The organism is Streptomyces sp. NPDC051563, assembly GCF_044454225.1.
GTDB lineage: Bacteria > Actinomycetota > Actinomycetes > Streptomycetales > Streptomycetaceae > Streptomyces.
Genome location: NZ_JBITDL010000013.1, coordinates 57,672 through 230,153 on the forward strand (window position 1 = coordinate 57,672; position 172,482 = coordinate 230,153).

The 172,482-nt window shown below is 73.1% G+C and carries 143 protein-coding genes, 3 tRNA genes and 1 pseudogene (1 of these 147 cut by a window edge); 75 read left to right on the forward strand and 72 right to left on the reverse strand.

Annotation, left to right across the window (positions count from 1 at the left end):
* Positions 1 to 38, reverse strand: partial view of an IclR family transcriptional regulator gene (locus ACIA8F_RS17180; protein WP_399379574.1) — the 5' end (the start) only. 721 nt of this gene lie to the left of the window's left edge; only the first 38 of its 759 coding nucleotides appear in the window; the start codon lies at positions 36 to 38; its stop codon lies beyond the left edge, outside the window.
* 239 nt (positions 39 to 277) lie between these two features.
* On the opposite strand from ACIA8F_RS17180, the gene ACIA8F_RS17185 reads away from it, so the two are divergent.
* Both ACIA8F_RS17185 and ACIA8F_RS17190 read left to right on the forward strand, forming a co-directional pair.
* The gene (locus tag ACIA8F_RS17185; protein WP_399379575.1) at positions 278 to 1,534 is read left to right on the forward strand and encodes an LLM class flavin-dependent oxidoreductase; all 1,257 of its coding nucleotides are present in this window, start codon (positions 278 to 280) and stop codon (positions 1,532 to 1,534) included.
* 821 nt (positions 1,535 to 2,355) lie between these two features.
* Complete coding sequence (locus ACIA8F_RS17190; RefSeq protein ID WP_399379577.1) at positions 2,356 to 4,059, forward strand: glycosyl hydrolase family 18 protein; 1,704 nt, start codon at positions 2,356 to 2,358, stop codon at positions 4,057 to 4,059.
* 72 nt (positions 4,060 to 4,131) lie between these two features.
* On the opposite strand, the gene ACIA8F_RS17195 is transcribed toward ACIA8F_RS17190, so the two are convergent.
* Positions 4,132 to 5,307, reverse strand: a complete 1,176-nt coding sequence (locus tag ACIA8F_RS17195; RefSeq protein WP_399379579.1) for a serine hydrolase domain-containing protein — start codon at positions 5,305 to 5,307, stop codon at positions 4,132 to 4,134.
* Positions 5,308 to 5,484: 177 nt separating this feature from the next.
* Here ACIA8F_RS17195 and ACIA8F_RS17200 point away from each other — a divergent pair, with 177 nt between their 5' ends.
* Both ACIA8F_RS17200 and ACIA8F_RS17205 read left to right on the forward strand, forming a co-directional pair.
* Positions 5,485 to 6,333, forward strand: a complete 849-nt coding sequence (locus tag ACIA8F_RS17200; protein ID WP_399379581.1) for a Scr1 family TA system antitoxin-like transcriptional regulator — start codon at positions 5,485 to 5,487, stop codon at positions 6,331 to 6,333.
* A complete protein-coding gene (locus ACIA8F_RS17205; RefSeq protein ID WP_399379582.1) occupies positions 6,293 to 6,553 on the forward strand; it encodes a DUF397 domain-containing protein in 261 nt (86 codons plus the stop codon). Before ACIA8F_RS17200 ends, ACIA8F_RS17205 begins: the two co-directional genes overlap by 41 nt.
* A 4-nt stretch (positions 6,554 to 6,557) precedes the next feature.
* Here the strand turns inward: ACIA8F_RS17205 and ACIA8F_RS17210 are convergent, their stop codons facing one another.
* Positions 6,558 to 8,372 carry a putative bifunctional diguanylate cyclase/phosphodiesterase gene (locus ACIA8F_RS17210; RefSeq protein ID WP_399379583.1) on the reverse strand — a complete coding sequence of 605 codons (1,815 nt, stop codon included), beginning with the start codon at positions 8,370 to 8,372 and terminating at the stop codon, positions 6,558 to 6,560.
* Between the two features lie 399 nt (positions 8,373 to 8,771).
* Here ACIA8F_RS17210 and ACIA8F_RS17215 point away from each other — a divergent pair, with 399 nt between their 5' ends.
* A complete protein-coding gene (locus ACIA8F_RS17215) occupies positions 8,772 to 10,007 on the forward strand; it encodes a M6 family metalloprotease domain-containing protein (RefSeq protein WP_399379585.1) in 1,236 nt (411 codons plus the stop codon).
* Positions 10,008 to 10,086: 79 nt separating this feature from the next.
* Here the strand turns inward: ACIA8F_RS17215 and ACIA8F_RS17220 are convergent.
* The 3 genes and pseudogenes from ACIA8F_RS17220 to ACIA8F_RS17230 form a co-directional block, all read right to left on the reverse strand.
* Positions 10,087 to 10,160 (reverse strand) — tRNA-Lys (locus ACIA8F_RS17220).
* Positions 10,151 to 10,736 (reverse strand): annotated as a pseudogene (locus ACIA8F_RS17225) (bifunctional DNA primase/polymerase). Before ACIA8F_RS17225 ends, ACIA8F_RS17220 begins: the two are co-directional and overlap by 10 nt.
* A 181-nt stretch (positions 10,737 to 10,917) precedes the next feature.
* Entirely contained in the window at positions 10,918 to 11,265 is a 348-nt protein-coding gene (locus ACIA8F_RS17230) for a hypothetical protein (protein ID WP_399379587.1), read from the reverse strand.
* A 147-nt stretch (positions 11,266 to 11,412) separates the two neighbouring features.
* Here ACIA8F_RS17230 and ACIA8F_RS17235 point away from each other — a divergent pair, with 147 nt between their 5' ends.
* Positions 11,413 to 12,675, forward strand: coding sequence for a M20 family metallopeptidase (locus ACIA8F_RS17235; protein ID WP_399379588.1), 1,263 nt, complete (start codon positions 11,413 to 11,415; stop codon positions 12,673 to 12,675).
* Here the strand turns inward: ACIA8F_RS17235 and ACIA8F_RS17240 are convergent.
* On the reverse strand, positions 12,665 to 13,234 hold the full coding sequence (locus tag ACIA8F_RS17240; protein WP_399379590.1) for an NADPH-dependent FMN reductase: 570 nt from the start codon (positions 13,232 to 13,234) through the stop codon (positions 12,665 to 12,667). The genes ACIA8F_RS17235 and ACIA8F_RS17240 overlap by 11 nt on opposite strands.
* A gap of 107 nt (positions 13,235 to 13,341) precedes the next feature.
* On the opposite strand from ACIA8F_RS17240, the gene ACIA8F_RS17245 reads away from it, so the two are divergent.
* A complete protein-coding gene (locus tag ACIA8F_RS17245; protein ID WP_399379591.1) occupies positions 13,342 to 13,842 on the forward strand; it encodes a MarR family winged helix-turn-helix transcriptional regulator in 501 nt (166 codons plus the stop codon).
* A 96-nt stretch (positions 13,843 to 13,938) separates the two neighbouring features.
* Here the strand turns inward: ACIA8F_RS17245 and ACIA8F_RS17250 are convergent, their stop codons facing one another.
* From ACIA8F_RS17250 to ACIA8F_RS17265, 4 genes are all read right to left on the reverse strand, one after another.
* A complete protein-coding gene (locus ACIA8F_RS17250; RefSeq protein WP_399379592.1) occupies positions 13,939 to 15,348 on the reverse strand; it encodes a signaling protein in 1,410 nt (469 codons plus the stop codon).
* 90 nt (positions 15,349 to 15,438) lie between these two features.
* Complete coding sequence (locus ACIA8F_RS17255; RefSeq protein ID WP_399379594.1) at positions 15,439 to 16,782, reverse strand: AAA domain-containing protein; 1,344 nt, start codon at positions 16,780 to 16,782, stop codon at positions 15,439 to 15,441.
* Positions 16,779 to 18,392 (reverse strand): hypothetical protein, encoded by a 1,614-nt coding sequence (locus ACIA8F_RS17260; protein WP_399379596.1) that lies wholly within the window; start codon positions 18,390 to 18,392, stop codon positions 16,779 to 16,781. Before ACIA8F_RS17260 ends, ACIA8F_RS17255 begins: the two co-directional genes overlap by 4 nt.
* Positions 18,393 to 19,550: 1,158 nt before the next feature.
* Complete coding sequence (locus ACIA8F_RS17265) at positions 19,551 to 20,516, reverse strand: phosphatase PAP2 family protein (RefSeq protein ID WP_399379598.1); 966 nt, start codon at positions 20,514 to 20,516, stop codon at positions 19,551 to 19,553.
* Between the two features lie 164 nt (positions 20,517 to 20,680).
* Here ACIA8F_RS17265 and ACIA8F_RS17270 point away from each other — a divergent pair, with 164 nt between their 5' ends.
* Positions 20,681 to 21,277 carry a histidine phosphatase family protein gene (locus tag ACIA8F_RS17270; RefSeq protein WP_399379599.1) on the forward strand — a complete coding sequence of 199 codons (597 nt, stop codon included), beginning with the start codon at positions 20,681 to 20,683 and terminating at the stop codon, positions 21,275 to 21,277.
* Between the two features lie 153 nt (positions 21,278 to 21,430).
* Here the strand turns inward: ACIA8F_RS17270 and ACIA8F_RS17275 are convergent, their stop codons facing one another.
* Positions 21,431 to 22,783, reverse strand: coding sequence for a tetratricopeptide repeat protein (locus ACIA8F_RS17275; protein WP_399379601.1), 1,353 nt, complete (start codon positions 22,781 to 22,783; stop codon positions 21,431 to 21,433).
* A 318-nt stretch (positions 22,784 to 23,101) separates the two neighbouring features.
* On the opposite strand from ACIA8F_RS17275, the gene ACIA8F_RS17280 reads away from it, so the two are divergent.
* Positions 23,102 to 23,518 carry a hypothetical protein gene (locus ACIA8F_RS17280; RefSeq protein WP_399379603.1) on the forward strand — a complete coding sequence of 139 codons (417 nt, stop codon included), beginning with the start codon at positions 23,102 to 23,104 and terminating at the stop codon, positions 23,516 to 23,518.
* A 34-nt stretch (positions 23,519 to 23,552) separates the two neighbouring features.
* Positions 23,553 to 24,461, forward strand: coding sequence for a spermidine synthase (locus ACIA8F_RS17285; RefSeq protein ID WP_399379605.1), 909 nt, complete (start codon positions 23,553 to 23,555; stop codon positions 24,459 to 24,461).
* A gap of 12 nt (positions 24,462 to 24,473) precedes the next feature.
* Here the strand turns inward: ACIA8F_RS17285 and ACIA8F_RS17290 are convergent, their stop codons facing one another.
* A complete protein-coding gene (locus ACIA8F_RS17290) occupies positions 24,474 to 25,967 on the reverse strand; it encodes a class I adenylate-forming enzyme family protein (RefSeq protein WP_399379607.1) in 1,494 nt (497 codons plus the stop codon).
* A 70-nt stretch (positions 25,968 to 26,037) separates the two neighbouring features.
* Positions 26,038 to 26,580 (reverse strand): hypothetical protein, encoded by a 543-nt coding sequence (locus ACIA8F_RS17295; RefSeq protein ID WP_399379609.1) that lies wholly within the window; start codon positions 26,578 to 26,580, stop codon positions 26,038 to 26,040.
* A 79-nt stretch (positions 26,581 to 26,659) separates the two neighbouring features.
* Here ACIA8F_RS17295 and ACIA8F_RS17300 point away from each other — a divergent pair, with 79 nt between their 5' ends.
* The 5 genes from ACIA8F_RS17300 to ACIA8F_RS17320 all read left to right on the forward strand — a co-directional run bounded on the left by ACIA8F_RS17300 (position 26,660) and on the right by ACIA8F_RS17320 (position 30,433).
* The gene (locus ACIA8F_RS17300) at positions 26,660 to 27,349 is read left to right on the forward strand and encodes a response regulator transcription factor (protein WP_385372578.1); all 690 of its coding nucleotides are present in this window, start codon (positions 26,660 to 26,662) and stop codon (positions 27,347 to 27,349) included.
* A gap of 10 nt (positions 27,350 to 27,359) precedes the next feature.
* The gene (locus ACIA8F_RS17305) at positions 27,360 to 28,751 is read left to right on the forward strand and encodes a sensor histidine kinase (protein ID WP_399379610.1); all 1,392 of its coding nucleotides are present in this window, start codon (positions 27,360 to 27,362) and stop codon (positions 28,749 to 28,751) included.
* A 68-nt stretch (positions 28,752 to 28,819) separates the two neighbouring features.
* The gene (locus ACIA8F_RS17310; protein WP_266877792.1) at positions 28,820 to 28,984 is read left to right on the forward strand and encodes a DUF5993 family protein; all 165 of its coding nucleotides are present in this window, start codon (positions 28,820 to 28,822) and stop codon (positions 28,982 to 28,984) included.
* Positions 28,985 to 28,995: 11 nt separating this feature from the next.
* Positions 28,996 to 29,637 carry a disulfide bond formation protein B gene (locus ACIA8F_RS17315; RefSeq protein WP_399379612.1) on the forward strand — a complete coding sequence of 214 codons (642 nt, stop codon included), beginning with the start codon at positions 28,996 to 28,998 and terminating at the stop codon, positions 29,635 to 29,637.
* A 115-nt stretch (positions 29,638 to 29,752) separates the two neighbouring features.
* Complete coding sequence (locus ACIA8F_RS17320) at positions 29,753 to 30,433, forward strand: NADPH-dependent F420 reductase (protein ID WP_399379613.1); 681 nt, start codon at positions 29,753 to 29,755, stop codon at positions 30,431 to 30,433.
* Here ACIA8F_RS17320 and ACIA8F_RS17325 read toward each other — a convergent pair.
* Both ACIA8F_RS17325 and ACIA8F_RS17330 read right to left on the reverse strand, forming a co-directional pair.
* A complete protein-coding gene (locus tag ACIA8F_RS17325; RefSeq protein WP_399379614.1) occupies positions 30,390 to 31,691 on the reverse strand; it encodes an MFS transporter in 1,302 nt (433 codons plus the stop codon). The genes ACIA8F_RS17320 and ACIA8F_RS17325 overlap by 44 nt on opposite strands.
* Positions 31,692 to 31,818: 127 nt before the next feature.
* Positions 31,819 to 32,319 (reverse strand): MarR family winged helix-turn-helix transcriptional regulator, encoded by a 501-nt coding sequence (locus tag ACIA8F_RS17330; protein ID WP_399379615.1) that lies wholly within the window; start codon positions 32,317 to 32,319, stop codon positions 31,819 to 31,821.
* A gap of 102 nt (positions 32,320 to 32,421) precedes the next feature.
* Here ACIA8F_RS17330 and ACIA8F_RS17335 point away from each other — a divergent pair, with 102 nt between their 5' ends.
* Entirely contained in the window at positions 32,422 to 33,309 is an 888-nt protein-coding gene (locus ACIA8F_RS17335) for an NAD(P)H-binding protein (protein WP_399379617.1), read from the forward strand.
* Between the two features lie 64 nt (positions 33,310 to 33,373).
* Here the strand turns inward: ACIA8F_RS17335 and ACIA8F_RS17340 are convergent.
* The 4 genes from ACIA8F_RS17340 to ACIA8F_RS17355 all read right to left on the reverse strand — a co-directional run bounded on the left by ACIA8F_RS17340 (position 33,374) and on the right by ACIA8F_RS17355 (position 36,178).
* Positions 33,374 to 33,446, reverse strand: a tRNA-His gene (locus ACIA8F_RS17340).
* A gap of 96 nt (positions 33,447 to 33,542) precedes the next feature.
* On the reverse strand, positions 33,543 to 34,145 hold the full coding sequence (orn, locus tag ACIA8F_RS17345) for an oligoribonuclease (protein ID WP_266877785.1): 603 nt from the start codon (positions 34,143 to 34,145) through the stop codon (positions 33,543 to 33,545).
* Between the two features lie 70 nt (positions 34,146 to 34,215).
* Entirely contained in the window at positions 34,216 to 35,385 is a 1,170-nt protein-coding gene (locus ACIA8F_RS17350) for a helix-turn-helix domain-containing protein (protein ID WP_399379618.1), read from the reverse strand.
* Between the two features lie 376 nt (positions 35,386 to 35,761).
* On the reverse strand, positions 35,762 to 36,178 hold the full coding sequence (locus ACIA8F_RS17355) for a hypothetical protein (RefSeq protein ID WP_399379619.1): 417 nt from the start codon (positions 36,176 to 36,178) through the stop codon (positions 35,762 to 35,764).
* A gap of 379 nt (positions 36,179 to 36,557) precedes the next feature.
* Here ACIA8F_RS17355 and ACIA8F_RS17360 point away from each other — a divergent pair, with 379 nt between their 5' ends.
* Together ACIA8F_RS17360 and ACIA8F_RS17365 are read left to right on the forward strand one after the other, a co-directional pair.
* Entirely contained in the window at positions 36,558 to 37,088 is a 531-nt protein-coding gene (locus ACIA8F_RS17360; protein ID WP_214951587.1) for a universal stress protein, read from the forward strand.
* A gap of 99 nt (positions 37,089 to 37,187) precedes the next feature.
* Positions 37,188 to 37,754 (forward strand): acetate uptake transporter, encoded by a 567-nt coding sequence (locus tag ACIA8F_RS17365; RefSeq protein ID WP_399379621.1) that lies wholly within the window; start codon positions 37,188 to 37,190, stop codon positions 37,752 to 37,754.
* 90 nt (positions 37,755 to 37,844) lie between these two features.
* Here ACIA8F_RS17365 and glmS read toward each other — a convergent pair whose 3' ends face one another.
* From glmS to ACIA8F_RS17380, 3 genes are all read right to left on the reverse strand, one after another.
* Positions 37,845 to 39,662 carry a glutamine--fructose-6-phosphate transaminase (isomerizing) gene (glmS, locus tag ACIA8F_RS17370; protein WP_399379623.1) on the reverse strand — a complete coding sequence of 606 codons (1,818 nt, stop codon included), beginning with the start codon at positions 39,660 to 39,662 and terminating at the stop codon, positions 37,845 to 37,847.
* An 89-nt stretch (positions 39,663 to 39,751) separates the two neighbouring features.
* A complete protein-coding gene (locus ACIA8F_RS17375; protein ID WP_274553198.1) occupies positions 39,752 to 40,027 on the reverse strand; it encodes a hypothetical protein in 276 nt (91 codons plus the stop codon).
* A gap of 107 nt (positions 40,028 to 40,134) precedes the next feature.
* Positions 40,135 to 41,049, reverse strand: a complete 915-nt coding sequence (locus tag ACIA8F_RS17380) for a DUF4429 domain-containing protein (protein WP_399379625.1) — start codon at positions 41,047 to 41,049, stop codon at positions 40,135 to 40,137.
* Between the two features lie 52 nt (positions 41,050 to 41,101).
* Here ACIA8F_RS17380 and ACIA8F_RS17385 point away from each other — a divergent pair, with 52 nt between their 5' ends.
* Complete coding sequence (locus ACIA8F_RS17385; protein ID WP_399379626.1) at positions 41,102 to 42,703, forward strand: beta-N-acetylhexosaminidase; 1,602 nt, start codon at positions 41,102 to 41,104, stop codon at positions 42,701 to 42,703.
* A 29-nt stretch (positions 42,704 to 42,732) separates the two neighbouring features.
* Here ACIA8F_RS17385 and ACIA8F_RS17390 read toward each other — a convergent pair whose 3' ends face one another.
* The 6 genes from ACIA8F_RS17390 to ACIA8F_RS17415 all read right to left on the reverse strand — a co-directional run bounded on the left by ACIA8F_RS17390 (position 42,733) and on the right by ACIA8F_RS17415 (position 50,841).
* Positions 42,733 to 43,662, reverse strand: a complete 930-nt coding sequence (locus tag ACIA8F_RS17390) for a siderophore-interacting protein (protein WP_399379627.1) — start codon at positions 43,660 to 43,662, stop codon at positions 42,733 to 42,735.
* A gap of 94 nt (positions 43,663 to 43,756) precedes the next feature.
* On the reverse strand, positions 43,757 to 44,797 hold the full coding sequence (locus ACIA8F_RS17395) for an ABC transporter substrate-binding protein (protein WP_399379628.1): 1,041 nt from the start codon (positions 44,795 to 44,797) through the stop codon (positions 43,757 to 43,759).
* Between the two features lie 123 nt (positions 44,798 to 44,920).
* Positions 44,921 to 46,081, reverse strand: coding sequence for an acyl-CoA dehydrogenase family protein (locus ACIA8F_RS17400; RefSeq protein WP_399379630.1), 1,161 nt, complete (start codon positions 46,079 to 46,081; stop codon positions 44,921 to 44,923).
* 8 nt (positions 46,082 to 46,089) lie between these two features.
* Entirely contained in the window at positions 46,090 to 47,022 is a 933-nt protein-coding gene (locus ACIA8F_RS17405; protein WP_399379632.1) for a hydroxymethylglutaryl-CoA lyase, read from the reverse strand.
* A complete protein-coding gene (locus tag ACIA8F_RS17410) occupies positions 47,019 to 49,208 on the reverse strand; it encodes a biotin carboxylase N-terminal domain-containing protein (RefSeq protein WP_399379634.1) in 2,190 nt (729 codons plus the stop codon). The genes ACIA8F_RS17405 and ACIA8F_RS17410 overlap by 4 nt, the downstream gene beginning before the upstream one ends.
* A 16-nt stretch (positions 49,209 to 49,224) precedes the next feature.
* Positions 49,225 to 50,841, reverse strand: coding sequence for a carboxyl transferase domain-containing protein (locus tag ACIA8F_RS17415; protein WP_399379636.1), 1,617 nt, complete (start codon positions 50,839 to 50,841; stop codon positions 49,225 to 49,227).
* Between the two features lie 100 nt (positions 50,842 to 50,941).
* Here ACIA8F_RS17415 and ACIA8F_RS17420 point away from each other — a divergent pair, with 100 nt between their 5' ends.
* Positions 50,942 to 51,520, forward strand: a complete 579-nt coding sequence (locus ACIA8F_RS17420; RefSeq protein ID WP_399379638.1) for a TetR/AcrR family transcriptional regulator — start codon at positions 50,942 to 50,944, stop codon at positions 51,518 to 51,520.
* 65 nt (positions 51,521 to 51,585) lie between these two features.
* On the forward strand, positions 51,586 to 52,383 hold the full coding sequence (locus ACIA8F_RS17425) for a phosphatase (RefSeq protein WP_399379639.1): 798 nt from the start codon (positions 51,586 to 51,588) through the stop codon (positions 52,381 to 52,383).
* Positions 52,384 to 52,432: 49 nt separating this feature from the next.
* Here the strand turns inward: ACIA8F_RS17425 and ACIA8F_RS17430 are convergent, their stop codons facing one another.
* From ACIA8F_RS17430 to ACIA8F_RS17455, 6 genes are all read right to left on the reverse strand, one after another.
* Positions 52,433 to 53,341, reverse strand: a complete 909-nt coding sequence (locus ACIA8F_RS17430; RefSeq protein WP_399379641.1) for an SDR family NAD(P)-dependent oxidoreductase — start codon at positions 53,339 to 53,341, stop codon at positions 52,433 to 52,435.
* A 66-nt stretch (positions 53,342 to 53,407) separates the two neighbouring features.
* Complete coding sequence (locus ACIA8F_RS17435; protein ID WP_399379779.1) at positions 53,408 to 54,376, reverse strand: cation diffusion facilitator family transporter; 969 nt, start codon at positions 54,374 to 54,376, stop codon at positions 53,408 to 53,410.
* Positions 54,377 to 54,421: 45 nt separating this feature from the next.
* On the reverse strand, positions 54,422 to 55,300 hold the full coding sequence (tesB, locus tag ACIA8F_RS17440) for an acyl-CoA thioesterase II (protein ID WP_399379643.1): 879 nt from the start codon (positions 55,298 to 55,300) through the stop codon (positions 54,422 to 54,424).
* A gap of 18 nt (positions 55,301 to 55,318) precedes the next feature.
* The gene (locus tag ACIA8F_RS17445; protein WP_399379645.1) at positions 55,319 to 56,476 is read right to left on the reverse strand and encodes an acyl-CoA dehydrogenase family protein; all 1,158 of its coding nucleotides are present in this window, start codon (positions 56,474 to 56,476) and stop codon (positions 55,319 to 55,321) included.
* Between the two features lie 166 nt (positions 56,477 to 56,642).
* On the reverse strand, positions 56,643 to 57,809 hold the full coding sequence (locus ACIA8F_RS17450; RefSeq protein WP_399379647.1) for a hypothetical protein: 1,167 nt from the start codon (positions 57,807 to 57,809) through the stop codon (positions 56,643 to 56,645).
* A 122-nt stretch (positions 57,810 to 57,931) separates the two neighbouring features.
* Positions 57,932 to 59,518: a helix-turn-helix domain-containing protein gene (locus ACIA8F_RS17455; RefSeq protein ID WP_399379649.1), complete on the reverse strand. Its 1,587-nt coding sequence runs from the start codon at positions 59,516 to 59,518 to the stop codon at positions 57,932 to 57,934.
* Positions 59,519 to 59,635: 117 nt separating this feature from the next.
* Between ACIA8F_RS17455 and speB the strand changes: the two genes are divergently transcribed.
* From speB to ACIA8F_RS17475, 4 genes are all read left to right on the forward strand, one after another.
* Complete coding sequence (gene speB / locus ACIA8F_RS17460) at positions 59,636 to 60,604, forward strand: agmatinase (protein ID WP_399379650.1); 969 nt, start codon at positions 59,636 to 59,638, stop codon at positions 60,602 to 60,604.
* Positions 60,605 to 60,653: 49 nt separating this feature from the next.
* Entirely contained in the window at positions 60,654 to 62,321 is a 1,668-nt protein-coding gene (locus tag ACIA8F_RS17465) for a thiamine pyrophosphate-binding protein (RefSeq protein WP_399379651.1), read from the forward strand.
* Between the two features lie 163 nt (positions 62,322 to 62,484).
* On the forward strand, positions 62,485 to 63,174 hold the full coding sequence (locus ACIA8F_RS17470; RefSeq protein ID WP_399379652.1) for a hypothetical protein: 690 nt from the start codon (positions 62,485 to 62,487) through the stop codon (positions 63,172 to 63,174).
* A gap of 139 nt (positions 63,175 to 63,313) precedes the next feature.
* Positions 63,314 to 67,168: an ABC transporter ATP-binding protein gene (locus ACIA8F_RS17475; RefSeq protein WP_399379653.1), complete on the forward strand. Its 3,855-nt coding sequence runs from the start codon at positions 63,314 to 63,316 to the stop codon at positions 67,166 to 67,168.
* A gap of 18 nt (positions 67,169 to 67,186) precedes the next feature.
* On the opposite strand, the gene ACIA8F_RS17480 is transcribed toward ACIA8F_RS17475, so the two are convergent.
* Entirely contained in the window at positions 67,187 to 67,741 is a 555-nt protein-coding gene (locus ACIA8F_RS17480; protein ID WP_399379654.1) for an EF-hand domain-containing protein, read from the reverse strand.
* Positions 67,742 to 67,840: 99 nt separating this feature from the next.
* Here ACIA8F_RS17480 and ACIA8F_RS17485 point away from each other — a divergent pair, with 99 nt between their 5' ends.
* The 3 genes from ACIA8F_RS17485 (at position 67,841) to ACIA8F_RS17495 (ending at position 71,552) form a co-directional block, all read left to right on the forward strand.
* Positions 67,841 to 69,490 carry an aldehyde dehydrogenase family protein gene (locus tag ACIA8F_RS17485; protein ID WP_399379656.1) on the forward strand — a complete coding sequence of 550 codons (1,650 nt, stop codon included), beginning with the start codon at positions 67,841 to 67,843 and terminating at the stop codon, positions 69,488 to 69,490.
* Between the two features lie 166 nt (positions 69,491 to 69,656).
* Positions 69,657 to 70,001 carry a hypothetical protein gene (locus ACIA8F_RS17490; protein ID WP_399379658.1) on the forward strand — a complete coding sequence of 115 codons (345 nt, stop codon included), beginning with the start codon at positions 69,657 to 69,659 and terminating at the stop codon, positions 69,999 to 70,001.
* Between the two features lie 84 nt (positions 70,002 to 70,085).
* Positions 70,086 to 71,552, forward strand: a complete 1,467-nt coding sequence (locus ACIA8F_RS17495; RefSeq protein ID WP_399379660.1) for a S28 family serine protease — start codon at positions 70,086 to 70,088, stop codon at positions 71,550 to 71,552.
* A 45-nt stretch (positions 71,553 to 71,597) separates the two neighbouring features.
* On the opposite strand, the gene ACIA8F_RS17500 is transcribed toward ACIA8F_RS17495, so the two are convergent.
* Complete coding sequence (locus ACIA8F_RS17500; protein ID WP_399379661.1) at positions 71,598 to 73,484, reverse strand: glycoside hydrolase family 3 protein; 1,887 nt, start codon at positions 73,482 to 73,484, stop codon at positions 71,598 to 71,600.
* Positions 73,485 to 73,494: 10 nt separating this feature from the next.
* Complete coding sequence (locus tag ACIA8F_RS17505; protein WP_399379663.1) at positions 73,495 to 74,451, reverse strand: LysR family transcriptional regulator; 957 nt, start codon at positions 74,449 to 74,451, stop codon at positions 73,495 to 73,497.
* Positions 74,452 to 74,558: 107 nt separating this feature from the next.
* Between ACIA8F_RS17505 and ACIA8F_RS17510 the strand changes: the two genes are divergently transcribed.
* A complete protein-coding gene (locus ACIA8F_RS17510) occupies positions 74,559 to 75,614 on the forward strand; it encodes an EamA family transporter (protein WP_399379665.1) in 1,056 nt (351 codons plus the stop codon).
* 192 nt (positions 75,615 to 75,806) lie between these two features.
* Here the strand turns inward: ACIA8F_RS17510 and ACIA8F_RS17515 are convergent, their stop codons facing one another.
* Positions 75,807 to 76,775, reverse strand: a complete 969-nt coding sequence (locus ACIA8F_RS17515; RefSeq protein WP_399379667.1) for a LuxR C-terminal-related transcriptional regulator — start codon at positions 76,773 to 76,775, stop codon at positions 75,807 to 75,809.
* A 308-nt stretch (positions 76,776 to 77,083) separates the two neighbouring features.
* Between ACIA8F_RS17515 and ACIA8F_RS17520 the strand changes: the two genes are divergently transcribed.
* The 14 genes from ACIA8F_RS17520 (at position 77,084) to ACIA8F_RS17585 (ending at position 95,048) form a co-directional block, all read left to right on the forward strand.
* On the forward strand, positions 77,084 to 77,887 hold the full coding sequence (locus ACIA8F_RS17520; protein WP_383940410.1) for a hypothetical protein: 804 nt from the start codon (positions 77,084 to 77,086) through the stop codon (positions 77,885 to 77,887).
* A 224-nt stretch (positions 77,888 to 78,111) separates the two neighbouring features.
* Entirely contained in the window at positions 78,112 to 78,654 is a 543-nt protein-coding gene (locus ACIA8F_RS17525) for a GNAT family N-acetyltransferase (protein ID WP_399379668.1), read from the forward strand.
* Positions 78,655 to 78,985: 331 nt separating this feature from the next.
* The gene (locus ACIA8F_RS17530; protein WP_327306640.1) at positions 78,986 to 79,570 is read left to right on the forward strand and encodes an isochorismatase family cysteine hydrolase; all 585 of its coding nucleotides are present in this window, start codon (positions 78,986 to 78,988) and stop codon (positions 79,568 to 79,570) included.
* Between the two features lie 43 nt (positions 79,571 to 79,613).
* Complete coding sequence (hypE, locus tag ACIA8F_RS17535) at positions 79,614 to 80,639, forward strand: hydrogenase expression/formation protein HypE (protein WP_399379670.1); 1,026 nt, start codon at positions 79,614 to 79,616, stop codon at positions 80,637 to 80,639.
* 22 nt (positions 80,640 to 80,661) lie between these two features.
* Positions 80,662 to 83,079: a carbamoyltransferase HypF gene (gene hypF, locus ACIA8F_RS17540; protein ID WP_399379672.1), complete on the forward strand. Its 2,418-nt coding sequence runs from the start codon at positions 80,662 to 80,664 to the stop codon at positions 83,077 to 83,079.
* Positions 83,076 to 84,410 carry a diaminobutyrate--2-oxoglutarate transaminase family protein gene (locus ACIA8F_RS17545; protein WP_399379674.1) on the forward strand — a complete coding sequence of 445 codons (1,335 nt, stop codon included), beginning with the start codon at positions 83,076 to 83,078 and terminating at the stop codon, positions 84,408 to 84,410. Before hypF ends, ACIA8F_RS17545 begins: the two co-directional genes overlap by 4 nt.
* A 60-nt stretch (positions 84,411 to 84,470) precedes the next feature.
* On the forward strand, positions 84,471 to 85,193 hold the full coding sequence (locus ACIA8F_RS17550; RefSeq protein WP_399379676.1) for a hypothetical protein: 723 nt from the start codon (positions 84,471 to 84,473) through the stop codon (positions 85,191 to 85,193).
* On the forward strand, positions 85,180 to 86,727 hold the full coding sequence (locus ACIA8F_RS17555) for an MFS transporter (RefSeq protein ID WP_399379678.1): 1,548 nt from the start codon (positions 85,180 to 85,182) through the stop codon (positions 86,725 to 86,727). Before ACIA8F_RS17550 ends, ACIA8F_RS17555 begins: the two co-directional genes overlap by 14 nt.
* A 9-nt stretch (positions 86,728 to 86,736) precedes the next feature.
* Positions 86,737 to 88,101, forward strand: coding sequence for an amidohydrolase (locus ACIA8F_RS17560; protein ID WP_399379679.1), 1,365 nt, complete (start codon positions 86,737 to 86,739; stop codon positions 88,099 to 88,101).
* Positions 88,098 to 89,372, forward strand: coding sequence for an acetyl-CoA carboxylase biotin carboxylase subunit family protein (locus ACIA8F_RS17565; protein WP_399379680.1), 1,275 nt, complete (start codon positions 88,098 to 88,100; stop codon positions 89,370 to 89,372). Before ACIA8F_RS17560 ends, ACIA8F_RS17565 begins: the two co-directional genes overlap by 4 nt.
* A gap of 85 nt (positions 89,373 to 89,457) precedes the next feature.
* Positions 89,458 to 92,070 (forward strand): acetyl-CoA carboxylase biotin carboxylase subunit family protein, encoded by a 2,613-nt coding sequence (locus ACIA8F_RS17570; RefSeq protein ID WP_399379682.1) that lies wholly within the window; start codon positions 89,458 to 89,460, stop codon positions 92,068 to 92,070.
* Entirely contained in the window at positions 92,067 to 93,407 is a 1,341-nt protein-coding gene (locus ACIA8F_RS17575) for an MFS transporter (RefSeq protein WP_399379684.1), read from the forward strand. The genes ACIA8F_RS17570 and ACIA8F_RS17575 overlap by 4 nt, the downstream gene beginning before the upstream one ends.
* Positions 93,404 to 94,621 (forward strand): PLP-dependent aminotransferase family protein, encoded by a 1,218-nt coding sequence (locus ACIA8F_RS17580; RefSeq protein ID WP_399379686.1) that lies wholly within the window; start codon positions 93,404 to 93,406, stop codon positions 94,619 to 94,621. The genes ACIA8F_RS17575 and ACIA8F_RS17580 overlap by 4 nt, the downstream gene beginning before the upstream one ends.
* A 52-nt stretch (positions 94,622 to 94,673) precedes the next feature.
* Positions 94,674 to 95,048, forward strand: coding sequence for a nuclear transport factor 2 family protein (locus ACIA8F_RS17585; protein ID WP_399379687.1), 375 nt, complete (start codon positions 94,674 to 94,676; stop codon positions 95,046 to 95,048).
* Between the two features lie 138 nt (positions 95,049 to 95,186).
* Here the strand turns inward: ACIA8F_RS17585 and ACIA8F_RS17590 are convergent, their stop codons facing one another.
* Entirely contained in the window at positions 95,187 to 95,789 is a 603-nt protein-coding gene (locus ACIA8F_RS17590; RefSeq protein WP_399379688.1) for a DUF937 domain-containing protein, read from the reverse strand.
* Positions 95,790 to 96,101: 312 nt separating this feature from the next.
* Between ACIA8F_RS17590 and ACIA8F_RS17595 the strand changes: the two genes are divergently transcribed.
* A complete protein-coding gene (locus tag ACIA8F_RS17595; protein WP_399379690.1) occupies positions 96,102 to 98,348 on the forward strand; it encodes an ATP-dependent RecD-like DNA helicase in 2,247 nt (748 codons plus the stop codon).
* A 183-nt stretch (positions 98,349 to 98,531) separates the two neighbouring features.
* The gene (locus ACIA8F_RS17600; protein WP_243335006.1) at positions 98,532 to 99,821 is read left to right on the forward strand and encodes a citrate synthase; all 1,290 of its coding nucleotides are present in this window, start codon (positions 98,532 to 98,534) and stop codon (positions 99,819 to 99,821) included.
* Positions 99,822 to 100,154: 333 nt separating this feature from the next.
* Here the strand turns inward: ACIA8F_RS17600 and ACIA8F_RS17605 are convergent, their stop codons facing one another.
* Both ACIA8F_RS17605 and ACIA8F_RS17610 read right to left on the reverse strand, forming a co-directional pair.
* On the reverse strand, positions 100,155 to 102,458 hold the full coding sequence (locus ACIA8F_RS17605) for a heavy metal translocating P-type ATPase (RefSeq protein WP_399379691.1): 2,304 nt from the start codon (positions 102,456 to 102,458) through the stop codon (positions 100,155 to 100,157).
* Positions 102,459 to 102,557: 99 nt separating this feature from the next.
* Positions 102,558 to 102,791 (reverse strand): heavy-metal-associated domain-containing protein, encoded by a 234-nt coding sequence (locus ACIA8F_RS17610; RefSeq protein ID WP_399379693.1) that lies wholly within the window; start codon positions 102,789 to 102,791, stop codon positions 102,558 to 102,560.
* A gap of 185 nt (positions 102,792 to 102,976) precedes the next feature.
* Here ACIA8F_RS17610 and ACIA8F_RS17615 point away from each other — a divergent pair, with 185 nt between their 5' ends.
* Positions 102,977 to 104,236 (forward strand): cation:proton antiporter, encoded by a 1,260-nt coding sequence (locus ACIA8F_RS17615; RefSeq protein ID WP_399379780.1) that lies wholly within the window; start codon positions 102,977 to 102,979, stop codon positions 104,234 to 104,236.
* Here the strand turns inward: ACIA8F_RS17615 and ACIA8F_RS17620 are convergent.
* Complete coding sequence (locus ACIA8F_RS17620) at positions 104,214 to 104,930, reverse strand: TetR/AcrR family transcriptional regulator (RefSeq protein ID WP_399379695.1); 717 nt, start codon at positions 104,928 to 104,930, stop codon at positions 104,214 to 104,216. The two genes, ACIA8F_RS17615 and ACIA8F_RS17620, sit on opposite strands and share 23 nt — an antisense overlap.
* 141 nt (positions 104,931 to 105,071) lie before the next feature.
* On the opposite strand from ACIA8F_RS17620, the gene ACIA8F_RS17625 reads away from it, so the two are divergent.
* Positions 105,072 to 107,330 (forward strand): MMPL family transporter, encoded by a 2,259-nt coding sequence (locus ACIA8F_RS17625; protein ID WP_399379696.1) that lies wholly within the window; start codon positions 105,072 to 105,074, stop codon positions 107,328 to 107,330.
* A gap of 43 nt (positions 107,331 to 107,373) precedes the next feature.
* On the opposite strand, the gene ACIA8F_RS17630 is transcribed toward ACIA8F_RS17625, so the two are convergent.
* From ACIA8F_RS17630 to ACIA8F_RS17645, 4 genes are all read right to left on the reverse strand, one after another.
* A complete protein-coding gene (locus ACIA8F_RS17630) occupies positions 107,374 to 107,574 on the reverse strand; it encodes an AlpA family transcriptional regulator (RefSeq protein ID WP_112447104.1) in 201 nt (66 codons plus the stop codon).
* Positions 107,575 to 107,813: 239 nt separating this feature from the next.
* Positions 107,814 to 108,350: a GNAT family N-acetyltransferase gene (locus ACIA8F_RS17635; RefSeq protein WP_399379697.1), complete on the reverse strand. Its 537-nt coding sequence runs from the start codon at positions 108,348 to 108,350 to the stop codon at positions 107,814 to 107,816.
* 67 nt (positions 108,351 to 108,417) lie between these two features.
* On the reverse strand, positions 108,418 to 109,431 hold the full coding sequence (locus tag ACIA8F_RS17640) for a Gfo/Idh/MocA family protein (RefSeq protein WP_399379699.1): 1,014 nt from the start codon (positions 109,429 to 109,431) through the stop codon (positions 108,418 to 108,420).
* Positions 109,432 to 109,474: 43 nt separating this feature from the next.
* Complete coding sequence (locus tag ACIA8F_RS17645) at positions 109,475 to 110,389, reverse strand: sugar phosphate isomerase/epimerase family protein (protein WP_399379701.1); 915 nt, start codon at positions 110,387 to 110,389, stop codon at positions 109,475 to 109,477.
* A gap of 66 nt (positions 110,390 to 110,455) precedes the next feature.
* On the opposite strand from ACIA8F_RS17645, the gene iolC reads away from it, so the two are divergent.
* From iolC to ACIA8F_RS17685, 8 genes are all read left to right on the forward strand, one after another.
* On the forward strand, positions 110,456 to 111,466 hold the full coding sequence (gene iolC, locus ACIA8F_RS17650; protein WP_399379702.1) for a 5-dehydro-2-deoxygluconokinase: 1,011 nt from the start codon (positions 110,456 to 110,458) through the stop codon (positions 111,464 to 111,466).
* Positions 111,450 to 112,355, forward strand: coding sequence for a 5-deoxy-glucuronate isomerase (iolB, locus tag ACIA8F_RS17655; protein WP_399379703.1), 906 nt, complete (start codon positions 111,450 to 111,452; stop codon positions 112,353 to 112,355). Before iolC ends, iolB begins: the two co-directional genes overlap by 17 nt.
* On the forward strand, positions 112,352 to 114,232 hold the full coding sequence (iolD, locus tag ACIA8F_RS17660; protein WP_399379704.1) for a 3D-(3,5/4)-trihydroxycyclohexane-1,2-dione acylhydrolase (decyclizing): 1,881 nt from the start codon (positions 112,352 to 112,354) through the stop codon (positions 114,230 to 114,232). Before iolB ends, iolD begins: the two co-directional genes overlap by 4 nt.
* Before the next feature lie 11 nt (positions 114,233 to 114,243).
* Positions 114,244 to 115,743 (forward strand): CoA-acylating methylmalonate-semialdehyde dehydrogenase, encoded by a 1,500-nt coding sequence (locus ACIA8F_RS17665; protein ID WP_399379706.1) that lies wholly within the window; start codon positions 114,244 to 114,246, stop codon positions 115,741 to 115,743.
* Positions 115,744 to 115,924: 181 nt separating this feature from the next.
* Positions 115,925 to 116,116 (forward strand): hypothetical protein, encoded by a 192-nt coding sequence (locus ACIA8F_RS17670; RefSeq protein WP_033222303.1) that lies wholly within the window; start codon positions 115,925 to 115,927, stop codon positions 116,114 to 116,116.
* Positions 116,103 to 116,624 carry a DUF6879 family protein gene (locus tag ACIA8F_RS17675; protein WP_399379707.1) on the forward strand — a complete coding sequence of 174 codons (522 nt, stop codon included), beginning with the start codon at positions 116,103 to 116,105 and terminating at the stop codon, positions 116,622 to 116,624. The genes ACIA8F_RS17670 and ACIA8F_RS17675 overlap by 14 nt, the downstream gene beginning before the upstream one ends.
* Positions 116,621 to 117,451 carry a helix-turn-helix domain-containing protein gene (locus ACIA8F_RS17680; RefSeq protein WP_399379709.1) on the forward strand — a complete coding sequence of 277 codons (831 nt, stop codon included), beginning with the start codon at positions 116,621 to 116,623 and terminating at the stop codon, positions 117,449 to 117,451. The genes ACIA8F_RS17675 and ACIA8F_RS17680 overlap by 4 nt, the downstream gene beginning before the upstream one ends.
* A 277-nt stretch (positions 117,452 to 117,728) precedes the next feature.
* Positions 117,729 to 117,929, forward strand: coding sequence for a hypothetical protein (locus tag ACIA8F_RS17685; protein WP_399379710.1), 201 nt, complete (start codon positions 117,729 to 117,731; stop codon positions 117,927 to 117,929).
* A gap of 173 nt (positions 117,930 to 118,102) precedes the next feature.
* Here ACIA8F_RS17685 and ACIA8F_RS17690 read toward each other — a convergent pair whose 3' ends face one another.
* The 5 genes from ACIA8F_RS17690 to ACIA8F_RS17710 all read right to left on the reverse strand — a co-directional run bounded on the left by ACIA8F_RS17690 (position 118,103) and on the right by ACIA8F_RS17710 (position 125,573).
* Positions 118,103 to 119,317 (reverse strand): hypothetical protein, encoded by a 1,215-nt coding sequence (locus tag ACIA8F_RS17690; RefSeq protein WP_399379711.1) that lies wholly within the window; start codon positions 119,315 to 119,317, stop codon positions 118,103 to 118,105.
* A gap of 72 nt (positions 119,318 to 119,389) precedes the next feature.
* A complete protein-coding gene (locus ACIA8F_RS17695) occupies positions 119,390 to 120,412 on the reverse strand; it encodes a WxL protein peptidoglycan domain-containing protein (protein WP_399379713.1) in 1,023 nt (340 codons plus the stop codon).
* Positions 120,413 to 120,626: 214 nt separating this feature from the next.
* Positions 120,627 to 121,919: a hypothetical protein gene (locus ACIA8F_RS17700; RefSeq protein WP_399379715.1), complete on the reverse strand. Its 1,293-nt coding sequence runs from the start codon at positions 121,917 to 121,919 to the stop codon at positions 120,627 to 120,629.
* Positions 121,920 to 122,243: 324 nt separating this feature from the next.
* Complete coding sequence (locus ACIA8F_RS17705) at positions 122,244 to 124,100, reverse strand: S8 family serine peptidase (RefSeq protein ID WP_399379717.1); 1,857 nt, start codon at positions 124,098 to 124,100, stop codon at positions 122,244 to 122,246.
* A gap of 1,059 nt (positions 124,101 to 125,159) precedes the next feature.
* Positions 125,160 to 125,573 (reverse strand): GNAT family N-acetyltransferase, encoded by a 414-nt coding sequence (locus ACIA8F_RS17710; protein WP_399379719.1) that lies wholly within the window; start codon positions 125,571 to 125,573, stop codon positions 125,160 to 125,162.
* 21 nt (positions 125,574 to 125,594) lie between these two features.
* Here ACIA8F_RS17710 and ACIA8F_RS17715 point away from each other — a divergent pair, with 21 nt between their 5' ends.
* Positions 125,595 to 126,251 carry a nucleoside deaminase gene (locus ACIA8F_RS17715; protein ID WP_399379720.1) on the forward strand — a complete coding sequence of 219 codons (657 nt, stop codon included), beginning with the start codon at positions 125,595 to 125,597 and terminating at the stop codon, positions 126,249 to 126,251.
* 44 nt (positions 126,252 to 126,295) lie between these two features.
* Here ACIA8F_RS17715 and ACIA8F_RS17720 read toward each other — a convergent pair whose 3' ends face one another.
* Entirely contained in the window at positions 126,296 to 126,835 is a 540-nt protein-coding gene (locus ACIA8F_RS17720) for a hypothetical protein (RefSeq protein WP_399379722.1), read from the reverse strand.
* Between the two features lie 288 nt (positions 126,836 to 127,123).
* Between ACIA8F_RS17720 and ACIA8F_RS17725 the strand changes: the two genes are divergently transcribed.
* Complete coding sequence (locus ACIA8F_RS17725) at positions 127,124 to 127,567, forward strand: phospholipase (RefSeq protein ID WP_399379782.1); 444 nt, start codon at positions 127,124 to 127,126, stop codon at positions 127,565 to 127,567.
* A gap of 128 nt (positions 127,568 to 127,695) precedes the next feature.
* On the opposite strand, the gene ACIA8F_RS17730 is transcribed toward ACIA8F_RS17725, so the two are convergent.
* Positions 127,696 to 127,768, reverse strand: a tRNA-Arg gene (locus ACIA8F_RS17730).
* Between the two features lie 332 nt (positions 127,769 to 128,100).
* Here ACIA8F_RS17730 and ACIA8F_RS17735 point away from each other — a divergent pair.
* The 5 genes from ACIA8F_RS17735 to ACIA8F_RS17755 all read left to right on the forward strand — a co-directional run bounded on the left by ACIA8F_RS17735 (position 128,101) and on the right by ACIA8F_RS17755 (position 135,098).
* The gene (locus ACIA8F_RS17735) at positions 128,101 to 129,729 is read left to right on the forward strand and encodes a dynamin family protein (RefSeq protein ID WP_399379724.1); all 1,629 of its coding nucleotides are present in this window, start codon (positions 128,101 to 128,103) and stop codon (positions 129,727 to 129,729) included.
* Positions 129,730 to 129,733: 4 nt separating this feature from the next.
* Complete coding sequence (locus ACIA8F_RS17740; RefSeq protein ID WP_399379725.1) at positions 129,734 to 131,560, forward strand: GTPase; 1,827 nt, start codon at positions 129,734 to 129,736, stop codon at positions 131,558 to 131,560.
* Positions 131,561 to 131,696: 136 nt separating this feature from the next.
* A complete protein-coding gene (locus tag ACIA8F_RS17745; RefSeq protein ID WP_399379726.1) occupies positions 131,697 to 132,104 on the forward strand; it encodes a single-stranded DNA-binding protein in 408 nt (135 codons plus the stop codon).
* Positions 132,105 to 132,343: 239 nt separating this feature from the next.
* Positions 132,344 to 133,564, forward strand: coding sequence for a thioester domain-containing protein (locus ACIA8F_RS17750; RefSeq protein WP_399379727.1), 1,221 nt, complete (start codon positions 132,344 to 132,346; stop codon positions 133,562 to 133,564).
* A gap of 40 nt (positions 133,565 to 133,604) precedes the next feature.
* Positions 133,605 to 135,098, forward strand: a complete 1,494-nt coding sequence (locus ACIA8F_RS17755; protein ID WP_399379728.1) for a bifunctional phosphatase PAP2/diacylglycerol kinase family protein — start codon at positions 133,605 to 133,607, stop codon at positions 135,096 to 135,098.
* A 45-nt stretch (positions 135,099 to 135,143) separates the two neighbouring features.
* Here ACIA8F_RS17755 and ACIA8F_RS17760 read toward each other — a convergent pair whose 3' ends face one another.
* Positions 135,144 to 135,701 carry a hypothetical protein gene (locus tag ACIA8F_RS17760; RefSeq protein WP_399379730.1) on the reverse strand — a complete coding sequence of 186 codons (558 nt, stop codon included), beginning with the start codon at positions 135,699 to 135,701 and terminating at the stop codon, positions 135,144 to 135,146.
* Positions 135,702 to 135,896: 195 nt separating this feature from the next.
* On the opposite strand from ACIA8F_RS17760, the gene ettA reads away from it, so the two are divergent.
* The 3 genes from ettA to ACIA8F_RS17775 are packed head-to-tail and all read left to right on the forward strand — an operon-like array spanning position 135,897 to position 138,763.
* Positions 135,897 to 137,561 carry an energy-dependent translational throttle protein EttA gene (ettA, locus tag ACIA8F_RS17765; protein ID WP_351591681.1) on the forward strand — a complete coding sequence of 555 codons (1,665 nt, stop codon included), beginning with the start codon at positions 135,897 to 135,899 and terminating at the stop codon, positions 137,559 to 137,561.
* An 18-nt stretch (positions 137,562 to 137,579) separates the two neighbouring features.
* Positions 137,580 to 138,053 carry an acyl-CoA thioesterase gene (locus ACIA8F_RS17770; protein ID WP_399379731.1) on the forward strand — a complete coding sequence of 158 codons (474 nt, stop codon included), beginning with the start codon at positions 137,580 to 137,582 and terminating at the stop codon, positions 138,051 to 138,053.
* Positions 138,050 to 138,763: a hypothetical protein gene (locus ACIA8F_RS17775; protein WP_399379732.1), complete on the forward strand. Its 714-nt coding sequence runs from the start codon at positions 138,050 to 138,052 to the stop codon at positions 138,761 to 138,763. The genes ACIA8F_RS17770 and ACIA8F_RS17775 overlap by 4 nt, the downstream gene beginning before the upstream one ends.
* Positions 138,764 to 138,818: 55 nt before the next feature.
* On the opposite strand, the gene ACIA8F_RS17780 is transcribed toward ACIA8F_RS17775, so the two are convergent.
* Entirely contained in the window at positions 138,819 to 139,223 is a 405-nt protein-coding gene (locus ACIA8F_RS17780; RefSeq protein ID WP_399379734.1) for a globin, read from the reverse strand.
* Between the two features lie 125 nt (positions 139,224 to 139,348).
* On the opposite strand from ACIA8F_RS17780, the gene ACIA8F_RS17785 reads away from it, so the two are divergent.
* Genes ACIA8F_RS17785 through ACIA8F_RS17795 form a run of 3 tightly spaced genes read left to right on the forward strand, consistent with a single transcriptional unit; the run spans position 139,349 to position 141,631 of the window.
* Positions 139,349 to 140,335 carry a methyltransferase domain-containing protein gene (locus tag ACIA8F_RS17785; RefSeq protein ID WP_399379736.1) on the forward strand — a complete coding sequence of 329 codons (987 nt, stop codon included), beginning with the start codon at positions 139,349 to 139,351 and terminating at the stop codon, positions 140,333 to 140,335.
* Positions 140,336 to 140,378: 43 nt separating this feature from the next.
* Positions 140,379 to 140,756, forward strand: coding sequence for a PadR family transcriptional regulator (locus ACIA8F_RS17790; protein ID WP_399379738.1), 378 nt, complete (start codon positions 140,379 to 140,381; stop codon positions 140,754 to 140,756).
* Positions 140,753 to 141,631, forward strand: a complete 879-nt coding sequence (locus tag ACIA8F_RS17795) for a hypothetical protein (RefSeq protein ID WP_399379739.1) — start codon at positions 140,753 to 140,755, stop codon at positions 141,629 to 141,631. Before ACIA8F_RS17790 ends, ACIA8F_RS17795 begins: the two co-directional genes overlap by 4 nt.
* A gap of 75 nt (positions 141,632 to 141,706) precedes the next feature.
* On the opposite strand, the gene ACIA8F_RS17800 is transcribed toward ACIA8F_RS17795, so the two are convergent.
* The 14 genes from ACIA8F_RS17800 to ACIA8F_RS17865 all read right to left on the reverse strand — a co-directional run bounded on the left by ACIA8F_RS17800 (position 141,707) and on the right by ACIA8F_RS17865 (position 161,354).
* Positions 141,707 to 142,819: an FHA domain-containing protein gene (locus tag ACIA8F_RS17800; protein ID WP_399379741.1), complete on the reverse strand. Its 1,113-nt coding sequence runs from the start codon at positions 142,817 to 142,819 to the stop codon at positions 141,707 to 141,709.
* Between the two features lie 126 nt (positions 142,820 to 142,945).
* Entirely contained in the window at positions 142,946 to 144,271 is a 1,326-nt protein-coding gene (locus ACIA8F_RS17805) for a VWA domain-containing protein (RefSeq protein WP_399379743.1), read from the reverse strand.
* 26 nt (positions 144,272 to 144,297) lie between these two features.
* Entirely contained in the window at positions 144,298 to 146,187 is a 1,890-nt protein-coding gene (locus ACIA8F_RS17810) for a protein phosphatase 2C domain-containing protein (RefSeq protein WP_399379744.1), read from the reverse strand.
* 3 nt (positions 146,188 to 146,190) lie between these two features.
* A complete protein-coding gene (locus ACIA8F_RS17815) occupies positions 146,191 to 148,917 on the reverse strand; it encodes a tetratricopeptide repeat protein (RefSeq protein WP_399379783.1) in 2,727 nt (908 codons plus the stop codon).
* A 5-nt stretch (positions 148,918 to 148,922) separates the two neighbouring features.
* Positions 148,923 to 150,248, reverse strand: coding sequence for a hypothetical protein (locus ACIA8F_RS17820; RefSeq protein WP_399379746.1), 1,326 nt, complete (start codon positions 150,246 to 150,248; stop codon positions 148,923 to 148,925).
* Positions 150,249 to 150,349: 101 nt separating this feature from the next.
* A complete protein-coding gene (locus tag ACIA8F_RS17825) occupies positions 150,350 to 151,285 on the reverse strand; it encodes a glutamate ABC transporter substrate-binding protein (RefSeq protein ID WP_399379784.1) in 936 nt (311 codons plus the stop codon).
* Positions 151,286 to 151,509: 224 nt separating this feature from the next.
* A complete protein-coding gene (locus ACIA8F_RS17830) occupies positions 151,510 to 152,913 on the reverse strand; it encodes a hypothetical protein (RefSeq protein WP_399379747.1) in 1,404 nt (467 codons plus the stop codon).
* A gap of 196 nt (positions 152,914 to 153,109) precedes the next feature.
* Positions 153,110 to 154,135: an N-acetylglucosamine kinase gene (locus tag ACIA8F_RS17835; protein WP_399379749.1), complete on the reverse strand. Its 1,026-nt coding sequence runs from the start codon at positions 154,133 to 154,135 to the stop codon at positions 153,110 to 153,112.
* On the reverse strand, positions 154,126 to 155,391 hold the full coding sequence (locus ACIA8F_RS17840) for a 6-phospho-beta-glucosidase (protein ID WP_399379751.1): 1,266 nt from the start codon (positions 155,389 to 155,391) through the stop codon (positions 154,126 to 154,128). The genes ACIA8F_RS17835 and ACIA8F_RS17840 overlap by 10 nt, the downstream gene beginning before the upstream one ends.
* Positions 155,392 to 155,396: 5 nt before the next feature.
* Positions 155,397 to 156,314, reverse strand: coding sequence for a carbohydrate ABC transporter permease (locus ACIA8F_RS17845; protein WP_399379753.1), 918 nt, complete (start codon positions 156,312 to 156,314; stop codon positions 155,397 to 155,399).
* 3 nt (positions 156,315 to 156,317) lie between these two features.
* Positions 156,318 to 157,268 carry a carbohydrate ABC transporter permease gene (locus tag ACIA8F_RS17850; RefSeq protein WP_399379755.1) on the reverse strand — a complete coding sequence of 317 codons (951 nt, stop codon included), beginning with the start codon at positions 157,266 to 157,268 and terminating at the stop codon, positions 156,318 to 156,320.
* Between the two features lie 4 nt (positions 157,269 to 157,272).
* On the reverse strand, positions 157,273 to 158,607 hold the full coding sequence (locus ACIA8F_RS17855) for an ABC transporter substrate-binding protein (RefSeq protein WP_399379757.1): 1,335 nt from the start codon (positions 158,605 to 158,607) through the stop codon (positions 157,273 to 157,275).
* Positions 158,608 to 158,848: 241 nt separating this feature from the next.
* Positions 158,849 to 160,096 carry an ROK family transcriptional regulator gene (locus ACIA8F_RS17860; RefSeq protein WP_399379759.1) on the reverse strand — a complete coding sequence of 416 codons (1,248 nt, stop codon included), beginning with the start codon at positions 160,094 to 160,096 and terminating at the stop codon, positions 158,849 to 158,851.
* Between the two features lie 160 nt (positions 160,097 to 160,256).
* A complete protein-coding gene (locus ACIA8F_RS17865) occupies positions 160,257 to 161,354 on the reverse strand; it encodes a mechanosensitive ion channel family protein (protein ID WP_399379760.1) in 1,098 nt (365 codons plus the stop codon).
* A gap of 261 nt (positions 161,355 to 161,615) precedes the next feature.
* Here ACIA8F_RS17865 and ACIA8F_RS17870 point away from each other — a divergent pair, with 261 nt between their 5' ends.
* Positions 161,616 to 162,170 carry an HNH endonuclease gene (locus ACIA8F_RS17870; protein ID WP_399379762.1) on the forward strand — a complete coding sequence of 185 codons (555 nt, stop codon included), beginning with the start codon at positions 161,616 to 161,618 and terminating at the stop codon, positions 162,168 to 162,170.
* Between the two features lie 293 nt (positions 162,171 to 162,463).
* Here ACIA8F_RS17870 and ACIA8F_RS17875 read toward each other — a convergent pair whose 3' ends face one another.
* Positions 162,464 to 165,526, reverse strand: coding sequence for a beta-N-acetylglucosaminidase domain-containing protein (locus ACIA8F_RS17875; RefSeq protein ID WP_399379764.1), 3,063 nt, complete (start codon positions 165,524 to 165,526; stop codon positions 162,464 to 162,466).
* Between the two features lie 440 nt (positions 165,527 to 165,966).
* Between ACIA8F_RS17875 and ACIA8F_RS17880 the strand changes: the two genes are divergently transcribed.
* Genes ACIA8F_RS17880 through ACIA8F_RS17890 form a run of 3 tightly spaced genes read left to right on the forward strand, consistent with a single transcriptional unit; the run spans position 165,967 to position 168,470 of the window.
* A complete protein-coding gene (locus ACIA8F_RS17880; RefSeq protein WP_399379786.1) occupies positions 165,967 to 166,173 on the forward strand; it encodes a hypothetical protein in 207 nt (68 codons plus the stop codon).
* A gap of 15 nt (positions 166,174 to 166,188) precedes the next feature.
* Positions 166,189 to 168,216, forward strand: coding sequence for a 4-alpha-glucanotransferase (locus ACIA8F_RS17885; RefSeq protein ID WP_399379766.1), 2,028 nt, complete (start codon positions 166,189 to 166,191; stop codon positions 168,214 to 168,216).
* Positions 168,217 to 168,236: 20 nt separating this feature from the next.
* On the forward strand, positions 168,237 to 168,470 hold the full coding sequence (locus ACIA8F_RS17890; RefSeq protein WP_399379767.1) for a hypothetical protein: 234 nt from the start codon (positions 168,237 to 168,239) through the stop codon (positions 168,468 to 168,470).
* 114 nt (positions 168,471 to 168,584) lie between these two features.
* Here the strand turns inward: ACIA8F_RS17890 and ACIA8F_RS17895 are convergent, their stop codons facing one another.
* Positions 168,585 to 169,076, reverse strand: a complete 492-nt coding sequence (locus ACIA8F_RS17895) for a MarR family winged helix-turn-helix transcriptional regulator (protein WP_399379769.1) — start codon at positions 169,074 to 169,076, stop codon at positions 168,585 to 168,587.
* A 138-nt stretch (positions 169,077 to 169,214) separates the two neighbouring features.
* On the opposite strand from ACIA8F_RS17895, the gene ACIA8F_RS17900 reads away from it, so the two are divergent.
* The 3 genes from ACIA8F_RS17900 to ACIA8F_RS17910 are packed head-to-tail and all read left to right on the forward strand — an operon-like array spanning position 169,215 to position 172,038.
* A complete protein-coding gene (locus tag ACIA8F_RS17900; RefSeq protein WP_399379771.1) occupies positions 169,215 to 170,156 on the forward strand; it encodes an EamA family transporter in 942 nt (313 codons plus the stop codon).
* A gap of 51 nt (positions 170,157 to 170,207) precedes the next feature.
* Entirely contained in the window at positions 170,208 to 171,125 is a 918-nt protein-coding gene (locus ACIA8F_RS17905) for a DMT family transporter (RefSeq protein ID WP_399379787.1), read from the forward strand.
* Between the two features lie 10 nt (positions 171,126 to 171,135).
* On the forward strand, positions 171,136 to 172,038 hold the full coding sequence (locus tag ACIA8F_RS17910) for a LysR family transcriptional regulator (protein ID WP_399379773.1): 903 nt from the start codon (positions 171,136 to 171,138) through the stop codon (positions 172,036 to 172,038).
* Positions 172,039 to 172,482: the final 444 nt, after the last annotated feature.

Here is a 172,482-nt window from a genome sequence, read left to right on the forward strand (position 1 = left end):
GAGTGGAACGGCGCGGTCGGCTCGGGCTTCAGCGCCACGGTTTCCCCCTAGCAGGTTGTTACCGCTTGCTCTCACACGATAGCCATCAAGAGGCCCGTGTGGAGCGCCTGTTGATGAGATTGATGGCTCAATCACATCGGTCTGCCTGGATCTACTCCTCTGGCATATGCCAAGGTCATGCCTGGTGTCCGAGAGTGCCGGGAATGCCCGGACCGGCCGCGCGGTTCGGGTTCTTCGTACGGACGAGGACGGACGGGCGAGCGGAGCGGGAGAGACGATGAGTGACATCGGAGACGCGGGGGACACCGGACGGCGGGAAGCCGACCGTGCGGGCACGGATTCGGGCACGGTTTCAGGCGTGGGTCCGGGCGTGGGTCAGGGCACGGTTTCCGGCGCCGGACCGGGCGCGGGTTCGAGCGCGGGTTCGAGCGCCGGACCGGGTGAGGGACCGGGCGAGGTATCCGGCGAAGGGGAGATCCGCGGGACCGCCCTCGGCCGGGCGCCGGTGCCGCTCTCGGTGCTCGACCTCGTCACCGTCGGCGCGGGCAGCACCGCCGGCGCCTCCCTGCGCACCAGCGTCGACATCGCCCGCCTCGCCGAGTCCCGCGGCTACCACCGCCACTGGGTCGCCGAACACCACTCCATGCCCGGGGTCGCCAGCTCCTCCCCGGCCGTGATCCTGGCCCACCTGGCCGCCCACACCTCCCGGATCCGGCTCGGATCCGGCGGGGTCATGCTGCCCAACCACGCCCCGCTCGCCATCGCCGAGCAGTTCGGCACCCTGGAGGCCCTGGCCCCTGGCCGGATCGACCTCGGCCTCGGCCGCGCACCCGGCACCGACGGGCAGACGGCCGCCGCGCTGCGCGGGCCCGGGCGCCGGGACGAGGCCGTGGACGAGTTCCCCCGGCAGCTCGCGGAGCTGATCCGCTTCCTCGACGACGACTTCCCCGACGGCCACCCGTACGCCCGCGTGCACGCCGTCCCGGGCCCCGTGCAGGGCCCCGCCGGAAGGCCGCCCATCTGGCTGCTCGGCTCCTCCGGCTTCAGCGCCCGCCTCGCCGGCGGACTCGGGCTGCCCTTCGCCTACGCACACCACTTCTCCCCGGCCGGAACCCTGCCCGCCCTCGACCTCTACCGGCAGTCCTTCCGGCCCTCGGCCGTCCTGGGCGCCCCGTACGCCGTCATCGGGGTCGCGGCCCTCGCCGCCGACACCGCCGCGGAGGCCCGCGCGCAGGTCCTGACCGGCGCACTGTCGATGCTCCGGCTGCGCAGCGGGCGCCCCGGGCTCGTCCCGACGCCGGAGGAGGCGGCCGCGTACCCGTACACGCCGCTGGAGCGGGAGTTCGTGGACGACCGGCTCGCGAGCGTGGTCCACGGCACCCCTGACGAGGTCACCGCGGGCCTGGACGCCCTGGCGAAGCTCACGGGCGCGGACGAGCTCATGCTCACCGCCAACGCCCACGCCGGCGAGGCCCGCCTGCGCTCGTACGCCCTCGTCGCGGACGCGTACGGCATGCCGCTCCTCGACGCCTGACCCGCCGCCCGCCCGGGATCCCCGCTCACAACCCGGGGATCCCGGCCCGCCGCAGGTGCAGTTCGGACCGCACCAGTTCGAGGAGCCGCCCGGTCCAGTTGCGGTCCCGGCCGGAGTCGTCGCCCCAGAAGGGACCCGAGCCCCCTGCTGCGCCTTCCAGCGGGCCCGCTCTTCGAAGTACGCGACGGCCCGGTCGTACGTCTCCTGCGTGACCGGCGGGTCCGTCGGCAGGTAGGTCCGCCCGCCGGGCCCCGCCACGAGGATCCGCAGCGGCGCGTCCTTGTTGTCCATGTCGCCCAGCAGGCCGCGGCGTTCCGGGAGCGGGACGGCCAGGAACGCGGCCCGGGCCGCTGCCCGGTTCTCCTCGGTCCGGTCGGCGAGGAAGACCTCGACGGCGGCCATGCAGCGGTCGGCGGAGCCGGGCCGCTGGTTCAGCCGGTCGATGGTGTCGCGGACCTCGGTGATCGGCGATGGGTTGTTCGCCTGCCGGTCATCCCGTGATTCTGCCGCCGTCGGGCGCTCGCCCGGAAGGGTTTACGGATGTACAGCGCCCCGGAGAGGACCGCAGACGCCGGCATCCGGAGTTTGGCTGGTTTGTTGCCGAAACCTTGCCAAGGGATGAATGAAGCCAGCCTTAAGCCGCTCGTCACGATGGGTGGCGCGGGTTTTCTGGTGTGGTCCCACGTCGCTGACGTGGGCTTCTGGGTGGTGAGTGGTCTAGTCCTTCTTTGGTCCAAACCATTGACTCGGGGCCGGAGTGATCGCTATCACTATCCCCACCTGAAGTCTTGCCTTCCCCTCCCACTCCCCGGAGGCAGTTCATGCACATCCGTAAATCCCTCATCGCGGCCGCCGCCACGGCCGCGCTGGCCGGCGGCACGCTGGCCGCCTTCGCGGGACTCACCACCGCCTCGGCCGCCGAGGCCGGGATCACCGCGACGGCCGGCAACGTCAAGATCGCCTACTACGACCAGTGGTCGGTGTACGGGAACGCCTTCTATCCCAAGCACCTCGACACCCGTGGCATAGCGAGCAAGCTGGACGTCATCAACTACTCGTTCGGCAACATCCACCCCACCAACCTCACCTGTTTCGAGGCGAACAAGGCGGCGGGTGACGACAACAACCCCAACGCCGGTGACGGTGCGGGCGACTCGTACGCCGACTACCAGAAGTCCTTCAGCGCGGCCGACAGCGTCAGCGGCGTCGCGGACAAGTGGGACCAGCCGATCGTCGGTGTGTTCAACCAGTTCAAGCAGCTCAAGGCCAAGTACCCGAACCTGAAGATCAACATCTCGATCGGCGGCTGGAGCTACTCGAAGTACTTCAGCGACGCGGCCAAGACCGACGCTTCCCGCAAGAAGCTCGTCTCGTCCTGCATCGACCAGTACATCAAGGGCAACCTGCCCGTCGAGGGCGGCTACGGCGGCGCGGGCAGCGCGGCCGGCATCTTCGACGGCATCGACATCGACTGGGAGTACCCGGGCTCGTCCGGCGGCCACCTCGGCAACCACTACGCCCCCGAGGACAAGCAGAACTTCACGCTCCTGCTCAAGGAGTTCCGCGAGCAGCTCGACGCCTACGGCACGGCCAACGGCGGCAAGAAGTACCTGCTGACCTCGGCCCTCCCGGCCGGCCAGGACAAGATCAAGTACATCGAGACGGACAAGATCGGCGCGTACCTCGACTACGCGAACATCATGACGTACGACATGCACGGCGCCTGGGACGCGGACGGTCCGACGTACCACCAGTCCCCGCTGCTGAACTCGGCGTCCGACCCGACCGACGCGATCGCCCCGGGCACCCAGAAGTACAGCATCAAGAACGCCATCGACTCCTGGATCGACGGCAACGCCGCCTACGGCATCACCGGCGGCTTCCCCGCCAACAAGCTGACCCTGGGCTACGAGTTCTACTACCGCGGCTGGAAGGGCGTGCAGCCCGGCACCACCAACGGTCTCGCCCAGCCCGCCACCCTGGCCTCCACGGCGCGTCCGACCAGCCAGCAGGCCGGCATCGCGCTCTACAAGGAGCTCGGCGGCATCGTCGACAACCCGGCGACCACCTTCTGGGACGACCAGGCCAAGGCCTCGTACTTCTTCAAGGACGGCGAGTTCTTCACCGGCCTCAACCAGAAGTCCATCCAGGCCCGGGTCGACTACGGCAAGCAGCGCGGCCTGGCCGGCGCGATGATGTACTCCCTGCTCGGCCTGGACGCCAACGCGACCCTGCTGAACCAGATCTCGGACTCCCTCGGCGGAACCACCCAGCCGCCGACCACCCCGCCGACCACGCCTCCGACCACCCCGCCCACGACGCCTCCGACCACGCCGCCGACCACGCCTCCGACGACGCCGCCCGCGGGCTGCACCGCTCCGGCCTACGTCGCGGGCACCGTCTACAACGGTGGCAACGAGGTCTCGTACAACGGCCGCAAGTACAAGGCCAAGTGGTGGACGCAGAACGAGGTGCCCGGCACCACGGGTGAATGGGGTGTCTGGCAGGACCTCGGCGCCTGCTGATTCCCCCCACCCCGCGCCGAGCGGCCGGCAGCCCCCGCACTCCCCTCCCAGGGTGCGGGGGCTGCCGTGTCGTCAGCCCCGTCCGCAGAGGGCGCGGTCGATGAGGCCGCGCACCGCGTCTTCCTGGCGGGCCGCGACCCCCGGGTCCGCGGAGCGGCTGTGCGCGGAGACGGTCACGGTGCGCCGCCCGTCCGTGGTCGTCGCCGCCTGGAGTTCGTACCCGAAGCCGTTTCCGCCGTGCCCGAGGTAGCCGCCGCCGCAGGACAGGGGCGTGAAGAACAGGCCCAGGCCGTCCCGGGCGCCCTCCGGGTGACCGCTGTCCGGCGGCATCGGCACGGTCTCGCGCATGGCGGCCAGTTCGGCGGGCTCCAGGAGCTGCCCACCGGCCAGCGCGGAGAAGAAGCGGTTGAGGTCGCGGGCCGTACCGGTCATCGAGCCGTCGGCCCCGCTGTCGAAGGGACGGTAGGGGATCGTCGTGTCGACCAGCGGGCCGTCCGGGGCGAACTGCTGGTAGTTGGTGGCGTGCGGACCCGGGAGGAAGGGCGACGTGCCGGGGGTCGCGGTGTGCCGGAGGCCGAGCGGGCGCAGGATGCGGTCGTGGACCTCCTGCTCCCAGGTACGGCCCGTGACCTTCTTGATGATCATCCCGGCGAGGACGTAGTTCGTGTTGGAGTACTCCCAGCGGGTGCCGGCCGGGAAGACCGGCTCGTGGCGCAGGGCCAGGGCCACCAGCTCCTCGGGCCGGTAGGCGCGCCACCGGTTGGCCAGGTAGGTCTGCGCGTCGGTCTTGGGGAAGACGTCGGAGATGTACTCGGGCAGGCCGCTGGTGTGCCGCAGCAGATCGCGCAGGGTGATGGTCCGGCCGTCGTTTCCGGCGCCGGACACGACCCCGGGCAGCAGTTCCTCCACCGTCCGGTCGAGGGAGAGCCGCTTCTCGCCCACCAGTTGCAGCACGACGGTGGCGACGAACGTCTTGGTGGTACTGCCCAGCCGCAGGTACCCGTCCTGCGGAACGGGGCGCCGCGTGTCCAGGTCCGCCACCCCGGAGCGCGCGGTGACCGTCCCGCGCGGAGTGTCCAGCCGGACCGCGACCCCGGTGACCCCGGCGTCCCGCAGCGCATCGGCGTCACGCTGCAGGGAACGGGCCGCATCGGAGGGACGTGGCGCGGCCGAGGCCGCGACGGGGGAGAGGGAGGAGACGGTCAGGGCCAGCACGGCAGTGGAGAGCCAGAAACGACGAGAGATCATGAACCGAGGCTAGGAACGGCCGAGGGCCGCCGGCCATCCTGCACGCGCCCCGCGCGAAGGGGTGCCAGCCGGATGGACATCGCACCGTTTGCCGGATTCCCCGTACCCGTGCGTGCTGAAATCACTACGCTCGGCGATGAGTTGGATCCGCACGCGTCCTCATGGGGGTGACCGCCCATGGTCAACATCCGCGCTCTCGATCCCAGCGCCTCACCGCTGGACTACTACGGCAACGAACTCCGCCGCCTACGGGAGGCCGCCGGCCTGAAGCAGCAGCAGCTGGGCGACATCATCTTCTGCGCCGCCTCCCTGATCGGGCAGGTGGAGACCGCGAGGAAGGTCCCGACCCGCGACTTCTCGGAACGGCTCGATGCGGCGCTGGGCACGGACGGGCACTTCTCCCGGCTGGTGGGGCTGGTCCTACGGAGTGTGCTGCCGACGTGGTTTCAGCCCTTCGCGGAGATGGAGGCTCAGTCCACCTACGTCTCTACGTTCCAGGCTCAAGTGGTCTACGGCCTCCTCCAGACCGAGGCCTACGCGAAGGCCTTGCTGAGGGTGGAGTACTCGGACAGCGTCGATGAAGTCGTGGCGGCCCGCATGGACCGTCAGCGCATACTGGCTAGGGAGACGCCGCCGCTGCTGTTGGTGGTGCTTGATGAGGCGCTGCTGCATCGCAAGGTTGGTGGGCGTGAGGTGATGCGGAACCAGCTGGCCCACCTGCTGACCTTCGTGGACCGGCCCTGGATTCAGATCCAGGTGCTGCCCCTCTCGACTGGTGAACACGCAGGCATGACGGGTTCGTTTACTCTTCTCCGCTTCGACGACGACCCTGACCTCTTCTACACCGAGAGCTACGACTCGGGTCGTATGACCCCCAATCCGCAAGTGATCAGGGAGCGTTCCCTCGGATACGCTCGGCTGCAAGCCGAAGCCCTGTCGCAGGAGGAGTCGGCCCTTCTGATCGCACGCGTAATGGAGGAACGCTATGGGGACCAATGTGGACCTGATGGGCGTGCAGTGGCGTAAGTCGTCCTACAGCAGTACGAACGGCGGCGAGTGCGTCGAGTGTGCCCCCCTCGGCGCGGCGGTCTGGCGCAAGGCTTCGTACAGCGGAACCACCGGCGGCGACTGCATCGAGATCGCCGCCCAGCCCTGCCGCGTAGCCGTCCGGGACTCCAAGCGCCCCGACGGCCCCGCCTTCACCGTTGCCCCCGAAGCCTTCGGAGCCTTCGTCCGGAGTCTCTGACGCGTCAGACCTCCGGGTGCGGCGCGGGTCCCTCCGGCTGGGCGGGGCCCGCGGCCGCCTGGCGGCTGATGATGGCGGCGATCGCCTCCGGGGCCACCGCCCGGGAGTACAGCCAGCCCTGGCCGGTGTCGCAGCCGACGCGGCGCAGGCGGGCCGCCTGGCCGGCGGTTTCCACGCATTCGGCGGTCACCGTCAGGCCCAGCCGGTGGGCGAGCTGGACCAGGGCTTCGACGATGGTTTCGTCGGCCGGGTTCGGGTGGGAGCCCTCCTCGTAGCGGAAGCCGCGGACGAAGGAGCCGTCCAGTTTGAGGACGGAGACGGGCAGGCGGCTGAGGTAGGCCAGGTTCGAGTAGCCGGTGCCGAAATCGTCGATGGCGATCCGCACCCCCATGTCGCTCAGCGCCTGGAGGGCCTGGAGCGGCCGGCCCGCGGAGCCCATGACGGCGGACTCCGTCAGTTCGAGCTGGAGGAGCTGGGGGGCCAGGCCGGTCTCCGCGAGGATCTCGGCGACGTCGCCGACGAGGTCGGAGTCCCAGACCTGGCGGACGGCCACGTTGACGGAGACGAAGACGGGGGAGTCGCTGGGCTGCTCGATCTGCCAGCGCCGGGCCTGGCGGCAGGCGGTCCGGAGCACCCAGCGGCCCAACTGGACGATGGAGCCGTCCTCTTCGGCAATTCCGATGAACCGATTCGGCGTCAGCAGGCCGAACTGCGGGTGGTTCCAGCGCACCAGGGCCTCCACCCCGCGCACCGCCCCGCTCTCCAGGTCCACCAGCGGCTGGTACTCCACGATGAACTCGCCGCGTTCCACGGCCGGCCGCAGGGTCGAGGACAGGGCCTGGCGGGTCATGCGGTGCGCGTTGCGTTCGGGGTCGAAGAGGGTCCAGCGGGCCTTGCCGTCGGCCTTGGCCCAGTAGAGGGTCGTGTCCGCGGCCTGCATCAGGCCGGTCGCCGAGGTTCCGGCGGCCGCCCGCTCGACCACGCCGATGGACGCGGAGACCGACAGCCGCTGCCCGGCCAGGTCGAAGGGCTCCTGGACGGCGGCCAGGACGCTGCGCGCCAGGTCCGCGAGCTGCTCGGTGCCGGTGGACTCCTCGACCAGCAGGGCGAACTCGTCGCCGCCGAGCCGGGCCACCAGATGGCCGCCGGTGCGCCCGTAGCCGGACTGGTCGGCGCACTGGGTGAGCCGCTGGGCGACGGCGGTCAGCAGCCGGTCGCCGACCCGGTGGCCGAGGGTGTCGTTGACGGCCTTGAACCCGTCGAGGTCCAGGTAGCACAGCCCGATCCGGCCCGTGCCGCCCTGCCCGTACGAGGAGGCCTCCAGGGCGGCGGAGAGCCGCTCGAAGAACAGCGCCCGGTTGGCGAGCCGGGTCACCGGATCGTGCATCTGGAGGTGGCGCAGCCGGGCCTGGAGGTCGCGCCGGTCGCTGATGTCGGCGACGGAGAGCAGCACGTCGCCGGTGCCGGGTACGGGGCCGAGGGTGATCTCGGTCCACAGGGAGTGCCCGTCGGGGTGCTTGAGTCGGCGGGTGCAGCGGAGCCGGGCCTGCCGGCCGCGCAGCACCTCCTTGTAGGCCTGCCAGGTCCGGGCCTCGGAGGCCAGGTCGACCAGCTCGGCGGCGGACTGCCCGGCGAGGAGCTGCGGCTCGGAGCCGAGGAGCGCGGCGAGGGCCTGGTTGGCTCCGGCGATGTGGCCGGTGCGGTCGACGACGGCCATGGGGAGGTGGGCCGCGTGGAAGGCGGCCCGGAAGTCGGCCCGGTGCTCGGCGCGGTCCGGGGTTGCCGTCGCCGCCGGTACGGCCGGGTGACGCTGCGTCATGGCCGGTCGGATGCTGTCGGCCGCCGAACCGGTTCCGTCTGGGGTTCCGCTCACCGTTGGCTCCCGCAGTGCGTGTGAGTGTCCGTGCAGGAAAGTGTGCCGATCATAGAGGTTCCCGTACGGCCCTATCCAGCGGCGACGCCGTGCGGGGCGCGGGAGTTCGGCGTGATGACGGTTCGTCGGCCTGACGGCGAATGATCGTTTCCGTGCGGCTGTGAGCATCCGGCGCCCACCGCTGATCCGACCTGATCGATCGTGACTTTCCGTAGGCGCATGTGCGAAACCCGGCGTCACCGGCTTGCCCTAGTGCTCACTCGTGTGGGGCAGCGGAACAGGGCATTAGTAAGACAATCGCCCCAAGGTGGATGAAGAGGTATCAATCCACCACCGGAGGTCGATGTGCCGCGACAGCAGACACCCGGGGGAGTGGACCGCTCCCGCATGCGAACCACGGCGGCGGCGCTCACTTCCCTGACGGCGCTCGCCGCCATGTCGCTCGTCGCGGGACCCGCGGTCGCCGCTCCCGGAGCCGGACCCTGCGCGCTGACCCGTACCGCGGCCCACCACTCCCTGGGCCTGGACAGCTGGAACGGCGCCTACCCCAAGCCCGAGCGCACCCTCAACGCGGTCATGGTCTTCCTCTCCTTCCCCGACCACCGCACCACGCTGACCACCGAGGAACTCACCGCCGACTACTTCCCCGCGACCAGCGAGTTCTTCGAGCGGGCCTCCTACGGCCGCTTCCGCCTGGTCCCGCACCCGCAGAAGCAGTGGATCCAGATGCCGAAGCCGTCCGCCGCCTACGGGATACAGCGCGACTGGGCCCCGGCGGACCGGGCCGCCTACCTGCGCGACGCCGTGGCCGGAGCGGACCCGTCGGTGGACTTCAGCCAGTACGACGTCGTCTACTTCGTCGCGGACCCGGATGCGCCCGGGGTGGACTCCGACGCCACCAAGGTCGTCAACTTCGAGCAGCCGATCCGGGCGGACGGCGCCGACCTGCGCCGCATCGTCACGGTCTTCGAGAAGCACCCGCCGGACCGCAACGTACTGGCCCACGAGACCGGGCACGTCTTCGACCTGCCGGACCTCTACCACCGCCCCTCGGACGGCAAGGGCGACTGGGACACCTATGTCGGGGACTGGGACGTCATGGGCAGCCAGTTCGGCATGGCCCCGGACCTCTTCGGCTGGCAGAAGTGGAAGCTCGGCTGGCTGGACGCCTCCCAGGTGGACTGCGTGGTGTCCGGCTCCACCCTGCACACCCTCCAGCCCCTGTCCGAGGCCCCGCGCCCGGGCGGCACGGGCGGCACCCGCCTCGCGGTGATCCGTACGGGCCCCGGCAGCGCCATCGCCGTCGAGGCGCGGGGCTCCGCCGGCAACGACGGGGACACCTGTACCGAAGGGGTCCTCATCTACCGGGTCCGCAACGAGGCGGCCTCGGGCGGCGGGCCGATCGAGGTCGTGGACGCGCACCCGAACACCGAGGCCTGCTGGGACCGGTCGGTGTACCCGCCGCTGGCGGACGCCCCGCTGGAGGTGGGGGAGACCTTCACCATCCCGGAGGAGCGGATCACCGTGGAGGTGGCGGACCGCACGCAGTCGGGCGCGTACACGGTGAAGATCACGCGGTAGCGGGCAGCGGGCAGCGGCCGGGCCCGCGTGGAGGGATACGAAAAGGACCCCCACCTGAGTGGGGGTCCTTCTCCGTCTGTGCGCCGCCAGGGACTCGAACCCCGGACCCGCTGATTAAGAGTCAGCTGCTCTAACCAACTGAGCTAGCGGCGCTTGGTGACGAGAGAGACATTAGCACCCCGGGCGGCGATCGGAAAAATCGATATCCGCAGCTCGGGTGGCACGGACGAAGGCCCACAGCAGCGCCTCGGGCCCGGGCAGCCACGGAAGCCGCGTATCGGGCGCCACGAGCCAGCGCGAGGGCCCCCCGTCGGCGGCCAGCGGGGGCACCGTGACGGCGTCCCCGGGGCCGTGGCAGAGCGGGGCGGGCACGGGGGTGCTCCACTCCTCCCAGGCCAGCAGGGCCGGAAGGCGGTGGGCGGTGCCGGGCGCGGCGAAGAGCAGGGTGCGCCCGCGGTGCACGGCGGCCGGTCCGGAGCCGGGGCCCTCGGCCCAGAGCAGGTCGAGCATCCGGCGGCCGAGGACGAGGGGGACGTTGACGACGTCGAAGGCGGTCCCGCAGGGCAGCACGGCCGGCGCGGTGGGCCGGGCCTGCCAGGCGGCCAGCGTGCCTCCGGGCTGGGCGGAGGCCGAGGCCAGCCAGGCGGCCCCGGCCGGGGTGACGTGGGTCGCGGAGGCGGTCGTCGTCGTCCGCAGGTCGAGCGCGTGGCAGCCGGTCAGGGTCGTCATGCGTCCAGGTCTACCCGCGGTAGCGAACCGATCTCCGGGAGTTACGGGAAACCGGGACAGGCCGGGTGGGACTGGGGTATGTTGCGCCCCGCATATGCCAGGGGGCGCGGCCGGGCCACGGGTCCGGTCGCGAGTGGTGTGCACGTCCGGGTCGGAGCCGCAGTCACGGCCGGCCCCGCCCTCAGGGGCCCTCGGGGGCGGTGCCGCGCAGCAGGGACTCGCCGAACTCGATCATCTTGCGGGCGTAGTCCTCGGTCCACTCCGCCTGCTCCGCGATCGCCGAGGCCGGCAGCCGGTCGAACCGCCGCGGGTCCGCGAGCTGCGCCGCGGCCACCGCCTGGAACTCCACCGCCCGCTCCTGGGCGGCGCGGAAGGCGAGGGTCAGCTCGGTCGCCCGGGTCAGCAGTTCCCGCGGGTCGTCGATCGATTCGAGGTCGAAGAAGTGCTCCGGGTCCGTGACGGTCTCCGACGGCTCGAAGAGCAACTGCGCGGGCCGCAGCCTCCGCTCGGTCCGCTCGGGCTCTGCCATGCGTGTCCTCCTGCTGGACGTGGAAAAGGCTTCCGGGCCGAAGGGGGCTCCGGGGCTCCGGGGCCCGAAAGGCTTCCGGGCCACCGTCCATTGTCCAGCTTCGCGCAAGGGCGCCCGAGGTCCCGGCGCATGGGCTAGAACGTACGTATGGCCGATGGTGTGCACGAGGAGCTGGACGAGCTCTGTGACGAGGGCATCGAGCAGGTGATCGGCTGGCGCCGTCATCTGCACCGCAATCCGGAGCTGCCGAACCGGGAGGCCGCCACCGCGCGGCTCGTGGCGCGGGAGCTCGCCGGCTTCGGGCTGGACGAGGTGCGGACCGGCATCGCCGGGCATGGGGTGGTCGGGGTGCTGCGCGGCGGCCGGCCCGGCGACCGGGTGGCGGCGCTGCGGGCCGACATGGACGCCCTGCCCGTCCCCGACCGCTGCGGCGCGGACTTCGCCGCCACCGGCGGGGCCTCGCACGCCTGCGGCCACGACTGCCACACCGCGATGCTCCTCGGAGCCGCGCGCGCACTGGCCGACGTACGGGTGCGGGAGCGGCTGCCCGGAACGGTGCTGTTCGTGTTCCAGCCCGCCGAGGAGGGCCCGCCCGTCGACGAGGAGGGCGGGGCGCGCCTGATGGTGGCCGAGGGGGCCTTCGCCGATCCGGTCCCCACGATGGCCTTCGGCATGCACGTCACCCCGCACCCCAAGGGCTGGGTGGGCTACAAGTCCGGCCCGATGTACGGGGCCTCCTGCCTGGTCCGCATCACCGTCGCGGGTCGGCAGTCCCACGCCTCCTCGCCCTGGCACGGCATCGACCCGATGCCCGCCGTCGGGGCGCTGCTGACCGGGATCGGCCAGCTCTACCGGCAGGTGTCGGCGTTCTCCCCGGTCACGGTCTCCATCGGCCACATCGAGGACGTCGGCCGGTTCAACGTCATCGGGGAGACGGTCACCCTGTGGGGCACGATCCGCTGCGCCGAGGAGCGGGACATGCCCGAGGTCAAACGCCGGCTGACCGTGCTGGCCGAGCACACGGCCGAGGCCTACGGGGCCTCCGCGGCCGTGGAGCTGCTCCAGGACGTACCCGCCGTGTGCAACGACGCGGCCTGGGTCGAGGCCGCGCTGCCCACGATGCGCCGGGTCGCGGGCGCGGACCGGGTGGTGGAGGTCGGCGGCACGCTCGGCTACGACGACGTCTCCGAGTTCATCACCCGCTTCGGCGGGCTCTACGTGATGCTCGGGGTCCAGGACACCGCCCTGGATCCGGCGAGCGGCGAACCGGTGGCCGTCCCCGGCGGCCGGGGCCTGGTGGGCAACCACCACCCCGGTTTCTACGCCGACGACGACACCCTGCTCACGGGCGTACGGCTGCACGCGCACGTCGCGTACGACCACCTGGCCGGGACGCTCGTCAGGCGCTGACCGGCCTCCTTGCCAGGGTGGTGACCTCCTCCAGTACGGCCGCCAGCCGGTCCGCGAGGCCCTCCGGGGCCCGGAACCCGTCTGCCGTGACCAGCTCCGTGATGCCCGGAACGGCCGCGGAGGCCTCGGCCGGGACCATGCCGACGGCCTCCAGCACCGGCCGCAGCATCAGGGCCGCGGGGGCGCCGCCGGAGCCGCCCGCGCTGTAGGAGAGCAGTCCGGCCGGCTTGCCCTGCCACTCGCGGTGGAGGAAGTCGATGGCGTTCTTGAAGGGGGCGGTGAAGCCGCCGTTGTACATCGGCAGGACGAAGAGGAAGGCGTCGGCGGAGTCGGCCAGGGCGCTCCACGCGCGGGTGTGGGGATGGGTGTAGACGCCGGTGGAGGCGTATGCGGGCTCGTCGAGGAAGGGCAGGGCGATCTCGGCGAGGTCGACGGGGGTGACCTCGAAGCGTCCCCCTTCCCGCGCCCGGTCGGCGGCCCACCGGGCCAGCGGGCGGGCGGCGGAGGTGGGGCGGACGGAGGCGGAGATGACGTGCAGGCGGATCGGGTGCGGGTTCACGGATGCTCCCCTGAGAGTTTTGTTGACGTGTCACCTATGGAAGCGCGAGAGTGGGTGACATGTCAACCAGATAGGTGACGTGTCACGTATCGGTCTAGACTCCGACCATGAGCGAGAAAGAGAGCGGCCACGGGACCGAGAGCGCACCGCGCTGGCTCAGCGAGCCCGAACAGCAGGCCTGGTACGCCTGGCGGCGAATGTTTCCGCTGGTCAACGCCAATATCGCGCGCGATCTGACCCAGGACAGCGGCCTCTCCGAAGCCGACTACGACGTCCTGTCGGTCCTCGGCTCCACCGACGGCCACCGCATGCGCATCAGCGCCCTCGCCGTCCTCATGCAGTGGTCCCGCAGCCGGCTCTCCCACCAGCTCACCCGGATGGAGCAGCGGGGCATCGTCCGCCGCGAAGAGGTCGCCGACGACGGGCGCGGCGCCGAAGTGGTGCTCACCGAGCAGGGCGTCACCACGATCACGACGGCCGCCCCGCTCCACGTGGAATCGGTGCGCCGCCACCTGATCGACATCCTGACCCCGGAGCAGCTGCGCACCTTCGCCGAGGTGGGCGAACTGCTCCGCACACGCCTCGGCGTCGAACGCAAGACCCGCTGATCGCAGGCCGGGCCCGTGCGGCCCGGCCTGCGATCAGCCGGTTCAGCCGGTTCAGCCGGTTCAGCCGGCTCGGCCGGTTCGGCCGGTTCAGCTGGTTCAGCTCGTGAAGAAGCCGGCGTCGAGCCCGATCCAGCCGGTGATCCTGCGCTGGTCGAAGACGACGAGCGAGCCGTCGGTGAGGACCTCCCACCGGATGGTGAGGGAGTCCGTGACGCCGGAGCCGGTGGTGACGCCGATCAGGCCCTGGGTGCGGTTGGGGCGGATATGCGGCGGGAGGGTGAGGACCTTCTCGCCGTTGGTCCACGGGGCACCGTCGGCGCGGGCCAGCCGCAGGTGGAGGTCGACGCGGTTGCCCAGCTGTCGGTACTGGGGAACGTAGTTGCCGGAGTTGGGCGCGTAGACGGCGGTGTCGTAGTCCAGGTTGGTCCACGGGACGTGCTCGCCCGTGCCGTCGGTGGTGCTGGTGATGCCATAGAGGGCCATGCGGCGCGGTCCTGGTTCTTGGGTGGCGAAGCCGAATACGAGCTGGGGCCCGTCGGGCGTCGGACGGACGGTGATGGATTCGGTCTCGCGGTGGGAGAGACCGAGGGCGGTGGCGTTGAACCGCCGCTCGATCATCTGCCCGGTGGTGACGTCGTAGACGTTCCACCAGGAGTTGCCCGGGGCCGGGTTGGCCGGACCGTAGGCGCTGCCCTCGTTCTGGTAGACGAGGTCCCCGGCCAGGCACCAGGCCTGGGTGCGGTAGCGCGCGGGGAACGCGTGCAGCGGGGTGAAGGCCCGGCGCTTGAAGGCGTCGAGCTCGTAGACGCGGTACTCCTCGGCGCCGTGCGCCCCGTGGCGTACCGCGATGCGGCCGCGCCCGGCATCCAGGGACGGGGTGATGCCGGAGGTCCCCGGGACGGGGTCGAACACCTCGATGCCGGCGCTCCCCGCATCGACGACGGCATCGGGAGCGAACGCGACGCGGCCGATGCGGGTGCCGTAGGCGAAGCCGTCGGAGACGGGGTTGGCGTCGGTCTCCAGCCAGAGCCAGACGCGGCCGTCGGCGTGCTCGACGCCCAGCCCGCCGCCGTGGCCGACGCCCCTCAGGTACATGACGGCACGGACGGCGCCGTCGGGGCCGACCTCGTTGATGCACAGGTCGCCCCGGCGTTCACGCTCGATGCCGGGCACGGGGGCGGACTCGTCGGCGAGTTGGCGGCCGTCGCTGATGAGCTGCGTCGCGTAGGCGAGGCCGGTCACCTGGTCGAAGGCGACCTGCTGGTGCACCTTGCCCTGGGTGAGCCGGATCTCCTTGCCGAACAGGTCGGCCGGCGCGGCCCGCAGGTCGAACCTGTTCCCCGCGTGCAGGCCCGGACCGGCCGGGCTCCCGGCAAGGGGGCCGGCCGCGAGGGGACCGGCCGTGAGGGCGGCCGGACGGCCGGCTGCCCGGGCGGCCGCGGCGGGGGCGATGACCGGGACGGCGGCGGCCACGGTGGTCAGGACGGTACGGCGGGTCAACGGCATGACGGGAGGACAAGCCCCCTTCTGGAACGATCACTTGTACGATGCCGTGATTTTCACATACCGAAGCGGGGGCCCGGATCCGCCTTTGCGCTACGGCCGCCAGAGCACCCGGTGCTCGGCCAGGTGAGCCAGGACCGAGTGGTTGGCCTCCCAGCCGTCCGGGAACTTCATCGTCACGCCCAACTGCACTGGCTCCGAGGACGGGTGGGCGTCCAGGAGCTCCGCTATCCCCGCCCTGGCCACGACCACGCAGGCGTGCCGGTGCCGGGAGGCCAGGACGCACAGCCGGCCCGTCTCCAGGTGGAAGGCCGTCGCGTCGGGGCGGCCCGACAGCGGGTGCAGCACCACCGTGAGGTCGTACTCGCGGCCCTGGAGCCGGTTGGCCGTGTCCACGGTGACGCCGGTGACCCCGAGCGCGCACAGCGCCGCCCTGACCGCCGCCGCCTGGTCCCGGTGCGCGGTGCCCACCGCGATCCGGTCCGCCGTCAGCGGGGACGGGCCGCCCGGGTGCTCGTCCACCGTCACCGCGCCCCGGTCCAGCGCCCGGCGCACCACCAGGGCCACCGCCCGGACCGCCTCCGGGTCGGTGCGCGGGGTGTGCCGGGCCGGCAGCTCCAGCAGCCCCCACCCCGACTCGGCGGCCTCGTCCAGCACCCGGTCGGGGCCCGAGCCGTCGCCCGCGACCCCGTAGGACAGCCGCCGGTCGCCGTGGCCCGTGCCGCTGCGGAACTGCGTGTACGGGTAGAAGGCGCGGGAGACCAGGGGCGCGGCCGAAGCCGGCAGCCGCCAGGACACCGGCAGCCGGTGCTGCGGCAGATCCGGGTTGTGGGCGAGGAGGGTGGACACCGCCGAGGCCGAGGGATCGTAGGACAGGCCCGCCCACTGCTCGGCGCCGACCACGCTGAAGGGATCGAGCTGCCCCGGGTCGCCCACGAACAGCGCCCGGTCGAACAGCCCGGCCACGGCCAGCAGCGCGTCCGAGCGCATCTGGTACGCCTCGTCCACGATGGCGTGCTCCCAGGGCTCCACGTCCTTGACCCACGCCCACTTGGCCGCCGTCGAGATGGTGACCGGCAGCCCCGCGAGGTCCCCCGGCTTCGCCGAGAGGACCACCGAATCCAGGTCGCGCAGCGCAGGATCGTAGGCATCGCCCTCGCTGCTGTGCAGCCGGCCCACCTTCAGCCCCGGATCCTTCGCGTGCAGCCGCAGCACCAGGTCATCGACCTGTGCGTTGGTCTGCGCGACCACCATCAGCCGACGCCCCGCCGCCGCCAGGTCCCGGGCCGCACGCACCACCAGGGTGGACTTCCCGGCCCCGGGCGGGGAGTCGACCACCACGCCCCGGGCGGCGCCGTGCAGGGTGTCGCGCAGGATGGCGTCGGTGGCCCGGCCGGCGGCCGCGCCCGGATCGAATGCGGTGCTCGCGGTGCTCACAGGAGGTCCTCGGCGGTCACGGGGTCGGGGAGCGGCAGCACGGGGGTGCCGCCGGTCAGGTGCGCGGGCGGCCCGCCGTGGGTCCACGGGGTCCGCTCGGGGTCCGGCAGCTTCGGGCCGCCGCGCGCATCGTGCTCGAACAGCGTCCAGCAGACCCGGTCGCCCTTCTCCGGCACCGAACCCGGCTCCGGATCCTTGCCGCGGCCCATCTTGTCGAGCAGGCGCAGCACGAGCCGGCCGTCCTCCTCGCGGCGCACGAACTGCGCGCTCTGCGGGCGCCCGTCCAGCGAGCGGTACACCTTCGGACCGCCGGTACCGGCGCTGCCGCCGCCGTCCTCGGGGAGCTGCGGCCGGTCCTCCGTGGCCACCCACACCAGGGGGCGCGGGCTCGGCCGCTTCGACTCGGTCCACTCCATGACCACTTCGGTGACCTCGCCCGCGAAGGCCTCGCCCGAGAGCCGCCGGCCCGCCATCACCAGCAGGTCGTCCAGCGCCTCCTGGGCGTCGAGCCGCACCTGCTCGGTCTCCCGCGCCGCGAGCTTGCGCGCCGCCGTCACCGCGTCGTCGCGGCGCGGCTGCGGGCCCTCGCCCGCCCGGACCCGGTCCCGGTGGCCGGTGTACGACCAGCGGTCACCGGTCCAGCGGTCCTCGGCCCGCTCGCCCGCGGGCAGTTCGCGCAGCAGGGCCACCGACTCCCAGACCGCCCGCCAGGTGCCCTCCATCTGCTCCACGACCAGCCGCCGGACCGCCTGCTCGGCGGCGGCGCGCCGTCCGTCGCCGTTCCCGCCGGCGGCCTCCGCCGCCCGTGCCGCGTCGAACTTCGCGATCGCCGGGGCCAGCAGCTTGTTGTCGAAGGCCGGATCGGTGGCCGGACCCGCCGGCGGGACCAGCAGCAGGCCCCGCGGGTCCCGGCCGAGCTCCGCGCGCAGCGCCCGCTCGGCACCGGATTCGCCCGCGGGCGGGTCGATCCACGCCAGCAGGGCCGCCAGGTGCTGGTCCTCCAGATTGCTCTGCCCGGTCGCCCAGTGCCGCGACAGCAGGTCCGTGGCCGACAGCAGCAGGGAGGAGCCGGGCACCCGGGAGCGCTCGGCGAAGTGCGTGAACCAGCGGCCCAGCAGCGGCACCTGCGCGGGCGCCGGATACGGGTGCTCGGGATCCTCCTCGGCGGTGCGCCGGAACCGCATGGACCGCCCCAGCAGCCGTACGTACTCGATGCCCGCGCGGCTCGGCACGATCAGCTGCGGCGCGTCCAGGCAGAGCTCGGCCTCCACCTTGACCCGCTTGCCCGTCTCCGGGTCGGTCTCGGTGCGCTCCACCGGCTCGACGGCGTCCGCGTAGCCCTCGATGTACGGGACCACGTGCCCGGCCAGCTCCGCCAGGAACGCCCACCGCATGTCCCGGTCGCGCGGCTGCGGTATGGCCAGGACGTGCGGCCGGTCCGGATCGGTGCCGACCATCGCGCCCAGCGGAGCCCCGGCCTCGCCCGCCGTGGTCAGCGGTACGAAGACCAGCGGGCGCTCGCTCAGATGCCGGTGCCGTACGGTCGCCAGCGGCTGGGCCCGCCCGGCGCGGACGGCCTCCAGCCGGGCCAGGGTGTTCAGCAGGGACATGCGGCGGCCTCCGTGCGGACGCGGGCGGGGGCCTGCTCCAGCGCCTCGGCGCGCAGCCGGGCGGCCTGCCGCAGGGCGGCGGCCGTGGGGTCCTCGGTGCCGGTGCCGTCGGGAGCCGCCCCGTCGGGGACGCCGCACCCCGAGGCCGCCGCGAGGGCCGCCTCGATGGTGGTCAGCCCGCCCAGCTCGCCCCGTACGGAGCGGCCGAGCGCGGTCACCTCGCCGGCCGTGCGGGCCCGGTCCCGGCAGTGGAAGGCCAGCTCGCAGGCGGCCAGGCACTCGGGGGCGTAGGAGGCGGACACGGCCGACACGGCCTCGGTCAGCTCCTCGGCGGAGCACGCCGGGTCGAAGGTGAGGCCCGCGGGCAGGGCCCCGGCCAGTTCCTCGACCCGGGTGAGCCGCTCCAGCTGGCGCCGGGTGACCGAGCGCTCGCGGCGGACGTCGACGGGGGCGGCGGTGGGCAGGTTGGAGAAGTCCTTGGGGCAGACGAGCAGCACGGTGTGCCCGACCTCGGCCCCGGCCACCTTGGCGGCGGTGGTCTCCAGGGCCAGGACGTAGACGGCGGCCTGGCGGGCGGCGGCGCCCACCTTCGCGGCGTCGGCCGCCCCGTCGATCATCGGGAAGGACTTGATCTCCACCACGGTCCAGCGCCCGTCGGGGTGCACGACGACCGCGTCCGGCTCCAGGTAGGCGGGGGAGCCGGCCACCTCCAGCGCGAGCATGGGGTGGTCGAGCAGGGTCCAGGCCCCGGCGGTGGTCGCCTCGCGCAGCGCGAGCGCGGTGCGGGCGGCGCGGCCCTGGGGGCCGGCGGCCGTGAGGTCGGGGGTGAGGGCGTCCGGTCCGGGCGGATCCACCGCACCGCCCGATCCCGCGGTGCCCGATCCCGCACCGCCTGATCCCGCGCCGAGGTGCTCGTACACCAGCCGCAGGAGCTCGGCCCCGCCGTCGCCCTTGACCTTGGCCTCGAAGGAGTTGCCGCGCACGATGGCGAACTGCGACTGCCCGAAGGCCGCGGGGGAGCCGAGCGCCGCCGCGAGGACGGTCTTGTCCACGCCGGCCCCGTCGAGCAGGGCGCGTCTGCCGCAGCCGGGGTTGGCGGCGAGGGCCGCCAGCGCGCGGGCGTCCAGCGGGCGCGGCGCGACATCGGGGCCGCGCAGGTCAGCGAGCCGCTGCCGGAGCGTCTTCGGGGGACTCGGGGGATTCGTCGGCTGCGCGGCCTGGGTGGCCTGCCATGCCGCCGGCTGCGCCGTCGGTCCGGGGGACCGCGGCGGGGTCTGCGACGGCTGACCGCTGGACGGGTAGGAGCTCACCCGCGGAAGTCTCCCATCCGCCACTGACAATCGTGGACTTACCGCGGAAACCGGCTGTTCGGGTGGTGTGCGGGGCGGAGGCGGCGACCCCGGTGATCCCTGCGGGCAGGGCGCGGGCGGCGAGGCAGCCCGCCCCCATCACGGCGGCCCCGGCGACGGCGTCGAGGAAGTAGTGGTTGGCGGTGCCCATGACCACGAGGGTGGTGACCGCGGGGTACGCGGCCCCGAGCGCCCGCACCAGCGGCCGGCGCCCACAGCTCCACAGCATGATCCCGCACCACAGCGCCCAGCCCACGTGCAGGCTGGGCATGGCCGCGAACTGGTTGGTGAAGGAGCCGAGCCCGCGCGGGGCGCTGGCCTCCCCGCCCCACCAGCCGTAGGAGCTGTAGCGGGCCATCGTGTCGGTGAACCCGTACGAGGCGTCGAGCAGCCGTGGCGGGCAGGTGGGCAGCAGGGCGAAGCCGACGAGGCCGAGGAGGGTGGAGAGCATGAGCCAGGTGCGGGCGAAACGATACTGCTGGGGGCGGCGCCGATAGAGCCAGACCAGCACCGCGGGGGTCACGAGATAGTGCAGGGAGGCGTAGACGAAGTCGGCGGGTACGCCGAGGACCGGCTGCGCGGTGAAGAGCCGGTTGAGCGGCCGCTCCAGGTCGATGGCCAGGAGCTCCTCCAGACGCAGGATCGCGAGCCCGTGGTCCACCGCCATCCCGACGTCGCCCCGGGCGAGGAGTCTGCCACCCGAGTACGCCGCGTAGACGAGCCCGAGGAGCAGCAGTTCGGCCCACCAGCGCGGAGGCTGCCGCCTATTAGTCATACGGCGTATGACGTGTGTGAAGAGGCAAGGGTTGCGTGCCGTTCATCTGATGGATGATGGAACGGCGACGGAACCACCGCAAAGCAGTGCGAATGGTCGGACCGTCGGTGCTCCACCCGTCCCGCCCGTCCCACCCATCCCACCCCTCGACCGGGAGAACTCATATGGCCCCCCGCATCCTCTTGGCCCGTCACGGCCAGACGGCGTGGTCCCAGCTCGGCAAGCACACCGGACGCACGGACGTGCCCCTGCTGGAGGAGGGGAAGCACGGCGCCAAACTGCTCGGCGAGCGCCTCGCCCGCGACCCGTGGGCGAGCCTGCGCGGCCTGGAGGTGCGCACCAGCCCCCTGGTGCGCGCCAGCGAGAGCTGCGAGCTGGCCGGCTTCGGGATCCAGGCGGAGCCGTGGGACGCGCTGATGGAGTGGGACTACGGCGACTACGAGGGCATGACCCCGGCCGAGATCCAGGCGATCCGGCCCGGCTGGCTGATCTGGCGCGACGGGGTCCCGGGCGGCGAGTCCGTCGCGGACGTCTCGGCCCGCGCCGACGAGGTCGTCACCTGGGCCCGCTCGGCCGAGCGCGACGTCCTCGTCTTCGCGCACGGCCACATCCTGCGCACCCTGGCCGCACGCTGGCTCGGCTTCGACGCCTCCTTCGGCGCCCGCATCCGGCTGGAGCCGACCTCCCTGTCGGTCCTCGGCTGGGCGTACGGGGCCCCCGCGCTGGAACGCTGGAACGACACGGGCCACCTGGACGCGTAGCGGCGGCGTGCCGGAGCCCGCTGCCCGGATCCGGGCAGCGGGCTCCCCGCCCCAGATCCCCTGGACGAGCACGCGGTCCCCGCGGGGCGGCCTCATGTCCTGCGCGTCGGACGCTGCCGGTCACGGTGTACCTGTTCGTGGCCGTACCCGTCATCACACCGTCGAGGCGTGCCGCCCGAGGAAGGCGCCGACGCGCGGGGAGCGCTGGTGCGGGACCAGGGTGCGGGCCGTCGCCGCCAGCATCGACCGGATCCGGGTCGACTGGACCTGGTCCAGCAGCTCCAGCACCCGGCCGCCCGCCCAGGCGGCCTCGTCGGGGGCGCCCGCGTGGGCCAGGTCGTCGGCCAGCTCCGCGGTGTAGAGGGCGACGTTCCGGGCGAAGTGCGGGTCCTGGAGGTCCGCCGCCCGGCGGGCGTGCCGGGCGGCCCGGGCGTGCTCACCGAGCGCGGCCCAGCAGCGGGACTCCAGGGACTCCAGCTCGGCCTCGCCGAAGAAGGACATCCACTCGGGGTCCGCCCCGGCCTCGCCGCGGGAGAACTCCGTGTGCGCCCGGGTCAGCGCCTCCTCGCAGGCCTTGCGGTCGGACAGTCCCGCCCAGCCGCCGGCCTCCCGCAGGGCGAGCAGCGACAGCAGCCGCGGGGAACCGAGCGAACGGGCGGCGCGGCGGCCCGCCTGGGCCGCCCGGACCGATTCGCGGGGGCGCCCGCAGTCCCGGGCCAGGAAGGCCATGTTGCTGAAGGCGTGCGCCTCCAGTCCGGAGTCCCCGGAGACCCGGGCCGTGGCCAGCGCCTCCGCGTAGTGCGAGCGGGCGTCGTCGAACCGGCCCGAGTCGTGCGCGAGCCAGCCCACCGAGATGGCCAGCTCGCCCGCGCCCGCGTGCAGCCGGTCCTCCGTGGACTGCCGGGTCGCCCCCGCATCGAGCAATGCGTAGGCGGTGCGCAGGGGTTCGGCGGCCCGCCGGTACAGGGCGTCGGCGCCGTGCCGGTCGTCCAGCAGCCGGATCTGGCGTACGGCGTCCTCGACGGCCGCCGCCTCGGCCTCGCCGGCGCGGGAGGGCATCCGGCGGGTGTCGCCGAGCAGGGTGAGGCTGAGGGTCGCGGCCGCCACGGTCGCGGAGCCCCCCGCCATGAACGCGCGACGCAGCACGTCGCTCTCCTTGGAACGCGAAGGGGCAGGGAAGCCGGTGGGGTGCGGGCGTTTGGCGAAGGCGGCGAAGGGCGCGGCCTGTTCGCGCTGCGCCAGCCGGCCCCGTACCGTCTCGCGCGGGGAGAACCCCAGGTCGGCCAGGGTGCGGCCGGGGAACATGTGGAGGAAGACCCGCTCGTAGGCGTAGTTGGGGCAGCGGATCTCGCCGGATTCGACCCGGCCGATGTAACGGGCGTCGCAGGAAACCGTTTCTCCGATTTCCTTCGCCGCCCTGCGCACCAACGCGGCGAATTCGGCCGGGGAGTGCTGACCGCGCAGTCGCCGGAAGGGGATGTTCGGTGAGTGGGGGGACGCCGCCATGGACGTGGCCTCTCTGGGCAAGTGATCGCGCTGCCGGTGCCTGTGCGGTGAAGCGGTGGTGCCTGTGTGACGCGCTGCCCGGCGGGCACGAACGTACCGCCAGGGAGGGAGGGTTGACTCGGTGTTTGGCTACAAAACGGATATCTCACCCGCGATCCGCCATGAACTGCCATCCTTTGCAGCGTCTTGCCGCCGCACCTGTTGACGTTCCCGTGCGTTGAACTCATGCGGAGTGGGAGGAAGCCCGCCGGCTTCCGGGACCGCTCGCGCGATGCTCGTACGCGGATCTGAGGAGGGGTTCCCTTGGTGGAGGGCGGCATGGAGAGTACGGACGTGAACACCGCGACCGAACCCGGAGCGGCCCTCCTCGCGGGCGCCCCGGACCTGGTGACCGTGCCCACCCGGCAGGGGCTGGAGGCCGTCGACATCATCCAGCGGGCCGCCGGCCAGGCCAGCCGCGCGGGCGGCGTCGGCCCGGTCCTGCACGACGGCTCCGGCAGCACCCTCGGCTTCCTCGTCCCGCCCGGCACCGCCGACGCCTGGGACCTTCCGGGCAGTGCCTGTACGCACACCAACGGGCGCGGCATGCGCTTCGGCGACACCTCGCCCACCGCGGGCGACACCGGCTGGCTGCTGCCGCCGGATGCCGTCGGGCCGGTCACCGACCCCGAGGTGCTGCGGGCGGCGCTCGGCGAGGCGGCCCGGCTGATCGAGGCCGCCGACAACTGCCGCTGACCCCGGTCGGGCCCTGACCAGCCATAATGAGGATGTGGCAGGCAAGGGCAATCGCAGTGACAAGGGCAGCGACAAGGGCAGTGGCAGCGACAGGCGGCGCGGGCGCGAGACCGCCGGGGCGCCGGCCGGGCCGGTGGACGGCGGTCACGCCGCGCTGGAGCCCGACCGGGAGCGGTCGCGCGCCTGGACCCTGCTGATCGACGGGGCCCCGCAGTCCCACGTGGACCTGGACGACCCCGGCCACCTGGACTTCTCCTACCAGCGCCGGATCGGTCACCTGATCGACCTCTTCGCACCCGCCCGCCAGCCCCTGAACGTGCTCCACCTCGGCGGCGGCGCCTTCACCCTCGCCCGCTACACGGCCGCCTCCCGGCCCCGCTCGACGCAGCAGATCGTCGAGATCGACGCCGGGCTGGTGGCCTTCGTACGGGAACACCTGCCGCTGGACCCGCAGGCCCGGGTCCGGGTCCGCGCGGTCGACGCCCGGGCCGGGCTGGCGAAGATCCCGGACGGCTGGGCCGACCTGGTGATCGCCGACGTGTTCAGCGGGGCCCGCACCCCGGCGCACCTGACGAGCACCGAGTTCCTGGACGACGTACGCCGGGCCCTGGCGCCGGGCGGCTGGTACGTGGCGAACCTCGCGGACGGTCCGCCGCTCTCCCATCTGCGGGGCCAGATCGCCACGGCCGCGTCCCGGTTCGCGGAACTGGCGATGGCCGCCGACCCCGTGGTGTGGCGGGGGAAACGCTTCGGCAACGGCGTGCTGGTGGCCGCCGACCGGGAGCTCCCGGTCGCCGAGTTCACCCGCCGGGTGGCGAGCGACCCGCACCCCGGCCGGGTCGAACACGGCCGCGCCCTCATCGACTTCGCGGGCGGCGCCGCCCCGGTCTCGGACGCCTCGGCGGTGGCCTCGCCGGAGCCTCCGCCGTCGGTCTTCCGCTGAGCCGATCCGCGGCTACCCCTGCGCGGCCGCGGCCATCTCCCGCAGGCGCCGCTTGTCCGGCTTGCCGCGGTCCGTCAGCGGGAGCGCGGGCAGCCAGAACACCGCCGCCGGCCGCTGCCCCGGCGCCAGCTCCGCCGCGACGCGTGCGCACGCCTCGTCCGCCACCTCGTCCGTCGGGGTGTGGCCGGGGGCCGCGACGAGGAAGGCGCAGACCGCCTCCCCGGTGAGCGGGTCCGTCCGCCCCACGACGGCCGCCCGGGCCACGGCGGGGTGCCGGGTCAGGGCCGTCTCGATCGGGCCGCAGTAGATGTTCGCCCCGTGCACCATCACCACGTCCTTGACCCGGTCGTCGAGGTACAGGTACCCGTCGGCGTCGAAGTGCCCGACGTCCCCCGTGCGCAGCCAGCCGTCGTGCAGCACCTCGGCGGTCAGGGCGGGCTGGTTGCGGTAGCCGGCCATCACCATGGGGGAGCGCACCCAGACCTCCCCGGTGGCCCCCGGTGCGGCGCCCCGCACCTCGACCTCCACCCCGGGAGCCGGCCGGCCCACGGAGCCGAGCAGGTGGGGGCGGTCGGCGGCCGCCGCGTCGTGGTCGGCCGGGGAGAGCCGGCTCAGCACCCCGGCCTCGTTCATCCCGTAGCCCTGGGTCCAGCGCACCCCCGGACCCCACCGGGTCACCGCCCGGCGCAGCCGCTCCGGGTGGACGGGGGAGTCGCCGTAGGAGACCCGTACCAGGCCGGGCACGCCGTCCGCGGTCTCCGGGTCGTCGAGCAGCCGGTACAGCATCGACGGCGTCAGGTAGGTGGCCGCGGGCCCGAGCCGGCGGCAGGCCTCGGCGAACTCCCGGGTGCCGAGCGGGTGCACGACCTCCGAGCGGCCGCCGATCCGCAGCTGCTCCAGGCACCGGCCGCCGGAGCGCTGGGAGAGCGAGTCGGTCGACACGAAGGTGAGCCGCGCGGCGTCGGGGGAGTCGGTGCGGGTGGCCGTACGGGCCGCCATCGCGGCGAAGGTGGAGGCCACCCCCTTCGGCCGGCCCGTGGTACCGCCCGTGTACGTCACCCGGGCCACGTCCTCGCCGCGCGCCGCCACCGCCACGGGCAGGGCCTCCCGGACGGAGGCCAGCTCCAGCAGCACGGCCAGGCCGATGCGGGCCCCGGGGCCCGGCGGCACCGGGGTGTCGTGGACCACCAGGTCGGGCGCGCAGTCCCGTAGCAGGTGGTCGAGTCCGTGGGTGGTGGGGCCGACGCACACGTGGGTCAGCCGGGCCCCGAGCACGTGCGCGGCCAGCCGTACGAGCAGGGTCCGGGGCGGGTTGCCCGCCGAGACGCAGGCCAGTGCGGAGCCCCGCCCGATCCCCAGCTCGGCCAGCGCGCCCGCCAGCCGGTACGTCCAGGCCAGCACCTCGGAGTAGGTCAGGACCCAGGGACCCGACCCGAGGGCGGGCCGGTCGGCGTACCGCTCGCAGGCCTCGATCAGGTCGGTGACGTACCGCGCGCGGGTGCTCATGGCGCCACGGTATCCGGCGGTCCCGGCCGGGAGGACGGGCCCTGTGGACAGCCGTCCCCGGGCCGGCCCGCTACGGGTCGACGATCTCCACCAGCGGCGGGTGGTCGTGCCAGGTGCAGAACACCGACACCTCGCGGCCGTCACGGGTGAAGGTGACGCGGATCCAGGACGGCTGCTTCCAGACCTGCATCCGCCAGCCGGCCAGCGGGGTCGCCGACACCAGCTCGCCGGAGGCGCCGCCGAGATCGAAGACGACCCGGCCGCCCGAGACGCTGTACGCCTTCACGTTCCCGCCCGCAGGCGCCTGGCGCCGCGGCTGCGGGGTGGGCGGCGCAGGGGACTTGGCGGAGGGAGAAGGGGAGGCCGGCGCGGTGGACGCGGACGGCGGGGGCGACGGCGACGGCGTGGCGGAAGGCGTCGGATCCGGCGGCAGGGCCTGGTGGGTGGAGGAGGAGAGGGGCTGCGCGGCCAGCGGCACCGCGAGCGGCGGATCGTAGGCGGTACCGGACATGACCGAGTGCACGCCCCACCACGACAGCGTCACCGCCGCCCCGGTCGCCAGGGTCCACGCCCCCGCGTGGCCGACCGCTCTGCCCACACGTCCTCGTCCCATCGGGGGACATACTGCACCACCAGCCCCAGACCCGGCCCGCCACCCCGCGGCATCCCCCGAATGGGCTACGGTGCGGGCCATGGCTAGTGTGCTCGTGGTCGAGGACGACCAGTTCGTACGTTCCGCCCTCATCCGGCACCTGACCGAGGCCTCGCACACCGTGCGCAGCGTCGGCACCGCCCTGGAGGCGCTGCGCGAGGTCGCCCACAACCGCTTCGACGTGGTCATCCTCGACCTCGGACTGCCCGACCTGGACGGGGCCGAGGCGCTCAAGATGCTGCGCGGGATCACCGACGTGCCCGTCATCATCGCGACCGCCCGCGACGACGAGGCGGAGATCGTCCGGCTCCTCAACGACGGCGCCGACGACTACCTGACCAAACCCTTCTCCGTGGAACACCTCTCCGCCCGGATGGCCGCCGTGCTGCGCCGCGCCCGCTCCGCCGCCGGAGCCGAACCGCCCTCCCGGGTGCTGCGCGTCGGCGGCCTCGCGATCGACCCGCTGCGCCGGCAGGCCGAGCTGGACGGGGCCGTACTGGACCTCACCCGCCGGGAGTTCGACCTGCTGGCCTTCCTGGCCGGGCGGCCGGGCGTGGTCGTGGCCCGCCGGGAGCTGCTCGCCGAGGTCTGGCAGCAGTCCTACGGCGACGACCAGACCATCGACGTCCACCTGTCGTGGCTGCGCCGCAAGCTCGGCGAAACCGCCGCCAGCCCGCGCTACCTGCACACCTTGAGGGGCGTCGGGGTGAAGCTGGAGCCGCCGGCGTGAGGGGCTCTCCGTGAGGTGGGCCCTCGTCAAGGTGTGCCTCGCGGTCACCGTGATGGTGGTCGTCGCCTTCGCCGTACCGCTCGGGCTGGTCGTCCAGGAGATGGCCAGCGACCGGGCGTTCTCCAACGCCGAGCGGCAGGCCGCCACCATCGGGCCGACGCTGTCCATCACCACCGACCCGGTGCAGTTGCGCAAGGCCGTGGAGTCCACGCAGATGGGCGCCGACCGGCGGATGGCCGTGCACGTCCCGGCCGTCGGGGACGACCCGCGCGTGGACATCGGCGACGGCTGGGCCGGCGAGCGCGCCGTCCTGGAGACCCGGCGGATCGGCCGGGCCGCGACGGCCCCGGTGGCGGGCGGCGGCTTCGCCCTGCTCCAGCCCGTGGCGCTCGGCTCCGGGGACATCGCCGTGGTGGAGATCCTGGTGCCGGAGCGCGAGGTCAGCAACGGCGTCGCCACCGCCTGGCTGGTCCTCGCCGGGGTCGGCCTCGCCCTGATCGTGGGCTCGGTGGCGGTCGCGGACCGGCTCGGAGCCCGGCTGGTGCGGCCGGCCGAACGGCTCGCGGACGCCGCGCACCGGCTCGGCGAGGGGCGTTTGGGGGCCCGGGTCCCGGAGGACGGGCCGAAGGAACTCCGCTCGGCGGCCGTCGCGTTCAACTCGATGGCGGACCAGGTCGTGGAACTCCTGGCCAACGAGCGGGAGCTGGCCGCCGACCTCTCGCACCGGCTGCGCACCCCGCTGACGGTGCTGCGGCTCAACGCGGCCTCCCTCGGCGACGGTCCGGCCGCGGAGCAGACCCGGGCGGCCGTGGAACAGCTGGAGCGGGAGGTCGACACGATCATCCGTACCGCCCGCGAGCAGCGCCCGGCCGCGGCGCAGGGGCCCGGCGGGGTGCAGGGGCCGGGCGCCGGCTGCGACGCCTCCGAGGTGATCCGCGACCGGATGGGGTTCTGGTCGGCGCTGGCGGAGGACGAGGGCCGCGAGGTGCGGCTCGCGGGGGTCGACCGTACGGTACGGATCCCCGTGGCCCGGCCGGAGCTGGCGGCGGCGCTGGACGCCATGCTGGGCAACGTGTTCCGGCACACCCCGGAGGGCACCCCCTTCGCGGTGGACGTCCACGACGCGGGGGACGCGGTCATCGTGCTCGTCTCGGACGCGGGGGGCGGCATCGCCGATCCGGACGCGGCCCTGCGGCGCGGCAACGACGGCGGCCGCGACGGGTCCACGGGCCTGGGGCTGGACATCGTGCGGCGGGTCGCGGAGTCGACGGGCGGGGACGTGCGGCTGGGGCGTTCGGTGCTCGGCGGCACCGAGGTGCGGGTGTGGATCGCGCTGGACGGGCGGGCCCGGGGCGAGTCGGCCCGCACCGGACGCAGCCGGCGCAGGCGGCGGCGCAACTGACGTAACCCTGTGCCGGGAGGGGGCGCGCCGCACGTCCGCCGTGTCCCCCGGTCGGTACGGTCCGCGCCATGGACACCCTCGTCTTCGGCGGCCTCCTCGCCACCTCGATCGCGATGTACCGGGACTCCCCGCGGTTCGTCGTGCTCGGCGCCTGGTGGCTCGTGCTCCTCGCCGTGATCCTGCTGATGGCGCACCACATCACCAGCGGCCTCGCCCTCACCTTGAGCTACTGACCGTGGCAGCGATGTCCAGCCTCGTCCCGGAGGCGCCGCTGCAGGGCGGCCTGCTGGGCCGGGTCCAGTTCTGGTGCGCGTGCGCCTTCGCCCTCGGCTGGACGGGGGTGGCGTGCGGCGGGCTCTTCTACCAGTTCGGGAGGGGGGAGTACCCCTGCCCGCTCTGCCTCGTGCAGCGGATGTTCATGCTGCTGGCGGCCGTGGGGGCGGCCCACATCGTGCGGACCGCGCTCTCGCGCGGGGCGGTCACCGGCCGCGACTACATGATGGGCTGGGGCCTGTCCCTGGTCGCCGTGACCGCCGGCTCCTTCGCCTCGTGGCGCCAGACGATGCTGCACGTGCTGCCGGGTGACAAGGGGTACGGGAGCGAGGTGTTCGGGCTGCACCTCTACGTCTGGGCGTGGATCCTCTTCCAGGCCTCGGTCGTCGCCGTGGGCATCGTGCTGGCCTTCGCCCACGCCACCGCGGACCGGATCGTCCCCGCCGAGGACCCGGGACCGTACCGCACGGTGGGGATGGCCGCGCTGTGGTTCCTGGGGCTGGTGATCGCCGTGAACCTCGTGGCCGTCTTCCTGGAGGAGGGCTTCCACTGGTTCCTGCCGGACACCCCGACGCGCTACCAGTTCTTCTACGACGTGGGGATCCTGGACTAGCTGAGGTTGGCGCGGAGTTGACGCCTTGCGCGCGGGAATCCGTACGACCTGCTTGAGTGGGTCCGCCCTTCTCCCCGTTCCTCCGTGTTCCTTCCGTATGCGATGGGAAGCCGTCATGCGCTACGCAGTCCTCGGCACCGGGATCGTCGGCCGTACCGTGGCCGCCCGGTTGCTCTCCCTCGGCCACGAGGTCGTCATCGGCACCCGGGACCCCGCGGCCACCCTGGACCGCACCGAGTACGCCGCCTGGCAGCAGGCCCACCCGGCGGCCGCCCTGGCCCCCTTCGCGGAGGCGGCGCGGCTCGGCGAGGTGCTCGTCAACGCCACGGGCGGCCAGGTCAGCGTGGCGGCCCTGACGGAGGCCGACGCCGCGCACCTCGACGGCAAGATCCTGATCGACATCGCGAACCCGCTGGACTTCTCGCGCGGATTCCCGCCCGGGCTCGACCCGGTGGACAGCGACAGCCTGGGCGAGCTGATCCAGCGGACGTTCCCGGGGCTGCGCGTGGTCAAGACGCTGAACACGATGAACTGCCAGGTCATGGTCGACCCGGCCCGGGTCCCCGGCGAGCACACCGTCTTCCTCTCGGGTGAGGACGCCGAGGCCAAGAAGGCCGTACGGGAACTCCTGTACTCCTTCGACTGGCGCGAGCACAGCGTCATCGACCTGGGCGGCATCGACACCGCGCGCGGCACGGAGATGCTCCTGCCGGTCTGGCTCCGGCTGATGGGGACCCTCGGCCACACGGACTTCAACTTCCACATCCAGGGCGCGAACCGGCCGCAGTCGGGCTGAGCCCGGGCCCGAGCACCCGGTCGGCGGCCGCCCACGCCAGGACCGCGGAGGCGGCCGCGGCCGTGCAGGAGACGGCGAAGGCCGCCCGGTACCCGTGGGCCGCGGCGAGCGGGCCGGAGACCGCGGCGGCCAGCGCCTGGCCGATGATCAGGCCGCTGCCGGCCAGGGTCATGGCCTCGCCCATCCGCTGGGCGGGGCCGGCCCGTTCCACGAGGCCGAACAGCGCGATCAGGTGCGGGGCGACGGCCAGCCCGATCCCGGCGACGGCGAAGGCCGCGCCCCACAGGCCGGAGACGGCGAGCAGCGGAAGCGTCAGCAGTGCCTGGGCGGCGATGGTCCTGCGCAGCCGCACGGCCGGGCCGGCCGTACCCGGCCGGGCCACGGTCACGAAGCCGGCCACCGAGCTGGTCACTGCCATGGCGGCCCACACGAGCCCGGCGGCCCCGGGGGAGCCGACCGCCACGGCGAGCGCGTTGACCCCGGTGCTGGCCCCGCTCCAGGCGGCGCCCTGCAGGACGGCCACGGCGAACAGCAGCGCCAGCCCCGGAGACCACAGCCGTACGTCGCCCCGCGCCCCGGTGCCCGGCCCCGTCGGCCCGGGCGCCGTGGGATGCACGGCGAAGAGCGTGCCGAACACCAGGCCCAGGGCGGCCGCGAGGAGCAGCGCCGACGCGGGGTGGACGGTCACCGCGAGGATGCCGGCCAGCGCGGGCCCCACCATGAAGCCGACCTCGTCGAGGGTGGTGTCGAAGGAGAGCGCGGCCCCGACCAGGGCCTCGTCCTCCCCGGCCAGCCGCGCCCACCGGGCCCGGGCCAGCGGCCCGACCTGCGCCGCCGTGAGGCCGGCGGCGACGGCGAGCGCGATGCGCGCGGCGAGCGGCAGCCCGCCGAGCACGGCCGCGACGAGGGCGAGGAGCACGGCGGCGTTGGCGGCGCAGGCGACCAGCAGGACGGGCCGGTGGCCGCGCCGGTCGGCGAGCCGGCCGATGACCGGACCACCGAGGGCCTGCCCGAGCCACAGGGCGGCGGCGATGGTCCCGGCGTCGCCGATGCCGTCGCGTTCGTTGATGAGCAGCAGCGTCCCGATGGGGCACAGCGCGGCGGGGAGCCGGGCGAGGAACCCGTGGACGGGGAGGGCGAGGCCGCCGAGGGCGAACACCCCGCGGAAGCCTGCGGGGGCGGGGGCGGGGGCGGGTGCGTCCGCAGGGGCGGGCAGGGGTGCGGGCACGTTTGTGGACTTGGGGGACGGCGTGGGCATGGACAACCTCCAGCCGCACGCCGACCCTCCCGTTTCTCCGGCGCGCGCCGTTGCCCGTTGAGCGGGAGGCTAGCGCCGGAGCGGCCGCTTCGGTAGGGCCTGTCCCGAGTCGGCCGTGTCGGCGGGGTCAGGCACCGTCCGCCGAGTTCAGCCGCTTGGCCTGGGCGCGGCCGACTTCGGCGGCGCGGTGCAGGTAGTCGGCGATGACGGCGAGCTCGGTGTCGGAGTAGCTCGCCAGGACGGCGCCGAAGGCGCGGCCCGGGGTCTCCCACGCGGCGCCGATCCGGTCGCGGGCGGCGGGGGAGAGGGCGACGAGGGAGCGGCGGCGGTCGTTCGGGTCGGCGTGCCGCTCGACGATGCCGGCCTTGACCATGCGATCCACCAGGCGGGTGGCGGAACCGGAGGTCAGGCCGGTGAGACGGGCGATGTCACCGGTGCTGACGGGCGCGGGCTCCATGTCGAGGAGGGCGACGCACTGCATGTCGGTGGGGTGCAGGCCGACGTGGTCGGCCATGGCCTGGTTGAAGAGCGAGTAGTCGGCGTAGTGCCGCTGGCTCTCGGTGACGATGCGCGCGAGCAGCTCGGCGCGGGTCCACTCATCACTCGAACGAGCGTAATCCGTTGACATCGGCTTCTCCGTGGTCCAAATTTATCTGTGTGACGCAGAGATTGCGTCACACAGAATCTGCGTCACGATCTCAGTCTAGAGCAGGAAGAACAGGAATCCGCCATGTCGAACGCTTCCAAGGTCCCGCAGGTCCCGCAGGTCCCGCGCGCCCCGCAGGCCCCGCACGCCCCGCAGGTCCTCGTCACCGGTGGCCGCGGCTCCGTCGCCCGGGGGCTCGTGTCCCTCCTCGCCGCCCACGGAGTCCCGTACCGCCTCGCATCCCGCGAGCCGGACACGCCCGGCACCGTCCACTGCGACCTCTCCGATCCCGCGACCTTCCCCGAGGCCCTCGCCGGCGTCCGCGCCGTCTTCCTCTATGCGGAGGCCGCCGCCATCGACGCCTTCGTGAAGGAGGCCGTCGGCGCCGGCGTCGAACACGTCGTCCTGCTGTCCTCCTCCTCGGTCCTCGCCCCCGGCGCCGCCGACAGCCCCCTCGCCGCCTCCCATCTCGCGGTGGAGCAGGCCCTCCTCGCCTCCCCGCTGCGCACGACCCTGCTGCGCCCCGGATCCTTCGCGAGCAATGCCCTCGGCTGGGCCTGGGCGACGAAATCGGGTCGCCCGGTCCGGCTGCCGTACCCGGGTGCGTACAGCGACCCGGTCCACGAGAGCGATCTCGCCGAAGCCGCCTGCGCGGTGCTCACCGACCCCTCGCTCGGGGGCCGCGCGTACACCCTGACCGGGCCGCGGACGCTGACCTTCGCGGCGCAGCTGGCGATACTGGGCGAGGCCGTGGGCCGCCCCATACCCTTCGAGGCCGTCTCGCGGGAGCAGTGGAAGGCCGAGGTCGACGGCTCCATACCGGGCCCGTACGCGGAGGCCCTGCTCGACTACTGGTCCGCCTCGGACGGCCTCCCGGTCGCCCTCACCGACGACCTGCAGCGCCTCACCGGCCGCCCTCCGCGCACCTTCGACACCTGGTCCACGGAGCACGCGGACGCCTTCCGCTCCTAGGACCCCGGTCCGGGGAAACGCAGAAGGCCCCGGTCCGCTTTCACGGAACGAGGCCTTCTTGCAGGGTGAGTGACGGGACTTGAACCCGCGGCCACCTGGACCACAACCAGGTGCTCTACCAACTGAGCTACACCCACCATGTCCGGTCGGAAAACCGACCGGCCGAAGAAAAGGGTACAGGGTCCGGGAGGGTGCTCGCTCCCTCCTTTCCCCGCGCCCTTCTCCGGTGGGGGCTAGGCGCCGGGGACGACGTGCTTGGCGGCGATGGTGCGCGCCGTGTCCGAGTCCGGACCGGGCTGCGGTACGAAGACGGCTTCCCGGTAGTAGCGCAGCTCGGCGATGGACTCCTTGATGTCCGCGAGCGCCCGGTGGTTGCCGTTCTTCGGGGGGCTGTTGAAGTAGGCGCGCGGGTACCAGCGGCGGGCCAGCTCCTTGATCGAGGACACGTCCACGATCCGGTAGTGCAGGTAGCCCTCCAGTGCGGCCATGTCGCGCAGCAGGAAGCCGCGGTCGGTGCCGACCGTGTTTCCGCAGAGCGGGGCCTTGCGGGGTTCCTTCACGTGCTCCCGTACGTAGGCCAGGACCTGTGCCTCCGCGTCCGCGAGGGTGGTCCCGCCGGCCAGCTCGTCGAGCAGGCCGGACGACGTGTGCATCTCGCGCACCACGTCGGGCATGGTTTCCAGGGCCGCGTCCGGCGGGCGGATCACAATGTCCACGCCTTCGCCGAGCACGTTGAGCTCCGAGTCGGTGACCAGTGCGGCCACCTCGATAAGTGCGTCGTCCGTCAACGAGAGCCCGGTCATCTCGCAGTCGATCCACACCATGCGATCGTTCATGCGCCCCACCTTATGCGGAAGGTCCCCCGCATCGGTTACCGCCGATGCGGGGGACCTTCCGGGGACCTCGTTACGCGTGCTCGCGCAGCACCCGGCCCGGGGCGTACAGCTCCGTCACCGTGGGACCGGCCGCGGCCAGGGCCGCGGCCGCCCGCTGCGGCTGCGGAGTGCGCTGGTGCGGAACCGGCGACTCCGACAGCTGGGCCACCTGGGCCACGTCCGCCTGCGGGCGGCGGGCCCGGTAGGCGGAGCGGTAGGCGGCCGGGGAGGACCCCAGCTGGCGGCGGAAGTGACCGCGCAGGGCGACCGGCGAGCGGAACCCGCAGCGTCCGGCGACCTCGTCGACCGAGTAGTCGGAGGTCTCCAGCAGCCGCTGCGCCTGGAGCACCCGCTGGGTGATCAGCCACTGCAGCGGAGCACTGCCGGTGAGCGAGCGGAACCGCCGGTCGAAGGTGCGCCTGCTCATGTAGGCGCGCGCCGCCAGCGTCTCCACGTCGAACTGCTCGTGGAGGTGTTCCAGCGCCCAGGCGACGACCTCGGCCAGCGGGTCGGCGCCGATCTCCTCCGGCAGCGACCGGTCGAGGTAGCGCTCCTGGCCGCCCGTACGGCGCGGCGGGACGACGAGCCTGCGGGCCAGTGCCCCGGCCGCCTCGCTGCCGTGGTCCGTGCGCACGATGTGCAGGCACAGGTCGATTCCGGCCGCGGTGCCCGCGGACGTCAGCACGTCGCCGTCGTCGACGAACAGCTCGCGCGGATCGACGTGGACGGACGGGTAGCGCTTGGCCAGCGTCGGCGCGTACATCCAGTGCGTCGTCGCGGGCCGGCCGTCCAGCAGACCGGCGGCGGCGAGCACGAATGCCCCCGTGCACAGTCCGACGATCCGGGCCCCCTCCTCGTGCGCCAGACGCAGCGCGTCGAGCGCCTCCGGCGGCGGCGGTGAGGTGATGGAACGCCACGCGGGAACGACGACCGTGCCTGCCCGGGCGATCGCCTCCAACCCGTATGGCGCGGTCAGCTCGAGTCCGCCGGTGGTCCGCAGCGGACCGTCCTCACCGGCGCACACGAGCAGTCGGTAGCGTGGAACTCCCGCGTCCTGCCGGTCAATGCCGAACACGGAAAGTGGAATGGAGCTCTCGAAGATCGGTCCGCCGCTGAAGAGCAGCACCGCGACGATCTCCCTGCGGCGACGCCCCGCGAGCTTCCTGCCGTCAACGACGACGGCGGTGGAATCCTGGCTCATGGCGCTAAGCCCCCCTTGGGTGTCGCGACTCCTTGGTCTGGTCGCACCTGCACGTATCCCCTCGGCCTTGCACGTGGCTCCCCCGCCGTAAATACATGATCGAATCTACTGCGTCCCGTGGTGTCGGCGTGACAAGTTCAGCACGCAGCGCTATGTCGACTTGGCAACTTGGCGAAAAGCATTCGATCAGGAAGCGTTCCACTCCGCTACCCGGGTGGAAAGCGCACTGTCCGGCCATGGCCAGTACTCGTAGGGTCAACGTGGCCTTGTGACGCCGTAGTCGCTGATGGTGAGGGGGGTGGGGGGACATTCCGGCAAGGGGGGTGACCTGCCGGGAAGTTGGCTGAAAACATGCGGGTGTGGATGTGCGAATCGGTCAGTCGTGAGAGGACATCCCGCCGGAAACCTGACATCCGCGCTGGCTTCCGGCCCCGGCGCGCGAGTGCCGGCCCCGCTGCGCGGGCGTCAATCGGTCCTCCACGAGGACCCGCGCGGCATTCCGCTCCGTCTGCTCGGAGTGGCGCAGCAGCACCCGGCAGGCCGCCGTGACGGCCGCCAGGCCGAGGGTGGCGACGGCGGCCCCGCCGAAGGAGGTTCCGTAGACGACGAGGACCACGGGGACGAGCAGGCAGCTGAAGGCGGCCCAGCGCACCACGTCACCCGCGGGGTCCTCGTGGGGCCGCCGGGCGGCCTGCACGGACGGGTGAAGAGGAGGGGGCGGCATGTGGACGGACTGCGTCGGCTGAGCGGGCGACTGAGCGGGCTGGACGGGGTGAACCGGACGACCGGGCACGGCGTGCTCCCTGCGGGCTCTTCCTGGACGGTCGGACTCGTGTCCAACGGCGTCCGGCGCGGCTCGGTCACTGCGCGCACGGGTGGCACCCACCCGATGGGGTGCATCTCGTTACTGGCTGTAGGGGGCAGCGGACATTGCCAAGGAGGCGTGGCTGCGGCATGCTCCCTGGGACGCTCTCCAAGGGCGGCATGACCTGTGCAGCACGGGAGTGTCGCCGTACCCTGGTGGGTATGGGCTTGGGAAGATGCTTCCCGGACAGAGCTCGGTCACACTGAGTTGTCGTTTTCTGGAATCGTCCCGATTGAATCGTCGCTTCCGCCTACTGGCGCCCCGTCCGCTTGTCCCTTCCCCTGAGGACCTCTTCGCCGAGACACCCATGGCCGGTCACGAATTCTCCGAACCCGCGGACCGCAAGCGCAAACGCCTCGCCGATCCAGAATCGGCCGACCTGCGCGCGGTGGAACAACCACGTCATCCCTGCGACCCGGCCTTCCGGCACGGGGTCGTGGTGGGCTTCGACGGATCCACGTCCAGCGAGCGCGCCCTCGCGTACGCGATCGGCATGGCCCGTCGCTCAGGCTCCGGTCTGATCATCGTCCACGTCGCCAACCGGCTGCCCACCACCGTGTGGGCCGGCTGCGAGCCGCCGGTCTTCGTGGACGTGCCGGACCATCGCACCGAGGTGCTGGGGCTGGAGCTGGCCTGCGCGGACTACCTGTCCGAGGTTCCGTGGATCCTTGTCGAGCGGGGCGGGGACATCTGCCACGAGCTGGAGGAGGTCGGCCGGGAGTACTCGGCGGACGCCATCGTGGTCGGCTCCACGCACGGGATCGTCGGCCGGATCTTCGGATCGGTGGCGGGCCGGCTGGCGAAGCGGGCGCAGCGACCGGTCGTTGTCATCCCGTAACCGACCGTATGTCGATTGTGCGGTTGTGCACCCCCATGTAAGGGGTAGATAAAGGCTGCTGGGACGCAGCAAACAACTGCAGATCGAAGGGAGCCCGCCGTGGACAATGGTGTCTCTGCGGGAAGCACGGCCTCGACTTCGACCCTCGGGCACATCGCCCTGGGTCTCACCCTTCTCGCGTTCGGTATCGGCACCACCGGCATCATCGACGGTGTGACCGTGGCCAACTCCGTGTCGCTCGCGACGTTCCTCGGCGGACTCGCCCTGTTCGTCCTCGGAATCCTCGAATACCGCGGCGGCAACGGCTTCAACGGCACGGCGTTCGCCGGCATCGGAGCCTTCTGGTTCACCTGGGCCAACGGAGCCGACGGAAAGGTTTCGGCACACGCGGCCGGACTGTTCCTCGTCCTGTTCGCCATGCTGGCGCTGACCCTGACCGTCTCGGCCGCGCGCGGGCTGTTCGGCCAGGGCGTGTACGGCCTGTTCACCCTCGCCCTGCTGCTCCTGGCGATAGGCAGCTTCGCCGGGAACGACGGGCTGGGCAAGGCGGCCGGCTGGGTGGCGGCGCTCGCCGGACTGCTCGCCTGGTACGGAGCCACGGCGGCGCTGGCGAGCTGGCCGATGGCGTACGACAAGCGTTCTCGCGGCGCGGTCGCCGCGAGCTGACGCACGCACCACGCTCCACACGAAAAGGCCCCCGGCGGATCCCCGGGGGCCTTCCTCGTGCGCGCCGTCTGCGCCCGGTGCCGGTGCGGCCTACTCGACGGTGACGGACTTCGCCAGGTTGCGCGGCTTGTCGATGTCCCGGCCCATGGCCAGGGCGGTGTGGTACGCCAGCAGCTGCAGCGGGATGCCCATCAGGATCGGGTCCAGCTCGTCCTCGTTCTTGGGCACGAGGATCGTGTGGTCGGCCTTCTCCTGCTTGGTGTGGGCGACCGCCAGGATCCGGCCGCTGCGGGCCTTGATCTCCTCCAGCGCCGCGCGGTTCTTCTCCAGCAGGTCGTCGTCCGGGACGATCGCGACCGTCGGCAGGGACGGCTCGATGAGGGCGAGCGGGCCGTGCTTGAGCTCGGAGGCCGGGTAGGCCTCGGCGTGGATGTAGGAGATCTCCTTGAGCTTCAGGGAGGCCTCCAGGGCCACCGGGTAGCCCCGGACGCGGCCGATGAACATCATCGACTTGGCCTCGGCGTACTCGGCGGCCAGCTTCTTGATGTCTTCCTCGCCGTCCAGGATCTCCTGGATCTGCGCGGGCAGCTTGCGCAGGCCGTCGATGATCCGCTTGCCGTCGGTGACGGACAGGTCGCGGATGCGGCCCAGGTGCACGGCGAGCAGCGCGAAGGCCACGACCGTGTTGGTGAAGCACTTGGTGGAGACGACGCAGACCTCGGGGCCGGCGTGCACGTACACGCCGCCGTCGGCGGCGCGGGCGATCGCGGAGCCGACCACGTTGACCACGCCGAGGACGCGGGCGCCCTTGCGCTTGAGCTCCTGCACGGCCGCGAGCACGTCGTACGTCTCACCGGACTGGGAGACCGCGATGTAGAGGGTGTCGGGGTCCACGACCGGGTTGCGGTAGCGGAACTCCGAGGCGGGCTCGGCGTCCGCGGGGATGCGGGCCAGGCTCTCGATGAGGCCCGCACCGATCATGCCGGCGTGGTACGAGGTGCCGCAGCCCAGGATCTTGACGCGGCGGATGCCGCGCGCCTCGCGCGGGTCCAGGTTCAGACCGCCCAGGTGGACGGTGCTGAAGCGGTCGTCGATCCGGCCGCGCAGGACGCGGTCGACCGCGTCGGCCTGCTCGGAGATCTCCTTGTGCATGTACGTGTCGTGGCCGCCCATGTCGTAGGAGGCGGCCTCCCACTCCACGGTCTCGGGCGTGGCGGTGGTCGTCGTACCGGAGGTGGTGTAGGTCCGGAAGTCGTCGGCCTTCAGGGTCGCCATCTCGCCGTCGTCGAGGGTGACGATCTGGCGGGTGTGGGCGACGAGCGCGGCGATGTCCGAGGCGACGAACATCTCCTTCTCGCCGATGCCGAGGACGACCGGGGAGCCGTTGCGGGCGACGACGATGCGGTCGGGGAAGTCGGCGTGCATGACGGCGATGCCGTACGTGCCCTCGACGACCTTGAGCGCCTCGCGGACCTTCTCCTCCAGGGTGTCGGCCTGGGCGCGGGCGATGAGGTGCACGAGCACCTCGGTGTCGGTCTCCGAGAGGAAGACGACCCCGTCGGCCTCCAGCTTCGAGCGCAGCTCGGAGGCGTTGTCGACGATGCCGTTGTGGACGACGGCGACCTTGTTGTCGGCGTCCAGGTGCGGGTGGGAGTTGAGGTCGCTCGGGGCGCCGTGGGTGGCCCAGCGGGTGTGGGCGATGCCGGTGGTGCCGGCGAAGCGCTTGGGTACCCGGGACTCCAGCTCGCGCACGCGGCCCTTGGCCTTGACGACCTTCAGGGCGGCGGCCTTCGGGCTGTTGACGACGATGCCCGCGGAGTCGTATCCGCGGTACTCCAGTCGCTGCAGCCCCTCCAGCAGCAGCGGTGCCACGTCACGCTTGCCGATGTAACCCACGATTCCGCACATAAGGTCTTTCCCCTCCTGAAGTTCGGTTGTTCCTGCCGCTGCCCCTGCAGCGTCCCGGCGCGCGGCCGGGGGTGGTGCTCGGCCGTTGCTCAGCCGTAGACGATGCGGCGCAGTTGCCGGAGCGAGAGCTCCGGCGGCGCCACGGCGCGGTGCGGCAGTTCGCCCGCGATCCGCTCGAAGATGTCCGCGTTGACCGCGCCCCCGGACTGGAGCTCACGGTGGCGCCTGCGGACGAACTCCTCGGTGCTCTCGTCGAAGTACGCGAGGACGTCGAGCACCACTCGGGCGGCTTCGCCCCGCTGGAGCGAGGTGCTGCGCACCAAGTGGTCGACGAGGTCCTCGTGCGACGGGCGGCGGTCGGGCATTCGTCGATATTGGCGGCATGGACCGGAGAACGCAAAAATCCTGCCCGGAATCGGGCAGGATCGCGCTGGTCTGGACCAGGAGAAGGGTGAATTCTGGTCCTCGATGCTCAGAAACGACCCAAAATCGCCGCTTTCGCCGTCGTGAACTCCTCGGCCGTGAGGATCCCAGCCTGATGCAGCTCTCCCAGCTCGCGCAGCCGGCGCAGCAGGGCGTCGTGGTCCTCCGCCGGGGCGAGGACCGGGGCGGCGGCCGGGGCGGCCTCCGGCTCGGCCCGCGGCCGGGCGGCGGCCCCGGACGGGAGCTCCGGGGAGGCCGCGGGAGCCGCCGGGTGCGGCATGCGCACCGCGACCGCCGCCGCGACCAGTGCCATCAGGGGGTCCTTCTTGAAGCCGAACAGCTCCACCGTGTACGGGTCGTACTTCGGCGCCGCGCTCTGGCCGGCGCCGGCCAGGGCGAAGCGGATCCACCCGTTGTCCAGCCCCCGCGACGGGGCCCACTCCACCGACCGCAGGTCCGCGACCCTGAACTCCCGCGCCCCGCCGGAGCGCTTGGCCTCCTCCGTCGTCCAGTTCCACTCCAGGGACACCCGGTCCCCGTCGAAGGCCACCGTCCCGTCGCCCGCACCGACCGTGATCGGCACCGCGGGACCCGGCAGGAGGTAGGAGCCGACGGGCCCGGCGTCCACCTGGTCCAGCAGCAGGGCGTTGCGCACCTCGTCCACGAAGTACTCCGCCACCCCGCCGCGGTCCGGCTCCACGGTCAGCCGGTACGGATCCGAGGCCTCCGGCAGCCGGCCGCCCGTCACCTGGAGCAGCGGGTCGGCGCCGTCACGCAGCCGCAGGCGCAGCCGGCCCGCCTTGCGCCCCGGTTCGTAGGAGATCCCGGCCAGCGCGCGCAGCGGGACGAGCACCTCGCCCAGCGTCTGGCGCAGCAGGCCCACCCCCTTGTCGCGGCCCGGCACGATGCGCACCGCGTCCCCGTCGAAGGTCCATGTGCCGTCCTTCTGGATGATTTCCGCCATCCCCGGATTCTTGCATCGGCCCCGGAGGCCCCGTTGGCCTATACCTATGCGCATGAGAGTCCCGCGACGCATGCTCGCCGCCCTCCTGGTCCTCGCCGCCGTCCCCGCGGCCGCCTCCTGCAGCAGCGCCGCGAGGGGGGACGACGCCCGGCCCGGCGACGAGCCGCCCGTCGCGCTCGCGCCCTACCAGCGGCTCCTGCCCGCACCCGTCTCCGCCCGGGCCGGGGGCCCGGGGTACGCCTTCGGCCCGGGCACGGTCATCCGTACCGGCCCGACCGGCGACGAGGAGGTCCGCAAGGTCGGCGAACTCCTCGCCGAGCAGCTGCGCGGCCCCAGCGGGCTGCCGCTGCCGGTGGTCGACGGAGCGGACGGCGACGGGATCCGGCTGCGGATCGACGGGTCCGCCAAGGACGCGGCGGGGGCGGGGGAGGAGGGTTACCGGCTGGAGTCGGGGCCCGGCGGGGTCACCCTCACCGCCCGTACGCCCGCGGGTCTCTTCCACGCCGGCCAGACGCTGCGCCAGCTCCTGCCGGTGTCCGGCCCGGGGACGGTGCCGGGCGGCACGGTCACCGACGCGCCCCGCTTCGCGTACCGCGGGGCGATGGTGGACGTGGCCCGCCACTTCTTCCCGGTCGAGCAGGTCAAGCGGTACGTCGATCAGCTCGCGCAGTACAAGGTCAACACCCTGCACGTGCACCTGACCGACGACCAGGGCTGGCGGATCGCGATCGACTCCTGGCCCCGGCTGGCGGAGCACGGGGGCGCGAGCGAGGTCGGCGGCGGCCCCGGCGGGCACTGGACGAAGGAGGAGTACCGGGACCTGGTGGCGTACGCCGCGGAGCGGTACGTGGACGTGGTCCCGGAGATCGACATGCCCGGCCACGTGAACGCCGCGCAGGCCGCCTACGCGGAGCTGAACTGCGACGGCAAGGCGCGCGAGCACTACACCGGGGTCAAGGTCGGCTTCAGCTCGCTGTGCGTGGCGAAGGAGCGGACCTACGAGTTCATCGACCAGGTGCTGGGGGAGATCGCGGAGCTGACCCCCGGCGAGTACCTGCACATCGGCGGCGACGAGGCGCACTCCACGCCCGCGGCGGACTACGCGGCCTTCATGGAGCGGGCGCAGGCGGTCGTGGCGAAGCACGGCAAGACGGTGGTGGCCTGGCACCAGCTCGCGACGGCCCGTCCGGCCCCGGGCGCGGTGCTCCAGTACTGGGGCCACGACCGTACGGCGGCGGCCGAGAAGGCCGCGGTGAGCGCGGCGGCCAAGGCGGGCAGCCCGGTGATCCTGTCCCCGGCGGACCGGCTCTACCTGGACATGAAGTACGACAAGGAGACGAAGCCGGGCCTGGCCTGGGCCGGGTACGTACCGGTGCGCCGCGCCTACGACTGGGACCCCGGGTCCTACCTGACGGGACTCCCCGAGTCCGCGGTCCTCGGTGTGGAGGCCCCGCTGTGGACGGAGAACGTCGCGAGCCGGGGCGACTGGGAGCTGATGGCCTTCCCCCGCGTCCTGGGCCTCGCGGAACTGGGCTGGTCCCCCGCGGCCACCCACGACTGGACCGCGTACCGGCTGCGGCTGGCCGCCCAGGCCCCGCGCCTGGACGCCCAGGACATCACCTACTTCCGTGCCCCGGACGTGCCGTGGCAGTAGGTCCGGGGACGGGGCGCCCGGCCACAGCACTAGAGGGCCGCCGTCGGGGTTTCGTCCGGGGCCCGGCCCGCGTAGGCCTCGGCGAGGAGGTCTTCCTCCGTGGCGCCGAGGCGCCAGTAGCCGGTGAAGCGGACGGCGCGGCGGTCCAGGGCGCAGTCCTGGACGAAGTGTCTGCGGACCGCCCGGATCGTCGCGGACTCGCCCGCGATCCAGGCGTACGGGGCTTCGCTCGCGGGCCGTTCGGCCGTGCGCAGGGCGTCCAGGACGCGGTCGGTGCGCTCGTGGCCGGTGCCGGGGTCCCGGACGATCCAGGTGATGTCCGCGCCGGCGGGCGTCGGGAGGTACAGGCGGTCCTCCTCGTGCGGGACCTCGAACCAGGCCCTGACCGGGGTGCCCGGGGGGAGCCGGTCCAGGATGGCGGCGGCCGCGGGCAGGGCGGTCTCGTCGGCGTAGAGGAGGACCGCGTCGGTGGCGGCGGGGGGCTGGAAGCGTACGGACTTGTTCTCCGCGACGGCCGGGCCGATGGCCATGATCCGGCGGCCGGTGACCGCGCGGCCCGCCCAGGAGGAGGCGGGGGAGGAGCTGCCGTGCAGGACGAAGTCGATGTCCACCTCGTCCACGCCCGCGGGGGTCCGGCGCTGTTCGCGGACCGTGTACGAGCGCATCACCGGACGCTCCTCGCCCGGCATCCCGCGCCAGTCCGCGAACCAGGTGTCCTCGTCCGTGGAGGGCAGCACCGTGTGCTCCCGGCCGGCGGGCGGCAGGAAGAGGGACAGGCTCTGGTCGTAGCCGCCCGAGCGGAACTCCGCCAGGGACGCGCCGCCGAAGGTGATCCGGAGGAAGGAGCGGCCGAGGCGGCGCGTGCGGAGCACTTCGAGGGAGAAGAAGCGGAAGTGAGGAATCGATTCCGCGGGTGCGGGTGCGGGTGCCGGTGCGGAGGCGTCGGGTGCGGCGGTCATGCGGAGGGTCCCCCCTGGGATCGGCGATGACGGGCGAAGCAGAAGGCCCCGGCGCCCGGGCGAGGCGCCGAGGCCGGGGCCGGACGGGCAGCGGTCAGCTGACCTTCTTGGCGTTCTGGACGGCCTTGGTGAGCTCTTCGACGATCTGCGCGCACTTCTCGTAGGAGTAGATCGGCTCGGTCACGCGCGGGGTGATCTGGCCGGCCTTGACGGCCGGCATCTCGGCCCAGGTCGGCTTGGCCTTCAGCTCCTCCGGCTGGAGGGTGCCGGTGCGGTTGTCGAGGAGGATCACGTCGGCCCGGTACTTGCCGGCGTTCTCCCAGCTGAGGCTCTCGAAGAAGCCGCCCTCGACCTTGTCCGGGACGATGAACTCGACGCCGAGCGACTGGAAGTACTTCAGGTCGGCGGAGGTGGCCGGGGTGGAGACGTAGAACAGGTCGGCGGCGCCGGAACCGACGAGCACCTTGATGCCCGGGTTCGCCTTGGTGGCCTCGCGGAGCTTCGCGGAGGCGGCCTCGAAGCGGGCCTTGGCGTCGACGGTCTTCCTGGCGTTCAGATCGGCGCCCAGGGACTTGGCGAGGTCCGCGGTGCGGGCCAGGGCCTTGTCCATCGTGACGTCGCCGCCCACGCCGATCGCGGCGGCCGGGGCCAGCTTCAGGATCTTGTCCTTGGAGGCTTCCGGCAGGTACCAGTAGCTGTCCTTCTCCCAGGTGTTGGTCACCAGGAGGTCGGGCTGCAGGGCGGCGTACTTCTCGACGTTGAACTCGTCGTAGACGTTGCCGAGGATCTCGACCTTGGAGACGTCCATCGAGCCGGCCTGCACGTCGGCCTTGCCGTCGGCGGTCTTCGTCGGGCCGAACACGCCCTTGACGCCGACCCCGTAGTCGTAGAGCGCGGCGGCGGTGCCGGTGAAGGCGACGATGTTCTTCGGCGTGGACTTGGCGGTGACGTCCTTGCCCATGTCGTCCTTGAAGCTCCAGGCACCCGAGGCCGCGCTGCCGGTGCCCTTGCCCTCCGAGCCGTCCTTCGCGGAGTCGCTGCCGCCGCAGGCGGTGAGCGCCGCCACGAGGCCGAGGGCGCCGCCCGCCGCGATCAGGCCGCGGCGGGTGAGGAGGGAGGAACGGGACTTGGGCATGGAGATGTCCGCTTTCGTACGTACTGGGTGGCTCGGGCGTCGATAGGAAGGTTAGCCTAACCTTTGCTGAACGATAAAGGGCCCTCCTCACGGAGGGCCCCCGTACCGCACCACCTGTCGCCGCTAGGCGGAAAGTCCCAGCTCACGGGCGATCAGCATGCGCTGCACCTCGCTCGTGCCCTCGCCGATCTCCAGGATCTTCGAGTCGCGCCACATGCGGGCCACCGGGTACTCGTTCATGAACCCGTAGCCGCCGTGGATCTGGGTGGCGTCGCGCGCGTTGTCGACCGCCACCGTCGAGGAGTACAGCTTCGCGATGGCCGCCTCCTTCTTGAAGGGCTCCCCGGCCACGAGCCGGGAGGCCGCGTCGCGCCAGCCGACCCGGGCCATGTGGGCGCGCATCTCCATGTCCGCCAGCTTGAACTGGATGGCCTGGTTGTCGCCGATCGCCTTGCCGAAGGCGTGCCGCTCCTTGGCGTACTTCACCGACTCGTCCACGCAGCCCTGCGCCAGCCCCGTCGCGAGCGCGGAGATGGCCACGCGGCCCTCGTCGAGGATCCGCAGGAACTGGGCGTAGCCGCGGCCCTCTTCGCCGACCAGGTTGGCGAGGGGGACCCGTACGCCGTCGAAGGACAGCTCGCGGGTGTCCGAGGAGTTCCAGCCGACCTTGGAGTAGGGGGCGGCCACCGTGAAGCCGGGGGTGCCCGACGGGACGATGATCGAGGAGATCTCGGGGCGGCCGTCCGCCTTGCGGCCGGTGACCGCGGTGACGGTGACCAGGCCGGTGATGTCCGTACCGGAGTTGGTGATGAAGCACTTCGAGCCGTTGATGACCCACTCGTCGCCGTCGCGGACGGCGGTCGTACGGGTGCCGCCGGCGTCGGACCCCGCGCCCGGCTCGGTCAGGCCGAAGGCGCCGAGGATCTCGCCGGAGCACATCCGCGGCAGCCACTGCTGCTTCTGCTCCTCGGTGCCGAAGAGGTAGAGCGGCATCGCGCCCAGCGAGACGCCGGCCTCCAGGGTGATGGCGACCGAGGAGTCGACGCGGGCCAGCTCCTCCAGGGCGATGCCGAGGGCGAGGTAGTCGCCGCCCATGCCGCCGTACTCCTCCGGGAAGGGCAGGCCGAACAGGCCCATGCGGCCCATCTCGCGGACGATCTCGTACGGGAACTCGTGCCGCTCGTACAGGTCGCCGATCTTGGGCGCCACCACGTCGTGCGCGAACGCCTCTACGGTGCGGCGGAGTTCCTCGTGCTCGGGGGTGAGCCGGTAGTCGAGGGCCATGGTCTTCGTTACTCCTTGTGGGAGAGGGCGCGGACGGTACGGGAGGGGCTGGGTCGCCCCAGCTGCTCGGCCATCCACACGCTCGTGGCGGTGAGGGCGGCCAGATCGACCCCGGTCTCGATGCCGAGGCCGTCGAGCATCCAGACGAGGTCCTCGGTCGCGAGATTGCCGGTCGCGCTCTTGGCGTACGGGCATCCGCCGAGGCCGCCCGCGGAGGCGTCGACGGTGGTCACGCCGTGCTGGAGCGCGGCGAGTGTGTTGGTCAGGGCCTGGCCGTAGGTGTCGTGGAAGTGCACGCCGATCCGGTCGGTGCCGACGCCCGCCTCGTTGAGGGCGGACAGGAGGGTCTGCACGTGCCCCGGGGTGGCGACGCCGATGGTGTCGCCGAGGCTCAGCTCGTCGCAGCCGAGGTCGAGGAGGGCCCTGGCGACACCGACCACCTGGTGGACCGGGACCGGGCCCTCCCAGGGGTCGCCGAAGCACATGGAGAGGTAGCCGCGGACGTGCGCCTTGTGCTCCTTGGCGCGGGCCACGACGGGCTCGAACATTTCGAGGGACCCGGCGACGGTGCGGTTGAGGTTGCGGGAGGCGAAGGTCTCGGTGGCCGAACCGAACACCGCGATCCGGGTGGCCCCGAGCGCGAGCGCGCGGTCGAGGCCGCGGTCGTTGGGGACGAGGACCGGCAGCGCGGCCCGCACGTCGGCGAGCAGCGGGAACAGCTCGTCGGCGTCGGCCAGCTGGGGGACCCACCCGGGGTGCACGAAGCTGGTGGCCTCGATGGTGGTGAGTCCCGCGGCGGCCAGCCGGTGCACGAACTCGGCCTTCACCTGGGTCGGGACGGTCGTCTTCTCGTTCTGCAGACCGTCGCGCGCGCCCACCTCGTGGATCCGGACCCGGGCCGGGAGGCCCTCGTCCGCGAAGCTCATCGGAAGCCCGTTCATGCGTCCTTCGCCTCCTCGTCCGGGGTGACCACGGCCAGGACCTGGTCCATGGCGACCGTGGTGCCCGGGGTGACGTCGAGTTCGGTGACGGTGCCGGCGTGCGGGGCGGAGATGACGTGCTCCATCTTCATGGCCTCGACGACGAGCAGGCTCTGGCCGGCGGCCACCGTGTCGCCGACGGCGACCTTGACGACGGTGACGGTGCCGGGCATCGGGGCCGCGAGGGTGTTGGCGCCCGCGCTGGCCGCGCCCCGGGCTGCGACGGGGTCGTGGTTCTGCACGTGCCAGCTGTCCCCGTCGCGGCCGAACCAGGTTCCCTCCGGGGAGGCGGTGTGGCTGAAGCGGTGGGTGACCCCGTCGAGTTCCACCGTGAGGTGCGTGGGGCTGAGCGCGACGATCCGGCCCCGGGCCGGGGTGCTGGGGCTCCGCCCCAGACCCCGCGCCTCAAACGCCGGCGGGGCTGGATTTGGCCGGCCGCCGCCGTCGGGTGCGGGATCGGGCCGGTCGCCGCCGCTGGGTGCGGGATCGGGCCGGATGCCGTCGGCAGGTGCGGGATTGGGCTGGATCGCGTCGGCGTCGGCATCCGCGTCCAGGAGGAGCTCCGTGTCCGGGCCCGTGCCGGCGGGGCGGGTGCGGATCGTGACCGGGTCCTGGCCCGGGAGGCGGAAGTGGCGGACCGTCCAGGCGGGGGTGCCGCCGAGGCGCCAGCCGGTGGCGGCGTCGAAGGGGTCGACCCAGCCCCCGGCGGGGTTTCGGGAAGGGGCGGGGTGGGGGGACGAGCCCCCGGCCAGCAGCGCGGCCGCCGCGTACACCTCGTCGGGGGTCCCGTCGGGGAGGAGCTGCGCGAGGTCCCGCTCGACCAGGCCCGTGTCCAGGTCGCCCGACACCACGTCGGGGTGGGCCAGGAGGCGACGCAGGAAGCCCGTGTTGGTCTGGACGCCCAGGATCACGGTGTCCGCGAGGGCGCCGCGCAGTACGCGGAGCGCCGCCGCGCGGTCGGGACCGTAGGCGATGACCTTCGAGAGCATCGGGTCGTAGGTGGACCCGGTGTCGACCCCCGCCGCGAGGCCGGAGTCCGTGCGGACGGAGCCGCCGGAGGGCTCCGACAGGGCCAGCACCATGCCGCCGGAGGGCAGGAAGCCCCGCGACGGATCCTCCGCGCAGACGCGGGCCTCGATGGCGTGGCCGGTGAGGGTGACCTCGGACTGGCCGAAGCCCAGCTCCGCGCCGGCCGCGACCCGGAGCTGCTGCTCCACCAGGTCCAGGCCGGTGACGAGCTCGGTCACCGGGTGCTCCACCTGGAGCCGGGTGTTCATCTCCATGAAGAAGTACGAGGAGGGGTCCCCGCCCGGGACGATGAACTCCACCGTGCCCGCGCCGACGTACCCGCAGGACCGGGCCGCTTCCACCGCCGCCGCGCCCATCGAGGCCCGCAGCTCCGGCGTCAGCAGCACCGAGGGCGCCTCCTCGATCACCTTCTGGTGGCGCCGCTGGAGGGAGCACTCGCGCTCCCCGAGGTGGACCACGTTCCCGTGCGCGTCCGCCAGGACCTGGATCTCGATGTGCCGGGGCCGGTCCACCCAGCGCTCCACGAGCAGGGTGTCGTCGCCGAAGGAGGACCTCGCCTCGCGCCGGGCCGCCGCGATCTCCTCGCCGAGCAGCGCGGAGTCCCGTACCAGGCGCATGCCCTTGCCGCCGCCGCCCGCCGAGGGCTTCAGCAGCACCGGCATGCCGATCTTCTCGGCGGCGGCGGTCAGTTCGGCGTCGGACAGCCCGCTGCCGGAGGAGCCGGGGACCACGGGCACGCCCGCGGCCTTGACGGTCTCCTTGGCGCGGATCTTGTCGCCCATGAGGGAGATCGCCGAGGCCGGCGGCCCGATGAAGGCGAGGCCCGCGTCCGTGCAGGCCGCCGCGAAGGCGGCGTTCTCGGCGAGGAAGCCGTAGCCGGGGTGGACGGCCTCGGCGCCGGTGCGCCGGGCGGCGTCCAGGAGCCGCTCCACCGACAGGTAGCTCTCGGCGGCCGCCGCCGGGCCGATCCGGACGGCCGTGTCGGCCTCCCGCACGTGCCGGGCGTCCGCGTCCGCGTCGCTGAAGACGGCCACCGAGCGGATGCCGAGCTCGCGCAGGGTGCGGATGACCCGGACCGCGATCTCGCCCCGGTTCGCCACCAGAACAGTGCTGAACATCGAAGAAGTCCTCACGTCACATGCGGAAGATGCCGAAGCCCGAGTCGCTCAGGGGAGCGTTCGCGCAAGCCGTCAGGGCCAGTCCCAGCACCTGCCGGGTCTCCATCGGGTCGATGACCCCGTCGTCCCACAGCCGCGCCGTGGCGTAGTAGGCGTTGCCCTGTTCCTCGTACTGCGCCCGGACCGGGGCCTTGAAGGCCTCCTCGTCCTCGGCCGGCCACTCCTGGCCCGCGCCCTCGATCTGGTCGCGCTTGACCGTCGCCAGGACGGAGGCCGCCTGCTCGCCGCCCATCACCGAGATCTTGGCGTTGGGCCACATCCACAGGAAGCGGGGGCTGTACGCCCGCCCGCACATCGAGTAGTTGCCCGCGCCGTACGAGCCGCCGACCACCACCGTGAGCTTCGGGACCCGGGTGCAGGCCACGGCCGTGACCATCTTGGCGCCGTGCTTGGCGATGCCGCCCGCCTCGTAGTCCCGGCCGACCATGAAGCCGGAGATGTTCTGGAGGAAGAGCAGCGGGATGCCGCGCTGGTCGCACAGCTCGATGAAGTGCGCGCCCTTCTGGGCCGATTCGGAGAACAGGATGCCGTTGTTGGCGACGATGCCGACCGGGTGGCCGTGGATCCGGGCGAAGCCGGTGACCAGGGTCTGCCCGAACTCCGCCTTGAACTCCTGGAAGCGGGAGCCGTCCACGATCCGGGCGATGATCTCGCGGGCGTCGTAGGGGGTCCGGGAGTCGACGGGGACCGCGCCGTAGAGACCGTACGGGTCCACCTTGGGCTCCGCGGGAGCCTCGACCGACCAGGGCAGGGCCCCGCGCCCGGGCAGGGTCGCCACGATGTTCCGTACGATCCGCAGCGCGTGGGCGTCGTCCTCCGCGAGGTGGTCGGTGACCCCGGAGACCCGGGAGTGGACCTCGCCGCCGCCCAGCTCCTCGGCCGTGACCACCTCGCCGGTGGCGGCCTTCACCAGCGGCGGGCCGCCGAGGAAGATCGTGCCCTGGCCGCGGACGATGACGGCCTCGTCGCTCATCGCGGGCACGTACGCGCCGCCCGCCGTGCAGGAGCCGAGGACGGCGGCGATCTGCGGGATGCCGGCCCCCGACATGCGGGCCTGGTTGTAGAAGATGCGGCCGAAGTGGTCCCGGTCGGGGAAGACCTCGTCCTGCATGGGGAGGAAGGCGCCGCCCGAGTCGACCAGGTAGAGGCAGGGGAGACGGTTCTCCAGGGCCACTTCCTGGGCGCGCAGGTGCTTCTTCACGGTCATCGGGTAGTACGTGCCGCCCTTGACGGTGGCGTCGTTCGCGACGATCACGCACTCGCGGCCGCTGACCCGGCCGATGCCGGCGATGACCCCGGCGGCCGGGGCCGCGCCCCCGTACATGCCCTCGGCGGCCAGCGGGGCCAGCTCCAGGAAGGGGGACCCGGGGTCGAGGAGGGCGTCCACGCGCTCGCGCGGCAGCAGCTTCCCGCGGGCGGTGTGGCGGGCGCGGGCCTTCTCGCCGCCGCCGAGCCGGGCCGCCTCCAGCCGGGCCCGCAGGCCCTCGGAGAGCTCGCGGTGGGCGGCCTCGTTGGCCCGCCAGGCATCGGACGCCGGATCGGCGGCGCTCGTCAGCACTGGTGCCTGCTGCATCGGTCGAGCTCCCTTGCTCGGTGCGCTCTTGTTAGTGAGCGTTAACGCATGTGGGACTTAGGTTAACGACCGCTAACGGCCCTGTCTAGAATGGATTCCCATGAGCACCAGAGCAGCCGCCCCGACCCGGCGCGAGCAGATCCTCGGCGAGGCTGCGCGCCTCTTCGCCGAGCGCGGTTTCCACGGCGTGGGCGTGGACGAGATAGGGGCCGCGGTGGGCATCAGCGGCCCCGGCCTGTACCGGCATTTCGCCGGCAAGGACGCGATGCTCGCCGAGCTGCTCGTCGGCATCAGCGAACGGCTGCTCACCGGCGGCCGCCGCCGGGTGGAGGAGGCCGCCGGTGACCCGTCCGGAGTACTGGCCTCCCTCATCGACGGCCACATCGACTTCGCGCTCGACGACCGGGCGCTGATCACCCTCCACGACCGGGAGCTGGACCGGCTGCGCGAGGCCGACCGCAAGCTCGTACGGCAGCTCCAGCGCCAGTACGTCGAGCTGTGGGTCGACGTCGTGCGCGAGCTGCACCCCGAGGTGGGGGAGGCCGAGGTGCGCGTCTCCGTGCACGCGGTCTTCGGCCTGCTCAACTCCACCCCGCACCTGGCGGCGCTCGGCCGGGACGCGACGGAGTCCCTGCTGCGACGGCTCGCGAACGGGGCCTTCGGGGCGCTGTCGGGATGACCGGGCGCGTCCGCAGGTCGGGATGGACGGGACGGCTCCGGGTGCTCGGCGGCAGAATGGGCCGCATGCCGAAGCCGATAGAGACGCCTGTGCCCAGCCGAGCCGAACTCGTCGACCACCTGGTCCGGACGCGGATCGCGGGGGACGTCGCCACTCCGCGCGACAACAACCTCGCCCACTACCGCAGGCTCGCCAACGGCGACCGGCACTACTGGCTGGGCCTGGAGCTGGGCGACCGCTGGACGGACGAGCAGGACGTGCTCGCGGTGATGGCCGAGCGGTGCGGCGTCGTGGACGACCCCGGCCATCGCGTCGGCCAGGACACCATCGACCCCGAGCTCACCGTGGCCGCCCTGGACCGGATGGCCGCGCGGCTGCGCAAGGCCGCGCTGGACCGGCAGCGCGTGCTGCTGGCGACGGGGCACCCGGGCGGTCTGCTGGACGTGCACCGGGCCACGGCCGACGCGCTGCGCGCCGCGGGCTGCGAGATCGTGGTGATCCCGCAGGGGCTGGTCGCCGACGAGGGCTCGGTGTGGCAGTTCGCGGACGTCGCGGTCCTGGAGCGGGGCGCGACGCTGTGGCACACGCACTCGCCGGAGCCGATGGCGGCGATCCTGGACGCGCTGGCGGCGCACGGCCGCCCCCAGCCCGACCTGGTCGTCGCCGACCACGGCTGGGCGGGATGTGCGGCGCAGCGGGGGCTGGATGCGGTGGGGTACGCCGACTGCAACGACCCGGCGCTCTTCCTGGCGGAGGCCGAGGGCACCCTCCAGGTGGCGGTGCCGCTCGACGACCACGTCCGCGACCCCCGCTTCTACGACCCGATGGTCGCGTACCTGCTGGCGGCGGCGGGCCTGCTGTAGCCCGGCCGGGGCGCGGCGCCGCGCCCCGGCGGCCGGCCCCGGCCCCGGCTCAGCGGACCCAGCCGCCCGTGAGGCCCTGGACGGCCGAGCCGTCGAGGTCGGCGAGCTTCGGCGCGACGAAGTCGCCGGCCCACTGCGAGGTCTGGACGCGGAACGGCGGCCGTTCGGCGGTCAGAGCGGCGATGATCGGCGCTGCGGCCTCCTCGGAGCTCTGGGCGCCGGCGAAGGACCGCGTGGTGCGCTCGATGTAGGCTTTCAGCGCGGGGGCGTACGGGCCCGCCCCGGCGAGCATGGCGCGGACGTCGAGCCGCAGGCTGGTCACGAACTCGCTGGCCACGGCGCCCGGTTCCACGACGGTGACCGCGACGCCGACGGTGGCGGCGACGGGTGCGAGCGATTCCATGAAGCCCTCGACGGCGAACTTGGCCGCGCAGTAGGCCTCGTTGAAGGGCTGGCCGACCACTCCGCCGACGCTGGTGACCGTGATGACGCGGCCGCCGCTCGCGCGCAGGTGGGGGAGGGCGGCGCGGGTGAGCTCGACGACGCCGAAGTAGTTGACCTCCATGGCGGAGCGGACCGGCTCCATGCCCTGCTGCTCGACGGTGCCCACGGAGCCCGCTCCGGCGTTGTTCACCACCGCGTCGAGGCGGCCGTGCTCGGCCACGACCTCGGCCACGCAGCCGGTGACGGACGCGGCGTCCGTGACGTCGAGGCGCTTCACCTGGACGAGCCCGGCGACGCCGGCCTCCTCGGCGGCCTTGAGCAGGGCGTCGGCCCGGCCGGTGTCGCGCAGGGTGGCGACGGTGTGCCAGCCGGCCCGGGCGGCCGCGACGGCGGCGGCGAGGCCGATGCCGGAGGAGGTGCCGGTGATGAGGACCGTCTTGCGGGTGGCGGGCGTTCCGGCGGGCGACGCGGGGGTCGGCTCGGGGGTGATCTCGGGGGTGATCTCGGTGGTCATGAGGGTCTCCAGGGTGCGGTGGACGGCACGCCGTCCACCCTCTCAGCCGCCGTCAGGTCGCGCGCGTCACGGACTCGCGGCGGGCCGGGTCGGGGTCGGGTCCAGGTAGACACGGCGGATGGCGGGGAAGCGTTCACGGAGCTGCTCCTCGGCGATCTCGCAGGCCGCCTCCACCTGCGCCGCGGACGCCAGGTCGTGGAAGTCGATCTTCGCGGCGATCAGCACCTCCGACGGCCCCTGCACCAGCGTGGTCAGCTCCAGCACGCCCTCGATGTGCGGCACGGACAGCAGCTCCTCCCGCACCTGCGCCCGCATCGCCTCCGGCAGCGGCCGCCCGATCAGGTACTGCGCGTTCGAGCGGCCCAGCTCCCACGCCACCCACACCAGCAGCAGGCCGATGAGGAGCGAGGCGACCCCGTCGTACACCCCCGAGCCGGTGAGCTGCGCCCCCAGTAGGCCGCCCGCGGCCAGGGCGAGGCCGATCAGGGCGGCCACGTTCTCCAGGAGGACGGCCTTCACCGCCGTGTCCGGGGTGTGCTTCACGTACAGCCCCAGGGGGGCCTTCATGCGCGTGGCCTCGCCCTTGACCTGCCGCCAGGCGACCAGCAGGGAGTAGCCCTCCAGGACGGCGGCGACGGCCAGGATGATGTAGGAGAGGGCCGGGTTGCCGGGATCCTCGCCGTGGACCAGGGTGTGGATGCCGTCGTAGACGGCGAACACCGCGCCGCCGACGAAGGTGGCGATGGAGGCGAGGAGCGCCCAGATGTACCGCTCCGGTCCGTAGCCCAGGGGGTGCGCCTCGTCCGCGGGCTTCGCGCTCCGTTTCAGCGCGGCCAGGAGCATCACCTCGGTCACCGTGTCGGCCACCGAGTGCGCCGCCTCGGAGAGCATCGCGCTCGATCCGCTGACGATCCCGCCGAACGCCTTGGCGGCGGCGATGCCGAGGTTCGTGACCACGGCGACGACGACCGTGCCGACGCTCTCGTCCTCGGACGGGCCCTCGCCCTGGCCGCCGGTTCCGCTTCCGTTCACCATCGCATCGCTGCTGGACATGGTGTGACGTTACGTCGGACGGTCGTACTACGCGCGCGGGACGCGCACCACGCCCTCCTGGATGACCGTCACGGCGAGCCTGCCGTCCTGGGTCCAGATCCGGGCCTGGCCCAGGCCCCGGCCGCCGGCGGCCGAGGGGGACTCCTGGTCGTACAGCAGCCATTCGTCGGCGCGGAACGGCCGGTGGAACCACATCGCGTGGTCGAGGGAGGCGCCGACCACGTCGCCGACCGCCCAGCCGCCCTTCCCGTGCGCGAGCAGCACCGAGTCGAGCAGGGTCATGTCGGAGACGTAGGTGGCCAGGCAGGTGTGCAGGAGCGGGTCGTCGCTCTCCAGCTTGCCGGCGGTACGGAACCACACCTGCGAGCGCGGTTCGACCGGTGCGCCGACGCTGCCCCAGGGCGGGACCGTCGCGTACCGCAGGTCGACCGCTCCGCGCGCCTCGACGAGCCGTTCCACCGTGCCCGGGTCGCGGAAGACCTCCCGGTAGAGCGGGAGGGACTCGGCGGCCGTCGGGAGGGTCTCCGGATCGGGGGCGTCGGGCATCGCGGCCTGGTGGTCGAGGCCCTCCTCGTACGTCTGGAAGGACGCGGACAGGTGGAAGATGGGCTGCCCGTGCTGGACGGCGACGACGCGGCGCGTGGTGAAGGAGCGGCCGTCGCGGATCCGGTCCACCGAGTACACGATGGGCGCGCCGGGGTCGCCGGCGCGCAGGAAGTACGAGTGCAGCGAGTGCGCGGTGCGGTCCTCGGGCACGGTGCGGCCGGCCGCGACCAGGGCCTGGGCGGCGACCTGGCCGCCGAAGACCCGCGGTACCAGCGCGGAACGACTGGTACCGCGGAAGATGTTCTCCTCGATCTGCTCGAGGTCGAGCAGGTCGAGGAGAGTCGTGAGGGCCTCGTTCATGGGGGAAGGCTAGATGCCCTACAGGCCCATCGACTTGGCGATGATGGACTTCATGACCTCGCTGGTGCCGCCGTAGATGCGGTTCACGCGGTTGTCGGCGTACAGGCGGGCGATCGGGTACTCGTTCATGTAGCCGTAGCCGCCGTGCAGCTGGAGGCACTTGTCGATGACGCGGTGCGCGACCTCGGTGCAGAACAGCTTCGCGGAGGCGGCCTCGGCGGCGGTGAGCTCACCGGCGTCCAGGGCCTCCAGGGCGCGGTCGGCGACGGCCTCGGCGGCGTCCACCTCGGCCTGGCAGGCGGCCAGTTCGAACTTGGTGTTCTGGAAGTGCGCGACCGGCTTGCCGAAGACGGTGCGGTCGGTGACGTACTGCTGGGCGAACCGGACGGCGGCCTTGGACTGTGCGTACGCGCCGAAGGCGATGCCCCAGCGCTCGGACGGCAGGTTGGCGCCGAGGTAGGAGAAGCCCTTGTTCTCCTCGCCGAGCAGGTCCTCGACCGGGACCTTCACGTCGACGAACGCCAGCTCGGCGGTGTCGGAGGTGCGCAGGCCGAGCTTGTCGAGCTTGCGGCCGATGGAGTAGCCCTCGGACTTGGTGTCCACGGCGAAGAGGGAGATGCCGAAGCGGCGGTCGTCCTCGCGCGGGGAGGAGGTGCGGGCGCAGACGATCACGCGGTCGGCGTGCACGCCGCCGGTGATGAAGGTCTTGGAGCCGTTGAGGACGTAGTGCGTGCCGTCCTCGGAGAGCTTGGCGGTGGTCTTCATGCCCGCGACGTCGGAGCCGGTGCCGGGCTCGGTCATCGCCAGGGCCCACATCTCCTCGCCGGAGACGAACTTCGGCAGGAAGCGCTTCTTCTGCTCGCTGTCGGCCAGCATCTTGATGTAGGGGAGGGCGAGCAGCACGTGCACGCCGGAGCCGCCGAAGTTGACGCCCGCGCGGGAGGTCTCCTCGTAGAGGACGGCCTCGAACTTGTGGGTGTCCAGGCCGGCGCCCCCGAACTCCTCGGGGACGTTGATCCCGAAGATGCCCAGCTCGCCGAGCTTGTAGTAGAACTCGCGCGGGGCCTGGCCGGCCGCGAACCACTCGTCGTAGACCGGGACGACCTCGGCCTCGATGAAGTCGCGGATGGTCTCGCGGAACGCCTCGTGGTCCTCGTTGAACACCGTACGGCGCACGGCCGACTCCCTTCGTCGCGGCAGTCAGCCGCCCAATCTAAGCGCTTGCTCAGATTAAGTTACCGGCGGGTTGGTCGCGCTGTCCAGAGTGAGGTCCGGCACGTCGGCCGGAAGTCCGCGCGGGCCGGGGCGGGGCCGGTGTTCGGCCGGGCCGCCCCGACCGGTGTCACGGCCGTACGTACGCCTGTCGGGAGGCGCAGGTCCAGATCACCGGCTGAGGCCGGTTCTGCGCGTCCAGGGCGGTTCCGCCGACCCGGTCGTCGTCGGTCGCGGTGAACGCGACGGTGTAGCCCGTCGGGGTGAGCCCCGGCAGGACGCGCATCGGGCCGCCTCCGGCCAGGTACTGGGCCTGCGCGGTCGGGCGGTCCGCCGGGAGCGGCGGGTCGACGGGGAACGAGGCCAGACCGACCGCGACGCCCGTGCGTGGGCTGATGCCGTCGAGGGTGCTGGTGACGGCGCCGGTGGCGGCGGGCGGGTACGAGGGAGGGGCGCCGGGCGCGGCCCATGCGACGGCCGTCTCGAAGGTCTGCGGTCCCGGGCCGGTCCGCGTGTAGCCGACGATCCTGCCGCGCTCGTCGATCCCGCTCGCGCGGAAGGGCTCGCTCGCCCCGACCCCCGACGACAGCACCGAGGCCGGGGCGCCGCGGTCGGCGGGCCAGTACAGGGCCGGGCTGAAGCCGGCCGGTCCGCCGGAGGCGGGGTCGCCCGTGCCGTAGCCGACCACCTCGCCCGCGTTGTTGATTCCGGAGAGCCAGTGGAGCCGGTACCCGGCGGGCGGGATCAGTTCGCGCAGGAGCCGGCCGCCCTGCCATTCCATGCCGATGGTCCGGTTGCGCGCGGGGTCCCACATCTGGCCGACGATGACGCCGCGGTCGTTGACGCTGCGCGGTGCGCCCCCTCCGGGCAGGACGGTGACCGACCGGTCGCCGGGACGGTAGCTGAAGGCGATGCTCCCGTCGGGGGTGTTCGCGTAGCCCACCATGAGGCCGTGCCGGTTGACGTCCGTCACCGCGCCGGACCCCGATCCCTCCGGCAGCGGCAGGCGGTGGACCCGGGTCCCGGTCCAGTAGGCCGGGTACTGCTGGGACATGCCGACGGCCAGTCCCGTGCCTTCGGCGAGGGCGTTGACCTGGCTCTGGCGCACCCACGGACTCGGGTGCGGGTCCTCCGAGACGACGGGCAGGCGCTCCAGCACCTGGAGGGAGGGGGTGCAGCGTGCGGCGGCCCCTGCCGGGGCCGCAGCCGCCGCCGCGGGTGCGGCCAGTGCGAATGCGGCGAGCAGGCCCCCCGTTGCCGCCAGGGCGGTGCGTGCGCGTGTCGTTCCCGATGTCATGAATCCCCCCGGATCCGCAGGAAAGTGAGCGTACGGGCGGAGCCATCCTGGCCCGGCGCGACGGGGAGGAACAGTCATGATCCGGACATCCGGACGGGTGCGGGTGCGGGGGCGGTGCGGCCTCAGGGGGCCGGGTGCTCCGGCGGCCGTCCGGGCGGGGCCGTGCGCAGCGCGAACCACAGCTCCATCCGTACGTCCGGGTCGTCCACGTCCCGGGCCAGGAGGACGGCGGCGCGGGCGATGCGCTGGCGGACGGTGTTGCGGTGGACGCCCAGGGCGGCCGCGCTGCGGTCCCAGCTGCCGTGGTGGGCCAGCCAGCCGCGCAGGGTGTCGCGCAGCACGGGGGAGAGCGGGCCGAGCAGGGCCTCGGCGTGGGCCCGGGCCTCGGCCGCGCCGACCAGGCCCGCGAGGCCGGGCTCGGTGTGGCGGGCCAGCGGGGTACGGGCCGCCTCGGCACGCTCCAGGGCCCGCCCGGCCTGCGCGTCGGCCCGGGGCAGCTCCTCGGCCGGGGCCGGGGCGCTGACCCCGAGCCGCCACCCGGGCTGCGGGCCCGGCTCGCGGTCGGTGAGCAGCCGTACGAAGGCCCCGTGCGCGGAGTCCGCAGGCGGGGCGGGGTCCCCGTGCGGCTCCAGCAGTACGGTGCCCAGCGCGGCCGCCAGGGCCCGCGGATCCCCCGCGCCGCGGGCGTGTACGGCGTACCAGGGCCCGGGGCCCAGCGCCCCGGCCGGATCCCCGCCGAGCAGCAGCCGGGTCAGCGCGGCCTCCGTCCCGGCCGGGCGGTGCGCGGTGAGCAGCGTCAGCAGGACGGCCGCGATCGAGGCGACGGTGTGGTCCCCGGGGACCCGGGACGGGGTCGCGAGGGCGAGGACCCGGCCGCCGCCCAGGGCATGGACGCTCAGGTGGAGCCCGCCCTGCTCGCCGGTGGCGGTGGCCGCGGAGCCGGGTGCGACCCGCCGGGCGAGCACGCCGAGCGCGTCGAGCACCTCGGGGGCGGGCGCCGTTCCGGCGCGGGCGCCGGGGGTGGCGGGTGCGCGGCGAACGGTGTCCGCCCCGGCGGCGGGCGCCGGTTCGGATCCCGCTCCTGCGGGTCCTGCCCCCGCGGGCCCCGGCGCGGTGGCCGCCGGGGCGTCCGGCCGGGTGGCGGGGAGGAGGCCCGCCCAGCCGCCCAGGGTCGCCGCCAGGCGGCGCAGGACCGCCGGGACGGGGTCCGGGCGGGCGGCGGCCGCCGCCAGGGACTGCTGGGCCTCGGTCACCCGGCGCAGCTCGGCCGTCCGGGCCTGCTCCATCAGCCGCCAGACGCTCCGGCCGACCGCCGTGAACGGGGTCCCGGGCGGCACCTCGAGCAGGGGCAGCCCGTACCCTTCGCAGGCCTCGGCCAGGGCCCCGGGCACGGTTTCGTGCACCGGGGTCACCCCGAAGCCGACGGCCCCGACCCCGGCCCGGATCAGCCGTACGACGTACTCCTCGGCGTCGATCGACCCGCCCGCGGCGGACCCGCCCGCGGCGGACCCGCCGCCCGCCCCCGCGAGGCCCGCTCCCGCCGTCAGGAGGAGTTCGCCGCCCAGCAGGTAGGGGGAGGGGTCCGGCATCTCGGAGGCGTGCACCCCGTGCAGTTCCGCCTCGGCGGGCCCGGCCAGGTGGCGCAGCCCCAGCTCGTGGTCGGCGAGCAGCCGGCCGAGTGCGACCGGCGGGGTGGGAGGGGCTTCCATGAGTGGATACTCCGTACACATCAGAGGAGCTGAATGGATGAAACGTACACTTCGCCCGTCCCGGGTGTCCGTTTACGCTCGAAGGACCGCACCGCACACCTCCCCGGAAGGCCCCCCATGAGCACGCAGCCGCGCGGCCCCGTCGACTCCTCCCGCATCCCGCGCTACGCGGGCCCGGCGACCTTCGCCCGGCTGCCCCGCCTCGACGAGGTCGGCGGCAAGGCCGACGTGGCCGTCGTCGGCGTGCCCTTCGACTCCGGGGTCTCCTACCGCCCCGGCGCCCGCTTCGGCGGCAACGCCATCCGCGAGGCCTCCCGCCTGCTGCGCCCGTACAACCCGGCGCAGGACGCCTCCCCGTTCGCGCTCGCCCAGGTCGCCGACGCCGGCGACATCGCGGCGAACCCGTTCAACATCAACGAGGCCGTCGACACCATCGAGGCCGCCGCCGACGAGCTGATCGGCAACGGCTCCCGCCTCATGACCCTCGGCGGCGACCACACCATCGCCCTGCCCCTGCTCCGCTCGGTCGCGAAGAAGCACGGCCCGGTCGCGCTGCTCCACTTCGACGCCCACCTGGACACCTGGGACACTTACTTCGGCGCCGAGTACACGCACGGCACCCCGTTCCGCCGCGCCGTCGAGGAGGGCATCCTCGACACCGAGGCCCTGTCCCACGTCGGCACGCGCGGTCCGCTGTACGGCAAGCAGGACCTGGACGACGACGCCAAGATGGGCTTCGGCATCGTCACCTCGGCCGACGTCTACCGGCGCGGCGCCGACGAGGTCGCGGACCAGCTGCGCCAGCGCATCGGCGACCGCCCGCTGTACATCTCCATCGATATCGACGTGCTGGACCCCGCGCACGCGCCCGGTACCGGCACCCCGGAGGCCGGCGGCATGACCTCCCGCGAGCTGCTGGAGATCATCCGCGGACTTTCCTCCTGCAACCTGGTCTCGGCGGACGTCGTCGAGGTCGCCCCGGCGTACGATCACGCGGAGATCACCTCCGTCGCGGCCTCGCACACCGCGTACGAACTGACCACGATCATGAGCCGCCAGATCGCCGCGGCACGCGGCGCCAAGTAGGCGCGGCGCGCGGGCGGGGGCGGCGAACCCGAAGGGCGAGCAAGCGCACGTGACGCACGACCACGACCTGGTACTCCGTCCCACCGAAGCCCAGAAGGCGGCCGCGCTCGCGCCACCGCCGGGGCGCACGGGCGGGGACCTGGTCGTGGAGACGCTCCGCTCGCTCGGCGCGACCACCGTCTTCGGGCTGCCCGGCCAGCACGCGCTGGGCCTGTTCGACGCGGTCGGCCGCTCGGACCTGCGCCTCGTGGGCCTGCGTACGGAGAACAACGCCGGGTTCGCCGCCGACGCGTACGGCCGGATGACCGGCGAGGCGGCCCCGCTCCTGCTGTCCACGGGGCCGGGTGCGCTCATGGCGCTCCCCGCCCTCGCCGAGGCGGCGGCCGCGTCCGCGCCCGTCCTGGCGATCTCCTCGCAGGTCCCCACCCCTGGCCTGGGCGGCGGCCGGCGCGGCCACCTGCACGAGCTGCGCGACCAGTCGGCCTCCTTCCGGGACGTGGTCAAGTCCGTACACACCGCCCGGACCCCCTCCCAGATCCCGTCCGTGATCGCCGAGGCCTGGGAATCGGCGCTGACCGCCCCGCACGGGCCGGTGTGGGTGGAGATCCCCGAGGACGTGCTGCGCGCGGACACCGTGATCCCGCAGGTCACGGGCATGGACGCGACCCCGCACGAACTGGCCCCGCGCCCCGAGCTGACCGCGCTGGCCGCGCACTGGCTGGAGCACGCCGAACGCCCGGTGATCATCGCGGGCGGCGGGGTGGTCCGCTCGGACGCGGCGGGCAAGCTGAAGCAGCTCGCGGAACGCCTGAACGCCCCCGTCGTCACCACCTTCGGCGGCAAGGGGGCCTTCCCCTGGACCCACCCGCTCTCCCTGCAGTCCTGGCTGGAGGACCGCCACATGACGGACTTCCTGGAGGACGCCGACGTCCTGCTGGTGGTCGGCTCGGGCCTGGGCGAACTGTCCTCGAACTACCACACGTTCTTCCCGGAGGGCCGGGTCGTCCAGATCGAGGCGGACCTCGGCAAGCTGGAGTCCAACCACGCGGGCCTCGGCATCCACGCGGACGCCCGTCTCGCCCTCCAGGCCCTCCTCGAAACGGTCGCCGAGCGCCCCGACCCGCAGGCCCCCGAGCGGGTCCGGCTGCTCCTCGCCGACATCGCGGCCCGGCTGGCCTCCCAGGACCTGACCCTGGAGCAGGAGCTCCTGGCCTCGATCCGCCGGGCCCTGCCCCCGCGCTCCCCGTCCTTCTGGGACATGACGATCCTGTCCTACTGGGCCTGGTCGGCCTTCGACCCCAAGCACCCCAACACCATGCACTCGGCGCAGGGCGCGGGCGGCCTCGGCTACGCCTTCCCGGCGGCCCTCGGCGCGGCCGTGGCCGAGCCGGGCACCCCGGTGCTCGCGGTCTCCGGCGACGGCGGCGCGATGTACTCGATCGCCGACCTGGCCACCGCCCGCCAGCACGACCTGGACGTCACCTGGCTGATCGTGGACGACGGCGGCTACGGCATCCTGCGCGCGTACGGCTGCGAGACGGGCACGGCCCTGACCCGCCCCGACTTCGTGGCCCTGGCGGCCGCCTTCGACGTCCCGGCGGCCGCGACCACCCCGGAATCCCTGCGCGAGGACCTGGCGAAGGCCCTGAAGACCCCGGGCCCTTCGGTCCTGGTGCTTGCGGCCGAGCCGAAGATGTTCGCCCCCACCCACGTCTGAGGCCCCCACCCGTGTCCGGGGCCGGCGGCGGCCGGGGTTAGGTTGGGCGTCGAACCTCTTCACCTTCACCGGAAACGACCAGCTGACGGTGGCTCACGGCAAACACCCGCTCCACCCGTCCCGGCCGGACGCGGACCGGGCGACCAAGGACAGAAGGACGACGTTGACCTATTCCATGGCCAAGCGGTCCGTGCTCGCCCTCGTCTGCGTGGTGGCGGCGGCCGGGTGTTCCGCGGCGGAATCCCGGCCCGAGCCCAGCGCCGCTCACCCCTGCACCCTCGCCGATCCGTCGAAGGAGCGGGATCTCCTGCGGGAGATCACCCGGTCCCCGGACTTCGACACCCGGGTCAACAGCACCACCGCGCACCTGGTGGACATGCTCAAGGCGGACCTGCGGACCGTGGTGAACGTCGGTGCGACCTCGCCCTGGCTCATGTGCGGCTACGTCCCCGAACAGGGCAAGGACGCCGGCCGCGTGCAGCTGCAGGTCCGCTGGCAGCCGGTGGACCCCCGGGAGCGCATCCCGGAGGGCAGCCTGCCCTTCGAGGCGAACGGGGCGACCGGCATGACCGACGACACCACCTCGCTGCTGCGCGTGCGCTGCGACCTGCCGGGCGACCTCAGCAGCCCGGCCGACATGCCCCTGCTGTCGGTGGAGGGCTCCTTCGGGATCCGCGCCCCGCGGGCGAACATGACCCAGGCGGACCGGGACCGGCAGACCGCGTTCACCTATCTCATGGCCCGCCGCGTCACCCAGGCCCTCGGCTGCACGAACAAGCCGCTGGAGCGGCCGCCCGCGGTGAAGGTGCTGCCGTTGCCGACGCCCTCGCCCTCGCCGTCGCGCAAGTCCTGACCCCGGCCCCGGCGCAGGCGGGTCCCGGCCCGCCTGCGCACGGACGTACGACTCGGACGCCCCCCGGAACCCGTACGCCCCCGTAGGCCCAGCACCGCGCGCGGAACCCGCGCAACCCAGTTCGAATTGTTGCGGCGGGATGAAATCCGCCGGTCGGAGCGTTGGCGCTTGCGGCAGGGCAGGACGAACGGGGAGGCAGTACGTGGCTACGGGGACGGCGGAAACGGCGGCTGGAAGCACACAGGGGTGGGGCAGGCGGCTCGCCGCCTACACCTGGCGGTACAAGGCCAACGTGCTGCTGGCCCTCGGGTCCTCGCTCGGCGGCATGGCCGTCATGGCGCTCGTGCCGCTCGTCACCAAGGTGATCCTGGACGACGTCATAGGCGACCAGAGCAAGCCCATGACCCCCTGGGCCCTGATGCTCATAGGCGCCGCCGTCCTCGTGTACGTGCTGACCTACATCCGCAGGTACTACGGCGGCCGGCTCGCCCTCGACGTGCAGCACGACCTGCGCACCGACATGTACGACACGATCGCCCGGCTCGACGGCCGCCGCCAGGACGAGCTGTCCACCGGGCAGGTCGTGGGGCGGGCCACCACCGACCTCCAGCTGATCCAAGGGCTGCTCTTCATGCTGCCCATGACCATCGGCAACTTCCTGCTCTTCGGGATATCCCTCGGCATCATGCTGTGGCTCTCGCCGCTGCTGACCGTGGTCGCGCTGCTCATGGCCCCCGCCCTCTGGTTCATCGCCAAGCGCAGCCGCAAGAAGCTCTTCCCCGCCACCTGGTACGCCCAGAGCCAGGCCGCCGCCGTCGCCACCGTCGTCGACGGGGCCGTCACCGGCGTCCGCGTCGTCAAGGGCTTCGGCCAGGAGGAGCAGGAGACCGGCAAGCTCCGCGAGGCCGGCCGCCGGCTGTTCGCCGGGCGGCTGCGCGGGATCCGGCTGAACTCCCGCTACACCCCCGCCCTGCAGGCCGTACCGGCCCTCGGCCAGGTCGCCATGCTGGCCCTCGGCGGCTGGATGGCCACCAGGGGGCAGGTCACCCTCGGCACCTTCGTCGCCTTCTCCACCTACCTCGCCCAGCTCGTCGGCCCCGTCCGGATGCTCGCCATGGTGCTCACCGTCGGCCAGCAGGCCCGCGCCGGCGTCGAGCGGGTCTTCGAACTCATCGACACCGAGCCGGTGATCCGGGAAGGCACCGAGGAGCTTCCCGCGGACGCGCCCGCCACCGTCGAGTTCGACGACGTGCGCTTCGGGTACGACCCCGAGCGGCCCGTGCTCGACGGGTTCACCCTGTCGATCGCCGAGGGGGAGACCGTCGCCCTCGTCGGGTCCTCGGGCAGCGGAAAGTCCACCGTGTCGCTGCTCCTGCCGCGCTTCTACGACGCCGACCGCGGCGCCGTCCGCGTCGGCGGCCACGACGTGCGCGAGCTGACCTACGACTCCCTGCGCGACGCCATCGGGCTCGTGCCCGAGGACTCCTTCCTCTTCTCCGACACCATCCGCGCCAACATCGCCTACGGTCACCCCGGCGCCACCGAGGACCAGATCCGGGCGGCCGCCCGCGCCGCCCAGGCCGAAGGGTTCATCGAGGCGCTCCCCGCCGGATACGACACCACGGTCGGCGAGCAGGGCCTGACCCTCTCCGGCGGCCAGCGCCAGCGCATCGCGCTCGCCCGCGCCATCCTCACCGACCCCCGCCTGCTGCTCCTCGACGACGCCACCTCCGCCGTCGACGCCCGCGTCGAGCACGAGATCCACGAGGCGCTGCGCGCCGTCATGGCCGGCCGCACCACCCTGCTCATCGCCCACCGCCGCTCCACGCTCGCCCTCGCCGACCGGATCGCCGTACTGGACGACGGGCGGCTCTCCGACGTCGGTACGCACGAGGAGCTGGAGCGCCGCTCCGCCCTGTACCGGCGGCTGCTCACCGACCCGGACGCGCTGGGCGCGGGCTCCCCGCGGACCCGCGAGGCGGCGCCGATGGAGGAGTTCGAGCGGGATCTCGAACGGGACATCGAGCTCGAAGCCGAGATCGACTCCGAGCCCGTCAACGCCAAGCGCCGGGTGGCCGGCGGGATCACCCCCGAGCTCTGGCAGCGCCAAGAGGAGGCGGACGAGAAGACCACCGCCCCCGCGGGCATGTCCGCCACCCCCGAGCTGCTCGCGCAGGTAGCCGCGCTGCCGCCCGCCGACGACACCCCCGACGTGGACGAGACCCGCGCCGCGTCAGCCGAGGACAGCTACAACCTGGGCCGCCTGCTGCGCGGCTTCTGGGCCCCGCTCGCGATATCCCTCGGCCTCGTCGCCCTCGACGCCGGCTCCGGACTGCTCCTGCCGATCCTGATCCGGCACGGCATCGACAAGGGCGTCGAAGCCGCCGCCCTCGGCGCGGTCTGGGCGGCGTCCCTCCTCGCCCTCGGCGTGGTCCTGGCCCAGTGGACCGCGCAGTTCGCCGAGACCCGGATGACCGGGCGCACCGGCGAGCGCGTGCTCTACGCCCTGCGCGTCAAGATCTTCGCCCAGCTCCAGCGCCTCGGCCTCGACTACTACGAGCGCGAGCTGACCGGCAAGATCATGACCCGGATGACCACCGACGTGGACGCCCTGTCCAGCTTCCTGCAGACCGGGCTCGTCACCGCCGTCGTCTCCGTCCTCACCTTCCTCGGCATCCTGGTCGCCCTGCTCGTCCTGGACGTGGAGCTGGCGCTGATCGTCTTCGCGACCCTGCCCCTGCTGATCGTCGGCACCGTCTTCTTCCGCCGGAAGTCCGTGGCCGCCTACGAGCTCGCCCGCGACCGGGTCGGACTGGTCAACGCCGACCTCCAGGAGTCCGTGGCCGGACTGCGCATCGTCCAGGCCTTCCGCCGCCAGCGGGCCGGCGCCGTCCGGTTCGCCGAGCGCAGCGACTCGTACCGCCAGGCCCGGGTCCGCGGCCAGTGGCTGATCTCCGTCTACTTCCCCTTCGTCCAGCTGCTGTCCTCCGGGGCGGCCGCCGCCGTGCTGATCGTCGGCGCGGGCCGGGTGGAGGCGGGCACCCTCACCACGGGCGCGCTGGTCGCCTACCTGCTCTACATCGACCTGTTCTTCGCCCCGGTCCAGCAGCTCTCGCAGGTCTTCGACGGCTACCAGCAGGCCACCGTCTCCCTCGGCCGGATCCAGGGCCTGCTGCGCGAGCCCACCAGCACCCCCCGCCCCGCCGACCCCCGCCCGGTCCCCGAACTGCGCGGCGAGATCGCCTTCGAAGACGTCGACTTCTCGTACGGCACGGCCGAGGAGCGCGGGGAGAAGGCGCCGGCCCTCGCCGGGGTCAGCCTGCGCATCCCCGCCGGACAGACCGTCGCCTTCGTCGGCGAGACCGGAGCCGGCAAGTCCACGCTGGTCAAGATGGTGGCCCGGTTCTACGATCCGACCTCCGGCCGGGTCACCGCCGACGGGGTGGACCTGCGCGAGCTGGACCTGACGGGCTACCGCCACCGCCTCGGCGTCGTCCCCCAGGAGCCGTACCTCTTCCCCGGGACGGTCCGCGACGCCATCGCCTACGGGCGCCCCGAGGCGAGCGACTCCGAGGTGGAGGCCGCCGCCCGCGCGGTCGGCGCCCATGCCATGATCGCCACCCTGGACGGCGGCTACCTGCACACCGTCACCGAGCGTGGCCGCAACCTCTCGGCCGGCCAGCGCCAGCTGATCGCGCTGGCCCGCGCCGAGCTCGTCGACCCCGACGTGCTGCTCCTCGACGAGGCCACCGCCGCCCTGGACCTGGCCACCGAGGCCCTGGTCAACCAGGCCACCGACCGGCTCGCGGGCAAGCGCACCACCCTGGTCGTGGCGCACCGGCTGACCACCGCCGCGCGCGCCGACCGGGTCGTGGTCATGGACCGCGGCCGGGTCGCGGAGGACGGCACCCACGCCGAACTGCTGGCCCGCGGCGGCCGGTACGCCGAGCTGTGGCGCACCTTCGCGGGCGAGGAGGAGCCGGCGGCGGCGTAGCGGGGCCGCGGGCAGCGGCTAGAGCTCTCCGAAGAGCAGGTTCCCGGGGGCGTCCTCCTCGGTGCCGGTGTAGTACTCCCGCACCGCGTCGAGGAGTTCGTCCACGGAGAGGAATCCGTCGTGGTCCGCGTCGATCCGGGCGAACAGCGCGTCCGTGTCCTCGCGGTTCAGCTCGGTGTCGAAGGCGAGCTGGGCCGCGTGGAACTCCTCCGGGCTGATCCGCCCGTCGCCGTCGGTGTCGACGATCGTCAGGATCGCCCGCACCATCGGGCGGAAGGAGCGGTCGTAGGCGGGCCCGCCCTGCGCGTACAGGCGGGTCATGCCCGTCTTGTACTCCTCGGTCGTGACCTTGCCGTCCCGGTCCACGTCCAGCTCGGTGAACAGGTCCTGCCAGAAGTCGACCAGCCCGCCCATCACCGCGGTCCCCTTGGGGGAGGTCGCCGGCTCGCTGAGGGCCGACAGCAGGCGGGAACCGAGGTCGATGATGTCCTTCTCGTCGATCACCTGGTCCCCGTTGGAGTCCAGGTGGGCGAAGGCGCGGTCCAGCTTGCGGTCGAGCAGGTCGTTCGTCATTTCAAGTGCCTTCCACGGCTACGGTGCGGGGTTCTGTGATCACCTAGCGTAATCTCCTGCGTGATCACGAACTCCCGTTATCCCGCTAGGAAGTTGTGGATGCACTCTTACGAGGTATGGGTCAACGGCGCCGAGGAACAGGGCATCCGGTGGGTCTACTGGCCGCGGGTGGGTCAACTCCTGCGCGAGCCCTTCGCGGTGCTCGGGCTCAAGGCCCGGCTGGAGCGCGGCGAGGACCTGCCGTACGACGACCGGCTGCTGGCCGGCCGCGTCGCCATGTCCGCGCCCGAGCAGGGCCTGCGCGCCCTGGCCGCCGCCCGCGCCGCCCAGCCGGGATGGGCCGCGGTCCCGCTCGCGGACCGGATGGAGCTGCTGCACGGCATCCACCGGGCCGTCGTCACGCGGCGCGAGGAGCTGACCGGGCTGCTGGTCGCCGAGGGCCACCCCCTGCGGCTGGCCGCCTGGGAGCTGGACTCCGTCACCGCCTCCTTCCACCCCGACTCCGTCGCCGACTTCGCCGCCCGGCTGCGTGAGCCCGAGCGCACCTGCGCCGGCCGGCGCACCCGCATGGTGCGCAAGCCCGACGGGGTGGTGTGCCTGAGCCCGCCGCGCAACGCCCCGACCTCCAACTCCTTCTACGGGGCGCTGGCCCTCGCCGCGGGCAACAGCCTGGTCGTCAACGCCCCGCCCACCGCGCCGCTGGGCGTCGGCTTCGTCTACCGGGAGATCGTGGCCCCCCTCCTGGAGCGGCTCGGCGCCCCGCCCGGCACCCTGAACGTGCTCTGCACGCACGCCCGCGCCGTGGTGCGCCAGTGGCTGGACAGCCCCGACTGCGACGACCTCGTCTTCTTCGGCGGCTCCGAGCAGGGCCTCAAGCTGGAGCGGGAGTGCGTGGCCGCGGGGAAGAAGCCCGTGCTCGAACTGTCCGGCAACGACGGGGTGCTGGTGTGGCACGACGCCGAGACCGACCTGGCCGCGCGGGCCCTGTGCGAGCGGTACTACGGCTCCGGGCAGATCTGCATGACCCCGAAGTTCGCCATCGTCCACCCGCAGGTGGCCGACCGGCTGCTGAAGGAGCTGACGGAGCAGGTGCGGGAGATCCGGCCCGGACCGCCGGAGGATCCGCGCACGGTCCTGAGCCCGGTGGTCAAGCGGGCGGAGTTCACCGAGTTCCTCGGCGAGGTGCTGGCGGCCGGCGGGGAGCTGCTGTGCGGCGGGGAGTTCGTCGACGTGGACGACGAGCCCTCGGCGGCCGGCCCCTTCATCCGCCCGGCCGTCGTCCGGGTGGACGGGCTGGCCGCGGCCGCCCGGCTGCGGGCCTTCCGCGAGGAGACCTTCTTCCCGCTGCTGTGCGTGGTCGTGCCCGAGGAGCCCTTCCGGCTGGAGGAGGCCATCGGCTTCCTCAACGCCAACCGCTACGGCCTGCGCAACTCCCTGTGGGCCCAGGACGAGCAGGTCGTCGGGCGGTTCTGCGAGGAGGTGGTCAACGGCGGCATGCTGAAGGTCAACGACTCGCACATCGGCTGCCTGCCCGCGGTCCCGTACAACGGCGGTACGGGGGCCACGGGCGGGATCTTCGGCGAGGCCAACCTGCCCGCCGTGCGCACCACCCACCTCCAGTCGATCGCCGTCGCCACCCTGGTCCGGCCGCGGGAGGCGGTCTTCGACCACGCGGCGGCCTGCGGGACGGGCCCGGCGGGTTCGGAGGGTTCGGCGGGTACGGAGGGCCCGGCGGGCGGTACGGGCTGAGTTCTTGTTCCGGGCAACCATTCGGGACGGTCCGGCGTCGTACGAACGTACGCACGTTGTACGTACGACGGATGGGGACAGGGTGTTGAAGGAGCGAAACCCGCGGGACCCGCGAGGCCCGCGGAACCCGCGCGGGCGAGGGGCCGCCTGCGCGGGGGTGATCACCATGACGCTGTGGCTGGCCGCGGCCGGACTGCTGGCCGCGCAGCCGGCCGAGGCGGCGACCGGCGGGTGCGCCGGGAGCCTGGTGCGGACGCTGTCGTTCTCCACGGGGGAGGTGCGCGTCTACAAGACCCGCGACCGGGCCTGCGCGGTGGCGGTCGCCCGGGAGCCCGGACAGCGGCGGGCGATGTCGGTGAGCATCCAGCCGCGCGGTGGCTTCCCGGTACGCGATGCGGGGCAATTCACCCGTTATGCCGGACCCGTCACCGCCCATGCGATCCATCGCTGCGTGTATGTAAAGGGGAGCGTGGGCGGCGGATCCGTCGATTCCGGCTGGATCCTTTGCTGACGGTGCGGCCCAACTAGGTCTGTTCAGCCGCGTGTTCCCCCGGCTAGGTTCACGGCGACCGATGTGAACTCATGGGGAGTGTGAATGCGCAAGAAGCTCGGATGGCTGCTGTCGCTCGCGGTGCTGATCGGCACCGTGGGCGCGGCCGGCACCACGGCGCAAGCGGCCACCGCCGCGGAACCGTCCGCCGTCACGGATGCCACCGCCACGGATGCCAAGGCCGCCACGGAAGACATCAAGGACCGGATCCTCGCGATCCCCGGGATGAGCCTGATCGAGGAGAAGCCGTACCCCGGATACCGCTTCTTCGTACTGAACTACGAGCAGCCGGTCGACCACCGCGCGCCGTGGAAGGGCACCTTCAAGCAGCGCCTGACCCTGCTGCACAAGGACGTCACGCGCCCCACGGTGTTCTTCACCTCCGGCTACAACGTGAACACCAGCCCGCGCCGCAGCGAGCCGACGACCATAGTCGACGGCAACCAGGTGTCGCTGGAGTACCGATTCTTCACCCCGTCCCGCCCCGACCCGGCCAACTGGTCGAACCTGGACATCTGGCAGGCCGCCAGTGACCAGCACCGCGTCTTCACCGCCCTGAAGCGGGTCTACAAGAAGAACTGGCTCGCCACGGGCGGCAGCAAGGGCGGCATGACCGCCACCTACTTCGAGCGCTTCTACCCGCGCGACATGGACGGCGTCGTCGCGTACGTCGCCCCCAACGACGTGGTGAACAAGGAGGACTCGGCCTACGACCGGTTCTTCGCCAAGGTCGGCACCAAGGAGTGCCGCGACAAGCTGAACGCGGTGCAGCGCGAGGCGCTCGTGCGCCGCGACCCGCTGGAGGCCAAGTACGCGGCCGCCGCCGCCGAGAACGGCTGGACCTTCACCACCGTCGGCAACCTCGACAAGGCCTACGAGGCCGTCGTGCTCGACTACGTGTGGGCCTTCTGGCAGTACAGCCTGCTCGCCGACTGCGCCACCATCCCGGCCGCGGCCACCGCCACCGACCAGGAGATCTGGGACACCATCGACACGATCTCCGGCTTCTCGGCCTACGCCGACCAGGGCCTGGAGACGTACACCCCGTACTACTACCAGGCGGGCACCCAGCTCGGTTCCCCCGACATCAAGCAGCCCCACCTGGGCAACCTGAGCCGCTACGGCTACCAGCCGCCGCGCAACTTCGTGCCCCGCGACATCCCGATGACCTTCCAGCCGGCGGCGATGCGGGACGTGGACACCTGGGTCAAGCACAACGCGAACCAGATGCTCTTCGTCTACGGGCAGAACGACCCGTGGGGCGCCGAACCCTTCCACCTCGGCTACGGAGCCCGCGACAGCTACGTGATGATCGCCCCGGGTGCCAACCACGGAGCCAGCGTCTCCAAGCTCATGGACGCCGAGAAGGCGCTGGCCACCGAGAAGATCCTCGCCTGGGCCGGAGTGGCCCCGGCCGCCGCGCCCGGCGCCGCGAAGGCCGCGCCGCTGGCGAAGCCGGACGCGCAGCTCGACCAGCGCGACATCGAGCGCGAGCCGATGCTGCGCCCGTAGCCCCGCGGGAGGACCCGGCAGCGGGCCGCGGGAGGGCTGCGGGGGCTACCCGTACGCCAGCCCGTGGCCCAGCGGGTAGCGGCCCGGCACCGGGACGGGCAGCCGCCCGGTGGGCCGTACCGTCCCGGTGAGCACCCGGGCCGCCGCCCGCATCTCCGCGTCCGACCAGGTGTACGTGGCCAGTTCGGCCGCGCAGGCCGGCAGCCGGGCCGGATCGTAGGGATTGCGGATCGCCACCAGGACCACCGGCACCCCGGTGGCCAGCAGGCCGGCGACCAGCTCGCGCTGCGGACTCCCGCCCTCGGGGACGTTGTACGTGCACACGAGCACGGCCGCGTTGCCGGGGGCGGCCGCCACGGCACGGCCCGGCGGCAGGGCCGTCGCCCGGCAGCCCAGCGCGGACAGCTCCCGGGCCAGTACCGCGGTGGGGGGTCCCGTCGTACCCGTGGGGGAGACCGGGTCGGTGCCGGTGACCAGGAGCAGCGGCCGGTCCGCCGGATCCAGCGGCAGCAGCCCCGCCGGATTGGCCAGCAGGGTCGTCGTACGGTCCGCGATCTGCCCGGCGGCCGCCAGGTGGGCGGGGGTGCCGACCGTCGCGTCCACCGCGTCCATCGCCCGGGCCGGATCCGTGCTCGCGTCCCGCGCCGCCGCGTCGAACAGGCCCCGGCGGGCCTTCAGTTCCAGGATCCGCAGCACCGACTCCTCGATCCGGGCCCGCGTCAGCTCGCCCGACTCCACGGCCGCCAGCACGCTGCGGACGGCCAGCCCCAGGTCCGGCGGGTTCAGCAGCTGGTCGCAGCCCGCCTTCAGGGCCAGCACCGGGACCCGGTCGTCCCCGTACTTCTGGCGGACCCCGGCCATGTCGAGGGCGTCGGTCACCACCACCCCGCGGAAACCCAGGCGTTCGCGCAGGATCCCGGTGACGATCGGCCGCGACAGGGTCGCCGGATCGCCCGAGGGGTCGAGCGCGGGGAAGACGATGTGGGCGGTCATCACCACGTCCACGCCCGCCTCAACGGCAGCCCGGAAGGGCGGCTCGTCGAGTTCCTCCCACTGCTCGCGGGTGTGGGTCATCAGCGGCAGCCCCACGTGGCTGTCCGTGCCGGTGTCCCCGTGTCCCGGGAAGTGCTTCGCCGTGGCGGCCACCCCGGCGCCCTGGTAGCCGCGGATCTGGGCCGCGACCAGGGCCGCCACCGCCTGCGGGTCGGCGCCGAAGGACCGTACGCCGATGACCGGGTTGGCGGGATCGACGTTCACGTCGGCCACCGGGGCGTAGTTGTGCCGGATGCCCATGGCGGCCAGCTCGGTGCCCGCGAGGCGCGCGGCCCGGCGGGCCTCGGCGGTGGAACCGCCGCTCCCCAGGGCCAGAGCCCCCAGCGCCATGGCCCCCGGGAGCAGGGTCGCGGGGCGGCCCACGCGGGCGACGGCGCCGTGCTCCTGGTCGACGGAGAGCAGCAGCGGAACGCCCGCGACCCCGTTCACGGGGGCCGTGGCCGCCCGCTGGAGCCCGGCCGACAGTTCGGCGATCTGGCGCGGGGAGCGGGTGTTGTGCGCCCAGCCGAAGTAGACGATCCCGCCGAGGTGGTAGCGGGCGACCAGCTCGGCGGGGGTGCGCACCCCGAACGCCTGCTGGTTCAGCGCGGCGTCCTCGGCGTCGGGTTCGGTCGCCGCGTGCCCGTACACCCGCGACACGAAGAGCTGCCCGACCAGCTCGGCCAGGCCCATCCGCTCCATCGTCTCGCGCGGCTCGGCCCCCGACGGGTGACGGGCGGCGGAACGCCCCGGCGGGCGGTCGCCCGGCCGGGGATCGTCGGGGGCCGGGCCGGCCGGCTCCCGGGCGGAGCCCACCGCGGCGGATGCGGCCCCCGCGGCGGTGACGGCGGCGACGGCGGCCACGGTGAGCAGGGTCCGGCGGGAGGCGTGGTTCGGCACGCGCCGGACGCTACTGCGGGGCGGGGCCTTCGGGGCGGGGGACACTCGCGGAGTCCCCCGGACGGGGGGTGACCCGGGGCCAGTGTTCGCGCAGGGTCCGTACGGCCTCGGTGATCGCGGGCCGGCGGGCGGCCCCGGTCCGCCACAGGGCGTACAACCGGCGTACGGGGCCCGGCTCCAGCGGTACGGCCACCGCGCCGGGCGGCAGCGTCCCGGTGCCCAGCCGCGGTACGACGGCCACCCCGAGCCCGGCGGCGACCAGCGCGACGATGGTGTGGTTCTCCTCCGCGACGTGCGTGAGGTCGGGCTCGAACCCGGCCGTGCGCAGGGTCCGTACGAGCCAGTCGTGGCAGACCCGGCCGGGTGGCTGGCACACCCAGCGCTGCCCGCCCAGGTCGGAGCGGTGGATGACCTCGCGGGAGGTGAAGGGGTGCCCGGCGGGCACCACCAGGTCGCAGCGGTCGTCCCCGATCACGGCCTGCTCCACGCCCTCGGGGGCGGGCAGCGGGGCGATGTCCCAGTCGTGGGTCACCGCCAGGTCGGTGACCCCGCGCGAGACCAGGTCCATCGACAGGTGCGGGTTGATCTCCGTGAGCCGTACTTCCAGCGCCGGGTGACGGTGGGCCAGGTCCGCGAGGACCCCGGGGAGCAGGCCGCGGGCGGCCGAGGCGAAGGCGGCCACGCGGAGCCGGCCGACGGGCTGGCCGCGGGACTCCTCCAGGGCGGTCTCGGCCTGCTCCGAGATGTCCATCAGCTGCTGGGCCGTCGCGGCCAGCAGTTTGGCCTCCTCGGTGAGGGCGACACCGCGGCCGTGGCGTTCGAGCAGGGTGGTGCGGGTCTCCCGTTCCAGCTTGGCGATCTGCTGGGAGACGGCGGAGGGGGTGTACCCGAGGGCGGCCGCGGCCGCGCCGACCGAGCCGTGGACGGAGACGGCGTGCAGGGCGCGGAGCCGCGAGAGGTCGAGCATGCCAGGCAGCCTAGGGCCTGCCGTCGCGGCTGGATGAAGCAACGCTACATCCGACCCTGAAGACATCCGCGCTAGTGCTAAATGGTTGAGGGGCGGACGCTCGGACCATGCGACCCATTCACACCGCCCTAGCGGTTCTCGTAGCCGCGGTCTGGGGTTTCAACTTCGTCGTCATCGAGTTCGGGCTCGGATCCTTCCCGCCGCTGCTGCTGTCCGCCCTGCGCTTCCTGGTCGCGGCCCTGCCGGCGGTGTTCTTCGTCGGGCGGCCCAAGGTGGCGTGGAAGTGGATCGTCGCGGTCGGGGTGGTCCTCGGCATCGCGAAGTTCGGTCTGCTGTTCTCCGGGATGGCCAACGGGATGCCCGCCGGGCTGTCCTCGCTGGTCCTCCAGGCGCAGGCGGTGTTCACGGCCGTGTTCGCGGCCGTCGTGCTCAAGGAGCGGCCGGGCCGGCTGCGGATCGCGGGCATGGCCGTGGCCTTCGCGGGGATCGCCGTGGCCGCCGTCGACGAGGGCGCCTCCGGGCCGGTGCTGGGCTTCACGATGGTGATCGCGGCCGCCGCGTGCTGGGGCGTGTCCAACGTGCTGACCCGCAAGGCGTCCCCGCCCGACGCGCTGAACTTCATGGTGTGGGTGAGCGTGGTGCCGGTGCTGCCGCTGGCCGGGCTGTCACTGCTGATCGAGGGCCCCGAGCGGGACCTCGCGGCGCTGCGCGGGCTCGACTGGAGCGGGGTCGGGGTCATCGTGTACCTCGCCTGGATCACCACGGTGTTCGGCTTCGGGGCGTGGGGGTTCCTGCTGCGCACCTATCCCGCCTCCTCGGTGGCCCCGTTCTCGCTGCTGGTGCCGGTCTTCGGGATGAGCTCGGCGGCGCTGGTGCTGGGGGAGGAAGTGAGCGCGCTGCGCTGGGTGGCGGCCGTCCTGCTGGTGGGCGGGGTGGCGGTGACCTCCCTGGTCCCCTCGAAGCCCCGGGCCGCGGCGCCGCTGCCGTCGGACGGCCCGGAGTCCGCGGCCGAGGACGCGGTGGGGGCCGCACCCTCGGCCGCGGCGGTGGCCGCGTCGGGCGCCGTGTCGGGTGCCGTATCGGGTGCCGTGTCGGGTGCCGCGGCCGCGGCGGTGTCCGGCTCCCCGGCGGAGGTTCCGCTTCCGGCGGCGGGCGGCCGCTAGGCCGTCTCTTTCGGATCTTGTCGGCCGAGCCCGCGGCGTCCGGTGCCGTGCCCGGGCGTGCTGCCGGGGCGTTCGCGTACTGGGCGTACGCGGTCGCCCCGGCAGTGCGGCCGGGCGCGGTGCCGGGCGTCGCGGGCCCGGCAAGATCCGAAAGAGACGGCCTAGCCGCCGCCCGCTCCGGCTCCCGGCGGGTCAGACGCCGTTGAAGGGCTCCTTGGCCAGCAGGTATCCGGCGTGGAGCCGATTGCGGGCGCCGATGCTCTTCATGATGTTCGCAATGTGGCGTTGACAATTGCGCAAAGAAATACCGACCACATGGGCTATTCTGTTGTCCGATTCGCCCTGAATGAGCAGTGAAACGATGGTCTGCTGAATGTCGGAGGTAATCGCGGCGCGCGCCGACTGATCATTTTCCGAGGTGAATTTCTCGGCCGCGCTCCAGGCCCGCTCGAAGGCCTCCGACAGGAACGAGACAAGGTGGCTATTTCTCGATACCGCGGCCCCGTGCGAGCCGTCCGTGAGCGGGATGATCGCCACTTCCTTGTCGAAGATGATGCAGCGCGGAAAACCGCCGGCGAGCGTGCACACTTCCGCGCCGAGCGGTGTCACCCGCCCCACGAAGGAGGCCGTGGCCGGGCTGAACCGGGCCGTGTGCTGGTAGAGCGTGCGCATGCGCACCCCTCGCCCCAGCAGGCGTTCGGTCCGTTCCAGGCTCTCGGAGAGCACCTCTTCGTCCCGGGCGCCGCCGGGCTGGGAGGTGAGCACCTCGGTGCGGCTGCCGTCCGCGAGCCCGGCGATGAGTTTGCGCACGTCGCCGAGGCCCGGCACGACCTCCAGTGAGGTGTCGTCCCGGACGTCCGCCGTGCTCATGGTCAACTCATCCAGCTCGCCGCGCAGTTGATCAATGAAGGACTGGGTCTCGTTCAGGCTGTGCTGCGCCGGATTGAGGACCTTGATGCGGGCGTGCTCGACGGGGTACGGGGTGTAGATGCCCGTCACGGGGCACTTGCTCAGGAGCCCCAGATCGTCGAGCGCGTCCGCCGCCTCCTGCACCTCGGCGGCGCTCATGTCCAGGGCCGGGGCCGCTGTTTCGCACGTTGTACCCGGTGTTCGGGTGACGAACCGGTAGAGACGGTCCCCGGCGTGGGTGAGCCGGGGCACTGCAAAAGGATGGACTTGTCTGATTGAGTTCAATTCATCCCCCTGTCATGTTTTCGCCAGCGGCAACATGATCCCAGAAAGGGATGGCTCCGGATGTCGTCGAACGGACAGGATGATGCCGAAGCTGATCCGGACCGCAAGACATCTTGAGGGGCAGGCAAGCATGCCACGTATAGCGAGTTTCCTCATCGCCATTGCGGCAACTTTCGCCGTGACCGCCTTCCTCGCCCCGTCGACGAGTGGTGCGGCGAACCTCGCCGGCGCCACTGGTCCGGGTCAGGTAGTCAACGATCTCGGCTGGGGATGAGATGCCTCGTAGTAAGTCGTACAACACGTACTCCAACCTGCAGCGCCCTGAGTTCCGCAAGCGCGTCGACGAGCTCCTGCTGAAGTTCGAGCGGGACTTCTACGAGCGCAGCGCGGGCGCCGACGGGATGCTCGACAAGGAGAAGTTCGACCTCGAGCTGTACAAGCGGCACAACGTCGAGACGATGATCCGGATCGGCCTCAAGCGTGCCGTCGACCCGCTCATCGCCAACTACTGGGCCACCCGGGACCCGCAGCTCTGCAAGGAGTGGGGCCTGTACGGCGCGGAAGAGGGCCGCCACGACCGCATGTTCGCCGGCGACCTGCACAAGGTCGGCATGACGGACGAGGAGATCTACGCGATCCGTCCGACCTTCGCCACCGAGCTGCTCAACGGGTACTTCTACTACACGATGGCCACGGAAGGTCCGCTGGCCGCGATGATCAGCGGGTTCTACCTGGAGTACATCGCAGGCAAGACCCAGCCCGACTGGCTCGACATCATGGAGCAGCACGTCGGCGCCGACAAGACCAAGGGCGCCCGCGCCCACCTGGCCCTGGACGACGACGACGACCACGTCGACATGGTCTGGAACCTGATCATGCGCATCATCAAGGACGAGGCCGACGAGGAGCGCTTCGTCGGGCACCTCATCAAGATCAACTCGCTGTTCGTGTCCTACTTCGTCGAGGTCTACGCGGCCACCGTGCTCGGTGCCGGCGCGGACGCCTCGCTGCTGACCCAGGCCGCACCGGCCGCCGCCGTACAGACCAACCTGCAGACGAAGGCCACCGTTTCGGTCTGACCGACCGGCCCACACCTGCCGGCGACGCCCTGAAGAGCCGTGAGGCCGAAGGGCGGTAGGGCCGACACCCCCGCAGTCCGGCGATCCCGGGCATTGCGTTCCAGATGTGCCGTGCCGCCCCCTCGGGGGCAGCGCCGCGATGTCCGGGGTCCGGCTGCTCCACCGTCTACTCACCAAGGAAGACGATGCATTATTCATGGCCTCGCGAACTGTCCGAACAGGACATGCGCGAAATGATCGAGCTGATGGACGCCGTCGCGGTCAAGGAGAGGACCCTCGGCTTCTACGAACCCGTGGGACTGGAGAAGGGCCTGCCCCTGATGCGGGCCTTCGAGGCCGACCTGCGCAAGGGCGCCGTCGACCTCCTCCACGTCCGCACCGACGAGGGCCGCATCGTCGGCATGGTCACGCTCGCCAGGGCCCCGCTGCCCGCCCGGCGCCACATCGTCGAAATGCGCCGCTGCGTCGTCGCCCCCGACTACCGCGGGCAGTTCCTGCTCGAAGGCTGGGCCGAGGCCCTGCGCAAGGTCGGCGAGATGGGCTGCGACGTCATCACCCTCGAAGTCCGCGACGACGGCCCCGCCGGACTCTGGCAGCGCCTGGGCTTCCGTGAATACGGCCGGCTGCCCGACTACGCCCGCGCCGACGGCCGCCCCGTCACCGGCTTCTACATGCACGCCCGACTCGCCGACATCACGGACCACTTCGAGGCCACCGGCACCTGGCTGCACGAGCTCGAATCCGACCGCGTCGCGGTCGCGAGCTGACCCCCGGGCCGCCCTCCCACCCCGGTCCGGTCCCCGTACCGGCAGGCCGTAGGCGCAGCACCCCGTACGCGCACCGCGCCTGAGACACCTCCCGCGCACCCGCACCCGCGCCCCTCCCTACCGCCGCGCCGCCCCCAGGGCCGCGCAGGCCCCCGCACCGAGCACGCCGTACGCCGTCCCGGGCCGATCCGCCCGTGCGGTACGGCCCTTCGCGGCCGACCGGCCGGTGCGATCCGCTCACCCGTTCACCCCACCCACCGCCCGCCGGGGCGCACTTCGCCGTGCGCCGGACGGGCCCCGGGACCCCACCACTCCACCGAAGGGCACAGCCATGTCCAAGATCGCCGTCCTGACCAACGACCTCCAGTACGAACTGGTCGAGAAGAACCCGGAGCGCGTCGCCGCCGTCGAGGCCGCGACCCCCCACTTCACCGGCTTCCTCGACGAGATGCGCAGCCGCGGCCACCACATCTTCCACCTCCAGCTCGTCAACGACCCGGACGACCCGAACGCCGAGCGCTACGACGGCTACCTCCCGGTCCAGCGCGGCACCCACGGCGCCGACATCATCGAGGCCTTCCTGGCCCCCGAGGACGTCGTCATGGAGAAGAGCAAGGACTCGGGCTTCTACGAGACCGACCTGCACGAGCGCCTCCAGGCCCTCGGCGTGGACACCGTGCTGATCACCGGCATGCAGACGCAGATATGCGTCCAGACCACCGCCGCCGACGCCTTCTTCCGCGGCTACAACATCTGGGTCCCCTCCGACTGCGTCGTCTCGGCCCGCCTGGACGACAAGCAGCGCGCCCTGGACTGGCTGGAGGGCTACTGCGCCACGGTGAGCGACTCCGCCGAGGTCATCAAGGTCCTCGACGCCGAGGGCGGGCTGCCCCGCAAGAACATCAAGACCCCGTGACCACGCCCCTCCCCGCAACGACCCGTTCCAGAAAGGAACCGGCATGACCACGAGCGTGGATCCCACCGAATTCATCGTCCTCGACCACGGCACCGGCGCGAAGCTCAGCCAGGACCTCCTCCAGGTGATCGCCGCCACCCTCGGCGACGTCTACATCGGCATCATGGAGGACAGCGCGATCCTCAAGATCGAGGGCGACCGCATCGCGATGACCACCGACTCCTTCGTGGTGGACCCGCCGTTCTTCGGCAACGGGGACATCGGGAAGATCGCGGTCTGCGGCACGGTCAACGACCTGGCCGTGGCCGGCGCCCGGCCCAAGTACCTCACCCTCGGGATGATCCTGGAGACCGGGCTCCCCATCGCCAAGCTGGTCCGGGCCCTGGAATCGATCCGCGACACCGCCCGCGAGGCCGGCGTGCAGATCGTCGGCGGGGACACCAAGGTGGTCCGCAAGGGCGAGGCCGACCAGATCTACCTGAACACCGCGGGCGTCGGGGTCTTCGAGCGCGAGCCGCTCACCATGACCGACGTGCGCCCCGGCGACAAGGTGATCCTCAGCGGCCCCATCGGCAACCACACCGTGCACCTGCTCTCCATCCGCGAGGGGCTCGGCTTCGAGCAGCGCGTGGACAGCGACTGCGCCCCGCTCAACGGGCTCGTCGACACGGTCCTGTCGAACACGGTGCCGGGCGCCGTCCGCTCGATGCGCGACGTCACCCGCGGCGGCCTGACGGCCGTGCTCCACGAGTACGCCGGCAAGCTCGGCCGCACCATCCGCGTCACCCAGGACGACCTGCCCATCCAGCACGAGACGGCCATGGCCGCCGACATGCTCGGGATCAACCCGCTGCACTGCGCCAACGAGGGCTGCCTGGCGCTCTTCGTGGACCCGGCGGCCGAGGCCGAGGTACTGGCGGCCCTGCGCTCCCAGCCCTACGGCAAGGACGCGGTGACCATCGGCGAGGTCTCCGAGGACACCGAGGGCCTGGTGCTGCTGCGCGACGCGGACGGCCGCGAGACGCAGCTGGAGGAACTCCTCGGCGCCGAACTCCCCCGGCTCTGCTGAGAAAGGGACCGAGGAAACCGCCATGAGCAGCACCGAGCAGCAGACCGTCACGGAACGGCCCGACGGGACCGGCAGCGCCGACAGCGCTGTGGAGGAGTGGCGCATCCGCGTCACCGGCGTGGTCCAGGGCGTCGGCTACCGGCCGTTCGTCTACAAGCTGGCCCGTGAACTCGGCCTCTCCGGCTGGGTTCGCAACGACCCCGAAGGCGTGCTGGTGGAGGCGTCCGGACCGGTCGCCGCCCTGGAGGAGTTCGCGGCGGGCCTCAGCGGCCGCGCCCCCGAACTCGCCCGGGTGGACGAGGTCCGGCCGACCCGGGGACTGGACCGCGGCACCGTGCCCGCGGGCCCGTTCACCATCGTGCACAGCGAGCACACCGGAGCCCGGTCCGCGCTGCTCCCGGCGGACACCCACGTATGCGGCGACTGCCAGGCGGAACTTCGCGACCCGAAGGACCGCCGGCACCGCTACCCCTTCATCAACTGCACCAACTGCGGGCCCCGGTACTCCATCATCCAGGACCTGCCCTACGACCGTCCGATGACCACCATGGCCACCTTCACCATGTGTGCGGACTGCAAGGCCGAGTACGAGGACCCGATGGACCGGCGCTACCACGCGCAGCCCAACGCCTGCCCGGACTGCGGCCCCCGGCTGCTGCTCCAGGACCGCGAGGGGGGCACGGCCGAAGGGGACGAGGCCCTCCTGCGGACGGCCCGGGTGCTGGCCGACGGCGGGATCGCGGCCATGAAGAGCGTCGGCGGCTTCCACCTCGTGGTGGACGCCACCAACCCGGAGGCCGTGGCCCTGCTGCGCAGCCGCAAGCGGCGCGACTCCAAGCCGTTCGCGGTCATGGTCCGCGACCTCGCCACGGCGCAGGCCCTGGTGGAGCTCTCCGAAGCGGAGATCGACGTCCTGCGCTCGCCGGCCCGGCCCATCCTGCTGGCCCGCAAGCGCGCGGGCTCCCTCCCGGAGTCCGTGGCCCCGCGCAACCCCAACCTGGGGATCATGCTGCCCTCGGCACCCCACCACCACCTGCTGCTGGACGAGCCCGGCCTCGAAGCGCTCGTCGCCACCAGCGGCAACATCTCCGGCTACCCCATCGCCTACCGCAACGAGGAGGCCCTGGAGCAGCTCTTCGAGATCGCGGACGTGATCCTCTACCACGACCGCGACATCGAGATCCGCGTCGACGACTCGGTGGTCCGCCTCTCCGACCACCCCGAACTCGACGAGCCGCTGCTCCAGTTCATCCGGCGAGCCCGCGGCTACGCCCCCTACCCGGTGGACGTCGGCCGCGAGGTGGCCCCCGTGGTCGCCCTCGGCGCCGAACTGAAGACGACCGTCGCCCTCACCAACGGCTCCCAGGTCTTCCTCAGCCAGCACATCGGCGACCTCAAGAACGACGAGACCTTCGCCGCGCACCACCGCACCGCCCGGCACCTGGCGCAGCTGTACGCGCTCAAGCCGGAGGTCACCGCGCACGACATGCACCCGCAGTTCCGCTCCACCCGGGCGGCGCTGGACGACGACGGCACGGGCCCGGCCCTGCCCACCGTGGAAGTCCAGCACCACCACGCCCACATGGCCTCCTGCATGGCGGAGAACCACGTCACCGGCACCACCCTCGGCGTGATCTTCGACGGCTTCGGCTACGGCGAGGACGGCACGGTGTGGGGCGGGGAGTTCCTCCTCGGGGACTTCGCCGCCTACCGCCGGGTCGGCCGGATGCGCCGGCTCCCCCTGATCGGCGGCGACCAGGCCGTCCGCGAACCCATCCGCACCGGGTACGCACTGGCCCTGGACGCCTTCGACGGGGACGGGGACCGGGCCCTCGCGGGCTTCCCCGCCCTCGCCGCCCTCGACGCGCAGCGCCGCCAGGTCTTCGCGACGATGGCGGCCCGCGGGATCAACTCCCCGCCCACCTCCAGCATGGGCCGCCTCTTCGACGGGGCCGCCGCCCTCGCCGGGGTCTGCGCCAAGGCCGAGTACGAGGCCCAGGGCCCGATCGAGCTGGAGGGCCTGCTCGACCGCGACTCCACCCGCGAGCCGCAGGCCTCGTACCGCTTCGGGTCCTACGAGGCGGACGGGCTGACCGAGGTGGACCCGCGTCCCGTGATCCGGGCCATGGCCGCGGACATCGCCGCCGGACTGCCCGTGGAGCGGATCAGCCGCCGGTTCCACACGGCCGTCGTCGACATGGTGCGCGAGCGCTGCAACGCCCTGCGGGAGGAGACCGGCGTCCAGCAGGTCGCCCTCTCCGGAGGCGTGTTCCTCAACGAGTTCCTGCTGCTCAACTGTCTGACCGGGCTGACCGCCGACGGGTTCGACACCTATGTCCACCGGCTCGTTCCGACCAATGACGGAGGGATCGCCCTCGGCCAGGTCATGGTCGCCGACGCCCGCTCACACCTGCTCACACCTGAGGAAGTGACGACGTGACCACCCTCACGCCGGACGAGATGTACACCTTCGTCGAGGCGCGCGAATCGGGCGCCCGGACCTACGCCAACGCCTTCGGCAAGCTCCTCGCCGAAGGACACGGCGCACGCATCCGCGACGGGCACGGCCGCGAGTACCTTGACTGCCTCGCCGCGGCGGGCACCCTCGCCCTGGGGCACAACCACCCGGCCGTCCTGGCCGAGGTGGGGGAGTACCTCGCCTCCGGTCAGGTCCAGCAGGCACTGGACCTGACCACGCCCGCCAAGTACGAGTACCTCCGGGCGCTGTACGCACAGCTGCCCGCCGCCATGGCGGACACCTTCAAGACGCAGTTCTGCGGACCGGCGGGCACCGACGCCACCGAAGCCGCGATCAAGCTGTTCAAGATCGCCACCGGCCGCCGGACGGTGATCTCCTTCCACGGGGCCTACCACGGCATGACGGCGGGCGCCCTCGCCCTCACCGGCAACCTGGGCGCCAAGGAGTCCGTGCCCTCCCTCATGCCGGACGTCCACCACCTCCCCTACCCCTACGACTACCGCTGCCCCTTCGGCATCGGCGGCGAGGCGGGCATCCGGGCCGGCCTCACCTACATCGAGCGGCTGCTCACCGACCCGGAGAGCGGCATCACCAAGCCCGCCGCGGTCTTCGTCGAAGCGGTCCAGGGCGAGGGCGGGGTGATACCGGCGCCGGCCGCCTGGCTGCGCGGACTGCGGGAGATCACCGCCCGGCTGGACATCCCGCTGGTCCTCGACGAGATCCAGGCCGGCTTCGGACGCACCGGCACCATGTGGGCCTTCGAGGAGTCCGGGATCGAGCCGGACGCCGTCCTGGTGTCCAAGGCGGCCGGCGGCGGCTTCCCGCTGTCGCTGCTGCTCTACCACGGCAAGTACGACGCCTGGACGCCCGGAGCCCACGCGGGCACCTTCCGCGGCAACCAGATCGCCCTGGTCGCGGGACTCGCCGCCCTGCGGGTCACCGAGTCCGAGGGACTGATCGAAAAGGCCGCCGCCAAGGGGAAGCTGATCGCCGGCCTGCTCGGCCGGCTGGCCGCCGGCCACCCCGAGATCGGCCAGGTCCGCGGCCGGGGACTGATGTGGGGCATCGAGATCGTCGACCCCGCGGGTCCGGCCGACCAGCTCGGTTCCCTGCCCGCCGACGGGGCCCGGGCCAAGCGCATCAAGCGCGCCTGCCTGGACCACGGGCTGCTCCTGGAGAGCGGCGGCCGGCACGGAGCCGTGCTCCGGCTGCTTCCGCCACTGGTGATCACCGACGAGGAGATCCACGAGATGGCGGCGGCCCTGGAGAAGGCTCTGATCGACTGCGCCTGAGCCGGAGAAGCCGGTTCGGCACGGCAGAGCACGGATCCACGAAGAGTAGGGACAGCGAACATGGCAATGGCCACGGGAACGAACAACGGCGGCGAGTGGCGGGTCGACTTCGACGCGGAGGTCGTCTTCAGCAACGGAGGCGCCCTGCAGATGCAGGGGTTCCGCCTGGACATCCCCGGCGAGGACATCGACGACGGGGAGCTGGGCGAACTGATCGTCCGCCACCTCGGACTGCTGATGGTCGGCAGTACGAAGATCACCCGCAGGGAGCTGCTCCAGGAGCCGCACAAGGGCTCCCGGAACACCGCTTCCGCCGGCCCGGTCCGCACCACGACGGACCTGACCGGCCCCGCGACCCGGGCCGCCTGGCCGACGGGCCCGGGCGGCGCCGTACCGGGCCTGGCCGGCCTGGTGAACCTTCCCGTGGTCCTGGTCCGGCTCCTCGGAGCCGGGCAGCCCGTCGCCGACCGGCTCGCGCTGGCCCCGTTCGACCTCGCGGGGCACGCCGTCCTCGTGCAGACCGGCCGCGCGGCCGGCCCGTACCTCACCGAGGACGCCGTGGAGCTGCTCGCCGGGCAGGGCGCACTCCTCGTCGCGACCGACAGCCGCGAGGGCAACGGGCCGGTGGCGGCGGCGCTCGCCGCCGCCGGCCTGCCCGCCCTCACGGGCCTGACCGGCCTGGACGCCCTCCCGGCGACCGGGGTCCGCCTGCACGCCGTGCCCTTCCCCGGGCAGGACACCTCATTGATCAGGGTCTACGGAGTCACAGATGACCACCACTGACCAAGCCGGCCTCCCGGAGGCCGGTGCGGCGGCGGCCACCCCCGGCCCCGCCGCACCGGCGGCGGCCACCACCGCCGCGGCACCGGCGCCGGGCCGGCGCCCCCGCAGGGAACTGGCCGCCGCCACCGTCGGCTCGGTCGTCGAAGCGTACGACTGGACCATCTACGGCATCCTCGCCCCCTACTTCGCCGAGGCCCTCTTCCCCGGCACCTCGCCCACCGCCAAACTCATCGCCGCCTACCTCGGCTTCGCCCTCGGCTTCCTGGTCCGGCCGCTGGGCAGCGTGCTCATCGGCCGCCTCACCGACACCCGCGGCCGGCGCTACGGACTGACCCTCACCGTCGGCCTGATCGCCGCCGGCTCCCTGTTCCTGGCCGTCGTCCCCGGCTACGCCTCCATCGGCCTGGCGGCGCCGCTCCTGGTGGTCGGGGCCCGGCTGGTGCAGGGGCTGTCGGTCGGCGCGGAGAACCCGAGCGTGGCCGCGTACGTCACCGAGACCGCACCGGCCGGCCGCCGCTACTTCTACAGCGCCGTCTCCTACGGGGGCGTGGTGCTGGGCAGCGCCCTCTCCTTCATCGTCATGAACGTCCTGCTCGGGGTGTTCGGGGAGAGCGGAGTCGAGGAAGGCGCCTGGCGCTTCGGCTTCGTGTTCGGCGGACTCCTCGGGCTGACCGCCCTGTGGATCCGGCGCGGCGCGGCGGAGAGCGCGGTCTTCACGGCCGCCGCGGGCGGGGCCGCGCAGGGAGCGGCCCCGCCCACGACGGGGCAGGACAAGGCGCCGGCCGCGAAGGCGCCGGCCGCGAAGGCGCCGGCTGCGAAGGCGCCGGCTGCGAAGGCGCCGGCTGCGAAGGCGCCGGCTGCGAAGGCGCCGGCTGCGAAGGCGTCGGCCGCCAAGGCCCAGGCCGCCAGGGCGCCGAGCCCCTGGCCGGTGCTGCGGGCCCATCTCGGGCGGCTCGCCGTGGTGTTCGCCATCACCTCCGGGGCCACCACCGCCTTCTACTTCGTCACCGTCGACTTCCCCTCGTACGCCGAGAGCGCCGGGGCCGCCACCAAGGAGGAGACCTCCGCCGCACTGCTCCTCGGCATGGTGGCGCTGCTCGCGGCCATGCTCGGCGGCGGCAGGGCCGCCGACCGGTTCGGCGCCCTGCCCGTGCTGCGCCTGGGCTTCGCCGGACTCGCCCTGGGCAGCGTGCCGCTGCTCCTGGCCATGAACGCCGGACGGGTCCCCGTCCCCCTCGTCACCGTGGTCCTGCTCTCCCTGCTGGGCCTCCCGCTCGCGGTGAGCAACGTCTTCGCGGGGCAGCTGTTCCCGCCCGCCGTGCGCGCCGTCGCCGTCGGACTGCCCACCGCGGCCGCGATCAGCCTCTTCGGCGGCACGTTCCCGGTGCTCGCGGAACTCCTGAGGTCGGCCGGCCACAACGCCTGGCTGCCGTGGTGGCCCGCCCTGACCGCCGCGGCGGCGCTGGCCGCCTCGTGGGCCGTACGGGAACACCCCGGTCCCGAGCACCCCGTGTCCGTAACCCCTCATGCCTAGAAGGACGCCATGACTGCACTGCTCGAAGGTCTCGACGCGCTGATGCCGGCCCTGGAAGCCGACTACCGCGAACTGCACACCCACCCCGAACTCGCCTTCCAGGAGAAGCGGACGGCGGCCCTCGTCGCCGAGCGCCTCGCCGCCCAGGGCGGCTGGGAGATCACCACCGGCGTCGGCCGCACCGGCGTGGTCGCCGTCCTGCGCAACGGCGAGGGACCGGTGGCCATGCTGCGCGCCGACATGGACGCACTGCCCGTCAAGGAAGCCACCGGGCTGCCCTACGCGAGCACCGAGACGGCCACCGACGAGGCGGGCGCCGAGGTCCCGGTGATGCACGCCTGCGGGCACGACCTGCACGTGGCCGCGCTGATCGGATCCTGCGCCCTGTTCGCCCGCAACCTCGCGGCCTGGCGGGGCACCGTCGTCGCCGTCTTCCAGCCGGGGGAGGAGAGCGGCTACGGAGCCCGCGAGATGGTCGAGGACGGCCTCTTCGAGCGCTTCCCGCGCCCCGACGTGATCCTCGGCTCCCACGTGGGCCCCGGCCCGGTCGGCCTCGTCGCGACCCTGCCCGGCACGGTCATGGGCGCCACCGACTCGATCACCGTCACGCTCTTCGGGCGCGGCGGTCACGGCTCGAAGCCCGAGGCTGCCGTCGACCCCGTGGTGATGGCGGCCTCGCTCGTCCTGCGGCTCCAGAGCGTGGTCTCCCGCGAGATCGCCGCCCAGGAACCGGTGGTGATCACCGTCGGCAAACTGCACGCCGGCACCACCGCCGCGGTCATACCCGACACGGCCGAGCTCGGCATCAACGTGCGCACCAGCTCCGCACCGGTCCGCGAGAAGGTCCTCGCGGCCATCGAGCGGCTCGCGCGGGCCGAATCGGCCGCCGCGGGCGCGACCGCCGACCCGGAGATCACCTCCGTCTACCACCTGCCGATGACCGTCAACGACACCGCGGCCGCCGAGCGGGTCGCCGACGCCCACCGCGAGCACTTCGGGGCCGGCGCCGTCATGACGATGGGCCCGACCACCGCCAGCGAGGACTTCGGACTCCTCGCCACCGCCGCCCAGGTCCCCTCGGTGTACTGGTTCTACGGCGGCCTCGACCCGCAGGCCTTCGGCGAGGCGTTCGCGGCCGGCAAGCTGGAGGAGCTCCCGCAGAACCACTCCTCCACCTTCGCCCCCGTCGCCGGACCCGCGCTCTCCGTCGGCATCCGCACGATGGCCACGGCCGCACTGCCCTGGCTCGCGCCCGCCGATGCCGCGGCCGCCGCCGATGCCCCGGCCGACGCCGACGCCGACGCCGACGCCGACGCCGACGCCGACGCCGAGACCGACGCCGACGGCGCGGGTGAGGGGGGCGGGACGGCATGAGCACCGACCGGCCGCACATCATCGTCCTGCACCGCTGGCGGGACACCCACGCGCACTACACCGACTACCTCGACCACGGCGCCGCCCACGTCACCTACGTGAGCACCGAGCTCGGCCGCGCCTCGTTACCGGCGGCCGCCGCCGCGGTCACCACCGTCGCCCTCACCGACGACCTGCCCGCCGTCCGCGCGGCCGTCACCGGGCTCGTGGCCCGCTTCGGCGCCCCGGCGCGGCTGATCGCCCTCAACGAGGGGGACCTGGACACGGCCGCGCTGATCCGCGAGGAGTTCGCGATACCCGGCCAGCACACCGCCGAACTGGCCGTGTTCCGCGACAAGCTGACCATGTGCCGCACGGCCGAGGCCGCCGGACTGCCGGTCCCCGCCTTCGCCCCCGCCCCCGACCCGGCCGCCGTGCTCGCCTTCGGCGAGGCCCACGGCTGGCCGCTGGTCGTCAAACCGCACCGCGGCACCGCCAGCCGGGGCGTGGTCCAGATCGACTCCGCCGCCGCACTGGCCGGACTCGGCTCCCTGGCCGCCGCCCTGGCCGCCGAACCGCACCTCGTACAGAGCTACGTGGACGGGCCGATCCTGCACATCGACGGCCTGTGGGAAGGCGATTCCCTCGGCAGCTGGACCGTCTCGCGCTACGTCGGCGGCACCTGCGCCGACTTCACCCAGGGCACCTGGCTCGGCTCCGTCGAGGAGGACGACCCCGCACTCCTGGAGGTTGTCGAGGCCTTCGCCGCCGCGGTCGGACCCGCCCTCGGCGGCTCCCGGCCCTGGGTCTTCCACCTGGAGGCCTTCGTCACCCCGGCCCCGGACGGCGGTCCCGCCCTGGTCTTCCTGGAGTGCGGGGCCCGGGTGGGCGGCGGGGAGATCCCCTTCACCTGGCGCGACGTCCACGGAGTCGACCTGATGGCCGCCGCCGTGGACATCCAGCTCGGTCTGACCCCGGTCCTGCCGCCGCTCAAGACCGGCGGGGTCGGCGGCTACCTGCTGCTCCCGCTCCCGGTCCCCGCCCCCTGCCGCGTCGAAGCGGCCGGCTGGACACGGGAACCCGCGCCCGGCCGGCTCCCGTACGCCGTCAAGCACGCACCGGTCGGCTCCACGGCCCCGGCGATCAGCGGCTACGAGCACGTCGGCACCCGCTTCCGCTTCCGCGGCGCCACCACCCGGGAGGTCGAGGCCGCCATCACGGAGTCCGCGAACTCCTTCCGGCTGACCTGCGTACCGGTCGGAGCCCCGTCCGCCGACGGCCCGACGGGCTGACCCCCACCCCACGTCTCGCACCCCCTGTTCTCCGGGGCGAACCAGCACCACGCCCCGTACCGGAAAGGAATCCACCGTGGTCTTCATGACCTCCGAACGCCGGCGCGTCATCCTCGTCGGCAGCCGCATCCAGCAGTACCGCGAGTACGCCCTGGCCTCCCTCGCCCAGCACTACGAGGTGACCCTCGTCGCGCCGGAGGCCCCCACCTGGCAGGCCCGTTACGTGGAGACCCACCGGATCGCCGACACCACGGACGCCGCCAAGCTGTACGCCCCGGTCGCCGACCTGCGCGGCGAGGTCGCCAACGCCGCGATCGTCACCTGGGACGAGTGGTCCCTCGTCGCCGTGTCCTCGGTCGCCAAGAAGCTCGGCATGCGGGCCATGGACCCGGCGGCGGCCAAGATCTGCCGCGACAAGTACGCCACCCGCCAGGCCCTGGAAGCGGCCGGCATGGCTGCCGTCCGCTACGTCCCGGCCACCACCGAGGAAGAGGCCGTCGCCGCCGCCGAGTCCATCGGCTTCCCCGTCGTCGTCAAGCCCCGCACCCTCGGCGGCAGCTTCGGCGTGATGATGGCCCGCGACGTGGACGGCCTGCGCCGGGCCTTCCGGCTCGCCTCCACCAGCCGGCTGCGCGGCGCCGGCACCACCGCCTCGGTCCTGATCGAGGAGTTCATCGAAGGCCCCGAACTGAGCGTGGACAGCGTCGTCGTGGACGGCGTCGCCACCCCGGTCTGCGTGGCCCGCAAGCGCCTCGGCGCCCACCCGTACTTCGAGGAGGTCGGCCACCTGGTCACCGACTGGCGCCACGAGCCGTGGGCCGACGCCGTCACCCAGCTGGTCCAGGACTCGCACCGCGCCGCCGGAGTCGACTACGGCGTCACCCACACCGAACTGCGCGTCGCCGCGAACGGCCCCCGCCTGATCGAGCTCAACGGCCGCCTCGGCGGCGACCTCATCCCGCACCTGAACAAGCTCGCCACCGGCGTGGACCTGCCGCTGGCCGCCGCCCGGATCGCCTTCGAGGAGACCCCGGACATCACCCCGACCCGCGCCCTCAGCGCCGAGGTCCGCTTCCTCTACCCGGCCTACGACGGCGCCGTCGACCGTGTCGTCCTGCCCGCGCCCGAGGACGTCGAGGACCTGGCCGAGGCCGTCGCCCTCGTGGAGCCCGGCGACGAGCTGCTGCTCCCGCCCCGCGGCCTGACCCCCCGCTCCGCCGCCCTCGTCGCGGTCAGCGAGACCCCGGCCGGCACCCGCCGCGCCCTGGACCGGGCCGAGGCGCTCTCCCGTACGGAGGTCTCCGGAGTCGCCGCGCACCGGCTCGGCGCCCGCGTCGAGAACGCCGTGACCCGCCGGTTCTTCGACCACGAGCGCACCGCGGCCCGCCAGACCGTCTCCGGAGTCCGGGGCGTGGAGTGGTTCCGCTACGGAGCCGGCGGCGGCGAGGGACTCAACCGCCCGGTCTTCCTCAGCGAGGCCGACGTGACGGGCCTGGAGCACGACCTCAACGGCCTGTTCGAGCTGCTCAAGGCCGTGCCCGCCCGGCTCTTCGGCGGCGACCTGCGGGCCTTCGCCACCGCCGTCGGCATGTCTCCCACCCAGGCCGACCTGGTCCTGCGCGGCTCCGTCGACGAGCTCGCCCCGCTCTCCCGCGCCGACCTGTACCGCGAGACCGGCGGTTTCCGCGTCATGGAGCTCAACACCGGCTCCTCGCTGGGCGGCTGGCAGATGGGCGAGTTCGCCCGCGCCCTGATCCAGGACGCCGAGTTCGCGAAGTTCGCGGCCACCGAGAACCTGGTCTACCCCGACCCGCTCGCCCGCATCACCGAGGTGCTGCGCCGCCAGGCCCCCTCCCTCGAAGGCATCGAGCGGCCGCTGCTGGCGATCACCGACTGGCCCGAGGGCTTCGAGAAGTCCAAGTGCTGGATGGAGTTCGTCGTACCGGCCTTCGAGCGGCTCGGCTTCGAGACCGTCGTCTGCCACCTCGGCGACTTCGCCTACGAGAACGGCAAGGTCCTCCACCAGGGCCGCAAGGTCGACGTGGTCTACCGGATGTTCCTGCCCGGCGAAATGCCCGACGAGCCCCGCACCTACGACCTCGTCAACCCGCTCCTCGACGCCGTCGAGGCCGGCACGGTCGAACTGTTCGCCCCGCTCGACTGCGAGCTGTACGGCAACAAGGGCAGCCTCGCGATGCTCAGCGACGAGCGCAACCGCGCCGTCTTCACCGAGGCAGAGCGCGAGCTCATCGACCGGATCCTGCCCTGGACCCGCTTCGTCCGCGACGAGAAGGTCACCTTCGGCGGCGAGAAGATCGACCTGCTGCCCTACGCCATCGCCAACAAGGACCACCTGGTCCTCAAGCCCACCCTGCTCTACGGCGGCGTCGGCGTCACTCCCGGCTGGACCACCGACCAGAAGGAATGGGTCGCCAAGCTCCGCCAGGCCGTCGACGGGCCGTACGTCCTGCAGCACCGCCTGCTGCCGACCACCGAGCGGTTCCTCTCCGAGGACGGCGAGACCTGCGAGGACATGGCCGTCGCCTACGGAACGCTGATGGTCGACGGACGCTACGCCGGCACCCTGGCCCGCGGTGTCACCGACCCGGCCGTCGGCATCGTGAGCATGCTGCGCGGCGCCCAGATCGGCTGCGCGTTCCACGTGGACCCGGCCGCCGAGGGAGTGGAAGCGAAGTGACCGGCATCGGGAACGGGGCCGCCGAGCCGGTGGAGGAGACGGCGGCCGGCGCACCGGCCGCCGCCGCCCCCGCCACGCTCTGGCGGGACCCGGAGTTCCTCAAGTTCTGGTCCGGGGAGGCGATCTCACAGGTCGGGGCCCAGGTCACGACCCTGGCGCTGCCGCTCACCGCGGTGCTGACGCTCGACGCCAGCTCCTCCCAGGTGGGCTTCGTCAACGCGGCCTCCTACGCCCCGTTCCTGATGGTCACCCTCCTGGTCGGCGTCTGGGTCGACCGGGTGCGCCGCAGGCCCCTGATGATCATGGCCAACGTGGGGCGCGCGCTGCTGGTCAGCGCGGTACCGCTGCTGGCCGTGCTCGACCTGCTGCGCATCGAGTACGTGTACGTGGCCGCGCTGCTCGTGGGCACCCTCACGGTGGTCTTCGACGTCTCCTACCAGTCCTACCTGCCGACCCTGGTCGGCAAGCAGCACCTGGTCGAGGGCAACAGCAAGCTCCAGGGCACCAGTTCGCTGGCCCAGATCGGCGGGCCCGGACTGGCCGGTCTGCTCATCGGCTGGGTCACCGCCCCCTACGCCCTGCTGATCAACGGGATCTCGTACCTCGTCTCCGTGCTGACGCTGCTCGCCGTACGGCGCGTCGAGCCGGAGCCGGTGCCCCAGCAGGAGCGCACCGGGATCCGCAAGAGCATCGCGGAGGGCATCCGGATCATCTGGGACAGCGCCCATCTGCGGGCCTGCGCCCTCCAGTCCGGGCTCTACAACCTGTGCTGGATGTCCCTCCAGACGGTGTTCGTGCTCTACGCGGCCCGCACGCTCGGCATCTCGCCCGGCGGCATCGGGCTGCTGCTGGGCACCGGGGCGGTCGGCTCGCTGGCCGGCTCGATGCTCGCGCAGTGGCTCAAGCGCAGGATCGGCCTCGGCCACGCCATCCTGGCGGCGCTGCTGCTGTGCTGCCTGGCCCCCGCGGCCATCCCGGCGGCCCCGGCGAACGGCGGGGCGCTCTCGCTGGCCCTGTTCGTCGCCGCCTTCGGCCTCATCGGGGCCGGCGGCACCATGGCCAACATCCACATCATCAGCCTGCGCCAGTCCATCACCCCGGACCACCTGCTGGGCCGGATGAACGCCGGGTACCGCTTCGTCTCCTGGGGGACGCTCCCGCTCGGCGCCCTGCTGGGCGGCTGGCTCGGCGACCTCATCGGACTGCGCGAGACGCTGTTCGCCACCGCCGGGCTGTTCCTGACCGCCGTCCTGGTGGTCCTCAACTCGCCGGTGTGGCGCCTGAAGGAGTTCCCGCCCCAGCTCGACGCGCAGCCGCGGAAGGTGGACGCAAGGTGACCCCCCTACAGCAACCGCCCTCCATCGCCGGCCTGCTGGCCCGCCGCACCGGCTGGGGCCGCTCCGACGCGGTGAGCCGGATCCTGGCGGCGGCCGCCGCCCCCGGGGTGCTCTCGATGGCCGGCGGGATCCCGGCCCCCGACAGCTTCCCCGTGGCCCGGCTCGCCGAGGCCACCGACCGGCTGTTCGCCGGACAGGCCGTACGAGCGCTCCAGTACGCCCCCACGGACGGCATCGCCCCGATGCGCGAGGTGATCGCGGCCCGGGCGAGCGAGACCGGGGCCGCCGTCGGCCCCGACCGGGTGATGGTCACCGCGGGCAGCCAGCAGGGCCTGGACCTCGTCGCCCAGACCCTCATAGACGAGGGCGACGAGGTGGCCCTGGACGACCCGAGCTACCTGGGCGCCGTCCAGGTCTTCCGGCGCGCCGGAGCCCGGCTGCTGCCGGTGCCCGCGGACGCGGACGGCATGCGTACCGAGGTCCTGGAGCAGCGCCTGCTCGCCGGGGCGCGGCCCAAGCTGGTCTACGTGGTCCCGCACTTCCACAACCCCACCGGAGCCGTGCTCTCCGAGGAGCGGCGCCGCCACCTGGCGGCGCTGGCCGAGCGGTTCGGCTTCCTCGTCGTGGAGGACGACCCGTACGGGGACCTGGCCTTCGAGGGGGCCCGGCTGCCGTCCACCGACGTGCACAGCGGACGCGTGGTCCGGCTGATGAGCCTCTCCAAGACGGTCTGCCCGGGACTGCGGGTGGCCGGTCTGGTCGCCCCGGCCGAGCTGATCGGGGAGCTGGTCGCCGCCAAGCAGTGCGGGGACCTCCAGACCAACACCTTCGGCCAGTACCTGCTGGCCGATCTGCTGGGGGACCCGGAGTTCCTGCCGGCCCACCTGGCGGGCCTGCGCACGCTCTACGGCGGCCGGGCCCGCGCCATGGAGACGCTGCTGCGCGAGCGGCTGCCCTGGCTGGACTTCGAACGGCCGCGCGGCGGGCTCTTCTTCTGGTGCCGGCTGACCGACCCCAGGGTGGGCTCGGACGCGCTGTACGCCCATGCGCTGGCGCAGGGAGTGGCCATCGTGCCCGGCACGCCCTTCTGCATCGAGGAGGACGGCTCGCGGGTCCTGCGGCTGTCCTTCGCCTCCCTGGACGGCGCGCAGCGCCGCGAGGGGGTCGCGCGGCTCGCCTCGGCCTGGGAGAAGGCCCTCGCCGACGGGCCGTGACCAGAGCTCTTCAGCCCCCCGTTTTCCGTCCACACCCTTAAGGAGCAAGGCCGTGACAACGACGTCGCCCGCACCGGTGACCGCCGAATCCCTGGTGGCCCGGCTGTTCCAGGTGATCGACACCCGCTCGTGGGACCGGCTCGGCGAGGTCTTCGCGCCGGACGCCGTGTACGAACGTCCGGGCTACCCGGCCCTGGAGGGCCTCGACCGGATCCGCCGGTTCTACGAGCACGAACGGATCATCACCTCGGGCGCCCACGAGGTGAGCCAGGTGACCGGCGGCCTCGCCGCGGCCGCCTGCTGGGGGCGCTTCCAGGGCGCCGACAAGGAAGGCGCGGCCCTGGACGAGGCCTTCGCCGACACCTACCTGGTCCGCGACGGCAGGATCGAGCGCCGCAAGACCTTCTTCTTCCGCCCGGCGATCTGACCGCGGGCCGGCCGCGGAACGGCCCCGGGCCGGGTCCGGACCGCCGGGGGGCGGCCCGGACCCGGCCCGGGTGCGCTTCGGCCGAACGGGTGAAACGGGCTGGTGAGACGGGCTGGCGGAACCGGCTGGTGGAACCGGCTACTTCTTGCCGCCCCCGAGGATCTGGCCGAGCAGGTCGCCCAGGCTGCCGCCCGCCGCGGGAGCCGCGCCACCCGGGCCCGCGGGGGCCGCGCCCGCCGCACCCGGTACCGCTCCCGGCGACGGGATGGGGGACTCGCCGCCTGCCGCCGTGGGGGTCCCGGCGCCCGCGCCCCCTGCCTTGCCGGCCGCGCGCTTGGCGAAGACCGCCAGCAGGACGGGGATCAGCAGCTCGATGACCCGGGCGACGGTGGGCGCGGGGATGCCGGTCTTCTTCGATACGGCATTGGCCACGGGCTTGCTCACCTTGGCGAGCACCCCGGCCATCATCCCGCCGCTGAGCATGCCGCCCAGGCCGCCGCCGAGGGTGGCCACGCCTTCCAGCGGGGCCTGGGTGACCTCGGCGAAGGCCTGGCGGACCTCGTTGCCCTCGTCGTCATCGGCGTCGGCCTTCTGCTGGAGGTCGCCGGTCATCGCCCCGACCGTGGCCGCGACGGTGTCGCGGGCGCCGTTCGTGTCGGTGCCGAGGAGGCCGGCGATCTCGGTCAGCTTGTCGTCGCCGAGTTCGGTCAGCACGTCGTCCTGGAAGGAAGGTTCGCTCATGTCTGAAACGCTACTTCCGTGGTGATTCGGCGGCACCTCGGATGAGCTCCGAACCCCCCTTGAGTAATGGAAAGGTAAAGTTCCGGATCCGCGTGCAACCACGGGCAGGGGTCGCGGGTCGTATGGTGCGTCGGGAAACTTCCGGGGGGGATCCGGGGGGATCGGGAAGTCCGACGAGGGAGGGGTAACCGTGAGGGGGTCCGGCCGGAAGGCGGGACCCCCTTTTGGTTCGCCGGGGCGCCGCGAGCGCGGCGGCCGCCCGATTTCCACAGACCCTGCGGGCCTGTCCCACCCGGGCTGTAGCTTCGGGCCATGACGACGAACGCGCCCGTGGCACCGGCGGTGGTCGAAGGCGTGCTGGAGCGCATCACCTACGCCAACGAGGAGAGCGGATACACGGTCGCCCGGGTGGACACCGGCCGTGGCGCCGGCGACCTGCTCACGGTGGTCGGATCCCTCCTCGGGGCCCAGCCGGGTGAATCCCTGCGCATGGAGGGCCGCTGGGGCTCGCACGCCCAGTACGGCCGGCAGTTCACCGTGGAGAACTACACGACGCTGCTGCCCGCGACCATCCAGGGCATCCGGCGCTACCTGGGCTCCGGCCTGATCAAGGGCATCGGACCGAAGATCGCCGACCGGATCGTGGAGCACTTCGGCCTCGACACCCTCGATGTCATCGAGGAGCAGCCGAAGCGGCTGATCGAAGTGCCGGGCCTGGGCCCCAAGCGGACCAAACTGATCGGCGCGGCCTGGGAGGAGCAGAAGGCCATCAAGGAGGTCATGGTCTTCCTCCAGGGGGTCGGCGTCTCCACCTCCATCGCGGTGCGCATCTACAAGAAGTACGCCGACGCCTCCATCTCCGTGGTCAAGAACCAGCCGTACCGGCTCGCCGCCGACGTCTGGGGCATCGGCTTCCTCACCGCCGACCGCATCGCCCAGGCGGTCGGGATCCCGCACGACAGCCCGGAGCGGGTCAAGGCCGGCCTCCAGTACGCCCTGTCCCAGTCCGCCGACCAGGGGCACTGCTTCCTGCCCGAGGACCGGCTCATCGCCGACGGGGTCAAGCTGCTCCAGGTGGACACCGGGCTGGTCATCGACTGCCTGGCCGAGCTGGCCGCCGATCCGGAGGGGGTCGTCCGGGAATCCGTGCCCGACCCGCAGGGCGGACCGGACCCCCTCACCGCCGTGTACCTGGTGCCGTTCCACCGCGCCGAGCTGTCCCTGGCCGGTCAGGTGCGCCGCCTCCTGAACGCCGACGAGGACCGGCTGCCCGCCTTCCGGGACGTGGACTGGGACAAGGCCCTGGGCTGGCTCGCCGGCCGGACCGGGGCCACGCTGGCCCCCGCGCAGCGCGACGCGGTCCGCCTCGCTCTCACCCGCCGGGTCGCGGTCCTCACCGGTGGGCCCGGCTGCGGGAAGTCCTTCACCGTCCGCTCGATCGTGGAGCTGGCCCGGGCCAAGAAGGCCAAGGTGGTCCTCGCCGCTCCCACGGGCCGGGCGGCGAAGCGGCTGGCCGAGCTCACCGGGGCCGAGGCCTCCACCGTGCACCGGCTCCTGGAGCTCAAGCCGGGCGGGGACGCGGCGTACGACCGGGAGCGGCCGCTCGACGCGGATCTGGTCGTCGTGGACGAGGCCTCGATGCTCGACCTGCTGCTGGCGAACAAGCTGGTCAAAGCCGTGGCACCGGGTGCCCACCTGCTGCTGGTCGGGGACGTGGACCAGCTGCCCTCGGTCGGGGCGGGCGAGGTGCTGCGCGCTCTGCTCGCCGAGGGCGGGCCGGTCCCGGCCGTCCGGCTGACGACCATCTTCCGGCAGGCGCAGCAGTCCGGGGTGGTGACCAACGCCCACCGGATCAACACCGGCCTGACACCGATCACCGACGGGCTGCCCGACTTCTTCCTCTTCCCCGAGGAGGACACCGAGGAGGCCGGGAAGCTCGCCGTGGACGTCGCCGCCCGTCGAATTCCGGCCAGATTCGGCCTCGACCCGCGGCGGGACATCCAGGTCCTCGCCCCCATGCACCGTGGTCCGGCCGGCGCCGGGAACCTCAACGCCCTGCTCCAGCAGGCCGTCACCCCGGCCCGCCCGAACCTCCCCGAGAAGCGGTTCGGCGGCCGCGTCTTCCGGGTCGGCGACAAGGTCACCCAGATCCGCAACAACTACGACAAGGGCGCCAACGGGGTCTTCAACGGCACGGTCGGCGTGGTCACCGCGCTTGACCTGGAGGAACAGCGGCTGACGGTGCGCACGGACGAAGACGAGGACGTGGCCTACGAGTTCGCGGAGCTCGACGAGCTGGCCCACGCCTACGCCGTCACCATCCACCGCTCCCAGGGGAGTGAATATCCGGCCGTCGTGATCCCCGTCACGACCGGCGCTTGGATGATGCTCCAGCGGAACCTTCTGTATACGGCCGTCACCCGGGCGAAGAAACTGGTCGTCCTGGTCGGGTCCCGCAAAGCCCTGGCTCAGGCGGTGCGTACCGTTTCCGCAGGCAGGAGGTACACGGCCGTCGCACCCCGGCTGTCCGGCCGGATACCGGTGGGAAACATCACCTAGATGATCGATCATTTGGGGTTCCTACAACGGTTCCGGAGGGGGCAGGATGTGCACGCTGGCGGCACTGAGTGCCGTCAAAAACACCAAAGCTCGACCCCGAGTGCACTCACCTGCGCCAAATGGGGGAAGGTAGAGGCAGTCAGGGCACCTCGAAGAAGAGGCACTACGTCGGTGAGGGATGACGTGAGCGACAACTCTGTAGTACTGCGGTACGCGGACGGTGAATACACCTACCCGGTGGTCGAGAGCACCGTCGGTGACCAGGGCTTCGACATCTCGAAGCTCAGGGCTCAGACCGGGCTGGTCACCCTGGACAGCGGCTACGGAAACACCGCCGCCTATAAGTCCGCCATTACCTACCTCGACGGTGAGCAGGGCATCCTGCGCTACCGCGGATACCCGATCGAGCAGCTGGCGGAGCGCTCGACCTTCATCGAGGTCGCCTACCTGCTGATCAACGGGGAGCTGCCGACCGTCGACCAGCTCGCGTCGTTCCGCAACGAGATCACCCAGCACACGCTGCTGCACGAGGACGTCAAGCGGTTCTACGACGGCTTCCCGCGCGACGCGCACCCGATGGCGATGCTGTCCTCCGTGGTCAGCGCGCTGTCGACGTTCTACCAGGACAGCCACAACCCGTTCGACGAGAAGCAGCGCAACCTCTCGACGATCCGGCTGCTGGCCAAGCTCCCGACGATCGCGGCGTACGCGTACAAGAAGTCGGTCGGCCACCCGGTGGTCTACCCGCGCAACGACCTCGGCTACGTCGAGAACTTCCTGCGCATGACCTTCTCCGTGCCGGCCCAGGAGTACGACCTGGACCCGGTCGTGGTCGCCGCGCTCGACAAGCTGCTCATCCTGCACGCGGACCACGAGCAGAACTGCTCGACCTCCACCGTGCGTCTGGTCGGCTCCTCGCAGGCGAACATGTTCGCTTCGATCTCCGCCGGCATCTCGGCCCTGTGGGGCCCCCTGCACGGTGGCGCCAACCAGTCCGTCCTGGAGATGCTCGAGGGCATCAAGAACGACGGCGGCGACGTCGACGCCTTCATCCGCAAGGTGAAGAACAAGGAGGACGGCGTCCGCCTCATGGGCTTCGGACACCGCGTCTACAAGAGCTTCGACCCCCGGGCGAAGATCATCAAGGCGGCGGCGCACGACGTCCTCTCGGCGCTCGGCAAGGACGACGAGCTCCTCGACATCGCCCTGAAGCTGGAAGAGCACGCGCTGGCCGACGAGTACTTCGTCGAGCGCAACCTCTACCCGAACGTCGACTTCTACACCGGCCTGATCTACCGGGCCATGGGCTTCCCGACCGAGATGTTCACCGTGCTCTTCGCGATCGGCCGCCTGCCCGGCTGGATCGCCCAGTGGCACGAGATGATCAAGGAGCCCGGCTCCCGCATCGGCCGCCCGCGCCAGATCTACACCGGCGAGGTCCTGCGCGACTTCGTTCCGGTCGAGTCCCGCTGACCCGAGGTTCGAGCCGCAAGACCCGCAGGGCCTGCAGGACTCGCAAGACCCGCAGGACCGGCAACACCGCAGCACCCGCAGGACGCGTAAAGGAAAAGCGCCCCGCCATCGATCCCCCCACGGGTCGAAGGTCGGGGCGCTTTCCTTGCCCCGGAACGGATTCCCCCCACGGGACCCGGACCGGGTGTCTGCGTGCCGAAGAAACGTGTAGTCGTCCCAACACGTTTTGGCATCGCCCCATTAGACCCACCGGGTCGCCCGAAGGTTACGCCGGGGTCCCTGTGATCTGCGTCTCGTGTGAAGAAGCCGTGCGCGAGACGTGAAGGGTGATCACTAGCGGAAGGACCGCAGCCGCAGGCTGTTGGTGACCACGAAGACCGAGGAGAAGGCCATCGCGGCCCCCGCGATCATCGGGTTGAGCAGTCCGGCGGCGGCCAGCGGCAGCGCCGCGACGTTGTAGCCGAAGGCCCAGAAGAGGTTGCCCTTGATGGTGGCCAGGGTCCGGCGCGAGAGCCGGATCGCGTCCGCCGCGACCCGCAGGTCGCCCCGTACGAGGGTCAGGTCGCTCGCCTCGATCGCCGCGTCGGTGCCGGTGCCCATGGCCAGCCCCAGGTCGGCCTGGGCCAGCGCGGCGGCGTCGTTGACCCCGTCGCCGACCATGGCGACCGTACGGCCCTCGGCCTGCAGCCGGCGCACGACGTCCACCTTGTCCTGCGGGAGCACCTCGGCGATGACCTCGTCGATGCCCACCGCGCGGGCCACGGTGCGCGCCACGGCCTCGTTGTCGCCCGTCAGCAGGACCGGGGTCAGGCCCAGCGCCCGCAGCCGGGACACGGCCTCGGCGCTGGTCTCCTTGACCGCGTCGGCCACCGTCAGCACCCCGCGGGCCGCGCCGTCCCAGGCGACCAGTACGGCGGTGGAACCCTCGGCCTCGGCCGCGGTCTTGACCTCGGCGAGGGCGGCGGGCAGCGCGATCGACCAGTCGGCGAGCAGCTTCTCGCGCCCCACCAGGACGGCGTGGCCGTCGACCACGCCCTGCACCCCGAGGCCGCCGTGGTTCTCGAAGCCCTCCGGGACCGACAGGCCCCCGGGGAGCTCCGCGGCGGCCGTCGCGACGGCCCGGGCGATCGGATGCTCGGAGGCGTGCTCCAGGGACCCGGCCAGGCGCAGCAGTTCGGCCGGGTCCACGCCCTCGGCGGGGTGGGCGGCGAGCAGGGTCATCCGGCCGGTGGTCACGGTGCCGGTCTTGTCCAGGACGACGGTGTCGACGCGCCGGGTGGACTCCAGTACCTCGGGTCCCTTGATGAGGATGCCGAGCTGCGCGCCCCGGCCGGTGCCGACCATCAGCGCGGTCGGGGTGGCCAGGCCCAGGGCGCACGGGCAGGCGATGATCAGGACGGCCACGGCGGCGGTGAAGGCGGCCGTCGGGTCGTCGGTGATCAGCAGCCAGGTGACCCAGGTGCCCAGGGCCAGGACGAGCACGACCGGGACGAAGACCCCGGAGATCCGGTCGGCGAGGCGCTGCACCTCGGCCTTGCCGTTCTGTGCGTCCTCGACCAGCCTGGCCATCCGGGCGAGCTGGGTGTCCGAGCCGACGCGGGTGGCCTCGACGACGAGGCGGCCGGAGGTGTTGACGGTGGCCCCGGTGACGGTGTCGCCCACGGTGACCTCGACCGGGACCGACTCGCCGGTCAGCATGGCGGCGTCCACGGCGGAGCTGCCCTCGACGACCGTGCCGTCGGTGGCGATCTTCTCGCCGGGCCGGACGAGGAACCGGTCGCCCACCGCGAGCGCGCTCACGGGGATGCGCACCTCGGTCCCGCCGCGCAGCACCGCCACGTCCTTGGCGCCGAGCCGCATCAGGGCCTTGAGGGCCGCGCCCGCCTTCCGCTTCGAGCGGGCCTCCAGGTACCGGCCGAGCAGGATGAAGCTGACGACTCCGGCCGCCACCTCCAGGTAGATCGCCGAGGAGCCGTCCGTACGGGAGACGCCGAAGTCGAAGCCGTGCCGCATGCCGGGCATCCCGGCGTGGCCGAAGAACAGGGCCCACAGCGACCAGGCGAAGGCGGCCCCCGTGCCCACCGACACCAGGGTGTCCATGGTGGCGGCGCCGTGCCGGGCATTGGTCCAGGCGGCCTTGTGGAAGGGGAGCGCGCCCCAGACGACGACGGGCGCGGCGAGGGTCAGCGAGAGCCACTGCCAGTTGTCGAACTGGAGGGCCGGCACCATCGCGAGCAGGACGACGGGCAGCGAGAGCGCCACGGAGACCAGGAGGCGCTGGCGCAGCGCGGCCAGCTCGGGGTCGCGGTCTTCCCCGGCCCCGGCCCCGGCGGCCTGCGCCTCGGGACCGGTCACGGCCTCGGGCTCGGGCGGCGGGGGCTCCTCGGCGGTGTAGCCGGTCTTGACCACCGTCGCGATGAGGTCGGCGACCGCCACGCCTTCGCCGTACGAGACCTTGGCCTTCTCGGTGGCGTAGTTCACCGAGGCGCTGACCCCGTCCATCCGGTTCAGCTTCTTCTCGATGCGGGCCGCGCAGGAGGCGCAGGTCATCCCGCCGATGGTCAGCTCGACCTCGGCCGTGGGCGCGGTGGCGCCGGCCGCCGCTATGGGTCCGTCGTGCACTGTGCTGCTGCTCATGTTCCGGCTCCAGGGGGAGGGCCGGGCCGTACGGAACCAGTATGAGCTGGCCGGTACGGCCCGGCGGGGTACTGCGGGGCGCTGCCGAAGGGGGAGGGCTCAGGCCTGGCCGGCGAACTCGTAGCCGGCCTCGTCGACGGCGGCGCGCACGGCGGCCTCGTCGAGCGGGGCGGCCGAGACCACGGTGACCTCGCCGGTCGCGGCGACGGCCTTGACCGAGCTGACGCCCGCCAGGGCGGTGAGCTCGGCGGTGACCGCGCCCTCGCAGTGCCCGCAGGTCATGCCGGTCACCCGGTAAACGGCGGTGGTCTGGGTGTCCGTGTCGGCGCTCATGTCGTTCTCCTCATCAAGGGCGTTCGTGGGGGCCGGAAGCCGGCGGATCGCTCGTGGAGGGTCCACCGTTCATCCCGACGCTTCGAGACTATACCCCTAGGGGGTATCAACGCGAGTATCCGGTGGGCATGTGGCGAGATCTTTTGCGGTGGACAATCACGGCGAAGCGTATGTAAATGGCACACATGGCGCACTCGGGGATCACTCTCATCCTGATCATGTCGATCGCGGTGCTCGCGCCCCTGCTCGCCTACGGGGTCTCGCGCTGGCTCCCCGTCCCGCTGGTGATCTTCGAGATCGTCCTGGGTGTCCTGGTCGGACCCGACGTCCTCGGCTGGGCGCGCTCCACCGAGGTCATCGACGTGCTCAGCGAGCTCGGCCTCGCGATGCTGATCTTCCTGGCCGGCTACGAGATCCAGTTCGCGCAGGTCAAGGGCGACACCCTGAAGCGGTCGGTCTGGGCCTGGGTGGCCGCCCTCGCGCTGGGGCTCGGGATCGGACTGCTGCTGTCGGGCGGCGGGTTCGAGAAGGGCGTCTACATCGGCACCGCACTCACCAGTACCGCCCTCGGCACGATCCTGCCCGTCCTGCGGGACTCGGGGGACCTCCAGAGCCGGTTCGGCTCGGTGATGATGGCGATGGGCGCGGTCGGCGAGTTCGGGCCGATCATCGCGATGGCCCTGCTGCTCAGCGGGCGGGCCCCGGCGCAGTCGGCCGCGCTGCTGATCGGCTTCGCGGTGCTCACGGCCGCCGCCGTGTTCTGGGCGATGCGGCCCAAGCCGCCGTGGTTCGCCCGGGTCATCGCCAAGACCCTGCACAGCAGCGGCCAGTTCGCGGTGCGCCTGGTGATGCTGATCCTCGTGGCGTTCCTGGCGCTGTCCGAGGTGCTCGGCCTCGACGTCCTGCTCGGCGCCTTCGCCGCCGGGCTGATCACCCGGCTCGTGCTGCACGGGGCCGCCCCGGAGAGCAGCGAGGCCGTGCTGTCGAAGGTGGAGGCCTTCGGCTTCGGCTTCCTGGTGCCGCTGTTCTTCGTGGTCACCGGGATCGAGTTCGACCTGACCGCACTGCTCGGGGGCGGGCGGGCACTCCTGCTGCTGCCGGTGTTCCTGCTGCTCTTCCTCGTGGTGCGCGGGCTCCCGATGTGGCTGCTGGCCCCCCGGGACCTCGGGCGCAAGGACCGGTCGGCGCTGGTCCTGTTCGGCTCCACGGCGCTGCCGCTGGTGGTGGCGATCACCACCCTGGGCGTGCAGGCCGGAAAGCTGGAGTCGGGGGAGGCCGCGGCGCTGGTCGGGGCCGGGATGGTGTCCGTACTGGTCTTCCCGCTGATGGGGCTGCGGTTGCGGGCGGGATCCGGCGACGGGTCCGGTGCCGGGGCCGGACCGGGCCCGGGCGGGCCGGGTCCCGGAGGTGTGGGGGAGATGGTCAGTGAGGAAGAGGCGTGGTGATCATCGGGTCCAGGTAGCGGAACAGGACCGTCTTCAGTTCCTTGACGTAGGCGGCTCGTTCCGCGCCCTCGCTGGCCAGGATCAGTTCGAGCGAGGTCTTGACGATGCCGAGCACCATGGTGGCGACGTGGGTGAGCTCGGCGTCGTTGGCGGGGGCGCCGTCCGCGGCCGGCGTGACGCACGCGCGCAGCACTCCTTCGACGCGGGTCAGCATGCCGACGTGGAGCTCGTCGTGTTCCTGGGCGATGCCGGGGATGCCGGAGCCGTGCATGAGCGCCAGGAAGGCCGGGTTCTCGCAGTTGAAGGCGATGACCGGGTCCAGGACGGCGTCGAGCAGTTCGGGCAGCGGGCGGTCCAGGTTCTCGGGGAGGAAGGCCCGGCCGTGGGCCTCGTGGGCGCGCTGGAGGAGGTGTCCGCCCAGCTCGACGGCGATGGCCTCCTTGTTCGGGAAGAACTGGTAGAGCGTGCCGGGGGAGACGCCGGCCTCGCGGGCGATGGCGTTGGTGCTGGCGGCCGCGTAACCCGTTCGGCAGAACACCCCGGCGGCGGCCGCCAGGAGCTGGGCGATCCGGCGCTCGCCGCGGGCCTGGCGGCGGCGGGGGGCGGCTTCGGCCGCCGTGGCCTCGGCGGCCGAAGCCTCGGCGGTTGTTTCGACCGTTTCGTCCGTGTTTTTGGTCCGAGAGGTCTCCCGCATGTCCAATCCCTTGCTTCCCGTTGCTTCCCGTGGGTGATTGACAAACGCGAGAGGTCGCTCGCATTCTTAGAGAACGCGAGCGACTGCTCGTGTTTGTCAGTCTAAGTGGCCTGGCAATCACGGTGAAGGGGACACCGAGACATGTCCGAAGTCAAGAAACCGCCGTCGCCTGGGGAGGGCGGCCGGTGGACCGGGTTCGTCACCACACGGCCGAGGCTCTCGCTGCTGCTCGCCCTCGTGGTCACGGCCCTGGCCGTCTTCGCCGGCGGCGGCGTCGCCGACCGGCTGGGAAGCGGGGGCTGGGAGGATCCCGGCGCCCGCTCCACACATGCCACCGAAGTCCTGGAGCGCGAGTTCCCGGGCTCCCGGCCCAATCTCCTCCTGCTCGTCGACGCCACGGCCGCCGCCGGCCCGGCCGGGGTGGACGACCCCGCCGTCGCCGCCGAGGCGGAGCGGCTGACCGCGCGGCTCGCCGCCGAGCCGGGGGTGACCGGCGTCGGCTCGTACTGGCGGACCGGGCTGCCCACCCTGCGCTCCGAGGACGGCCGCCAGGCCCTGATAGCCGCCCGGGTGCTCGGCGACGAGAAGACGGCCAATGCCGTCCTGGAGCGGATCGCCCCGAGCTACCGCGGCGAACACGGACCGGTGGAGGTGTCCCTCGGCGGCCCGGCCGCCGTCCAGCGGGAGGTGACCTCCACCATCCAGGAGGACCTGCTGCGCGCCGAGCTGATCGCCCTGCCCGTGACGCTCGTCCTGCTCGTCCTGGTCTTCGGCAGCGCCATTGCGGCCCTGCTGCCCCTCGGTGTCGGCATCATCGCCATCATCGGAACCAATGCCGTGCTGCGCGGGCTCACCGAGTTCACCGACGTCTCCGTCTTCGCGCAGAACCTGACCACCGCCCTCGGACTCGGCCTCGCCGTCGACTACGCCCTGTTCATCGTCCGCAGGTTCCGCGAGGAGCTGGCCGCCGGACGCGACCCGGTGGCGGCCGTCGGAGTCACCCTGCGGACCGCCGGCCGGACGGTCCTGTTCTCGGCGCTGACCGTGGCCGTCGCCCTCTCGGCCATGCTCTTCTTCCCGATGTACTTCCTGCGCTCCTTCGCCTACGCCGGAGTCGCGGTGGTCCTGCTCGCCGCGGCGGCCGCGCTCGTCGTGCTGCCCGCGGCCCTGGTGCTGCTGGGGGAGCGGGTCAACTCCCTCGACCTGCGCCGGCTGTGGAGCCGGACCGCACCGGCCAGGAGCGGCCCGGGCCGGGCCGGGGGAGGGAAGGGCTGGGCCCGGCTGACCGACCTGGTGATGCGCCGCGCACCGGTGTTCGCCGTGGTCACCACGGCCGGACTGCTCCTGCTCGGAACGCCGTTCCTCGGAGTGGAGTTCGGCACCGTGGACGACCGGCAGCTGCCGGCGACCGCCGCATCGCACGTGGTGCAGCAGCACATCCGCGACGGCTTCCCGGGCAGCCCCGGCGGAGCGCTGACCGTGCTGACCGAGGGGGCTTCCGGAGCCGCCGATCTCGACGCCTACAAGCGGCGGGTGGAAGCCCTGCCCGGAGTACTGGGGGTGGAGGGTCCGGTGAGCGCGGCCAACGGCAGCGGATCCGCCTACTTCTCGGTGCTGACCCAGGGCGAGGAGGTGGGGCAGGAGGCCCAGGACCTGGTGGGCCTGGTCCGGGCCGTGGACGCGCCCTTCGACACCGCCGTGACCGGACAGGCCGCCGTGCTCGTCGACGCCCGCGACGCGATCGCCGAAAAGCTGCCCCTGGCCCTGGCCCTGGTGGTGCTGGCCACGCTGCTCCTGGTCTTCCTGCTCACCGGGAGCCTGCTCATCCCCCTCCAGGCGGTGCTGCTCAACGCTCTCAGCCTGACCGCGATGTTCGGCGCGGTGGTGTGGGTGTTCCAGGAGGGCCACCTCTCCGGACTGCTGTCCTTCACCTCCACCGGGGACATCGAGACCACCCTGCCCGTGCTGATGTTCTGCATCGCCTTCGGACTCTCCATGGACTACGGGGTCTTCCTCATATCCCGGATCAAGGAGGAGTACGACCGGACCGGGGACCACGAGGGCGCGGTCCGCGCCGGGCTGACCCGCACGGGCGGGCTGATCACCGCGGCGGCCGTGATCCTGGCGGTGGTGATGGTCGCCATCGGCAGCTCGCGGGTCACCAACACCAAGATGCTGGGCCTGGGAATCGCGCTGGCCGTACTGATGGACGCGATGGTGGTGCGGAGCCTGCTGGTGCCGGCGGTGATGAAGCTGACCGGGAAGGCCACCTGGTGGGCGCCGGCACCGCTGCGCAGACTGCACGAACGCTTCGGGCTGAGCGAGGGGGAGCCGGAGTCGGTCGCCGAACAGCCCGACTCCGACTCCGACTCCGAGCCGGTGCCCGCCGGGAGCCGCTAGCGGACGGGGCCCGGGAGGGTCCCGTCCCCGGACGGACGCCGCGTCAGTCCTCGCGGCGTCCGCGGTTGCCGGGCCGGCGTGCCACCCAGGTGCGGATGGTGTCGGCGTACCAGTAGGGCTTGCCGCCCTCCACGTGGTCGGGTGGGGGCAGCAGCCCGTGCTTGCGGTAGGAGCGCACCGTGTCCGGCTGGACCCGGATGTGAGCGGCGATCTCCTTGTACGACCACAGCTGTCGGTCGCTCATCCTCGACACCTCCTTGTCCACGCCGCGGGGGCCGGCCGGGAGGCCGTCGGGGGAGCCGGCGCGTGGACACTGACGATCACTCAGGTTGTGCCCGGAGAACGACGCAGGGTGAGCTCAGGGGAGGGTCTGTCGTCCGGCTGTGACGGAAGACCCGCGTAATGCGGACATGTGTGACACACCGGCGACCCCCGTGACACAGGTGGCACATGGGGAGCGGGCAGGACGCCCGGTCGCAGCCGTCACATGGGGAGGGAGAACAGCCGTAGCGGTCCCGAGGGCCAGAGCGCGTCCTCGTGCAGGGGGGTCACCATGGTGCGGAGCGGCATGGCGACCAAGCGGTCTCCGGGCTGTTCGACGAGGACCTCCCCGTCGAGCGGGTGCCAGCCGAGCCGCCCGTACAGCGGCACGAGCGGCGGCCGGCAGAACAGGAGCGCGTGCCGGGGGCCCATCGTGCGCGCATGGGCGAGCGCGCCCGCCAGGACGAGCCGCGCCAGCCCGCGCCCCCGTACATCGGGTGCGACGGCCACTCCTCCGACGCCCACCACCTCCGTCCGGGCGGCGCCGACCGCGACGGGCAGCCGCAGCAGGCCGGCGTGTGCCACCAGCCGGCCGTCGTAGGCGACGCCGAAGTGTTCCGTCTTGGGCAGCCACGTCAGGCCGGCCGCGTCCACACCGAACGGGTCGGGGCCGCCGCCGAGGATCTCGTCCTGCTCCGTCTTCGTGTACCGGGGCAGTCGCATCGCGACCGGGGCCGCGGAGGAAGGTGTCTCGGGCATTCCCCCATGATGCCGCTGCCGGCCGGGAGACCGGTTGCGGGGCTGGTGCCCGGCCCGGACGGCCGGATCAGCAGTACAGGGAGGGGCGTTCGGCCAGATCCACCCGGGTCCGTACGCCGCTGCGGGCCGCGGCGAGGCCCGCGGCGGAGACGGCCGCCGCCGCATAGCCGTCCCACGCGTCGGGGCCGTCCACCCCGCGCAGCGCGGCCGCCGCGACCCAGTGGCGGAGCTGGCGGTCGTAGGCGTCGGCGAACCGCACCGTGAAGTCCTGGTCGATCTCCCCGCCCCACCGGCCCGCCGCCTGGACGACCATCGCGTGGCCGTCGCCGATCCGGGCCGTGCCGGACTCGCCGACCGCCTCGCACTGCACCTGGTAGCCGAAGCCGCAGTTGACGAAGATCTCCACGTCGACCACGGCGCCGCCGGAGGTCTCCATGAGGACGAACCGGGGATCGCGCAGCCCCTCGGGGGCGGCCGAGGCGGGCCTCGGGGAGAGCACGGTCACCGCGGTGATCTCCTGGCCCAGCAGCCAGCGGGCCGCGTCCACCTCGTGCACCACCGAATCGCTGATCAGCATGTCGCTGGTGAAGAAGGACGGTGAGGAGGCGTTGCGGTGCCGGCAGTGCAGGAAGAGGGGCCGCCCGATGCCACCCGCGTCGAGCAGCTCCTTGAGCCGCGCGTACTCGGCGTCGTAGCGCCGCATGAAGCCGACCTGGACGAGCCGGCGGCCCAGCCGCGCCTCGGCCTCCATGATCCGCAGGGCGCCCGCCGGATCGGGCGTCAGCGGCTTCTCGCAGAGCACCGGCAGCCCCCGCTCCAACGCCTGCAGGATCGCCTCCTCATGGGCGGGCCCGGGCGAGGCGATCAGTACGGCGTCCACCCCGGGCGCGGCTATCGCGGCCGCCGGATCGGTGTGCGCGCCCGCCCCGTCCAGACCGGCCGCGACCTCCTTGGCCCGGTCCCCGTCCGGGTCGGCCACGGCCACCACCCGGGCCCCGCCCACGGTCCGCCCGAAGCGGCGGACGTGGTCGGAGCCCATCTTCCCGGTACCGATGACGGCGATGCCGAGCGTGCTGGTCATGTTCTGTTCCTCCAGGAGGGTTCGTACAACCGGGGGATCCGGTTCAGCGGGCGCCGCAGGAGCGCAGGTACGCGCGGGTGCGGCGGGCGATCGGCAGCGGCCGGTCGGGCGGACACGGGTACATGTCCTGCTCCACGATGGCGAACAGGTCCACGCCGAGCCGCTCGGCGGCCGCCAGCACCGGTTCCAGCGCGGGTACCCCCGCCGGCGGCTCGCACATCACCCCGCGGGCCACGGCCGGCCCGAAGGGGAGCTGGTCCCGGACCACTTCGGCGAGGATCCGCGGATCGACCTGCTTGAGGTGGAGGTAGCCGATCCGCTCGGCGAAGGTCTCGATGGCCTGCACGCTGTCGCCGCCGCAGTACGCGTAGTGCCCGGTGTCCAGGCAGAGGGAGACCAGCGCGGGATCGGTGGCGTCGAGGAAGCGCGCCACGTTCTCCGGGGTGTCGATGTGCGTGTCCGCGTGCGGGTGGACGACGAGCCGCAGCCCGTACTCGTCCTGGACCCGCTTCCCCAGCCGCTCGGTCTGCGCGGTCAGTTCGCGCCAGGTCTCCGGGGTCAGGGTGCGGTCCTCCAGCACCTCGCCGGTCTTGTCGTCGCGCCAGAAGGAGGGGATCGAGACGAGGTGCGCCGCGCCCATCGCCCGGGTCAGTTCCGCGATCCGCGACACGTGCTTCCAGGTGTCCTCCCACACGGCGGGCCCGTGATGGAGTCCGGTGAAGACGGTCCCCGCGGAGACCCGCAGGCCGCGCGCCCCGAGCTCGTCGGCGAGCCGGACGGGATCCGTGGGGAGATAGCCGTAGGGGCCGAGCTCGATCCACTCGTACCCGGCGTCGGCGACCTCGTCGAGGAACCGCTCCCAGGGGGTCTGCCGCGGATCGTCGGGGAACCAGACCCCCCAGGAGTCCGGAGCCGATCCGACACGGATACGGGTCAACGCGGGTGGTGAGGACGTCATACGGCCACCTTAGGGTGCGAGGCTCTCGGGTACGGGGAGCACTCGGTCGGGAGGAATGGTGTGGTGATGGCTGCGGATCCGTTGGCGTTCGACCTGATCACGATGGGGCGGATCGGGGTGGATCTCTACCCCCTGAAGACGGGCGTACCGCTCGCGGAAGCGGACACCTTCGGGAAGTTCCTGGGGGGTTCCCCGACCAATGTCGCCGTCGCGGCGGCCCGGCTGGGCCGGCGGACGGCGGTGATCACCCGGACCGGCGCGGACCCCTTCGGGGGGTATCTCCGGTCGGAGCTGCGCGGGTTCGGCGTGGACGACCGGTGGGCCGGCGAGGTCGCGGCCTATCCCACGCCGGTCACCTTCTGCGAGATCTTCCCGCCGGACGACTTCCCGCTCTACTTCTACCGGTACCCGAAGGCACCGGACCTGGAAATCGCCGCGGACGAGCTCGACCTCGACGCGGTGCGGGCGGCCCGGGTGTTCTGGATGACCGGCACCGGTCTCAGCGCGGAGCCGAGCCGGACGGCCACCCTGACCGCGCTGGAGGCGCGCGGCCGGAGCCCGCTCACGGTGTTCGACCTGGACTGGCGGCCCATGCTGTGGCCCCCCGGGGCCGGGGCCGGAGACGGGGCCGGGTCCGCAGACGAGGCCGGGTCCGCCGGGCCGGGGGAGTGGTACCGCAGGGCGCTGTCCCTCGCCACGGTCGCCGTGGGCAACGCCGAGGAGTGCGCGATCGCCACCGGCGAGAGCGAGCCGTACGCGGCCGCGCGGGCCCTGCTCGGGGCCGGCGTCGAACTGGCGGTGGTCAAGCGGGGCCCGGCGGGGGTCCTGGCCGTGCACCGGGACGGGACGGCGGTGGAGCTCCCCCCGGTGCCGGTGACCGTCGTCAACGGGCTGGGCGCGGGGGACGCCTTCGGCGGGGCCCTGTGTCACGGGCTGCTCGCGGGATGGGAGTTGGAACGGGTGATCGGCTACGCGAACGCGGCCGGGGCGATCGTGGCCTCGCGGCTGGCGTGTTCGACGGCGATGCCGTTCGCGGCGGAAGTGGAGGAGGTGCTCGGCGATGCCGGTGGCGTCTGAGTGGGCGATGGACCGGACGAGGCTGCTCGTCCTCGACCTCGCACCCGGTGAGGTGCACGCGCACCCGTGCGGGGAGTCGGAGTGGATCGTCCTCCCCCTGGCGGGCGGCTGCGAGCTCCGCTGCGCGGAGCCGGCCGTCGCCGGCGAAGATCCAGCCCCTCCGGCGTTCGAGGAGCGGGGTCCGGGGCGGCGCCCCGGGAGCGGACCGCAGGTCTTCCGGCTGCGGGGGCGGCGCGGGGTGTTCGACGGCCCCACCGACTTCGCCTACCTCCCCCGGGACGGCCACGCCGAGGTCATGTCCCGCGAGGGCGGCCGCTTCGCGCTCGTCGGTGCGCGCTGCGAGCGCCGCCTGCCCGCGCGGTACGGGCCCGCCGCCGGGGTCCCCGTAGAGCTCCGCGGCGGCGGACAGTGCTCCCGCCAGGTCAACAACTTCGCCGCCGCAGGCGTCTTCGACTGCGACCGCCTCATCGCCGTGGAGGTGCTCACCCCCGGCGGCAACTGGTCCTCGTACCCGCCCCACAAGCACGACGAGCACCACCCCGGCGTGGAATCCCGGCTGGAGGAGATCTACTACTACGAGATCGCCCCGCACGGGGACACGCCCGGCCTCGGCTATCAGCGTGTCAGCCCCTCCCCGGCGGGGAAGACCGACATCCTCACCGAGGTGAGGACCGGTGACGCGGTCCTCATCCCGGACGGTTGGCACGGCCCGTCCATCGCCGCGCCCGGCCACGACATGTACTACCTCAACGTCATGGCCGGACCCGGCACGACCCGGGAGTGGCTCATCCGCGATCACCCCGATCACGGCTGGATCCGCTCCACCTGGACCGGCCGGGACATCGACCCCCGGCTGCCCTTCCACCACCGAGCGGAGGATCCCGCATGACGCAGACCGTCCGGCTCACCGTCGCGCAGGCCCTCGTCCGCTTCCTCGCCCGCCAGTACACCGAGCGCGACGGGCACCGGCAGCGGCTGATCGCCGCCACCTGGGGGATCTTCGGGCACGGGAACGTCGCCGGGATCGGCCAGGCCCTGCTGGAGTCCGGCCGCGAGGAGATGCCCTTCCTCCAGGGCCGCAACGAGCAGGCGATGGTGCACGCCGCCGTCGGGTACGCACGGCAGAGCGGGCGGCTCTCCGCGCACGCCGTCACCACCTCCATCGGCCCGGGCGCCACCAACCTCGTCACCGGGGCCGCCCTCGCCACCATCAACCGGATCCCGGTGCTCCTGCTGCCCGGGGACGCCTTCGCGACCCGGCCCGCCGACCCCGTGCTCCAGCAGCTGGAGGTCCCCCACGCGGGTGATGTCTCCGTCAACGACACGCTGCGCCCCGTCTCCCGTTACTTCGACCGCGTCACCCGTCCCGAGGCCCTGATCCCCACCGCCCTCCAGGCCGTACGGGTGCTCACCGACCCGGTGGGCACCGGCGCCGTCACCCTGGCGCTGCCCCAGGACGTCCAGGCCGAGGCGTACGACTGGCCCGAGGAGTTCTTCGCCGAGCGGGTGTGGGGCGTGCGCCGGCCCCGGCCCGACCGGACCGAGCTGGCGCGGGCCGCCCGGGCCGTACGGGGCTCCGCGCGGCCGCTGCTCATCGCCGGCGGCGGGATCCGGCACAGCGCCGCCGGGGCGGCGCTGGCGGAGTTCGCCGCGGCCACCGGGATCCCGGTGGCCTCCACCCAGGCGGGCAAGGGCGTCCTGCCGTGGGACCACCCCGCCGATGTGGGCGGGATCGGGCACACCGGCACGGCCACCGCCGCCGCGCTGGCCCGCGAAGCCGATCTGGTGATCGCGGCCGGGACCCGGCTCACCGATTTCACCACCGCCTCCGCGACCCTGTTCCGGGACCCCGGCGTGCGGTTCCTCGGGCTCAACCTCGACCCGTACGACGCCCACAAGCTCGCCGCCCGCCCCCTGGTCTGCGATGCGCGCGAGGGCCTGGAGGAACTCCTGGCGGAGGTCACCGGGTACCGGGTGGACCCCCCGTACGAGGCGGCGTACAAAGAAGGGAAGAAGACGTGGGAGCGGCTGGTCGACGGGGCCTACGCGGCTCCCGACGAGGACGCCGTCCCGACGCAGGCACAGGTGCTGGGCCTGCTCGACGGCCTCGTCGACGGTGACGACATCCTGATCAACGCCGCCGGTTCGCTCCCCGGGGACCTGCACAAGCTGTGGCGGGCCCGCTCCGCGGACCAGTACCACGTCGAATACGGGTACTCCTGCATGGGCTACGAGATCCCCGCCGCGATCGGCACCGCGCTGGCCGCCCCCGGCCGGCCGGTGTGGGCGCTGGTCGGCGACGGGACGTACCTGATGAACCCGACCGAGATCGTCACCGCCGTGCAGGAGGGCGTCCCGGTCCGGCTGGTGATCCTCGACAACCGGGGATACGCCTCGATCGGCGGCCTCTCGCAGGCGGTGGGCGCCGAGGGGTTCGCTACCGCCTACCGGTTCCGGGCGGTGGACGGTTCGTACGGCGGTGCGCCGCTGCCGCTGGACCTGGCGGCCAACGCGGCCTCCCTGGGGATGGCCGTCATGAGCCCCCGCACCATCGGTGACCTGCGCAAAGCCCTCGCCGAGGCGCGGGAGGCGGCCCGTCCCACATGTGTCTACGTGCAGACCCGAACACCCGACACTGTGTCGGGCCCGCCCCCCGCACAGGCGTGGTGGGATGTCCCTGTGGCCGAGACCGCGACCCGTGCGTCGGCGGCCCAGGCCCGCGAAGAGTACGACCGGCAAGCCGCACTGCGACGTCGCCATCTGTGAAGGAGTCAGTCATGAAGACCGTCAACCACTGGATCGGTGGCAAGACCGTCGAGGGCGCGTCGGGCAACTACGGCCCGGTCACCGACCCGGCCACCGGTGAGGTCACCACGCAGGTCGCCCTCGCGTCCGCCGACGAGGTCGACGCGGCCGTACAGGTCGCCAAGGAGGCGTTCCTGTCCTGGGGGCAGTCCTCGCTGGCCGCCCGCACCAAGGTGCTGTTCGCCTACCGCGCCCTGCTGGACGCCAACCGCGACGCGATCGCCGAGCTGATCGTCGCCGAGCACGGCAAGGTGCACTCCGACGCGCTGGGCGAGGTCGCCCGCGGCCTGGAGATCGTCGAGCTGGCCTGCGGGATCACCGTGCAGCTCAAGGGCGAGCTGTCCACCTCGGTGTCCAGCCGCGTGGACGTCTCCTCGATCCGCCAGCCGATCGGCGTGGTCGCGGGCATCACCCCGTTCAACTTCCCGGCAATGGTGCCGATGTGGATGTTCCCGCTGGCCGTGGCCTGCGGAAACACCTTCATCCTGAAGCCGAGCGAGAAGGACCCCTCGGCCTCCACCCTGCTGGCGCAGCTGGCGAGCCAGGCCGGCCTGCCGGCGGGCGTCCTCAACGTGGTCCACGGTGACAAGGTCGCCGTCGACGCGCTGCTCGCGCACCCCGACATCGCGGCCGTCTCCTTCGTGGGCTCGACCCCGATCGCCCGCCACATCCACACCACCGCCTCCGCGAACGGCAAGCGGGTCCAGGCCCTGGGCGGCGCCAAGAACCACATGCTGGTACTGCCGGACGCCGACCTGGACGCCGCCGCCGACGCCGCCGTCTCGGCCGCCTACGGCTCGGCCGGCGAGCGCTGCATGGCCATCTCCGCGGTCGTGGCCGTCGGTTCGATCGCCGACACCCTCGTGGACAAGATCCGCGAGCGCGCCGAGAAGATCAAGATCGGCCCCGGCAACGACCCGACCTCCGAGATGGGCCCGCTGATCACCGCCGCCCACCGCGACAAGGTCGCCTCCTACGTGACGGGCGCGGCCGCGCAGGGCGCCGACGTGGTCCTGGACGGCACCGGCTACACGGTGGAGGGCAAGGAGAACGGCCACTGGATCGGCCTCTCGCTGCTCGACAACGTCAAGACCGACTCCGACGCCTACCGCGACGAGATCTTCGGCCCGGTGCTGTGCGTGCTGCGCGTCGACACCTACGAGGAGGGCGTGGCGCTCATGAACGCCTCGCCGTTCGGCAACGGCACCGCCATCTTCACCCGCGACGGCGGCGCCGCCCGCCGCTTCCAGCTGGAGATCGAGGCGGGCATGGTCGGCGTCAACGTGCCGATCCCGGTGCCGGTGGGCTACCACTCCTTCGGTGGCTGGAAGGACTCGCTCTTCGGCGACCACCACATCTACGGCAACGACGGCACCCACTTCTACACCCGCGGCAAGGTCGTCACGACCCGCTGGCCCGACCCGTCCGACGCCCCGGCGGGTGTGGACCTCGGGTTCCCGACGTCTCGTTGATGCCTGACGCCGGACAGGCGCCCCGAACCGCAGACCCCCGGCCAACCCTCACCGGCCGGGGGTTCCTGCTGCCCCGGGCCGGTTTCCCGTTCTCTCCATCGTGATCGCTTGACCCCGGGGTCACGGGGTCGGGAGCATCGAACGCGGCACGACGCCGAACGGGAGAGGGGAACCGGAAGCCATGAAGGTGACCAAGCTGATCAGCACCTGTGACGTGAAGGACTGCCCGACGATCTACGCCACCGACCGAGGCACGTTCCTCGTGCAGGGCGAGACGCCCGACGACCACGGGCTCAAGATTCCCGCTCACGAAACCCTCGTGGAGATCCCCGTCGAGCTGATCAAGAAGGCCATTGCCGATGGCCTCATCTAGCACCCTCGCCGAACTCTTCGAGCGGTTCCAGCACGAGGCGTTCCGCCTGGAGACCCTGGACGACTACGGCGGCTCCGGGAACGTTGACGCCTATCGCGCTTTCCAGGCCGGTCAGGAGCGGCCTGAGGGCTACAACGCCGGATGGGTCGAAGAACTCCGAGGACTCACACACGAGGGCAAGCGGGTGTACCGCGTGCACGTCCTCAAGCGGCCCCTCTCGGAGTACCTCCGATTCGAGCTGGGGTGGGGCTACCGGACGAACATGACCGGCGGGGAAGAGTTCTTCATCCTCGACGTGACGGACGCCCCTAACCCGCTCGATGCCGTCCCGGACTTCTGGCTCTTCGACTCCAAGGACACCGCCGTGATGCGGTACGACGAAGCCGGGGCGTACCTCGGAGCCGACGTTCTGCCGCAGGACGAAGCCGCCGCTTACGTCGCCTACCGGGAAACGGCACTCGCCCACGCGGAGCCGTTCACCGACTGGTGGGCCAAGTACGGCGAGTGAACAAAGCACAGCTCGGGGCCACGCTGCGGGCACTGCGAGAGGCGTCCGGGAAGGAAGCCAAAGCGGTTGCCCGTAGCGCACTCATGTCTCCGTCCAAGCTCTCGAAGATCGAGAACGCCAACCTCCTCCCGAGCGCCACGGACGTGGAGCGCATCCTCACCGCCATAGGCGTCTCTGACGCGATCAAGGCCGAGTACACGGAGGCGGCCCGCGCGGCGACCACAGAGGCCACCGCATGGCGGCTCCTCAAGCGAGCCGGCATTCACAAGGGCCAGCAGGCGGCGAAGGCTCTGGAAGCTCAGATGGCCAGCCTGCGGCTGTTCCAGCCGGCCCTGGTACCCGGGCTGCTCCAGACACCCGAGTACATCCGCGCCATCCTCCAGCGTCATGACCTGAGCGAAGATGCCCTCACGCGGACGATCAGCGGCAGGCTTGAACGCCAGGCGGTGCTGTTCGACAGCACGAAGAAGCTGCGCTTCGTCATCACGGAGTCTGTCCTTCGGTGGCGGATCGTCCCGCCGCAGATGATGGCCGCACAGCTCGACCGCATCGTCTCGATGTCCAGGTTGGCCCACGTGGACATCAGGGTCGTGCCGCTGTCCGCCCCTCAGACGGACATCGCCAATCACGCCTTTGTCGTCCGGGACGACCGGATGGTGACGGTCGAAACCGTCCACGCCGAGATAGTCGTAACGGACCCGCGCGACGTCGAAATGTACGTCCGGAAGTTCGAAGGGTTCGAGCGAATCGCCTTGTCCGGCGACGGAATGCGGAGCTTCGTCGAGAGCCTACGAGACGGATTCTTGAGGGAACGGGAAACGGGCTAGGAACGCCCACCTGCCCTGGTCAATATTGCTGCCGACGCAGTGACGGCGACCGCGAGGGGTGCGACATGGCAAAGGCGAAACCGGCAGAGGCCCCGAAGCTTGATCGGGGCGTGTGGGAGTACCTGACTTTCGCGCCCGGACACGAGTGCTCGGCCTGCAAGCGCGAGGTCGGGCCGCTGGAACCCGTCCGCCGGGCTGTCGTTGACCGTGCGTCCGGTGCGCCCGACGTCAGCTACAGGCACAACAAGTGCCCGAGGGTGCAGGGCGTGGCCGCCTGATGGAGATGCAGACCTGGCGGGACGGGCGGGCGAAGGCCACCGACGCCACGGAGGCGATACGTGCGGCCCTGGCCTCCCTCGGCCTCCCCGGATCCGCGTGGGGCGGCAACATCGACAAGGAAGGCGTCCGCCGTCCCCCGGGGAGCCATCGTCTGCCGGAAGGCCACAAGAGGTCATCGACCGATACCGGCAGGCTGTAGCCGAGTTCCCCGTGACCGGCATGCCGCCGATCCAGACGGCGCACTGGCTGATGAAGCCGCCCTCGACGATCCGGGGGACGTGGACAGAACCGAAGGAGGCGGCGAATGGCTAGGCCTCCAACTCGCATAGTTCCGTTTCCGGGCCCGGGCTCCCCGGGCCGCGGGATCCGGAGTTAGAACAGCGACCAGACGTCCGCCGTCGCCGTCTGTGACCAGAGGGGGTCGCCGTGCCCGTAGCCCGGGACGACGGTGAAGCGGACGCGCGGGTTCCCGCCCGCCCGGATCAGCCGGGGGCCGCGGCCGTGGTCCCCGCGGCCCAGTTCGGTGTTGATCCACACCACTTCGGCGGAGATCCGCTCCCAGTCGATCGCGTACGTCTTCCCGTCGCCCGCCCAGACCGCGGCCAGGTCCCGCGCCAGCGCGTCCGGGATGAGCCCGCTGCCCAGGGCGGCGGCGGCCGCGTGCCAGGTGGCCGACGTGGTGTGGGCGAGAGAGAAGCGGTCCCCGGACGGGGTGGCCCCGAAGGCGTACGAGCCCGCGGCGTGGCCCTGTGTCTGGATCCAGTCCGCCGGGCCGGGCAGCAGGGAGGTGCGGACCAGCACGAAATGGGCCAGCCCGGCGTTGGTGAAGCGGAGCCCCGGGTCCGGGGGCCAGGGGACCTCGGAGGCGCCGCCCGGGTCCGTGACGGCCCGGGCCAGCAGCGGCGCCAGACCCGGGTCCATCGCGTACGCACCCCGCTCGATCCGGGCCGCGAACACGTCCCGGGTCTGGGCCGCCCGTACGGCCAGGTCCCCGGAGTAGGGGCCGGTCGTGTCCAGGGCCACCACCCGGGTCAGGCGGGGCGAGTCGTCGTGCGAGGCCGCGTCCAGGGCGAGCAGGGCCCCGGCGGAGTGGCCGACGTACTGGTACGGCAGCTCCAGCGCCCCGTCCAGCGCCTCCACCACCGCGGCCAGATCCCGGCGGTGCGCCGCGAGCCCCCAGTCGGGGCCGATGTCCTGTGCGGACGCGGCGTCCTCGCGCGGGGTGACGCCGACGACGAGCAGGCCCTCGCGGCGCAGCCGGTGGGCGAGGTTCAGGTCGGACGGGGTGAAGAAGGAGGAGGCGAAGTTCAGCCCGCCGCCCGGCAGGAGGTACGCGATCCCGTGCGGGGTCCGCCGGGTGTCCGCGACCACGTCCACCGCGACCGGGGCCGGACCGCCGTCCTCGAGCGGCAGCGTGAGCCGGATCCAGCCGTCGCCCGGGACGTACACCGCGGTGCCGGTGCCCAGCGTCCGCTCGACGAGGGCCAGCAGTCCGATCCCGACGGCGGCGGTGTCCGCCGGCGGGCCTGCGGGGACGGTTCCGTGCGCCGGCCGGCCGGGCCCCGCGTCGTCGTGCTGTCGTGCCATGTGTGGTGCCTCCCGGCGCCTTCCCCTGCCCGGCGATGGCCGAATGCCGTCACCTGGGGACACCTTTGCCGATCATCGGGCTTCAGCCAAGTCCGGTGCCGGTTCCGGCCGTTCGGCGGCCGCGGCCCGGCGGCGCCGGCGCAGTACGCGGGCGGCGACGGCCGCCCCGGCCAGGATCAGGAGGGCGCCGAGCGCGGTCCACGGCACGGCGAGGAAATCCGTGGCGGAGGAGGAGACGAGGTCGGGGTAGGCGGAGGCGCCCGCGGTGATGTCGACGGTGACCCAGTCCGACTGGGGCGCGTCCGCCCAGTCCTCGGTCAGCTGGATCCGCTGCCCCGGCAGCAGCACGAGCTTCAGCTCGCGCGAGGGCCGGTCGAGCACCCGGCGGCCGAACAGCCCCTCGGCGGAGACCGTCACCTTCGGCTCGACGACCACGTTGCCCCGGTTGACCAGGGAGTACGTGATCCTGGCGCGGGAGTCCTTGACCCAGGGCAGCAGCGGCGCCGCCCGGCTGACCTTCACGTCCTCGACGCTCAGCCCCGGGGTCACCGGCCCCGGAACCCGGAAGTACAGCCGGGCGCCGACCTGGCGCTTCACCCCGACCTGGACCTTGCCCTCCTGCTGGATGCCCTCCACGGCGGTGTTGAGGGCGACGATCCCGCCCACGTGGTCGCCGGGGGTCGCGTCCGCCGGGACCTTCACGGAGAACGGGAAGTCCTTGCGGCCCTTGGGCGGCACGGTGACGGTGTTCCTGGTCTCGGGCGGCAGGACCACCCAAGTCCCCACGTCCTTGGGCTTCGTCTCCACCGGCAGCAGCGCGAAGCCGCCGCCCACCGGGGTGTTGACGGCGTCGGTGGCGAAGATCTGGAACGTCAGCTCCTTGTCGGAGGAGTTCACGATCGTCGCGCTGTCGCTGATGGTGCTGCCGGCCTCCCCCTGGTGGAAGAAGTACGCCCGGTCGGTCATCGCCGCACCGGCCGGAGGGGTCGGGAAGACGCCCCAGGTGCCGTTGTCCGCGGCCGTCGCGGGCAGGGCCGGGAGCAGCAGGGCGGCGAGGCCGAGGAGCAGGCCGAGGAGGAGGGTGCGGGTGCGCATGGGCGGTTCTCCAGTCGGGCCGGACGGGGCGGGGATCGCCGGTGGTTGCCTTGGGATGCCGGGTGGTGCCGGGGAGGTGCGCGGAAGGGGGGGGGGGGGGGGGGGGGGGGGGGGGGGGGGGGGGGGGGGGGGGGGCGGGCCGGCGCGCCCGCCCCCCCCCCCCCCCCCCCCCCCCCCCCCCCCCCCCCACCCGGGTGGAGCGGGGCCGTACGGGTCAGGCGATCGAGAAGGTGACGACCGACTGGTAGCTGTCCGCGAACATGAACGGCGGGAGCTGGATCATCCCGGCTCCGCCGATCTCGAACTCGCCACCGGTCAGGTTGTCGCCGCCCGGGGCCGCCGAGGCGACCTTCAGCGGGACGTCGGAGATCGCACCGGGCGTACCCGTGGTGCAGGTGCTCGGGCTGGCCGGGTTGGTCACCTTGCAGGTCGGCTGGATGCCGATCTGCGCGGTGGCCATGGAGTGGCCGGTGACCGTGTTCAGGAACGGCGTCCGGGTCGCGGAGACGTCCCAGCCGAGGGTTCCGCCGCGGAAGTCCTGGACGGCCATCGCGGTGAACTGGCCCACGACCGACTGGGACTTGCCGTTGATGGTGACCGAACCGAAGCTGACGGCGGGGTTGCCCGCCTGCGGGCCGATGGCCAGCGGGCCGGGCAGGACCTCGACGTCGACCGGGTTCTGCACGCCGGGCTGCTCGACGATGAAGGCGAAGTCCTTGTACGGAAGGACCGCGCCGTCGATCCGGATCTTGTCGGCGGGCTGGTTGACGACGATGTCGCAGGTCGCGACGCCGGCCGCGGTGGCCGTGCCGGTACCGGTGTCACCCGTGGCCGTGCCGTTCTTGAGCGCGGAGCAGGTGACCGGGCCCGCCGGGAAGTTGGCGCCCGTGACGACGACGGGCGTGCCCGCCTTGCCGCTGTTGGGCGTCAGCTTGGTGGTGATCGGGTCCTTCGGCAGGGCCTCCACGGCCACCGAGCCGAGCGAGGCGCTCGGACGGGGGTTCGGAGTGCAGGTGGTGGTGAAGACCGAGCCCATGAGGCTCGCGTCGGTCACCGCCAGGTCCAGGGCCACGCTCACCGTGGTGCCCTCGGAACCGTCCGGGATCTTGACGGTGCCGGAGAACCCGGCCGGGTCGAGCGGCACGCCGGGCGTGACGTTGACCGTCTCGGGCGGGCTGACCACCGTCTGGAGGGTCGAACCGACCTTGAGGGTGATCTTGGAGACGTTGGTGGTCGTCACCGCGAACCCGGGGATGACCGGACTCGGACCCGGGTCGATCGTGACCGGGACCACGTCGCCGGCCTTCGCGCCGTCGGGCAGGGTGACCGTGTAGTTCTGCGTGCCCGAACCACCCGGCTGGGGCGCGGGGGCGACGCAGTCCATCGGGACGGGCGTCGTCTTGGTCGCGGCCTGCGCGGTGCCCGACAGGCCCACCACGCCGCCCGTCAGAGCCAGGGACAGAGCGCCTGCCCCGGCCAGAAATCTTCGTCGGAACGTTGTACTCATGGGGTCGCGACTCCTTCGTCATACGAACCCTCCCCCCACCCGCTGTGTGGGGGAGGTCGAGCCGGTGCGGTGGCCGACATTGACGCGTCGCGGTGATGAGAAGTCAATGACTTGCTTTCGCCCGAAGCACACAGAAATTGATGTGCCATCAGGCCGGGTGGAGAGGTGCCCCGTGCGGGCGGGACGGGTGGGGTCTTCGGGCGGTCCTACGGGCGGTCGTACGGGCGGCCTTCGGGGCGCGGGTCCGGGGTGGGCCGGCCGGGGTCCGCCGGGGCGGGGTCCGCCGGGGCGGGGATGCGCCGCCGGCGGAGGGCCCCGTACGGGCTACTTGTCGGTCGGGACGTGCAGCAACCGGTTCGGCGTCCCGGCCGGCAGGGCGGTGATCCGGTCCCGCACGGAATCCCGTACGAGTACGTCGGCCACCTGGGCGGGCGTCTGGCGCGGGCCGCCGGCCGCCAGGCCCCGGGCGAGCACCAGCGCGGCGGCGCCCGCCACGTGCGGGGCCGCCATCGAGGTGCCTGAGGCGCGGGCGGTGGCCGTGGCGGAGCCCTTCCAGGCGGAGGTGACGGCCACGCCGGGGGCGGAAAGATCCACGCAGGCACCGTAATTGGAGAAGGCGGGCCGCTGGTCCAGGGCGTCCGTCGCACCCACCGTAAGTGCCTGCGGGACCCCGGCGGGGGAGCCGGTGCAGGCGTTCTCACCGGAGTTGCCCGCCGCCACGGCGACGGTGATCCCGGACGCGATCGCCCGCGTCACCGCCCGGTTGAGCGCGAAGCTGTAGCCGCCGCCCAGGCTCATGTTGGCCACCGCCGGGGTGGCCGGCGACTTGAGGGCGTCCTTCACCATCCAGTCGAGCCCCCGCGTGATGGCCGACAGGGTGGCGTCCCCGCGGCAGTCCGCCACCTTCACGGCGACGAGCGAAACCCCCTTCGCCACCCCGTAGGTGGCCCCGCCGACGGTCCCCGCGACGTGCGTGCCGTGGCCGTTGCAGTCGGTGGCACCCTCCATGAACACCGCGTTGGCACCCCAGCGGGCCCGGCCGCCGAACTCCTGGTGCAGCGTGTTGATCCCGGTGTCCACGATGTACGCCGTGACCCCCTCGGCCTTGACCGGGTACGTGTACGACCCGTCGAGCGGCAACTCCCCCTGATCGAGCCGGTCCAGAGCCCAGGGCGCGGAAGCCTGGACGAGGGGGGCGGCGCCGGGGGTCTTCCCGGCGGGGGTTTTGCCGGGCGGGGTCTTGCCGGGCGGTGTGGTCCCGGGCGGGATGGTCCCGGGCAGGGTGGCGCCGGTGGGAGGCGTTCCGGTGGGAGGCGTTCCGGTGGGGGCGGTCACGGGCGGGGTGCTTCCGGTGGGGGGCGTGCCGGACGGGGTGGTCCCGGTGGGACTGTCGTCGGCCGGGGCGGTTCCGGGCGGGGTGGTTCCGGTGGGGGCCTTGCCGGGCGGGGCGGTCCCGGCGGGACTCTCGTCGGCCGGGGCGTCGGTGGGCGGGGTGGTTCCGACGGGGGCCTTCCCCGGTGGGGTACTTCCGGCCGGGGTGCTTCCGGCCGGAGCGACGCCGGCCGGTGTCTCGTCGGCCGGAGTGCCGTCGTCGGGGGCGTCGCCGGGCGGAGTGGTTCCGGCGGGCGTGCTGCCGGTCGGAGTGCTTCCGACGGGCGTGCCTCCGGTGGGACCGGCCCCCGTCGGGGTGCTGCCTGCCGGAGTGCTCCCGGCAGGGGTGTCGCTCCTCGGGGTGCTTCCCGCAGGCGTGTTGCCGACCGGAGCGATCCCGCCGGCCGGAGCGGTCCCGGCGGAGGCGTTGCGAACCAGTGCACTTCCGACCGGTGTGCTCCAGGCAGGAGCGCCGTCGTCGATCCGGAAGACCGCGTCGGGCTCCACGGAGGCGACCCGGGGATCGGCGGCGAGCGCGGCGGCGCGGGCGGCGGTGGTGCGGACGGCGAAACCGCTGAGGACGGTGTCGTAGACCGCTCCGACGGTGTCGCCGGAGGCCTCGGCCTCGGCCGCGAGGGCCCGGGTGGCGGCGGCCGCGGAGGCGCGGGTGGTGCTGTCCTTGAGGACGACGACGTAGGGGGCGGTGGGCGCGTCGGAGGCGGCGGCTGCGGCATGTGCGGCGTGCGGCGGCAGGGCGGTGGCCGCCGCCAGCAGGGCGGCGGCCGGGAGGAGCGCGGTGAATGCGGTCATGCCGCCGATGCTCGGCGAGCCAAGGTCCGCCCGCGCGGAGGGTGCGCCGACTGGCCCCACGACACGCCGCCCCGGGGTCGTCGGGTACCGCAGACACCCCCCTTCGAGCCCACCTGGCTGCGGCCAGGCGAAGTCCCGGACCAACCCCTGGCTGCGGCCAGGCGAAGTCCCGGACCAACCCCTGGTTGCGGCCAGCCGAAGTCCCGGACCAACCCCTGGTTGCGGCTAACCGAAGTCCCGGACCAACCCCCGGCCACGGACCAACCGCGGTCCCGAACCAACCCCCGGCCACGGACCAACCGCGGTCCCGAACCAACTGCGCCCAGCTCCCACCGTGGTCCGGCCCGACGACTCCGGTCCCGCCCGCTCTCTGGGCGGTCGCCCCCCCCGGGTGAACCGCCCCCCCCGGTCCAACCCCGGCCCTGGGCGAGGCCAGCTCCCGGACCGCCTGAGGTCCCGGACCGCCTGAGGTCCCGGGCCACCCCCGGCACGGGCCACCCCCGGCATGGGCCGGCCGCGGTTCTGGGTGAACCATGGCCGCGGGCCAATCCCGGTTCTCGGGCCAGCTGCGGTTCTGGGTGAATCCCAGCACGGGCCAGCCGAGGGATTGGGCGAGCCGTGGCCGCCGGTCAATCCCGGTTCCGGGCCAGCCGGGGGCCTGGGTGGCCCGGGGCCGCAGGCCAATTCCGGTCCCGGTCCCAACCCCGACCTGGGCCAAGTCCTGCCCCCCGGGCAACTGTGGTCCCGGGCACGTCGCGGGTCCGGGTGAACCCCGGCTGCAGGCGAACCCCCGGTTCCGGGCCCAGGTCTGCCTCCAGGCCAACTGCTGCCCTGTGCCAACTGCTGCCCTGTGCCAGCCCCGGCCCTGTGCCAGCCCCGGCCCCGGGCCCAGCCCCGGCCCCGGGCCCAACCCCGGCCCCGGGCCCAACCCCAGCCGCAGGCCAACCCTGCCCGGGGTCACCCCGGTCAGGCGGCCCCGCACCGCCCCGGACCGTGCCTCGGCGGGTTGCCGTTGCTCGGGGCCGTGCCCCGGGTCGGGGAGGGGCCGGCGGGGGTGGGCTAGTGGGTGAGGGGCCAGCCGAGCATGCGGAAGACGCCCTCGTCGCGGGCGCCGGCCGCGGCGTACGTGGCCAGTGCGGCTTCGTTGTCGGTGTCTACGCCCACCCACATCCCGTAGCAGCCGCGCGACTCCGCCTCGGCGGCGAGCGCCTCGGTCAGGGCCCGGCCGAGGCCGCGCCGGCGGTGGGGCTCGGCCACGGAGAGCTCGTAGAGGCACATTTCGGTGCCCTTGTCGGGGTGGATCATCTCGATGCCGGAGACCATGCCGACGGGGACCCCGTCCGCGTAGGCGATCAGCATCAGATGTCCGGGAGCGGCGAGGAACCGCTCCGACCAGTCCGCACGGGCGGGCCCGTCGAAGAGGGATTCCGCGGCCTGAAGTTCGGTGACGGTACGGGCGGGGCGGATGTCCATGGCGGTGACGATAATGTCCGGATGGCCGGCGAGCAGCTCGATTTCGACGCGGAGTGGCGTGCTGCGCCCGAACCCCTGCGCAGGGCGCTCGCCCTCGCCTACGAGGCCCTTGCCGCCGGAGGCCTGGCGGTCGGATCGGTCCTGACGGACGCCGACGGGAAGCCGGTCGCCGAAGGGCGCAACGAGGCGTACGAGGACGGCCCCGGCTCCGGGCCGCTGCGCGGCACGCCCCTCGCCCACGCCGAGATGAACGCGCTGGGTGCCGCCCGCACGGGCTGGGACCTGGCCACGGCGACGCTGTGGAGCACCCAGGAGCCGTGCTCGATGTGCGCGGCGGCGGCCGAGTTCACCGGCGTGGGGCGGGTCCGGTACCTCGCCCCGGACCCGTGGGCGCTGTCGAGCGGCAACGGCACCGGATCCGAAGCCGAACCGGGCCGGCCGCACTGGCTGCTGGTGGCCAATGCCATGTTCCTGCGGAGTGTGGTGGTGGCCTCGGACGGCTCCGGGGAGCCGCTGATCCTGACCCACCACAGGACCGCGGAACCGGAGACCGCCGCCTTCCACGACAGCCTGCCGCCGGGCCTGCCCACGGCCGCTTCACCGGAGGACTGGCTGCGCCCCCACTGGGCCGCCCTCGCGGAACTCGCGACGGCCCGCGAGCTGCGCACCCGCCCCTGAACCCGGCGCCCGACCCGTCGCGGAACCCGTCGGGCGTCCCCCGCTCAGGGGGCCGTGACCGACACCTGCCTGACCGTGCCGCCGTCCTGCGCTCCCGCGCCGGGGGACGGGGTGCCGTCGGTCCAGGCGTAGACCTCCTTGCCGCGCACCGTGACCTGGTACTGGTGCGCACCGCGGCACTCGGGGCGCTCCTCGGAGCGGGTGCCCGCCGGCCACCACTTGGCCTCCAGCGCCGTCCCCGCGTGCTTGCTCGGCGTGCCCGCCGAGCACTGCGGGCCGTCGAGGGGGGTCGCGCCCAGCGTGAAGCGGATCAGCCGCGCCTTGCCGTCGGTGCGCGCCATTATTCGCACGTCGGTCGCGTCCTTCGGCACCCAGAGCGGCAGCGCCCACGTGGCTTCCCCGCGGCCCTGCTCCCCGCGCGTCGGAGCGTCGGCGGCGGTCGCGAAGCGCATGCCCTTCTCCTTGAACACCCGGTCGTTGATCGTGTCGGTCAGGGGGTTGGGCGGGAGATTGGGCAGCGCGATGGCAGCGGTGGCGAGGACTCCCACGGTGGCGGCGGCGATGACGAGAGGGCGGCGGTTCATGTCTACGAGTATTCGCGGCGCCGGCCGTAGTCCGCGTCCCTCCCGAGGCTGAACCGAATCTCTGCCGGAAGGGTGACATCGACTCATACCTGAGTCCCGGTCCGCACCGCCGGCCGCGGCCCGCCCTCCGCCGCAGGACGGACCCAGGACAGCTGCCGGGCGCCCGCACGCACCACCCCGACACCCGTACCGGCACCCCTCGTTAGACGACCCGTGCCCCACCACCATGCCTCCGCGCTAGCCCCCACGCCCGCCCCCACCCCCGCCCGGACCGGAGCCCGCCTCGCGGTGCTCGTCTCCGGCGCCCTGGCCGCCGTACTGGCCCTCGTACCACCCGCGTTCGCGGCCCCGCGGGCCCCGGCGGTTCCGCAGGACAAGCCGCAGGTGCTGAGCGGCTGGACGCAGCCGGACGCGGCCAGCCAGGGCGCCTGGGCCGCGGCGCGCGAGAACCGGGCCGCGTGGGAGCCGTACGCCTTCGACTGGTCCACGGACTACTGCACCACGTCCCCGGACAACCCCTTCGGATTCCCCTTCCGGACTGCCTGCGCCCGGCACGACTTCGGCTACCGCAACTACAAGGCGGCGGGGGAGTTCCCGGCGGCCAAGCCCCGGCTGGACGAGATGTTCCACGCCGACCTGAAGCGGGTCTGCGCCCGCTACCCGGGCGCCCGCAGGGCCTCGTGCGAGGGCACCGCGTGGACCTACTACCAGGCCGTCAAGGCCTTCGAGTAGCCCTGTGCCCGCGTGCCGCGGATCCGGACTTACGCCACCGCTACGGAAGCCGGATTAAGGTGCCGCTCACCTGCGGAACCTGCACCAAAGCCCTCCACGGGGGAGGGCTTCGGGGTGTGGCGGGAAAGTGCCCCCGGCAGGACTCGAACCTGCGGCCAAGTGCTTAGAAGGCACCTGCTCTATCCACTGAGCTACGGGGGCCGGAAGGTGGCCGTGGTGGCCTGGAGCCCCTGGACGGGGGTGGGGCTGTGGTCCGTGCCGGGTCAAGGATAGGGCTCCGGTTGCCTTGTCCCGGTTGCTTCACCCGCGTGCCACGATGTGGAGGTTCGGTGAAGCGGTCCCGATAATCGCAGGCAGGTGCGATTCGCGCACCGCTTTTGCGCCGTGGCGCCCTGGGTGTTGTGCACTCGTTATGCCTGCGCCCCACTCGTCCGCTGTGTCCGGGATGTGCCGGTGGAGTAGCGCTCGGCGCGCAGAGGACGTATAAGCTTCAAAAATGCTCCTAAATTGGGCATTCTTCGCATGTGGTGACCTTGGATGTTCGGCCTCAGCTGCTCGATGCCCTGTCCGCCCTGCGCGACCGGGTCGCGTCCGTGCGTCTGCCGCTGCCCCTGCCCGGCGCCCCGCGCGCCCGCCAGACCAGAGCGGAGCTGCTCGCGCAGCTCGACGACTACCTCGTACCCCGGCTGAAGGCGCCGGAGGCGCCGCTGCTCGCCGTCGTCGGCGGGTCCACCGGGGCCGGTAAGTCCACCCTCGTCAACTCCCTCGTGGGGCGCCAAGTGAGTGAAGCCGGGGTACTCCGGCCCACCACGCGCACCCCCGTCCTCGTCTGCCATCCGGATGACCACCACTGGTTCGCCGGGGTGCGGGTGCTGCCCGACCTGATGCGGGTCTGGGCGCCCCAGGACGACGAGGACACCCCCCTGTCCCCCCGCAAGACCCCCCACCGGCCGGGCGCCAAGCACGGCCACGGGCACCCGCCCGCCACCCGCGAGGTCCGGATCGAGACCGTCTCCACCCTGCCCCGCGGCCTCGCCATCCTCGACGCCCCCGACATCGACTCCCTCGTGGTCGACAACCGCACGCTCGCCGCGCAGCTCATCTGCGCCGCGGACGTCTGGGTCATGGTCACCACCGCCTCGCGGTACGCCGACGCCGTCCCCTGGCACCTGCTGCGCACCGCCAAGCAGTACAAGGCCACCCTCGTCACAGTCCTCGACCGGGTCCCGCACCAGGTGCTCGCCGAGGTCTCCCGGCAGTACGGGGCCCTGCTCACCCGGGCCGGGCTCGGCGAGGTGCCCCGGTTCACGGTCCCCGAGCTGCCCGAATCGGCCGGCGGGGGCGGGCTGCTGCCCGCCAGCGCCGTGGCCCCGCTGTTCGCCTGGCTCGCGCACCACGCGCAGGACCCGGCCGCCCGCCAGTACGCCGTCGGGCGCACCGCGCTCGGTGCGCTCGACTCCCTCGGGCGCCGGATGCCGGAGCTCGCCTCGGCCGTCGCGGCCCAGCACGCCGCCGCCGTACGGCTGACCTTCGCCGTCGAGGACGCCTACAAGCGGGAGGGCAAGCGGGTCCGGGGCCGCCTCGACCGGGGCGCCGTACTCGCCGGGGACGCACTGACCCGCTGGCGCGGCTACCCCCTCGACACCAGCGCCGACGAGCTGCTCGACTCCCTCGCGGAATCCCTGGCGGCGCTGCTCCAATGCGCCGTCGCCGCCGCCGACGAACGCATCGCGGAGGCCTGGCGGCGCGAGCCCGCCGCGGGCGCGGTGTCCCTGCCCGCCCCCGACCGGGAAGCGGCCGAACGCATCGGCATGGCCGTACGCCGCTGGCGGCGCGTGCTGGAGGAACTCGCCGAGGAAGAGGTCGCGCGGCTCGACAAGCAGCCCGCGCCCGACCCCGACGGGGTCGCCGCCCTGCTGGTCGCGGCCCTGCTCGGCGGCAAGCGGGCCCGGCCGGCCGGGGAGAAGCTCGCCGAGCGGATCGGAGTACAGGCCGCCGTACGCCTGCGCGACCGGGGCGGCGAACTCGTCGCCGAGCACCTCGACCAGGTGCTGCGCGCCGAACGCGACCGCCGCCTCGCCCCGATCGAAGCGCTCGAAGTGAGTCCCGAACCCCAGGCCGAGCTGATCGCCGCGCTGTCCGTACTGCAGAAGGAGAGGTGACGCGGTGACCGCCCTGACCGACCGCACCGACGACCGCTGGGACGACGGACTGATCGCCCGCTCGCGCCCCCGGGCCGGCGAGGACGACTGGCCCGCGAGCGGGGACGAGGAGGGCGACGAAGCACTCGTACGGGCGGTTTCCGGCGCCGGAAGCGACGGAGGCAAGGCCCCCGCGCCCCCGCTCAGCCCCGAGGCGCAGGCGCTGCGCGTCCGCCTCGACGCGCTGCGCCAGCTCATCGGGCTGTCCCGGACCAGGATCCTCGACGGGAAGTCCCTCGCCGAAGCCGGACGCGTACTGGACGAGGCGGCGGCGCGCCGCGGCCTGTCGGCGCAGCACACCGTCGTCGCCATCGCCGGAGCCACCGGAAGCGGCAAGTCCACGCTCTTCAACTCACTCGCCGGAGTGCAGATCTCCGAGACCGGACTGCGCAGGCCCACGACCGCCGCACCCATCGCGTGCAGCTGGTCCGACGGCGCCGCCGGTCTGCTGGACCGCCTAGAGATCCCCGGACGGCTGCGCCGCCGCCCCCGCGAGACCTCCGAGGCCGAGGCGCTGCGCGGCATGGTCCTCGTCGACCTGCCCGACCTGGACTCGGCCGTCGGCGCCCACCGCGACCACGTGGACCGGGTGCTGGCGCTGGTCGACGCCGTGGTGTGGGTGGTGGATCCGGAGAAGTACGCGGACGCCGTCCTGCACGAGCGGTACCTGCGCCCGCTGGCCGGGCACGCCGAGGTGACCTTCGTCGTGCTGAACCAGGTGGACCGGCTGCCGGGAGAATCCGCCGACCTCGTACTGGACGACCTGCGCCGGCTCCTCGACGACGACGGCATCGCACTCGGCGAACACGGCGAACCGGGCGCCACCGTCATCGGGCTTTCCGCCCTCACGGGTGAAGGCGTCGGGGAACTGCGCGAGATGCTCGGACAGTTCACCCAGGAGAAGGGCGCCGCGACCCGCCGCATCTCCGCCGATGTCGACAAGGCCGCGGCCCGCCTGCGCCCGCTCTACGTGGCCGACGGACACGCCGGCCCGGAGATCGGGGAGACCGCGCGCGCCGAGTTCGAGGACCGGCTCGCGGAGGCGGTCGGGGCGTACGCGGCCGGGCTCGCCGCCGAGCGGGCCTGGCGGCGCAATGCCGGAAAGGCCTGCGGCACCCCGTGGCTGCGCCTGTGGCGGTGGTACGAGAGCCGCCGCGCCCCGCGCTCGCTGGGCGGGCTCGCCGCCCTGGCGGCCATGGGACGCTCCACGGCGGCCCCCGAGCAGCCGGTCGAGGAAGAGGTGACGGCCCGCCAGCGGGTGGAACAGGCCGTACGGACCGTCGCCGACGAGGCGGTACTCGGCCTGCCCGACCCCTGGGCGCAGGCCGTACGGGAGACCGCCGTGCGCGGCGCCGAAGGGCTGCCCCAGGCGCTGGACGAGATCGCGGTGACCCTCGGACCGGCGGTCGCGATGCCCAGCGCCCGACCGCCGCGGCCCTCGTGGTGGCCGGCGGCGGTGCTGGCCCAGGCGGCCATGACCCTGCTCCAGATCTACGGCGGGCTGTGGCTGGTCGGACAGATCGCCGGGGTGCTGGAGCCGCGCCTGATGCCGCCGGTCCTGCTGATGGTGGCCGGCATCATCGGCGGACCGCTCGTCGAGTGGGCCTGCTCCATCGGGGCCAGGGGCCCGGCCCGGCGCTACGGGCAGGACGCGGAGCGGCGGCTGCGCGAGGCGGCGGCCGGCTGCGGACGGGCCCGGGTGCTGGAGCCGGTGGCGGCGGAGCTGCTGCGCTACCGGGAGGTCCGCGAGCAGTACGCGACGGTGGCGAAGTTGTCCACAAGCCGTCACTAGTCCACAGCCTCCGGCAGGTTCCGGCCGCCCGGGCCAGCATGGTCCCACCCCGTGCGGATCGTCCGGGCGGGTACGGAGTGCGGGTCGGGGCGGTGCGCGGTCGAGCGCGCCGCCGGACCCCGGGAGGACGGCCGGGATGAACGACACCCAGGTGACGCTGGTGGGCTACGTGGCCACGCAGATCGACTACAAGGAGACGGCGGGCGGTCCGGCGGCCCGGTTCCGCTTCGCGGTCACCCCGAGGTACTACGACCGCAAGAAGGAGACCTGGGCGGACGCGCCCACCAGCTTCTACACGGTGTGGGCCCGGCGCGGGCTCGCCGTCAACCTCGCCGGATCCGTCTCCGTCGGCGAACCGCTCGTGGTCCACGGAAGGCTGCGGGTGCGGGAGGACCCGCCCGACGCCGAGGGCAACCGGTGGTTCTCGGCGAACATCGACGCGACCGCCATCGGCCACGACCTGAACCGCGGCACCGCGGCCTTCCGGCGGGTCGTCAGGACGGACGTGCCGCTGATGGCCCCTCAGAAGGCGGCGGTGGTCTGAGTGTTCGAGGAGGCTAGGATTCCCCGGTACTCACGGGCACCTGGGCCTTCGGCCCGAAGGGGAAGACTGTGTCGATTGCCGTTCCCGCTCCCTCCGCTCCTGCCGCCGCTACGGGCCCTGCTCCTCTCGGCGCTCCTGGCGGCACTCCGGTACCCCCTGTCGCGCGGGCCTGCGGCGCACCAGCCCCGCGCACCACGCCGGCCGCGGCCATACGGGGCTCCGCACGGCGGCAGCTCGCGGTGGCCCTGCTCGCCGCCGCCCTGGCCGGGGCACCTGGCGCGGTGGCGGCCGCCGACACCGGCCCGGCCGCACCCCGGACGCCGGAGGGAGCGAGCGCCGTCCTGGACGGCCTGAAGACGTACGGACAAGCCGTCCTGCACGGGGCGGACGGATCCGTGCGGCAGATCCCGGCCGGGCTGTACGAGATGCGGGTCGACGGCGGCGGCATGCTCCAGACGTACGGAGTCGGCGTCGCGGGAGACGCACAGCCCCAGGCCCACTTCACGGAGACCGGCTGGGCCGGCACGCCGCTCGCCGCGAACGGCGAGGTGGGCCGGATCCGCTGGGTGCTGGAGCACTCCTACCCCCAGTTGAACGATCTGGCCGGGCTCGCCAAGGCGGCCGGAGCCGCCGGACTCACCGCGGAGAGCGCTGCGGCCGGGACCCAGGTGGCCATCTGGCGGCTGGCCGAGGGCGTGTGGGTGGAGGCCGTCGACCCGCAGGCGGAGAAGCTGGCCGACTACCTCCAGCGCGAGGCGCGGCGGCTGCCCGAACCGCCGGCGTCCCTCGCGGTGGATCCCGGTGAGGTGTCGGGGCCGCTGGGCACCCGGATCGGGCCGGTCACCGTGCGGACGGGGGCGCAGAGCGTGAGCGTGACCCCGGACGCGGCGGCCGTGGCGATGGGGGTACGCGTGGTCGACGCCCAGGGCCAGCCGGTCGTCTCCGCGGCCAACGGGGCGAAGCTGTTCTTCGAGGTGCCGGAGGGAACGGCGGACGGCAGCGCCGAGATCACCCTGCGCGGGTCCACCCGGGTGCCCGTCGGCCGGGTCTTCACCAGCGGGGTCCCGGCGCAGGTCCAGATCGTGGCCGGCTCCAGCGAGTCCGCCGCCGTGGCCACGGCGACGGCGACCTGGCCGCGGCTCCCCGAGGCCCGGCAGGCCGAGACCGCGGCAGCGGGCGGGGCGGCCGGCGGGACAGCCGGCGAAGCAGCGGGCGGGGCAGCCGGCGGGGCAGCCGGCGGGGCGATGACGGCGCTCGGAGCCCTGTCGCAGTCCGCCCCGGCCGTCGACCAGGACACCTCGCAGGAGCGGCTGGCCGCCAGCGGCAGCTCGGCGGCCACCCCGGTGATCGCCTCCCTGGCCGTGGGCCTGGTCGTGCTGGGCGGGCTGGTCGTCCTCCTCCTGCGCAAGCGCCCCCTGGAGGACGGTCCCGCCCCGGAACGCGGGACGCACCCGGAGTAGCGGGCTGATTCGGATCCGGGGGTTCGGGTAGAGGCAAGGGATGGCTGATCAACAACTGACGTGGCGGGGCGCGGTCGCACAAGGGGACCGCCGGCTGTTCGACCTGGTGGCCGGACGGCACTGGCCCGGGGCCGACCGGGTGCTGCCGCGCCTCGGCCGGGCCGCGAACCACGGGCTGCTCTGGGGCGGGGCCGCCGCCGGGATCGCCGTCCTCGGTTCGGCCGGGGCCCGCAAGGCGGCCGTGCGCGGGGTCGCGTCGCTGGCCCTGGCCTCCGCGACCATCAACACCGTCGGCAAATGGTCCGTCCGCAGGGCACGCCCGGTGCTGGACGGGGTGCCCGCCACGCGGCAGCTCACCACGCAGCCGCGGACCACCTCCTTCCCCTCCGGGCACGCCGCCTCCGCGTTCGCCTTCACCGCCGGAGTGGCGCTGGAGTCCCCGCTCTGGGGCGCCGCAGTGGCCCCGCTCGCCGCCTCCGTGGCCTTCTCCCGCGTATACACAGGGGTCCACTACCCCTCGGACGTGCTCGCGGGCGCCGCGCTCGGGGTGGCGGCCGGACTCGTCGTGCACCGCCTCACCCGGGACGTCGCGGAGGCCCGGATAGTGCCGGGCGACGAGCGGGCCGCCGCGGGAGCACCCGCCCTGCCCGACGGGGAGGGGCTCACCGTGGTCGTGAACACCGGGTCGGGCACGGCCGCCGCGACCAGGCTCGACGTCCTGCTGCGCGAGCGGCTGCCGAAGGCCGAGCTCGTCGAGTGCGAGGGCCCGGAGCTCGGCGCCGAACTGGCCTCGGCCGCCGAGCGGGCCACCGTCCTCGGGGTGTGCGGCGGCGACGGCACGATCAACGCCGCCGCCACCGCCGCGCTGCGCGCCGGGATCCCCCTCGCGGTGTTCCCCGGCGGCACCCTCAACCACTTCGCCCTCGACCTCGGCCTCGCGGGGATCGAGGACACCTGCCGGGCCGTGGCGGACGGGCACGCCGTCCTCATCGGCGTCGGCCGCTTCACCCCGGGCCCCGGCCCGGACCCCGAGGACACCAGGGCCGGGTACTTCCTGAACAACTTCAGCATCGGCGCCTACCCGGAGCTGCTCGGCCACCGGCTCCGCTGGGCCCCCCGGATCGGCGGCGGCCCCGCCGCCCTGCTGGCGGCGTACCGGGTGCTGCGCGCGGAGCGCCCGGTACGGCTCAAGCTCGCCGGGAAGCCGCGCAACGTCTGGCTGCTCTTCGCGGGCAACGGCACCTACCAGGGCACGGGCCCGGCGCCCCGCTCCCGCAAGAGCCTCGGCGAGGGACTGCTCGATGTCCGCCTGGTCCACGGCGGCGGCCGCCCCGGCCCCCGCCTGCTCGCCGCCGCGTTCGCGGGCCCGCTGAGCCGTTCCCCGGTCCACGTCGCCACCCGGCTGCGCAGCCTGCGCGTCAGCGACATCCCGGCCGGCACCCCGCTCGCCTACGACGGCGAGTACGCCATGGCCCCGACCGCCCTGGTCCTGGACGACCTCCCGGACGCCCTCACGGTCTACCGGCCCCGATGAGCCCCGCCGGGTCCCGTTCGCCGGGGCCCGGCGAACGGGACCCGCTCAGACCATGCCGAGATCGGCCCGCATGGCGCCCCGCATCACGTCCGAGCGCTCCGTGAGCCCGAGCAGCTCGGCGTGTATCTCCTCGAAGGAGCAGCCCGGGCCCGGAGCGCCCTCGGCCAGCCGCATCGTGCGGGCGTACGCCCCCGCCATGCCCCGGGTCATCGAGTCCAGCTCCGCGAGGACGGCGGCGGAGGCGATCATCTGGGCCTCGGCGAAGGCGGCGTGATGGCCTCCCCGGGCCTCCTCCAGCGCGGCCCGTGCGGCCGCGGGCGGCGCCGGGGGATCGTCCTGCGCGTTGTGGACGACCCAGAGGAAGGACATGAGGGCGATCCGGTAGCGCCGGTAGGCCGCGTTCGTCGCCGCGTAGCACTCCCGCCTGCGGTCGCGTTCCACGAGCTGCTGCTCCCGCGCCCATCCCACCTGCGCGACCCGCTGCTCCCGCTCGAACTGCGCCGCCTGCACCCGCGCCAGCATCCGCTGCGAAAGCACCGTCGCCAACAAGGTTCCGGCCACGCCGACCACGGCTGCCCCGAGCGCGATCACTCCGCTGTCCATACGTCCCCCCACCTCGGACGCAGCCCCCCGGCCGCGCCCTCGTCGGCATCATCCTGCCGTGCGGCACAAGGCCTCGGGACCGTTCGGCGGACCCCGTTGCGGTGGCCCCGGGGCCGAACGGGTTTCCCCCCGGGGATGGACGTCAGGCAAGATGGGGTGTATCTGCCCACCCATCGATCTGCCGGACGGTTTCTCTTGGCTGAGTTCATCTACACCATGCGCAAGACGCGCAAGGCGCACGGCGACAAGGTGATTCTTGATGACGTCACCCTGAACTTCCTGCCCGGCGCGAAGATCGGTGTGGTCGGCCCGAACGGCGCCGGTAAGTCCACCGTCCTCAAGATCATGGCGGGGCTGGAGCAGCCGTCCAACGGCGAGGCCTACCTGTCTCCCGGCTTCACCGTCGGCATCCTCATGCAGGAGCCCAAGCTCGACGAGTCGAAGACGGTCCTGGAGAACGTCCAGGACGGCGCCGCGGACATCATGGCGAAGCTGAAGCGCTTCAACGAGGTCGCCGAGGAAATGGCGACCGACTACACCGACGCGCTGCTGGACGAGATGGGCAAGCTCCAGGAAGTCCTGGACCACGCCAACGCCTGGGACCTCGACGCGCAGCTGGAGCAGGCCATGGATGCCCTGGGCTGCCCGCCCGGCGACTGGCCCGTCACCAACCTCTCCGGTGGCGAGAAGCGCCGCGTCGCGCTCTGCAAGCTGCTGATCGAGGCCCCGGACCTGCTCCTCCTCGACGAGCCCACCAACCACCTCGACGCCGAGTCGGTGAACTGGCTGGAGCAGCACCTTTCGCAGTACAAGGGTGCCGTCGTCGCCGTCACCCACGACCGTTACTTCCTGAACAACGTCGCCGAGTGGATCCTCGAGCTCGACCGCGGCCGTGCCCACCCGTACGAGGGCAACTACTCCACCTACCTGGAGAAGAAGGCCACCCGTCTCAAGGTCGAGGGCCGCAAGGACGAGAAGCGCCAGAAGCGCCTCAAGGAAGAACTCGAGTGGGTGCGGTCGAACGCCAAGGGGCGCCAGACCAAGTCCAAGGCCCGCCTCGCCCGCTACGAGGAGATGGCCGCCGAGGCGGACAAGATGCGGAAGCTGGACTTCGAGGAGATCCAGATCCCGCCGGGCCCGCGTCTGGGCTCGATCGTGGTCGAGGTCAACAACCTCAACAAGGCGTTCGGCGACAAGGTCCTGGTCGACGACCTGTCCTTCACGCTGCCGCGCAACGGCATCGTGGGCATCATCGGCCCGAACGGCGCCGGCAAGACCACGCTCTTCAAGATGCTCCTGGGTCTGGAGGCGCCGGACTCCGGCTCCGTCAAGATCGGCGAGACCGTCAAGATCTCGTACGTCGACCAGAGCCGCGCCAACATCGACCCGAAGAAGTCGCTGTGGGCCGTCGTGTCGGACGAGCTGGACTACATCAACGTGGGCCAGGTCGAGATGCCCTCCCGCGCGTACGTCAGCGCCTTCGGCTTCAAGGGTCCGGACCAGCAGAAGGCCGCCGGCATCCTCTCCGGTGGTGAGCGCAACCGCCTGAACCTGGCGCTGACGCTCAAGGAGGGCGGCAACCTGCTGCTCCTTGACGAGCCCACCAACGACCTCGACGTCGAGACCCTGTCCTCGCTCGAGAACGCGCTCCTCGAATTCCCCGGTGCGGCCGTGGTCATCTCCCACGACCGCTGGTTCCTGGACCGGGTCGCCACGCACATCCTGGCGTACGAGGGCGAGTCCAAGTGGTACTGGTTCGAGGGCAACTTCGAGTCGTACGAGAAGAACAAGGTCGAGCGGCTCGGCGCGGACGCCACCCGTCCGCACCGCGCGACCTACAAGAAGCTCACCCGAGGCTGAGGGCCGAGGACACGGGCCATGGCCAGACACCACTACCGATGCCCCCTCCGCTGGGCGGACATGGATGCCTTCGGGCACGTCAACAACGTCGTCTTCCTCCGCTATCTGGAGGAGGCGCGGATCGACTTCATGTTCCGCCTCGCGCCGGGGGAGGGCAGTGAGTCCTTCACGGGCGGTTCCGTCGTGGCCCGTCACGAGATCGACTACAAGCTGCCCCTCGTGCACCGGCACGAGCCGGTGCTCATCGAGTCCTGGGTGACCCGGATAGGCGCCGCGTCCCTGACCATCCGCTACGAGGTCAAGGACGAGGCGACCGCGGACGCGCCCGAGACGGTCTACGTGCGCGCCGAGACGGTGGTCGTGCCCTACAACCTCGCCGAGGGGCGGCCCCGCCGCATCACGGCCGAGGAGAAGCTCTTCCTCCAGGAGTACCTGGACGAGCCGAAGGCACAGCCGAAGCCCGGCGCTCCCGCCGGGGGCATCGCGGCATGAACGAGCAGCTGCACTTCGCCGACTCCGGGGAGGCGGCGGACCTCGCCGCCTTCCTGGGCCGGCTGGTGCACTACGACCGCGCCGCCGCCGTCCGCCTGCAGGCGCAGGCCGGCGGCGGCGCGCTCGCCGTTTTCGGGCGGCCGCCGTCCTTCGACGTCCTGGCCGTCCGCACGGTGCGGCTCGCCGCGCCCGTATCCGCCCCGCTGGACCTGACCGTCTCGGCCGGGGAGCTGCTGGAATCCGTCGACGAGGGCGAGCGGGCCGGGGCCGTGGTCCCCGCGGCCGTCACCGGACCGCCCTGGGCGGGCGTGCTCCCGCCCCGCGGCGGCTGGGCCCCGGTGGCCGGGCTGCCCGGCCCCGAGGCGATGGCCAAGGCCCTGGCGGCCTCCGTCGCCGAGTTCCGGGCCCGCGACGGGGCCCTGCCCCCGCAGCACCGGACCCGCTCCGAGCGCGACCGCATCGGCCGCGAGATCTGGTCCCGCACGCTGGGGGACACCGAACTCCCGCTGCGCGCCGTGCACGCCGCGCAGTCCCTGGGCTTCCTGCGGCCCGTACGGTCCACCGTGCCCGCCGCGCCGGCCGCGCCCGGGGCCCCCGGTCCGGTGGCCCTGTTCGCCTCCGGGGGCTGGCTGCGGCTGCGCACCCCGTACGGGTCCGTGGCCACGCGCCGGCCCGGCGGTCTCGGCACCCTGCTCGTCCGCCCGGTCTAGGCGGCCGTCCCCGTACGGACCCCCGCGCGGGTTTCCGTACGGGACCCCGTACCGGCTAGCCCGCGGTGTTGATCATCGAGGCGGCGGCGTACGTCAGGTACCGCCACAGCTGCGCCTCGTGCTCCGGCGCGAGGCCGAGCTCGTCCACCGCCACCCGCATGTGGGCCAGCCACGCGTCGTGCGCGGCGGCGTCCACCTGGAACGGTGCGTGCCGCATCCGCAGGCGCGGGTGGCCGCGGTTCTCGCTGTAGGTGTTCGGGCCGCCCCAGTACTGCATCAGGAACAGCGCGAACCGCTCCTCGGCGGGACCGAGGTCCCCCTCCGGGTACATCGGGCGCAGCAGCGGGTCCTCGGCGACCCCCTGGTAGAAGCGGTGGACCAGACGGCGGAAGGTGTCCTCGCCGCCCACCAGTTCGTAGAAGGTCTGCTCCTGGACCGTGCCCCGCGGAATCTCATTCACCCGACCATCGTCTCAGACGCCCGGACGGAGGACCCCAGTCCTAGGACCCCCCGACCGGCTCCCGGCCCGGCTCCCCGCCCCGTACCGCGGTCGCACCCGGGCGGCGTCCGCAGGACAGTGGAGGCATGGGCGCACACGCCGAGGTACGCGGCGTGCGGGAGACCGCGCACGCCGCCCAGGTACGGGAGCTGACCGCAGCCGGGGCGCTGGAGGATCCGCGCTGGCGGGCGGCCTTCACCGCCGTGCCCCGGCACGTGTTCGTCCCGTACTTCTACACCGGCCGCGGCGCCGGCCACGAGCGGCTCTGGGCCGAGGACCCCGACCCGGAACTGCGGGCCCGCTGGCTGCGCGGGGTCTACACCGACGCCCCGCTGGCCACCCGGCTGCGCGACGGCGAGCTGGTCTCCTCCAGCAGCCAGCCCTCGCTGATGGCGAGGATGCTGGAGGCCCTCGACGTGCGCGACGGGGACAGGGTCCTGGAGATCGGTGCGGGCACCGGCTACAACGCGGCCCTGCTGTGCCACCGGCTCGGCGACGGGCTGGTCACCACCGTGGACCTGGACGAGGAGATCACCGAGTCGGCGCGCGCGCACCTGGACCGGCTCGGCTACCACCCGGCCGTCGTCACCGGCGACGGGGCGCGCGGCTGCCCCGCCCGCGCCCCCTTCGACCGGATCCTGGTGACCTGCACGATTCCGCTGATCCCGCCCGCCTGGCCGGGGCAGTGCCGCCCCGGGGCCCGGATCCTGGCCCCGCTGTCGACCGGGCTGATCGCGCTCACCGTGCGGGACGCCGCCTTCGCCGAGGGCCGCTTCCTGCACACCCCGGCCTACTTCGTGCCGCTGCGCGGGGCCACGGCCGCGCCGCCGGGCACGTACGGGATGCCGCAGGGGATCCCGTACGAGCTGGTGGAGAACGAGCGCTTCCAGTTCATGCTCGTGCTCACCTCGGGCGCACTGCACCCGAGGGAGGCGCTGGACCTGTGGCGGCGCGAGGACCGGCCGGCGCGCGAGCGCTTCGGGGTGACGGTCGGCGAGGCCGGGCAGTGGTCCTGGCTCGACGATCCGCAGGGCCCCTACGTGTGGCCCCTGGGGGAGACCACCGGTCCATAGGTCGGCTATCGACATATGTCGGCTGCCGAGCTATCGTGCGGGTGTGAACGATCAAGCTCTTCGGGAGCCGACCCTGCTGATCCTCACGGCGATCGCCGATGCCCCGCGGCACGGCTACGCGATCGCCCAGGAGGTCGAGAAGATTTCGGAAGGCCGCACCAAGATGCGCACCGGAACCCTCTACGGAGCCCTGGAGCGGCTCCTGGAACAAGAACTCATCGCCGTCCACGAGGAAGAGGTGGTCGACGGACGCAGGCGGCGCAGCTACGCGCTCGCCCCGCGCGGACGGGAGGTCCTGACCGCCGAGGCGGCCCGGCTGGCGCGCACCGCCCAGGAGGCCACCCGGCGGCTGGGGCTCGGCGGGGCCGCGGCCTCCCCGGGCGCCGCCTTCCGCATCGGCGCCACGGCGGTGGGCACGTGAGCGCGCTGCTGCTGAAGCTGTATCCCGCCGCCTACCGGCGCGAGTTCGGCGACGAGATCGCCGAGGCGTACCGGGAGGCCACGCGGGGAGCGGGGGCTCCCGCCCGGGTACGCGAAGGCGCCGACGTGGCCGGACACGCCCTGCGCATGCGGCTCGGGCTGGGCTCCGCGGGACGGCCCGGCCGGCTCCTGGCGGCGCTGGCGCCCTTCGCCCTGGCCGCCGTGGGGGCCGCCTCGTTGAGCTGGGCCGGAGTGATGCGCCACGTCTTCTTCCTCGCGGGCTGGGACGAGATCGGCACGGGCTTCGTGACGGTGGTCGCCGCCTACCTGGTCGTGGTGTCCGGCGTGTTCCTCGCGCTGGCCGGCCGCTGGTCGGCGGGCTGCTGGACCGTGCTGGCGGGCGTCGGGGCGGTGCTCGCGGCCGGTACGGTCCGGATGGGCATCGGCACCTTCGCGACGCTGGGGATCTCCACCGTGCCGATGCTCGTCCTGGCCCTGGTGGCGGTGGCGTGTCCGCCGGACCTGCGGCCCGCTCCCCGGGTCCGCACGCGGGCCGGGGTGCTCGCGGTGATGGCGTGGACGCTGGTGATGACGAGCGCCGTGATGCTGGTGCCGCTGGTGTACCCGTTCACCCAGCTGCGCTTCGCCGTACCCGCGGTGGCCGGACTGCTGCTGGCCGGCCGCCCTGCGTTCGCCCGGCTGCGCACCGCGCCGGCCGTCCTGCTGGCGGGACTGCCGTTCCTGTACTTCGGCGGCACGCCCGGGACGCTGCTCCCGCTCGGCCTTGCCGCTCTGCTGGTCCTGCTGGTGGTTGCCGCCGCGGTGGTGAGCGTGCGGCGCCGGCGGAGCGCGCGGGATCCGCTGGTCGGCGGCTGAGCACTCCGGACGCGGCGGAGCCCTCCGGTCACACCGGAGGGCTCCACCGCGTTCAGGACCGGGGGCCGCGCGCGGTCAGCCGCGCCGGACGGTGATCGTGGTCCAGGCGCCTACGTGGACGCGGTCCCCGTCGGCGAGCGGAACCGGCACGTAGGGCTGGATCGACTCCTCGCCGCCGTTGATCGTGGTGCCGTTGGTGGAGTTCTGGTCCACCACGGCCCAGCTGCCGTCGGGCTGCTGGACGAGCACCGCGTGCTGGTGCGAGACGCCCGGGTCCTCCGGGGGCACCGACAGGTCGATGTCCGGAGCCTCGCCCGTCGAGGCGCGGCGGCGGCCGATGGTGATCTGGCCGCCGGCCAGCGGCAGGTGCTGCTCGGGGGAGTACGCGGGCAGGTCCAGCCCGGCCGCCTCCGGGCCGCTGCGCTGCATCATCGCCATGAAGTACGTGCGGTCGGGACCGATGGTCGCGGTCCAGGCCCCGCCGGCCTGGGGCTGATAGGGCTGCTGCTGGTAGGGCGGCGCCTGATGCTGCTGGTGGTGGTGCGGGGGCGGCTGGTACTGCCCGGTCCGGGAAGGCGGCTGCTGCTGCTGGTACGGCGGCGGTGGAGCCTGCTGCGCCTGCGCCTGCTGCTGATGTGCCTGCGGCTGCTGGTGCTGCTGCGGCTGGTGAGGCTGCTGGTGCTGCGGGGGCTGCTGCTGGTGCTGCGGCTGCTGGTGCTGCGGGGGCGGCGGCTGCTGCTGGTACGGGGGCTGCTGGAAGTCCTGGCGCGCCGGAGGCGGCAGCATCCAGTCGTCCTCGCGCTGCAGCGGCTCGGCCGGGCGGTTGACCCGGGAGGGCCGCGAGCCCTGGTAGTCGAAGTGGTCCTGGGAGTACGCCGGCGGGGCCGCGGGCGCGCCCGGGGAGGACGGCTGCGGCGGCGGGGGCATCTCCGGGGAGAGCGGCGTGTAGGAGGTCGCCGTACGGGTCAGGAAGTTGTACCGGCACTCCTCGCAGAACGGGGCCATGGCCTCGCGCGGGGTCCGGCACTGCGGGCAGAGCTCGGCCTGCGCCGTGGGCTCGCCGGTCGGAGGGTAGCCGTAGCCGTAGGAGGGCGCCCCGGGGGTGCCCGTGGGGGCAGCCATGCGGTGGCCGCAGACCTCGCACCAGTCGTCGGAGGCGGACTGGTGCCCGTTCGGGCAGGTCGGCATCGCGGCGCTTCCTCCTTCTTCCTGCGTCAACGAGGCAGGGTCTTCTTCCGCAGCTTGCTTCTGCAGATTCTTCTTCGCGTCCGGTTCACGTCTGATCAGGTCACGATCAGAGCGTCAGGCTTCACGTCAAGATTTTCGCACTCGAACGGTTTGAGTGGAACGCGTTTCTAGTGTCATCTCGTCCGCGTCGGCGACCTTTGCCTTCAGGCGCACAGTACCCGCCGCCGCATCGACGACATCCACCACCTTCGCGAGCAGCTTGGCGGTGTCGGCGTTGCCCGAGGAACTCGCCAGCTGCACGGCCCGGCCGAGCTTGGCCGTGGCCCCTCCGACGTCCCCCAGTTTGCGCGCCTCCAGCCCCTGCTGGATGGCCTGGGCGAGCTCCGCCTGCCCGGTGTAGTGGGCCACCTGGGGGTTGATGGCGGTGGACGCGGCGAGGTCGTCCGTCCAGACGGCGCGGACCAACCCCTGGGCGAGAACGGCCGGTTCCTCGCCGGGAGCCCCCGGCATCAGGAGGGCGGCGCGGGCGGCGAGCATCTCCTGGCCGACGGACGCACCCGGGACCCGTACGCACACGTGGTACTCACGGGACTCGTCGCCCCAGGAACCCGTCGGGTAGTCCCCGGCGCGCGGGGACGCCTCCGTGCGGCGGCCGGTCAGGTCCTGCACGGCGGGAGCGACCTGCTTGACGTACAGGATCTCCGCGCCCACCGGCGTCCACAGGCGCAGTGAGACGTCCGCCACTTCCTTGCCCATGACCTTCTCCATCATGTGCGTGAAGTCGGCGGTCAGCCGGGCCGGATCGGCCACGATGTCGGCCGTGCCGAGCAGCGCGCTCGCGATGCCGGTGACCTCCTTGACCTCCCAGTCGGTGCCCACGCCGCGGGCGTCACAGGTGAAACGGCCCGCGCAGGCGTCGAGCGTCGCGCGGAGCACCGCCGGGTCCTCGTGCTCGTTGCGGCCGTCGGTGAGCAGGATCCCGTGCCGGATCGCCGCGGTGGACCCGCGCAGCAGGCCGTCGGCGAGGCGCAGCCAGGTGCCGATGGCGGTGCCGCCGCCGGAGGAGAGGCCGCGCAGGGCCTCCTTGGCCTGGGCGCGGGTGGTGGCGTCGGCGATGGCCAGCTGCCCCCGGCGGGGGAACACCTCCTTGGCCACGTGCGTACCGGCGATCACGGCGAAGGCCGTGCCGTCGCGGAGCGTGTCGACGGCGGCGGCGGTCGCCTCGCGGGCGCCGCGCATCTTGTCGGGCGGGTACTCCATCGAGCCGGAACAGTCGACCATGATCACCACGGCGGCGCCGCCCGGGGCGACGGCCGTCCGGGTGGCCGTGGCTCCGCCCGTGGAGGTGACCGTGACGATGGCGTGGACGTCGCGGGCGCCCTCGGAGAGGAACTCGTTCTGGTACACCTCCACGCTGAAGCGCGGGGCGCTCGGCTTGGCGAAGTTCGCCATCGGTCGCTCCTCCTCGGATACGGGGATCAGGCCTGGGCCTGCGGGGCCGCGGTGCTCGCGGGCGGGGTCGGTGGGGCCGGCGGGGCCGGCGGGGTCGCCGCGAAGGGGACGACGGCCACGGTGACGTTGTCGTGCCCGCCGCCGTCGAGGGCGTGTCCCACCAGGACCTGCGCACTGTGCAGGGGCCTGACGGCGGCGTCCTGCGGGAGGACCTGGGCCAGGTCGCGCGCGGACTCGGCGTAGTTCCACAGCCCGTCGGTGCAGACCACGACCACACCGTCGTGGTCGGGCTTGAAGGTCGCGGTGTGCGGTTCCAGGTCGTACGCGTCCGCCCCGAGCCAGCCGGTGATGGCGTGCGCGCGGACGTCGGCGTAGGCCTCGGCCTCGCCCATCAGGCCCGCCGCGACCATCTGGGCGGCCCAGGAGTCGTCCTCGGTGAGGCGGCGGGGCAGGGCGGCGCGGTCGTCGGGGACCCAGTACGCACGGCTGTCGCCGACCCAGCCGATGGTCAGCAGTCCGCGGCTGACCACGGCGCCGACCAGGGTGCAGGCGGGGGCGTTCTGGGCGCCGGGCACCTCGGGGGCCAGCGCGTTCACGGCCGCGGCGGCGGCCAGGATCGCCTCGTGCATGGCCTCCTGGGGGTGGGCGCCGCGGGGGAGGGCGTCGAGCAGCGCCTCGTTGGCGGCTCCGGCGGCGGCCGCGGAGGCCTCGTCGGGGCGGCTGGCGGAGGAGACGCCGTCGCAGACGATGGCCACGGTGGCGGCGGAGCCGTCGGGCAGCGCGGTGGCCGCGACGGCGAAGGAGTCCTCGTTGCGGTGGTGGCGCAGCCCGCGGTCGCTGACGGCGGCGACGCTCCCGAGCTCCTCCTCGAGGTGGTCCCGCTCCCGGGGCTGCGCATGGCCGCAGTGCTCGCAGTACCCGTCGGTGTCCACCCGCCCGGCCCGGCAGGCCACGCAGGTCTTCCCCCCGGCCTCGCCCTGCGGGGCCGGCCCGCCGGCGTACGGTTCCTCACCGCCGGCGTGCGGGCCCTGCGGGGCGGGCTCGCCGTAGGGGGCCTCGCCCTCGGGGTGGTGGCCCTGGGGGACGGAGCCGCCGTACGGGGCTTCGCCGCCCGGGGCGTACCCCTGCGAGGGGTCGCCGTACGGGGCTTCGTGCCCCTGGCCGGGTCCCTGGTGGCCGGCGCCGTACGGGTCTTCGCCGCCGGGGTGGTGGCCCTGCGGGGCGGGGCTGCCGTACGGGTCTTCGCCGCCGGGGTGCTGTCCCTGCGGGGCGGGGTGGCCATAGGGGGAGGCGTGCTCGCCCGGGCCCGGGGTGCCGTACGCGCCGCGGCCGTCGTAGCCGTCGTGGCCGCCCTGGGAGGGAGCGGAGTACGGGACCTCGGGGGCCGGGGGCGTGCCGTGCGGGTCGCCGCCCAGGGCCCCGGGGTCGGACCAGCCGGTGGGGCCGGACACCAGCGTGGGGGCGGCGGTGGAGACGCTGCCCCAGCCGGGCGCGGCCTCGCCCGCGTACCCGGAGGCCGCCGGTTCGGGGTGGCCGGCGGAGTTCCGGGGCGCGAAGTCCTCGTCGGAGGCCGGGAGACCTCGCGCGGCCGGGATCCCGGCCGCCGGAGTGGCCGGGCCGGCGGTGCCCGCGTGGGCAGCCGTGGGCGCGACCGGCGCAGCCGGATCCACCCCGGCCGGGGCCGCGTGGGCCGGGCCCGCCGGGAAGCCCGGCGCAGCCGCCGGCGGGGCGGCCGGGGGTGCGGGTGCCGCGCCCGCCGGAGCAAACGGGGGCGCGGGGGGCGCCGGGGAGTGCGGGGGCGGGGGCTCCGTGGGGGACGGGGCCGTGAGGGCGTAGCCGCAGAGGCCGCAGAAACGGTCACCCTCCTCCAGCGGTTCTGCGCAGCTGGGGCAGCCCGACAGCCGATGCATCGACATCAATCACACCCACGTCCGGGGACGGAAACGGTTTGCCCGTTCCACCAGTTCGATCCTCTCCTCGCCCCGCTGCGCCAGCCGTGCCAGCACGCGGAACGAGCGCTCCAGGCCGAAGCGCAGCCCCCGCTCGTCCAGTTGGCAGCCGAGCAGCGAGGTAGGGCCGGGATCGGAACCCCGGCTACCCGACAGTACCCAGTCCAGCGCCGAGCCCAGAACTTCCGCCCTGAGCCGCTCGTGGCGCACGGAGTCCAGACCGAACCGTCCCAGCGCCTCCACCTGCGCCGCGGCCGCCGTCAGGTCGGGCAGCAGGGCCTCCTGGGGAGACCGGTCGCGCAGGCGTGCCCGTACCGCGGCCACCCGGGCGGCGGTGTGGTGGATCGACGCCTCCGGTACGGATTCCAGCGTGCGCACGGCTCCGGCCCGGTCCCCGGTGGCCAGTTGCACCCGGGCCAGCCCGAACGCCGCCCCGACGAAACCCGGATCCGTGGCCCACACCAGCCGGTAGTACTCGGCGGCGTTGTCCAACTGCCCCAGCACCTCCGCGCACAGCCCCAGCGCCAGCTTCGGCGCCGGTTCCCCGGGGAAGGCGTCGTAGACGGCGTCGAAGGACAGGGCCGCCGTCTCGTCCTCCCCGACGGCCAGCGAGGAGATGCCCCGGGCCCACACCACGCGCCAGTCGTCGGCGTGCTGCGCCTCCAGCCGGGCCAGCGCATCGGCCACGAGCGGCGCGTCGGCGCCGCCCAGTTCGAGCCGGGCCCGCAGCTCCCGCAGCCGCAGCTCCGCGGATTCGGCCGGCGCCGAGCCGAGCGCGGCCAGCAGGTCGGCCGGCGCGGAGGCCAGCAGACCCGCCAGGAACCCGGCGTTGGGGTCCCCGGAGTCGACCAGCGGCACGGGCAGCGCCAGCGCGGCCTCGCGGGTGTCCAGCGTGGACAGCTCGGTCCGCCGGGTGGCGGTGATCCCGACGGGCGGCAGCGGCGCGGCCGCCGGCGCGGGGCGCGGGGCCGGCACGCCGGGGCCCGCGGTCCGGTGCGTGGCCGTGGTGACCAGCCCGGTCGTGCCGTACCCGGTGATCGGCGAAGCCGCCGGAGCGGCCGGGGCCCCCACGGGCAGGGCGGCCCCGGGAGGCGGGGCGGGAACCGGCGCCGCCGGCAGGACGGCGGCCGGAGCCGGAGCCCGCCCGGTGCGCCGGCGCTTCACGGTCCGCTCGCCGAGCCGGGACACGTGGCCGCCCGACCTGTCGTCGGTGAACAGCCGGTCGTCCGGCACCCGCAGCTCGGGGCCGAAGAGGGTGGAGACCTGCGGCCGCGGGCGGCCCGTCTGGAGCGCGACGACCTCGCGCAGCACCCCCGTCAGCTGGTCCGCCATCTCCTGCGCGGACGCGAACCGCCGTCCGGGATCGGGGTCGGTGGCCCGTACCAGCAGCCGGTAGAAGGACTCGTACCGCCCGAACACCTCGATGTGCTGGGGGTCCGGCAGGGAGTCCACGAACACGTTCGTGTAGCCCTGGAAGTCGAAGGTCAGCACGGCCAGCGTGCGCGCCACCGTGTACAGGTCGGAGGCGACCGAGGGGCCGACCTCCGCCACTTCCGGCGCCTGGTAGCCGACGGTGCCGTAGATGGCCGACTCCTCGTCGTCCATCCGCCGGACCGCGCCCATGTCGATCAGCTTCAGCTGGTCGGCCTGCTGGATGGCGTTGTCGACCTTGAAGTCGCAGTAGAGGAGGTTCCTGCTGTGCAGGTGGCCGAGCGCCTCCAGCGCCTCGATGCCGTACGCACAGGCCTGCTCCACCGGCAGCGGATCGCGGCGGCCGTCCGGCCGGCGCCGCTCGTTGGCGATCTCCTTGAGCGATTTGCCGCCCACGTACTCCATGACGATGTACCCGTCCAGCGAACCGGTCCGCTGGTCCAGGTGCTCCACGAAGTTGTAGATCCGCACGATGTTGGAGTGCTCGATCTCCGCGAGGAAGCGCCGCTCCGAGATCGCGGCCGCCATCGCGTCCTGGTCCCCGGTGTCCAGCAGGCCCTTGAGCACCACCCACCGGTCCGACACGGCCCGGTCCACCGCGAGGTAGACCCAGCCCAGCCCGCCGTGCGCGAGGCAGCCCGCGACCTCGTACTGGCCGTGGACGAGGTCGCCCCCGCGCAGCTTGGGGACGAAGGAGTACGGGTGCCCGCACTTGGTACAGAAACCTTCCGTCCGTCCCGGCCGCTCACCGCGGGCCCGCCCCACGGGTGCCCCGCAGTCCGAACGCGAGCAGAACCGCTTGCGCTCGGGGACCTCCGGGTTCTCCAGCACCGCCGCCGAAGGATCCGGACGAGGTACCTCCGGTACGTTGACCAGCCCGGCGCCCAGCCGGCTGCGGCCCGACCCCGCGGCCGCCGAACCCGAACTGCGCACCGACACCGACCGGGTGGACGCGGCCCCCGACAGGGCGCGCGAGAGCCGGCCCGACACGGAGCGGCGGGACGAAGAGGAGCGGGAGGAGCGGGAGGACCGCGAGGAGGACGCGGAGGACCGCCCGGACCCGTGCGAGCCCTGGGACCCGTGCGAGCCCTGCGAGTCCCCGTGGCGGGCCGCGCTCGTCATCGCGGTCGGTACCGACACCAGTTCCTCGGCGCCCGCCGCGACCGCGCCGGCCGGCGCCAGCCCGCAGGTGCCGCAGTAGACCTCGCCGCCGCCCATGTCCTCGTACGTCCCCGGGCAGCCGGGGCGCATGCACGCCGTTCCGATCAGACTCACGCGTCCCCCTCCCTCGGCCCCTCGGGCCACTCGCGCACCGGTCGGTGCCCCTGCTGATCCCGCTGGCCCTGCTGGTCCTCTTGGTCCCGCCGGTCCTGCTGCGGCGCCGGCAGCGCCTCGGCCGTCGCCCACTGGTAGCGCAGCACCGCCTGCTCGGCGGCCCGCAGATCGCAGGGAGCGCTCCACAGCATCCGCCGGGCGGTGTCGTACCGCTCCATCAGCAGCGGATCCTCCGCCATGCCGAGCCGGGCCACCTTCGCCCGGTAGGCGTCGAGCCGGCCGCGCAGCTCCGCCCGCACCGCCAGCGGGGCCGTCACCGCGGTCAACGACTCTCGGGCCCGGCGCAGTTCCTCCTCGGCCCGCTCCTCCAGGGACTCCAGCAGCGGCGACAGCCGGTGCCACTGGGCCCGGCGCCGGTACTCGGCCGCTGCCGAAAGCTGCTCCTGCAGGGCCGTCGGCGGGCCGCTCACCGCGGGCACCTCGGACGCCGCGATCTTCGCCAGCACCTCGCCGCGGGCCACCCGGGCCTCCGCCAGGGTCCGGTCGGCCCGCGAGAGCACGTCCCGCAGCCCGATCAGCCGCTGCTCGGCGTCCTGCCGGACGGCCAGCACCGCCTCGACCTCCCGGCGTACGTCCTCCAGCGCGAGCGCGGCCCGGTCGTACCGGCTGGTGTCCGGACGGCCGCCGCCCGGGGCGGAGCTCCCGGCCACCGCGCACCAGAACGCCAGCGGGTCCTCGATCACCCGGGCCCGCAGGTCCGCCAGTTCGGCGGTGATGGCCTCCAGGTCGTCCCCCGAAGGGTGTTCCCCGGGCCGGACCCCCACCGAGTGGGCGAGGGCGCGGGTGCGGTGCAGTTCGGCGGCGAGGAGGTCGATCCGGGCGGGCAGCGCCGACCAGACCGAGTCCGCGGCGACCACCACGTCCAGGGAGCTCGCGTACAGCTCGTTCATGCGGGACACCAGCTCGGCGAGCGAGAACCGCTCCGCGAGCGGAGCCCCCTCGACCGCGGCGCCGGAGATCAGCACCCCGGGCCCGCGCAGCCGGTCCGTCAGCTCGACCAGGTCCTCGCGGTTCGGCCAGCGGCGCCGCTCGCGGATCTCCCGGGCGGCGCCCAGCGCCCCGCTGTAGGCGTCGAAGTACCGCCACAGCCGGGTGATGGCCGCATCGGCCCCGGCCCACCGCTCCTTGGTGACCCCGGTCAGCCCGGCGCCCTCCAGGAGCCGTCGGCCGGAGTGGTCCTGGAGGGCGAGCAGCGAGGTCTCGACGGCCTCGTGCTCCGCGCCCAGCCGGGCCAGCGCCCGGTCCACACCGTCCCGGTCCATCACCGCCGGCTCAGCCCCCAAAGGGTGTCCCCCCAAAGGATGTGCCTCCACCGATCCCGCCTCCGGTCTTGTGACATCGGGCTCAGAATCCGACACCGGCCTCAGTCCCGGTACTTGGGGACGGGCGGGCCGCCCACGCCGGGCAGCACGGGCTCCAGGTGCTCCCTGTAGGCCTTCATCCAGGGGCTCTCGCCACCGCCCGCGCGGTAGTCCTCCAGCACCTTGTTGACCCGGCGCACCAGGTCACCGGCGTCCTTGTTCATGGCCACCCCGTAGAACTCCTTGGTGAACGGGGAGCCGACCAGCCTGACCGACGGGTCCTGGGCGGCCTGGCCGGCGGCTAGGGCGTTGTCGGTGATGATGCCGTCGACCTCGCCCAGCTGCAGCCGGACCAGGCAGTCGAGCTGGTTGGGCACGCTGACCGGGACGGCGCCGTAGGACTGGGCGGCGAGCGCCGCCTCCGCCGTGGAGCCGGCCGCCGTGCAGATGCGGCGGTCCTTCAGCGAGGCGTCGTAGCCGGTGATCGCCGAACCCTTGGGGGCCAGCACCTGCTGCCCGGCCTCGAAGTACGCCGTCGAGAAGGCGACGTCCTCCAGCCGCTTGCAGTTGACGGTCATCGTGCGCACGACGATGTCCACGGTGCCGTCCTTGAGCGCGGGGATGCGCTGACTGGTGGGGATGGCCCGGTAGATGACCTTGCCGTCCTCGCCGAATATGTCCTTCGCTATGGCCTTGACCAGCGCGATGTCGAAGCCGTCGAGCTCCCCGGCCGGATTGCGGTAACCCCATTTGAAGCTGTTCTGGTCCACGCCCGCGACGAGGTGCCCCGCGGCGCGGATCCGCTGGATGGCCGGGCCGTCCAGCCCGTTGGGGCGCAGGCTCGCCTCCGGGTTCTCACAGGTGTCCGCGGGTGCCAGCGGAGCGACGGCCATCCTGGCCGGCTCGCGCACCAGCGAGGAGGCGCCCGGGCCGCCCGGCGCCGCCTGGGCCAGCGGCAGCAGCACGGCCGCCGCCGTCAGCGCGCAGGCCGCGGCCATCGCACCGACCCCGCCCCAGCCGCGCAGCCGGCCCGTCAGCCGCCGCAGGCCCCGTACGTCCTGGACCTCGCCGGCCTGCTCCGGGGTGTCCCCGCAGGCCGCGTGCCCTGCGGGCACCACGTGCCCTGCGGGCACCACGTGCCCTGCGGGCACCACGTGCCCTGCGGGCACCACGTGCTCCCCGGAGCCCTTGCCCGCGCGCTTCAACCGTCCCGGCATCGCTCTCACCTGTACTCCGAAAGCCTGCGCCCGATGCCGAGCAGGGCGCCCACCGCGCCGACGACCGCCAGGGCCGCCGTACCTGTCACCAAACCGTCGAGCGCCCCGAGCCCGTCCCGTGCCGCCCGGGTGAACTCGCGCTGCTCGTGGACCACGGCCTCCTCCAGCGAGGCGTCCACCGTGTCGAAGGCGCCGCCCGTGGGCTTCGGGTGGTCCTTGTCGCCGATGACCTGCCCGACGGCGCCCTGGTAGTCGCCCGTCAGGTCCGTCTGCCGGGCCGCCGCGTGCAGGCCCTTCCACTGCCGCACGCCCTCCGCGGCGCGGGCCACCGGATCCCGGCCGGCCGCGTCGTCGGCCAGCTTCGCCGCCGTCGCCAGGCCCGCGTCCAGGTCCTTCATGTCGTTCGAGTAGTCCACGTCGTACTTGTCGGACTTCTTGTCCTCGGCCAGTACGGCGCCTCGCGACACCAGCGTGAGGTTCTCGTTGGCCCGTGCCTGGAGCGAGGCGATCCGCGCGTCGTTGAGCACCTCGAGGGACTCCTGCCCGTCCGTGCGGGCCTCGCTCAGCCCCGACCGGGCGACCGTGTGCCCCGCGGCCAGCCACAGCAGCAGCACCAGCGAGGCGGCGGTCGCCGCGACGAGCCCGTGGTTGAAGACGCGGTTCGTACGGCGGTAGTTGCGCCGCTGGGCCCAGAGCAGGGCGGCGAGCGCCAGCAGACCGGCCCCGAACGAGGCCAGGGGCAGCGCCCGGGCCTCGTCGTAGTCCGTGTAGAGCCGGCCGGTCTCCGCCTCGTAGAGGCGCTGCGCGGCGGGCAGCAGCTGGGTGCTCATCTGCTCGTTCGCGTACCGGAGATAGGCGCCGCCGAGCGGCAGGCCCTGCTTGTTCGTGGCCCGGGCCTGCTCGATCAGGCCGGTGTAGCGGGGGAGCTGCTCGCTCAGCAGGCTGATCTGCTTGCGGGAGTCCTCGCCGGCCGTGGTGCTGGCGGCCGCGTTCACCAGCAGCCGGGAGGCGTTGGCTATGTCCTTCTCGTACCGGCTGCGGACCTCGCGGGGCTCTTGGCCGCCCGCGAGGAAACCGCTGGAGGAGGCCGTGTCGGCGTCCGCGAGGGACCGGTAGATGCTCGCCGCGTCCGCGCTCAGCGGCTGGCTGCGGCCCACGACGTCGTCGGCCGCGGTGACCCGGCCGGAGATCTCCCAGACCGCCACCGCGCCGAACAGCAGCACCAGTGCGGCCAGGGCCGCCCCGATGATCCGCAGCCGGCCGGGCTCGGTGGTGGCGGCCGCACGCAGCCGCTCCACGCCCTCCGCCCAGGCGGTGCCCCGCCCGGGCAGCGCGTCGGGCGGCGGCGCCGGCGGCCCGGAGGGCGCCTGGACGCCGCCGGGCGCGGGCGCGCGTGATGTGATGGCCACCCTGACCTCCCCCTCGGTCCTTCGTGCTTCGCAGCAGTATGGCCTTAGTGGCGGTCCTCCACAGCACCCGGTCCGGGATCAGGCACGATCCGCCCCGATCCGTCCCCGGTCCTGCCCCGGCCGGTCCCCCCGTCCGCTCCACCCCTTCACCGTCAGTACGCCCCGGAGGCCGCGATGGTTCCGGTGCGGGCGGGGTTCATCCGAAATGGGCACGCAGCTTCTCGTGGGCCCCGGGCCCCGCCCCGAGGGCGTCCAGGCCCAGCAGCCCGGCGCCCAGCACCGGCGGGGCCGTCACCACCGAAACCCGCGCGTACGGGGCCCGTTCGGCCAGCAGGGCCTCCACCCGGCCGTTGAGCTGCGGGTGCCGGGCGGCCAGGACGCTGCCGCCCAGCAGGACGGGCGCCTCCTCGGCCAGCAGTCCGAGCCGCTCCAGCGCCACCGAGGCCAGGGCCACGACCTCCTCGGCCTGCCGCTCGATGAGGGCCGCGGCGACCGGGTCACCGGCCGCGGCCACCGCGAACAGCACCGGCACCAGCTCGTGCATCCGTACCGGCTCGACGAGGCCCAGGTGCAGCGCCTCGATCAGCGCGTACATGGACTCCCGTGCGAAATGCCCCGGCAGGGCCGTCGCGAGCTCGGTCGGACCGCCGCGCCCGTCCTCGGCGCGCGCCGCCCACCACATGGCCTCGGCGGCCAGCCCGCCGCCGCCGCCCCAGTCCCCGGAGATCTGCCCGAGCGCCGGGAACCGGGCGGTGCGGCCGTCGGGCAGCATGCCCACGCAGTTGATGCCCGCCCCGCACACCACCGCGACCCCGCGCGGCCCCCCGGCGTCCTCGCCGAGTCCGGCCCGCAGGATCGCGAAGGTGTCGTTGCGGACCTCGGTGGCCGTGCCCCAGCCCCGCGCGTCGATGGCCTGCGCGAGCAGGGCCTCCTCCACCGGGAGGTCCGCGTTGGCCAGACAGGCCGAAACCCGGACGGCGTACGGGGCTCCGGGTACGGGCGCCGGCAGCCCGGCGGCCGCGGCCGCCTCGGCCACGGCCTGCGCGAGGACGTCCACCGCCGCCTCGACCCCGACGCGCGGGGGCTGGAAGCCGCCCGCGCGTCCGGTGCCGAGGACGCGGCCGTCCGCGCCGATCAGCGCCACGTCCGTCTTGCTGTTGCCGGCGTCGATGGCGAGGACCGCCGCGGCCGCCGGCGGGGGAACGGGCCGGCTCACGCCCATGCCAGGTGCTCCTTGTTGTGCGCGAGGAGCCGGTCCGTCAGCCCCTCGGCGAGGTCGAACTGGCCCACCAGCGGGTGTGCCAGCAGCGCCTTGAAGACCCGCTCGCGGCCGCCCCGCAGCGCGGCGTCCAGCGCGAGGTCCTCGTACGCCGTGACGTGGGAGATCAGCCCCGCGTACAGCGGGTCCAGCCGCGGTACGGCCAGCGGGGACGGCCCGGTGCGGTCCACCCGCGCCTGCACCTCGATGACCGCGTCGTCCGGCAGGAACGGCAGGGTCCCGCCGTTCAGCGTGTTCACCACCTGAACGGCGCTCCCGCCGTCGCCCAGCAGGGCCGCGGCCAGGTCGACCGCCGCCTCCGAGTAGAAGGCGCCGCCCCGCTTGGCGAGCAGTTCCGGCTTCTCGTCGAGCGCGGGATCCCCGTACAGGCCGAGCAGTTCCTTCTCCATCGCGGCGACCTCGGCGGCGCGCGAGGGCTTGGTGCCGAGCTCGCGGACCACCTCGTCGTGCGCGTAGAAGTAGCGCAGGTAGTACGAGGGGACCACGCCGAGCCGGTCCAGCACGGCGCGCGGCAGGTGCAGGTCCGCGGCGATGGCCTCGCCGTGCCGGGCGAGGAGCTGCGGCAGCAGGTTCTCGCCCTCCGGGCCGCCCTTGCGCACCCCCAGCTCCCAGGTGAGGTGGTTGAGGCCCACGTGGTCGAGGTGGATGTCGGCCGGCGTCAGGTCCAGCAGCGCGGCGAACTTGCGCTGGAAGCCGATGGCCACGTTGCACAGCCCGACCGCCTTGTGCCCGGCCTGCAGCAGGGCGCGGGTGACGATCCCGACCGGGTTGGTGAAGTCGATGATCCACGCGTCCGGGTTGGAGCGCCGGACCCGCTCGGCGATGTCGAGGACCACCGGGACCGTGCGCAGCGCCTTGGCGAGCCCGCCGGCGCCGGTGGTCTCCTGGCCCACGCAGCCGCATTCCAGCGGCCAGGTCTCGTCCTGGAGCCGGGCGGCCTGCCCGCCGATGCGCAGCTGGAGCAGGACGGCGTCCGCGTCCGCGACCCCCGCGTCGAGGTCGGAGGTGGTGGTGATCAGCCCCGGGTGCCCCTGCTTGGCGAAGATCCGCCGGGCCAGCCCGCCGATCAGCTCCAGCCGCTCGGCGGCCGGATCGATCAGCACCAGCTCGCTGATGGGCAAGGTGTCGCGCAGCCGGGCGAACCCGTCGATCAGCTCGGGGGTATAGGTGGAACCGCCGCCCACCACTGCGAGTTTCATGGTCACTAGCCTTTCACTCCGGTCAGGGTGACGCCCTCGACGAACGCCTTCTGGGCGAAGAAGAAGAGGACGATCACCGGGGCCATGACCAGCACGGTTGCCGCCATGGTCAGGTTCCAGTTGGTGTGGTGCGCGCCCTTGAAGGACTCCAGTCCGTAACTGAGGGTCCAGGCGGCCGGGTTGTCGGAGGCGTAGATCTGCGGGCCGAAGTAGTCGTTCCAGGCGGCGAAGAACTGGAACAGCGCGACCGCCGCGATGCCGGGCTTCGCCATCGGCAGGACCACCCGCAGCAGGGTGCGCAGTTCGCCGCAGCCGTCGACCTTCGCCGCGTCCAGGTACTCGTCGGGGATGGTCAGCAGGAACTGGCGCAGCAGGAAGATGGAGAAGGCGTCGCCGAAGGCCATCGGGATGATCAGCGGCCACAGGGTGCCGGAGAGGTCCAGCTGCTTGGCCCAGAAGAGGTACATCGGGATGACGACCACCTGGGGCGGCAGCATCATCATGGCGATCACGAGCAGCAGCGACAGCCGCCGGCCGCGGAAGCGGAACTTGGCGAGCGCGTAGGCGACGGGCACCGAGGAGACCACGGTCAGCAGGGTGCCGACGCCCGCGTACAGCAGGGTGTTGCGCCACCAGGTCAGGAAGCCCGGGGTGTCCCACACCTTCGCGTAGTTGCCCCACTCCCAGCTGTGCGGCCACAGGTCGCGGGTCAGCGCCTGCTGGTCGCTCATCAGCGAGGTCAGGAAGAGGAACACGAAGGGCAGGACGAAGAACAGCGCCGCCGCGACGCCGAGGGAGTGCACGGCCACCCAGTGCAGGGCGGCCCGGCGTCGTGCGGTGCGTACGGCCCGCGCCGAGTCCGGCGTACCGGGGGCGGCGGGACGCGGGGTCCGCGGCGCGCCGCGGGTGAGGGTCTGGCTCATTCCTCAGTCACCTGCCTCGATCAGGCCGCCGCGCCGCCGCATGAGCAGCGCGGTGAAGGCCATGGAGAGGGCGAACAGCACCAGGGCGACCACGCAGGCCGCGCCGTAGTCGAAGCGCTGGAAGCCGACGTTGTAGATGACCTGGGGCAGGGTCAGGGTGGACTTGCCGGGGTACCCGGGCTCGAACTGCTGGCCCGAGCCGCCCATCACGCCGGACGCCACCCTCCCCGCCACCAGGGGCTGCGTGTAGAACTGCATCGACTGGATGACCCCGGTGACCACCGCGAAGAGGATGATCGGCGAGATGTTCGGCAGGGTGATGTGGCGGAAGCGCGCCGCCGCCCCGGCCCCGTCCAGCTCGGCCGCCTCGTACTGTTCGCGCGGTACGTCGAGCAGCGCGGCCATGAAGATGACCATCAGGTCGCCGACCCCCCACACCGCGAGCGCGGTCAGCGCCGGCTTGGACCAGGCGGGGTCGTTGAACCAGCCGGGCGTGGGCAGTCCGACCGCGTCCAGCAGGGTGTTCACCGGTCCGGTGCCCGGGTTGAGCAGGAAGACGAAGGCGAGGGTCGCCGCCACCGGAGGGGCCAGGTAGGGCAGGTAGAACAGGGTGCGGAAGACGCCCGTGCCCAGCTTGATCTTGGTGATGAGCAGTCCGATGCCGAGCCCGAAGACGACCCGGCAGGCGACCATGACCACGACCAGCCACAGGGTGTTGCGCATGGCCGGCCAGAACATCGGCAGGTCGGAGAAGACGTAGGTCCAGTTGTCCAGCCCGTTGAAGACGGGCGGGCGGAAGCCGTCGTACTTGGTGAAGGAGAAGTAGACGGTGGAGACGAGCGGGTAGGCGAAGAAGACGCCGAACCCGATCAGCCAGGGCGACATGAAGGCCGCCGTGCGCAGTGCGGCCCTGCGGCGCTTGGTGCGCAGCGCGGGGGAGAGGGTGCCGGCCATCGGGCTACTTGGCCTTCGCGATGTCCGTGTCGACCTGCTGGTCGGTCTTGGCGAGACCGGCCGCGATGTCCGTGACCTCGCCCTTCTCCACCGAGTACGCGAAGTCGGTGAAGGTCAGCTGGTAGGTGCCGCCGTCCGCCTGCGCCGGGGTGGTGGTCGACTTCGGGTGCTTGGCGATGTCGATGAACGTCTTGAACTCCGGGGTCACCTGGAGCTTGGGGGAGTCCAGGGCGGCCAGCGTGGAGGGGACGTTGTGGATGGCGTTGGCGAACTCCACGACCGCCTCGGTGTCGGTCGTCATGTACTTCGTCAGCTCCCAGGCGGCGTTCTGCTTCTTGCTGCCGGAGGAGATGCCCATGATCGTGCCGGCGAGGTAGCCCTTGCCGTACTCGGCGATCCGGTCGTCGGGGACGGGCATCGGCGCGGTGCCGATCTCGAACTTCACCCCGGCTTCCTTCGCCATGCTGGCCCGCCACTCGCCGTCGATCTGCATGGCCACCAGGCCCAGGTGGAAGGGGTGCTCGGCGCTCCACTCGTCGCCGAAGGTGGTGCGGAACTTCTCCAGCTTCTCGTACCCGCCGAGCTTGGACACCAGGTCCTTCTGCGCGGTCAGCATCTGGGCGAAGCCGGGGTCCTTGGCCAGGTTGGACTTGCCGTCGGCGGTGAAGTACGCCGGGCTCCACAGCGCGGCCAGCCGCTGGGGGGCGGTCTCGTAGCCGTGGTAGGTGGGCATGATGCCGAGCTGCTGGTACGAATCGCCCTTGGCGATCGTCAGCTTCTGCGCGTCGGCGACGAACTGGCTCCAGGTCTTGGGCGGTTCGGTGATCCCGGCGGCCGCGAAGGCGGTCTTGTTGTAGACGAGGCCGTACGCGTCGTTCAGCAGCGGCAGCGTGCACTGGTTGCCGTTGAACTGGGTGTACTCCAGGAGGGTCTTGGGGAAGACCTTCTCCTTGTCGACCCCGGACTTCTTCAGGAAGGGGTTCAGGTCGGCGAAGGCGCCGGAGTTGCAGAACTTGCCGACGCTGTCGGTGGTGAAGGAGGAGACCACGTCGGGGGCCTTGTCGCCGCCGGCGCGCAGGGCCTGGTTGATCTTGTCGTCCGTCATGTTGCCCGTGACGTTGACCTTGATGTTCGGGTGCGCCTTCTGGAACCGGGCGATGTTGTCCTCGATGGCCTTGATCTCGCTGGGGGCGGACCAGCCGTGCCAGAAGTTGAGGGTGACGTCCTTGTTCGGGTCGTCGGCGGCCGTGTTGGAGGCGGAGCCCGTACACGCGGTGGCGAGTACGGATATCGCGGCGAGGGAGGTCGCGGCGAGGGTCAGGCGGCGGATTCCGGGCATGGCGGAGTCACTCTCTGCGCGGGGGGACTTCCTGGAGGGGGAGGGGAGGAGCCGTGGTGCGGGGTGGGCTCACGCGGGGGAGGCGGTGCGGGCGTGTGCGGTACGGGCATGTGCGGTACGGGGCTGCGTGCGCCGGGGGCTCGTGCGGGTGGACGCGGTGCTTTGTGGTGCGGGTGGGGCGGGTGGTGCGGGTGTGGGGCGGTGTGCGGGGGCGGTGCGGGGGTGGCTCGGTGGGTGCGGTTCAGCGGCGGGAGGTGTCGAAGACCTCGTCGCGGGTGGCGGCCAGGGCGCTCTCCAGCGCCCCGCGCAGGACGGGCCGTTCCCGTACCTCGCCGGTCACCAGCAGGGGCCGGGACGGGGCGAGGTCGGCGAGCTCGGCTTCGAGGAGTTTGCGCAGGGGCTCCCCGCCCGCGATGGTCAGAGCGCCGGAGAGGATCACGATCTCCGGGTCCAGTACGGCGACCAGCGAGGCGAGCCCGGTGGCGAGGGCGGTGGCGTACTCCCGCAGGAGGTCCAGATGGGGCCCCTCGGGCGCGGCGGCGGCCTGGGCCAGCAGCGCGGCCGCCGCTTCGACCACGGCCCCGGACTCGGCCCCGTGCACGGCGCCGTGCACCGAGCCGGCTCCGGCCGCGGCGGCCGGCGGGGCGTCGACGCCGAGCCGGGCCGCCATGGCGGGCAGCACCTGTACGCCGGCCAGTTCCTGGTAGCCGCCGGAGTTGACCCGGGTGACCTGGCGGACCAGCGGGTGCCCGGCGACCGGCAGGAAGCCGATCTCCCCGGCGCCGCCGGTCCAGCCGCGGTGCAGCCGGCCGCCGAGCACGAGGGCGGCCCCGAGGCCCTCCTCGTTCCACAGCAGGACGAAGTCCTCGTGGCCGCGGGCGGCGCCGAGGCGTTGTTCGGCGACGGCGGCGAGATTCACGTCGTTCTCGTACTCGACCGGCATCGGCAGCGCCGCGGCGAGCTCGTCGAGGAGCGTGGGGGACTGCCAGCCCGCCAGGTGGTCGGCGTAGCGGAGCACCCCGGTGCGCGGGTCGAAGGAGCCGGGGGTCGCGATGACCACCCGGTGGATGTCGGCGAGGTGCAGTCCGGCGTCCTTGACGGCCTCGCCGAGGGCGCGGGTGACCTGCTCGACCGGCCCGGTGCCCTCCGCGTGCGGGAGCTCGTGGCTGCCGATGACCTCGCCGGCCAGGTCGGCTACGGAGGCGAGGATCCGGCCCGGGGTGACGTCGAGCCCGGCGACGTAGGCGGCCCGCGCGTTGACGGCGTAGAGCTGCGCGTTGGGGCCGGGGCGGCCGGTGGCGGTGCCGGTGGCGACCACGAGCCCGGCGGCCTCCAGGCGGGCCAGCAGCTGGGAGGCGGTGGGCTTCGAGAGTCCGGTGAGGTGCCCGATCCGGGTCCGGGACAGGGGACCGTGCGTCAGCAGGAGCTCGAGCGCGGCCCGGTCGTTCAGGGCGCGCAACAGGCTGGGCGTACCGGGGGTGGCGGGCATGGGGTGGCTTCTCTCTCACCGAGGTGAACTGTTAGGTAAGTTTCCTATTCGTGGGTCGCTCGTGTCAATGGCGGCGCGAACACCCGCGTACACCACTGCCCCCGCAGGTCGGACCTACGGGGGCAGTGGCGCGTGAGTACGGCTTCGTGCGGGGCGGGTGCTACTTCGTGATGCGCGCACCGGAGGCCGGGCCGCCCGCGGCCGGGTGCGGGATCTCCGCGGTGGCCAGGGACTGCGGGGACGTCGGGTTCGCCAGCGCCGACGGCGGGGCGACGGCGGCCGAGGGGTCGGCCGGGGCCTCGTCCTCCGCGGGCGCCGCCAGGCCGCCGACGATTCCGATGCCCGCGGCGTCGAAGGCGTCCTTTATGCGCCAGCGCAGCTCGCGCTCCACGGCGAACTGCTGGCCCGGCATGGTCTTCGCCGACACCGAGACCGACATCGAGGCCAGCAGCACCTCGTCCAGGCCCAGCACGTCCACCGGACCCCACAGCCGCTCGTCCCACGGGGACTCCTTGGCCAGGGTGTCGGCGATGTCCTTGATCACCTCGCGGATGCGGGAGAGCGATTCGGTGGGCTTGACCTGCACCGCGATGCTCGCCGTGGCCCAGCCCTGGCTGAGGTTGCCGATCCGCTTGATCTCGCCGTTGCGGACGTACCAGATCTCACCGCTGTCGCCGCGCAGCTTGGTGACGCGCAGCCCCACCTCGACGACCTCGCCCGAGGCCACCCCGGCATCGATCTTGTCGCCGACGCCGTACTGGTCCTCGAGGATCATGAACACGCCGGAGAGGAAGTCCGTGACCAGGTTCCGGGCGCCGAAACCGATCGCGACACCGGCCACACCGGCGCTTGCCAGCAGCGGCCCCAGATTGATGTCGAGGGCGCCCAGCACCATCAGGGCCGCCGTGCCGAGGATCAGGAACGAGGCCACCGAGCGCAGGACCGAACCGATGGCCTCGGACCGCTGGCGGCGCCGCTCGGCATTGACCAGCAGCCCGCTCAGGGCCGTGCCCTCGACGGCGTCGGCGCCGCGGTTCATCCGGGTGATCAGCTTGGTCAGCGACTTGCGGACCACCGAACGCAGGGCGAAGGCGATGACCAGGATGAGGAGGATGCGCAGGCCCAGGTAAAGCCATCCGGCCCAGTTCTCCTCGATGAAACTGGCCGCGTTCGTGACGCTCTCGTGCGTATCTCTGATCGTTTGGGACGCGTCCGGGTTGTCGGCTGCGAGAGGGAGCAGGGCGGCAGGCCTGGGCACGGCGGGAACCTCCAGATATGGCGTCCTGCCCGTGGAAGGGGTGCCGCGGGCAGACCATCCACCCTAACGGGGCACACGGCCTGACTTGTTGCCGTGTTCGAGGGAGAGACCAGACTCACGCGGGGATGAAGCGGGTGTGGTCGAAAACACCTCGGACCCGTTACGAGTGCGTGGTGGCGCTTCGACCAGCCGTAAGGGGAGACTGGAAGGCAGATCGTCCCGGCGCGAGCCACGCGCCGCCGGCGTTATAGGAGGCAGTCCGTGCCGCACGTCCTGGTCCTCAACGCGTCGTACGAGCCCCTCGGCGTCGTACCGCTCCGTCGCGCGCTCGTCCTCGTCCTGGAGAACAAAGCCGTCTCCCTGGAGGAATCCGGCGCCTTTCTGCACAGCGCGACACGGGCCGTCCCCGCGCCCAGCGTGGTTCGGCTCAAGCGCTTCGTGCGGGTCCCCTACCGGGGGCCCGTTCCACTCACCCGCCGCGCGCTGTTCGCCCGGGACGGCGGTCGCTGCATGTACTGCGGGGCCGTCGCCACCAGTGTCGACCACGTCATCCCGCGCAGCCGGGGCGGGCAGCACGTCTGGGACAACGTCGTCGCCGCGTGCCGCCGCTGCAACCACGTCAAGGCCGACCGGCACCTCGTCGACCTCGGCTGGCGGCTGCGGCACCAGCCGGCTCCGCCGTCCGGGCTGGCCTGGCGGATCATCGGGACGGGGCACCGGGATCCGTGCTGGATGCCGTACCTCGAGCCGTACGGGGCGGAGGATGCGCTGGATCGCATCGGGGTACCGATCGCTGCCGCGGCGGTCGCTTCGTAGCCCCCGCAGCCGGGGCCCCGGCTGCGGGCGTGCCGCTGCGCGGGGCGATTTCCCCTACCCGCCCTTCGCCCGTTCCCTGGGGCTCCGCCCCAGACCCCGCTCCTCAAACGCCGGAGGGGCTGGATGTGCCGGTCCTCCGGCGTTCACGTGCGGGCCGACCTGGGCAGAAACGAGCCCCTCCGGCGTTTGAGGAGTGGGGTCTGGGGGCTGGCCCCAGGGAACGGGTCCGGGCGGAGCCCGGGGAACGGCGGAAGGGTGGGTAGGGGACAGCCCCGCAGGGTTGCCCGGCCCCCCTACGGGGCCATCGCGAAGGCCTCGGCTCCGAGCAGGCTGCAGCCGTAGCGGGTGGCCCGGGTCTCGCAGGTGACCCGGACGAAGCGGGCCGGTGCGGCCGCCGGGTCCAGGTGGACGGAGTCCACCCCGCCGCGGGAGGCGACCGTCGCGGACGGCTGCCAGACGACCCCGTCCGCCGAGGTCTCCACCCGGAACCGGGACGGATAGGCCTCCTGCCAGTGCAGACGCAGCAGCCCGATCCGGGCCGGAGCGGCCAGCTCCGCCTGCCACCACGCCCCGTCCACCGCGGGCGAGGACCAGCGGGTGGAAGCGGAATCGTCCAGGGCCCCCGACGCGGGGAACGCCGGGGTCTCGTCGGCCGAGGACGAGGCCACGGCCGCCCGCAGCAGGTTCGGGCCGGCCGTGCGCGGATGGGCGCGGACCTTCAGCACGTGCGTCTCGGAGCCGAAGGCGACCGGGATCTCGTAGGTGCCCGGCGCCGTGCCCGCGGCCACCGTGACCTCGACCGGGACGGTCGCCGTCGTCCCGCGCGCGGCCGCGGCCGTCTCCGGCAGGCGTACGGAGATCCCCGGCGGCGGGGTCGCGGACAGGGGTCCGCGGACCTCGCCGGGACGCAGCGCGGACAGCTGCGCCGCGATCCGCTGCGGGGCCCCGCCGATCTCCGCGTCCACGGTCTCCGCCAGCTCGAAGCGGGCCTCCGGGCCGTCCGCGGTCCACGGGACCACGCCGTGCACCGCCGGGGCCGGGCCCGACCAGACGAGCCGGACCGCGTCGGCCCGCAGGCCGCCCAGGTCGGCCTGGGTCCAGCCCGAGGCCGCCGCCTCCGCGACCTTGCGCCAGCCCTCGCCGGGCACGTGCGCCTCGACCACGGCGCCCCGGCTGCCCGCCGGCAGCGGGTCGGTCATCACGGTCACCACCGATACGGGCCGGACGTCCGGCAGCTGGACCGTCCAGGCGTCGGCCTGGACGGTCACCGTGCCCGGCTCCCGGGCCGCGCCGGTCCACGCGTCGGCCTCGGCCGCGGCCCGCGCCAGGAAGGGGTCCAGCACCGCCTTGTCGACGCGGGCGGCCTCCGTCCCGGACAGGGCCGTCCGGGCGGCGGTGAAGGCCTGCGAGGCCTGCCAGGCCGCCGCCCCGTCCCCGCGGGCCTGCGCCTGGAGGACGTCGAGGGCCAGCTCGCCGGCCGCCCCGTAGCGCGCGAGCCGCGACAGCCAGGGCCCCGCCTCCTGCGCGAGCGCGGGCAGCCGGTCGGGGGCCTCGCGCAGCACGCGGAAGGCGGCGCGCAGCCGGTCGCCCGCCGCCGGGTCGCCGGAGCTGCGGGCCCGCCAGAACTCCTCGGTCAGGGGGACCAGGTAGGCGGACTCGGGCTGGGCGAGGCCGGAGGAGGCGTTGTTCCCGGCCAGCGCGGCCAGCGCCTCCCGGGCCTTGGGGTCGGGTCCGGCGAGCGAGGACACGGCCGCCGCCCAGGAGTCGGCGGCCCGGTAGCCGCGCGGGTTCCACGTGAAGTCCGCCGCGGTGAACAGCGGGATGCGCGACAGCGTGCCCTGGGGCATCGCGTTGGCCAGCACGGCCGCGGAACCGCCCGCGACCACCGCGTCGCGTCCCGCGTAGGGGCCGAGGAAGATCCGGCCCGGGTCCCAGTCGTTGACCGGGTAGTTGTCCATGGTGACCAGGGGGTGCCGGCCGAGCGCGGAGCGGGCTCCGTTCATCTCCTGCCCGGTGATCGTGCGCGGGATCACGCCGACGCCCGTCCAGGCCACCTCCACCCGGTCGTCCAGGGCCCCGGCCAGCGCGGTCCGGTAGGGGGTCGCGCCCTCCTGGTAGTACTCCGTCGGCAGCAGCGACAGCGCGGGCGCGCCCGGGTAGCGCCGGGCCAGGTGCGCGGCCAGCTCGCCCGCCACCTCCGCGTGCGCCTTGGCGGCCGCCGCCGGGCCCTTGCCGTAGCGCTCCCGGTCGGCGCGGCAGCCCCACTCGGTGTAGCTGACGTCCTGGAACTGCACCTGGAACGCCCGGAACCCGAGGTCCCACATGGCGTCCAGTTTGCGGGCGAGCGCCGCCCGGTCGGCCGAGGAGGCCAGGCACATCGACTGCCCGGGCGCCACCGCCCAGGCCAGCACCACGTGTTGGGTGCGCGCCCGGTCGGCCAGTTCCCGCAGCTCCGCCGCCCGCGGCGCCGGGTAGTCGCGGCGCCATTCCGTGGTCCGGTACGGATCGTCACCGGGCGCCAGCAGCAGCCGGTTCAGCTTGGTGCGGCCCATGAAATCCACCTGCGCGAGCCGCTCGGCGGCCGTCCACGGAGTCCCGTAGAACCCCTCCGTGATCCCGCGCACCGGCGCGGACGGCCAGTCCCGTACGAGGACCCCGGGCACCTTCCCGCCGCCCTGGGCCAGCAGCTGGCGCAGGGTCTGCGCCGCGTGGAACAGCCCGTCGTCCCCGGCGCCGGCCAGGGCGACCGTGTCCCGCCCCTCGGCGCGGCCCACCGCCAGCCGGTAGCCGCCGGCCGGCAGGTCGCCGGCCGGGGCCGCGCCCAGGGCCCGCAGCGCCCGTTCCGTGTCCCCGGCATCGCGCCCCTGGAGCCGTACGACGGGCACCGCGTCGGGCAGCGGCTCCCCGTCGGCCCGCTCGTGCAGGGTGCGCACGCCCGCCTCGCGCAGGGCGTCGCGGACCACCTGGGCGGCGTACGGGTCCACGCCCGCGGGCAGCACCAGGACGGCCTCGGCGCCCAGCGGCACCGCGCGCGCCGGGTCGGAGGCCATGGACTGGGGCCGGGGCCACACCGCGGGCCCCTCGGCGGCGGCGCGCCCCGGATCGGAGCCGGGGTCGAGCACGGGGGCGGGTACCGGAGCGGGCGCCGGATCGCGCAGCGCCGCGGGCAGGGCCGCGGGCAGTGCCGCGGGCAGTGCGGGGGCCGCGGGTGCGTCCGGTGCGCCGGGTGCGTCCGGTGCGCTCGGCGAGGCGAAGGCGCTGGGGGGACCCACCACCGCGGAACCGCCCAGCAGGGCGCCGATGACGGCGACCGCCGCGGCCGTTGCCGTGGCCCGCTTGCTGCCCCAGGTCTGCACGGAGCCACCCCGTCCCGAGTCGTCCCCCGCTCGTACGAACGAGCCAGAGCCCACCATCCGTACGGCCGGGGTGTCAACGCCGGCGGGTGATCTGACCTGGATCGGCCAGGAATGCGGGGCGGCCGACTGGGTATGGCTGGAATGTTCTCCGGGCCGCGCACCGGAGGTTCTTCCCGACGTTCCCGCACGCCAGGGCCGGTGGTCCCGACGCACGGAGATCGGCACGGAGCCCCGCAACACCTCCCGTGCGCGGCGCGCACACAGGCACGTCTGTACGGATTCACGTCCCGCACAGGAGAATTTCCGCTGTCGGTGGTGCGCGGACGACGCGCGGACCGACACAGTGGGAGCCATCCACGGGTCCTGACCGATCCTCACGCACGAAGGAGTGCCTGCCGGTGAACACCAAGGCTGCGAAGACGAAGAACGCCACCACCGCCATATCCCCCGAGTCCGTCCCGAAACGGCGTCCGCCGCTCGCCCACCTGCCGGCCCAGGCCGGACCCGACGAACGGCCCCTCACCAGCGAGCCGTCGCTCGCCGACGCCGCGCACGCGCCGTTGACCAGTGAGCCCCCGCTCGCCTGCGAGGCCCCGCTGACCAGCGAGCCGACCACCCATGCCGCGGCGGCAGCCGCGGGTGACTAGACGACAAGGAACCTGATGGACGACCTCGCCCGGCTCGCGGCCCTGTACGGAGTCGCCACCACCTACCAGCCCGCCGAGGACGTCACCCTCCGGGTCCCGGAGGCCACCGTCGCCGCCGTCCTGCGGCAGCTCGGGGTGGACACGGACACCCCGGAGTCCGTACGGGCGGACCTGGCCGCGGCCGAACACGACGCGGCGCAGAGGCTGTTGCCGCGCGTGCTGGTGTGGTGGGCCGGCTCCCGGCCGCCCGTGGAGCTGGCCGCCCTGCCGCCGGGCACCCGGACGCTGCTGGAGGCGGAGGAGGAGGGCGGGCCCCCGCAGGCGCCGGGCCGTGCGGTGCCCTGGAACCCGGCCGGTGCGGCGGAGCCGCCGCTCGGCGTGCACCTGATCCGCGCCGAGGCCCCCGACGGCCGCACCGCCACCGCCACCCTGATCGTGGCCCCCGACCGGGCCCCGGCGGCTCCCGAACGCACCCACGGGCTGCTCGTCCAGCTCTACTCGGTGCTCTCGGAGCGGTCCTGGGGCATGGGCGACCTGGGCGATCTGGCGGAGCTCGCGCGCTGGGCGGGCCGGGTCCACGGAGCCGGGTTCGTCCAGGTCAACCCGCTGCACGCGGCCGTGCCCGGCACCCCGACCGACCCCTCCCCGTACCGGCCGTCCTCGCGGCGCTTCCCCGACCCGGTGCACCTGAGGATCGAGGACGTCCCCGAGTACGCCGACTGCCCTGACCGGGCCGCCCTCGCGGAACTGGCCGACCGGGGAGCGCAGTTGCGGCGCGAGGTGCTGGAGAAGGGGGCGCTGATCGACCGCGACGCCGTCTGGGCCCTCAAGCGGGCCGCCCTGGAACTGCTGTACGCCGTCCCGCGGACCCCCGAACGGGAGGCTGCCTACCGGCGGTTCCGTACCGAGCAGGGCGCGGAGCTCGACCTGCACGCCGCCTGGTGCGCGGGGCACGCCGGGGAGGACCCGCAGTCCGGGGCCGACTTCCACCGCTGGCTGGTCTGGCTGACGGACGCCCAGCTCGCCGCCGCCCAGCGGGCCGCCAAGGAGGCCGGGATGGCGGTGGGCATCGTCCACGACCTGGCCGTCGGGGTGCACCCGGAGGGCTCGGACGCCACCGGAGCCCCCCACTACGCCCGGGCCGTCTCCGTCGGCGCCCCGCCGGACGCCTTCAACGCGCGCGGCCAGGACTGGGGGCTGCCCCCCTGGCGGCCCGACCGGCTGGCGTCCACCGGGTACGCGCCCTTCCGGGCCCTGCTGCGGGGGGTGTTCCGGTACGCGGGCGCCCTGCGCATCGACCACGTCATGGGACTGTTCCGGCTCTGGTGGATCCCGGAAGGGACCCCGCCCGCCGAAGGCGCGTACGTGGCGTACGACGGGGAGGCGATGCTCGCCCTGCTGGTCCTGGAGGCGCACCGGGCCGGGGCCCTGGTCATCGGCGAGGACCTCGGCACCGTGCAGCCGGGGGTCCGTCAGGCGCTGGCCCGGCGCGGGGTGCTGGGCACCTCGGTGCTGTGGTTCGAGCGGGACTGGGGCGGCGACGGCGAGCCGCTGGAGCCCGAGCGCTGGCGGGCCGACTGCCTGGCCACCGTGACCACGCACGATCTGCCGCCCACGGCCGCCAAGCTGGCCGGCTCCCACGTGGAACTGCGCGACCGGCTGGGCCTGCTGACCCGCCCGGCCGAGCAGGAGCGCGCCGAGGACGCGGCCGACACCGCGCGCTGGCTCGACGTACTGGAGGACCTGGGGCTCGACACCAAGGGCGAGGAAGCCGCCGTACGGGCCCTGTACGGGTTCCTGCTGCGCACCCCGGCCCGGCTGGTCGGGGTCTGGCTGCCCGACGCGGTGGGGGACCGGCGGCCGCAGAACCTGCCCGGCACCTGGGACCAGTACCCCAACTGGCGGCTCCCGGTCGCCGACGCGGAGGGCCGGCCGCTGACCCTGGAGGCACTGACCGCCTCACCGCGGGCGAACGCCCTGCTGGGGGCGGTCCGGGGGGCGGTGGAAACCCGTACGGCACCCCCGGGCGCGCGCGGTGTTTAGGTGTTCGCTACGTTTGCACCGTGGACAAGAAGAACGCTCTGCGCGCCGGCGCCGTCACGGCCGGAACGACGCTGATGATGCTGCTGATGACGTCTCCCGCCCTCGCGGTCACCCGTGACGACGGTGACGACCCGGGTCCGGGCCTGAGCGTCGCCGAGACGCTCGGCCTCTACGTGGCCACGCCGATCGTGATTTTCCTGATCATCGCCGGTCTGGTGATGGTCGGCGACAAGTCGCGCAAGACGCAGAACTGAAACCGGGCGAGAGCCCACCGAAGACCGATCGAAGGCGCCGGGAGTCCCTGAGGACACCCGGCGCCTCGTCGTACCCGGGCCCGGACCGGCGGCCCGGACGCGCGGCCCGTCCCCCTACGGCGCCCCCGCCATCACCTTGCGCAGCAGGCCGGTGAGCGCCGCGATCTCCGCCTCGTCCAGCCCGGTGAGCGCCTCGCGCTGCACCTCCAGACCCGCCGCGACCGCCTCGTCGATGAGCGCGAGGCCCCGGTCGGTGATGGTCACCCGCAGTCCGCGCCGGTCGTCCGGATCGGGGCTGCGGCGCAGCAGCCCGGCCTTCTCCAGCTTGTCCAGCCGTCCCGTCATCCCGCCCGTGGTGAGCATCAGCGTGGCCGAGAGCTGGCGGGGCGAGAGGGTGTACGGGGCTCCGCTCCGGCGCAGCGTGGCCACGACGTCGAACTCGCCGCGCGAGATTCCGTAGCGCGCGTAGGCCTTTTCCATGGCGTCGCCCATGGCTTTGGAGATCCGGTAGATCCGGCCGAAGACGGCCATGGGCGTGGTGTCCAGATCGGGTCGCACCGCGAACCACTGGTCCGCGATCGCGTCGACGGGGTCCTTGTCGGTCATAGGCGCAGTATCCGGCTTCCGCTGATTCGTTGGCAAGAAAGTTGCTTGCAGGAAAGTAGCTTAGTGCTAAGCTACTTCCAAGTGAGCTACCCACTCGCGGAACCTGCCCGAGCCACTCGTCCTGCCGGAGGAGCACCCGTGAAGCGTGCCACCACCATCGTCCTGACCGCCCTCGCCCCCGTCTCCTGGGGTTCCACCTACTTCGTGGCCTCCGAGATGCTGCCCCCCGACCGGCCGCTGTTCACCGGGGTGATGCGGGCCCTGCCCGCCGGGCTGCTGCTCACCGCCCTGGCGCGGAAGCTGCCCACGGGTCAGTGGTGGTGGAAGGCGGCCGTCCTCGGCGGGCTCAACATCGGCGCGTTCTTCCCGCTCCTGTTCCTCTCCGCCTACCGCCTGCCCGGCGGGGTCGCGGCCGTCCTGGGCTCCCTGGGGCCGCTGTTCGTCGTGGGGCTCGCCGCCCTCCTCCTGGGCGAGCGGGCCCGGCTGCGGACCGTGCTCGCCGCCGTCGTGGGGGCCTTCGGCGTCGGCATGGTGGTGCTGACCGCGCAGGCGGAGCTCGACCCGGTCGGGCTGGTGGCCGGCGTGGTCTCCTCCCTCTCGATGGGCGCGGGCATCGTCATGACCAAGCGGTGGGGTCGCCCGGAGGGGGTCGGCCCGCTCGCCATGACCGGCTGGCAGCTCACCGCGGGCGGCCTGATCATCATCCCGGTCGCCGCTCTCGTGGAAGGGGCCCCGCCGGCGCTCGACGGCAAGGCCTTCCTCGGCTACGGCTACATGATGCTGATCAACACCGGCATCGCGTACTGGCTCTGGTTCCGCGGCATCGGACAGCTCACCGCCACCTCGGTCACCCTCCTCGGCCCGCTCTCGCCCCTCACCGCCGCCGTCATCGGATGGGCCGCCCTGGGGCAGTCGCTGTCGCCGGTGCAGGTGCTCGGCATGGTGATCGCCTTCGGTGCGACCGTCGCGGGGCAGCTCGCGGCGGGCTCCGTGCGGCCCAAGACCGCACCGTTCAGTTCTGCTGAAGAAACCGATCGAAATGTTTCGATGGACCTGACGGGTGCCGCGGTGCGACGGTAGACCGACGAACCGACACTCCGAACCCCGAGGGGGAGACACACCGTGGCCGTCATGGACCCCGTCCGCACCGTCCCGCAGGAAGCACTGCCCGGCAAGGCGAAGAAGGGGGCCGCCGGTCTCGGCATCCTCCTCGCCCTGCTCGCGACGGTCGTCTGGTCCGGCAGCTTCGTCGCCACCCGCGGCATGGCCGACAGCATCCCGCCCGTCCAGGCCGTCTTCTGGCGCTGGGTGATCGCCACCGTGGCCGTCGCCCCCTTCGCCGCCCGGCAGGCCTGGCAGCAGCGGGCCCTGATCCGCAAGCACTTCGGCTACATCGCCCTGGCCACCCTCTTCGGCGTCACCCTCTACAACACCGTCGTCCACCAGGCCGGACTGACCACCTCCGCCTCCAACATGGGCATGATCATGGCCGCCTCGCCGGTCATCATGGCCCTGTACGCCCGGCTCGGCGGCGAAAGGCTGGGCGCCCGGCGCACCTTCGGCCTGGCCCTCGCCGCCCTCGGCGTGCTCCTCCTGGTCGGCAAGGGCTCGATCCGCTTCGACTTCGCCGCCGGCGACCTGTGGATGTTCGGCGCCGCCCTGTCCTTCGCCACGTACAGCGCGCTCCTCAAGCGCAAGCCCGCCGAACTGGGCGGCCTGGCTTTCCTGCTCACCACCTTCGTCCTCGGCGCCCTGATGCTCGCCCCGGCCTACGCCGTGTCCCTCAAGATCCAGGGCGGCTTCCACGTCACCCCCTCCACCGCCGGAATGCTCCTGTACGTCGGCGTCTTCTCCTCCGCCGTCGCCTTCTTCGCCTGGAACAAGGCCGTCTCGATCATCGGCGCCGCCCGCGCAGGAGTCGTCTACTACCTCCAGCCGGTCTGCGTCGCGGGCCTCGGCCTGCTGCTCCTCGGCGAGACGACCGGCCCGACGCAGCTCCTCTGCATGGCGCTGATCCTGGGCGGCGTGGGTCTGGGTGCCCGGCGGTAGGTTCGGTCCCATGATCGAGTGGGACATCAAGAAGCTGCGGATCCTGCGGACCCTCGCCGAACAGGGGACCGTGACCGCGACGGCCGAGGCGCTGCACATGACGCCCTCGGCCGTTTCGCAGCAGCTGACCAACCTGGCGAAGGCGCTGGGGGTCCCGCTGCTGGAGGCCCAGGGCCGCCGGGTCCGGCTCACCGACGCCGCGCACCTCGTACTGCGGCACGCGGAGGCGGTGTTCGCGCAGCTGGAGCGGGCCGACGCGGAGCTGACCGGGTACCTCGCGGGGGAGGCGGGGGAGGTCCGGATCGGGGCCTTCTCCACCGCCGTACCCGTCCTCGTGGTCCCGGCGGTCGCCGCGCTGAGGCGCTCGCACCCCGGCGTGGAGGTCCGCGTACGGGAAACCGAGGCCGCCGAGTCCTACGAGCTGCTGTCCGCCGGGGTCGTCGACCTCGCGCTCTCCCTCGCGGCCCATGCCCCGACGGCCCGCGATCCCCGCTTCACCCGCCGGACGCTGCTGGAGGACCCCCTCGACGTGGCCCTGCCGCCGGACCATCCGCTGGCCGGAGCCGAGCAGCTGCGGCTCGCGGACCTGTCCGGGGACCCGTGGATCTACGGCGGCTCCGGGCCCTGGTCGGAGATCACCCGCAACGCCTGCGAGGCGGCGGGCTTCGTCCCGGAACAGGCCCACTCGGCCTCCGGCTGGACCGCGATCCTCGCCATGGTCGAGGCGGGCATGGGCGTGGCCCTGGTCCCCCGCATGGTGGCGAGCCGCGCCGCGGGCGTCGCCGTCCGGGTCCTGACCCACGACCGCCCCACCCGGCACGTCATCGCCGCCGTGCGCCGCGGCTCGGAATCGGCCCCTGCCGTGGCCCACGTCCTGGCGGCCCTACGAGCCGTCGCCACGGCCCGGCCGTAGCCGGGGGTGGGCGGCCCTGCGGGGCGAAGTCCCCTACCCACCCTTCCACCGTTCCCCGGGCCAGCCCGGACCCCGGTCCTCAAACGCCGGACAGGCTGAAGGGGGCCCCGGGCTGCGCCCGGACCCCCTGGGGCTCCGCCCCGGACCCCGGTCCTCAAACGCCGGACGGCTGAAAGACCCGGGGTCGGTGGCTGCGGACGGCAGGGGCGGGGACGGGGGCGGGGTGGGGTGTTGGCCTGGACGTAGAGCGTGATTTGTGGCGCTAAAGGAAGCCACAACTGTCGAACGTACGGGGCAGGGCGCCTAAATCATGCAGTCCAGGCCAACACCCCCCCCCCCCCCCCGCCCCCCCCCCCCCCCCCCCCCCCCCCCCCCCCCCCCCCCCCCCCCCCCCCCCCGCGGGGGGGGGCCGGGGCCCGGGGCCCCGGACCCCCCCCACCCGCC

What these genes read in the sequence shown, in the direction of transcription:
- speB (WP_399379650.1), top strand. Translation starts at nt 59,636, where the DNA reads ATGAGCACGCAGCCGCGCGGCCCCGTCGACTCCTCCCGCATCCCGCGC.
- ACIA8F_RS17800 (WP_399379741.1), bottom strand. Translation starts at nt 142,819, where the DNA reads ATGCCGACCTGCCCGAACGGGCACCAGTCCGCCTCCGACGACTGGTGC.
- ACIA8F_RS17280 (WP_399379603.1), top strand. Translation starts at nt 23,102, where the DNA reads ATGGAGAGTACGGACGTGAACACCGCGACCGAACCCGGAGCGGCCCTC.
- ACIA8F_RS17755 (WP_399379728.1), top strand. Translation starts at nt 133,605, where the DNA reads ATGGCTGATCAACAACTGACGTGGCGGGGCGCGGTCGCACAAGGGGAC.
- ACIA8F_RS17715 (WP_399379720.1), top strand. Translation starts at nt 125,595, where the DNA reads ATGGCCGGCGAGCAGCTCGATTTCGACGCGGAGTGGCGTGCTGCGCCC.
- orn (WP_266877785.1), bottom strand. Translation starts at nt 34,145, where the DNA reads ATGAACGATCGCATGGTGTGGATCGACTGCGAGATGACCGGGCTCTCG.
- ACIA8F_RS17840 (WP_399379751.1), bottom strand. Translation starts at nt 155,391, where the DNA reads ATGAAACTCGCAGTGGTGGGCGGCGGTTCCACCTATACCCCCGAGCTG.
- ACIA8F_RS17505 (WP_399379663.1), bottom strand. Translation starts at nt 74,451, where the DNA reads ATGCTCGACCTCTCGCGGCTCCGCGCCCTGCACGCCGTCTCCGTCCAC.
- ACIA8F_RS17910 (WP_399379773.1), top strand. Translation starts at nt 171,136, where the DNA reads ATGATCGAGTGGGACATCAAGAAGCTGCGGATCCTGCGGACCCTCGCC.
- ACIA8F_RS17760 (WP_399379730.1), bottom strand. Translation starts at nt 135,701, where the DNA reads ATGGACAGCGGAGTGATCGCGCTCGGGGCAGCCGTGGTCGGCGTGGCC.
- ACIA8F_RS17400 (WP_399379630.1), bottom strand. Translation starts at nt 46,081, where the DNA reads ATGGCCCTCGACTACCGGCTCACCCCCGAGCACGAGGAACTCCGCCGC.
- ACIA8F_RS17310 (WP_266877792.1), top strand. Translation starts at nt 28,820, where the DNA reads ATGGACACCCTCGTCTTCGGCGGCCTCCTCGCCACCTCGATCGCGATG.
- ACIA8F_RS17625 (WP_399379696.1), top strand. Translation starts at nt 105,072, where the DNA reads ATGTCCGAAGTCAAGAAACCGCCGTCGCCTGGGGAGGGCGGCCGGTGG.
- ACIA8F_RS17525 (WP_399379668.1), top strand. Translation starts at nt 78,112, where the DNA reads ATGCGCGAAATGATCGAGCTGATGGACGCCGTCGCGGTCAAGGAGAGG.
- ACIA8F_RS17415 (WP_399379636.1), bottom strand. Translation starts at nt 50,841, where the DNA reads ATGCAGCAGGCACCAGTGCTGACGAGCGCCGCCGATCCGGCGTCCGAT.
- ACIA8F_RS17615 (WP_399379780.1), top strand. Translation starts at nt 102,977, where the DNA reads ATGGCGCACTCGGGGATCACTCTCATCCTGATCATGTCGATCGCGGTG.
- ACIA8F_RS17685 (WP_399379710.1), top strand. Translation starts at nt 117,729, where the DNA reads ATGGAGATGCAGACCTGGCGGGACGGGCGGGCGAAGGCCACCGACGCC.
- ACIA8F_RS17385 (WP_399379626.1), top strand. Translation starts at nt 41,102, where the DNA reads ATGAGAGTCCCGCGACGCATGCTCGCCGCCCTCCTGGTCCTCGCCGCC.
- ACIA8F_RS17700 (WP_399379715.1), bottom strand. Translation starts at nt 121,919, where the DNA reads ATGAGTACAACGTTCCGACGAAGATTTCTGGCCGGGGCAGGCGCTCTG.
- ACIA8F_RS17455 (WP_399379649.1), bottom strand. Translation starts at nt 59,518, where the DNA reads ATGGAAGCCCCTCCCACCCCGCCGGTCGCACTCGGCCGGCTGCTCGCC.
- ACIA8F_RS17855 (WP_399379757.1), bottom strand. Translation starts at nt 158,607, where the DNA reads ATGCCCGGAATCCGCCGCCTGACCCTCGCCGCGACCTCCCTCGCCGCG.
- ACIA8F_RS17845 (WP_399379753.1), bottom strand. Translation starts at nt 156,314, where the DNA reads ATGAGCCAGACCCTCACCCGCGGCGCGCCGCGGACCCCGCGTCCCGCC.
- ACIA8F_RS17770 (WP_399379731.1), top strand. Translation starts at nt 137,580, where the DNA reads ATGGCCAGACACCACTACCGATGCCCCCTCCGCTGGGCGGACATGGAT.
- ACIA8F_RS17745 (WP_399379726.1), top strand. Translation starts at nt 131,697, where the DNA reads ATGAACGACACCCAGGTGACGCTGGTGGGCTACGTGGCCACGCAGATC.
- ACIA8F_RS17820 (WP_399379746.1), bottom strand. Translation starts at nt 150,248, where the DNA reads ATGGACCGGGACGGTGTGGACCGGGCGCTGGCCCGGCTGGGCGCGGAG.
- ACIA8F_RS17635 (WP_399379697.1), bottom strand. Translation starts at nt 108,350, where the DNA reads ATGCCCGAGACACCTTCCTCCGCGGCCCCGGTCGCGATGCGACTGCCC.
- ACIA8F_RS17335 (WP_399379617.1), top strand. Translation starts at nt 32,422, where the DNA reads ATGTCGAACGCTTCCAAGGTCCCGCAGGTCCCGCAGGTCCCGCGCGCC.
- ACIA8F_RS17450 (WP_399379647.1), bottom strand. Translation starts at nt 57,809, where the DNA reads ATGACATCGGGAACGACACGCGCACGCACCGCCCTGGCGGCAACGGGG.
- ACIA8F_RS17510 (WP_399379665.1), top strand. Translation starts at nt 74,559, where the DNA reads ATGCGACCCATTCACACCGCCCTAGCGGTTCTCGTAGCCGCGGTCTGG.
- ACIA8F_RS17485 (WP_399379656.1), top strand. Translation starts at nt 67,841, where the DNA reads ATGCACTCTTACGAGGTATGGGTCAACGGCGCCGAGGAACAGGGCATC.
- ACIA8F_RS17260 (WP_399379596.1), bottom strand. Translation starts at nt 18,392, where the DNA reads ATGTCCCTGCTGAACACCCTGGCCCGGCTGGAGGCCGTCCGCGCCGGG.
- ACIA8F_RS17275 (WP_399379601.1), bottom strand. Translation starts at nt 22,783, where the DNA reads ATGGCGGCGTCCCCCCACTCACCGAACATCCCCTTCCGGCGACTGCGC.
- ACIA8F_RS17825 (WP_399379784.1), bottom strand. Translation starts at nt 151,285, where the DNA reads ATGGCCGCGGCCTGCGCGCTGACGGCGGCGGCCGTGCTGCTGCCGCTG.
- ACIA8F_RS17695 (WP_399379713.1), bottom strand. Translation starts at nt 120,412, where the DNA reads ATGCGCACCCGCACCCTCCTCCTCGGCCTGCTCCTCGGCCTCGCCGCC.
- ACIA8F_RS17300 (WP_385372578.1), top strand. Translation starts at nt 26,660, where the DNA reads ATGGCTAGTGTGCTCGTGGTCGAGGACGACCAGTTCGTACGTTCCGCC.
- ACIA8F_RS17810 (WP_399379744.1), bottom strand. Translation starts at nt 146,187, where the DNA reads ATGTCGATGCATCGGCTGTCGGGCTGCCCCAGCTGCGCAGAACCGCTG.
- ACIA8F_RS17605 (WP_399379691.1), bottom strand. Translation starts at nt 102,458, where the DNA reads ATGAGCAGCAGCACAGTGCACGACGGACCCATAGCGGCGGCCGGCGCC.
- ACIA8F_RS17520 (WP_383940410.1), top strand. Translation starts at nt 77,084, where the DNA reads ATGCCTCGTAGTAAGTCGTACAACACGTACTCCAACCTGCAGCGCCCT.
- ACIA8F_RS17885 (WP_399379766.1), top strand. Translation starts at nt 166,189, where the DNA reads ATGGACGACCTCGCCCGGCTCGCGGCCCTGTACGGAGTCGCCACCACC.
- ACIA8F_RS17570 (WP_399379682.1), top strand. Translation starts at nt 89,458, where the DNA reads ATGACCTCCGAACGCCGGCGCGTCATCCTCGTCGGCAGCCGCATCCAG.
- ACIA8F_RS17530 (WP_327306640.1), top strand. Translation starts at nt 78,986, where the DNA reads ATGTCCAAGATCGCCGTCCTGACCAACGACCTCCAGTACGAACTGGTC.
- ACIA8F_RS17670 (WP_033222303.1), top strand. Translation starts at nt 115,925, where the DNA reads ATGAAGGTGACCAAGCTGATCAGCACCTGTGACGTGAAGGACTGCCCG.
- ACIA8F_RS17835 (WP_399379749.1), bottom strand. Translation starts at nt 154,135, where the DNA reads ATGGGCGTGAGCCGGCCCGTTCCCCCGCCGGCGGCCGCGGCGGTCCTC.
- ACIA8F_RS17905 (WP_399379787.1), top strand. Translation starts at nt 170,208, where the DNA reads ATGGACCCCGTCCGCACCGTCCCGCAGGAAGCACTGCCCGGCAAGGCG.
- ACIA8F_RS17295 (WP_399379609.1), bottom strand. Translation starts at nt 26,580, where the DNA reads ATGGGACGAGGACGTGTGGGCAGAGCGGTCGGCCACGCGGGGGCGTGG.
- ACIA8F_RS17665 (WP_399379706.1), top strand. Translation starts at nt 114,244, where the DNA reads ATGAAGACCGTCAACCACTGGATCGGTGGCAAGACCGTCGAGGGCGCG.
- ACIA8F_RS17315 (WP_399379612.1), top strand. Translation starts at nt 28,996, where the DNA reads ATGTCCAGCCTCGTCCCGGAGGCGCCGCTGCAGGGCGGCCTGCTGGGC.
- ACIA8F_RS17590 (WP_399379688.1), bottom strand. Translation starts at nt 95,789, where the DNA reads ATGAGCGAACCTTCCTTCCAGGACGACGTGCTGACCGAACTCGGCGAC.
- ACIA8F_RS17805 (WP_399379743.1), bottom strand. Translation starts at nt 144,271, where the DNA reads ATGGCGAACTTCGCCAAGCCGAGCGCCCCGCGCTTCAGCGTGGAGGTG.
- ACIA8F_RS17325 (WP_399379614.1), bottom strand. Translation starts at nt 31,691, where the DNA reads ATGCCCACGCCGTCCCCCAAGTCCACAAACGTGCCCGCACCCCTGCCC.
- ACIA8F_RS17290 (WP_399379607.1), bottom strand. Translation starts at nt 25,967, where the DNA reads ATGAGCACCCGCGCGCGGTACGTCACCGACCTGATCGAGGCCTGCGAG.
- ACIA8F_RS17230 (WP_399379587.1), bottom strand. Translation starts at nt 11,265, where the DNA reads ATGGCAGAGCCCGAGCGGACCGAGCGGAGGCTGCGGCCCGCGCAGTTG.
- ACIA8F_RS17390 (WP_399379627.1), bottom strand. Translation starts at nt 43,662, where the DNA reads ATGACCGCCGCACCCGACGCCTCCGCACCGGCACCCGCACCCGCACCC.
- ACIA8F_RS17480 (WP_399379654.1), bottom strand. Translation starts at nt 67,741, where the DNA reads ATGACGAACGACCTGCTCGACCGCAAGCTGGACCGCGCCTTCGCCCAC.
- iolD (WP_399379704.1), top strand. Translation starts at nt 112,352, where the DNA reads ATGACGCAGACCGTCCGGCTCACCGTCGCGCAGGCCCTCGTCCGCTTC.
- ACIA8F_RS17645 (WP_399379701.1), bottom strand. Translation starts at nt 110,389, where the DNA reads ATGACGTCCTCACCACCCGCGTTGACCCGTATCCGTGTCGGATCGGCT.
- ACIA8F_RS17245 (WP_399379591.1), top strand. Translation starts at nt 13,342, where the DNA reads ATGAGCGAGAAAGAGAGCGGCCACGGGACCGAGAGCGCACCGCGCTGG.
- ACIA8F_RS17405 (WP_399379632.1), bottom strand. Translation starts at nt 47,022, where the DNA reads ATGAACGGGCTTCCGATGAGCTTCGCGGACGAGGGCCTCCCGGCCCGG.
- ACIA8F_RS17185 (WP_399379575.1), top strand. Translation starts at nt 278, where the DNA reads ATGAGTGACATCGGAGACGCGGGGGACACCGGACGGCGGGAAGCCGAC.
- ACIA8F_RS17850 (WP_399379755.1), bottom strand. Translation starts at nt 157,268, where the DNA reads ATGGCCGGCACCCTCTCCCCCGCGCTGCGCACCAAGCGCCGCAGGGCC.
- ACIA8F_RS17675 (WP_399379707.1), top strand. Translation starts at nt 116,103, where the DNA reads ATGGCCTCATCTAGCACCCTCGCCGAACTCTTCGAGCGGTTCCAGCAC.
- ACIA8F_RS17690 (WP_399379711.1), bottom strand. Translation starts at nt 119,317, where the DNA reads ATGGCACGACAGCACGACGACGCGGGGCCCGGCCGGCCGGCGCACGGA.
- ACIA8F_RS17565 (WP_399379680.1), top strand. Translation starts at nt 88,098, where the DNA reads ATGAGCACCGACCGGCCGCACATCATCGTCCTGCACCGCTGGCGGGAC.
- ACIA8F_RS17190 (WP_399379577.1), top strand. Translation starts at nt 2,356, where the DNA reads ATGCACATCCGTAAATCCCTCATCGCGGCCGCCGCCACGGCCGCGCTG.
- ACIA8F_RS17420 (WP_399379638.1), top strand. Translation starts at nt 50,942, where the DNA reads ATGAGCACCAGAGCAGCCGCCCCGACCCGGCGCGAGCAGATCCTCGGC.
- ACIA8F_RS17895 (WP_399379769.1), bottom strand. Translation starts at nt 169,076, where the DNA reads ATGACCGACAAGGACCCCGTCGACGCGATCGCGGACCAGTGGTTCGCG.
- ACIA8F_RS17320 (WP_399379613.1), top strand. Translation starts at nt 29,753, where the DNA reads ATGCGCTACGCAGTCCTCGGCACCGGGATCGTCGGCCGTACCGTGGCC.
- ACIA8F_RS17350 (WP_399379618.1), bottom strand. Translation starts at nt 35,385, where the DNA reads ATGAGCCAGGATTCCACCGCCGTCGTCGTTGACGGCAGGAAGCTCGCG.
- ACIA8F_RS17270 (WP_399379599.1), top strand. Translation starts at nt 20,681, where the DNA reads ATGGCCCCCCGCATCCTCTTGGCCCGTCACGGCCAGACGGCGTGGTCC.
- tesB (WP_399379643.1), bottom strand. Translation starts at nt 55,300, where the DNA reads ATGAACGAGGCCCTCACGACTCTCCTCGACCTGCTCGACCTCGAGCAG.
- ACIA8F_RS17475 (WP_399379653.1), top strand. Translation starts at nt 63,314, where the DNA reads ATGAAATCCGCCGGTCGGAGCGTTGGCGCTTGCGGCAGGGCAGGACGA.
- ACIA8F_RS17785 (WP_399379736.1), top strand. Translation starts at nt 139,349, where the DNA reads ATGGGCGCACACGCCGAGGTACGCGGCGTGCGGGAGACCGCGCACGCC.
- ACIA8F_RS17205 (WP_399379582.1), top strand. Translation starts at nt 6,293, where the DNA reads ATGGGGACCAATGTGGACCTGATGGGCGTGCAGTGGCGTAAGTCGTCC.
- ACIA8F_RS17630 (WP_112447104.1), bottom strand. Translation starts at nt 107,574, where the DNA reads ATGAGCGACCGACAGCTGTGGTCGTACAAGGAGATCGCCGCTCACATC.
- hypE (WP_399379670.1), top strand. Translation starts at nt 79,614, where the DNA reads ATGACCACGAGCGTGGATCCCACCGAATTCATCGTCCTCGACCACGGC.
- ACIA8F_RS17210 (WP_399379583.1), bottom strand. Translation starts at nt 8,372, where the DNA reads ATGACGCAGCGTCACCCGGCCGTACCGGCGGCGACGGCAACCCCGGAC.
- ACIA8F_RS17425 (WP_399379639.1), top strand. Translation starts at nt 51,586, where the DNA reads ATGCCGAAGCCGATAGAGACGCCTGTGCCCAGCCGAGCCGAACTCGTC.
- ACIA8F_RS17640 (WP_399379699.1), bottom strand. Translation starts at nt 109,431, where the DNA reads ATGACCAGCACGCTCGGCATCGCCGTCATCGGTACCGGGAAGATGGGC.
- ACIA8F_RS17380 (WP_399379625.1), bottom strand. Translation starts at nt 41,049, where the DNA reads ATGGCGGAAATCATCCAGAAGGACGGCACATGGACCTTCGACGGGGAC.
- ACIA8F_RS17250 (WP_399379592.1), bottom strand. Translation starts at nt 15,348, where the DNA reads ATGCCGTTGACCCGCCGTACCGTCCTGACCACCGTGGCCGCCGCCGTC.
- ACIA8F_RS17410 (WP_399379634.1), bottom strand. Translation starts at nt 49,208, where the DNA reads ATGTTCAGCACTGTTCTGGTGGCGAACCGGGGCGAGATCGCGGTCCGG.
- ACIA8F_RS17435 (WP_399379779.1), bottom strand. Translation starts at nt 54,376, where the DNA reads ATGGTGAACGGAAGCGGAACCGGCGGCCAGGGCGAGGGCCCGTCCGAG.
- ACIA8F_RS17195 (WP_399379579.1), bottom strand. Translation starts at nt 5,307, where the DNA reads ATGATCTCTCGTCGTTTCTGGCTCTCCACTGCCGTGCTGGCCCTGACC.
- ACIA8F_RS17550 (WP_399379676.1), top strand. Translation starts at nt 84,471, where the DNA reads ATGGCAATGGCCACGGGAACGAACAACGGCGGCGAGTGGCGGGTCGAC.
- ACIA8F_RS17395 (WP_399379628.1), bottom strand. Translation starts at nt 44,797, where the DNA reads ATGCCCAAGTCCCGTTCCTCCCTCCTCACCCGCCGCGGCCTGATCGCG.
- ACIA8F_RS17595 (WP_399379690.1), top strand. Translation starts at nt 96,102, where the DNA reads ATGACGACGAACGCGCCCGTGGCACCGGCGGTGGTCGAAGGCGTGCTG.
- ACIA8F_RS17495 (WP_399379660.1), top strand. Translation starts at nt 70,086, where the DNA reads ATGCGCAAGAAGCTCGGATGGCTGCTGTCGCTCGCGGTGCTGATCGGC.
- iolB (WP_399379703.1), top strand. Translation starts at nt 111,450, where the DNA reads ATGCCGGTGGCGTCTGAGTGGGCGATGGACCGGACGAGGCTGCTCGTC.
- ACIA8F_RS17720 (WP_399379722.1), bottom strand. Translation starts at nt 126,835, where the DNA reads ATGAACCGCCGCCCTCTCGTCATCGCCGCCGCCACCGTGGGAGTCCTC.
- ACIA8F_RS17235 (WP_399379588.1), top strand. Translation starts at nt 11,413, where the DNA reads ATGGCCGATGGTGTGCACGAGGAGCTGGACGAGCTCTGTGACGAGGGC.
- ACIA8F_RS17360 (WP_214951587.1), top strand. Translation starts at nt 36,558, where the DNA reads ATGGCCGGTCACGAATTCTCCGAACCCGCGGACCGCAAGCGCAAACGC.
- ACIA8F_RS17330 (WP_399379615.1), bottom strand. Translation starts at nt 32,319, where the DNA reads ATGTCAACGGATTACGCTCGTTCGAGTGATGAGTGGACCCGCGCCGAG.
- glmS (WP_399379623.1), bottom strand. Translation starts at nt 39,662, where the DNA reads ATGTGCGGAATCGTGGGTTACATCGGCAAGCGTGACGTGGCACCGCTG.
- ACIA8F_RS17375 (WP_274553198.1), bottom strand. Translation starts at nt 40,027, where the DNA reads ATGCCCGACCGCCGCCCGTCGCACGAGGACCTCGTCGACCACTTGGTG.
- ACIA8F_RS17265 (WP_399379598.1), bottom strand. Translation starts at nt 20,516, where the DNA reads ATGACTAATAGGCGGCAGCCTCCGCGCTGGTGGGCCGAACTGCTGCTC.
- ACIA8F_RS17710 (WP_399379719.1), bottom strand. Translation starts at nt 125,573, where the DNA reads ATGGACATCCGCCCCGCCCGTACCGTCACCGAACTTCAGGCCGCGGAA.
- ACIA8F_RS17200 (WP_399379581.1), top strand. Translation starts at nt 5,485, where the DNA reads ATGGTCAACATCCGCGCTCTCGATCCCAGCGCCTCACCGCTGGACTAC.
- ACIA8F_RS17705 (WP_399379717.1), bottom strand. Translation starts at nt 124,100, where the DNA reads ATGACCGCATTCACCGCGCTCCTCCCGGCCGCCGCCCTGCTGGCGGCG.
- ACIA8F_RS17555 (WP_399379678.1), top strand. Translation starts at nt 85,180, where the DNA reads ATGACCACCACTGACCAAGCCGGCCTCCCGGAGGCCGGTGCGGCGGCG.
- ACIA8F_RS17560 (WP_399379679.1), top strand. Translation starts at nt 86,737, where the DNA reads ATGACTGCACTGCTCGAAGGTCTCGACGCGCTGATGCCGGCCCTGGAA.
- ACIA8F_RS17430 (WP_399379641.1), bottom strand. Translation starts at nt 53,341, where the DNA reads ATGACCACCGAGATCACCCCCGAGATCACCCCCGAGCCGACCCCCGCG.
- ACIA8F_RS17775 (WP_399379732.1), top strand. Translation starts at nt 138,050, where the DNA reads ATGAACGAGCAGCTGCACTTCGCCGACTCCGGGGAGGCGGCGGACCTC.
- ACIA8F_RS17860 (WP_399379759.1), bottom strand. Translation starts at nt 160,096, where the DNA reads ATGCCCGCCACCCCCGGTACGCCCAGCCTGTTGCGCGCCCTGAACGAC.
- ACIA8F_RS17490 (WP_399379658.1), top strand. Translation starts at nt 69,657, where the DNA reads ATGACGCTGTGGCTGGCCGCGGCCGGACTGCTGGCCGCGCAGCCGGCC.
- iolC (WP_399379702.1), top strand. Translation starts at nt 110,456, where the DNA reads ATGGCTGCGGATCCGTTGGCGTTCGACCTGATCACGATGGGGCGGATC.
- ACIA8F_RS17620 (WP_399379695.1), bottom strand. Translation starts at nt 104,930, where the DNA reads ATGCGGGAGACCTCTCGGACCAAAAACACGGACGAAACGGTCGAAACA.
- hypF (WP_399379672.1), top strand. Translation starts at nt 80,662, where the DNA reads ATGAGCAGCACCGAGCAGCAGACCGTCACGGAACGGCCCGACGGGACC.
- ACIA8F_RS17610 (WP_399379693.1), bottom strand. Translation starts at nt 102,791, where the DNA reads ATGAGCGCCGACACGGACACCCAGACCACCGCCGTTTACCGGGTGACC.